Origin of the sequence: Staphylococcus sp. SM3655 (assembly GCF_016917315.1) — a bacterium.
Classification (GTDB): domain Bacteria; phylum Bacillota; class Bacilli; order Staphylococcales; family Staphylococcaceae; genus Staphylococcus; species Staphylococcus aureus.
In genome coordinates this window covers 2,249,184-2,479,869 of sequence record NZ_CP070305.1, presented here as the reverse complement: position 1 = coordinate 2,479,869, position 230,686 = coordinate 2,249,184, and the positions used below count along the sequence as shown (strand labels likewise).

The following is a 230,686-nucleotide window of genomic DNA, read 5'->3' as shown; positions in this document are numbered from 1 at the left end:
ACGAAAATGTAACGAAGGTAGTTATTACAGCACAAACAATTAATGAAGAAACTGAACCAGAACTATACGACGCAGAAGGCAATTTAATTAATAATAGTAAAACATCAGCTTAATCATTGATGTGTTATAAAAGTGAAAAGCTCCAATCAAAGTTGACGCTCAAATAGTTTAACTTTGATCGGAGCTTTTTTATAATGTATACCGAAAGGTTCAAATATTATATAATGGTAGAGTTGAAAGAGAATATAAAAAAGTGAGGATATAAAATGAAAGTTAATCCTAATAATATAGAATTAATCATTAGTGCAGTAAAAGAAGAACAATATCCAGAAACAGAATTGTCTGAAGTTGCACTGAGCGGTCGATCTAATGTAGGTAAGTCTACATTTATCAATAGTATGATTGGCAGAAAAAATATGGCACGTACATCACAGCAACCCGGCAAAACGCAAACGTTAAATTTTTATAATATAGATGAACAACTTATTTTTGTGGATGTTCCAGGGTATGGATATGCTAAAGTAAGTAAAACACAACGTGAAAAATTTGGGAAAATGATTGAGGAATATATAACTAAGAGAGAGAATTTGCAATTAGTTATTCAATTAGTTGATTTAAGACATGATCCAACACAAGATGATATCTTAATGTACAATTATTTGAAACATTTTGATATTCCTACTTTAGTTATATGCACTAAAGAAGACAAAATTCCAAAAGGTAAAGTTCAAAAGCATATTAAAAATATTAAGACACAATTAGATATGGACCCAGACGATACAATTGTAAGTTATTCATCAATTCAAAATAATAAACAACAACAAATATGGAATTTAATTGAACCGTATATTTCATAGTTTTTGTACGACAAAACTTATACAAAAATTTTAAAAATAATGTAAGCACGAAACTTTTAATTAGTACACAATTGATAACATTTTTCAACGTTCATCATTTTGTCAAAAACTCAAAAGTAAATTAGAAAGATTATAATTTATTTAAGCATCGTACTTAATTGGATTTTAAATTATGTTATAATATTTGTATTGTTAGTATATATGGGGGCGTTTCAAATGCATTTTATTGCAATTAGTATAAATCATCGCACAGCTGATGTTGCACTAAGAGAGCAAGTTGCTTTTAGAGATGATGCCTTACGAATTGCCCATGAAGATTTATATGAAACTAAATCTATTTTAGAAAATGTCATATTATCAACATGTAATCGAACTGAAGTATATGCTGTTGTTGATCAAATTCACACAGGTCGTTACTATATTCAACGATTTCTAGCTCGTGCATTTGGATTTGAAGTAGATGATATTAAAGCAATGTCAGAAGTAAAAGTGGGGGACGAAGCAGTAGAACATTTATTGCGTGTCACTTCTGGTTTAGATTCAATCGTACTTGGAGAAACTCAAATTTTAGGTCAAATAAGAGATGCATTTTTCTTAGCGCAAAGCACAGGTACGACAGGAACAATTTTTAATCATCTATTTAAACAGGCAATTACTTTTGCAAAAAGAGCACATAATGAAACAGATATAGCTGATAATGCTGTAAGTGTGTCTTATGCTGCGGTCGAGTTGGCGAAAAAAGTATTTGGCAAATTGAAAAGTAAGCAAGCTATCATTATTGGTGCAGGGGAAATGAGTGAATTATCACTATTAAATCTTCTTGGTTCTGGAATTACTGATATTACAGTAGTAAATAGAACAATTGAAAATGCTATGAAATTAGCAGCAAAGCATCAAGTGAAATATGATGAACTATCATCATTACCAAATTTACTTGAAAGTGCAGATATTGTGATTAGTTCAACGAGTGCACAATCTTATATCATTACAAATGAAATGATAGAAAGAATTGCAGAAAATAGAAAGCAAGATTCACTAGTATTGATTGATATTGCAGTTCCTCGAGATATTGAACCTGGTATTAGTGCCATCACAAACATCTTTAATTATGATGTTGATGACTTAAAAGGTTTAGTTGATGCAAACTTACGTGAGCGACAATTAGCGGCTGCAACAATTTCGGAACAAATTCCTGCAGAAATACATGCACACAATGAGTGGATTAGTATGTTGGGTGTTGTTCCAGTGATTAGAGCTTTACGTGAAAAAGCTATGGCAATTCAAGCAGAAACGATGGACAGTATTGATCGTAAATTGCCAGGGTTAAGCGAAAGAGAACGTAAAATTATATCTAAACATACAAAAAGTATCATCAATCAAATGTTGAAAGATCCTATTAAACAGGCCAAAGAATTAAGTAGTGATAAGAAAAGTAATGAAAAATTAGAGCTATTTCAAAATATATTTGATATCGAAGCTGAATGTCCTTATGAGCAAGCGAAGCAACAAAAAGAAAGCAAGGTCAAGGAAATTTCAGCGCGACGTATCTTTAGTTTTGAATAAGCATATTAATATGGTGATAATATGCAAGAAAACCTGTTTATTCGATTCAATGAAATTATATTATTAATATACTTAATCAGTATCATTTGCTATTTTTATGATTTTGTCCAAAAAAGTCATAAGATTAGAAGTTTAGGCATATATTTATTGGGGATTGTTTGGGTTTTACAAACAATCTCTTTATCTATTTTTATTATACAAACTAGACATATTCCATTAGGGTCTATTTCAGATGTATTCTATACTTTAAGTTGGCTGATTATTTCAATCTCTTTAATTCTTAACCTTATCAAAGTATTGAATTTCTCTGTGTTTTTCTTGAATTTAATAGGGCTAACACTTTTAGGGATGAATACATTTCAACCGACACATTATACTAATAAGGTTCAGAAAATTGCTGTTGTAGACGAGTTACTGTTAGTCCATATCGGTCTAGCTGTGTTAAGTTATGTCTTCTTTGCCTTAGCTTTTGTCAATGCATTACTGTATATCATGCAATACCGTAATTTGAAGGAAAAACGTTTTGATCAAAAATACTTTAGAATAGGTAGCGTTGCTACACTTGAATCAATTGTGTTTTACTCAACGTTAAGTGGGTGGATAATTCTCATATTTAGTATTATTTTAGGTACACAGTGGGGTGTAATTTCAGTTGGTGAACGTATATTCATTGACCCGAAGGTAATACTCTCTTCAATTATTACAGTATTATATGGAAGTTATATTTTGCTTAGAATCAACAAATGGTTGAATTCAAGGTATTTAATATACTATAACATTATTTTATTTTGCTTAAATATGATTAATTTATTTTTTGCAACACATTTTGTGAATTGAGAAAATAATCTAGAGCAATCCGTTCCTAGGAGGAATTGAACATGCGTAAATTAGTCGTTGGCTCCAGAAGAAGTAAATTAGCTTTAACACAAAGCCAGCAATTTATTGATAAATTAAAAGCTGTCGAGCCAAATCTAGAAATTGAAATTAAAGAAATTGTCACGAAAGGCGATCGTATAGTAGATAAGCAATTGTCTAAAGTCGGAGGCAAAGGCTTATTTGTTAAAGAAATACAACATGAACTTTTTGAAAAAAATATCGATATGGCAATACACTCGCTTAAAGACGTACCAAGTGTAATTCCGGAAGGTTTAACATTAGGTTGTATCCCTGATAGAGAATTACCTTTTGATGCGTATATTTCTAAAACACATACACCACTATCCCAATTGCCAGAAGGCAGTATTATTGGTACTAGTTCATTACGTCGTGGTGCACAAATATTATCTAAGTATCCTAATTTAGAGATTAAATGGATTAGAGGTAATATAGATACACGATTAGAAAAGTTACAAACTGAAGATTATGATGCGATTATTTTAGCTGCAGCTGGTTTAAGAAGAATGGGCTGGTCAGATGATATTGTAACATCTTATCTTGATAGAGATACATTGTTACCTGCAATCGGACAAGGTGCTTTAGGGATAGAATGTCGTAGTGACGATGAAGAACTATTAACATTATTAAGCAAAGTACATAATGATGAGGTTGCGAAATGTGTGACTGCTGAACGAACGTTTTTAGCAGAAATGGATGGTAGTTGTCAGGTGCCAATCGCAGGATATGCTACAATCTCAGATCAAAAAGAAATCGAATTTACAGGTTTAATTATGACCCCAGATGGTAAAGAACGATTTGAATATACAATGAACGGAACAGATCCGGTTGAGTTAGGCAAAACAGTGAGTAACAAATTAAAAGAGCAAGGTGCTTATGAAATTATAAAACGCTTAAATGAACAACATTAAATAATGGAGTGACGTTTAAATATGAAGCCAGTTGTAGTTATGACACAAACAAATGACATGCAAAGTGATTTAGTATCAATTATTCACAAACCCTTTATTGATATAAAGCCACTAAATTTTGATATTCATTTGTTAAATCAACGCTATGACTGGCTTATTTTTTCATCTAAAAATGCTGTGAAATTCTTTTATAAATATCTAAAAGGAATTAATGTTGATAACATTGCTGTGATAGGAAGTAAGACAGCGCAATATTGTGAATCACTTGGCATTCGAGTTGATTTTATGCCAAACGACTTTTCTCAAGAAGGATTTTTAAAATCATTTAATCAAACTAACCAAAAAATACTTTTGCCTTCGAGTGAATTGGCGAGACCATTGTTATTAGCAGCGTTATCTAAAGATAATGAAGTTGTTAAAATAGATTTATATACTTCAGTGCCTAACAAACAAAATATACAAGATGTTAAAGAAATGATAGAACATCAACAAATCGATGCATTAACATTTTCAAGTTCGTCGGCAGTACGTTATTATTTTAATGAAGGATTTGTACCAAAATTCAAGTCGTATTTTGCTATTGGAGAACAAACAGCACGGACCATTAAATCATATCAACAACCAGTAACAATTGCAGAAATTCAAACACTCGAATCACTAATTGAAAAGATTTTAGAAAGTAGGGGCTAAAAATGAAATTTGATAGACATAGAAGATTGAGATCATCAGCGACAATGAGAGATATGGTTAGAGAGAATCATGTAAGAAAAGAAGATTTAATATATCCAATTTTTGTAGTTGAAAAAGACGATGTGAAAAAAGAAATTAAGTCATTGCCAGGTGTATACCAAATCAGTTTGAATTTACTTGAAAGTGAATTAAAAGAAGCTTATGACTTAGGCATACGTGCCATTATGTTTTTCGGTGTTCCAAACTCAAAAGATGATATAGGTACTGGTGCATACATTCACGATGGTGTTATTCAACAGGCAACACGTATTGCTAAAAAAATGTATGATGACTTATTAATTGTTGCAGACACTTGTTTATGTGAATATACTGATCATGGTCATTGTGGTGTGATTGATGACCATACACATGACGTTGACAATGATAAATCATTGCCACTACTTGTTAAAACAGCAATTTCTCAAGTGGAAGCTGGTGCTGATATTATTGCGCCAAGTAATATGATGGATGGTTTTGTTGCTGAAATTCGTCGTGGATTAGATGAAGCCGGCTATTACAATATTCCTATAATGAGTTATGGTGTCAAGTATGCATCAAGTTTCTTTGGACCTTTTAGAGATGCAGCAGATTCAGCGCCATCATTTGGGGATAGAAAAACGTATCAGATGGACCCTGCTAACCGTTTGGAAGCACTTCGTGAATTAGAAAGTGATCTTAAAGAAGGGTGCGACATGATGATTGTTAAACCTGCTCTAAGTTATTTAGACATAGTTCGAGATGTTAAAAATCATACGAATGTTCCAGTTGTTGCATATAATGTGAGTGGAGAATATAGTATGACTAAAGCAGCGGCACAAAATGGTTGGATAGATGAAGAACGTGTCGTTATGGAACAAATGGTTTCAATGAAACGTGCAGGTGCTGATATGATTATTACGTATTTTGCAAAGGACATTTGTCGCTATTTAGATAAATAAGGTTTTATATTTATGATTTTCCATAAACTATAGGAGGAATTTACTTTATGAGATATACGAAATCAGAAGAAGCAATGAAGGTTGCTGAAACTTTAATGCCTGGTGGTGTAAATAGTCCAGTACGCGCATTTAAATCAGTAGATACACCAGCAATTTTTATGGATCACGGTAAAGGTTCAAAAATTTATGATATCGATGGTAACGAGTATATCGACTATGTACTAAGTTGGGGACCACTTATTTTAGGACATAGAGACCCTCAAGTTATTAGTCATTTACATGAAGCAATTGATAAAGGTACAAGTTTTGGTGCATCAACATTACTTGAAAATAAATTGGCGCAGCTCGTTATTGACCGAGTATCTTCAATAGAAAAAGTGCGTATGGTGTCATCTGGTACAGAAGCTACATTGGATACTTTAAGATTAGCACGTGGTTATACTGGCAGAAATAAAATTGTGAAATTTGAAGGTTGCTATCATGGTCATAGTGATTCGTTATTAATCAAAGCTGGTTCTGGGGTGGCAACATTAGGATTGCCGGATTCTCCTGGTGTGCCTGAAGGTATTGCTAAAAATACAATTACAGTTCCATACAATGATTTAGATGCACTTAAAATCGCTTTCGAAAAATTTGGAGACGATATTGCTGGTGTAATCGTAGAACCTGTTGCTGGTAATATGGGTGTCGTACCGCCGATTGAAGGTTTTTTACAGGGATTAAGAGATATTACGACTGAATACGGCGCATTGCTAATTTTCGATGAAGTAATGACTGGTTTCAGAGTCGGTTATCATTGTGCACAAGGTTACTTTGGTGTGACACCAGATTTAACTTGCTTAGGAAAAGTTATCGGTGGAGGACTACCTGTAGGTGCTTTTGGTGGTAAAAAAGAAATCATGGATCATATAGCACCATTAGGAAATATTTATCAAGCGGGTACGTTATCAGGAAATCCTCTTGCAATGACAAGTGGTTATGAAACGTTAAGCCAATTAACGCCAGAGACATATGAGTATTTTAATATGTTAGGCGATATACTTGAAGACGGTTTAAAGCGTGTATTTGCTAAACACAATGTACCAATAACTGTAAATAGAGCAGGTTCAATGATTGGTTATTTCTTAAATGAAGGACCTGTAACCAATTTTGAACAAGCGAATAAAAGTGATTTGAAATTATTTGCAGAAATGTATCGTGAAATGGCAAAAGAAGGTGTGTTTTTACCACCATCTCAATTTGAAGGTACATTCTTATCTACGGCACACACGAAAGAAGATATTGAAAAAACGATTCAAGCATTTGATACGGCTTTAAGTCGTATTGTAAAATAAATATACGGACAAATTGAGAGCCTGAACTTTGTTCAGGCTCTTTTTAAATGTATATCAGGCATGGGCGGCGACTTGATAGTGAAAGTCCATATATGCTTTGTAGTCAAAACTGCTAGCGGATATTGTTATCTTAACAAACGTGAAGCTCAAGCAGCAATTTAGTCATTTTATTTTTTATTGAAAGAAGTGGAAAACATGACAATGATATATAGAAATAATTTCATTGTGTTCGTTTTATCATTTTTTATTAGTATTCTACTGTATTCATCACACGTATTACTCCCATTTATGTTTGGTCCTATTATCGCATCAATCATTTGTGTGAAAGTTTTCAAACTTGATATTAAATGGCCATTCTTACTGAGTGAATTAGGTATTGTACTATTAGGTGTGCAAATCGGATCAACGTTTACGAAAAATGTCGTTATGGATATTAAAGACAATTGGCTTTCGATTATTGTTGTATCTATTTCGATATTATTAATTGCAATAGTAATGGCATTTATTTTTAAAAAAATTGCACGTATTAATACGGAAACAGCTATTTTAAGTGTTATACCAGGAGCACTAACACAAATGCTGGTCATGGCTGAACAAGACAAACGTGCTAATTTGTTAGTTGTTAGCTTAACGCAAACATCACGAATTATATTTGTTGTTGTTTTAGTACCGTTCATTTCATATTTTTTTCATGATGGTAACATGCATGCGAATGGAAAGTTAACAAAAGTCTTGCCTTTATCACAAGTATTAAACATAGGGCAAATAGTTATTTTAGCGATAGCTATCTTTATAGTTTATCTAATTATGTCTAAAATAAAGTTTCCAACATTTCAATTATTAGCACCACTCATTGTATTAATTGTTTGGAATTTTTCTACAGGTTTAACATTTACACTAGATCATTGGTTGTTGAACATGGCACAACTAATATATATGATTAGAATTGGAGTTCAAATTGCGCATTTATTGTCAGATTTAAAAGGTAGACTAGCAATCGCAATTACAATTCAAAATATTATGTTGATAATTGGTGCGCTAATCATGGTTTATGTCATACATTTCTTTGATAATAATCCTATTAATGAATTGTTTCTTGGTGCAGCACCAGGAGGGGTTAATCAGATAGTTTTAGTTGCATTAGCTACTGGTGCCGATGTTGCTATGATTACGAGTTATCATATTTTCCGAATCTTTTTCATCCTATTTATTATTGCACCAGGAATTAATTACTTTTTAAAATATCGTTCGAATAAGCGTGAAGATTAGAAACTATCATCCATTTAAGTTGATTTATGCTTAGGATAGAATTCATTATTAAGGTTTAAGCAAAGGTTGTACATCTATTTTTAGATTAAGATATCTAATATTAGCAGTGCATTAACTTGGAACTTTAACTTATGATTTGAATAAATTTTCACATCAAAAAACGAGACAGTCTATTAGTTAAAAATAGATGATGTCTCGTTTACTTTATGATGCTATAGCAAATTAATTGTGTTTAGGCTTTGATGGACAATCTTTTAAATGTGCATCATATAAACCGGCTGCTTCTAAAAACGAAAATACTGTTACTGGACCTAAAAATTTAAACCCGTATTGTTTTAAATCTTTAGATAGTTGTGTTGCAGTATCATCAACTGTGATACGATCAGAAGCATGTTCATACTGCAAATCTTTAGGCTTACCATTTACATAAGACCATAAAAATTTACTAAAACTACCATATGCTTGTTCAATTTTTAAATACCCTTGAGCTTGATTAACAATTGCTTCTAATTTTTTACGATGATGAACGATATTTGGAAAAGTCATTAAGCGGTCGATATCTTGAGCGGTCATTTGTGCTACTTTTTCTGGTTCGAAATCATAAAATGCTTCTTCATAGGCTTCTTTCTTTTTTAAAATAGTTAACCAAGATAGCCCAGCATGTTGTGATTCTAATGCTAAAAGTTTAAACAATGCCTTGCTATCATAGAGCGGTTGTCCCCATACATGATCATGATAGTCTAAGTAGACTGGATCTTTAGTTCCAAATGCGCATTCATTCATTTTATTCCCACCTATACATTGACTTATTTTGTCAATCATTATACTATAAGTTAAGAGTTTAATATAGGATTTGGGAAGAGTAAGTTCAAATTATTTTAAAGAGAGCATATGATTTGGTGTGAGTATGTAAATGATTTTTACTGAAGGTAGCCCACAGAGTATCTTAGCTGAACGTGATTAATAGTAGGCTAAGACGTGTTTGAGCGTTAATCATAATCTAGAGTGCTTGAAGAGATGAAGCATTTCAAATTTCACGATGATAGTATTGGTATGATTATTCCAATTATGTTAAAAGAGTGAATTTGATATTAATCATCCTTCTTGAATATAGGTGGTACCACGGAATATCCGTCCTATTTGTATATAGGATGGATATTTTTATTTTTTTAGGAGGTATAGCAAATGGAAATGAAACCAAAATATGATCCTCGTGAAGTTGAAGCGGGACGTTATGAAGAATGGGTAAAGAATGGTTATTTTAAATCGTCAGAAGATAAATCAAAAGAAACATATACTATTGTTATCCCGCCACCAAATGTGACTGGCAAATTACATTTAGGACATGCATGGGATACAACTTTACAAGATATCATTACACGTATGAAACGTATGCAAGGATACGATACGTTATACTTACCAGGTATGGATCATGCTGGTATTGCGACACAGGCAAAGGTAGAAGCTAAATTAAATGAACAAGGAATAACTAGATATGATCTTGGTCGTGAAAAGTTTTTAGAACAGGCATGGGATTGGAAAGAAGAGTATGCGTCATTTATTCGTGCGCAATGGGCTAAATTAGGTCTAGGTTTAGATTATAGTAGAGAACGTTTTACTTTAGATGAAGGTTTAAGTAAAGCAGTTAAAAAAGTTTTTGTTGATTTATACAATAAAGGAATTATTTATCGTGGCGAACGTATTATAAATTGGGATCCTAAAGCACGTACAGCTTTATCTGATATTGAAGTAATACATGAAGATGTTCAAGGTGCGTTTTATCATTTTAAATATCCTTACGCTGATGGTGAAGGTTTTATTGAAATTGCAACAACAAGACCAGAAACGATGTTAGGTGATACAGCGATTGTTGTTAACCCTAATGACGAACGATACAAAGATGTAATCGGTAAAACTGTTATATTACCAATCGTAGGACGCGAACTGCCTATTTTAGCAGATGAGTATGTTGATATAGACTTCGGTTCTGGTGCTATGAAAGTGACACCAGCACATGACCCTAATGATTTTGAAATTGGTCAAAGACATCAATTAGAAAATATTATCGTTATGGATGAAAATGGTAAAATGAACGACAAAGCGGGTAAATACGAAGGTATGGACCGTTTTGATTGTCGTAAACAGCTAGTTAAAGATTTAAAAGAACAAGATTTAGTTATCAAGATTGAAGATCATGTTCATTCTGTAGGTCATTCAGAACGATCTGGCGCTGTTGTTGAACCATATTTATCAACACAATGGTTTGTGCGCATGGAAGACTTAGCGAAACGTTCATTAGATAACCAAAAAACAGATGATCGTATTGATTTTTATCCGCAACGTTTCGAACATACATTTAACCAATGGATGGAAAATATTAGAGATTGGACGATTTCAAGACAATTATGGTGGGGTCATCAAATTCCGGCTTGGTATCATAAAGAAACAGGCGAAATATATGTTGGAGAAGAAGCGCCAACTGATATTGAAAATTGGCAACAAGATGAAGATGTATTAGATACGTGGTTCTCAAGTGCTTTATGGCCTTTCTCTACGTTAGGTTGGCCTGATTTAGAAAGTGAAGACTTTAAACGATACTACCCAACAAATGCCTTAGTTACAGGTTACGATATTATCTTTTTCTGGGTAGCACGCATGATATTCCAAGGCTTAGAATTTACAGATCGTCGTCCATTTAATGATGTATTATTACACGGTTTAGTTCGTGCTGAAGACGGGCGTAAGATGAGTAAATCATTAGGTAATGGTGTGGATCCAATGGATGTTATTGACGAATACGGTGCTGATAGCTTGCGTTACTTCTTAGCAACAGGTTCATCTCCAGGACATGATTTAAGATACTCAACTGAAAAAGTTGAGTCAGTGTGGAACTTTATCAATAAAATCTGGAATGGGGCACGTTTCAGTTTAATGAATATCGGTGAAGACTTTAAAGTTGAAGATATCGATTTAAGTGGTAACTTATCATTAGCAGATAAATGGATTCTAACACGTTTAAATGAAACGATTGCAACAGTTACTGATCTAAGTGACAAATATGAATTTGGCGAAGTTGGACGTGCATTATATAATTTCATTTGGGATGATTTCTGTGATTGGTACATTGAAATGAGTAAAATTCCAATGAATGGTAATGATGAAGAACAAAAACAAGTTACACGTTCAGTATTGAGTTATACTTTAGACAATATTATGAGAATGCTACATCCATTCATGCCATTTGTAACAGAGAAAATATGGCAAAGTTTACCACATGAAGGTGACACAATTGTTAAAGCTTCATGGCCAGAAGTGCGTGAATCATTGATTTTTGAAGAAAGTAAACAAACAATGCAACAACTTGTTGAAATCATTAAATCTGTAAGACAATCACGTGTAGAAGTAAATACGCCATTGTCTAAAGAAATACCTATTTTAATTCAAGCTAAAGATAAAGAAATTGAAACAACTTTATCACAAAACAAAGATTATTTAATCAAATTCTGTAATCCTAGTACCTTAAATATTAGCACTGACGTGGAAATTCCTGAGAAAGCAATGACATCAGTTGTAATTGCAGGTAAAGTGGTATTACCATTAGAAGGGCTAATTGATATGGATAAGGAAATCAGCCGTTTGGAAAAAGAATTAGCTAAACTTCAAAGCGAATTAGATAGAGTAGATAAAAAGCTCTCTAATGAAAACTTTGTAAGTAAAGCACCTGAAAAGGTTATAAATGAAGAAAAACGTAAAAAACAAGATTATCAAGAAAAATATGATGGTGTGAAGGCAAGAATTGAACAATTAAAAGCATAGGAGTTAGTAACAATGAATTACCTAGAGAGCTTGTATTGGATACACGAAAGAACTAAATTTGGCATCAAACCAGGTGTTAAACGTATGGAATGGATGCTAGCACAATTTAATAATCCTCAAAATAACATTAAGGGTATTCATGTAGGTGGCACAAATGGTAAAGGCTCTACAGTTGCTTACCTTAGAACAGCTTTAGTTGAAAATGGTTATGAAGTAGGTACATTTACGTCGCCGTTTATTGAAACATTTAATGAACGAATTAGTCTAAATGGTGTGCCAATATCAAATGACGCTATTGTAGAATTAGTATCACGTATTAAACCAGTAAGTGAAATGATGGAACGTGAAACAGATTTAGGTGTTGCAACTGAATTCGAAATAATCACAGCGATGATGTTTTTATATTTTGGTGAAATACATCCTGTTGATTTTGTCATTGTTGAGGCTGGATTGGGTATAAAGAACGATTCGACAAATGTCTTTACACCGGTTTTATCAATCTTAACTAGTATCGGTCTAGACCATACAGATATTTTAGGTGGTACTTATCTAGATATTGCTAGGGATAAAGGCGCGATTATAAAGCCTAACGTTCCAGTGATATATGCTGTTAAAAATGAAGATGCATTAAAATATGTTCGTGAACGCGCAATTGAACAACATGCGAAGCCAATTGAATTAGATAGAGAAATTGTTGTTGTATCGCAAAATGATGAATTTACTTACCGTTATAAAGATTATGAATTAGAAACAATCATTTTAAGTATGCTAGGTGAACATCAGAAACAAAATGCTGCATTAGCCATAACAGCTCTTATTGAATTAAATGAACAAGGATTAATTGAATTAGATTTCAATAAGATGATAGACGGTATTGAATCAGTTCGTTGGACTGGACGTATTGAGCAGGTGCATGACAAACCTTTAATCATTTTGGATGGCGCACATAATTCAGAGAGTATAGATGCTCTAATTGATACAATTAAACAGTACCATGATAAAGAAAAAGTAGATATTTTGTTCTCAGCAATAAACGGAAAACCGATTAACGAGATGGTCAAACATTTAAGTTTAATTGCGCATACGTTTTATGCAACTGAATTTGATTTTCCGAAAGCGTTACGCAAAGAAGAAATTGTAGGTAGTATTGAAAATGATGAAATACAATTAGTAGATGACTACGTTGAATTTATAAAAAATTATCAAGGTGATACATTAGTAATTACCGGTAGTCTGTATTTCATAAGTGAAGTTAAATCAAAATTAGACTTTGAAGCATTATAAAACTAAAACTAAAATAGCCATGAAGAATCTATTTAATCAATAGGTAGAGCTTCATGGTTATTTTTTATGCTCTAAATCGTATGTGTTTATAAGGTTCAATTTCTTGCCATTATTAATTTTGCCGAGCAGTAATGGGCTGTTAAAGTATCCATCAATTACGCTTAGCAATATTGAAAAATTTAAATGAAAAAGCGGTTCAATTCTTGAAAAATAGTGTATATTTACATTTTGATAATAAGTGACTATACTTTACGTAAGGAGGTTGTCATTTGGTAGTATTGTTATCTTATAGTTGCAGTTGTATTTTTAGTTTTCTATATCAATTTATATCTATAGAAGAAACGTCATTTGATTATTTACATAGAAGATCGAAATGTGATTATTGTAATTCGTCACTTAAATGGTATGAATTAATGCCGATTATTAGTTTTTTATTATTAAAAGGGCGATGTCGAAACTGTCGAAAGCGTATTTCCCTAACACATTTCTTAGGGGAAACCTTTGCTTTAATACCTATCGTCTTTATTAAGTATGATTTCACATACGTAAATGCTACGCTATTTATAACTACATATGTTTTTCTGCTTATTTTTACTATGACCGATATCACTTCTTTAATGTTAGATTGTCGTTTAATTATAATTTATTGTATCGTTTCTCTCTCGTTAAGTATGATTTATCCAGTAGCTTTTCTCATTATTAGTATGACCACGCATATATTCTACTTTTTATTTCGGGCATATATTGGTTATGGTGACGTTTTACTAATATCTGCACTTTCTTTGTTTTTCCCTCTCCAATTCACTATTTATGTCATTTTATTTACATTTGTCATTGCTGGTTTAGTTGCTTTAATTACCATGATATTTAAGCCGATTAAACTATTACCCCTTGTTCCATTTATATTTATTTCCTTTTTTATCAATTCACTTTTTTATAATGATATCCATCAATTTTTAGGAGGCGTATATTTTTGAAAATTAAAGAAATGGTAACTTCAGAAATGCCAAGAGAACGTTTGTTAAGCCATGGTGCAAAAAGTCTTTCGAATACAGAATTATTAGCTATATTAATTAACACCGGAAGAAAAGGATTCTCGAGCATAGACATTAGTAATGAACTGCTTAAATCTGCTTCGAATCTGAATGAATTGAAAAAATCTTCAATTAACGATTTGATACAAGTTAAAGGGATTGGATTACAAAAAGCAATTACTTTAAAAGCAGCATTTGAGCTAGGGGAAAGGATGGGGAGAAGAGCTGAAAATAATCGTATAAAAATAACGCAACCAAGTGATGTTGCTGATTATATGATTCCAACAATGAAAGATTTAACACAAGAACATTTTGTCATTTTATTGTTAAATTCAAAAAATGTAGTGATTAAAGAAACCTGTGTTTTTAAAGGTACATTAAATAGTTCGATTGTACATCCACGTGAAATTTTTAGTATTGCGGTGAGAGAAAATGCCAATGCAATTATCGCAGTTCATAATCATCCATCCGGTGATGTAACGCCCTCACAAGAAGATATCATAACAACAATGAGGTTGAAGGAGTGTGGTTTGATTTTAGGGATAGATTTGTTGGATCATATTATAATCGGTGATAATAGATTTACCAGTCTTGTAGAAGCGGGTTACTTTGATGAAAATGATTGAAGTTGATAGAATTAATGACGTATCTTGTGTATAATACCTACGAAGTACTTTCATTGGAGGAAAAATAGTGACTCTATTTATTATTATCGGGGTTCTCGTGCCAATGGTTTATACCATGCAGTTAAATATTAAAAATGAACCTGTAACAAAGCGCAATCTATTAATAACATTAGCTTTATCTACGTTAGGTATTTTAGTAACAGCGTTAGCAGGTGTGATCGTTACGAAACAAGCTTTTCCTTTATTAAGTGTAGCAATTGGCTCAATTTTTACTGGAATCGTTTGGGGCCTTTTACTAAGTGGTAGCTACGCGCTGATACGATTTTTATCTAACGCATTTGGGCGTAAGTAATAGTGATCTGTTCATCAAGTAGTATCCGTGCTTGAAAACAAATTAAAACTCCTAATGTGGAGCTAGTTAAAAAATTCTAAACTAGTACATTAGGAGTTTTGTTATGCAGAATAAATTTAATTGTTAAATTGAAAGTGCGGTAAAAACCCACTATTTATTTGAAAAAAATCGAGCAACCATATTAAACCTTGATATCCTAAGTAAATACATAATAAAACAAGTCCGACATAAATTAAAAATCGCAAAATAGAAAGTCCAACTCTAAAAAGGAGGATGACTAATAGTGCTATTAAAATAATTGTTAGTATACTCAATGCTACAAACCTCCTCATACGCTTTTAAATCATAACAAAATTATAAGCTATTTTAAATGAACGTGCATCAGTCCTAAGATATATCATGATTAAGGCTGAAGACTGAGGAAAATATACATAATAAAATATATAATTAGATGAAGACATTGGAGGCGAACTATGAGATTGATATTTAGTATGATTAAAAACATTATAGCAGTAATAGCAATTGTGATAATTGTTTATATCGCCTTGAAATACGCACCTTTTTTAAAAGAACAAGATTGGAATCCTGTAAATCACGATAATGATCAAATGAATCAAGTTACGCAACCCACTAATGATGCCCAACATGTTTATGTAAGTGGTGAGAAATATTCATTAAAAGAAAATGATTTAATAAAGAATGTACCATTAAGCCAAATTAAAAATGTATTTAAAATGATAGATAAACAAGAGTTTATGGCTGTGTCTGGAATGAATCGCATGGCTTATAATGATCAATATATTATAGGTCAAAGAGGAGACGAATTTATTCTTTATAAATTTGGAGATGAGTCAATGCGTGTTTACAATACTGAATTTGAAATGCAACAAGACTTAAATGAATTAGGGCAAAATTTACAACTAAAACCTGAAAATGCTTATCAATAGGAAATTATTGCATAAGAAATATATTTTAGTTATCCTGTCACTAGAATAAATTTAAAAGGTTGGTGTAGTTCAAATGGCAGAACAATCAAAACAGAAACAAGCTAATGAACAACAAAAGGCCCAGAACTTATTCGCACGTTGGAGACAACTTCAGAATTCGAACAGTGAATCCTCGAACGATATAAACAAATAATTTTAAAATTTAAATCGATTATTTAAACTACTAGTGACTGGAATGTTTGCTAGTAGTTTTTTTGTTTTTAAAATGCCACAAATTTTTTACGGAGTTGTTCATTTTCAAAGTAATTCGTAGTTAGTGCTTTATTTCATAATGGGAGTAATATAAAATAGAAAAGGATATACAATATTTTGACATAATAGAGGTGTTCTGGGTGCTTAAGTTTTTTAAAAATAACAAATTAATTGTTGTTTTATGTGCAATTATCGTTTTTATTGCATTAATTGGGCTGTCCATACGTTCACAATCTCAATCACCTCCTGAACAATATATAGGTGATTCTGTGTCTTTTGGACAACGAGTTGTGAGTTATCCAGTTAATTTTGTTGCTGGTACGATTGGGGACTTTTTTAAAAAAGGAGATTCTAAAGAATCTAAAAATAAGATTAGCCAGTTAGAATCTAAGAACCAACAATTAGAAGCGGAAAATGAAAAATTAAAAAAAGAGCTTGATTTAAAAGATATTTCAAAATTTGATCCTATTTCTACTACAGTTTTAGCAAGAAATCCGGATCAGTGGATGAATACAATTGTAATTGATAAGGGATCTAAATCAGGTATAACTTCAAATATGGCTGTGATGACATCACAAGGTTTTGTTGGAAGAGTTACTAAAGTTAATAAATTTTCTTCACAAGTTGATTTAATCTCAACTAATACACGTGCGGGTAAATTATCTGTAAATATACAACACGGTTCTAAAAATATATTTGGTTTAATTGATCGTTATGATGAAAAGAACTCAGAACTTGTAATTAGTGACATTAATAATAGAGATAATATCTCAAAAGGTGATAAAGTCGTTACAAGTGGATTAGCTGATCAACTACCAAGTAATTTATATATAGGAGAAGTGACTAAGGTTCAAAATGATCAATACGGCTTAGCTAAAGAAGTTAGGGTTAAGACTGGTGCAGACTTAACAGATTTGAGTCATGTTTATGTTGCAAAAAGAGATCCTAAAACAATTCCTGATGATGAAAGCAGGGATAAATAATGCGTACACTGTATTATTTTTTGATAGGTATTTTACTATTTTATATAGATACTGCAATTGGGCTTCTTATTCCAATGCACATAGGTAAGTTTGAACTTGTATTTGTACCACACCTTACATTTATGTATATTTTAATGATGGTAGTGTATCGTGGCTTTGGCGTATCATTATTGCTCAGCATATTTTTAGGCGTAATGACTGATGTATACTTTGGTAGTATTTATGGAGTGTACTTATTTGGCTATATATTGTTTTTAGCACTTATAGATCGATTCTTTAAAATTTTTTACAAAGATCATTCGATGTTATTCATTATTATATTAGCCAGCACCTTATTATTAGAAGTCTATGTGGCATTAATATACGGTATGTTAGGATTCATTCAATTTGATATTATTCATTTTGTAGTCTTTAGATTATTGCCAACATTAATTATGAATTTTGTACTGTTGATTATGCTTTATCCGTTGATTATAAAGTTCCTTAAAAAAACAAACAATGACATTGACATGAAACGTCGTCAATGGTAAGATGCAATAGTTGAGTAGTTATAAGTAGCTACATACAACCGCTCAAATATAGGTTCAAGAACATTTTTAATGAAGAAAGCGATTGTCAATCAAGGCGTTGAAGGAAGAAACGAGAAGAGTTTATGTTTATAAATGACTCGAGTTGCGACCGAAACAACGTAGAGTGCAAACGCTTGACTCAATAACGAAATGTCACCTATGTATGGCGTGACTTATTATACAGGAGGTGCAAAGTATGTTTGCTATTATTGAAACAGGTGGAAAACAAATCAAAGTAGAAGAAGGTCAAGAAATCTTCGTTGAAAAATTAGACGTAAACGAAGGAGATACTTTTACATTTGATAAAGTATTATTTGTAGGTGGAGATTCAGTTAAAGTTGGAGCGCCAACAGTTGAAGGTGCAACAGTTACTGCTACTGTTAATAAACAAGGTCGCGGTAAAAAAATCACTGTATTCACATACAAACGTCGTAAAAATTCAAAACGTAAAAAAGGCCATCGTCAACCATACACTAAATTAACAATCGATAAAATCAACGCGTAATTATTATGATTACTGTTGATATTACAGTTAATGATGAAGGCAAAGTAACAGACGTTATTATGGATGGCCATGCTGACCATGGTGAATATGGTCATGATATCGTTTGTGCTGGAGCTTCAGCTGTATTGTTTGGTAGTGTTAATGCGATTATAGGATTGACATCTGAGAGACCAGATATCAATTATGACGACAATGGTGGTCATTTTCATATAAGAAGCGTTGATACAAATAACGATGAAGCGCAACTAATTCTTCAAACAATGCTTGTGTCTTTACAAACTATTGAAGAAGAATATAATGAGAATATTAGATTAAATTATAAGTGAGGTGCATTCCGATGTTAAAATTAAACTTACAATTCTTCGCATCTAAAAAAGGGGTAAGTTCTACAAAAAACGGACGTGACTCTGAATCAAAACGCTTAGGTGCTAAACGTGCTGACGGTCAATTCGTAACAGGTGGTTCAATTTTATATCGCCAACGTGGTACTAAAATTTACCCTGGTGAAAATGTAGGTCGTGGTGGCGATGATACATTATTCGCTAAAATCGACGGCGTTGTTAAATTCGAACGTAAAGGTCGCGACAAAAAACAAGTTTCTGTATATGCAGTAGCTGAATAATTTTGTCTAGTTAACACCAGAAGTGAATCTTCTGGTGTTTTTTACTTTTTATAAAAGGTTTTTCATTATTATTTTAATTATGTTATTAAAAAATGGGAATTTTAGACGTTATACTAAATGTACAACTGCATAAGAGCCCCTAATTATTTACAATATATAAGGGGCTAAAAGGATTACAGTTGCAGTATAAAAAGCAAAAAAGTATCATGTTTGGTACTTGGAAATATCAGCAATTTGAGTAAAGTAAACTTAAAAGCAACTGCATAAGAGCCCCTAATCGCTAAACTATAAGGGGACAAAAGAATACAGTTGCAGTATAAAAAGCAAAAAAAGTATCATATTTGGTACTCGGAAATATCAGCAATTTGAGTAAAGTAAATTTAAAAGCAACTGCATAAGAGCCCCTAATTATTTACAATATATAAGGGGCTCTAATATGCTATAATTATTGGGAAAATGAAAATTATATGTAAAAGAGGTGAGATATATGTTTGTCGATCAAGTCAAAATATCTCTTAAAGCCGGTGATGGTGGTAATGGTATTACCGCATATAGAAGAGAAAAATATGTACCATTTGGTGGACCAGCTGGCGGTGACGGTGGTAAAGGTGCTTCAGTCGTATTTGAAGTGGATGAAGGTTTAAGAACGTTATTAGATTTTAGATATCAACGTCATTTTAAAGCAAGCAAAGGTGAAAATGGCCAAAGTAGTAATATGCATGGTAAAAATGCGGAAGATTTAGTATTAAAAGTTCCACCTGGTACAATTATTAAAAATGTTGAAACAGACGAAGTGTTAGCAGATCTTGTTGAAGATGGTCAAAGAGCTGTAGTAGCGAAGGGCGGTCGAGGTGGCCGAGGTAATTCACGTTTTGCAACACCTAGAAACCCTGCACCTGACTTCAGTGAAAAAGGTGAACCAGGTGAGGAATTAGATGTATCTTTAGAATTGAAATTATTAGCTGATGTAGGATTAGTAGGTTTCCCTAGTGTGGGTAAATCGACTTTATTATCTATCGTTTCAAAAGCTAAGCCTAAAATTGGGGCATATCATTTTACAACGATTAAACCAAATCTAGGTGTTGTTTCAACGCCTGATCAACGTAGTTTTGTTATGGCAGATTTACCAGGTTTAATTGAAGGTGCATCTGATGGCGTTGGATTAGGACATCAATTTTTAAGACATGTAGAGAGAACAAAAGTTATTGTTCACATGATTGATATGAGCGGTTCTGAAGGTAGAGAACCTATTGAAGATTATAAAGTCATTAATCAAGAATTAGCTGCGTACGAGCAACGTTTAGAAGATAGACCTCAAATCGTAGTAGCTAACAAGATGGATTTACCTGAATCACAAGATAATTTAAACTTGTTTAAAGAAGAAATTGGCGAAGATGTGCCAGTTATTCCAGTTTCAACAATAACGCGTGATAATATTGATCAATTATTATATGCAATAGCAGATAAATTAGAAGAATATAAAGATGTTGACTTCACAGTTGAAGAAGAGGAGTCAGTTGGCATTAACCGAGTATTATATAAACATACACCGTCACAAGATAAATTTACAATTTCAAGAGATGATGATGGTGCTTATGTGGTAAGTGGTAATGCTATTGAAAGAATGTTTAAAATGACTGACTTTAACAGTGATCCAGCAGTACGTCGATTTGCTCGTCAAATGCGTTCGATGGGTATTGATGATGCGCTTAGAGAACGTGGTTGTAAAAATGGTGATATCGTTAGAATTCTTGGCGGAGAATTTGAATTCGTTGAATAGGAGCGTAACATGATGGACAATAAAGATTATAAAAAGTTTTATTTAATTAGAGAAGATGTCTTGCCTGAATCCGTGGTTAAAACATTGAAGATTAAAGATGCCTTAAAAAGTGATCCGACATTGTCCATTTATGATGCCGTTAAACAGTTTGATCTATCTAGAAGTGCTTTTTATAAATATAGAGAAACGATATTTCCAGTAGACGATAAAATGCTTGACCATCGAGAATTTACATTAATTTTATATGTAACTGATATTGTGGGTATGTTGGCACGTGTACTAGATGTTATATCAAAGTTAGAACTATCTGTATTAACGATTCATCAAAGTATTCCAATGGAAGAAAAAGCAACAATAACATTATCACTGAATGCTAAATCTAAAGAAACTTCAGTAGAAGATGTTATTGGTGCTTTGAGAAATTTAGATTATGTATCAAAAGTAGAATTAATTAGTATGAGTATGTAAGGATGTGCCTATAATGTACGCGTATGTCAAAGGTAAGTTAACACATTTATATCCTACACACGTAGTTGTTGAAACTGCTGGTGTTGGTTATGAAATTCAAACACCAAATTCTTATCGTTTTCAAAAGCATCTAGATCATGAAGTTTTAATTCATACATCTTTAATTGTTCGTGAAGATGCACAATTATTGTATGGATTTAGTAGTGAAGAAGAGAAAGATATGTTCTTGAGTTTAATTAAAGTTACTGGTATTGGTCCGAAATCAGCTTTAGCTATTTTAGCGACAAGTACGCCTAATGAAGTAAAACGTGCCATTGAAAATGAAAATGATACGTATTTAACTAAATTCCCAGGAATTGGTAAGAAAACGGCAAGACAGATTGTCTTAGATTTAAAAGGTAAAGTGAAAATCACTGAAGAAGATAGCGATTCATTATTACAAGTAGACGCTACTTCGACGGTGCAAGATCAATTCGTGCAAGAAGCAATGTTAGCGTTAGAAGCATTAGGTTATTCTAAACGAGAGCTTGCAAAAGTTGAGAAAACGTTAAATAAAAATAAATATGACTCAGTTGATGAAGCTGTTAAGGCAGGTCTTCAATTAGTTGTATCTTAATTTTAAATAGATTAATAGGGGAAGTGTTGTCATGAATGAGCGTATGGTTGATCAATCAATGCATAGTGAAGAAACTGATTTCGAATTGTCGCTTAGACCTACGAGATTACGACAATATATTGGTCAAAATTCAATAAAAAGTAATTTAGAAGTATTTATTAAAGCGGCTAAACTTCGTCATGAACCATTAGATCATGTATTGCTTTTTGGCCCCCCTGGATTAGGTAAGACAACATTATCTAATATCATTGCCAATGAAATGGAAGTTAATATACGTACAGTATCAGGGCCTTCATTAGAAAGACCTGGTGATTTGGCTGCAATTTTATCAGGACTTCAACCTGGAGATGTTTTGTTTATTGATGAAATACACAGACTGAGTAGTGTTGTTGAAGAAGTGTTATACCCTGCAATGGAAGATTTCTTTTTAGATATTATCATTGGTAAAGGCGATGAGGCTAGAAGTATCCGTATCGACTTACCTCCATTCACTTTGGTAGGTGCAACAACGCGAGCTGGCAGCTTAACAGGTCCACTAAGGGATCGATTTGGTGTGCACTTAAGATTAGAATATTATAATGAATCAGATTTAAAAGAAATCATTATTAGAACAGCTGAGGTTTTAGGCACAGGTATTGATGAAGAAAGTGCCATTGAACTTGCTAAACGTTCTAGAGGGACTCCAAGAGTAGCAAATCGACTATTGAAGCGGGTAAGAGACTTCCAGCAAGTGAATGAAGATGAACAAATATACATTGAAACAACGAAGCACGCATTAGGTTTACTTCAAGTTGATCAACACGGACTAGATTACATTGATCATAAAATGATGAACTGTATTATTAAGCAGTATAATGGTGGACCTGTTGGTTTAGATACGATTGCCGTAACAATTGGTGAAGAACGTATTACAATTGAGGACGTTTATGAGCCATTTCTTATTCAGAAAGGCTTTTTAGAACGTACGCCACGTGGCAGAAAAGCAACACCATTAGCTTATGAACATTTTGCAAAGTCGAATGAGGAGAGAGGATAACGTGAATATTGAAGAATTTGACTATGACTTACCAGAATCATTAATTGCTCAAACGCCTTTAAAAGATCGTGATCATAGTCGTTTATTAGTCATGGATAGAGAAACTGGTGAAATGAAACATTTACATTTCAAAGATATCATTGAGTATTTTAGACCTGGTGATACATTAGTGCTTAACGATACGCGAGTAATGCCAGCTAGACTTTTTGGTTTAAAAGAAGAAACTGGTGCAAAAGTTGAAATGTTAATGTTAACTCAAATTGAAGGTAATGATTGGGAAGTCTTACTGAAACCAGCTAAGCGTATTAAAGTTGGTAATAAATTGAATTTTGGTAATGGCAAAATTATAGCTGAGTGCATAAAAGAAATGGATCAAGGTGGACGCATCATGCGTTTACATTATGAAGGTATTTTACAAGAAAGATTAGATGAATTAGGGGAAATGCCACTGCCACCATACATCAAAGAACGTTTAGATGATCCAGATCGTTATCAAACAGTTTACGCTAAAGAAAGTGGTTCAGCGGCAGCACCAACAGCAGGATTACATTTTACTGATGAGTTATTAACTGAAATTAAAAATAAAGGCGTTAATATCGCATTTGTTACATTACATGTTGGGTTAGGTACGTTTAGACCGGTGAGCGTCGATGATGTGAATGACCACGAAATGCATAGTGAATATTATCAAATGACACAAGAAACAGCTGATTTATTAAATGATACTAAGTCCAAAGGACATCGCATTATATCAGTTGGTACAACTTCAACACGTACACTTGAAACAATTCGACGCGATCATGATAAATTTGTTGAAACGAGTGGCTGGACTAATATATTTATTTATCCAGGATTTGATTTTAAAGCAATTGATGGACAGATTACTAATTTTCATTTACCAAAATCAACATTAGTTATGCTAGTATCAGCGTTTAGTACTCGTGAAAATGTTCTGAATGCTTATAAAACAGCAGTAAATTTAGAATATAGATTCTTTAGTTTTGGCGATGCAATGTTAATTATATAAAAAGAATGTGAGGATTTTGAATATGCCTGCAGTAACATACGAACACATTAAAACTTGTAAACAATCAGGTGCGCGTTTAGGTATCGTGCACACACCACACGGTTCATTTGAAACACCTATGTTTATGCCAGTTGGTACTAAAGCAACCGTTAAAACAATGAGTCCAGAAGAGTTAAGACAAATTGAAGCAAAAATCATTTTGGGCAACACATATCATTTGTGGTTACAACCCGGAAATGATATTATCAAACACGCTGGGGGATTACATAAATTCATGAATTGGGATGGTCCGATTCTTACAGATTCAGGCGGTTTCCAAGTGTTTAGTTTAAGTAATTTACGTAAAATTACAGAAGAAGGCGTGGAATTTAGACATCATACTAATGGGTCTAAATTATTTTTGAGTCCTGAGAAATCAATGCAAATTCAAAATGATTTAGGATCTGATATTATGATGGCATTTGATGAATGTCCACCGATGCCTGCTGAATATGATTATGTAAAAAAATCTATTGAACGTACAACACGTTGGGCGAAAAGATGTCTAGATGCACACCAAAGACCTGAAGATCAAGCATTGTTCGGCATTATACAAGGTGGCGAATATGAAGATTTAAGAGAACAAAGTGCAAAGGATTTAGTAGAATTAGATTTTCCTGGTTATGCAATCGGCGGTTTGTCAGTTGGTGAACCTAAACCGGTTATGTATAAAATGGTTGAACATACAGAGCAGTTTATGCCTAAAGATAAACCAAGATATTTAATGGGTGTAGGATCTCCAGATGCGTTAATCGAATGTAGTATTCGCGGCATGGATATGTTTGATTGTGTCTTACCGACACGTATTGCCAGAAATGGTACTTGTATGACATCGCAAGGTCGTTTAGTTATTAAAAATGCAAAATTTGCAGATGATTTAAGACCGTTAGATGAGAATTGTGACTGTTATACATGTCAAAACTATTCAAGAGCGTATATACGTCATTTAATCAAGGCAGAGGAAACTTTTGGTATTCGTCTTACTACTATTCATAATTTACATTTTCTGCTAAAATTAATGGAAGATATAAGACAAGCCATTCGAGAAGATCGTCTTTTAGATTTCAAAGAAGAATTCTTCGAGCAATATGGATTAAATGTTGAGAACCCAAAAAACTTTTAAGCAAGAGGAGCGTATAAAATGCAATTTTCATTACTAATATATATAGTCGTAATTTTTGCGGTTATGTATTTCTTGATGATCAGACCACAACAAAAACGTGCGAAACAGCATCGTGAGTTGATTAATAACATTCAATCTGGTCAAAGAATTACAACTATTGGTGGTATTAAAGGTACTGTTAAAGCAGTAGATGAAACAACTGTTGTTATTACAGTTAATGGTCATGGTACTGAATTAACTTTCGAAAAACCTGCTATTAAACAAGTTGACCCTTCATAATGAGAAGTGGTATTAAAAAGGATGAAACGAATAGCGTTTCATCCTTTTTAAGTTATAAGTAGTATGTAGAATAGCTTATTTTTATTCCAAAAAAAGAAATTGTGATACATAATAATTGTTAAATTTAAATTAAATATATCTATGACTATTTTTACTCCCTGCTCTAGTATGTTAATATGTATAAGGCTAATAAATTTTGTAAGAAAGATTTAACTTGCGTTATAAAATAGTATTCAAGTATTCTAAATACATACGTAAATAATGAGGTGTTCATGTGAAGAAAAGTAGTAGAATAATTGCGTTCTTGCTTTTAGTCGTATTGTTGTTTGCCGGAATGGCTGCAACTTATAAAAGTGTTATAAAGAATGTCAATTTAGGACTTGATTTGCAAGGTGGATTTGAGGTGCTTTATCAAGTCGATCCTTTAAATAAAGGCGACAAAATAGATAAAAAAGCCTTACAATCAACAGCGCAAACATTAGAAAATCGTGTTAACGTTTTAGGTGTTTCGGAACCTAAAATTCAAGTTGAAGAACCTAATAGAATTAGAGTTCAACTTGCTGGTGTAACAGACCAGAATGAAGCACGTAAAATTTTATCTTCTCAAGCTAATTTAACAATTCGCGATGCAGAAGATAAAGTAAAATTAAGCGGTTCTGATATTAAACAGGGATCTGCCAAACAAGAATTTAAACAGGAAACAAACCAGCCTACAGTTACTTTTAAAGTAAAAGACAAAAACAAATTTAAAAAAGTAACGGAAGAAATCTCTAAGAAACGTGATAATGTCATGGTTGTTTGGTTAGATTTCAAAAAAGGTGACAGCTATAAAAAAGAAGCACAAAAGAAAAACCCTAAATTTATTTCTGCAGCAAGTGTTGATCAACCAATCAATTCTGATAGCGTAGAAATCTCGGGTGGATTTAAAGGACAAGAAGGCGTTAAAAAAGCAAAACAAATCGCCGAATTGTTAAATGCAGGTTCTTTACCAGTTGACTTGAAAGAAATTTATTCAAACTCAGTAGGTGCCCAATTTGGTCAAGATGCATTAGATAAAACTGTGTTTGCATCGTTTATTGGTGTAGCATTAATTTATTTATTCATGCTTGGATTCTACCGATTACCTGGTTTAGTAGCGATTATTGCATTGACAACTTATATCTATCTAACGTTAGTAGCATTTAATTTCATTTCCGGGGTTCTAACTTTACCAGGATTAGCGGCGTTGGTATTAGGTGTAGGTATGGCTGTAGATGCCAATATTATCATGTATGAGCGTATTAAGGATGAACTTCGAATAGGTAGAACGATAAAGCAAGCCTTTTCTAAAGCAAACAAAAGTTCATTCCTAACAATTTTTGATTCTAACTTAACAACAGTTATCGCCGCAGCAGTATTATTCTTCTTCGGTGAAAGTTCAGTTAAAGGTTTCGCGACAATGTTATTATTAGGTATTCTAATGATCTTTGTTACAGCCGTGTTCTTATCAAGATTCTTATTATCATTACTTGTTTCATCAAATATATTCAAAAATCAATTTTGGTTATTTGGTGTTAAAAAGAATAAACGACATGATATTAATGAAGGTGTAGATGTTCATGACCTTAAAACTTCATTCGAGAAATGGAATTTTGTTAAATTAGCTAAGCCATTAATTGGAGTAAGTATTTTAATTGTAGTTGTCGGTTTAGTTATTCTTTATATCTTCAAGTTAAACTTAGGAATTGATTTCTCAAGTGGTACACGCGTAGATTTCCAATCTAAACAAGCAATTACTCAACAAAAGGTAGAGCAAGTTGTAAAAGATAGTGGACTTAAAGCGGATCAAATTCAGATCAATGGTAAAGACAATAAAGTAGCAACTGTTCAATTTAAAGACGATTTAACGCGTGCTCAAGATAATAAATTGAGTGATAATATTAAATCGAAATTCGGTGACACACCTCAAATTAACACTGTATCACCAATTATTGGACAGGAATTAGCAAAAAATGCAATGCTTGCATTAATCTATGCATCGATAGGTATCATCATCTATGTATCATTACGATTTGAATGGCGCATGGGTCTTTCATCTGTATTGGCATTATTACATGATGTATTCATTATAGTAGCGATTTTCAGTTTATTTAGAATTGAAGTAGATTTAACATTTATCGCCGCTGTATTAACAATTGTCGGTTATTCAATTAATGATACAATCGTAACGTTTGACCGTGTACGTGAAAACTTACAAAAGGTTAAAGTGATTACGACAACAGAACAAATTGATGATATCGTTAATAGATCAATTAGACAGACAATGACACGTTCAATTAATACAGTATTAACAGTTATTGTAGTAGTAGTTGCTATACTATTCTTCGGTGCTCCTACGATATTCAACTTTACTTTAGCATTATTTATCGGATTGATTTCTGGTGTATTCTCTTCAATCTTCATTGCCGTTCCGCTATGGGGAATAATGAAAAAACGTCAGTTGAAAAAATCGCCGAAACACAAATTAGTTGTATATAAAGAAAAGAAATCGAACGATGAAAAGATTTTAGTTTAAAATGAATTAAGCGGTATGTGAAACAATAAAGAGTTCACATACCGCTTTTTACTTTATTTAAATTTAACAAAATATATATAAATAAGTTCCCGCATTCATTTTTAAAAAATGGTATAATTAAAGTCTTGATTATTTAGATAAGTGCTTTTTATTTAAAGTAATTTTAGATATAATGTCTTTTGGAAATGAGGCGTAAATATATATGATTAAACCGAAGTATAAGTGGAAATTAACTAAACCAGCTGAATACATAAGTGATGAATTAACATCAAAATTAAAGTTAACGCCAATCGTAAAAAAAATATTAGAAAGTAAATCGATTATTGATGAACAAGCAATAGAATCCATCATTTCAGATACAGATATCAATCATGATGCACTGCAATTGAGCGATATGACTAAGACTATTGAAAGAATTAAAAGAGCGATAGCGAATGATGAGAAAATCCTAGTTTATGGTGATTACGATGCCGACGGTGTTACCGCAACTACAATTTTAGTGATAACATTACAACTTTTAGGTGCACAAGTAGGATGGCATATTCCTAACCGCTTTACCGAAGGATATGGACCAAACGAACTAGCATTTAGAAATGCTCATGATGAAGGCATAACATTAATCATAACTGTTGATAATGGCATACAAGGTCATAATGAAATTAAAATGGTTCAAGATTTAGGAGTTGATGTCATTGTAACTGATCATCATGAAATTGGTAGTACATTACCAGAAGCATATGCAATCGTACATCCAATGCATCCATCGTTTAATTATCCGTTCCAACAATTGTGTGGTGCAGGTGTTGCATACAAATTAGCACAAGCATTGATTGAAAATGTACCTGATTATTTTAAAGCATTAGTTGCGATAGGTACCATTGCGGATTTAGTATCCTTAACTGATGAAAATCGATCATTAGTGAAACAAGGATTAAAAGTCTTAAATGATCAATGTCCGACCTCTGTTAAAGCATTGCTAAAAGAAGCGGGATACAATGACAATATTGATGAAGAAACAATTGGTTTTATTATTGGACCTAGACTTAATGCTGTAGGTCGTTTAGATGACGCATCATTAGCTTGCGAATTGTTGATGACTGACGACGAAGAAGAAGCTGCATTTTTAGCAGAACAAGTTGAACATTTTAACCGTGAAAGAAAAGATATTGTAGCAACTATCACAGAAGAAGCAATGGCTATGGCAGAAACGAAAGTTAAAAAGGGAGATTTATTTTTACTTTTAGCAAAAGAAAATTGGCATGAAGGTGTCTTAGGTATTGTTGCTTCGAAAATTGTCGAAACATTTGCTTTGCCAACATTAATTTTAAATATTGATAGGGAGCAAAATCATGCAAAAGGCTCCGCCAGATCAATTGATCAAGTGTCGATGTTTGAAATACTATCAGCACATCAAGAGTTAATCGCTAAATTTGGCGGCCATCATATGGCTGCAGGTATGACGATGGATATTGAAAATATAGAATCGTTAGCTGAAGGTTTAAATAAATGGATGAAAGAATTATCTAAAACAACTTCGTTAGATCCCGTAAAGCAAGTAGATGTATTATTAACAGAAAATGATATAACGATTAAAAATATTCGTGATATGAATCGTTTAAGACCCTTCGGAACAGATTTTTCTAGACCTATTTTTGAAATGGATGATTTATCAGTTTCTTCAGTTAAGGCGATAGGTCAACAAAAAAATCATCTAAAATTGACACTTGGTGAAAGTAATATCGCCGCGCTATTTTGGCAAAATGGACACTTAGAACCTGAGTTACAAGATGAACAGCCAATTAATATATTAGGATCTGTTCAAATCAACGAATGGAATGGTAATCAATCACCGCAAATAATTATTCAAGATATTGCGATGAATGAACAGCAAATATTAGATTATAGAAGTAAGCGAAAAAGTTTACCTTTTACAGAAAATGATGAAAATATTGTCGTGCTTATTCATCCTAAAAGTGATAAAGTAAATGCGAATGAATATTATTATGGTGAAGAAATTAAACAACAAACTGATAAAGTAGTATTAAGAGATTTACCAACGTCAATGGAAGACTTGTCTAATTCCTTGCAACAACTGCAATTTTCTCAACTTTATATAGTTTTGCAACATAATCATTCGATTTACTTCGATGGTATACCTAATATGGATATTTTTAAAAAGTGTTATAAAGCATTAATAACTAAACAAGAAACAAATATCCAGAAAGAGGGTATGTTATTGTGTCAACATTTAAGTGTGAAACCAGATACACTTAAATTCATGTTGAAAGTTTTCTTAGACTTAAAATTTGTAACACAAGAAGATGGTTTAATTCGAATCAATCAACAACCTGATAAAAGATCGATTGATTCCAGCAAAGTATATCAATTAAGACAACAACGTATGGATGTTGAAAAGCAATTATTATATCAAGATTTTTCAGAAATAAAAAATTGGATAAAGTCACAATTGTCGTGAGCAATTTAGGAGGAAATATTAATGGATTTAAAGCAATACGTATCAGAAGTTCAAGATTGGCCGAAACCAGGTGTTAGTTTCAAGGATATTACTACAATTATGGATAATGGTGAAGCATATGGCTATGCAACAGATAAAATTGTAGAATACGCAAAAGACAGAGATGTTGATATCGTTGTAGGACCTGAAGCGCGTGGCTTTATCATTGGCTGTCCTGTAGCTTATTCAATGGGGATTGGCTTTGCACCTGTTAGAAAAGAAGGGAAATTACCTCGTGAAGTCATTCGTTATGAGTATGACCTAGAATATGGTACAAATGTTTTAACAATGCACAAAGATGCAATTAAACCAGGTCAACGTGTGTTAATTACAGATGATTTATTAGCTACTGGTGGTACGATTGAAGCAGCAATAAAATTAGTTGAAAAATTAGGCGGTATTGTAGTAGGTATTGCATTTATAATTGAATTGAAATATTTAAATGGTATTGAAAAAATTAAAGATTACGATGTTATGAGTTTAATCTCATACGACGAATAATAAATAATATAATTTTATCAAATGAAATCCTTCATCAAATGTATAAGAACCCATGACTTAATTAAAAAAGTTGTTTAAGTTTTCTTAACATGAGATGTTAGGATTTTTTATTTACTGAAAATGTTAGATGATTGAGCATTATACCTTAATAACATCGTTTATTTATTTCATAAATTGTAGTATCATAGAACTAATATTTAAAAAATGAAACAGTAGATTTAGGTCGAATTTTTGTAAAAGTTTTAAAAGTAGGAATAGTATACAAATTAAACTCGCTCAAGTAAAATTAATATTACGATTAATGACGACAGGATAAATATTTATCGTCGACGGACGTATGATTGGTGTGGGACAAATACTATTCAACAAGAGTACCTAAATCATTGTTTAAGGCGAAGTAATAAATATGAATGGGGTGTATCATATAATGAACAACGAATATCCATATAGTGCAGACGAAGTTCTTCACAAAGCAAAATCATATTTGTCAGCAGATGAATATGAGTATGTTTTAAAAAGCTATCATATTGCTTATGAAGCACATAAAGGTCAGTTCCGAAAAAACGGATTACCATACATTATGCATCCTATACAAGTTGCAGGTATTTTAACAGAAATGCGATTAGACGGACCGACGATTGTCGCAGGTTTTTTGCATGATGTAATTGAAGATACACCGTATACATTTGAAGATGTAAAAGAAATGTTCAATGAAGAAGTTGCTCGAATTGTTGATGGTGTGACGAAGCTTAAAAAAGTAAAATACCGCTCAAAAGAAGAACAACAAGCTGAAAATCATCGCAAGTTATTTATTGCGATTGCCAAAGATGTACGCGTAATTTTGGTGAAATTAGCAGACAGATTACATAATATGCGTACCTTGAAAGCCATGCCGCGTGAAAAACAAATTAGAATTTCTCGAGAAACATTAGAAATTTATGCACCTTTAGCACATCGTCTTGGTATTAATACAATTAAATGGGAACTAGAAGATACGGCTCTTCGTTATATTGATAATGTGCAATATTTTAGAATAGTCAATTTAATGAAGAAGAAACGTAGTGAACGTGAAGCGTATATCGAAACGGCTATTGATAGAATACGTACTGAAATGGACCGAATGAATATCGAAGGCGATATAAATGGTAGACCTAAACATATTTACAGTATTTATCGGAAAATGATGAAGCAGAAAAAACAATTTGATCAAATTTTTGATTTGTTGGCGATACGTGTTATTGTCAATTCTATTAATGATTGTTATGCGATACTTGGGTTGGTGCATACGTTATGGAAACCGATGCCAGGACGTTTTAAAGATTATATTGCAATGCCTAAACAAAATTTGTATCAGTCATTGCATACTACAGTAGTAGGTCCAAATGGAGACCCGCTCGAAATCCAAATACGAACGTTTGATATGCACGAAATTGCTGAGCATGGTGTTGCAGCACACTGGGCTTACAAAGAAGGTAAAAAAGTAAGTGAAAAAGATCAAACTTATCAAAATAAGTTAAATTGGTTAAAAGAATTAGCTGAAGCGGATCATACATCGTCTGACGCTCAAGAATTTATGGAAACCTTAAAATATGACTTACAGAGTGACAAAGTATACGCATTTACCCCAGCGAGTGATGTTATTGAGTTGCCATATGGTGCTGTGCCGATTGATTTTGCTTATGCGATTCACAGTGAAGTAGGTAATAAGATGATTGGTGCCAAGGTGAATGGCAAAATTGTACCAATTGACTATATTTTACAAACAGGCGATATTGTTGAAATACGTACTAGTAAACATTCATATGGACCAAGTCGTGATTGGTTGAAAATTGTTAAATCGTCTAGTGCCAAAGGTAAAATTAAAAGTTTCTTCAAAAAACAAGATCGTTCATCTAATATTGAAAAAGGCCGAATGATGGTTGAAGCTGAAATAAAAGAGCAAGGATTTAGAGTCGAAGATATTTTGACAGAGAAAAATATTCAGGTTGTTAATGAAAAATATAACTTTGCAAATGAAGATGATTTATTCGCAGCTGTAGGATTTGGCGGCGTGACATCCTTACAGATTGTTAATAAATTAACTGAAAGACAACGTATTTTAGATAAACAACGTGCTTTAAATGAAGCACAAGAAGTTACGAAATCATTGCCTATTAAAGACAACATCATTACTGATAGTGGTGTCTATGTAGAAGGTTTAGAAAATGTACTTATCAAGTTGTCAAAATGTTGTAATCCTATACCAGGTGATGATATTGTAGGTTATATCACCAAAGGTCACGGTATTAAAGTACATCGCACTGATTGCCCAAATATTAAGAACGAAACTGAACGACTAATTAATGTTGAATGGGTAAAATCAAAAGACGCAACTCAAAAATATCAGGTTGATTTAGAGGTAACTGCGTATGACCGAAATGGCTTGTTGAATGAAGTACTACAAGCTGTTAGCTCGACAGCCGGCAATTTAATTAAAGTTTCAGGACGTTCAGATATTGATAAAAATGCAATAATAAATATTAGTGTCATGGTGAAAAACGTGAATGATGTTTATCGTGTGGTAGAAAAGATCAAACAACTTGGTGATGTTTATACAGTAACAAGAGTTTGGAACTAGAGGTGCAAAATATGAAAGTAGTTGTACAAAGAGTTAAAGAAGCATCGGTGACGAATGATACATTAAATAATCAAATCAAAAAAGGATATTGTTTATTAGTCGGTATCGGTCAGAACTCTACAGAGCAAGATGCAGATGTAATTGCAAAGAAAATTGCTAATGCAAGATTATTTGAAGATGACAATAATAAATTAAACTTTAATATCCAACAAATGAATGGTGAAATACTATCAGTTTCACAATTTACTCTCTATGCAGATGTAAAAAAAGGTAACCGTCCAGGTTTCTCAAATTCTAAAAATCCTGATCAAGCGGTAAAAATTTATGAGTATTTTAATGATGCGCTACGAGCGTATGGTCTTACTGTGAAAACAGGTGAATTTGGAACACACATGAATGTTAGCATAAATAATGATGGTCCAGTCACTATTATTTATGAAAGTCAGGACGGCAAAATTCAATGAAAAAAATAGAGGCATGGTTATCTAAAAAGGGTCTTAAAAATAAACGTACTCTAATAGTAGTGATTGCCTTTGTCTTATTTATCATCTTTTTATTTTTATTGCTGAATAGCAATAGTGAAGATAGTGGGAACATCACGATAACTGAAAATGCTGAATTACGTACAGGTCCAAACGCTGCGTATCCAGTCATATATAAAGTTGAGAAAGGTGACCATTTTAAAAAGATTGGTAAAGTAGGTAAATGGATTGAAGTTGAAGATACATCCAGTAATGAAAAAGGTTGGATAGCTGGATGGCACACAAATTTAGATATTGTCGCGGATAATACGAAGGAGAAAAATCCTTTGCAAGGTAAAACAATAGTGCTTGATCCTGGTCATGGAGGTAGTGACCAGGGTGCTTCAAGCAATACTAAATATAAAAGTTTAGAAAAAGACTATACGTTGAAAACAGCAAAAGAATTGCAACGTACTTTAGAAAAAGAAGGCGCAACTGTTAAGATGACAAGAACAGACGATACATATGTTTCACTAGAAAATCGTGATATCAAAGGCGATGCCTATTTGAGTATACATAATGATGCATTAGAATCATCTAATGCAAATGGAATGACAGTTTATTGGTATCATGATAATCAAAGAGCTTTAGCAGATACGTTAGACGCTACGATTCAGAAGAAAGGTCTACTTTCTAATCGCGGTTCAAGACAAGAAAATTATCAAGTGTTAAGACAAACAAAAGTTCCTGCTGTTTTATTAGAATTAGGTTATATTAGTAACCCAACTGATGAAACGATGATTAAAGATCAATTACATAGACAAATTTTAGAACAAGCAATTGTTGATGGCCTTAAAATTTATTTTTCTGCGTAGGGCTTGCAAAAATATGTGAAAGTAGTTATCATTGATATTGAATTTTATAACTAAAACCGTTAGTATTCTTGAAATGGTAAATGAAATAGGTAGCAATCTAACTAAGATTGTGTAGGAATATAATCCATAGACTGAAAGATTATGCTGAGTAGTTTATATACATTGAACACAAGAAGAGGTGCTTTATGAAAAGTAAAGCCGTTAAACGTACGTTAAACGTTTTGAGTGGGTTTATTTAATGCACGCTTATAAAAAGTAATGATGATTACAATTAGGCATGTTTTTTAAACCAATGAGGGTGGCAACACGGATATTCGTCCCTTGTGCAGTTTCAGGCTGTGCAAGGGCTTTTTCTTTTGCTTTTAAAATTATGATTTATCATGCAAAGTTAAGTGATCGTATATAGTTTTAGTTTTAAAAAGGTAATTAAATAAAATAGTTTGCCGAGGGAGATGTCAAAATGATTAAAATACCTAGAGGGACGCAGGATATTTTACCTGAAGATTCAAAGAAATGGCGTTACATTGAAAATCAATTAGATGAATTAATGACATTTTATAATTATAAAGAAATAAGAACACCAATTTTTGAAAGTACAGATCTTTTTGCAAGAGGTGTTGGTGATTCAACCGATGTCGTACAAAAAGAAATGTATACATTTAAAGATAAAGGCGATAGAAGTATTACATTAAGACCTGAGGGAACAGCTGCAGTTGTGCGTTCATATATTGAACATAAAATGCAAGGTAATCCAAACCAACCAATTAAACTTTATTACAATGGACCGATGTTTAGATATGAACGTAAGCAAAAAGGGCGCTATCGTCAATTTAATCAATTTGGTGTAGAAGCTATTGGTGCTGAAAATCCTAGCGTAGATGCAGAAGTATTAGCTATGGTTATGCATATGTATCAATCATTTGGATTAAAACACTTAAAGCTTGTTATTAATAGTGTAGGGGATATGGCGTCTCGAAAAGAATATAACGAAGCGTTAGTGAAACACTTTGAACCAGTAATTCATGAATTTTGTTCAGATTGTCAATCACGTTTGCATACAAATCCGATGCGAATTTTGGATTGTAAAGTAGACCGTGATAAAGAAGCGATTAAGACTGCACCTAGAATCACTGATTTCTTAAATGAGGAATCTAAGGCATATTATGAACAAGTAAAAGCTTATTTAGATGATTTAGATATTCCATATATTGAAGATCCTAACTTAGTTCGTGGATTGGATTATTATACACATACAGCATTTGAATTAATGATGGATAACCCTAACTATGATGGTGCCATTACAACGCTTTGTGGTGGTGGCCGTTATAATGGTTTATTAGAATTGCTAGATGGTCCAAGTGAAACAGGTATTGGTTTTGCGCTAAGTATAGAACGATTATTGCTTGCACTTGAAGAAGAAGGTATCGAATTAGATATTGAAGAAAACTTAGATTTATTCATTGTTACAATGGGTGATCAAGCAGATCGATATGCTGTGAAGTTATTAAATCATTTGAGACATAATGGTATTAAAGCAGATAAAGACTACTTACAGCGTAAAATTAAAGGACAAATGAAACAAGCAGACCGTTTAGGTGCCAAGTTTACAATCGTTATTGGTGATCAAGAATTAGAAAATAATAAAATCGATGTTAAAAATATGACAACTGGTGAATCTGAAACAATTGAATTAGACGCATTAGTCGAATATTTTAAGAAGTAGAGAGGGCGTTAAAATATGAGTAAGAGAACAACTTATTGTGGATTAGTTACTGAAGCATTTTTAGGACAAGAAATTACATTAAAAGGATGGGTTAACAATCGTCGTGACCTAGGTGGATTGATTTTCGTTGATTTAAGAGATAGAGAAGGAATTGTACAAGTCGTGTTTAATCCTGCATTTTCAGAAGAGGCATTGAAAATTGCTGAAACAGTACGTTCTGAATATGTTGTAGAAGTTCAAGGTACAGTTACGAAGCGTGACCCTGAAACAGTTAATCCTAAAATTAAAACTGGCCAAGTTGAAGTACAAGTTACAAATATTAAAGTGATTAATAAATCTGAGACACCACCATTTTCTATAAATGAAGAAAATGTTAACGTTGATGAAAATATTCGATTAAAATACCGTTATTTAGATTTACGTCGTCAAGAGTTAGCGCAAACATTTAAAATGAGACATCAAATTACACGTTCTATTCGTCAATATTTGGATGATGAAGGGTTCTTTGACATCGAAACACCAGTACTAACGAAGTCAACACCTGAGGGTGCACGTGACTATTTAGTACCATCTCGTGTTCATGATGGTGAATTTTATGCATTACCACAATCACCACAATTATTTAAGCAATTATTGATGATTAGTGGATTTGACAAATACTACCAAATCGTAAAATGCTTCCGTGACGAAGATTTACGTGCAGATCGTCAACCTGAATTTACACAAGTCGATATTGAAATGAGTTTTGTAGATCAAGAAGATGTGATGCAAATGGGTGAAGAAATGCTTAAAAAAGTTGTTAAAGAAGTTAAAGGCGTTGAAATTAATGGCGCTTTCCCACGCATGACATATAAAGAAGCGATGCGTCGCTATGGTTCTGATAAACCAGATACACGTTTTGAAATGGAATTAATTGACGTTTCTCAATTAGGACGTGATATGGACTTTAAAGTATTTAAAGATACTGTTGAAAATGATGGTGAAATTAAAGCAATTGTCGCTAAAGGTGCAGCTGAACAATATACTCGTAAAGATATGGATGCTTTAACAGAATTTGTAAACATCTATGGTGCTAAAGGATTAGCGTGGGTTAAAGTTGTGGAAGATGGTTTGACAGGTCCAATTGGACGTTTCTTTGAAACAGAAAATGTTGAAACATTACTTACATTAACTGGTGCTGAAGCTGGTGACTTAGTAATGTTTGTTGCAGACAAACCAAATGTCGTTGCACAAAGTTTAGGTGCATTACGTGTCAAATTAGCTAAAGAATTAGGTTTAATCGATGAAACAAAATTAAACTTCTTATGGGTGACAGATTGGCCATTATTGGAATATGATGAAGATGCGAAACGTTACGTTGCAGCACATCATCCATTTACATCTCCAAAAGAAGCTGATATTGCTAAGCTTGGCACTGCGCCAGAAGAAGCTGAGGCAAATGCTTATGACATAGTATTAAATGGTTATGAATTAGGTGGCGGTTCAATCAGAATTCATGATGGTGAGTTACAAGAAAAAATGTTCGAAGTTCTTGGATTTACTAAAGAACAAGCACAAGAACAGTTCGGCTTCTTACTAGATGCATTTAAATATGGTGCACCACCACATGGCGGTATTGCATTAGGATTAGACCGATTAGTCATGTTATTGACTAATAGAACAAACTTGAGAGATACAATCGCATTCCCTAAAACAGCATCTGCTACATGTTTATTAACGAATGCGCCTGGTGAAGTTTCTGATAAACAATTAGAAGAACTTTCTTTGCGAATTCGTCACTAAATTTTAAAAAATCAATAAACTTTGGTTTGTTATAATTTCATTAATTTTAATTATGTGGTAATATAACATCATAAGATAGTCATCTGAGTTGTTCGTAAGTTTGCTTTTTAATTTGGGCCTAACACTCTTTGATCAAGGGAGCCCAATGGGTTTTCTTGCAGCGTACACGCCTTATATGAAGGACGTACAAAACAAGAAACAGGGCACCCACCTGTATATAACAGGCCGAATGATCAAGCTATTATAACTACGGCAATACGGACTCTATCGATACGCAAGACTTTGTCTTGCGTATTTTTATGCGTTTCTTTAAGTTTTTAATAAAGAATTAGTTGGGTTTTATAGCGTTTAATAAATGTTTCCTCGTTGAATTTTGGGAAAATAATCAAAGCGATAATGCTAAATATAAAATTTTAAGTTACTATGTACTTATGTATAAATCAGTGAAAGAGGTAAAATAATGAAACATCAATTTTCAAGAAATGAACTAGCGATTGGACAACAAGGTTTAGATTTATTGAAGCAACAAACTGTTGTCATACTTGGCGTTGGAGGTGTTGGTTCATTTGCTGCTGAAGCATTAGCAAGAACGAATATTGGTCATATTATATTAATAGATAAAGATGATGTTGATATTACAAATGTAAACAGACAATTACACGCTTTAACTACAACGGTAGGACAAAGTAAAGTTTCTTTGATGGAAGAACGTATTAAATTAATTAATCCAGATTGTAAAGTCACGCCCTTACATATGTTTTATACAGAAGAGACATATGAAGAAATTTTCGATAACTACGATATAGATTATTTTGTAGATGCAAGTGATACAATAATGTACAAAGTACACTTAATGAAAGAGTGTCTTGACCGAGGGATTAAAGTGATTTCCAGTATGGGTGCTGCAAATAAAACAGATCCAACACGTTTTACAATTTCAGATATCTCTAAAACACATACCGATCCAATGGCCAAAATTATTCGTCAAAAATTGAAAAAACTAGGAATTCGTAAAGGGATTCCAGTTGTATTTTCAGATGAAAGTCCAATTGTCATAAGAGAAGATGTAAAAGATATAGTTGGAGATAAAAATGCTATCAATCGAAAAGGACAAATGCCACCTTCTTCAAATGCCTTTGTGCCAAGTGTTGTTGGATTAATTTGTGCTAGTTATGTGGTGAATGACGTATTAAAAGATATTCCAGTTCGTCGCATTAAAGACAAAGGGCAATAATTCATTTTGAAAGTCATAATTTTCAACGTAAGGCAAGTGTAACCACACCATAAAACTAAAACTGACTAGTTCGCAAGCATAGTAGAATATGCCTCGTATACTAGTCAGTTTTGATTTGATTATAGCTAAAATATCAAAGGTAATCGATTTAATCTTATTTTTACGGCCTTTGTTTAAGTAAGTTGTTATATATTTCTTTGAGTTGTTGTTCACTTTTAGATGTCGTTTTTGGTTCATAATAAATTTTGTTTTTAAGTTTATCAGGTAAATATTGCTGTGAAACATAGCCATTAACATATTGGTGTGGATATTTGTAACCAATAGATCGGCCTAGATCTTTAGCACCTTGATAATGTCCATCTTTTAAATGGTTTGGAATTTGGCCCACATGACCGTTTCTAATATCGGACAATGCACTATCAATGGCACTCATTGCTGAATTTGACTTAGGTGATAAGCATAGTTCGATTACTGCTTGGCTTAGTGGAATTCTAGCTTCTGGTAAACCTAGACGTTCTGCTGATTCAATAGCAGCAAGTGTTCTCTGACCAGCATTAGGTGAGGCTAAGCCTATATCCTCATAGCTAATTACAAGTAATCGTCGAACTATTGTAGGTAAATCTCCAGCTTCAATTAATCGTGCTAAATAATGTAAAGCGGCATTGACGTCGCTACCACGGATAGATTTTTGGAAAGCGCTCATAACATCGTAATGCATGTCACCATCCTTATCACTTACAAATGCACCTTTTTGTAAACAGTCTTTAGCATCTTGCAATGTAACATGTCGATAACCGTCTTTGTCATTATCTGCGCTTAATACAGCTAATTCCAATGCATTTAACGCACTACGAACATCACCTTGACTTTGTGTAGAAAAGTAGGTCATGGCATCTTCATCAATTTTGGGTTGATATGTTTTCAAACCATTCTCTTCATCTTCTATTGCACGAGTTAACGCTTGGCGCACATCTTCATCATTTAAAGGATATAACTCAAAAATTTGCGCTCTTGAACGAATCGCTGGATTGATAGCATGATAAGGATTTGAAGTTGTAGCACCGATCAAGACGATTTTGCCATTTTCTAAATGAGGTAATAAAAAGTCTTGTTTAGCTTTATCTAGTCGATGTATTTCATCTAATAACAAGATAACTTGACCAGACATTTTAGCTTCTTCAACAACAAGTTGCATATCTTTTTTAGTGTTAGTTACAGCATTCAATTGTCTGAATTTATATTGCGTACTGCCCGAAATTGCTTTGGCAATACTTGTTTTGCCTATACCAGGTGGACCATAAAAAATCATTGAAGTTAATTTTTTTGTATCAACCATTCTTCTGATAATGCCTCTTGGTCCAACTAAATGTTGTTGGGAAATGATTTCATCTATATTTTTTGGGCGCATTCTCGATGCTAATGGTTCTGTACTCACATTTGTCACACCTTTCTTATACTATCTTAACTCAAAAAATGCTAAAATGGGAATATCAATATTCGAATTAAGTGAGGTTATACAATGAAAATTTCTACTAAAGGGAGATATGGACTTACATTGATGATTTCTCTTGCTAAAAAAGAGGGGCAAGGATGTATATCATTAAAGTCAATTGCTGAAGAAAATAATTTGAGTGATTTATATTTAGAACAGCTTGTAGGTCCTTTAAGAAATGCGGGGTTAATTCGAAGTGTACGCGGTGCTAAAGGTGGATACCAATTAAGAGTGCCAGCGGAAGAAATCTCAGCAGGGGATATTATAAGACTGTTGGAAGGTCCAATTACATTTGTTGAAAGTATTGAATCAGAACCACCTGCGCAAAAACAACTATGGATTCGCATGAGAGATGCAGTGAGAGATGTTTTAGATAATACAACATTGAAATATTTAGCGGAATATGTAGATACAAGCGAAGATTTAGACGGATACATGTTTTATATTTAATCGTATAAATACTATACTATAACATAAAAACTTCATATTATAATGTTTAGCGAACCTCCTTAGTGGTATATAAATATATACATCCAAGGAGGTTTCACTATGGCAGACGAAAGTAAGTTCGATCAATTTAAAGGAAATGTTAAAGAAACAGTAGGTAACGTTACTGATAACAAAGAATTAGAAAAAGAAGGTCAGCAAGATAAAGCGACTGGTAAAGCAAAAGAAGTTGTTGAAAATGCTAAAAACAAAATAACTGATGCAATTGATAAACTTAAAAAATAAGTTCAATTAAACTAATTAAATATAAGAGGAGCGATTAATATGAGTTTTATGGATAAAGCTAAAGACGCAGTAGAAAAATTTAAAAATAGCGATAATGAACAAGTTAAAAATGTAAAAGATAAGATAAATGAATATACAGGATCGAATAACGAAGAGAAAAAAGAAAATGAAGATAAAGAGAAATAAATTTCTTTAAATTTTGGATATGCTTTTCAATATTTTGAAAGCGCCCCATCAAATAAACACTAACACAGTGTAAAGTTGAAGGGGCGCTTTCATATTTGCTTTAGAATTTTAAGTGAATTTGAATCATTACTAAAATAAATGATTGAACAATAAAGACATCTTTTATTCAAAATGCTGTTACTGTTTATTTTTATTAATATTATGGATACATACTTTCACTTAGTTTATTTATCACATTATAAAGTGTTTTTTTCATTTATCTGATTTATAACATTCTTGAACCGACGATAAGAGTCTAATTGCATATCTTTATCATAAATATAACTTATTGCCATAATTTCGTTGACTTCACCATAAGTTTCCATAAAATCTTGAATTTTTTGTTGAACAGTATTTTCTGAACCTATTAATGATATTTTCTGTCTTTCCATAGCCATCGCATATTCTCTCGGCGTTAATATATTTTGTAGTTCATGTGTTGGCGGTTGAACGGGCTGCATTCTGCCACGAGTGATACTAACCATTACTTGTGCCATAGATGAAGCTAAATATTGTGCTTCGTCATCATTTTCAGCAACGATTGTATTTAAACATACAATAACATAAGGTTCGTCTAATACATCAGAAGGTTCAAATAACGTTTTGTAAATTTCGATAGCTTCTTTCATTTGTTGAGGTGCAAAATGTCCAGCGAACACATATGGAAGCCCTTTACGAGCAGCTAAATGTGCAGAATCTGTTGAAGAACCAAGAATATATAAAGGCACATTTTTACCTACTGCTGGATAAGCACGAACATATGCTTGTTGGTGAGCGGGACCGAAATATTGTTGTAATAATGAAACTTCTTCCGGAAATTTATAAACACCATCATGTTGATCTCGTCTTAATGCACTTGCGGTCATCATATCTGTTCCAGGTGCACGTCCTAATCCTAAATCGACACGATTTGGAAATAATGTTGCCATCGTGCCAAATTGTTCCGCAACGATTAATGGAGCATGGTTAGGTAACATGATTCCTCCAGAACCTACACGTATGTGTTTCGTATGTTCTAACGTATGTTGAATCAATAAAGCAGTCGCTGAACTTACTAGGTTGGGAGCGTTATGGTGTTCAGCAATCCAATATCTTTCATATGATAATTCGTCTAAATGTTGTGCGAGCTTAACCATATCATTAATTGCTGTTCGTTCATCTTCACCTTCTCGAATAGGGACAAGGTTTAATGCTGAATATTTAATCGCCATTTTTGTATCGTCCTTCCTTTTGTATGATATAAGAAGTATACCAATCGAATAACCAGATAAATATTAAATTGCTCATAACCAAAATAATAGTACGTTACATTTTACGAATGAAAAAATATCTGCAAATACTAAAATTTATAAAAAAGACAAGAATAAAGCGATAAACTTAAAAAAGCCTATCGAAAAGCATGTGTAGAAAATGGTAAAATATAATTAAAAACATTATAAATAAAGTTAAACAGAAAAGTAGAAAAATAGTATGTAAGGTGCTATTATTGGAACATTGATAAAATTGTGAGGAGTGTCCAAACATGGAAATTTATGCAGATTATGCTGCGACCACACCAGTAAAACCTGAAGTAGTAGATGCGATGATGATGATTTACAATTCGCATTATGGTAATCCATCATCAATACATGCTAAGGGAAGAGATGCGCGTAAATATTTAGATGAGTCAAGACGTCAAATTGCACAATTACTTGGTGCAGATACACATGAAATTATATTTACGAGTGGTGCAACAGAATCGAATAATACGGCAATTAAAGGCATAGTAAAAGCAAATGAACAATTGGGTAATCACATTATCACATCGAAGATTGAACATCATTCTGTGTTACATGTTTTTGAACAATTAGAGCGAGAAGGTTTTGATGTAACATATCTAGATGTTGATGATACAGGTGCTATTGATTTAGACCAACTTGAAGAAACAATTACAGATAAGACGATTTTAGTATCTATTATGTTTGTAAATAATGAAGTTGGCACAGTGCAACAAATTTATGATATTCAAGATATTATTGCTGAGACAAATGCATATTTCCATGTTGATGCGGTTCAAGCAATTGGACATCTTGATGTTAAGTTTGACGAATTTGAGATCGACGCAATGAGTATTACTGCTCATAAGTTTGGAGGACCAAAAGGTGTCGGTGCATTATTAGTTAAAGACCATGTCACATTAGATTATCCTCAACTTGGCGGTGAACAAGAATTGAAACGCCGTGCAGGTACTGAAAATCTTGCACAAATTGTCGGGATGGCTAAAGCATTACAATTAGCAGAAAAGAATCGAGACGATAACAATATTCATTTAATGAATTTAAAAGAACAATTTTTAGTTAAATTACAAGAAAGAGCGATTCCATTTGAATTAAATGGTTCAATGACGGATGCTACAGGCCATATTGTAAATCTATATTTTCCGTTTGTTGAAGTTGAAACGATGTTAACATTGTTGGATATGGCACAAATCTATGTGTCGTCTGGATCTGCATGTACAGCAGGCTCTACACAACCGTCGCATGTTTTAGATGCAATGTTCGAAGATGAAGAGCGATCAAATCATTCGATTCGATTTAGTTTTAACGAATTGACTACTGAAAATGAAATTAATGCAATTGTAGCTGAAATTCATAAAATATATTTTAAATTTAAGGAGGAGTCATAATTGTCAAATAAAGATATACGTGTTGTCGTTGGTATGTCAGGCGGTGTAGATAGTTCTGTAACAGCCCACGTCTTAAAAGAACAAGGTTATGATGTCATTGGCATATTTATGAAAAACTGGGATGACACTGACGAAAATGGCGTATGTACTGCAACTGAAGATTACAACGATGTTATTGAAGTGTGTAATCAAATTGGCATTCCATATTACGCTGTTAATTTTGAAAAAGAATATTGGGATAAAGTCTTTACGTATTTCTTAGATGAATATAAAAAAGGTCGTACTCCAAACCCAGACGTTATGTGTAATAAAGAAATTAAGTTTAAAGCCTTTTTAGATCATGCGATGAATTTAGGTGCAGATTATGTAGCAACAGGGCATTACGCACGCATACATCGTCATGAAGATGGTCATGTTGAAATGTTACGTGGTGTAGATAATAATAAAGATCAAACATACTTCTTGAATCAATTATCCCAACAACAACTTTCAAAAGTGATGTTCCCAATTGGCGACATCGAAAAGATTGAAGTGCGTCGAATTGCTGAAGAACAAGGACTAGTTACTGCTAAGAAAAAAGATTCTACAGGTATTTGTTTTATCGGCGAAAAAAACTTTAAAACATTTTTATCTCAATATCTACCTGCGCAACCGGGTGATATGATAACACTTGATGGTAAGAAAATGGGTAAACATAGTGGGTTGATGTATTACACAATAGGACAAAGACATGGTTTAGGTATAGGTGGAGATGGCGATCCTTGGTTTGTTGTCGGTAAAAATCTAAAAGATAATGTTTTATATGTAGAACAAGGATTCCATCACGATGCATTATACAGTGATTACTTAATTGCTTCAGACTATTCATTTGTAAATCCAGAAGATAATGACTTAGATCAAGGTTTTGAATGTACAGCTAAATTTAGATATCGCCAAAAAGATACGAAAGTTTTTGTGAAACGTGAAAACGACCATGCACTACGTGTTACTTTTGCTGAGCCAGTAAGAGCAATCACACCTGGACAAGCAGTTGTTTTTTATCAAGGTGATGTGTGTCTTGGTGGAGCAACAATTGACGATGTGTTCAAAAATGAAGGTCAATTAAATTATGTTGTATAAACAATGGCAACAATAAATTACTTATTTGAAGTTTCAACGTCGAAAATGACGAAAGACAGTTTTTGATGAGAATAATTCATGATGATAGAGTCTGGGACATCACAATGTCCTAGGCTCTACAATGTTATATTGGCGGGGCCCCAACACAGAGAAATTGGAACCCCAATTTCAACAGGCAATGGAAGTTGGGGACGGGGCCCAACACAGAAGCTGACGGAAAGTCAGATTTCAATAATGTGCGAGTTGGGGTAAACGAATTTAATTTTGTTAAAATATCATTTCTGTCCCACTCCCTATGCATGAGTCTAATTATGTATTCCTATTTTTAAGTACATAATAGTAGTGGCTAATGTGGAAGAACCATTACATAATAAACCGTTAATGGTTCTTAATCATTTCTATTCCATTCCCGCTTTTTCATGAATGAAGATGATATTAGATTATATTTTATTCGTTGTTAAGTGATTCGAGACATACAATTTATCAAGATGTTATAATTGATGAGAAATGAGGTTCGTAAATGATAGATCAACAAACAATTTATCAATACATACAAAATGGAAAAATAGAAGAAGCGTTACAAGCATTGTTCGGAAATATCGAAGAAGATCCTACAATTATTGAAAATTATATTAATGCTGGTATCGTACTTGCTGATGCGAATGAGATTGAAAAGGCAGAGCGCTTTTTCCAAAAAGCTTTAACAATAGATCCGAAGAATGGCGTCGTATTTTATAATCTAGCAAATGTATATTATAATCAGCAACGTTATCAAGAAGCTATTAAATTATATCAACAAGCATTACAAACAGAGATTGAACAAGTTGATTGTAATTATATGATCGGTATGGCGTTTAATCAGTTAGAATCATTTAAGCTGGCATTGCCGTATTTAATGACTGCTGCGGAACTAGATAAAGACAAAGATGCAGAAGTTCAATTTCAATATGGTCTTGTATTATGTCAATTAGAAATGTTTAATGAAGCCATAACTCAACTTAAACATGTATTAACGATTGATAAAAATCATGTTGATGCAAGATACAATTTGGGCTTAGCGTTATTTATGAAAAATGAAGATATTGATGAAGCCATAACTCATTTTAAAGAAGCTGTGACTATCGACCCTAAACACTTATTAAGTCAGCATGCGCTGAAAACATTCACTAAAATGAAAGAGGAGGAGTAACATGTCAGACCCTACACTATTTGATTATTCAATGATCAAAGGTACTGTTGAAGCGATATTGTTTCAAAACAGTGATAATTTTTATACAGTGCTTAAAGTAGATACTATTGAAACAAATGAAGACTTTGATACAATGCCAACTGTTGTAGGGTTTCTTCCGAATATTGTTGAAGGCGATGTCTACACATTTAAAGGGCAAGTTGTTGATCATCCACGTTATGGTAAACAATTAAAAGCAGAGACTTTTGAAAAAGAAATGCCACAAACGAAAGAAGCAATTATAAGTTATTTATCTAGTGATTTGTTTAAAGGTGTAGGTAAAAAGACAGCTCAAAATATTGTTAATACATTAGGTGACAATGCGATAAATGATATATTAGATGACCATTCAGTGCTTGAAAAAGTTTCGGGATTATCTAAAAAGAAACAGAAACAAATTGCAGAACAAATTTCAGCAAATCAAGAATCTGAAAAAATAATGATTCGTTTACATGATTTAGGGTTTGGTCCTAAACTTTCAATGGCAATTTATCAGTTTTATCTCGGCGATACACTGACTATTTTAGATCGAAATCCATATCAATTGATTTATGATATTAAAGGTATTGGTTTTAATAAAGCAGATCAACTTGCTAGAAATATTGGTATCGCTTATAACGATAATGAACGATTAAAAGCTGCGTTGCTCTATACGTTAGAAGAAGAATGTATTAAACAGGGACATACATATTTGCCTATCAATGTTGTTATAGATTTAACGGTTGATGTATTAAATTATCAAGATGAAGAGGTCATCGAACCTGAAAAATTAGACGAAATGTTGCAATACTTAAATGAGGAAAAACGACTAATTATTGACAATGAACAAGTTGCAATTCCAAGTTTGTATTATTCTGAAATCAAAAGTGTTCAAAACTTATTCAGAATAAAGACGCATACAAATAAACTTACAGAAATTGAACAGTCAGATTTACAAATGCATATTGGTGAAATAGAAGATGCGAATCAAGTGAACTATGCAGCTTCACAAAAAGAAGCTTTGCAAACGGCTATCAATTCTAAGGTGATGCTATTAACCGGTGGACCGGGAACAGGAAAGACGACAGTAATTAAAGGCATTGTAGAATTATATGCTGAGATTCATGGCTTATCATTAGATTATGATGATTATGTCAATGATGATTATCCAGTTGTATTAGCAGCGCCAACAGGAAGAGCGTCTAAGAGACTACAAGAGTCAACTGGATTAGAAGCAATGACGATTCATCGTTTAATAGGTTGGAATCAAGACACAAAGCCAGAGGATATATTAGAAAATGAAATAAACGCACGACTCATAATCATTGATGAGATGTCTATGGTAGATACTTGGTTGTTCCACCAATTTTTAAGTGCAGTTCCTTTAGATGCACAATTGATATTTGTAGGTGATGAGGACCAATTGCCTTCTGTAGGTCCTGGTCAAGTATTTAAAGATTTAATTGAATCGAAAGCTATACCACGAGTTAATCTGACTGAAGTATATCGTCAACAAGATGGTTCAAGCATTATAGAATTAGCACATCGAATGAAATTGGGTCAGAAAATTGATATTACACAGCGTTTTCATGATAGAAGTTTTATTAACTGTCAGGCAAACCAAATACCAACAGTTGTTGAGAAGGTAGTTACTAGTGCTGTTAATAAAGGGTATACTATGGCTGATATTCAAGTGCTTGCACCAATGTATAAAGGAAATGCCGGTATTAAACGTTTAAATCAAGTTTTACAAGATATTTTAAACCCTAAAAAGAAAGACACACGAGAAATTGAGTTTGGAGATGTAGTCTTTAGAAAAGGTGACAAAGTATTACAACTTGTTAATAGGCCAAATGATAACATATTCAATGGTGACATAGGAGTTATTGTTGGTATTTTTTGGGCGAAAGAAAATGCCCTTAATAAAGATGTGCTTGTTGTGGATTTTGAAGGTAATGAAATTACATTTACGAAACAAGATATGATGGAATTAACACATGCTTATTGTACATCAATCCATAAATCACAAGGTTCAGAATTTCCTATTGTTATCATGCCTATTGTTAAACAGTATTTTAGAATGTTACAAAGACCGATATTATATACTGGTTTAACTAGAGCGAAAACGAGTTTAGTTTTACTTGGTGATCCGGAAGCATTTGATATTGGATTAAAAACAAATGGTCAAGCGCGTTTAACACAATTATGTACATTGTTGAAAAATTATTTTAATTCAGAAGATGAAGAAATGCTGGAAAACACAGCAACTAATGATACAGGAGCTTCACAAACGACAATAGATGATCAAGTAGAAGCGCCAATGTCATCGAATGATAGTGGAGAAGTTACGTCTGATTCAACAAAAACAGATATAAATGTATTAACGGAAGCTACAATGTTTAAAATTGACCCAATGATTAATATGGGAGAAATCACGCCGTATGACTTTATAGAACGTTGACAACAAGCGTAAATGTAACTAAAATAGAATTAAATTCGTATAAAGATGAGTAGTTAATGATTTGTTTATCAGAGATGTACTGGTTGGTGAAAAGTACAACAAACATTAGTGAACGCTACTTTATGCACAACTGTATAGTCGATTTAAAGTGATAAATGTGTTGAATTGCATTTATAACTAGGGTGGTACCGCGATAACGTTCGTCCCTTTTGAGGATGGGCGTTTTTTATTTTTTAATAATAAAAAATGATATTGATTTATACTAGTTTTTCAAATCGACTATCTGTGTCATCAATTTTTATGGAATGGTAATTTAAAAACAGTAAATAGGATGTGTAAATGATGAAAAAGTTAAAAGCGAGTGAAATTAGACAAAAATATCTAGATTTCTTTGTTGAAAAAGGACATATGGTTGAACCTTCTGCACCATTAGTGCCAATTGATGATGATACATTATTATGGATTAATTCAGGTGTAGCAACATTAAAGAAATATTTTGATGGACGTGAAACACCTAAAAAGCCAAGAATTGTAAACTCTCAAAAAGCTATTCGTACAAATGATATTGAAAATGTTGGTTTCACAGCGCGTCACCATACATTCTTTGAAATGTTAGGTAACTTCTCAATTGGTGATTATTTTAAACAAGAAGCGATTGAATTTGCTTGGGAATTTTTAACGAGTGATAAATGGATGGGTATGGAGCCAGATAAATTGTACGTTACGATTCATCCGGAAGATATGGAAGCATACAACATTTGGCATAAAGATATTGGGCTTGAAGAAAGTCGTATTATTCGCATTGAAGGTAACTTCTGGGATATTGGTGAAGGGCCTTCAGGACCAAACACTGAGATTTTCTATGATCGCGGAGAAGCATATGGACAAGACGATCCGGCAGAAGAAATGTATCCAGGTGGAGAAAATGAACGCTATCTTGAAGTATGGAACTTAGTATTTAGTGAATTCAATCATAATAAAGATCATAGTTACACACCATTACCTAATAAAAACATTGATACCGGCATGGGGCTTGAGCGTATGGCCTCAGTTTCTCAAAATGTACGTACTAACTATGAAACAGATTTATTTATGCCTATAATGAATGAAATCGAAAAAGTATCAGGTAAACAATATTTAGTAAACAACGAACAAGATGTGGCATTTAAAGTAATTGCTGACCACATTCGTACGATTGCATTTGCAATTTCTGATGGTGCATTACCTGCCAATGAAGGTAGAGGATATGTATTACGTCGATTGTTACGTCGTGCCGTTCGTTTTAGTCAAACGTTAGGAATCAATGAGCCATTTATGTACAAACTTGTTGATATTGTTGCAGACATTATGGAACCATATTATCCAAATGTTAAGGAAAAAGCAGATTTCATTAAGCGTGTTATAAAGTCTGAAGAAGAACGATTCCATGAAACATTAGAAGATGGCTTAGCGATTTTAAATGAATTAATTAAAAAAGCTAAAGCGACAACAAATGAAATTAATGGGAAAGATGCATTTAAATTGTATGATACGTACGGGTTCCCAATTGAATTAACTGAAGAAATAGCAGTGCAAGCAGGATTGAAAGTTGATATGACAACATTCGAGTCAGAAATGCAACAACAACGTGATCGTGCACGTCAAGCACGTCAAAATTCTCAATCAATGCAAGTTCAAACTGAGGTATTGAAAAATATTACATCTGCAAGTACTTTTGTTGGTTATGATACTGCGACAGCTCAAACAACACTAACACACTTGATATACAATGGTGAAGAAGTTTCACAAGTTGAAGCGGGTGAAACAGTATACTTCATGTTAACGGAAACACCATTTTATGCAGTCAGTGGTGGACAAGTTGCGGATACAGGTATTGTTTATAATGACAATTTTGAAATTGCTGTTAGTGAAGTAACCAAAGCACCAAATGGTCAAAACTTGCATAAAGGAGTAGTACAATTTGGCCAAGTAAATGTTGGCGCTACAGTGTCTGCTGAAGTGAACCAAAATGATCGACGTGACATTCAAAAGAACCATAGTGCAACACATTTATTACATGCAGCGTTGAAATCAGTACTGGGTGATCATGTTAACCAAGCTGGTTCACTAGTAGAAGCAGATCGTTTACGTTTTGATTTCTCTCATTTTGGTCCAATGACTAATGATGAAATTGATCAAGTTGAACGCTTAGTAAATGAAGAAATTTGGAAAGGTATTGACGTTAACATTCAAGAAATGGATATTGCTTCAGCTAAAGAAATGGGCGCAATGGCATTATTCGGTGAAAAATATGGTGATGTTGTGCGTGTAGTAAATATGGCACCATTTTCAATTGAATTATGTGGTGGTATTCATGTCCGCAATACTTCTGAAATTGGCTTATTCAAAATAGTAAGTGAGTCAGGTACAGGAGCTGGTGTGCGTCGTATTGAAGCATTAACAGGTAAAGCAGCTTTCTTATATTTAGAAGATATTCAAGAGAAATTTAATACGATGAAATCACAGCTGAAAGTGAAATCTGATGATCAAGTAGTCGATAAGTTAACACAAATACAAGATGAAGAAAAAGCATTATTAAAACAATTAGAGCAACGTGACAAAGAAATCACATCACTTAAAATGGGTAATATTGAAGATCAAGTTGAAGAAATCAATGGCTATAAAGTATTGGTTACTGAAGTGGATGTACCAAATGCGAAAGCAATTCGCTCGACAATGGACGATTTTAAATCTAAACTACAAGATACAATTATCATTCTTGCAAGTAATGTTGATGATAAAGTATCGATGGTTGCAACTGTCCCTAAATCTTTAACAAATAACGTTAAAGCCGGTGATCTTATCAAACAAATGGCACCAATCGTTGGTGGTAAAGGTGGCGGTCGTCCAGATATGGCTCAAGGTGGCGGTACACAACCTGAAAATATCTCAAAATCATTAAGCTTTATTAAAGATTACATTAAAAATCTATAATTTAAAGCCATAATATTGTATGATGATAGTGAGTTATATTTGTAATTAAAGGAGTGTCGCAAATGGAAAACTTTGATAAAACAATGAAATTCGACTATGAAGAACTTCCAACGCAAGATGTAAGAGATGTTTTAAATAATGTTTATCGAACATTAGATGAACGAGGATATAATGCCGTAAACCAAATTGTAGGTTATTTATTATCAGGTGACCCTGCGTATATTCCACGCCAGAATGAAGCAAGAAATCAAATTCGTCATATTGATAGAGATGTTATTATGGAAGAACTTGTTTCTTACTATTTAAAAGAGCAAAATAAATAATTTATGTTACAATATAAAATTTTAGGACTCGATGTCGGTAGTAGAACGGTAGGAATTGCAATTAGTGATATAATGGGTTGGACGGCACAAGGATTAGACACACTCCGAATCAATGAAGAAAATAATGAATTAGGTATTGACCAATTAGTAGACATTATTAAAAAACATAATGTGGGTACAGTCGTAATAGGACTACCTAAAAACATGAATAATTCAATAGGATTTCGAGGCGAAGCTTCGTTAACATATAAAGAAAAATTATTAGAAGCTTATCCTTCTATTGAGATTGTGATGTGGGATGAAAGATTAAGCACAATGGCTGCTGAACGATCATTATTAGAAGCAGATGTTTCAAGACAAAAAAGAAAACAAGTGATTGATAAAATGGCAGCGGTATTTATTTTACAAGGCTATTTAGATTCACTACATTAAAAGGAGATTTTACTATGACTGAACATAATCATGATTCACAACTAGAAATTAATAACGAAGAAGAATTATTAACTTTATTCGATGAAGAGGGAAATGAAGTTTTATACCGAAAAGTTTTAGAATTTTATCATCCTGAATTCAAAAAAGAGTATGTTATCTTAGCTGAAGAAGGTGCTCAATCAGATGAAGACGATATGATTGAGCTTGTACCAATGATCAATGAACCAGATGAGTCAGGTGACGGTGGTAAGTTAGTACCAATCGAAACTGATGAAGAATGGGACATGATTGAAGAAGTTGTAAATACTGAAATGGAAGAATAATTAAAAAGATTTTACTCTTGCTAACCTTAAGATGGGTAGGCAAGAGTATTTTTTTAAGTCAAGCAATGTATAAATAATTAACGCTTATAATTTTATTGAAAATATGGTAAAATATCTAAAGTTAAATTTTATATGAATGATTCGCTTCTATAAATAAAATAGCTTTGCGTCTAACAAGAAATCAGTCATTTAATTGGTTGGCAAAATTATAATCAATTGTGAAGGCTGATTTATTTTATTGTCATAATCATATTGACTTATTTTACATAAAGGAAGTTTAAAACATGGATGACCTAAATAAAAAATATTTAATAGATTTACATCAACATCAAAATAGTTCAATCGAAGTTTTGCGTGAATTTGCCGAAGTAAATGAAGTGCCAATCGTAGATCGTTTAACATTAGATTTAATTAAGCAATTAATTCGTATGAATAATGTTAAAAATATTTTAGAAATTGGTACAGCAATCGGCTATAGTTCTATGCAATTCGCTTCTATATCTGATGACATTCATGTCACAACGATAGAGCGTAATGAAACGATGATTCAATATGCTAAACAAAATTTAGCTACTTATCATTTTGAAAACCAGGTTCGAATTATTGAAGGTAATGCTTTAGAGCAATTTGAAAATGTAAATGACAAAGTTTATGATATGATATTTATTGATGCAGCAAAAGCGCAATCAAAGAAATTTTTTGAAATATATACACCACTTTTAAAGCACCAAGGTCTCGTAATTACAGATAATGTTTTATATCACGGTTTTGTATCGGATATTGGGATTGTTAGATCGAGAAATGTAAGACAAATGGTTAAAAAGGTTCAAGATTATAATGAGTGGTTAATAAAGCAACCAGGATATACAACGAATTTTTTAAATATAGACGATGGATTAGCGATTTCAATTAAAGGAGAATGACTATGACAGAATTACTTGTCACACCCAAGTCATTAAGCCATATGGAAACACTTATTGATTTAGGTGCAGATGCTTTTGTAATTGGCGAGCAAAAGTTTGGTTTAAGACTTCCAGGGGAATTCAATAGACAACAAATGACAGAGGCTGTCGCATTAGCTCACAAAAACGATAAAAAAGTATATGCGGCGGTGAATGGATTATTTCATAATTATCATTTAGATGCTGTAGAAGATTATATTAATTTTTTACATGAAATACGAGTTGACAGAATTATTTTCGGGGATCCAGCAGTAGTAATGTATGTGAAGGCGCAAGAAAATCCAATACCACTTCATTGGAATGCAGAGACGTTAGTAACTAATCATTTTCAATGTAATTACTGGGGGAAAAGAGGCGCATCAAGAGCTGTCTTAGCACGTGAGCTGAATTTGGATGAAATTATTAATATAAAAGAAAATTCAAATGTGGAAATTGAGGTGCAAGTTCAAGGAATGACTTGTATGTTCCAATCAAAGCGTATGCTACTAGGCAATTATTATACGTTCCAAGATCGTCAAATGAAAATTGAACGTCGCAATGATGAACAATCTTTATTACTTTATGATGAAGAAAGACAAAATAATTACCCAGTTTACGAAGATTACAATGGTACGCACATTATGTCACCAAACGACATTTGTTTAATTGAAGAATTAGCACCATTTTTTGAGGCGGGTATAGATTCATTTAAAATCGATGGTATTCTACAAACGGAAGAATATATTAATGTGGTAACGGAACAGTATCGTCAAGCGATAGATTTGTACAATGAAGATCCTGAAATCTATGAAGATGAGAAATTTATGTTGATGGATCCAATTGAAGAAATTCAACCTGATCATCGACCATTTGACGAAGGTTTCTTATATAAACAAACAGTATATTAAGGAGGTTAATCATGAAGACAATAGAAGAGATTAAATCAACTCCTAAAACAGTTATGAAGAAACCAGAATTATTAGCACCTGCTGGAAACTTAGAAAAGTTAAAAATAGCAGTACATTATGGCGCTGATGCCGTATTTTTAGGTGGTCAAGAATATGGATTACGTTCAAATGCTGATAATTTCACGATGGAAGAAATAGCTGAAGGTGTTGAATTTGCGAACCGTTACGGTGCCAAAATTTATGTTACGACAAATATTATTGCACATGATGAGAATATTGAAGGTCTAGAATCATATTTGCGTAATTTGGAAAAGACTGGTGCGACAGGTATCATTGTTGCAGATCCTTTAATTATCGAAACATGTAAAGAAGTTGCGCCAAAACTTGAAATTCATTTATCTACTCAACAATCACTTTCTAATTACAAAGCTGTAGAATATTGGAAAGAAGAAGGATTGGATCGTGTTGTATTAGCACGTGAGACCGGCGCGATGGAAATGCGTGAAATGAAGGAAAAAGTAGATATTGAAATCGAAGCATTTATTCATGGTGCTATGTGTATCGCCTATTCAGGTAGATGTACATTAAGTAATCATATGACTGCAAGGGATTCCAACAGAGGCGGTTGCTGTCAAAGTTGCCGTTGGGATTATGAATTATTAGAAGTTGATGATAATGGTGAACTTGATGTTTTTTATAATCAAGGTGAAGTTACACCGTTTGCGATGAGTCCTAAAGATTTAAAATTAATCGAATCAATTCCTCAAATGATGGATATTGGTGTGGACTCATTAAAAATTGAAGGACGTATGAAGTCAATTCATTATATTGCAACAGTTGTCTCAGTATATCGTAAAGTCATTGATGCGTATGCGGCAGATCCTGACAACTTTAAGATTAATCCGGAATGGTTAATAGAGTTAGATAAATGTGCAAATAGAGACACTGCACCAGCATTCTTTGAGGGAACACCTGGTTATGAAGAACAGATGTTTGGTCAACAACAATCTAAAAAATCACCATTTGATTTTTGTGGTTTGGTATTAGACTATAATGAAGATACAAAAATTGCGACTATTCAACAACGAAATAACTTTAAACCAGGTCAAGAAATAGAATTCTTTGGTCCAGAAATTGAAACATTTACACAAGTAGTAGAAGCAATTTATGATGAAGAAGGTAACAGCTTAGACGCGGCGCGCCATCCATTACAAATCGTTCAAATTAAAGTGGATCGCCCGATATATCCAAACAACATGATGAGAAAGGAAATTGGCTAATGAAAGCTACTACAATCATTGGCATAGCTGGTGGATCTGGCTCAGGAAAAACAACTGTAACTAACGAAATTATGAAAAACTTAGAAGGTCATAGTGTCGCTTTACTTGCTCAAGATTACTATTATAAAGATCAAAAGCACTTGACTTTCGACGAGCGCCTAGAAACCAATTATGACCATCCATTTGCATTCGATAATGATTTATTAATTGAAAATCTTAAAGACTTGAAAAATGGTAAAGCAGTAGAAGTACCGACATATGATTATGCTAGTCATACAAGAAGTGACATTACCATTGATTTTAAACCTAAAGATGTTATTATCGTAGAAGGCATTTTCGCTTTAGAAAATAAGGTATTACGTGATATGATGGATGTTAAAATATATGTTGATACAGATGCAGACTTGAGAATATTACGCCGTTTAACACGAGATACTAAAGAGCGTGGGCGTTCAATGGACTCTGTTATCAATCAATATTTAAGTGTTGTTAGACCTATGCATGACCAATTTATTGAACCGACTAAGAAATATGCTGATATAATTATTCCTGAAGGTGGGAGCAATAAAGTTGCAATAGATATTATGACAACAAAAATTCAGTCTTTAGTTAGCAAGCAATAGTATAATTCAGTAAAGGAAGATGACAATATGGAAAATCAAAAGCAATATCCAATGACTCAAGAAGGTTTTGAAAAATTAGAGCGTGAACTTGAAGAATTAAAAACAGTTAAGCGTCCTGAAGTTGTAGAGAAAATTAAAGTTGCACGTTCATTTGGTGACTTATCAGAGAACTCTGAGTATGATGCAGCAAAAGATGAACAAGGATTCATCGAACAAGATATTCAAAGAATTGAGCATATGTTAAGAAATGCATTAATCATTGAAGATACTGGAGATAACAACGTTGTTAAAATTGGTAAAACAGTAACGTTTGTAGAATTACCAGGTGATGAAGAGGAAAGTTATCAAATCGTTGGTTCAGCTGAATCAGATGCATTTAATGGTAAGATTTCAAATGAATCACCAATGGCTAAAGCGTTAATTGGTAAAGGTTTAGATGATGAAGTTCGTGTTCCACTACCTAATGGTGGCGAAATGAACGTAAAAATTGTTAATATCCAATAAATGATCAAATAGATTGTTTAATTGCGCGATTGAAGTGTGTTAATGATACTTCGGTCGTGCTTTTTTATATTCAAAATCAAAAAATCGGACAGATGAAAAGTAAAAATTTTCCATCAGACCGAATGATAGCAGAACCTAAATTAGTGTAAGAGTTACAATATTAACTACTCCATTTTAAAAAAGCAAAATATTTCCGAGAAAACAAATTGATTATCATTTGTTATTGTATGCGATTTGAATTACTTATTAAACAACTTGTGCTTCTCAATGATACAATGAAAAGGTATTCAATACTGGTTTATTGCAATACAAAGGGGGATTTAAAGTGGATGTAAGATTTATTAACGAGCAGACAATTATGATTTATTTTGAAAATAAAATATCCGAAGAGACATATCGTAATGTCACAGCAATGGTACGGTGGATACGAGAAAAAGAAATATTAGAAATTCAAGATATTGTCCCTTCGTATCGAGCAGTTCTAATATATTTTGATGAACAAGCTATAACATCTTCTAAATTAATTGAAAATTTAGAACTTAACAAATTTAATGAAAAAAATGTTCATGCTGTGAATCAAACCAATCGTATTATTAAAATACCTGTTCAATATGGTGGTACATATGGACCAGATATTGAAGAAGTAGCAAAGCATAATCGAATAACTGTTGAGCAAGTTATTGAAAAACATACAAGTAAACCTTATTTAATATATATGCTAGGATTTATGCCAGGATTTCCATACTTAGGCGGACTTGATGAACAACTACATACACCTAGACGTAATCAGCCAAGGTTAAAAATTCATGCAGGTTCTGTAGGTATTGCGAATAATCAAACAGGACTATATCCATCAGATTCTCCTGGCGGATGGCAAATTATTGGACGCACACCGTTAAAAGTATTTAGCAGCGAGCGTGAACCAATGTCAATGTACGAAGCAGGAGAATGGATACAATTTTATGCAATAGATGAACAGAAATTTATACAAATCGAAAGGGATATATCAGATGGCAACTTTAATGTTGATGACTGGGTGGTGATTGAAAATGTCAATTAAGATTTTACAACCAGGTCTCTTTTCAACGGTACAAGATCTAGGAAGAATAGGTTATGAACATATTGGATTTTCAGGCGCAGGTGCCATGGATCAATTTAGTTTTAAGGTTGCGCAGTCATTAATTAACAATGATGGTCCAGCGATTGAATATACTTTGATTGGTCCTACCATTCAATTTAATACGCAAAATACATTTGTTATAACCGGTGGTAGTATTAATGCTTCGCTAAATAATAAAACTATATCAATGAATTCTGTCATATTAGCTGAGAAAGGTGACATTTTAAAAATAGGTGCTATAACCAAAGGTGCACGCGGTTATCTTACTTTTGGTCATTCTATCAACGTACCTTCTATTGCTGAAAGTTATGCAACACATACCCGAAGCAGTATAGGAGGATTCAAAGGTAGAAAGTTATTAGCTAATGATGTAATAACAGTGAAAATAAATAATGACTTTAAAGAAAACATTGGAAAGACTATTCATTTACAGGACGATTTATTGCCAGAAAATAATATTATACACATTCTTCAAGGACCTCAATTCGAGGCATTTTCTGAAGAGGCTAGAGCGAAAATTGTAAATCATCCATATTTAATTACTGAACAATCAGACCGTATGGGCTATCGTTTGGAAGGTGACAGCGTTGCACCAATTAATCAAGCAGATATCATTTCTGAACCGGTTGCTCTTGGTAGTGTTCAAGTACCAAATGATGGTCAACCTATTATTCTGCTTAATGATAAACAAACGATAGGTGGTTATACCAAAATTGCAACTGTATGCAAATTTGATCTGCCAAAGTTAGCACAGATGAAACCAAAAGATACAATTCAATTTAAATGGATATCATTCCAAGAAGCTGTAGATAAGAATCGGGAACAAATGTCTCTGTTTAATGAAATTCTTAAGAGTCATCAAAAGACTCCAATTTTTGATACATCTAGCTTGCGACATACTTCGAAAAAATTAGCAACAATTTTAAAAGGGGATTTGTAAAATGAATATTGAAAAAATCGAACAAATAATCAAATTAGTGAAGGAAAATGATGTTAAGAAATTTAAATATAAAAATTTTGAAGATGAAATAGAAATTGACTTCACTGACTCGAATCATTTGGCTGCACACAGTAATCAATCAAATCAAAGTATGAACAATAATGATTTGACAGCTTCAAAAGCGAATGATAACTCCGATGTTTCGACAAATGATTATCATGACATTAAATCACCAATGGTAGGTACATTCTTTTTACAAGATAGTAAAGAATTAACTGAACCAATTGTGAATGTCGGTGACAAAGTTAACAAGGGAGATATTATAGGATATGTTGAAGCGATGAAAGTATTAAACGAGGTAACAACAGATGTTGCTGGAGAAATTACTGAAATAGTAGCTGATCATGGCACAAATGTTGAATACGACCAAGTTTTGGTACGTATTAAGTAAAGGGGGTAAGTAAATGCTTCGTTGTTTAATTGCGAACAGAGGTGAAATTGCTGTAAGGATTATAAGAGCTTGCAGAGAATATGGGATTGAAACTGTAGCAGTTTATGCAAAAGGGGACGAGCAAAGCTTGCATGTACATTTAGCAGATCAAGCTATATGTATTGGGGAAGCTAATGCTTTAGATAGTTATTTAAATATTGACCGCATCATATCTGCTGCACAAATCACTGGTGCTAATGCAATTCACCCAGGATATGGCTTTTTATCAGAATCAACAAAATTTGCTCAAACCGTTGAGGAACAAGGCATAGCGTTTATAGGGCCTACTAAAAAAACGATGGAAATGATGGGGGATAAAATAACAGCAAGACAAACAGTTCATCATGCAGGTGTTCCTGTGATTCCAGGATCAAATGGTGCTGTGAATCATGTGTCTGAAATTGAGAATCTTGCCAAAGACATCGGTTATCCAGTTGTTATCAAAGCTGCCAGTGGCGGTGGTGGTAAAGGTATACGTATTGTAAAGAAAGCTGAAGATTTAGAAAAGGCATTTAAAGAAGCTAAAAGTGAAGGAAAAAAATACTTTGATGATGATCGTGTTTATGTTGAGGCTTTTATACCTGTTGCAAAACATGTTGAAGTTCAAGTTATGGGAGATGGGCAGGATAATTATGTACATTTAGGGGAACGTGATTGTTCTGTACAACGTAAAAATCAAAAATTAATCGAAGAATCTCCTTGTGCAGCATTAACTGAAGAACGACGACAACAAATATGTAACGATGCTGTTAAAGTTGCACGTGCAGCAAATTATAGAAGTGCAGGTACGATTGAATTTTTAGTAACTGATACCGCACATTACTTTATTGAAATGAATGCTCGAATACAAGTTGAACATACTGTTACAGAGATGCGAGCAGAACGTGATTTGGTTGCAGCACAACTGTATTTATTGGAACATAATCATTTACCTTTTTCACAAAGCGATATTCAATTTAATGGTCATGTGATAGAAGCGAGAATAAATGCCGAAAATCCTGAAAAGAAATTTCAACCAACACCAGGTAAAGTGACAGCGTTACATTTACCTCAAGGCTTTAATGTGCGAGTCGATTCTTTACTATATCACGGTTATCAAGTTTCACCATATTATGATTCTTTAGTAGCTAAAGTAATTGTAAAATCTCATGATAGAGCTTCAGCAATTGATAAGTTGAAAGTCACCTTAGATGAAATGGTGATAGATGGATTTTCTACAACTGCCGATTTTTTATATGCAGTTTTAAATTATCCACTATATCGTGATGGAGATGCAAAAGATGTTGATATTAAATTTTTAGAAAAACATCAAATTGTTAAAGGGGTGGAATTATAATGCGAGTTGATTTGAATTGTGATTTAGGCGAAGCATTTGGAAATTATTCCTTTGGTGGTGATCATCAAATTATTCCGTTAATTACAAGTGCGAATGTTGCTTGTGGTTTTCACGCTGGTGATGAAAATGTAATGAATGAAACGGTAAAACTTGCCAAAGCACATAATGTTGCAGTAGGTGCACATCCTGGTTTACCTGATTTGAAAGGCTTTGGCAGACGAAATATAGATATCTCTAACGACGAGATTTATAATTTGATGATTTATCAATTAGGTGCATTACAAGGGTTTTGTCGCATTCATCAAGTTAAAATTAATCATGTTAAACCGCATGGTGCATTGTATCAGATGGGTGCAAAAGACAGAGAAATAGCAAACGTTATAGCACAAGCTGTTTATGACTTTGATCCATCACTAGTGTTAGTAGGATTAGCAAATTCATATCTAATTTCAGAAGCAAAGAATGTCGGATTAATTACAGCTTCTGAAGTGTTTGCTGATAGACGATACGAAGATGATGGGCAGCTCGTTAGTAGAAAAGAAAGTGATGCTGTGATTACTGATACTGACGAAGCACTTAAGCAGGTTTTAAAGATGGTGAAGGAAAATAAAGTTATTTCAAAAAACAATAAGGAAGTAACGTTACAAGCAGATACAATTTGTGTGCATGGTGATGGAGAACATGCATTATTATTTGTTTCGAAAATTAGAGAAATTTTAATGAAAGAAGGCATTGATATTCAATCCTTATAGGGGGCTAAAAAAATGGGGAGAAATTTAAAGTTTAAAAAAGAAAGTGACTTTGAATTCACAAAAAATCATAAAAGGTTATTATTAGGTTCTGTATTTTTGATGGCAACTTCTGCAATTGGGCCAGCATTTTTAACGCAAACAGCAGTATTTACATCACAATTTTTTGCAAGTTTCGCATTTGCCATATTACTGTCTATCATCATTGACATTGGTGCACAAATTAATATATGGCGCATATTAGTTGTAACTGGTTTAAGAGGTCAAGAAATATCAAATAAAGTTGTTCCTGGGCTTGGTACTGTTATCTCAATATTGATTGCATTTGGTGGTCTAGCTTTTAATATTGGTAATATTGCTGGTGCCGGTTTAGGTTTAAATGCAATTTTTGGATTAGATGTAAAATGGGGCGCAGCTATTACTGCAATCTTTGCAATATTAATCTTTGTAAGTAAAAGTGGCCAAAAAATTATGGACGTTGTTTCAATGATTCTTGGTATTGTGATGATTTTAGTTGTGGCATATGTGATGTTTGTTTCTAATCCACCTTATGGTGATGCTTTTGTGCATACATTTGCGCCAGAACATCCAATGAAATTAGTCTTGCCAATCATTACGTTAGTTGGTGGAACAGTAGGTGGTTATATTACCTTTGCAGGTGCACATCGTATATTAGACTCTGGCATTAAAGGTAAGCAATATTTACCATTTGTAAATCAATCAGCAATTGCTGGTATTTTAACTACAGGTATTATGAGAACGTTACTATTCCTAGCGGTATTAGGAGTTGTTGTAACAGGTGTGACACTAAGTTCTGAAAATCCACCAGCGTCAGTTTTTGAACACGCAATTGGACCAATTGGAAAGAATATTTTTGGTATTGTGTTATTTGCTGCAGCTATGTCATCAGTAATTGGCTCAGCATACACAAGCGCAACATTTTTAAAAACACTTCATAAATCACTTAACGAAAGAAGTAATTTAATTGTGATTGTGTTTATCGTTATTTCAACAATGATTTTCTTATTTATTGGAAAACCAATCAGCCTTTTAATTATAGCAGGCGCGATAAATGGATGGATTTTACCTATTACGTTAGGTGCAATTTTGATTGCAAGTAAAAAGAAATCAATTGTTGGTGATTATAAACACCCAAATTGGATGTTCATCTTTGGTATCGTTGCAGTACTTGTTACAATATTGACAGGTATATTCTCATTCAAAGAAGTACTTCAGTTATTTTAAAAGACATTTTGACTAATAGCATCACTGTAAATGTTGTTAGTATTAGGCAAGATGTATTTTGATTTCCGGTGATTCATTTATAAAGCATAATTAGATATATTTGTTGAGAGTGGTGCATGACAAATGTACTGCTCTTTTTGTTGTGTATCAGTATTGTGATGTTTTAATGCGAATATTATATGAATCATTATGAAATTTAATAAAAATAAAAGAAATGATTATCATTTTTTCTGATATACTGTTAAACGGTTTGGAATTTTTAAGTATACACTGTATTGGTTGATATAACTCAACTAATAATTGCGAACATGGTATTTCAAATTGGAAAGTATTATGAGTGTGATACATAAATCAAAATTGTAGGCTCAAGAACCACTACATAATAAACCATAAGCGGTTCTTTATCATTTATGTCTCGCTCTCAAATGTAAATTAATAATTGTTTTGGGGGAGTTTGAAGTTAAATATTTAACAGGATTTATTTTAATATTATTGTTAGAAGGAATTTTTACAAATTCAGCAAGTGCAATCGAATATTCAGACTTACATCATAAAAGTAAACTAAATTCAAAGCGTCTATATAATGCTAAGGTGTCATTTGCTAATCCAACTGATCTTGAAAATAAAAACACAAACGATAGACTGTTGAAGCATGATTTGTTATTTCATGACATGTTCGTAAATGTTGCTTCGAAAAAGGATTTTAAAGTTGAATTCGAAAATGAGGCACTTTCAAAGAAATTTATAAATAAGAATATCGATATATATGCTGGAAGCTATAGCTATGAATGTCATGGGGGAGCAACCAATAAAACGCAATGTAGTTATGGTGGTGTTACTTTAAGTGACAATAATAAATAAGATGATTATAAGAATATACCTTGTAATTTATGGATTGACGGACATCAAACAGAAATAGAACTAACTGCAGTAAAAACGAAAAAGAAAATTGTTACCATTCAAGAATTAGATGTTCAATTAAGAAATTATTTGAATGAGAAGTATAAGTTGTACGAACAAGGTGGCGACATTGTTAAAGGGTATGTTAAATATCATAATGATGATGAACAAAATGTAGAATATGATTTTTATAATTTAAATGGTGAGTATGGTTATGAGGTATTAAAAATGTATGCTGATAATAAAACTATCAATAGAGACAAATTGCATTTAGATATCTATTTATTCAAATCATAATTTAATTAAGTTAATCATTAATAATCTTTGACAGTGAAATATAAAGTACCTGACATTATATTGTTACAAATGAAAACAGCAGTAAGGATGCTAACACTTAGAAAAGTCTTACTGCTATTTTCTATTAGAATTATCTTTAATGCACACAGGAATTCGATACGAAACAAATATGATTAACTGTGTAATTACAAAATAAAACTACTATAGTAAAAAGAAGATAAAGACGATGATAATAAATGCATCGAATATAATTTTCTTGATGTTTTTATCAACAACATCAGGTAAGGACATAAGTATAAATCCTAGAATTAGAGTGTAGCGACATATGTTCATAATTGTTGCTGTAAACTCGATATTAAATGAAAACTTTAAAAATATACTTATAAATAAAATGACAAACGACGCAATTGCAATAAAACTGCCGTATGTAGCTATCTTTGTTACGAGACTATTTTGATTATTTTCAGCCATTGTAAAATCCTCTTATTTCATCATTATTATTTTAAACATATCATTTTCCTGTTATTTAATAAAGTTTCTTGACACGATTGGTTGATGTAATTGATATGATTAGTTTTTGAAAAATAGACAAATTAGAAGCATCGAATTCACTGTTATGAGTTCAAAAATAATTATTTATGATACCAAGTTATTGAAAGAGCTTTTTATAAAAATAAAGCAAAAGTTTTATACAGTAATGAAAATCATGATACTTGTCGTTGTAGTGATTAAAATGTGATAAAATAACAAATGCTAGGATTTTTTAAAAGAGGTGAATCAAAAGATGATTGGTATAATTGGTGCCATGGAAGAAGAAGTAACAATATTAAAAAATAAATTAACACAATTAAGCGAAATTTCAGTTGCACATGTTAAATTTTATACTGGCATTTTAAAAGATAGAGAAGTAGTGATTACCCAAAGTGGCATTGGAAAAGTTAATGCTGCAATTTCTACGACATTATTAATTAATAAGTTTAAACCGGACGTCATTATTAATACAGGTTCTGCTGGAGCTTTAGATGAAAGTTTAAATGTAGGTGACGTTCTTATAAGTGATGATGTAAAATATCATGATGCAGACGCAACAGCATTTGGTTATGAATATGGACAAATACCACAGATGCCGGTAGCATTTCAATCAAGTAAACCTTTAATAGAAAAAGTATCTCAAGTTGTACAACAACAACAATTAACAGCTAAAGTAGGCTTAATTGTAAGTGGTGATAGCTTTATCGGTAGTGTTGAACAACGCCAAAAAATTAAAAAAGCATTTCCAAATGCGATGGCGGTTGAAATGGAAGCAACTGCAATTGCACAAACATGTTATCAATTTAATGTACCATTTGTTGTAGTTCGTGCAGTTTCAGACTTAGCAAATGGAGAAGCGGAAATGAGCTTCGAAGCATTTTTAGAAAAAGCAGCTGTATCATCAAGTCAAACTGTTGAAGCATTAGTGTCTCAATTATAAAAAGGTAAAGGTGAGTTAAATGGGTTTAGTTCGCAAGTTTTTTATGCCGAATTCATATGTTCAATCAATATTTCAAATTGATTTAGACAAGTTAGTGGACAAAGGCGTTAAAGGTATTATTACAGATTTAGATAATACGCTAGTAGGTTGGGATGTTAAAGAACCTACAGAACGTGTTAAAGCATGGTTTAAGGAAGCTAATGAAAAAGGAATCACTATTACAATCGTGTCTAATAATAATGAGTCTCGTGTTGCTAGTTTTAGTCAGCATTTAGACATCGATTTTATTTTTAAAGCGAGAAAGCCAATGGGGAAAGCGTTTGATAAAGCAATAACTAAGATGAATATCAGACCAGATCAAACTGTTGTTATAGGTGACCAAATGCTTACTGATGTATTTGGTGGTAATCGTCGAGGTCTATATACAATTATGGTTGTTCCAGTTAAACGAACTGATGGCTTTATTACTAAGTTTAATAGATTAATTGAAAGACGATTATTACGTCATTTCAGTAAAAAAGGTTATATCACATGGGAGGAAAATTGATTGTCTGACATTTTAAAATGTATCGGTTGTGGTGCACCACTTCAATCTGAAGATAAAAATAAACCTGGTTTTGTACCAGAGCATAATATGTTTCGTGATGACGTGATTTGCAGACGTTGTTTCCGCTTGAAAAATTATAACGAAGTTCAAGATGTAGGATTAGAAAGTGAAGACTTTTTAAAATTATTATCAGGACTTGCGGATAAAAAGGGTATTGTCGTCAATGTCGTGGATGTATTTGACTTTGAAGGATCATTTATTAATGCAGTTAAACGTATTGTCGGAAACAAAAAAATCATTTTAGCAGCAAATAAATTGGATTTATTGCCGAAACAAATTAATAAACGTCGAGTTAAAGAATGGTTAAAACGAACAGCAAGAAAATATGGTTTGGAAGCTGACGATGTCGTATTAATTTCAGCTGAAAAAGGCTGGGGCATAGACGACTTATTATCATCAATTGCGAATATTCGAGATAATGAAGATGTGTATATTGTAGGGACAACGAATGTTGGGAAATCTACATTGATTAATAAACTGATTGAAGCTAGTGTTGGTGAAAAAGATGTAGTAACAACTTCAAGATTCCCTGGAACAACTTTAGATATGATAGATATTCCTTTAGATGAATCATCATTTATGTATGATACACCAGGTATTATTCAAGATCATCAAATGACGCATTTAGTTAGTGAAAAAGAATTGAAAATTATTATGCCTAAGAAAGAAATAAAACAACGCGTATATCAATTAAATGAGGCGCAAACATTATTCTTCGGCGGTCTAGCGCGCATAGATTATGTATCAGGTGGTAAACGTCCGTTAGTTTGTTTCTTTTCTAATGACTTGAATATACATCGTACTAAAACGGAGAAGGCTAATGATTTATGGCGTAATCAACTTGGCGATTTATTAACGCCACCTGGAAATCCACAAAATTTTGATCTTAATGAGATAAAGGCTGTTAGACTTGAAACAGGCAAAGAGAAACGCGATGTTATGATCTCTGGTCTAGGCTTTATAACTATAGGGCCAGGAGCTAAAGTAATCGTTCGTGTTCCTAAAAATGTTGATGTTGTATTAAGAAATTCTATTTTATAAGGTGATTAAAAAAATGAAATTTGCAGTTATCGGAAATCCTATTTCACATTCCTTGTCGCCCGTTATGCATAGAGCAAATTTTAATTCTTTAGGATTAGATGATACTTATGAAGCTTTAAATATTCCAATTGAAGATTTTCATTTAATTAAAGAAATTATTTCGAAAAAAGAATTAGATGGCTTTAATATCACAATTCCTCATAAAGAACGTATCATACCGTATTTAGATCATGTTGATGAACAAGCGATTAATGCAGGTGCAGTTAACACTGTTTTGATAAAAGATGACAAGTGGATAGGGTATAATACAGATGGTATTGGTTATGTTAAAGGATTGCACAGCGTTTATCCAGATTTAGAAAATGCATACATTTTAATTTTGGGCGCAGGTGGTGCAAGTAAAGGTATTGCTTATGAATTAGCAAAATTTGTAAAGCCCAAATTAACTGTTGCGAATAGAACGATGGCTCGTTTTGAATCTTGGAATTTAAATATAAACCAAATTTCATTAGCAGATGCTGAAAAGTATTTAGCTGAATTCGATATCGTTATTAATACAACACCAGCGGGTATGGCTGGAAATAACGAAAGTATTATTAATTTAAAGCATCTTTCTCCCAATACTTTAATGAGTGATATTGTTTATATACCGTATAAAACACCTATTTTAGAGGAAGCAGAGCGCAAGGGAAACCATATTTATAATGGCTTAGATATGTTTGTTTACCAAGGTGCGGAAAGCTTTAAAATTTGGACTAATAAAGATGCTGATATTAATTCTATGAAAACAGCAGTTTTACAACAATTAAAAGGAGAATAACATATGCTTACTGGCAAACAAAAAAGATACTTAAGAAGTTTAGCACACAATATTGATCCTATTTTTCAAATTGGAAAAGGCGGTATCAACGAAAATATGATTAAACAAATAGATGATACGTTAGAAAACAGAGAATTGATTAAAGTACATGTACTACAAAATAACTTTGATGATAAAAAAGAATTAGCTGAAACATTAAGCGAAGCTACGCATAGTGAATTAGTGCAAGTGATTGGATCTATGATAGTGATTTATAGAGAATCTAAAGATAATAAAGAAATTGAATTGCCATAATAATGAAAAAGATAGTACTTTACGGCGGTCAGTTTAACCCTATCCATACTGCACATATGATAGTAGCTAGCGAAGTATTTCATGAATTACAGCCAGATGAATTTTATTTTTTACCTAGTTTTATGTCTCCATTGAAAAAGCACCATGATTTTATAGACGTTCAGCACAGATTAACAATGATACAGATGATTATCGACGAGCTTGGTTTTGGAGATATTTGTGACGATGAAATTAAACGTGGTGGTCAAAGTTATACCTATGACACGATCAAGGCATTCAAGGAGCAACACAAAGACAGTGAGTTGTACTTTGTTATTGGGACGGATCAGTATAACCAACTAGAGAAATGGTATCAAATTGAATACTTAAAAGAAATGGTTACTTTTGTAGTTGTAAATCGAGACAAAAATAGTCAAAATGTTGAAAATGCTATGATTGCAATTCAGATACCTAGGGTAGATATAAGTTCGACAATGATTCGACAAAGAGTTAGTGAAGGGAAATCTATCCAAGTTCTTGTTCCTAAATCCGTTGAAAACTATATTAAGGGGGAAGGATTATATGAACATTGAAAAAGCAAAACAGCTTGCAAAAGAGAAACTGCCAGAGAAACGTTATAATCATTCTTTAAGAGTTGCAGAAACAGCGATTAAATTGGCAGAAATTTATGATGGAGACACTAGTAAAGTAGAATTAGCAGGTGTATTACATGATTTCTGTAAATATGATGATTTAGGTAAAATGTATCAAATTGTTCGACAATACGAATTAGGTAATGATCTACTGAGTTATGGTAGTGAAATATTGCATGGCCCTGTGTGTGCAGCAATCATGGAACATGAATATGGTATCAATGATGAGGAAGTATTAATGGCTATCAAATACCATACTACTGGACGTCAACAAATGACAAAAACTGAAAAACTGATTTTTATTGCTGATTACATCGAACCTGGAAGAACAATCCCAGGAGTTGATGATATTCGAGATATGGCATACAATCAAGGTAGTTTAGATAAGACAATTTATGAAATTTCTAAACGCACAGTATTATTTTTAATACAGAAAGATATTACGGTATATAATAAGACGATTGACTGTTTAAATTATTATAACTATAGTGACGAAAGAATAAAGGATGATTAAATGAATTCACAAGAATTATTAGCAATTGCTGTGGATGCAATTGACAATAAAAAAGGCGAAGATACGATTTCTTTAGAAATGAAAGGTATCAGCGATATGACAGATTATTTTGTTGTAACGCACGGAAATAATGAACGACAAGTTCAAGCGATTGCTAGAGCGGTGAAAGAAGTAGCCAATGAACAAAATATAGAAGTAAAACGTATGGAAGGATACAATGAAGCGCGTTGGATATTAATTGACTTAGCTGATGTTGTGGTACATGTTTTCCATAAAGACGAAAGAAATTATTATAATATTGAAAAGTTATATCAAGATGCACCATTAGAATCATATGGTCAGGTTGCGTATTAATTATGTCGCAATATGCAGAAATGAGCCTAGTGTACGATCAATTGACTCAAGATCAACCATATGAAAAATGGTTTGAAATTGTAAAAAATCACTGCAAAGATGAATCAAATATTTTAGATATTGGATGCGGTACTGGTAGTTTAACAGTTCAATTAGAAGCTTTAGGTAATGTTACTGGTATGGATTTAAGTGTTGATATGTTGACTGTTGCAGCTCAAAAATCAGCAAATGTAAATTGGCTTGAAGGAGATATGACATCTTTTGATTTGCAACAACAATTTGATATCATCACTATTTTTTGTGACTCTCTAAATTATTTGCAAGATGAAACTGCAGTGATTGAAACATTCATCAATGTTTATCATCATCTGACTGATTCAGGTGTATTTATTTTTGATGTACATACTGTTTATAAAATGATGACTTTGTTTAATAATCAAAGTTATATTGATGATAAAGGGGACATTTTTTTAGCATGGGATGCTGTGCAAGGAGATTTACCTTTAAGTGTTTATCATGATATGACATTTTTCATTCGACATGAAGATGAAACATATTCAAGATTTGATGAGTCTCATTTTCAGAGAACATTTGATGAAAAGACATATTTGTCTTGGTTAGCTCAAGTTGGTTTTAAACATGTTGAAACATTTACTGATTTTAATATAGATGAACATAATGAAGATGCAGAAAGATTGTTTTTCATTGCGAAAAAATAAAAGTAAAACCACTCGCTCAGACGTGTATAAAGTTGAGGAGTGGTTTTATTGTATCAATTTTTATTACGCTATAAAGATTTTTTAACTCAATGGAAGTTATATATTATAAGTGCTGTTGTTTTAATTATGGTATTAATTGGTTTTATATTCTGGAGACAAGATGATTATACTTCAAGAAATTTTGAAAATAAAGATACTGCTCTGAAACAAAGCACTAGTGAAAATAGTAGTTTGTCCAAAGTAGAAGATGTCCAGGTCAAAGATGGAGATAATTCCAAAAATAAGGGTCCTGTATATGTCGATGTAAAAGGTGCTGTTAAACATCCTAATGTTTATAAAATGACATCTAAGGATAGAGTAGTTGATTTACTTGATAAAGCACAATTATTGGAGGATGCAGATGTAAGTCAAATTAATTTGTCTGAAAAATTAACAGATCAAAAAATGATTTTCATACCTCATAAAGGACAAAAGAATGTTGAACCACAAATTGGAGTAAACAGTGTGCATGTAAAAAATGGGAACACAAATAATACTAAAGTAAATTTAAATACCGCATCTGTATCAGAATTGATGTCTGTTCCTGGAGTAGGGCAAGCTAAAGCTAATGCAATTGTTGAATATCGCAACCAACAAGGTGCATTTCAAGAAATTGACGATTTGAAAAAAGTAAAAGGTTTTGGAAGTAAAACTTTTGATAAACTGAAATCTTATTTCACGATATAATGGATTATTTTAATTGCAAATTTTATTTTTTGTGATTAATCTTATATTATTAGAAAATGTTACTAAATTTTAAGTATGGAAGGTGAATATCTTGGAAAGAATCAAATGGGAAGAATATTTTATGGCACAAAGTCATTTGCTAGCATTACGTTCAACTTGTCAAAGATTATCTGTAGGTGCAACGATTGTTAAGGATAATCGTATTATTGCTGGTGGTTATAATGGCTCTGTAGCTGGCGAGGTGCATTGTATAGATGAAGGATGTTTAATTGAAGATGGACATTGTATCAGAACGATACATGCAGAAATGAATGCTTTATTACAATGTGCAAAACAAGGTGTATCTACTGAAGGTGCAACAATCTATGTTACTCATTTTCCATGCCTAAATTGTACAAAGTCAATTATTCAAGCAGGTATAAAGCGTATCTACTATGCAGAAGATTATCATAACCATGAATATGCAACTAAATTACTCAAACAATCTGGTATTGAATTTAAAAAAATTCCATTTTCACCAGAATATGTTGCTAAATATCTGACTAAAGGTTAATGTTTTGCTGTATGTCGCGTTATCAATGATTGTAGGAGTGCTTTGGAATTCTAGCAAAGTGCTCTCTACATTTCTTTTCATTTTACTTTTGTATATTACTTATCGTAAAAATAAAATCGTTTATGCCCCTATTTCTCTCTTTTTAATCATTTTCTCCTCATGGTATTTACATTATTCACAACAAGCAATATTTAATTATATCAATTATATTGAACGTAATTCTCAGTTTAATGAGCGTGCTCAAGTAATCCAAATTCAACGTCAAGGTAGTGACACATATAAAGGTAGGTTGAGTTTAAAAAATGAAATATATCCTTTCTTTTTAACAGATAAAAAGAATTTTGATTTAAAGAAAATTGAAAGTCGTAATTGTATTGTTAAAGGACAATTCAAAGTTAATGACAATAAGTTTGTAACTCTTAAATTACAAAGTATAGTTGTACAAAGCTGCCTAGAATCGAACCGGTCTAATTTAATTGAGAAACATAAACAGTTTATAATGAATCGAATTTATGATTCGGGTATTAAGTTTCCGGATCGTATTATGGCATTGATTACTGGTGACGTAAAAGAAATTAATGAGCAATTTAAGGAACGTGTTAAAGAGATAGGTATATATCATTTGCTGGCAGTTAGTGGCTCGCATATAGCTGCAATTGTATTTTTAATTTACCAACCTTTAAAACGATTAAATTTACCTTTATTTGTCATTAAAGGAATTACAATTATTGTATTAGCTTTATTTGCTCAATACACAAATTATGCACCTAGTGCTGTAAGAGCTATAATAATGACAACTCTTGTACTGCTTATTACTAAGCAAATTAAAATAAAGGGTATTCAGCTATTAGCATTTGCATTTATAATTATGTTTATTTTAAATCCACTAGTTGTTTATGATATTGGATTTCAATTTTCATTCATCATTTCATTTTTTATTATGCTACTTTTTCCTTTTTTACAGCAATTGTCAAAGTTACAATCATTATTCATAATTACGTTTATTGCACAATTAGCTTCATTTATCGTTGCCATTCCAAACTTTCATCAACTTCAATGGGTGGGATTTTTATCTAATTTGATTTTTGTACCGTACTATTCGATTATATTGTTTCCGCTATCTATTTTATTCTTTATTACAAGTCATTTTATTGTGGGATTAACGCCGCTAAATTACTTGGTTGACCTAAGTTTTAATTTTCATGACTGGTTACTAGACCTATTCACAAGAATCAAGCAATCACATTTTTCTGTTCCCAAGTTTAATGATTGGATATTTATAATATTTATAATTTCTGTTTATTACATATTTTGGTTATTGGCTAAACGTAAATATATATTGGTTACGTTTTGGACTATAATTATTCTGACATTATTAATAACGTTTCCAACAAATTCACATCACAAAATTACAATGTTAAATGTGGGGCAGGGAGACAGTATTTTATATGAAGGTGGTAAGAACCAAAATGTCTTGATTGATACAGGTGGGAAAGTGATTGATGATACTAAACAACCTAGTTATTCAATTTCTAAATATCATATTTTACCAACGCTAAATGAAAGAGGGATAAATGAATTAGAGTATCTAATTTTAACTCATCCACACAATGACCATATTGGTGAAGTGGAATATATTATTAGTCATATTAAAATTAAACATATAGTGATATACAATAAGGGATATAGTAGTAATACATTGATGTTATTATCGAAATTAAGCCATAAGTATAACATTAAACTTATGGATGTAAGACAAGTTAGTAGTTTTAAACTTGGAGATAGTAGTTTTCTATTTTTTGATAGTTTTATTCCAAATAGCCGAGATAAAAATGAATATTCTATTATTACTATGATTACATATCAAAATAAAAAAGTTTTATTAATGGGCGATGCTAGTAAAAATAATGAATCTTTACTACTAAAAAAATATAACTTGCCGGAGATTGATATTTTAAAAGTAGGACATCATGGGAGCAAGACAAGTAGTTCTAAAGAATTTATAGAGATGATTAAGCCTAAAATAAGTTTGATTTCTTCTGGGAAGAACAATATGTATCATCTTCCTAATATAGAAGTTGTTAAACGATTGCAAAGGATTCGCAGTCGCATTTACAATAGTCAACAAAACGGTCAAGTTACAATTGACTTAGATGATAATTTAAAAGTTGATTCAAACTCTTATGGAAATGCAAGTGGTTTATAGATACAGAAACATGATATAATCTATTGATGTGTCAAACGAATGAAAGGGTGTAATGAATGAGCGACAATATTGTAGCTATTTATGGAGATGTGCCTGAATTGGTTGAAAAACAAAGTGCAGAAATCATATCACAATTTTTGAAAAGTGATAGAGATGACTTTAACTTTGTGAAATATAATTTATACGAAACAGAGATTGCACCAATTGTTGAAGAAACATTAACATTGCCTTTCTTTTCAGATAAAAAAGCAATTTTGGTTAAAAATGCATATATATTTACAGGTGAAAAAGCGCCAAAAGATATGGCTCATAATGTAGATCAATTAATAGAATTTATTGAAAAATATGATGGCGAAAATTTGATTGTCTTTGAGATATATCAAAATAAACTTGATGAAAGAAAAAAGTTAACTAAAACTTTAAAAAAGCATGCAAGGCTTAAAAAAATAGAGCAAATGTCTGAAGAAGAAATAAAAAAATGGATTCAAAGTAAATTAAATGAGAATTTCAAAGATATCAAAAGAGATGCATTAGATTTATTTATTGAGTTGACAGGTATTAACTTTAATATTGTCTCACAAGAGATAGAAAAGTTGATTTTATTTTTAGGCGATAGACCAACAATTAGTAAGCAGGATGTTAACCAAATTATTAATAGAAGTTTAGAGCAAAATGTATTTTTACTGACTGAATACATTCAGAAAAGAAAGAAAGAACAAGCAATTCATTTAGTAAAAGATTTAATAACTATGAAAGAAGAACCAATTAAATTACTTGCACTAATTACAAGTAATTACCGATTATTTTATCAATGTAAGATTCTGAGTCAAAAAGGATATAGTGGACAGCAAATTGCTAAAACAATAGGAGTACATCCATACAGAGTAAAATTAGCGTTAGGACAAGTAAGACATTATCAACTTGATGAATTATTGAATATTATAGATGCTTGTGCGGAAACTGATTATAAACTTAAATCATCATATATGGATAAACAGTTAATACTGGAATTATTCATTCTATCTTTATAAAAAATAAAAGTTCAAGCATGCGCTTGAACTTTTATTTAAAAAGATTATTTATTTGCAGTCATTAATTGTGATTTAATACGGTCAGCTTTGTTTGAATGTATTAAATTACTTTGAGCAGCTTTGTCTACTAACTTAACTGCTAAGCTTACTAATTCATTTTTATTATCAGCGTTATTTGAAACAGCTGTTTTAGCGTTTTTAACTGCTGTACGCATTGCACTCTTTTGTGAAATGTTGCGTGCTTCAGCTTTTTCAGTTGTTTTTACACGTTTAATTGCAGATTTGATATTTGCCATTTCTGTCACCTCCTAAAAGTGAGTTCATCTTATCAAAATTTTATTTGATTACAACAAGAAATATTTTAACAAAAGTCTAACCGTTGTGCAATCATTTATTTGATGGGGTGAGCTTAAAATTTTGCAGATTTAATAAATTGTGTTGGAAACACAATCAATACGTTTTATAATTATAAGTACGTAATTAACATATTAACATATCGCAAGTATGTATTTAAATAAAGATTGTTATAATTTCAAAGTTCATCCAAGATTATGGCGTTTGCATTTACCTATTAAAAACGTTATTATATCAAAGATGCGAAAGATAATACGGGTTTATTTTATGAAAGTGAGAAGGATAAAATGGATAATGAGCAACGCTTAAAAAGAAGAGAGAATATAAGGAATTTCTCGATTATAGCACATATTGACCACGGAAAATCTACATTGGCTGATAGAATTTTAGAAAATACCAAATCAGTTGAAACAAGAGATATGCAAGATCAGTTACTAGATTCAATGGATTTAGAAAGAGAACGTGGTATTACAATCAAATTAAACGCAGTACGTTTAAAGTACGAAGCTAAAGATGGAAATACTTATACATTCCATTTAATCGATACGCCTGGACACGTCGATTTTACATATGAAGTGTCACGTTCTTTGGCAGCTTGTGAGGGCGCGATTTTAGTAGTAGATGCGGCTCAAGGTATCGAAGCACAAACATTAGCAAATGTTTATTTAGCATTAGATAATGAGTTAGAGTTATTGCCTGTTATTAACAAAATTGATTTACCTGCTGCAGAACCTGAACGCGTGAAACAAGAAATTGAAGATATGATAGGTTTAGACCAAGACGATGTTGTTTTAGCAAGTGCTAAATCTAACATTGGAATTGAAGAGATACTAGAGAAAATAGTTGAAGTTGTGCCAGCTCCAGATGGTGACCCAGAAGCACCACTAAAAGCGTTAATATTTGATTCTGAGTATGATCCATATAGAGGGGTAATTTCATCGATAAGAATTGTGGACGGTGTTGTTAAAGCCGGAGATAAAATTCGAATGATGGCCACTGGTAAAGAGTTCGAAGTAACAGAAGTTGGAATTAATACACCTAAGCAGCTTCCAGTTGATGAATTAACAGTTGGTGATGTTGGTTATATTATTGCAAGTATTAAAAATGTTGATGATTCTAGGGTTGGTGACACCATCACATTAGCTAGTAGACCTGCATCAGAACCATTGCAAGGTTATAAGAAAATGAATCCAATGGTATATTGCGGACTGTTCCCAATAGATAACAAAAATTATAATGATTTAAGAGAAGCATTAGAAAAATTACAATTGAATGATGCATCATTAGAATTTGAGCCTGAATCGTCACAAGCATTAGGTTTTGGTTATAGAACTGGTTTCTTAGGTATGTTACACATGGAAATAATTCAAGAAAGAATTGAAAGAGAATTTGGTATTGAATTAATTGCAACTGCACCATCTGTAATTTATCAATGTGTTTTAAGGGACGGTTCAGAAGTGACGGTTGATAACCCAGCACAAATGCCAGATCGTGATAAAATTGATAAAATATTTGAGCCATATGTTCGAGCAACTATGATGGTTCCAAATGACTATGTCGGTGCAGTAATGGAATTATGTCAACGTAAACGTGGACAATTTATAAATATGGACTATTTAGATGATATTCGTGTAAATATTGTTTATGAATTACCTTTAGCTGAAGTTGTATTTGATTTCTTCGATCAACTTAAATCTAATACTAAAGGATATGCATCATTTGATTATGAATTCATCGAAAATAAAGAAAGTAATTTAGTCAAGATGGATATTTTATTAAACGGTGATAAAGTGGATGCGCTAAGCTTCATAGTTCATAGAGATTTTGCATATGAACGTGGTAAAGCATTAGTTGAAAAACTTAAAACGTTAATTCCAAGACAGCAATTTGAAGTACCTGTACAGGCTGCAATAGGACAAAAAATTGTAGCGCGTACAAATATTAAATCAATGGGTAAAAACGTTTTAGCTAAATGTTATGGCGGTGACATAAGCCGTAAACGTAAATTACTTGAAAAACAAAAAGCAGGTAAAGCTAAGATGAAAGCAGTTGGTAATGTTGAAATTCCACAGGATGCTTTCTTGGCTGTATTGAAAATGGATGACGAATAATTTTTTGAAAATCAATCTACAATTTACAATGAATAAAGTTTAATAACTAAAAAGAGGGAGCCTAGGATAAATTAACGTCCTGGGCTTTACAATGTTATATTGGCAGCCATCGACAGAGTTAAAAATGAGCTTATAACAATGGGGCCCCAACATAGAAGCTGACGAAAAGTCAGCTTACAATAATGTGCAAGTTGGGGTGGGACGACGAAATAAATTTTGCGAAAATATCATTTCTGTCCCACTCCCTTATGCATGAGTTTTACTCATGTAATTCTATTTTTAAGTACATATTACCTCTGGCTAATGTGTAAGAGCCACTACATAATAAATCATTAGAGGTACTTTATTATTTCTATCTCACTCTCTCTTAACATTTATAAATATCAAAATGAATCGATATATTAGACAATCATTGATTAAACGTTAAAGTTAAAAGTAAGAATAATTGCAGATAGTCCAACAGGATATAGCCGATTGGATAAACAGTCTGAGAAGCGGGGCATTAAAATGACGGTACAAAGTGCATATATACATATTCCATTTTGTGTAAGAATATGTACATATTGTGATTTCAATAAATATTTTATACAGAATCAACCTGTAGATGAGTACTTAGATGCACTAATAACAGAAATGTCTACAGCAAAATATAGGAACTTAAAGACCATGTATGTAGGTGGCGGCACACCAACGGCCCTTTCTATTAATCAGTTGGAAAGATTACTTAAAGCAATACGTGATACGTTTACAATCACAGGCGAGTATACATTTGAAGCAAATCCTGATGAGTTAACTAAAGAGAAAGTCCAACTATTGGAGAAATATGGAGTAAACAGAATTTCAATGGGCGTTCAAACATTCAAGCCGGAGTTATTGTCTGTTTTAGGTAGAACGCACAATACTGAAGATATTTACACTTCGGTGTTAAATGCTAAAAACGCAGGTATTAAATCAATCAGTTTAGATTTAATGTATCATTTACCGAAACAGACGATTGAAGATTTTGAACAAAGTTTAGATTTAGCTTTAGATATGGATATTCAACATATTTCGAGTTACGGCTTAATACTTGAACCTAAAACCCAATTTTATAATATGTATAGAAAAGGGTTGCTCAAACTTCCTAATGAGGATTTAGGTGCTGACATGTATCAGTTGCTGATGTCTAAGATAGAACAATCTCCTTTCCATCAATACGAAATATCTAATTTTGCATTAGATGGCCATGAATCAGAACATAATAAGGTTTACTGGTTTAATGAGGAATATTATGGATTTGGAGCAGGTGCAAGTGGTTATGTAGATGGTGTGCGTTATACGAATATCAATCCAGTGAATCATTATATCAAAGCTATAAATAAAGAAAGTAAAGCAATTTTAGTATCAAATAAACCTTCTTTGACTGAGAGAATGGAAGAAGAAATGTTTCTTGGGTTGCGTTTAAATGAAGGTGTGAGTAGTAGTAGGTTCAAAAAGAAGTTTGACCAATCTATTGAAAGTGTCTTTGGTCAAACAATAAATAATTTAAAAGAGAAGGAATTAATTGTAGAAAAGAACGATGTGATTGCACTTACAAATAGAGGGAAAGTCATAGGTAATGAGGTTTTTGAAGCTTTCCTAATAAATGATTAAAAAAAATTGAAATTTCGAGTCTTTAACATTGACTTACTTTGACCAATTTGATAAATTATAATTAGCACTTGAGATAAGTGAGTGCTAATGAGGTGAAAACATGATTACAGATAGGCAATTGAGTATATTAAACGCAATTGTTGAGGATTATGTTGATTTTGGACAACCCGTTGGTTCTAAAACACTAATTGAGCGACATAACTTGAATGTTAGTCCTGCTACAATTAGAAATGAGATGAAACAGCTTGAAGATTTAAACTATATCGAGAAGACACATAGTTCTTCAGGGCGTTCGCCATCACAATTAGGTTTTAGGTATTATGTCAATCGTTTACTTGAACAAACATCTCATCAAAAAACAAATAAATTAAGACGATTAAATCAATTGTTAGTTGAGAATCAATATGATGTATCATCAGCATTGACATATTTTGCAGATGAATTATCAAATATATCTCAATATACAACTTTAGTTGTTCATCCTAATCATAAACAAGATATTATCAATAATGTACACTTGATTCGTGCTAATCCTAATTTAGTTATAATGGTTATCGTATTTTCATCAGGTCATGTTGAGCATGTACATCTTGCTTCAGACATACCGTTTAATAATGACAAACTAAATACAATATCAAATTTTGTTACAAACAAACTAACTGAGTTTAATCAGAATTTACAAGATGATATTGTCTCTTTTGTTCAATCAGAGCAGGAAGAAATATTTATCAATAAATTGTTAAATACGATGAATAATCATATTTCTAATCAAAGTAATAGCATTTATATGGGTGGAAAGGTTAAACTTATTGATGCATTGAATGAAAGTAATGTATCTTCAATTCAGCCCATTCTACAATATATAGAATCAAATAGAATTGCAGAATTATTACAAGATATATCTTCACCAAATATTAATGTAAAAATTGGTAATGAAATTGATGACAGCTTAAGTGATATTTCAATTGTAACAAGTCAATATCATTTTGATGAAACGTTAAAAGGTCAAATCGCTGTTATTGGACCTACAGCTATGCATTATCAAAATGTCATTCAATTATTAAATAGAATTTGGTAATGATGGATTAGAAAGTATTGGAGGACAGAAAATGACAAATAAAGACGAATCAGTTGAAAAAAACACTGAATCAACAGTTGAAGAAACAAACGTCAAACAAAATATTGATGATTCAGTTGAACAAGCTGAAGAAAGTAAAGGTCATTTACAAGATGAAGCAATAGAAGAAACGTCTGACGAGAATGTTATTGAAGAAATAGATCCAAAAGATCAAAAAATTAATGAACTTCAACAATTAGCAGATGAAAACGAAGAGAAATATTTAAGGCTCTACGCTGAGTTTGAAAATTATAAGCGTAGAATTCAAAAAGAAAATGAAATAAATAAAACATATCAAGCACAACGTGTGTTAACAGATATTTTACCAGCAATAGACAATATAGAACGTGCACTTCAAATTGAAGGTGATGATGAGACTTTTAAATCTCTTCAAAAAGGTGTACAAATGGTGCATGAAAGTTTGATTAACGCACTAAAAGATAATGGTCTTGAAGTTATTAAAACTGAAGGTGAAGCATTTGATCCAAATATTCACCAAGCTGTAGTTCAAGATGATAACCCTGATTTTGAATCTGGCGAAATCACTCAAGAACTACAAAAAGGATACAAGCTTAAAGATAGAGTATTAAGACCATCAATGGTCAAAGTAAACCAATAACTTAAATTTGGCGAAAAGACATTGTTTAAAATTAAATTAATTTAATGATTAAATGGAGGAATTTTATTATGAGTAAAATTATTGGTATAGACTTAGGTACAACAAATTCATGTGTAACAGTATTAGAAGGCGATGAGCCAAAAGTAATTCAAAACCCTGAAGGTTCACGTACAACACCATCTGTTGTAGCTTTCAAAAATGGAGAAACTCAAGTTGGTGAAGTAGCTAAACGTCAAGCTATTACAAACCCAAACACTGTTCAATCTATTAAACGTCATATGGGTACTGATTATAAAGTAGATATTGAAGGTAAATCATACACACCACAAGAAATCTCAGCTATGATTTTACAAAACTTAAAAAATACAGCTGAAAGCTATTTAGGTGAGAAAGTTGACAAAGCTGTAATTACAGTACCTGCATACTTTAACGATGCTGAACGTCAAGCAACTAAAGATGCTGGTAAAATTGCTGGTTTAGAAGTTGAGCGTATCATTAATGAACCAACAGCTGCAGCATTAGCATATGGTTTAGATAAAACTGATAAAGATGAAAAAGTTCTTGTTTTTGACTTAGGTGGCGGTACATTTGACGTATCTATCCTAGAATTAGGTGACGGTGTATTCGAAGTACTATCAACAGCCGGTGACAACAAACTTGGCGGTGATGATTTTGACCAAGTAATTATTGACTACCTAGTTGCAGAATTCAAAAAAGAAAATGGCGTAGACTTATCTCAAGATAAAATGGCATTACAACGTTTGAAAGATGCTGCTGAAAAAGCTAAAAAAGACTTATCAGGTGTATCACAAACTCAAATCTCATTACCATTTATCTCAGCTGGTGAAAACGGTCCATTACACTTAGAAGTAAACTTAACTCGTTCTAAATTTGAGGAATTATCAGATTCATTAATTAGAAGAACAATGGAACCTACACGCCAAGCAATGAAAGACGCTGGCTTAACAAACTCAGATATCGATGAAGTTATCTTAGTTGGTGGATCAACTCGTATTCCAGCAGTACAAGAAGCTGTCAAAAAAGAAATCGGTAAAGAACCTAACAAAGGAGTAAACCCGGACGAAGTAGTGGCAATGGGAGCTGCAATCCAAGGTGGCGTTATCACAGGTGACGTTAAAGACGTAGTATTATTAGACGTAACACCACTATCTTTAGGTATTGAAATTTTAGGTGGACGTATGAATACGTTAATTGAACGTAACACTACGATTCCTACATCTAAATCTCAAATCTATTCAACAGCAGTAGATAATCAACCATCAGTAGATGTACACGTATTACAAGGTGAACGTCCAATGGCTGCGGATAATAAAACACTTGGTAGATTCCAATTGACTGATATTCCACCAGCTGAACGTGGTAAACCTCAAATTGAAGTAACGTTTGATATCGATAAAAACGGTATTGTAAATGTAACTGCAAAAGACTTAGGTACAAATAAAGAACAAAGAATTACAATTCAATCAAGTTCTTCATTATCAGACGAAGAAATCGACCGTATGGTAAAAGATGCTGAAGTTAACGCTGAAGCAGATAAAAAACGTCGTGAAGAAGTAGACTTAAGAAACGAAGCTGACAGTCTAGTATTCCAAGTTGAAAAAACTTTAACTGATTTAGGCGAAAATATCGGTGAGGAAGATAAAAAATCTGCTGAAGAGAAAAAAGACGCTCTTAAAACTGCTTTAGAAGGTCAAGATATAGAAGAAATTAAATCTAAAAAAGAAGAACTTGAAAAAGTGATTCAAGAATTATCAGCAAAAGTATATGAGCAAGCGGCTCAACAGCAACAACAAGCACAAGGTGCTAATGCTGGTCAAAACAATGATAGTACTGTAGAAGATGCTGAATTTAAAGAAGTAAAAGACGACGACAAAAAATAATTAAACAATACAATTAGAATGTTGTCATGATCTGAAAAGTCAAAGTCAATAGAACATTGGCTTTGGCTTTTTATTTGGATAGTATGACATATTACGTTAAACTATATGAGTTAATTAAGAAAAGGAGAGATAGCTGTGGCCAAAAGAGACTATTATGAAGTTTTAGGCATTAGTAAGGATGCTTCAAAAGATGAAATCAAAAAAGCGTATCGAAAGCTTTCGAAAAAATATCATCCAGATATTAACAAAGAAGAAGGTGCAGATGAAAAGTTTAAAGAAATTTCTGAAGCCTATGAAGTTTTAAGTGATGATAATAAACGCGCAAGCTATGATCAATTTGGACATGACGGGCCACAAGGTTTTGGTGGACAAGGATTCAATGGCTCTGACTTTGGTGGTTTTAGCGGCTTCGGTGGCGGCGGTTTTGAAGATATCTTTAGCTCTTTCTTCGGTGGCGGCAGACAAAGAGATCCAAATGCACCGCAAAAAGGTGATGATCTTCAGTATACAATGACATTGACATTTGAAGAAGCGGTATTTGGTACAACAAAAGAAATTTCAATCCGTAAAGATGTAACATGCGAAACATGTCATGGTGATGGTGCAAAGCCTGGAACAAGTAAAAAGACTTGTAGTTACTGTAATGGCGCTGGTCATGTAGCTGTAGAACAAAACACAATTTTAGGTAGAGTTCGTACTGAACAAGTTTGTCCTAAATGTAATGGAAGTGGTCAAGAATTTGAAGAAGCTTGTCCAACATGTCACGGAAAAGGTACTGAAAATAAAACAGTTAAATTAGAAGTGAAAGTACCTGAAGGTGTCGACAATGAACAACAAATTAGATTAGCTGGTGAAGGCTCTCCAGGCGTGAATGGAGGACCTGCTGGTGATTTATACGTAGTATTTAGAGTTAAACCATCTGAAACATTTAAACGTGATGGTGATGATATTTATTACAAATTAAATGTTAGCTTCCCACAAGCAGCTTTAGGCGATGAAATAAAAATACCAACATTAAATAATGAAGTTATGTTAACAATCCCTGCTGGTACACAAACAGGTAAGCAATTCCGCTTAAAAGAAAAGGGTATAAAAAATGTTCATGGCTATGGATACGGAGATTTATATGTTGATATTAAAGTAGTAACGCCTACTAAATTAACAGATAGACAAAAAGAACTAATGAAAGAATTTGCCCAATTAAATGGTGAAGAAATTAATGAACAACCTTCGAATTTTAAAGATAGAGCAAAAAGATTCTTTAAGGGAGAATAAAGTATGAACTGGACAGAGCTTTCAATTATTATTAATCATGAAGCAGTAGAATTGGCTACCAATATACTTGAAAATCATGGATCAAATGGTGTCGTGATAGAAGATTCAGATGATTTAATTAACCAACCAGAAGATAAATACGGTGAAATTTACGCTTTGAAAAAAGAGGATTATCCAGATAAGGGAGTAAGATTGAAAGCCTATTTTAATGAAATGACTTATGATGATAAGTTGCGACAGCAAATTAAAGATGAGTTATTAAATTTAGATGAACTTGATCAACATAACGTTCAATTCAGTGAGCAAATTATTGCAGAGACGGATTGGGAAAATGAATGGAAAAACTATTTCCATCCATTCCGAGCGTCGAAGAAGTTCACAATAGTTCCTAGTTGGGAAACATATGCTAAAGAAGCGGATGAAGAGCTTTGCATTGAGCTCGACCCAGGTATGGCTTTTGGAACAGGCGATCATCCGACTACAAGTATGTGTTTGAAGGCAATAGAAACATATGTATTGCCACAGCATTCAGTAATTGATGTTGGTACTGGCTCAGGTATATTAAGTATTGCAAGTCATCTAATCGGTGTAAAACGTATTAAAGCGTTGGATATTGATGAAATGGCAGTGAGTGTAGCTAAAGAAAACTTCAGAAGAAATCATTGTGAAACGTTAATTGAAGCTGTTCCAGGTAACTTATTGAAAGACGAAACAGAAAAATTTGATATTGTAATAGCAAATATTTTAGCGCATATTATTGATGAAATGATTGAAGATGCTTATAATACTCTAAATGAAGGCGGTTATTTTATTACTTCTGGTATTATAAAAGAGAAGTATGAAGGTATACAGTCACATATGGAGCGTGTAGGTTTTAAAATTATTTCAGAACAACATGACAACGGTTGGGTTTGTCTTGTTGGCCAGAAAGTGAGTGAATAATGTGCAACGTTATTTCATAGACCAAAACGCTGATGTAAGTCAGCGTTTTTTTATTACAAAAAAAGAAGATATTCATCATATAACAAATGTAATGAGATATGATGTTGGTAGTAAAATTATTTTAACTTTTAATGATCAAACAGTTTATTTATGTGAAATTGCTGACATAACAAGTGATAAAATTGCAGTTGATTTAAAAGAAAAACAAAATATTAATACAGAATTGCCAGTTGATGTTACGATTTGCAGTGGACTAATCAAAGCTGACAAATATGAGTGGTTGCTACAAAAAGCTACTGAATTGGGTGCTTCATCATTTATAGCTGTGAGCATGGAACGTTCAATTGTTAAATTAAACGAGGCAAAAGTTGCCAAAAAGATAGAGCGTTGGCAAAAAATAATTAAAGAAGCTGCTGAACAAAGCTATCGTTTAGTGATTCCATCTATTCAATTCGAGTCGAATTTAAAATTAATTTGTGATACTATTGATAATTATGACTATATTCTTATTGCATATGAAGAGGAAGCAAAAGATGGTGAGTTAAGCAATTTCAAGCAAACTTTACAACAATTCAAGGCTCAGGATAAAGTGTTGATGATTTTTGGTCCTGAGGGTGGTTTGTCAGAAAATGAAATTTCATTATTTAGTAATACTAGTACAGTTGTTGGTCTTGGACCGAGAATTTTACGGGCAGAAACTGCGCCATTGTATGCGTTAAGTGCAATAAGTTATGAAAAAGAATTAATGGGGTGAATATTTATGTCAACAGTTGCGTTTCACACATTAGGTTGTAAAGTAAACCATTATGAAACTGAAGCAATCTGGCAATTATTTAAAGAAGCAAACTATGAGCGCGTTGACTTTGAAGCGAATGCTGATGTATTTGTTATTAATACTTGTACAGTAACGAATACAGGTGATAAAAAAAGTCGTCAAATAATTAGACGTGCAATAAGACAAAATCCTGATGCTGTAATCTGTGTAACAGGTTGTTATGCGCAAACTTCATCAGCTGAAATTATGGAAATTCCTGGTGTCGATGTAGTAGTTGGTACACAAGATAGACATAAACTATTAGGTTACATTGATGAATTCCGTAAAGAACGCCAACCAATTAATGGTGTTGGAAATATCATGAAAAATCGTAAATATGAAGAATTAGATGTCCCATATTTTACAGATAGAACACGTGCGTCATTAAAAATTCAAGAAGGTTGTAACAACTTCTGCACATTCTGTATTATTCCATGGGCTCGTGGCTTAATGCGTTCAAGAGATCCGGAAAAAGTAGTTGAACAAGCGACGCAACTAGTGAATTCAGGATATAAGGAAATTGTATTGACGGGAATTCATACAGGTGGATATGGTCAAGATTTAAAAGATTATAACTTGGCCCAATTATTACGTGATCTTGAAACGATTAATGGATTAGAACGAATTCGAATTTCTTCAATTGAAGCAAGTCAACTTACAGATGAAGTAATTGACGTTTTAGAACGTTCAACAAAAGTTGTGCGTCATTTGCATATTCCATTACAATCTGGTTCAGATACAGTATTAAAACGTATGAGACGTAAGTATACAATGGATAGATTTTCAGAACGATTAACAAAATTGCATAAAGCTTTACCAGACTTGGCAGTTACGAGTGATGTAATTGTTGGTTTCCCAGGTGAAACTGAAGCTGAGTTCCAAGAAACATATGATTTTATCGTAAAGCATAAGTTCTCTGAACTGCATGTTTTCCCTTATTCTCCTAGAATTGGCACGCCAGCTGCAAGAATGGATGATCAAATTGATGAAGAAATTAAAAATGAACGCGTGCATAAGTTAATTACGCTAAGCAATCAACTCGGAAAGTTATATGCGTCTAAATTTGATCAAGATGTGCTTGAAGTAATTCCTGAGGAACAGGGTGACACAGAAAGTACATTAGTTGGATATGCAGATAATTATATGAAAGTACAATTTGAAGGTGACGAATCACTCATAGGTCAAATTGTAAAAGTTAAAATTACGCAAGCAAATTATCCATTAAATGAAGGGCAAGCAATTAAAGTTGTTGATTTTGCAACAAATAAATCTGATAGAGAAGTTTTAGTTTAAGTATTCCTTGATTCATACCATAAGGTTCCGTATTAAAGATATAGGTTTTGTAACGTTGTTTTAACGGCTTCACAATTTACTATATAAGCAACTCTTCTCATTAAATAAATTATTAAGAGATTTTTAGAACAAAATCTAAAAGTCTTTGTGATTTTGATGTGAAATATGTTTCAAATAAAAAACAATTTACTAATTGACCATAAATTACAGATATATTATACTTATAAATGCATAGTTTTACTGTGCAATTGACTATAAAGTTCCGTTGATATTTGGAGGGAGGGAAATACAGATGTCTAAAACAGTAGTACGTAAAAATGAATCACTTGAAGATGCGTTACGTAGATTTAAACGTTCAGTTTCTAAAAGTGGAACAATCCAAGAAGTACGTAAACGTGAATTTTACGAAAAACCAAGCGTAAAACGTAAAAAGAAATCAGAAGCTGCACGTAAACGTAAATTCAAATAATTAATACCTCTGTTGACTCCCTCAACACGAATATTAATTATATAAAACAAACATCACAAGTTAGTGTCTTACACTAATATGTGATGTTTTTTTGTTGTCAATTTTTAATTAAAAAAGTTATATAGTTTATAAATAATCAAATTGATATTCTATAGGTTCTTATAACTATAAAGTATATTCAATTTCATGTATAATTAATGTGAGGGCGAGGTGAAATTGTGAGTTATAATAATTTTTTACAAATGACAACTATCTTGGAATCAACGGCTGGAGATACTTGGGTTGAACAAGTTAGTAATATAATTGTTCAACCTATTTTTACGTTAATATTAACCTGTTTGACATTCTTAGGATTTGTATATCAACTTTACTCTAAAAAAATCAATGCAGCTGGTATTATCGCCACATTATCATTACTTATTTTATTTTTGGGATTTCTAATCCAAGGAAATGTCAATATGCATTCTATCTTAATATTCTCAATTGGCGTTATATTAGTTGTAATTGAATTATTTGTAGTTGGTGCAGTAATTGGTATTATTGGCATGATACTGATAACTATAAGCATAACAACGCTCGGTGATAATTTGCTATTTATGCTTGCGAATGTTATCGTTGCCTTGATTTTAACGATTGTAGAATGGGTGATATTAGTGAAGATTTTCAACAGAAAGATTCCGTTTTTGGATAAAGTTATCTTAAAAGATTCAACTAATTCTGAGTCAGGTTACAATTCTCATGATAACCGCTCGCACCTCGTAGGAAAGACTGCTCAAACAGTTACAGATCTTCGACCTGCAGGGATTATTTTTTGTGAAAATGAACGTATTGATGCTGTTTCAGATGGCAACTTTATTTTACGCAATAAAACGGTAAAAATCCTTGAAGTTGAAGGAACAAGAGTAGTTGTGAGGGAAGTAGATTAATTAAAAGGAGCGATACCATGTTTAGTTTAAGTTTTATCGTAATAGCAGTTATTATAGTAGTTGCATTACTTATTTTATTCTCATTTGTACCCATTGGTTTATGGATTTCAGCGTTAGCAGCTGGCGTTCATGTTGGTATAGGTACATTGGTTGGTATGCGTTTACGTCGTGTATCTCCAAGAAAAGTTATAGCGCCATTAATTAAAGCGCATAAAGCAGGACTAGCATTAACAACAAACCAATTAGAATCGCATTATCTAGCAGGAGGAAATGTTGACAGAGTTGTTGACGCTAATATTGCTGCACAACGTGCTGACATTGATCTTCCTTTCGAACGTGCTGCTGCAATTGACCTTGCAGGACGTGACGTATTAGAAGCGGTTCAAATGTCTGTTAATCCTAAAGTCATTGAAACACCATTTATCGCAGGTGTAGCAATGAACGGTATTGAAGTGAAAGCCAAAGCTCGTATCACAGTTAGAGCTAATATTGCTCGACTTGTTGGTGGTGCAGGTGAAGAAACAATCATCGCACGTGTTGGTGAAGGTATCGTTTCAACAATTGGTTCTAGTAAGCATCATACAGAAGTACTTGAAAACCCAGATAATATTTCTAAAACAGTTTTAAGCAAAGGTTTAGATTCAGGTACTGCATTTGAAATTTTATCAATTGATATTGCTGACGTTGATATTAGTAAAAATATTGGTGCAGACTTACAAACTGAACAAGCATTAGCAGACAAAAATATTGCACAAGCAAAAGCTGAAGAACGTAGAGCTATGGCTGTAGCAACTGAGCAAGAAATGAAAGCGCGTGTACAAGAAATGCATGCTAAAGTAGTTGAAGCCGAATCTGAAGTACCATTAGCTATGGCTGAAGCATTACGTTCAGGTAATATCAGTGTTAAAGATTATTATAATTTGAAAAATATCGAAGCTGATACAGGCATGAGAAATGCAATTAATAAACGAACTGATCAAAGTGATGATGAGTCACCTGAACATTAAGTCGAGAGGTGATTAAATGAGTGTCGGTATTCTAATTTTTGTCATATCAGTGATCATTTCTATCATTACTACTATGCGCGAAAATAGTCATAAAGATAGACAAAATCAAAAGCCACCTCAAAAAACATCTACCGATAATGAACCAAAAAAAGGTGGCTTTTTTGAAGAAATTGAGCGAACGTTTAAAGAAATAAGTGAAGAATTAAATGAAGAAGAAAAGAAATCATCGAAACGAAAATATGATGATACGTTACCACCTTTATTCGATGAACTTCCAAAGGAAGAGCCTAAATCGAAACCTGTTGTAGAACCTATGGCACCTAAAAAACAACAAGAAACAAAACCGATGACAGAGAAACCAATTACAGTGCCTAAAGCAGAACCGGTGGAGCAGAAACATAGACCTTCTAGACAAGATAATTCTGACGAAATTAGACGTCAATTAGAAAAATCACTTAGAGATGATATTAAAACGATTCGTACTGACATTGATAGAGAAAAAGAAAAGCAAATTGCTAAAATGGAAAAACGTGCTAGAGATATTATTGAGGATAAATACTTATCTGAACGTACAAAACGTTTGAAATTAAAGCAGCTGCTTAATTCTCAAAATGTCGAAAAAGATTTGACTAAATCAGCGTTCCAATTTGATAAAGATGAAGTAATCAATGGTATGATATGGTCAGAAATTTTAGCTAAACCAAAACAATTATAAAATTTTTTGAAAACAAGCACTATCGTAATGGTAGTTGCTTGTTTTTTTACGTTAAGAAAAATTGAAAAACAAAGAGAATCTTTCGAGAAATATTAGTTATTTAAATACAACAAAAAATTGATTAGTCTAAAATTGAATCTGCTTTTATGACAAGGTGAAAAGTATAAATGATTATTTTAAATTAAAGAAAAATGAGTAAGTCAATGCAAAGATGTTTAAATCAATCAATTGCATGATATAATTAAGTAGATATTAAAGCATCATAGAATGAATATAAATGATATATGAAAAGGAGCGCGTGTATGCCTGGAATTATACAAATAGACGATATGAACCAATCTCAAGCTTTAATTGGAAATAATGATGAACATTTAAAAGCAATTGAAGAGAGTTTCGATGTTGTCATCCATGCAAGAGGACAAGAAGTTGCCGTTAAAGGTACAAAAATAGAAAACGTAGAAAAAGCGGAATCAGTATTAATCAATTTGCTGAAGGTTATTGATTTAGGTAATAATATTACAATTAAAGATGTTGAAGCAGCTATTAAAATGGCGCATAATAACACAATTCAACATCTGTTAGATTTATATGATGAAGAGATAACTAAAGATGCATTTGGTAAGACGATTCGTGCGAAAACGATGGGGCAACGTATATATGTTAATGCCATGAAAAATAATGATTTAGTATTTGGTATAGGTCCTGCTGGTACAGGTAAGACATTCTTAGCTGTAGTTTATGCAGCAAAGCAACTCCGTAAAGGTGCTGTTAAACGTATTGTATTAACAAGACCTGCTGTTGAAGCAGGAGAGTCACTTGGATTTTTACCAGGAGATTTGAAAGAAAAGGTAGATCCATATTTAAGACCTTTATATGATGGTCTATATACTGTTCTTGGGCGTGAACAAACAGAGCGATTTATTGAAAGAGGCATTATCGAAATAGCGCCACTTGCATATATGCGCGGACGAACATTAGAAGATGCATTTGTAATTCTTGATGAGGCGCAGAATACGACACATGCGCAAATGAAAATGTTTTTAACAAGACTAGGTTTTGGCTCAAAAATGGTAGTTACTGGTGACCAAACTCAAATCGATTTACCTAAAGGTGTTAAAAGTGGACTTAAGGAAGCGGTCAGTAGGTTACACAACGTTAAAGGTATAAGTATATTGAAATTAGATCAGAGCGATGTAGTAAGACATCCATTGGTAAGTAAGATCATTGAACATTATGAAGGAGAGAATTAAATGTTTACGATAGATTTTAGCGATCACACAGGCTTAGTTAAAGATGCTTGGTATAAACAAATTGAAGATTTATTAGAATTTGCTAAAAAAGAAGAGCATATAGAAGACGATGCTGAGCTTTCTGTTACATTTGTAGATAAACAAGAAATACAAGAAATTAATCGAACATATAGAGATAAAGATAAAGTTACAGATGTAATCTCATTTGCTTTAGAAGAAGATGAGCCAGAGATTGATTTTAGTGGTCTTGATATACCACGTGTTTTAGGGGATATAATTATCTGTACGGATGTAGCGCAAGAACAAGCAAACAATTACGGACATTCTTTTGAACGAGAATTAGGATTTTTAGCATTACATGGATTTTTGCATCTATTAGGTTATGATCATATGACTGAAGCGGATGAAAAGGAAATGTTTGGTCGACAAGATACAATATTAAACGCATATGGATTAACACGAGACTAATTATGAAAAGGTTTAAATATGCACTTGATGGGCTGAAAATCTTAATTCAAAAAGACTATAAATTTCTTTTACATGTGTTTGCAATGATTGTTGCTATTGTCTTTGGTCTCGTACTAAATATTAATCGGATTGAGTGGATATTTATACTCATTGCTATTGCATTAGTTCTCACTGTTGAAGCTTTAAACACTGCTATTGAATATGTTGTCGATTTAGTGACCGTTGAATATCATGATTTAGCTAAATACGCTAAAGATATTGCGGCTTTTAGTGTACTTATAGTTTCAATATTAGCATTTATTATAGGTTTAATAGTATTTTTACCACATTTTATAGCGTTATTTTAGGGAGGCATATATGAGTTATCAACCTCATTATTTTCAAGAAGTTAGAAAAGCACAACAAGAATCATATTCGCCATACAGTCAATTTAAAGTAGGGGCTTATTTAAAAACGAAAGACGGTAGAACTTTTTATGGTACCAATGTAGAAAATGCTTCTTATCCATTATCGATATGTGCTGAACGAGCTAGTTTGGTATCGGCAATTTCTCAAGGATACAGACCAGGTGATTTTGAATCAATAACTGTAACCGTAGATGCAGATAAACCGTCATCACCTTGTGGTGCATGTCGTCAAGTTTTGAAGGAATTATGTGATGATGATATGCCTGTGTATATGACAAATCATAAAGGAGATATGGTTATGATGACAGTCGCAGAGTTACTACCATTTGGATTTTCAGGAAAGGATTTAGAATAAATGACAGAACATAAATCAGGATTTGTTTCAATTATAGGTAGACCAAATGTAGGGAAGTCAACATTTGTTAATAGAGTGATCGGCCATAAAATAGCAATCATGTCCGATAAAGCTCAAACAACTAGAAATAAAATTCAAGGTGTTATGACAAGAGATGACGCGCAAATTATATTCATTGATACGCCAGGTATTCATAAACCTAAACACAAATTAGGTGACTATATGATGAAAGTCGCTAAAAATACATTATCTGAGATAGATGCAATCATGTTTATGGTTAATGCCAATGAGGAAATTGGACGAGGCGATGAATATATTATAGAAATGTTGAAAAATGTTAAGACACCAGTATTTTTAGTATTAAATAAAATAGATTTAGTGCATCCAGATGAATTAATGCCAAAGATTGAAGAATATCAAACTTATATGGACTTTACAGAGATTGTACCTATTTCAGCATTAGAAGGGCTAAATGTAGATCATTTTATTGATGTTTTAAAGACGTATTTACCCGAAGGACCTAAATATTATCCAGATGATCAAATTTCAGACCATCCTGAACAATTTGTAGTGGGTGAAATCATTCGTGAAAAAATCCTTCATCTTACAAGTGAAGAAATCCCTCATGCGATTGGTGTTAATGTGGACCGTATGGTTAAAGAAAGCGAAGATCGTGTTCATATCGAAGCAACTATATATGTTGAAAGAGATTCGCAAAAAGGAATTGTCATTGGAAAAGGCGGTAAAAAGTTAAAAGAAGTAGGAAAACGTGCGAGACGTGATATAGAAATGCTTCTAGGCTCTAAAGTTTACTTAGAATTATGGGTCAAAGTTCAAAGAGACTGGCGAAACAAAGTTAACTTTATTCGCCAAATCGGTTATGTTGAAGACCAAGATTAATCTTAAAAGTGGTGAAGATAATTGTTAATGCGCCAAAAAGGGATTATCATCAAAGCAGTTGATTATGGTGAATCTGATAAAATTATCACGATTTTAAATGAGCATGGTGCAAAAGTACCACTTATGGCAAGGCGTGCTAAAAAAGTTAAGACGGGTTTACAAGCGCAAACGCAATTGTTTGTTTATGGTTTGTTTATTTACAATCAGTGGCGAGGTATGGGAACGTTAAATTCTGTAGATGTTATTAGTCAACATTATAAATTACAAATGGACCTTTACGTAAGCAGTTATGCCTCTCTGGCAGCTGAAACTATTGAGCGCTCAATGGATGAAGGTGACATTGCACCATATAACTATCAATTATTACAATTTGTTCTTGAAAAAATAGAATCAGGTACATCTGCACAGTTAATGTCAGTCGTAGTTATGTTAAAGTGTATGAAACGATTTGGTTTTACTGCATCATTTAATCGCTGTGCTGTGAGTGGTAATGACACACAAGCAGATTTAATAGGTTATAGTTTTAAGTTTGACGGTGCGATTTCAAGGCAAGAGGCTTCTAAAGATGTACATGCAGTTATATTATCGAATAAAACACTATATTTATTAGATGTATTACAAAAATTACCGATAGATAAAATGAATTCATTGAATATCCATCAAGAAATTATTGATGAAATGTCAGATATCATTTTAATGTTATATCGTGAATATGCAGGTATGTTTTTTAAAAGTCAGAAACTAATCAACCAATTAAAAAGATTGGAACAATAACATAAAATAATAAAAGGTATTCAAGTAGCCACATAGATGTGTTTATTTGAATACCTTTTTCGAATAGAAAAGAGATACTGGCAATTTTACTAACCAGTATCTCTTTTTATAAATTATATAGCCACCACATATGGTGGAGAGTCTTTTTAATTAGAATTTTGTTTTTTCAGTTAAGAAAGCTTCTAACTCTGAGATTGGCATACGAACTTGTTCCATTGAATCTCTGTCACGTACTGTAACTTGATTATCTTCTAATGAATCAAAGTCGAATGTTACACAATAAGGTGTACCGATTTCATCTTGACGACGGTATCTTTTACCGATAGATTGTGATTCATCGAAATCGATTGAGAATTTAGAACTTAATTGCTCAAAAATCTTAATCGCTTCGCCAGATAATTTCTTACTTAAAGGTAAAATCGCTGCTTTATATGGTGCTAATGCAGGATGGAAGTGTAAAACTGTACGTGCATCTTTACTACCTTCAACGCCTTCTTCATCATATGCATCACATAAGAAAGCTAATGTTACACGATCTGCACCAAGTGATGGCTCGATACAATATGGAATATATTTTTCGTTCGTTTCTGGATCATGGTATCTGAAATCTTCACCAGAGTGTTCAGCATGTTTACGTAAGTCGAAGTCTGTACGACTTGCGATACCCCATAACTCACCCCAACCAAATGGGAATTTATATTCAATATCAGTTGTTGCATTTGAGTAATGAGATAATTCATCTTCATCATGATCACGTAAACGCATATTTTCACTGCTCATATTTAAGCTTGTTAACCAGTCACTTGCAAAAGTTTTCCAATAATTTTGCCATTCGATTTCTTCGCCAGGTTTACAGAAGAATTCAAGTTCCATTTGTTCAAATTCTCTTGTTCTGAAAATGAAGTTACCTGGAGTGATTTCATTACGGAATGATTTACCAATTTGACCGATACCAAATGGTAATTTTTTACGCATTGAACGTTGCACGTTTTTATAGTTTACAAAAATACCTTGTGCTGTTTCAGGACGTAAGAAAATTTCATTTGTAGAATCTTCAGTTACACCTTGGAATGTTTTAAACATTAAATTGAATTGGCGAATTTCAGTCCAGTTAGCAGTTTTACTTACAGGACAAACAATACCTTCATCGTCAATAATTTTTTTCATTTGTTCAAAACTTAAACCATCGGCAATGAAGTTTTCATCACCTTTAACATCTTGCATATAATCTTCAATTAATTTATCAGCGCGATATCGAATTTTACTATCTTTATTATCAATCATTGGGTCGTTGAAGTTGTTTAAGTGTCCTGAAGCTTCCCATACTTTTGGATTCATTAAGATTGCAGCATCGATACCAACGTTAAACGGTGATTGTGTAATGAATTTTTGCCACCAAGCTTTTTTAACATTATTCTTTAATTCAACACCTAAAGGACCATAATCCCATGTGTTTGATAAACCACCGTAAATATCACTACCAGGGAACACAAAACCTCTGTGTTTTGCTAATGAAACAATTGTATCCATATCTTTTGCCATAATTACCTCTCCTCATACATGAAAACGCCCCATGGAAAATAACAGCATAGTAAATATGCTTTACTTCCATGGGACGAGTTAATATTTTAAATTGTATATAATACAAAATAAGTTACGTATTTAACCCGCGGTTCCACCCAAATTAGTGTAGTCACTCGCTTTTATTTTAAAATGATTCGTTGCGCCAATCTTATTGTTAAGCTTACACTATCCTTAACTCGCTGTACGTTTATTCTAATTGATAGATTATTTAAAGGCAAGTAAAATTAATGTGTTTGTGACATGAAAGAAATATCGGTATAATAATAAGTGAATAAAAAAGGGGTGAAGACCTATAGAACTCAGTCAAAGACAAGAACGAATCATCGAAATTGTTAAAACTAAAGGACCCATTACTGGTGAACAAATAGCAGATAAGTTGAATTTAACAAGAGCAACGCTTAGACCAGATTTAGCGATATTAACAATGTCAGGTTTTTTAGAAGCGCGTCCCCGAGTTGGATATTATTATTCAGGTAAATCAAAAGGTAAATTTTTTAATGAAAAACTTCGACAATTTGAGGTTAAGGACTATATGTCTCAACCTGTTGTGCTAAGAGAGAATACAACAGTTTATGACGCTATTTGTACAATTTTTTTAGAAGATGTAAGTACATTATTTATTATTAATGAAGATAACGATTTTGTTGGTGTGTGTTCAAGAAAAGATTTATTAAGAGCTTCAATGATTGGAGCAGATATTCATACAGTACCTATCAGTGTAAATATGACACGTATGCCTAATGTCACTTATTTAGAGGAAAGCGAATTAGTCATATACGCAGCAGATAGAATGATTGAAAAAGAAATTGATTCGATTCCAATTGTAAGAAAAAAAGATAATCAAAAGTATGAAGTAATTGGAAGAATTTCCAAAACAACAATAGCTAAGTTATTAGTAGCATTATATAAAGAATAGGTGAGAAGTAATGGAAAAAATTAAAATTATCGTAGCTTCAGATTCTATAGGTGAAACGGCAGAGTTAGTTGCTAGGGCAGGTATTTCACAATTCAATCCTAAGCAATGTAAAAATGAATTATTAAGATATCCATATATTGAATCTTTTGAAGATGTTGATGAAGTGATTCAAGTTGCAAAAGATACAAATGCTATCATTGTTTATACACTTATTAAACCTGAAATGAAGCAATATATGAGTGAGAAAGTAGCAGAATTCCAATTGAAGTCTGTCGATATCATGGGGCCATTAATGGATTTATTATCAGCATCGGTTGAAGAAAAACCTTATAATGAGCCAGGTATCGTTCATAGATTAGATGATGCATATTTCAAGAAAATTGATGCGATAGAGTTTGCGGTTAAATATGATGATGGTAAAGATCCTAAAGGATTACCTAAAGCTGATATTGTTTTACTTGGTATTTCGAGAACTTCAAAGACACCATTATCTCAGTATTTAGCGCATAAGAGTTACAAAGTTATGAATGTACCGATTGTACCAGAAGTGACACCGCCAGATGGCTTATATGATATTGATCCAAAGAAATGTATCGCACTTAAAATAAGTGAAGAAAAATTAAATCGCATTAGAAAAGAGCGATTAAAACAATTGGGACTAGGTGACACAGCTCGATATGCAACAGAAGCACGAATTCAAGAAGAATTGAATTACTTTGAAGAAATCGTAAGTGAAATTGGATGTCCTGTCATTGATGTTTCTCAAAAAGCAATCGAAGAAACAGCAAACGATATAATCCATTATATTGAACAAAATAAATCGAAATGATTTCATTTTTGTCGAAAATTAGGTATAATAGTATAACTAATGCTTAATAGGTGATTTAATTTGCGAATAGATCAATCGATCATTAATGAAATAAAAGATAAAACCGACATTTTAGACTTGGTAAGTGAATATGTAAAACTAGAAAAGAGAGGACGCAATTATATAGGTTTGTGTCCTTTTCATGATGAAAAGACACCTTCATTTACAGTTTCTGAAGATAAACAAATCTGTCATTGTTTTGGTTGTAAAAAAGGTGGCAATGTTTTTCAATTTACTCAAGAAATTAAAGACATATCATTTGTTGAAGCGGTTAAAGAATTAGGTGATAGAGTTAATGTTGCTGTAGATATTGAGGCAACACAATCTAACTCAAATGTTCAAATTGCTTCTGATGATTTACAAATGATTGAAATGCATGAGTTAATACAAGAATTTTATTATTACGCTTTAACAAAGACAGTCGAAGGCGAACAAGCATTAACATACTTACAAGAACGTGGTTTTACAGATGCGCTTATTAAAGAGCGAGGCATTGGCTTTGCACCCGATAGCTCACATTTTTGTCATGATTTTCTTCAAAAAAAGGGTTACGATATTGAATTAGCATATGAAGCCGGATTATTATCACGTAACGAAGAAAATTTCAGTTATTACGATAGATTTCGAAATCGTATTATGTTTCCTTTGAAAAATGCGCAAGGAAGAATTGTTGGATATTCAGGTCGAACATATACCGGTCAAGAACCAAAATACCTAAATAGTCCTGAAACGCCTATCTTTCAAAAAAGAAAGTTGTTATATAACTTAGATAAAGCACGTAAATCAATTAGAAAATTAGATGAAATTGTATTACTAGAAGGTTTTATGGATGTTATAAAATCTGATACTGCTGGCTTGAAAAACGTTGTTGCAACAATGGGTACACAGTTGTCAGATGAACATATTACCTTTATACGAAAGTTAACATCAAATATAACATTAATGTTTGATGGGGATTTTGCGGGTAGTGAAGCAACACTTAAAACAGGTCAACATTTGTTACAGCAAGGGCTAAATGTATTTGTTATACAATTGCCATCTGGCATGGATCCGGATGAATACATTGGTAAGTATGGCAACGACGCATTTACTACTTTTGTAAAAAATGACAAAAAGTCATTTGCACATTATAAAGTAAGTATATTAAAAGATGAAATTGCACATAATGACCTTTCATATGAACGTTATTTGAAAGAACTGAGTCATGACATTTCACTTATGAAGTCATCAATTCTGCAACAAAAGGCTATAAATGATGTTGCGCCATTTTTCAATGTTAGTCCTGAGCAGTTAGCTAACGAAATACAATTCAATCAAGCACCAGCCAATTATTATCCAGAAGATGAGTATGGCGGTTATGATGAGTATGGCGGTTATATTGAACCTGAGCCAATTGGTATGGCACAATTTGACAATTTGAGCCGTCAAGAAAAAGCGGAGCGAGCATTTTTAAAACATTTAATGAGAGATAAAGATACATTTTTAAATTATTATGAAAGTGTTGATAAGGATAACTTCACAAATCAGCATTTTAAATATGTATTCGAAGTCTTACATGATTTTTATGCGGAAAATGATCAATATAATATCAGTGATGCTGTGCAGTATGTTAATTCAAATGAGTTGAGAGAAACACTAATTAGCTTAGAACAATATAATTTGAATGACGAACCATATGAAAATGAAATTGATGATTATGTCAATGTTATTAATGAAAAAGGACAAGAAACAATTGAGTCATTGAATCATAAATTAAGGGAAGCTACAAGGATTGGCGATGTAGAATTACAAAAATACTATTTACAGCAAATTGTTGCTAAGAATAAAGAACGCATGTAGCATGTGATTTTAAAGAATAATACGAATAATGATTATGTCAAAATGTATAAGGGTAAATGATAGTTACCGCATTTAAACAACACTATTGAAAAATAAATATTGGGATTAGTTCCAATTTGTAAAATAAAATTAAAAATATGGATGAATTAATTAAGAATTTAGTTTAAAATAGCAATATTGAATAAATTTCGAATGTTCATATTTAAAATCGGGAGGCCGTTTCATGTCTGATAACACAGTTAAAATTAAAAAACAAACAATTGATCCGACATTAACATTAGAAGATGTTAAGAAGCAATTAATTGAAAAAGGTAAAAAAGAGGGTCATTTAAGTCATGAAGAAATTGCTGAAAAACTTCAGAATTTTGATATCGACTCTGATCAAATGGATGATTTCTTTGATCAATTAAATGATAATGATATTTCACTAGTTAATGAAAAAGATAGTTCAGATACTGACGAGAAACTGAATCCAAGTGATCTTAGTGCCCCTCCAGGTGTTAAAATAAATGACCCAGTTCGTATGTACCTTAAAGAAATTGGGCGTGTTAACTTATTAAGTGCACAAGAAGAAATCGAATTAGCCAAACGTATTGAACAAGGTGATGAAGTAGCAAAATCAAGACTTGCAGAAGCGAACTTACGTTTAGTTGTAAGTATTGCTAAAAGATACGTAGGTCGTGGTATGTTATTCCTTGATTTAATCCAAGAAGGTAATATGGGTCTTATTAAAGCTGTTGAAAAATTTGACTTTAACAAAGGATTTAAGTTTTCAACATATGCAACATGGTGGATTAGACAAGCAATCACTCGTGCAATTGCTGACCAAGCACGTACGATTCGTATCCCTGTGCATATGGTAGAAACAATTAATAAATTAATTCGTGTTCAACGTCAATTATTACAGGACTTAGGTCGAGATCCAGCACCAGAAGAAATTGGTGAAGAAATGGATTTACCAGCAGAAAAAGTTCGTGAAATTTTAAAAATTGCGCAAGAACCTGTTTCATTAGAAACGCCAATTGGTGAAGAAGATGATAGTCATTTAGGAGACTTTATTGAGGATCAGGAAGCACAAAGTCCTTCAGATCATGCTGCTTATGAATTATTAAAAGAGCAATTAGAAGATGTGCTTGATACATTAACTGATAGAGAAGAAAATGTATTACGATTAAGATTTGGTCTTGATGACGGCAGAACAAGAACACTTGAAGAAGTTGGTAAAGTTTTCGGTGTTACACGTGAACGTATTCGACAAATTGAAGCAAAAGCACTTAGAAAATTAAGACATCCAAGTCGTAGTAAACGTTTGAAAGACTTTATGGATTAATTTATATCAATTTTAATGATTGATACCAAGACATGAATAAGCGCTTATTTATTTTTAGATTAAGATTTAACTTGAGTGAGGTTGGTACATTGAATAATGTTCAACCTCTTTTTTCATAAAGGAGAATAAAATGATTTCGTTAAATAACCGATTAACGACGGTAAGTCGATTTTTAAAACAAGGTACAATCGCGGATATTGGCTCAGATCATGCTTATTTGCCAATCTATGCAATTCAAAACCATTTATGCGAATGCGGTATTGCTGGAGAAGTTATTCAAGGCCCTTTTCAAGCTGCTGTAAAAAATGTAGCTGCAAACCAATTAGTAGATAGAATTGATGTACGTTTAGGGGATGGCTTAAGTGTTATTCAACCTGAGGACGTAATCGATAATATCACAATTTGTGGTATGGGCGGACCACTTATTGCTAAAATTTTAAAAGATGGGCAAGATAAGTTAAGTCAACATCCAAGGTTGATTTTACAAAGTAATATCCAAACTGAAAATTTAAGACAAACATTACAACAATTGAATTATGAAATAATTGATGAAATAATAATGGAAGAAAAAGGCCATATTTATGAAATTGTTGTAGCAGAACATTCTACACAATTAATAGAGCTATCATCTGATGAATTGAAATTCGGACCAAAATTGCTGAACAACAAAAATGAATATTTTATAAAAAAATGGCAAAGAGAGTTAGAAGCACTTTATCATATTAAATCGAAACTCAATACTGAACAACATCATCAACGTTTAGCTCAAATTAATGACGAAATTGCTGTAATTGAAAGGGTGTTATAGTAATGAAAATAGCTGATTTAATGACATTGTTAGATCATCATGTGCCATTTAGTACTGCTGAATCTTGGGATAATGTAGGATTGTTAATAGGTGATGAAGATGTTGAAGTTACTGGTGTTTTAACAGCATTAGACTGTACGTTGGAAGTAGTAAATGAAGCAATCGAAAAAGGTTATAATACTATTATTAGTCATCATCCTCTAATCTTTAAAGGCGTAACATCATTAAAAGCTAATGGTTATGGTTTGATCATTAGAAAACTAATTCAACATGACATTAATTTAATAGCGATGCATACAAATTTAGATGTAAATCCGCATGGTGTCAATATGATGTTGGCGAAGACGATGGGTTTGAAGAACATTTCAATAATAAATAATCAACAAGATGTATACTATAAAGTTCAAACATATATACCTAAGGATAATGTTGGACCATTTAAAGATAAGCTTAGTGAAAATGGATTAGCACAAGAAGGTAATTATGAATATTGTTTCTTTGAAAGTGAAGGAAGAGGGCAATTCAAACCAGTTGGTGAAGCTAATCCAACAATAGGACAAATTGATAAAATTGAATATGTAGATGAAGTTAAAATTGAATTTATGATAGATGCATATCAAAAGTCAAGGGCTGAGCAATTAATTAAACAATACCATCCATATGAAACACCGGTATTTGATTTTATTGAGATAAAACAAACATCCCTTTATGGACTTGGCGTTATGGCAGAAGTGGATAATCAAATGACATTGGAAGATTTCGCAGCTGATATTAAATCTAAATTAAATATCCCAAGTGTCCGTTTTGTTGGTGAGTCTAATCAGAAAATTAAACGTATTGCAATTATTGGTGGTTCAGGTATTGGATATGAATATCAAGCTGTCCAACAAGGCGCAGATGTCTTTGTTACAGGTGATATTAAACATCATGATGCCTTAGATGCTAAAATTCATGGTGTGAACTTAATTGATATTAATCATTACAGCGAATATGTGATGAAAGAAGGTTTAAAAACGTTACTAATGAATTGGTTCAATACAGAAAAAATAAATATAGATGTTGAAGCATCTACAATTAATACAGATCCATTTCAATATATTTAAACTAAAATCTCGGGATTTCTAAATTTTGAAATTTCGAGGTTTTAATATTTTTATTTAAAATAGCACATTTATACTTTATAATAGTAAAGATGAACATATAAGGAGGCCAAATCATGGCAAAACATCCATTCGAACAATTTAATCTAGAATCTAGTTTAATTGACGCTGTGAAAGACCTTAATTTTGAAAAACCAACTGAAATTCAGAATCGAATTATTCCAAGAATACTAAAGAGAACAAATTTAATTGGTCAATCTCAAACGGGTACAGGGAAATCTCATGCATTTTTATTAACATTAATGCAGTTAATTGATAGTGAAATAAAAGAACCACAAGCAATCGTAGTTGCACCAACAAGAGAACTTGCACAACAACTATACGATGCAGCGAACCATTTAAGCCAATTTAAAGCTGGTGTTTCAGTTAAAGTTTTTATTGGTGGTACAGATATAGAGAAAGATAGACAACGTTGTAATGCACAACCACAATTGATTATAGGCACCCCTACTAGAATTAATGACTTAGCTAAAACGGGACATTTACATGTGCACTTAGCATCATATTTAGTTATTGATGAAGCGGATCTTATGATTGACTTAGGATTAATTGAAGATGTAGATTACATTGCTGCAAGATTGGAAGATAATGCAAATATTGCGGTGTTTAGTGCTACAATTCCACAACAGTTACAACCATTTTTAAATAAATATTTAAGTCATCCAGAATATGTAGCTGTCGACAGTAAAAAACAAAATAAAAAGAACATCGAATTCTTTTTAATACCTACTAAAGGTGCAGCTAAAGTTGAAAAAACTTTAAATTTAATTGATATACTAAATCCATACTTATGTATTATTTTCTGTAATAGTAGAGATAATGCAAATGATTTAGCACGTTCACTAAATGAAGCTGGTATTAAAGTTGGTATGATTCATGGTGGTTTAACGCCACGTGAACGTAAACAACAAATGAAACGTATACGTAATTTAGAATTCCAATACGTTATTGCCAGCGATTTAGCATCTCGTGGTATTGATATTGAAGGTGTTAGTCATGTCATCAATTTTGATGTGCCAAATGATATTGACTTCTTTACGCATAGAGTTGGACGAACTGGTCGTGGGAATTATAAAGGTGTAGCAATTACGCTTTATAGTCCTGATGAAGAACACAATATTTCATTAATAGAAGATCGCGGTTTTGTATTCAATACTGTTGATATTAAAGATGGTGAGTTAAAAGAAGTTAAAGCGCACAATCAGCGTCAAGCAAGAATGCGCAAAGATGACCATTTAACTAATCAAGTGAAGAACAAAGTTCGAAGTAAAATTAAAAACAAAGTTAAACCAGGTTATAAGAAGAAATTTAAACAAGAAGTTGAAAAAATGAAACGTCAAGAGCGTAAACAATTTAGTAAGCAGCAAAATAGACAAAAACGTAAGCAAAACAAAAAAGGTTAGGTGTGTTTTATGTTATTAGGATCACATGTTTCAATGAGTGGTAAAAAGATGTTAGAAGGTTCTGCTATAGAAGCGTATGAATATGGTGAAACAACATTTATGATTTATACTGGTGCACCTCAAAACACGCGCCGTAAAAGTATTGAAGATTTAAATATAACTAAAGGTCATGAAGTGATGGAAAAATATGGCTTATCTAATATTGTTGTTCATGCACCATACATCATTAATATTGCAAATACAACCAAACCAGAAACGTTTAATCTTGGTGTAGATTTCTTGCAACAAGAAATTGAAAGAACGCAAGCTATAGGCGCTAAAGATATTGTATTACATCCAGGTGCGCATGTTGGAGCTGGTGTTGATGCCGGAATTAATAAGATTATTGAAGGATTAAATGAAGTTTTAACGAATGACAATAATGTACGTATTGCGCTTGAAACGATGGCAGGTAAAGGTACAGAGATTGGTCGCTCGTTTGAAGAGTTAGCACGTATTATTGATGGAGTTCATAATAACGAACGTTTATCAGTATGTTTTGATACATGTCATACGCATGATGCTGGATATAATGTGAAAGAGGACTTTGATGGCGTATTAAATGAATTTGATAAAATTATTGGAGTCGACAGAATCAAAGTTGTTCATGTCAATGATTCTAAAAATGACCGTGGCGCTCAAAAAGACCGACATGAAAATATTGGCTTCGGTTACATTGGTTTTGATGCATTAAATTACATTGTGCATCATGATAGTTTTAAAGATATTCCGAAAATCTTAGAAACACCTTATGTTGGTGAAGATAAGAAAAATAAAAAACCGCCATATAAACTTGAAATTGAAATGTTAAAACAACAGCAATTTGACCCAGAATTAAAAAATAAGGTTATGCAACAATAAAATGATAATGCTCTCTTCAAGAAATGCGATAAATAAAACTTGAAGGGGGCATATCTCTTTATTTTGTCTAATTTTGAGTCGTAAACATTACTGTTTACATATGTTACTAGGAGTTGTATAGTTGAATGCGAGGTGAGAATACGATGACACCAGTCTTTGAATTGAAAAATGTCAATTACTACTATGATCATAAAAAAGTGTTAGAAAATATAAACATTAAAATAAATAAAGGTGAATTTTTAGCGATTGTTGGACCAAATGGTGCTGGTAAATCAACATTATTGAAGTTGATTCTAGGGTTATTACCTTTACAAAGTGGTGAGATTTTTGTTGAAGGTATTGATTTTAAAAATAAGAAAACATCAATTAAATTAAGCTATGTATCACAAAAAGCAAATGCCTTTAATTCAGGTTTCCCAGCAAGTGTTAAAGAAGTTGTTTTAAGCGGATTAACAAAGACAAAACGTCTTTTCCAAACATTTAATAGCAAAGATAATGAAAAAGTGATTAAAGTACTAGAAAGACTGAATATAAGTGATTTAATTCATAAAAATATAGCAGAATTATCAGGTGGTCAACAACAACGTGTAATGATTGCCCGAGCATTGATTTCAGAACCTGCAGTATTAGTACTTGATGAACCAACGAATGGTATTGATGCAAAACATGTAAGTGAATTTTATAATACTTTAGATCAATTAAAACAAGAAGGTATCACCATTATCTTAGTTACTCATGATATCGGTGTTGTAGCAGATACTGCTACTGAAGTAGCATGTTTAAATAAGCATTTGCATTTCCATGGTACAACTGATGAGTTTAAATCACTTGATGAAGTTGAAATTTCAAAAATTTATGGACATCCTGTACGTTTTGTCGATCATCAGCATAATCGAGAATGTTGTAATTAATAAAGATTTGAGTTTATTTAAAATGGAAAGGCGTGTCACAATTGATAGATGCATTATTGAATTTTGATTTTATGAGGTACTCTTTAATTAGTGGTATCTTGATAGGTTTTATTGCGCCTCTAATCGGTGCTTTTATCGTTGTTAGACGACTATCACTTATAGCTGATGCTCTAAGTCATGTAACTTTAGGTGGTATATCCTTCGGTATGTTTTTACTTACTATTATGCCAACACTAGTATTTATTAATCCAATGTGGTTTGGAATCTTATTCGCAATAGTAGGTGCGCTTCTAATTGAAAAATTAAGAACGTCATACACTGCTTACCAAGAAATTGCTATTCCAATTATAATGAGTGCTGGTATCGCCTTGAGTGCAATCTTCATTTCATTAGCTGATGGGTTCAATCAAGAAATTGTTGGATTGCTATTTGGCTCAATAAGCGCAGTGAATATAAGTGATTTAACAACGATTATTGTCATTGCCATCATAGTTGTTCTGTTTATTACATTGTTTTATAAAGAATTATTTATATTGTCATTTGATGAGGAATATAGTAAAGTCATTGGCATTCCTAAATGGATTCAATTTTTATTTATTGTTATTGTAGCGATGGTTATTTCTGCCTCAATGCGTGTTGTAGGGATACTGTTAGTAAGTGCGTTAATCACGTTACCAATTGCAATAAGTATGCGAATAACAAAAAGTTTTAAGCAATTGATATTACTAAGTGTATTTTTAGGTGAATTATCAGTAATATTAGGCTTAGTCCTAGCTTTCTATATGGACATTTCTCCGGGTGGTGTAATTGTAGTTCTACTTGTTATTTTACTTATGATTACAATGGCTTATCAGAAAATGCGAATGAAGTTTAAAAAGGGAGCTAATATCAATGAATACAAATGATGCTATTAAAATTTTAAAAGAGAACGGTTTAAAATATACAGATAAACGTAAAGATATGTTAGATATTTTTGTCGAAGAAGATAAGTATATAAACGCAAAGTATATACAGCAAGTTATGGATGAAAATTATCCTGGAATTTCATTCGACACAATATATAGAAACCTGCACTTATTTAAAGATTTAGGGATTATTGAAAATACAGAACTTGATGGTGAAATGAAGTTTAGAATCGCTTGTACAAACCATCATCATCATCATTTTATCTGTGAAAAGTGTGGAGATACAAAGGTAATAGATTATTGTCCAATAGATCAGATAAAGTTATCACTACCTGGTGTTAATATTCACAAACACAAACTTGAAGTTTATGGTGTATGTGAGTCTTGCCAAGATTAATATAAAGAAATGAGATTTATGCACATTTGGTCAGATGTATGCATAAATCTCATTTTTTAAATTATAGAAGATAATGGTTCATTTCATACTCCGTTCGTATGATTTTATGGCAAATCTGTTAACTTTTTATATACAAAATGTTTAATTATTTTTGATTTGAGTTATATTAAATGAGTAGAGAAAATAATAAGTAGTAGAATTTAAGCAAATTCTTTGTTGAACCAGTCACTGCTTGTTATTATTTACTTACAGACATTTTAGGAGGATGATTATTTATGGCTTTTGAATTACCAAAATTACCATACGCATTTGATGCATTAGAACCACATTTTGACAAAGAAACTATGGAAATTCACCATGACAGACATCATAACACGTATGTTACGAAATTAAATGCTGCAGTAGAAGGTACAGATTTAGAATCTAAATCTATTGAAGAAATTGTTGCTAATTTAGACAGTGTACCAGCTAACATCCAAACTGCTGTACGTAATAATGGCGGTGGACATTTAAACCATTCATTATTCTGGGAGTTACTTTCACCAAACTCAGAAGAAAAAGGTACTGTAGTAGAAAAAATTAAAGAACAATGGGGTTCTTTAGAAGAATTTAAAAAAGAATTTGCTGACAAAGCAGCTGCACGCTTTGGTTCAGGTTGGGCTTGGTTAGTAGTAAACAATGGCCAGTTAGAAATTGTGACTACACCAAACCAAGATAATCCATTAACTGAGGGTAAAACACCTATTTTAGGTTTAGACGTATGGGAACACGCTTATTACCTAAAATATCAAAACAAACGCCCTGACTACATTGGCGCATTTTGGAATGTAGTTAACTGGGAAAAAGTTGACGAATTATATAATGCAACAAAATAAAGTATGATTACTTGTTCGGTCTCTTAAATGAGACCGTTATTTTTTTGTCAAAAAGATAGAAATAATTTCTAAATTCATATATGATTTAAAGTGAAAGACTTTGAATAGAGGTAGGTAGTTTTGTTAAAAAGACTAAAAGAAAAATCAAATGATGAAATCGTTCAAAATACAATTAACAAGAGAATTAACTTTATATTTGGTGTGATTGTATTTATTTTTGCAGTACTAGTACTACGTTTAGGTTATTTACAAATCGCACAAGGCTCACATTATAAACAAATTATAAAAAATGATGAAAACATTACAGTGAATGAGTCTGTGCCAAGAGGTCGTATTTTAGACAGAAATGGGAAAGTTTTAGTTGATAATGCTTCTAAAATGGCTATTACATATACTAGGGGTCGAAAAACAACACAATCGGAAATGTTGGATACGGCTGAAAAGTTATCAAAGCTAATCAAGATGGATACTAAGAAAATTACAGAACGTGATAAGAAAGATTTCTGGATTCAGTTGCATCCTAAAAAAGCAAAAGCAATGATGACAAAAGAACAAGCTATGTTAGCAGATGGAAGTATTAAACAAGATCAATATGATAAACAACTGTTATCGAAAATCGGAAAATCACAATTAGATGAATTGTCTTCTAAAGATTTACAAGTTTTAGCTATTTTTCGAGAGATGAATGCAGGAACAGTTTTAGATCCACAAATGATAAAAAATGAAGATGTCAGTGAAAAAGAGTATGCAGCAGTTTCTCAGCAACTTTCCAAATTACCAGGTGTTAACACGTCTATGGATTGGGATAGAAAATATCCATATGGCGATACTTTAAGAGGTATATTCGGAGATGTATCGACACCTGCTGAAGGTATTCCAAAAGAATTGACAGAACATTACTTATCCAAAGGATATTCACGCAATGATCGTGTTGGAAAATCTTACCTAGAATATCAATATGAAGATGTATTGCGTGGTAAGAAGAAAGAAATGAAATACACAACGGACAAATCTGGTAAAGTTACATCTTCAGAAGTGTTAAATCCTGGCGCTCGCGGTCAAGATTTGAAATTAACGATCGATATAGATCTTCAAAAAGAAGTAGAAGCATTATTAGATAAACAAATTAAGAAGCTTCGCAGTCAAGGTGCCAAAGATATGGATAATGCAATGATGGTTGTACAAAATCCTAAAAATGGAGACATTCTTGCGCTTGCCGGAAAGCAGATTAATAAGAGTGGTAAAATGACTGATTATGACATTGGTACGTTTACTTCTCAATTTGCGGTTGGATCTTCTGTAAAAGGTGGAACATTATTAGCTGGTTATCAGAATAAAGCTATCAAAGTTGGAGAAACAATGGTCGATGAACCATTACATTTCCAAGGTGGTTTGACAAAACGATCATACTTCAATAAAAACGGGCATGTAACTATTAATGATAAGCAAGCTTTGATGCATTCATCAAACGTATATATGTTTAAAACAGCATTAAAATTAGCGGGAGACCCTTATTATTCTGGTATGGCTTTACCTTCAGACATAAGTTCACCTGCCCAAAAGCTAAGAAGAGGATTAAATCAAGTAGGCTTAGGTGTGAAAACAGGGATAGATTTACCAAATGAAACAAGAGGTCAAATCGAACCATTAACAAATAATCCAGGTAATTATCTAGATTTATCAATTGGTCAATATGATACCTATACACCATTACAATTATCACAATATGTTTCAACTATAGCGAATGATGGTTATAGAATACAGCCACACATTGGATTAACGATTCATGAATCAACTAATAAAGATGAGGTTGGTCCACTCAAGAAGAAAATTAATGGCACTGTCTTGAACAAGGTTAATAATACTGAAAAGGAAATCAAACAAATTCAAGAAGGATTCAAAATGGCATTTAATGATAAAGATGGTACTGGATATGTTAGTTTTAAAGATACAGTAGTACCTACTGCTGGTAAAACGGGTACCGCTGAAGTGTTCCAAAACGGAGAGCCAAGAGTTAACTCTACTTATATAGGATACGCGCCAATTGATGATCCAAAATTAGCGTTTTCAATTGTATATACAAATCAGCCTGTACCACCACCATGGTTAACAGGTGGAGACTTAGGTAGAGATGTAATTAACTACTACTTTAAGCAGTTAGGTAAAGATGATAAAAATAAAGACAAAGACAAATAAAATTTAACCTGACGATTGTGTAGCGCATGGTTGTAAAATTTTAACTTTGCAAATATTATAGATGTTGGTATAATAATAAAGTCGTATTTAGAAATGATAAGGAGGAATAACCATGCGCGTAAACGTAACTTTAGCTTGTACGGAATGTGGTGACAGAAACTACATTACAACTAAGAACAAAAGAAATAATCCAGAACGTGTTGAAATGAAGAAATTCTGTTCACGTGAAAACAAACAAACTTTACACCGTGAAACAAAATAATCATTAAAATTAAATTTAAATTAACAATAAAAAAGGTGAAATCTCAAAATAAGAGGTTTCACCTTTTTAATTATGCACACGTATGAAATGATAAAAGATTTTCAATTGAAATAATAAATTTTAGAATTGTCGCATAATTCATCATGACAACATAATGACATGTATTGTTATTAACGATATAATAGAATTGAATAAAGTGGGTGATAATGTGACTAAAAATGAGATTAGAAAATACATTTTACATAAAATGAAGAATTTTAATAAAGCTGAAAAGCGAAAAGCAGACACATGGTTAAGAAATCAATTTTTTGCAACTGAAGAATACAAAGAAGCAAACGCAATTGCGCTAGTTCTTTCTTTTAATCATGAAGTAGATACTTTTTCTATTATTGAACAAGCCTTAATGGATCATAAACGTATTTTTGTACCGAAAATGGATTATTTAAATCATCAAATGACTTTTAAAGAAATATTTAATCTCAAAGATATTGATGTCGATAATAAGGGGATTTACTATCCAACTTCAAAAGGTGAAACAACGAATAACCTAGATTTAATTGTTGTTCCTGGTGTTGGATTTCAAGACGATGGATATAGAATTGGGTATGGTGGTGGCTATTACGACAGGTTTTTAGCTAATTATCAGACAAAGACAATAAGCTTATTATACGATTTTCAAATAACATCATTTGAACCGGAATCATTCGATCAACCAGTCGATAAATTGATTATATATCAATCAGCATAGTGGAGGACTAAATGAACATAGACAAACAATTTTGGAAAACAATATATTATTGGATTAGGTACTTGAATTTTGATATTGTCAGTAGGGAAAAAGATGACCAAGAAATTTGGTTAGCCCATAAAAGAAAAAAACAAGTAGTCATTTTTAAACAACATATCAAGTCTACCCAAGAAATACGTTTTGACAAAGCGAAAGTGCTTGAACACAAAGATGAAATAGCAAATTTTATTTCTTTCGAACCACAAAGTTTTGAATTTTATTATTTTACAGAATCGGAATTTTCAGAAGAACAATTAAATGAAGTTTCGCCAATTAGAATTAAATTCAATGTTATAAGACACACAAAAGATTTGATAAAGCATATGCCGAATATATTTTTGGCTAGACTTATTTCAGAAGATAATGATAAAAAGACATATATGTTCTATAAACGCAAAGTATTAACCGATAACTTTTTAGATAAATATATGCAGAAATTTTCACCGGCAACATACACAATAATATTTGTAAATGTCTTAATATGGTTATGTATGATTTTATATTTAAATAATTTTTCGGATGTAAAATTATTAGATGTTGGCGGGTTAGTGCATTTTAATGTCGTACATGGTGAATGGTATCGAATTGTTACATCGATGTTTTTACATTTTAGTTTTGAACATATACTTATGAATATGCTTTCATTATTTATTTTTGGTAAAATAGTCGAAGCAATTATTGGTTCATGGCGGATGTTAACTGTATACTTTATTGCAGGGTTGTTTGGAAACTTTGTATCACTATCATTTAATACGACTACAATTTCAGTTGGGGCTAGTGGTGCTATATTTGGTCTGATTGGATCAATTTTTGCGATGATGTATGTTTCAAAAACATTTAACAAAAAAATGTTAGGACAGTTATTAATTGCATTAGTGATATTAGTTGGTGTTTCTCTGTTTATGTCAAATATAAATATTGTGGCGCATATTGGAGGATTCATTGGTGGTTTATTAATAACTTTAATTGGCTATTACTATAAAGTGAATCGTAATATTTTTTGGATTTTACTAATTGGTATGCTTGTTATATTTATTGCACTTCAAATTAGAATTTTTACAATTAAAGAAGATAATATTTATAATAAATTGATCAAAGATGATATGACTAGTGGTAATTATGATAATGCTCAAAATATTGTGAAGCAGACAATAAATAAAAATTATGCCGATGATCAAACATATTATTTAAGTGGTATGATTATGGCTACTATCAATTCTAAGTCTGAAGGTATGACAGAATGGGAGCGAGGACTTAGAATGTTTCCTAAATCAGGTTTATTAAATTTTGAGTTAGCGATAGCAAATCGTTCATTAAATGATGATGAAAAAGCATTAAAATATGTGCGTAAAGCATTAAATGCAGACCCTAAAAATACAGATTATATTAACTTAGAAAAAGAGTTGACTAAATCAAATGAGTCGAAAAATAAATAACTTTTATGATGTACAACAGTTATTGAAAAGTTACGGATTTCTAATATATTTTAAAAATCCAGAAGATATGTACGAAATGATTCAACAGGAGATTTCATCATTGTATCAATATGAACTGTTATCTAAGGAAGAATATTTGAAATGTACGTTGATAATTAATCAGAGAAGGAATGAACAGAAATGACAAAAATTATTTTAGCAGCTGATGTAGGCGGGACGACTTGTAAATTAGGTATTTTCACACCTGAATTAGAACAATTACATAAATGGTCTATTCACACTGATACATCTGATAGTACAGGATATACACTTTTGAAAGGAATTTATGATTCGTTTGTTGAAAAAGTAAATGAAAATAATTATAATTTTTCAAATGTACTTGGCGTAGGTATTGGTGTACCAGGTCCTGTTGACTTTGAAAAAGGTACAGTAAATGGAGCAGTAAACTTATATTGGCCAGAAAAAGTTAATGTACGTGAGATTTTTGAACAATTCGTTGATTGTCCAGTGTATGTAGATAATGATGCTAACATAGCTGCTTTAGGGGAGAAACACAAAGGTGCTGGTGAAGGTGCCGATGATGTTGTTGCCATCACACTTGGTACAGGTCTAGGTGGAGGAATTATTTCAAATGGTGAAATCGTACATGGTCATAATGGCTCTGGCGCAGAAATAGGTCATTTTAGAGCAGACTTCGATCAACGATTTAAATGTAATTGTGGTCGTTCTGGATGTATTGAAACAGTTGCTTCAGCGACAGGCGTTGTTAACTTAGTTAACTTCTACTATCCGAAGTTGACGTTTAGATCTTCTATATTAGAATTGATTAAAGAAAATAAGGTTACAGCAAAAGCTGTTTTTGATGCGGCAAAAGCTGGTGACCAATTCTGTATTTTCATTACTGAAAAGGTTGCAAACTATATTGGATATTTATGTAGTATTATTAGTGTTACAAGTAATCCGAAATATATCGTTCTAGGTGGAGGAATGTCTACTGCAGGACCTATTTTAATTGAAAATATTAAAACAGAATATCATAATTTAACATTTGCACCTGCTCAATTTGAAACTGAAATTGTACAAGCGAAATTAGGTAATGATGCAGGTATTACAGGAGCAGCAGGATTAATCAAGACCTATGTATTAGATAAAGAGGGGGTAAAATAATGGCTATTGTTGATGTGGTTGTTATTCCAGTTGGAACGGAAGGTCCGAGTGTTAGTAAATATATTGCAGATATTCAGAAAAAACTTCAAGAATATAAAGCAATGGGTAAAATTGATTTTCAATTAACACCAATGAATACTCTAATTGAAGGTGAATTAAGCGATGTATTAGAAGTTGTGCAAGTGATACATGAATTACCTTTTGATAAAGGTTTAAGTAGAGTTTGTACAAATATCCGTATTGATGACCGACGAGACAAATCTAGAAAAATGAATGATAAACTAACATCAGTACAAAAACATTTAGAAAATAGTGGTGAAAACCTATGAGGATTTCAAGCTTAACTTTAGGCTTAGTTGATACTAATACGTATTTCATCGAAAATGACAAAGCTGTTATTCTGATTGACCCTTCAGGTGAAAGTGAAAAAATTATTAAAAAATTAAACCAAATAAATAAACCGTTAAAAGCTATTTTATTAACACATGCACACTTTGATCATATCGGAGCAGTCGATGATATAGTTGATCGATTCGATGTCCCGGTTTATATGCATGAAGCAGAGTTTGATTTTCTAAAAGATCCCGTTAAAAATGGGGCAGATAAATTTAAGCAATATGGATTACCAATTATTACAAGTAAGGTAACTCCTGAAAAGTTAAACGAAGGTAGCACAGAAATAGAAGGATTTAAGTTTAATGTGTTACACACACCTGGACATTCACCAGGAAGTTTAACATATGTGTTCGATGAATTCGCAGTTGTTGGAGATACATTATTTAATAATGGAATCGGACGTACAGATTTATATAAAGGTGATTATGAAACGCTAGTTGATTCTATTCAAGATAAAATATTTGAATTAGAAGGCGATTTACCTTTATTCCCTGGACATGGTCCATATACGACGGTTGATGATGAACAATTAAATCCATTTTTACACGGTTAAATTGAAGTAATAAAAACACCTCCTACGTGATTATATGTAGGAGGTGTTTTTTTGAAGATTCTATTTCAAGAAATAATTAATAAAGCGATAGAAATGAAAGCGAGTGATGTACATTTTATTCCAGTTAAAAATGAAGTAAGTATTAAATTTAGAATTAATGATAACTTGGAGCAGTATGAACAAATTGGGAATAGCATTTATCAAAAGTTATTAGTTTATATGAAGTTTCAAGCTGGGCTTGATGTTTCTACACAGCAAGTCGCACAGAGCGGTCGATATAGTTACCATTTCAATAAAATATATTTTTTGAGAATATCAACTTTACCATTGTCACTTGGCCAAGAAAGTTGTGTTATCAGAATTGTACCTCAATTTTTTCAACAACAGAAATCAACTTATAAATTCAATGATTTTAAACACCTCATGAATAAGAAACAAGGATTACTATTGTTTAGTGGGCCAACTGGTTCAGGAAAGAGTACATTAATGTATCAAATGGTCTCATACGCGAATAAAGCCTTGAATTTAAATGTAATTTCTATAGAGGATCCTGTAGAGATGCAAATTCCTGGTATCGTCCAAATTAATGTGAATGATAAAGCTGGTATTAACTATGTAAATTCGTTTAAAGCTATTTTAAGATGTGATCCTGATGTTATTTTAATAGGTGAAATCAGAGATAAAGATGTTGCCAAGTGTGTTATACAGGCTAGTTTAAGTGGTCACCTTGTTCTGACTACATTGCATGCAACTGATTGTAAAGGTGCTATTTTAAGGCTATTAGAAATGGGCATTTCTGTACAAGAATTGATACAGGCAACTAACTTAATTATAAACCAACGACTTGTAACTACTATTAAGCAACAGCGACAATTAGTATGTGAAATTCTATCTCAGCAACAACTCCGATATTTCTTTTCCCATAATCATTCATTACCATCATCATTTAAGAACTTAGAAGATAAACTTGATGATATGACAAAAGCAGGTGTCATTTGTGAAACTACAATGGATAAATACATTTAAACTACATTCTAAGAAGCGACAATTAAGTAAGGCCCAACAAATCGATTTACTTTCAAATTTATGTAATTTGTTGAAATATGGTTTCACTCTGTATCAAAGTTTTCAATTTTTAAATCTTCAAATGACATATAAAAATAAGCAATTAGGTACCACCATTCTAAGTGAAATTTCAAATGGTGCACCATGCAATCAAATATTATCACTGATAGGTTATAGCGATACTATCGTCATGCAAGTATATTTGGCAGAAAGATTTGGCAATATTATAGACGTTCTAGAAGAAACCGTAAATTATATGAAAGTGAATAGAAAGTCAGAACAACGATTGTTAAAGACACTGCAATACCCCTTAATACTAGTTTCTATCTTTATTGCTATGATTATTATATTAAACCTCACAGTAATTCCACAGTTTCAACAATTATATACTTCTATGAATATTCAACTATCTTCTTTTCAAAAAACATTGTCTTTTTTCATTACCAGCTTACCTACTATAATTGTAGTAATGCTCATAATAGTATCTATGTTGGCTATTATTATGAAATTAATTTATAACAATTTAAATATGCTCAATAAGATAAACTTTGTGATGAAACTACCGCTAATATCAGGCTATTTCCAATTATTTAAAACTTATTTTGTAACTAATGAATTAGTGTTGTTTTATAAAAATGGTATTACACTTCAATCAATAGTAGACGTTTATATTAACCATAGTAGTGATCCATTTAGACAGTTTCTAGGTAAATACTTATTAACTTATTCAGAAATGGGATATGGTTTGCCTCAAATTTTAGAAAAACTAAAATGCTTTAAGCCTCAATTAATTAAGTTTGTGCTACAAGGTGAAAAGAGAGGGAAGCTAGAAGTAGAACTAAAGTTATATTCGCAAATATTAGTAAAACAAATAGAAGATAAAGCGATAAAACAGACTCAGTTTTTACAGCCTATTTTATTTTTGATTTTAGGTTTATTTATTGTCGCAATTTATTTAGTAATTATGTTACCAATGTTTCAATTGATGCAAAGTATAAAATAATGGAGGTTAATATATGTTTAAATTTCTTAAGAAAACTCAAGCGTTTACATTGATAGAGATGCTATTAGTGTTATTAATCATCAGTTTATTATTAATTTTAATCATTCCAAATATTGCTAAACAAACTGCTCACATACAATCAACAGGTTGTAATGCACAGGTAAAAATGGTTAATAGTCAAATTGAAGCGTATGCATTGAAACATAATAGAAATCCATCGTCTATTGAAGACTTAATTGCAGATGGTTTTATAAAAGAAGCACAAAAGACATGTAAATCAGGAGAGACAATAACAATTAGTAATGGAGAAGCAGTTGCAAATTAGAAAGCTGTCAGCATTTACTATGATTGAGATGCTTGTGGTAATGATGTTAATCAGTATATTTCTACTTTTGACAATGACATCTAAAGGATTAAGCAATCTTAGAGTAATAGATGATGAGGCAAATATCATTTCTTTTATTACTGAATTGAATTATATTAAGTCGCAAGCTATAGCAAATCAAGGATATATCAATGTTAGATTTTATGAAAACAGTGACACTATTAAAGTAATAGAGAATAATAAAATACGATTTCTAAAATTAAAAGTAGGCAAAATAATTAATGTTGCAAAAGTTGATATTATTGCCTTTGATAAAAAAGGGAATATCAATAAATTTGGTAGTATAACAATTGACAATAACAATTCAATTTATAGAATAATATTCCATATTGAAAAAGGCAGAATTCGTTATGAAAAGCTATAAGTGTAAAGGATCATTCTTAATAGATAGTATGGCTGGATTTTTGCTAATTGGATTGATTACATTACTATTGATACCAATGATGAATCAAATGCAAGCGAGTATAAACCATAAACTACAAACAATTGATGCTTCTAAAGTAATTTTGACGACTGTATCTAAAATTAATAAAGAAGAACTTAAGAAGGGGGTAACTATAGGGAAGTATGATATTAAGCAAAGTGACCAACAAATTTGTGCTATTTCAAAAAATACCACTTCTTATCAAAAGACATGTATACAGTATTAATGTCAAAGCTTTTTCGCTCATTGAAATGTTAGTAGCGATGATGGTTATAAGTATAACTTTACTAATTGTTCCAGACTTAATTAGACTTAGCAAAACTTTTCTAATTGAAAGTAGGGAATTAACAACTGTAGATTTCGAATTTTTCTCAAGAGATATTCTAGAGGATTTTAAAGGAGTAGATAGAAACGATATTGAACTTAGGCAACAGCGTATCATTTTACATAAAGGTGAAGAAATGATCGAATACAAATTAATAAATAATAAAATTATTAAAGTTGTAAATGACAGAGGAAATATAACAATGATTAATAATGTTACTTCATTTACTGCAAATATCTACTATAAATCCATTATTAAAATAACGATAACAGTTAAAGTCGGTACAAATGTGCAGACTAAAACTATTTATGTATAACTTACTAGTATTTAAATGAGTACTATTAAAAAGGATGTGAAATAATTTATTAATTTTGATTTATATAAAGAAAAAGGATATGTTACGCCGTTCTTATTGATGCTAACAGCAATTTATTTTTCCATTTTCACTTTTTATATCAGTCAATATAGTTTAAAATTAAAGACATTATATAATATTGAAACTGACTATAACTATAAGATTGTTTTGTTATTGAAAGAAGGGAAAACGCATGAATCATGACAAATCACCAATAATTTTAATTGGTTTCATGGGTACCGGTAAATCTACGATTGGTAAATACGTTGCAGATGAGCAAAATTTATCATTTATTGATATAGATTCATATATCGAAGAGAAGTATAAGTTAACAATACCAGAAATATTTAGTAAACATGGTGAACAATATTTCAGGAATTTAGAGTTCACATGTTTGCAAGAATGTATTAACACTGCAGATATAATTGCTACTGGTGGTGGTATTATTGAGAGTGAAGAGGCATTTAATTTTTTGAAAAATCAAAAAAACATTATTTGGTTAGATTGTAATATTGATATTATATATAGTCGAATCAATGATGACCCACATCGACCTAATGCAAATAATAAGACAATCAAGCAGTTAAATGACTTGTATTGCTCGCGGAATTTAAGATATAATGAAATCGCATTCAAGAAATTTGATAGTCATTTGCTATCAATTTCAGAAATATATTATGAATTGCTAAATTTAATAAAAGCGAGTGATCAGTATTAGAGAGAATAGAGCGTTAAGACTCTATCGCCGAAGGTGCAAGTAATTTATTACGAAACTCTCAGGCAAAAGGATAATACTGTAACGCGTTCCTGAATTGGTGATTTATAAACAGGGTAGCGATTGCTATCCTGTTTTTATAATTTTAAGGGGGTATTTCAATGTCAAGTGATTTAAAACAAACACCTTTATATCAAAATTATGTTGATAGAGGTGCAAAAATTGTGGAATTCGGAGGATGGGCGATGCCTGTTCAATTTTCAAGTATTAAAGAGGAGCATAATGCTGTTCGATACGAAATTGGCCTGTTTGATGTTAGTCATATGGGTGAAATTGAAGTAACAGGTAAAGATGCTAGTCAGTTTGTGCAATATTTATTATCAAATGATACTGATAATTTAACTACTTCAAAAGCATTATATACTGCTTTATGTAATGAAGAAGGCGGTATTATTGATGATTTAGTAATATATAAATTAGCTGACGACAATTATTTATTAGTTGTTAATGCTGCTAACACTGAAAAAGATTTTAATTGGATTTTAAAACACAAAGAGAAATTTGATGTTGAAGTACAAAATGTATCAAACCAATATGGTCAATTAGCAATACAAGGACCAAAAGCTAGAGATTTAATTAATCAATTAGTTGATGAAGATGTAACTGAAATGAAAATGTTTGAATTTAAACAGGGTGTCAAATTATTTGGAGCAAACGTCATTTTATCTCAGTCAGGTTACACAGGTGAAGATGGGTTTGAAATTTATTGTAATATCGATGATACTGAAAAAATTTGGGATGGTTTATTAGAGTATAATGTTATGCCATGTGGGTTAGGCGCTCGTGATACATTAAGATTAGAGGCTGGATTGCCATTACATGGACAAGATTTAACTGAATCAATTACACCATATGAAGGTGGTATCGCTTTTGCAAGTAAACCATTAATTGATGCTGATTTTATTGGTAAATCTGTATTAAAAGATCAAAAAGAAAATGGTGCACCAAGAAGAACAGTGGGATTAGAATTACTTGAAAAAGGAATTGCAAGAACTGGTTATGAAGTTATGGATTTAGATGGAAATATTATTGGAGAAGTAACTTCAGGAACACAGTCTCCATCATCAGGAAAATCAATTGCACTTGCAATGATAAAAAGAGATGAGTTTGAAATGGGTAGAGAGTTGCTTGTTCAAGTTCGTAAGCGTCAATTAAAAGCGAAAATTGTTAAGAAAAATCAAATTGATAAATAATTAAAAAGGGGTGTGCATTGTGAGTCATCGTTATATACCTTTAACTGAAAAAGACAAGCAAGAAATGTTACAAACAATTGGTGCAAAATCTATAGGAGAATTATTCGGTGATGTACCAAGTGACATTTTATTAAATAGAGATTTAAATATTGCTGAAGGCGAAGCGGAAACAACGTTACTTAGAAGATTAAATCGCATTGCAAGCAAGAATATCACTAAAGAAACGCATACATCATTTTTGGGTGCTGGTGTTTATGATCATTACGCGCCATCAGTTGTGGATGCTATGATTTCAAGATCAGAATTTTACACAGCATATACGCCATATCAACCGGAAATTTCTCAAGGTGAATTACAAGCCATTTTTGAGTTCCAAACTTTAATTTGTGAATTAACAGATATGGATGTAGCAAATTCTTCTATGTATGATGGGATGACTAGCTTTGCTGAAGCATGTATCTTAGCATTTAGTCAAACAAAGAAAAATAAAATTGTAGTCTCAAAAGGTTTACATTATCAAGCATTACAAGTACTTCATACTTATGCTAAGACGCGTAAGGAATTCGAAGTAGTGGAAATCGATTTAGATGGCACTGTTACAGATTTGAAAAAATTAGAAGCAGCAGTGGATGATGAAACAGCAGCTGTTGCAGTACAATATCCAAACTTTTACGGTTCAATTGAAGATCTTGAAAAGATTCAAAGCTTTATTGAAGATAAAAAAGCATTATTTATCGTATATGCAAATCCATTAGCATTGGGATTACTTACACCTCCAGGTTCATTTGGTGCAGATATTGTTGTAGGTGATACTCAGCCATTCGGAATTCCTGCTCAATTCGGTGGGCCACATTGTGGATATTTTGCAACGACGAAAAAGTTAATGCGTAAAGTGCCAGGTAGATTAGTCGGTCAAACACAAGATGATGAAGGTAATCGTGGCTTTGTATTAACATTACAAGCACGTGAACAACATATTCGACGCGATAAAGCGACATCTAATATTTGTTCTAACCAAGCATTAAATGCTTTAGCGTCATCAATTGCAATGTCAGCACTTGGTAAACAAGGTATCTATGATATTGCAGTTCAAAATATAGAACATGCTAACTATGCTAAACAACAATTTATTAAAAAAGGTTTTGAAGTATTAGATGGTACATCTTTCAATGAGTTTGTAGTCAAATTTGACAAACCAATTCAACAAGTTAACGAGGAATTAGTGAAGTACAATATTATCGGTGGTTTTGATTTAGGTGTTGTTTCAGACGACTTTAAAAATCACATGTTAATAGCTGTAACTGAATTAAGAACAAAAGATGAAATCGATACATTTGTAGAAAAGGCTGGTGAGTTAAATGACTAGTAAATCAAGTCCATTAATTTTTGAAAGATCTCGTGAAGGCAGATATGCATATTCATTACCAAAAAGTGATATTAAAACAAATTCTGTTGAGTCATTGTTAGATGATAAATTTATTCGTAAAAACAAAGCGGAGTTTCCTGAAGTTGCTGAACTAGACTTAGTACGTCATTATACTGAACTTTCAAATAAAAATTTCGGTGTAGACAACGGATTTTATCCATTAGGTTCATGTACGATGAAGTATAACCCTAAAATTAATGAAAAGGTTGCTAGAATACCAGGATTTAGTGAATCACATCCATTACAAGATGAAGACCAAGTTCAAGGTTCATTAGAAATTATTTATAGTTTGCAAGAAGAATTAAAAGAAATTACTGGTATGGATGAGGTGACATTACAACCAGCTGCTGGCGCACATGGTGAATGGACTGCATTGATGATATTTAAAGCTTATCATGAGAATAATGGTGAAGGTCATCGTGATGAAGTCATTGTGCCAGATTCTGCGCATGGTACGAATCCAGCCTCAGCTTCATTTGCAGGATTTAAATCAGTTACTGTAAAATCAAACGAACGTGGCGAAGTTGATATTGATGACTTGAAACGTGTTGTAAATGAAAATACAGCAGCTATTATGTTAACTAATCCAAACACTTTAGGTATTTTCGAAAAAAATATTATGGAAATCCGTGAAATCGTCCATAATGCTGGGGGTCTATTATATTATGATGGTGCGAATTTAAACGCTATTATGGACAAAGTTCGCCCAGGAGATATGGGATTTGATGCTGTTCATTTAAACTTGCATAAAACATTTACTGGTCCACATGGTGGTGGCGGTCCTGGTTCAGGTCCAGTCGGTGTAGTAAAAGAACTAGCAAGTTACTTACCAAAGCCAATGGTTATTAAAGATGGCGACAAATTTAAATATGATAATGACATTAAAAATTCTATCGGACGTGTAAAACCATTTTATGGTAACTTTGGTATTTACTTAAGAGCTTATACGTATATTCGAACTATGGGAGCAACTGGACTTAAAGAGGTTTCTGAAGCAGCGGTTCTTAATGCAAATTATATTAAAGCACGTTTATCTGAACACTTTGAAATACCTTATAAACAATATTGTAAACACGAGTTTGTATTAAGTGGTGTGCGTCAAAAAGAATTTGGTGTACGTACTTTAGACATGGCTAAGCGATTATTAGATTTCGGTGTACATCCACCAACAATATACTTCCCATTAAATGTTGAAGAAGGTATGATGATTGAACCGACTGAGACAGAGTCTAAAGAAACACTTGATTATTTTATCGATACATTAATTAGTATTGCTGAAGAAGCTAAAAATGATCCTGATAAGGTGCTAGAAGCACCACATACAACTGTGATTGATCGATTAGACGAAGCTACAGCTGCTCGTAAACCAATATTAAAGTTTGAAAATCTTAAACAGGAAAAATAAAGTATTAAACACATATTCCGAGAATTATTATTCTAACTTTGTATGAAGATTTAAGGATAATGGTTTCAAAATCAATTGAAAAAGACAATTTCTATTTGAACAAGAAAACTAAACCGAAGTAATAACTCTTAGGGTTTGGTATTATTCTTTCATAGAAATTGTCTTTTCATTTTTTAGATTGCGGTAATTGAATCGTATTGAAAATGAGCTGAACTTTCTTTATTATGCTGAAACTAAGTTTAATGATCAGTGAAGCTAGAGAAATATAGTAACAGACTTTGTTAAAAAATTAAAATCTGAGTATTGTTATTGATGATCAATTAACACTCAGATTTTATTAAATCGTATATTAAATTTACAAAACTATTTTTTAGACTTTATTTTTCCAGTCCATTTTTTATAGCCGCCTTTTAACATATAGATATCTGTATATCCATTCTTTTTCAAAATACGAGCAGCTCTATAGCTAGCAATCCCATTGGCATCACATAAGTATACCGGTTGGTCTTTTCTTAATCCTTGGAATCGTTGCCTGAACATTGTCATAGGAATATTGCGAGACCCATTAATGTGACCGTAGTCATAGTCAACTTTCTCTCTAACATCGATGACTTGAGCTTTTCTAATCCCATTATGGAATTCATTTTGATCTAATTCTTTAACAGCTCGCTTGTTAAGAATTTGTTGAACAATCATATAAGCAATAATTGCTATAACTAAAATTATTGCGATGTACAAACTAGCACTCATCTTGCATCCTCCCTAATTAAACGATAATATAATTATAAGACTGTTAGGTCAAATTATCAAAATATTTCACTAAAGAATTGCAATTATTATTCATTTAGTTAAATTGATTAATTAGCGAATCAAATATTATACATTTTGCTGATAGGAGTTCTTGAATATGACTGAAACTTGGAATTTTATTAATACAGGAAGTAAAGACCCATATTATAATATGGCAATGGATGAAGCGTTATTAAATTTTGTCTCTAGAGGTGAAATTGATCCAGTTATACGTTTTTACACATGGAATCCTGCAACATTATCAATAGGGTATTTCCAAAGGCTACAAAAAGAAATTGATATTGATAAGGTTAAAGAGAAAGGTTTTGGTCTCGTAAGGCGTCAAACTGGTGGCCGTGGGGTGCTACATGATAAAGAGTTAACTTACAGTGTGATTGTGCCTGAATCGCATCCGAATATGCCTTCTACAGTTACAGAAGCGTACAGAGTGATTTCACAAGGATTATTAGAAGGATTTAAAAACTTAGGATTTGATACTTATTTTGCGGTACCTAAAACGCCTGAAGAGCGTCAAAAATTAAAACAACCTCGAAGTTCAGTGTGTTTTGATGCACCAAGTTGGTATGAGCTAGTTGTTGAAGGCCGTAAGATTGCTGGGAGTGCTCAAACGAGACAAAAGGGCGTAATCCTCCAACACGGTTCGATTTTACAAGATATTGATATTGATGAACTGTTTGATATGTTTATTTATAAAAATGAAAGATTAAAATTAAAAATGAAAGAGGCATTCGTTGAAAAAGCAGTTGCCATCAATGATATTTCAGATGAACACATTACTATTAGTCAAATGGAAGAAGCTTTCGAGAAAGGTTTTAAGAAAGGTTTAAATATAGAATTAAAGCCACTTGAATTAACAGAAGCTCAATTGGCAGAAGTGGAAGAATTAACTGAAAAATATCGTTCAGATGAATGGATGTTTAGAAAGTAGTTTTTAGAATAAAAAATGGAAGCACGTAGACTATTTTACCTACAAGTGCTTCCGTTTTTTTATCTATTTTCTTCTTTGATTTCTTTTATACTTACGCATTGCTTTGCGATATTTGCGTTGGTCTTCAGTTAAGATGAAGAAATAATAAATCAGATAAATAATACCAGCTATTACAGCAAAGCTGACTAACATTCTGACGATTGAAAAAATAAAGGCATCTAGATTCATTACTAATCCAATCGCAGCAATAATAAGTACAAGATAAAATATTATATTACGCATTAAAAGACTCCTATCATGATTTTGCATTTAAGTTTAATTTTGACAACGCTTGTTGTCCTTTTGTAAGTTGTTTTTTATCTTTATTTTGATAGCCATTTTTAATATCATCAAATGCATGATTCAAATCAGAGTTTAATTTATCGATATTTTTAGACGTTTTTTTATCATCATCACTAAGTGATAAACCATCGATAGCATCTTTGTAAGAAGTGTGAGCACTTTGAATATCATTAGAAATTTGATTTAATTTCGATTGAACATTCTTATCGCCTTTGTTTTTACTTACATCTTTCTCAATATCGTTATAGGATTTCAAAGCTTTAGCAACTTTGTCGTAGTATGTTGATGTAACATTCATCAATTTAATTTTCGTATTATTAGATGCAGTTTTTTTACTGTTTTCTTTATCCTTTTCAAGCCCTTTAATTTTAGATTTAGAATCACTAATTTGTTGATTAAGTTCTTGAATATCTAGTTTGAGTTGATGATTATCTTCTCTTAAATCTGTTGTTTTTTCTTCTAATGGTGCTAAATTTTGTGATCCACATCCAGCTAACAATAATGTTACGCCAACAATTGAAACCAATTTTTTCATTACTATCTCCCTAAAATCAATATCTATTATTTTTTATCCTTATTATGATATTATTTTAATGTATAAAGTTGAAATGCACAAACGTTTCACTAGGAGGTAATAAGATGAGCAGAATAACACAAGTGCATCGTATTTTAGAACAAAAACATTTAGATGCGATTATCATTCTTTCGGATTACAATAGAAGATATTTATCAGGTTTTACTGGTACCAGTGGAGCACTTATCATATCTAAAGATAAACAATATTTGATAACAGACTTTAGATATATTGATCAAGCAACTAAGCAGGCGCCAAATTATGAAATTATTAATCGTAAATCTACTATTATTGGTGAGATTAAAGAATTGCTACACCAAGAAAATTTTGAAAATGTAGGTTTTGAGGGGCATCATGTAAGTTATGATACATACCTTGAATTAAATAAAAGCCGTATATCATTAATAAGCATTTCTAATACTGTAGATAAAATTAGAGACGTCAAAGATGCTGACGAAATTGCTTTAATTCAAAAAGCAGCTAATATTGTTGATGAAACATATGAATATATTTTAACTGTTGTAAAAGCAGGTATGACTGAAAAAGAATTAAAGGCAATATTAGAAAGTAAAATGCTAGAATTAGGAGCAGATGGACCATCATTCGATACGATTGTAGCATCTGGTCATAGAGGTGCATTACCACATGGTGTTGCAAGTGACAAAATTATTGAAAAAGGCGACATGATTACATTAGATTTTGGCGCATATTATAACGGCTATTGTTCAGATATTACTAGAACATTTGCTATTGGAGAACCAGATCCTAAACTGAAAGAAATATATCAAATAGTACTTGAATCTCAAATGAAAGCAATTAATGAGATTAGACCTGGCATGACTGGTGCAGAAGCTGATGCCATTTCAAGAAACTATTTAGAGTCAAAAGGGTATGGAAAAGAATTTGGACATTCACTAGGACATGGTATTGGTTTAGAAATCCATGAAGGGCCAATGCTGGCTCGTACGATACAAGATAAACTTCAAGTTAACAACTGTGTTACAGTAGAACCTGGTGTTTATATAGAAGGTTTGGGCGGTATAAGAATAGAAGATGATATTTTAATTACAGAAAATGGTTGTCAAGTCTTTACTAAATGCACAAAAGACCTTATAGTTTTAACATAAGCGTGTAAAATGAGGAGGAAACTGAATGATTTCGGTTAATGATTTTAAAACAGGTTTAACAATTTCTGTTGATAACGCTATTTGGAAAGTTATAGACTTCCAACATGTAAAGCCTGGTAAAGGTTCAGCATTCGTTCGTTCAAAATTACGTAATTTAAGAACTGGTGCAATTCAAGAGAAAACGTTTAGAGCTGGTGAAAAAGTTGAACCAGCAATGATTGAAAATCGTCGCATGCAATATTTATATGCTGACGGAGATAATCATGTATTTATGGATAATGAAAGCTTTGAACAAACAGAACTTTCAAGTGATTACTTAAAAGAAGAATTGAATTACTTAAAAGAAGGTATGGAAGTACAAATTCAAACATACGAAGGTGAAACTATCGGTGTTGAATTACCTAAAACTGTTGAATTAACAGTAACTGAAACAGAACCTGGTATTAAAGGTGATACTGCAACTGGTGCTACTAAATCGGCAACTGTTGAAACTGGTTATACATTAAATGTACCTTTATTTGTAAACGAAGGTGACGTTTTAATTATCAACACTGGTGATGGAAGCTACATTTCAAGAGGATAATCTCTAATTTGTTAACAAATAGCTTGTATTCACTATACTGATTTAACGTAAGATATTCTAAATAAGTCTCATAAAGCTATTGCCTAAAATGATTATAGGTTATATGCTGATATGAGGCTTTTTATTTTTAAAATAATTTTTAAAATATAAAACGAATCGTCTAATTGGTAGTGAAAAAACATAAACATAAGTAAAGGTATATATCTACATATCATATTGTTGAGGATAAAACATAATAGCTAATAAAAATAACATTGATATGTTTAACTGAATGCATAAAATTTTTAATCAAGAGTTAAGATGAGTCAATGTTAAGTAATAAATACACAAGTGTTTTTAATTTAAAATGTGTTTTTATTATAACTTTGGGATAGACTTATAATGTCGCCAGCAATATGAACATGCTTGAATTGAAGAGTTGTCTCAAGTAAAATAGACGGGTAGATGAAAACAAACTGAAGGAGTCAGTAATAATGAACTTTAAAGAAATCAAAGAATTAATTGAAATTCTGGATAAATCAACTTTAACGGAAATCAATATTGAAGATACTAAAGGCAAAGTGACGCTTAAGAAAGAAAAAGAAACTGAGATTATCACGCCACAAATCTCACAAATGCCAGTTGAAGCGGCGGCAATGCCTATGCCTCAAGTACAATCAACTGATAGCAATAAAACTGAAGCTCCAAAGCCAACTTCAGATAATCACAAAACAATTAATGCACCTATGGTAGGTACATTTTACAAATCGCCATCTCCAGACGAAGAAGCATATGTGCAAGTTGGGGACACTGTTTCAAATGAAACAACAGTGTGTATTTTAGAGGCAATGAAACTATTTAATGAAATTCAAGCAGAAATTTCAGGTGAAATTGTTGAAATCTTAGTAGAAGACGGACAAATGGTAGAGTATGGCCAACCGTTATTTAAGGTGAAATAATGAAAAAGGTTTTAATTGCAAACCGCGGTGAAATTGCAGTTAGGATTATTCGCGCTTGTCGTGATTTAGGCATCCAAACTGTTGCAATCTATTCTGAAGGGGATAAAGATGCGCTACATACTCAAATTGCTGATGAAGCATATTGCGTAGGTCCCACTTTGTCTAAAGATTCATATTTAAATATTCCGAACATCTTATCTATTGCAACTTCTACAGGTTGTGATGGCGTTCATCCGGGTTATGGCTTTTTAGCTGAAAATGCTGACTTTGCAGAATTATGCGAAGCATGCCAATTGAAGTTCATTGGACCAAGTTATCAATCTATCCAAAAAATGGGTATCAAAGATGTTGCTAAGGCAGAAATGATTAAAGCCAATGTTCCAGTTGTTCCTGGTAGTGACGGTTTAATGAAAGACGTCTCAGAAGCTAAGAAAATCGCCAAAAAAATTGGCTATCCGGTCATCATTAAAGCTACTGCTGGCGGTGGCGGAAAAGGTATCCGTGTTGCTCGTGATGAAAAAGAACTTGAAACTGGCTTCCGAATGACAGAACAAGAAGCTCAAACTGCATTTGGTAATGGTGGACTTTATATGGAGAAATTCATCGAAAACTTCCGCCATATTGAAATCCAAATTGTTGGGGACAGCTATGGTAATGTAATTCATTTAGGAGAACGTGATTGTACAATTCAAAGACGTATGCAGAAATTAGTGGAAGAAGCACCTTCCCCAATTTTAGATGATGAAACACGTCGTGAAATGGGAAATGCCGCAGTTCGTGCAGCGAAAGCTGTAAATTATGAAAATGCGGGAACAATTGAGTTTATATATGATTTAAATGATAATAAATTTTATTTTATGGAAATGAATACACGTATTCAAGTAGAACATCCTGTAACTGAAATGGTAACAGGAATTGATTTAGTTAAATTACAATTACAAGTTGCTATGGGTGACGTGTTACCGTATAAACAAGAAGATATTAAATTAACAGGACACGCAATTGAATTTAGAATTAATGCTGAAAATCCTTACAAGAACTTTATGCCATCACCAGGTAAAATTGAGCAATATCTTGCACCAGGTGGATATGGTGTTCGAATAGAGTCAGCATGTTATACTAATTATACGATACCGCCATATTATGATTCGATGGTAGCGAAATTAATCATACATGAACCGACACGAGATGAAGCGATTATGGCTGGCATTCGTGCACTAAGTGAATTTGTGGTTCTTGGTATTGATACAACTATTCCATTCCATATTAAATTATTGAATAACGATATATTTAGAAGCGGTAAATTTAATACAAACTTTTTAGAGCAAAATAGCATTATGAATGATGAAGGTTAATAGGAGGTCAATCCATGGTCAAAGTAACTGATTATTCAAATTCAAAATTAGGTAAAGTAGAAATAGCGCCAGAAGTGCTATCTGTTATTGCAAGTATAGCTACTTCGGAAGTCGAAGGCATCACTGGCCATTTTGCTGAATTAAAAGAAACAAATTTAGAAAAAGTTAGTCGTAAAAATTTAAGCCGTGATTTAAAAATCGAGAGTAAAGAAGATGGCATATATATAGATGTATATTGTGCATTAAAACATGGTGTTAATATTTCAAAAACTGCAAACAAAATTCAAACGTCAATTTTTAATTCAATTTCTAATATGACAGCGATAGAACCTAAGCAAATTAATATTCACATTACACAAATCGTTATTGAAAAGTAATGTCATACCTAATTCAGTAATTAAATAAAGAAAAATACAAACGTTTGAAGGAGTTAAAAATGAGTCGTAAAGAATCCCGAGTGCAAGCTTTTCAAACTTTATTTCAATTAGAAATGAAGGACAGTGATTTAACGATAAATGAAGCGATAAGCTTTATTAAAGACGATAATCCAGATTTAGACTTCGAATTTATTCATTGGCTAGTTTCTGGCGTTAAAGATCACGAACCTGTATTAGACGAGACAATTAGTCCTTATTTAAAAGATTGGACTATTGCACGTTTATTAAAAACGGACCGTATTATTTTAAGAATGGCAACATATGAAATATTACACAGTGATACACCTGCTAAAGTCGTAATGAATGAAGCAGTTGAATTAACAAAACAATTCAGTGATGATGATCATTATAAATTTATAAATGGTGTATTGAGTAATATAAAAAAATAAAATTGAGTGATGTTATATGTCAGATTATTTAAGTGTTTCAGCTTTAACGAAATATATTAAATATAAATTTGATCAAGATCCACATCTCCAATCTGTATTGATTAAAGGTGAGCTTTCAAATTTCAAAAAGCATTCAAGTGGTCATTTATACTTTAATGTGAAAGATAAAGAAAGCGTTATAAGTGCCATGATGTTCAAAGGTAGTGCTTCTAAATTAAACTTCGAACCTAAAGAAGGAGATGAAGTCTTATTAGAAGCACGTGTTTCTGTTTTTGAACGTCGTGGAAACTATCAAATTTATGTAAATAAAATGCAATTAGATGGTATAGGGAACTTATATCAAAAATTAGAAGCATTAAAGAAAAAATTAACTGAAGAAGGTTGTTTTGATAAAGCGAATAAGAAATCAATACCTAAGTTTCCTAAAAAAATTGCAGTTTTAACAGCGAGTACAGGTGCCGCAATTCGAGATATCCATTCAACGATAAATAGTCGTTTTCCATTAGCTGAACAAATACAAATTAGTACTTTGGTTCAAGGTGAAAAAGCAAAAGACGACATTATTGAAAAAATTGAATATGCAGATAGTTTAGGTGTAGATACCATTATTGTAGGTCGAGGCGGTGGATCCATAGAAGATTTATGGAATTTCAACGAAGAAGCTGTCGTCCGTGCAATATATAATTGTAAGACACCGATTATATCAGCAGTTGGTCATGAAACAGACTTTACATTAAGTGATTTTGCTGCAGACATCAGAGCTGCGACTCCAACTCAAGCTGCTGTTATTGCAACACCAGACCAATATGAATTGCTGCAACAAATACAGCAATATCAGTTTACATTGACTCGTTTCATCAAGAAACATTTAGAACAACAACGTAAACATGTTGAACATTTGTCATCGTATTACAAGTTTAAACAACCAACTTTATTGTATGATCAACAGATACAACGTCGAGATGATTTAGAAAAGAGACTGAAACAACAAATTCAGGCAACTTTTGAACAACAGAGACATCGATTAATGCTGTTGCAACAACGTTATAATTTAAAAGCATTACTAAGTAGTGTTAATCAAGAACAACAAAATAATCTTCAATTGACAAACCAACTTGTTAAATTATTGAATTCTAAGATATTAAGTTATAAAAATGATTTGAAAAATAAAGTAGAAAACTTAAACAATTTAAGTCCAACTAATACAATGTTGCGTGGATATGCAATTGTTAATAAAAAAGACGAAGTCATTACGAGTACTAAAGATTTAACAGAAAATGATCAATTGACGTTAACAATGAAAGATGGCTTAGTAGATGCAAAAGTTACGAAAGTAAGGTGTAATAATGACTAAAGAAACGCAAAGTTTTGAAGAAATGATGCAAGAATTAGAGCAAATTGTTCAAAAATTAGATAATGAAACAGTATCTTTAGAGGAATCATTAGATTTATATCAACGTGGTATGAAACTATCAGCAGCTTGTGACACAACTTTAAAAAATGCCGAAAAAAAGGTGAATGACTTAATAAAAGAAGAAGCTGAGGATGTAAAAAATGACGAATCTACCGATGAATAAATTAATAGATGAAGTCAATAATGAATTATCGGTTGCGATAAATAAATCAGTAATGGATACTCAGCTAGAAGAAAGCATGTTGTATTCATTAAATGCTGGAGGTAAACGCATCCGACCAGTTCTGTTATTACTCACTTTAGATTCACTAAATACCGAGTATGAGTTAGGTGTGAAGAGCGCAATTGCACTAGAAATGATTCATACATATTCACTTATTCATGATGACCTACCAGCGATGGATAATGATGATTATCGACGAGGGAAATTAACAAATCATAAAGTATATGGTGAGTGGAGTGCGATATTAGCAGGTGATGCTTTATTAACTAAAGCATTTGAACTTATTTCAAGTGATGATAGATTAACTGATGAAGTAAAAATAAAAGTTCTACAACGGCTGTCAATAGCAAGTGGTCATGTTGGAATGGTCGGCGGTCAAATGTTAGATATGCAAAGCGAAGGCCAACCAATTGATCTTGAAACTTTGGAAATGATACACAAAACAAAAACAGGAGCATTATTAACTTTTGCGGTTATGAGTGCAGCAGATATCGCTAATGTCGATGATGCAACTAAAGAACATTTAGAAAGTTATAGTTATCATTTAGGTATGATGTTCCAGATTAAAGATGATTTATTAGACTGCTATGGTGATGAAGCAAAGTTAGGTAAAAAAGTGGGCAGCGATCTTGAAAATAATAAAAGTACGTACGTGAGTTTATTAGGGAAAGATGGCGCAGAAGATAAATTGACTTATCATAGAGACGCAGCAGTGGATGAACTAACGCAAATTGATGAACAATTCAATACAAAACACTTATTAGAAATCGTTGATTTATTTTATAGCAGGGATCACTAAAAGCAAATATATCGATTAGCAACAATTGTAAAGTTTGAAATGTCTCAAAAGGCATATTCAACTGACGTTGTTTGTTAATCGATTTTTCTCATGTTGAAACTTAAAATTATGTTGAAGACTTTCATTTAAAAAATAGAATTTTCAATTTCTATACGACAATATTCGTATCTGTGATATCAATGTGATTTTAATTAAATATGTTCAAACAATTGACGCTTATTAAATCTAATAATTAGCAAGTTTATTACACATATATTCATTTTTATACATATTTTAAGCAATTGTTATGCGTAATATGAAAAATATTTATAAATAGATAACCAAGATAGATAAACCATGTTTACCCTTTTTACGTAAAGGTGTTTAGTAGTCGTAAATCAGTGCATGTGTTAAAATAAATGTATAAATATTCGTAATCAGAGGTGTTTACTGTGCCCAAAAAATCGGTTAGGCATATTAAAATTAGAGAAATTATTTCAAATGAACAGATAGAGACACAAGATGAATTAGTTAAACGATTAAACGATTATGATTTAAATGTCACTCAAGCAACTGTTTCTCGTGATATTAAAGAACTACAACTTATTAAAGTACCTATACCTTCAGGTCAATATGTTTATAGTTTACCAAATGATAGAAAATTCCATCCTTTAGAAAAATTGGGACGTTATTTAATGGATTCCTTTGTTAATATAGATGGTACTGATAATTTACTTGTTCTAAAAACATTACCTGGCAATGCACAATCTATTGGAGCTATATTAGACCAAATCAATTGGGAAGAAGTACTAGGCACAATTTGTGGTGATGATACTTGTTTAATTATTTGTCGAAGCAAAGAGGCAAGTGATGAAATCAAGTCAAGAATTTTCAATTTGTTATAAGGATGCGATGAGTTTATGTTACAAACCTTATCAATCAAGCAATTTGCTATTATTGAAGAGTTAGAAATTCAATTTTCTGATGGTTTAACTGTTTTAAGTGGTGAAACGGGTTCAGGTAAGTCAATTATTATAGATGCAATTGGACAATTAATTGGAATGAGAGCTTCATCTGATTTTGTAAGACATGGTGAAAAAAAGGCTGTCATCGAAGGTATATTTGATATTGACGAGAGTAAAGATGCTATACATATATTGAAAAATATGGATATTGATGTAGATGAAGATTTTTTATTAGTTAAACGGGAAATTTTTAGCTCTGGTAAAAGTCTTTGTAAAATTAATAATCAAACAGTTACTTTACAAGATTTACGAAAAGTTATGCAAGAATTATTAGATATTCATGGCCAACATGAAACGCAGTCTTTGTTGAAACAAAAATACCATTTAACATTATTGGATAATTACGCAGAATCACGTTATCAAGATTTGTTGGATAAATATCACCAAACTTTTCAAAATTATAAAGCCAAAAAGAAAGAGTTAGAAGATTTAGAATCAGCAGACCAAGCATTGCTGCAGCGTTTAGATTTAATGAAATTTCAATTAGAAGAATTGTCTGAAGCACATCTAAAAGAAGGCGAAATAGAGCAACTTGAAATAGATATTAAACGCATTCAAAACTCTGAAAAATTAAGCTTAGCGCTTAATAACGCACATATGACATTAACGGATGAAAATGCTATCACTGATCGTTTGTATGAACTAAGCAACCATTTGTTAACAATAAACGATATAGTTCCAAACAAATATGACAAATTAAAAGAAGATATTGATCAATTTTATTACATTTTAGAAGATGCAAAACATGAGTTATATGATGAAATGGCTAATACAGAATTCGACGAACAAGTGTTAAACGAGTATGAATCTCGTATGAATTTGCTGAATAATTTAAAACGTAAATATGGAAAAGATATTTCAGAATTAATCGCATATCAAGAAAAGCTTAATAATGAAATCAATAAAATTGAAAACTATGAACAAAGTACATCGCAGTTACGAGAAGAAATAAATGCATTGTATAATCAAGTTATAGAGGTTGGACAAGCGTTATCAAAGCAGCGTCGTATAGTCGCTAGGGAGTTAAGAGACCACATTGTATCGGAAATTCAAAACTTACAAATGAAAGACGCAAATCTTGAGATTTCATTTAAAAAATTAGAAGAACCGAATATTGATGGAATCGAATTTGTAGAATTTTTAATCAGTCCTAATAAAGGGGAACCATTAAAAAGTTTAAATAAAATTGCGTCAGGTGGAGAACTTTCTAGAATTATGTTAGCGTTAAAAAGTATTTTTGTTAAATCGAGAGGTCAAACTGCAATTTTATTCGATGAGGTTGACTCAGGTGTATCTGGACAAGCTGCACAAAAAATGGCAGAGAAAATGCGAGATATAGCAGAATATATACAAGTTATTTGTATTTCTCACTTGCCACAAGTTGCATCGATGAGCGACCATCATTTATTAATTTCGAAATCATCAAAAGATGATCGTACAACAACACAAGTTCAAGAGTTAATTGGCGATGATAAAGTAGATGAAATTGCACGAATGATTTCAGGTGCAAGTGTTACTGATTTAACTCGTGAAAATGCAAGAGAAATGATACAACACAATCAAAGACATAGATAATTTCCAAAGTGTGTTGACTACTCATTTGTGGATTTATTTATGTGCATTCAAACTAAATAGACAATCATGTAAAATAGGTAATTAATGGACATGAAAACTATGTATTAATAAATTTTCAATGGATATATATCATTAGTTAGGAGTAAGAACATGTCAGAGAAACAATATGATTTAGTCGTTCTCGGAGGAGGTACTGCAGGATATGTTGCTGCGATACGTGCGTCTCAATTAGGTAAGAAAGTGGCAATAGTAGAACGACAACTATTAGGAGGTACTTGTCTCCATAAAGGTTGTATTCCTACTAAATCGCTGCTTAAATCTGCTGAAGTATTTCAAACAGTAAAACAGGCAGCAATGTTTGGCGTTGATGTCAAAGATGCTAATGTTAATTTTGAAAATATGTTGGCACGAAAAGAAGACATTATTAATCAAATGTATCAAGGTGTAAAGCATTTAATGCAACACAATCACATTGACATTTATAACGGCACGGGACGTATTCTAGGTACATCTATATTTTCACCTCAAAGTGGCACAATTTCTGTCGAATATGAAGATGGTGAATCAGACTTATTACCCAACCAATTTGTATTAATTGCAACTGGTTCTTCGCCTGCAGAGTTGCCATTCTTATCATTTGATCATGATAAAATTTTATCTAGCGATGATATATTATCATTAAAGACGTTACCATCAAGTATTGGTATTATTGGTGGTGGTGTTATCGGAATGGAATTTGCATCATTGATGATAGATTTAGGTGTTGACGTAACAGTTATAGAAGCTGGTGAAAGAATTTTACCAACTGAAAGTAAACGAGCTTCACAACTATTAAAAAAATCATTGTCAGCACGTGGTGTTAAATTCTATGAGGGAATAAAACTTTCTGAAAATGATATAAATGTTAACGAAGATGGTGTTACATTTGAAATTTCCTCAGACATAATTAAAGTAGATAAAGTGTTGCTATCGATTGGTAGAAAACCTAACACATCAGATATTGGTTTAAACAACACTAAAATAAAACTTTCAACATCAGGACATATTTTAACGAACGAATTTCAACAAACTGAAGATAAACATATTTATGCAGCTGGTGATTGTATTGGAAAATTACAATTGGCACATGTTGGATCAAAAGAAGGTGTTGTGGCCGTCGATCATATGTTTGAAGGGAACCCAATCCCAGTAAACTATAACATGATGCCTAAGTGTATTTATTCACAACCTGAAATTGCTTCTATCGGTTTAAACATTGAGCAAGCAAAGGCAGAGGGAATGAAAGTTAAAAGTTTTAAAGTACCATTTAAAGCAATTGGTAAAGCAGTGATTGATAGCCATGATGCAAACGAAGGGTATAGCGAAATGGTGATTGATCAATCAACTGAAGAAATTGTGGGTATTAATATGATTGGTCCACATGTAACAGAATTGATTAATGAGGCATCACTGTTACAGTTCATGAATGGCTCGGCATTAGAATTAGGACTAACAACACACGCACATCCTTCCATCTCTGAAGTGTTGATGGAATTAGGATTGAAAGCAGAAAGTAGAGCTATTCACGTATAAATAGGAGGATTTAACATGATTGATTATAAATCATTAGGCCTTAGCGAAGAAGACCTAAAAGTAATATATAAATGGATGGATTTAGGTAGAAAAATAGATGAAAGACTGTGGTTATTGAACCGTGCAGGTAAAATTCCATTTGTTGTAAGTGGTCAAGGACAAGAAGCAACTCAGATTGGGATGGCATACGCATTAGAAGAAGGTGATATTACTGCGCCTTATTATAGAGATCTAGCTTTCGTTACTTATATGGGTATATCAGCGTATGATACGTTTTTATCAGCGTTTGGAAAGAAAGACGATGTTAACTCTGGTGGAAAACAAATGCCATCACACTTTAGTAGTAGAGCTAAGAATATTTTGTCACAAAGTTCACCGGTAGCAACTCAAATACCCCATGCTGTTGGTGCTGCTTTAGCTCTAAAAATGGATGGTAAGAAGAAAATTGCAACAGCAACTGTTGGTGAAGGTAGCTCAAACCAAGGTGACTTCCATGAAGGTTTAAACTTCGCGGGTGTACACAAACTTCCTTTTGTATGTGTCATTATAAATAATAAATATGCAATTTCAGTACCTGATTCATTACAATACGCAGCTGAAAAATTATCGGATAGAGCACTTGGTTACGGTATACATGGTGAACAAGTAGATGGTAATGATCCATTAGCAATGTATAAAGCGATGAAAGAAGCAAGAGATCGAGCTATTTCTGGTCAAGGTTCAACTTTGATTGAAGCAGTAACAAGTCGTATGACAGCTCATTCATCAGATGATGACGACCAATATCGTACGAAAGAAGAGCGTGAAGCGCTTAAAAAAGCAGACTGCAATGAAAAGTTCAAAAAAGAGTTGCTTTCAGCTGGCATTATCGATGATGCTTGGTTGGCAGAAATAGAAGCGGAGCATAAAGACATCATCAATAAAGCGACAAAGGCTGCTGAAGACGCGCCATATCCAAGTGTCGAAGAAGCCTATGCATTTGTGTACGAAGAAGGGAGTCTTAACTAATGGCTAAATTATCTTATTTAGAGGCGATACGCCAGGCACAAGACTTAGCATTACAACAAAATAAAGATGTGTTTATTCTTGGTGAAGATGTTGGTAGAAAAGGTGGCGTATTTGGTACTACTCAAGGACTGCAACAAAAATATGGTGAAGACAGAGTTATCGATACGCCATTAGCTGAGTCAAATATTGTTGGAACTGCCATTGGTGCAGCTATGGTAGGTAAAAGACCAATTGCAGAAATTCAATTTGCAGATTTTATTTTACCTGCGACAAATCAAATTATTAGTGAAGCTGCGAAAATGCGTTATCGTTCAAATAATGATTGGCAATGCCCATTAACGATTCGTGCACCATTTGGTGGCGGTGTTCACGGAGGACTATATCATTCACAAAGTATTGAAAGTATATTTGCTTCATCACCAGGTTTAACAATTGTTATTCCTTCCACACCGTATGATGCTAAAGGGCTTTTATTATCATCTATCGAATCAAATGATCCAGTATTGTACTTTGAGCATAAAAAAGCTTATCGTTTCTTAAAGGAAGAAGTGCCAGAAGAATATTACACTGTACCTTTAGGAAAAGCAGATGTTAAACGTGAAGGTGAAGATTTAACAGTATTTTGTTATGGATTAATGGTCAATTATTGTTTACAAGCAGCGGATATTTTAGCTGCAGACGGTATCAACGTTGAAGTCGTAGATTTACGAACTGTTTATCCATTAGATAAAGAAACAATTATTGATCGTGCTAAACATACAGGTAAAGTTTTACTTGTAACTGAAGATAATTTAGAAGGTAGTATTATGTCAGAAGTGTCAGCGATTATTGCAGAGCATTGCTTGTTCGATTTAGATGCACCAATCATGCGTTTAGCTGCTCCAGATGTACCATCTATGCCATTTTCTCCTGTATTAGAAAATGAAATTATGATGAATCCAGAAAAAATCTTAAATAAAATGCGTGAATTAGCAGAATTCTAGGGAGGGAAAGTCATGGAAATAACAATGCCTAAGTTAGGTGAGAGTGTTCATGAAGGTACCATTGAACAATGGTTAGTTTCTGTTGGTGATCATATTGATGAATATGAACCATTATGTGAAGTTATTACAGATAAAGTGACAGCTGAAGTCCCTTCCACGATATCAGGAACAATTACAGAAATTTTAGTTGAAGCGGGGCAGACAGTAGCTATTGATACAATTATCTGTAAAATTGAAACTGCTGATGAAAAGACAAATGAAACAACTGAAGAGATACAAGCAAAAGTGGATGAGCATACTCAGAAATCTACTAAAAAAGCTAGTGCAACAGTGGAACAGACATCTACTGCTAAACAAAATCAACCACGTAATAATGGTCGCTTTTCACCTGTTGTATTTAAACTCGCTTCAGAGCATGACATTGATTTATCACAAGTTGTAGGTAGTGGATTTGAAGGTCGTGTAACTAAGAAGGATATAATGTCAGTTATTGAAAATGGTGGTACCACAGCTCAATCTGACAAACAAGTTCAAACACAATCAACATCAGTAGATACATCAAGTAACCAATCATCTGAAGACAATAGTGAAAACAGCACAATACCAGTAAATGGTGTGCGTAAAGCAATTGCGCAAAATATGGTTAATAGTGTAACAGAGATTCCACATGCATGGATGATGATTGAAGTAGATGCTACAAATCTTGTGAATACGAGAAATCATTATAAAAACAGCTTTAAAAATAAAGAAGGATATAATCTAACGTTCTTTGCTTTCTTTGTAAAAGCTGTAGCAGATGCTTTAAAAGCATATCCTTTATTAAATAGTAGCTGGCAAGGAAATGAAATTGTCTTACATAAAGACATTAATATTTCAATTGCTGTTGCTGATGAAAATAAATTATACGTACCTGTGATTAAGCATGCAGACGAAAAGTCAATCAAAGGTATAGCTAGAGAAATTAATACTTTAGCAACGAAAGCGCGTAATAAGCAATTGACAGCTGAAGATATGCAGGGCGGTACATTTACGGTAAATAATACTGGTACATTTGGTTCAGTATCATCAATGGGTATTATAAATCATCCTCAAGCAGCGATTTTACAAGTAGAATCAATCGTTAAAAAGCCAGTAGTAATTAATGATATGATTGCAATTCGTAACATGGTTAATTTATGTATTTCAATTGATCATCGTATTTTAGATGGTTTACAAACAGGTAAATTTATGAATCATATTAAACAGCGTATCGAACAGTATACTTTAGAAAATACAAATATATATTAGTGATAACATAGATGCATCTATCGACAACTTGTTTTATCTTGTTCTTGTCGATGGATGTATTTTTTGGGGCAATAAAATATTTGCAATATATTCAAAAAAGATAAAGAACAATAATCAACATGGTTGAATGCATTTTTGCAGTAAAGTCAAAATAAGACATCATACTTGAAACATATTAATGAAAACAGGTGAACAAATTAGTTTCCATGATTTTAAGCACAATAATGTTTGGTATATTGTTAAAATTGTGTCTAAATATAGGTGTGATTCAGATTAGTTTATTGAACAATATGTTATTAATTAGTAGAATGAGGATAGTTTAAATATAAAGGGATAGGTGATTGAACTTATGGACATGAATTTCGATTTATATATGAACGGTGTTGTAGAACAAGCAAGGAATGAAATTGAATCTGCGGGATATGAGCAATTAACTACTGCAGAAGATGTTGACAAAGTTCTTAAACAAGATGGTACAACACTAGTTATGATCAATTCTGTATGTGGATGTGCAGGTGGTATCGCAAGACCAGCAGCATCACATGCTTTACATTATGACGTATTACCTGATCGTCTAGTGACAGTATTTGCTGGACAAGATAAAGAAGCGACACAAAGAGCGCGTGAATACTTCGAAGGTTATGCGCCTTCAAGTCCGTCATTTGCATTAGTAAAAGATGGAAAGATTACAGAAATGATTGAAAGACATCAAATCGAAGGTCATGATGTGATGAACGTAATTAATCAATTACAAACATTATTCAATAAATATTGTGAAGAAAGATAAGAGGCGCTAACCCATGTTAAAGTTAAATCCTTACAAGATTGGATTTAGAACAATAAAAACAGCAGTGGGTATGACTTTAGGTGTAATTATTAGTAAGCTGTTAGGTTTAGATAATTATGCTTCAAGCGCCATATTAGTCGTATTATGTATTAAACATACAAAAGTACATTCGCTACAAGCGATTATTTCAAGATTAGTATCATGTTTTTTAGTATTGTTTTTAGGTTCAGCAATATTTAGTTTATTAGGCCAGAGTCCAATTGTACTCGGTATTATCGTATTGTTATTTATACCATTAACTGTCGTATTAAAAGTACAAGAAGGTGTCATTACGAGTTGCGTTATATTACTTCATGTTTTTAATGCAAAATCAATTGATGCACATTTAATTGTTAATGAAACATTATTACTGTTAATTGGACTAAGCATTGCATTTACAATGAATTTAATGATGCCAAGTTTAGACAAACAACTAGACGAATACAAATGTAAAATTGAGCAACAAATTGCTGATATTTTTAGTAAATATAGTTATATTTGTGAAAAATATGAAGATACCATTGCGATTGAATTTGAAGCGTTACTTTTAAATATTAAAAAGGCGAAGTCTATCGCGTTCCGAGATGTTAAAAATCATTTTGTTAGAAACGAAAATTCATACTATCATTATTTTGATATGCGAGAAGAGCAAGTGGAATTGTTAATGAGAATGAAACCGCTCATCGAAAGTATCTGTCATAAAGATCCACTTTTAAATGATGTTGCGTCACTGCTGAAAGAAATTGGTCTAAATGTGAATAGTAATGACTATACAGCAATGCGTTTACACAATTTGTATGAGACGCGTTTGAAATTGGATGAACTGCCATTGCCAACAACACACAAAGCGCTTAACTCGAGAGCAAGTATTATTCAAATATTAAATGAATTAGAAGAATATTTACAAATCAAATCGCAATTTGGTTCATTGAAAATGCATAGTGAAGTAGCTTAAAAAATAATCCATCCGTATGACCCATGTTTGAAAGTAATCGTTGCAATACGATAACTTATTAATACATGCGTTTATAACGGATGGATTTTTAATTGTATGATTTTGTATAGGTAGTTGAGATATAGTTTATAAAATTGGAATGATACTCGTTAATAACAATGCTAATACAACTGATACAAGCATAACGATAATGATAATTCTTAAAACTTTATTTTGCATTTTGTGTGCCTCCAAATGAATAACCTTTGTATTAATAATTACGACATAAGATATAAAACTTTTAACTTGAGACGATATAACTAGCAATCATCATAAAGGAATATAATAAAAAACATGAGTAAGTTTGCTTATGTCATTTTCCTCATTATACGATATCTTTGAAAAATCAATCAATATATTTTTGACAAAGCTTAGTTTGAGTTACAATAAATATATATAATAAATTGAAAATAATATGACACAATTTACAAGCCTGATAAATCTGTGTAACGTCAATTACTGTAACATTTTATTTCATCAATTTTTACCGTTTGGCGTACTTGAAAATTTTGATAAAAGGGGTTCCATTATGATTAATGAGCAAAGATTACTTAATACGTTTTTAGAACTTGTACAAATCGATTCTGAGACAGGGAATGAATCAACAATCCAACCTATTTTAAAAGAAAAATTCATATCATTAGGGTTAGATGTTAAAGAAGATCAAGCGGCTAAACATCCTAAATTAGGTGCCAATAATCTAGTGTGTACAATGAATAGTACTATCGAAGAAGGCGAAGTACCTAAATTATATTTGACGAGCCATATGGATACTGTTGTACCCGCAATTAATGTAAAGCCAATTGTAAAAGATGATGGCTACATATACTCTGATGGTACGACTATTCTAGGTGCAGATGATAAAGCAGGATTAGCAGCGATGCTTGAAGTTTTGCAAGTGATAAAGGAACAACAAATCCCACATGGACAAATTCAATTTGTGATTACTGTTGGAGAAGAATCAGGTTTAATTGGTGCTAAAGAATTAAATTCAGAGTTGTTGGACGCGGACTTTGGTTATGCTATTGATGCAAGTGCTGATGTCGGCACTACGGTTGTAGGTGCACCGACGCAAATGTTAATTTCAGCTAAAATTATTGGCAAAACGGCTCATGCAAGTACGCCAAAAGAGGGTGTTAGTGCTATTAATATTGCGGCTAAAGCAATTAGTCGAATGAAATTAGGACAAGTTGATGAAATAACTACTGCCAATATTGGTAAGTTTCATGGCGGTTCAGCTACGAATATTGTTGCAGATGAAGTCATTTTAGAAGCAGAGGCACGTTCTCACGATCCAGAAAGAATAAAAACACAAGTCAAACATATGACTGATGTGTTTGAAACTACTGCATCAGAATTAGGTGGGAAAGCAGAAGTTACAGTGGAGCAAAGTTATCCAGGATTTAAAATTAATGATAATGAAGCGGTTGTTAAAATTGCACAAGAAAGTGCTCGTAATTTAGGATTATCTGCAAATACAATTATTTCTGGTGGCGGTTCAGACGGCAGTATTATTAATACATTTGGTATTCCTTCAGTCATTTTAGGAGTGGGTTATGAAAAAATCCATACAACAAATGAGAGAATGCCGATTAAATCATTGAACTTGCTTGCAAGTCAAGTGTTAGAAATAATCAAAATAGTTGCGCGACAATCGAAATGATTTAGTGTAGTGTATGTCTATTTTGTGATACAATACTAATGAAAAATCAACAAGTGAGGTAAGTAATATGACACAACAAATTGGAGTTATTGGTTTAGCCGTTATGGGTAAAAACCTAGCTTGGAATATTGAATCACGCGGATATAGTGTATCTGTATTTAACCGCTCAAGTGAAAAAACTGATTTAATGGTTGAAGAATCAAAAGGGAAAAATATTCATCCAACGTACTCATTGGAAGAATTTGTTAATTCTTTAGAAAAACCACGTAAAATTTTATTAATGGTTCAAGCAGGTAAAGCTACGGATGCAACGATTGATAGTTTGTTACCTTTATTAGATGATGGAGATATTTTAATTGATGGTGGTAATACAAACTATCAAGATACTATCAGACGTAATAAAGCATTAGCACAAAGTGCAATCAACTTTATTGGTATGGGCGTTTCTGGTGGTGAAATTGGAGCGTTAACTGGTCCGTCATTAATGCCGGGTGGACAAGAAGAAGCTTATAACAAAGTTGCAGATATTCTTGATGCAATTGCTGCTAAGGCAAAAGACGGTGCTTCATGTGTTACTTATATTGGACCAAATGGTGCTGGACACTATGTGAAAATGGTACATAATGGTATTGAATATGCTGACATGCAATTAATTGCAGAAAGTTATGCTATGATGAAAGAATTATTAGGTATGTCTCATGAAGACATTGCTCAAACGTTCAAAGACTGGAATGCTGGTGAATTAGAAAGTTATTTAATTGAAATCACTGGTGATATTTTCATGAAGTTAGATGAAAATAAAGAAGCATTAGTTGAAAAAATTCTTGATACTGCAGGTCAAAAAGGTACAGGAAAATGGACTTCAATTAACGCATTAGAATTAGGTATTCCATTAACAATCATTACTGAATCTGTATTTGCACGTTTTATCTCTTCAATCAAAGAAGAGCGCGTAAATGCTTCTAAAGAATTAAATGGTCCAAAAGCATCATTTGATGGTGACAAGAAAGACTTTTTAGAAAAAATTCGTAAAGCATTATATATGAGTAAAATTTGTTCTTATGCACAAGGTTTCGCGCAAATGCGTAAAGCAAGTGAAGATAATGAATGGAATTTAAAACTTGGTGATTTAGCTATGATTTGGAGAGAAGGTTGCATTATCCGTGCACAATTCTTACAAAAGATCAAAGATGCTTACGATAATAATCCAGGATTACAAAACTTATTGCTAGATCCTTACTTTAAAAACATCGTTACTGAATATCAAGATGCGTTACGTGATGTTGTCGCAACTGGTGTTCAAAATGGTGTACCAACACCTGGTTTCTCTTCAAGTATTAATTACTATGATAGTTACCGTGCAGCTGATTTACCTGCAAACTTAATTCAAGCACAACGTGACTACTTCGGTGCTCACACGTACGAAAGAAAAGATAAAGAAGGCGTATTCCATACACAATGGATTGAAGAATAATATTGACCATTGAGCCTGAGACCTTATGAATTTAGGTAATGTTAAAGAGACAATTTCTATTATTTATTTGATAGAAATTGTCTCTTTCCTTATGTATTTATCGAAATTTACTACGCATGATATATTCAATGATTTTCTTTCTCTTGTCAAATTAAAATTTTTAACTTTTATAAATTAACGATATCTATCCTCATAGAATTTGTCCGTTTAAGTGTAGACGTTTTACTTACATACTATTAAGATAGCATTAGTTAATAATTTTAATATTTAGATAAATAGATTACGTTTTATTATTTGATGAAGAAGAGGGATAGAATGTCATATACTTCTGTATTGTTTAATAAGAACTTTACTTTTTATTTAATAGGGATAGCTTTTTCTAACATAGGCAGTGCTTTTACTACGTTTGTTTTTCCGTTAATGATTTTAAAGCTTACTGGCTCTGCATTTCAAGTTGGCATAGTTTCTGCACTAAGTTTTATACCTTATGCAATTTTAGGACTGCCAGCAGGTGCTTTAATTGACAGATTGAATAAGAAGACCATAATGAAATGTGCTGATATAATTAGGTTCATTTCATATTTAAGTATACCAGTATTAAGTTTTTATAATATGTTAAGCATCTTTCAAATTTATGTAGTTGCAATCATTTCAGGTATTGGATTAGTATTTCACAGTATTTCTGAGGTTTCGATAATCCCAAGTATTGTAAAAGAAGAAGATTTGGCGAGCGCAAACAGTTATATATACGCTACTCAAAATGTTTCGGAATTTTTGGGCCCTATAATTGGAGGTTTACTTTATACATATATGGGATATTCAATATTGATTTTTATAGATTCTATGACTTTTTTACTCTCATTTTTCAGTTTGATATTAATTAAAATTGAAACAAAGAGTATATTCAATCAAGAAAAGTTGAGTGGAAAAAATTTTTTGAGCGATGTTAAAGTTGGATTTGATTATCTATTATCTAATTCAACTATTAGAGTAATGGCTGTTGTTGTAAGTTTATCCAATCTAATTATCTCACCTTATTATATTTATATAGTAATGTTTGTAAAGGAAGTCATGAATCAATCATCTCAAGCATTGGGGTTAGTTTTAGGTATCTCATCATTAGGTGCGCTAATCGGTTCATTATCTGCAAGTTTTCTCTTGAAATTATTTAATTTCGGAAAACTAATTGTAATTATATTATTTTTAGATACAATTTTTAGATTAATGTTACCATTTAGTACTTATATTTTTATACTCATCCCACTTTTAGGGTTGACATATATGACACAATCCATTTTAAATATAGCGATAATCACACTGAGGCAAAAGAAATGTTCAGAACATATGTTAGGACGTGTTAATAGTGTTTTTAAAACAATGGTTTTTGCATTCAGACCTATAGGCCTTTTTTTAGGCGGCATATTACTTGAAAATAAAGGTGGATTTTATGCACTTACGATCAGTGCTGTGTTATTTATACCATTAGTGTTATATATACTGAAAAATAGATTTTATCAAGATGTACGTTTAATTAATTTAATTATGTTAGTTATACATTCTAATGGACAATGTGAGCTACACCCAGTTAAGTTGACATAGAAAATACGAAAACTTTGAACGAAGTATTTCATTGATATATGTCCCAGACGACATGTTTGATTAATGAAGTTCTATGTGGCTACAAAATTTTAAAAATTACACAAGCAATATCTATTACCTTAAAAGCATCCCGCCATATTTTTAAGCATTTTGTGAAGTAATAAAATATTTACTGTGCTATGATAGCATGTACTATAGAGAAATAGAGGTACTATTTTATGGAAAAGTTAAATCAAGTTATGTTATATGTTGATGATGTTGAAAAAGCGAAAGCATTTTGGACAGAAACTTTAGAATTTGTTGTTGTAAGTGAAACACCGTTAGCTGAGGACTATGTTGCAGTTGAAGTATCACCTACGAAAGATGCTGAAACGTCATTGACGATTATGGCAAAAGAATTTATTGAAAAGTATAGCCCGGAAGTGAACCTAGGAACACCATCTTTAATGTTTAAAGAGAAAAACTTTGATGCATTATACTCAAAATTAAATGATTTAGGTTTAACTGGGCATGATATAGTAGAAATGAATGGTCAACGTGTATTTAATTTTCAAGATGGCCAAGGTAACTATTTTGCAGTTAGTGACTAAACAATCGATTTTAATATTTATATAAACCTTTATATTGATTTTCGGATTGAATTTCAGTATGAAGGTTTATTTTTATCGTTTTATGCAATCGTTTGCACAAATCTTTTGACTTTTTTAGAAAGTGTGACTAAACTGGTATTATACAGTAGTTGGAAGCGTTTTCTGATGCAGAAATTAACAGGAGGTGATTAAATGGTTACGATTAAAGATGTTGCACTAAAAGCCGGTGTTTCTCCTTCGACAGTTTCAAGAGTTATAAAAGGAAATCAACGTATTAGCGAAGCGACAATTTCAAAAGTGAAGAAAGTTATGGAAGAATTGAATTATTTTCCTAATACCGCTGCTAGAACTTTAATTACAAACCAAACATATAAAATTGGTTTAGTGTTAAAAGGGTCTGAGGAGCCTATTCGACTGAATCCATTCTACATCAATGTATTGCTAGGAATTTCTGAAACGTGTAACCAGCATGGCTATGGTACACAAACGACAGTCTCAAATAATATGAATGATTTAATGGATGAAGTTTATAAAATGATTAAACAACGAATGGTTGATGCGTTTATACTGCTTTATTCAAAAGAAAATGATCCAATTAAACAAATGTTAATTGATGAAAGCATGCCATTTATTGTGATTGGTAAGCCTACATCGGATATAGATCATCAATTTACACACATAGATAATGATAATATATTAGCTTCTGAAAATTTGACACGACATGTTATTGAACAAGGTGTAGATGAATTAATATTTATTACAGAAAAAGGAAATTTTGAAGTTTCAAAAGATAGAATTCAAGGATTTGAAACGGTTGCATCACAATTTAATCTGGATTATCAAATTATTGAGACTAGTAATGAAAGAAAAGTTATTTTTAATTACATGCAAAATCTACATACGCGCTTGAAGGACCCAAATATTAAACAGGCAATCATTTCGTTAGATGCTATGTTACATTTAGCGATTTTAAGTGTGCTATATGAACTTAATATTGAAATTCCAAAAGATGTAATGACAGCAACATTCAATGATTCTTATTTAACCGAAATTGCGTCACCACCTCAAACCAGTATTGACATCAAGCCTCGAATGTTAGGTCAACAGGCTGGTTCAGCAATTTTAAATATATTGAAAAACAAAGCACAGGATGTTATTGAACTCGTCATTATAGATACAGAATTAAAAATAAGAAAATCAACACAGCGATAGCAAAGGAGTTTTAAAATGAATAAGCAATGGTGGAAAGAAGCAGTAGCATATCAAGTATATCCAAGAAGTTTTAATGATAGTAATCACGATGGTATTGGGGATTTACCTGGAATGATTGATAAATTGGACTACTTAAAAGATTTAGGTATCGATGTCATTTGGCTCAGTCCAATGTTTAAATCACCTAATGATGACAATGGTTATGATATTAGTGACTATCAAGAAATTATGGATGAATTTGGAACGATGGAAGACTTTGATTGTTTATTAAAAGGTGTTCATGATAGAGGCATGAAGCTTATTTTAGATTTAGTTGTAAATCATACATCTGATGAACATCCTTGGTTTATAGAATCTAAATCTAGTAAAGACAATCCCAAACGTGATTGGTATATTTGGCAAGATCCAAAGCCAGATGGCTCTGAACCTAACAACTGGGAAAGTATCTTTAATGGATCTACATGGGAATATGATGCTAATACTGAGCAATATTATTTCCATTTATTCAGTAAAAAACAACCTGATTTGAATTGGGGTAATCCAGAAGTTAGAGATGCTGTATTTGAAATGATGAACTGGTGGTTTGATAAAGGCATTGATGGATTTAGAGTAGATGCAATTACGCATATTAAGAAGACGTTTGAAGCGGGTGACTTACCTGTACCTGAGGGTAAAACATATGCCCCAGCATTTGATGTAGATATGAATCAGCCAGGTATACAAACTTGGTTACAAGAGATGAAAGATCGCTCATTAAGTAAGTATGACATTATGACTGTCGGTGAAGCGAATGGTGTAAGCCCTGATGATGCTGATGACTGGGTCGGGGAAGAAAATGGTAAATTTAATATGATATTCCAATTTGAACATTTGGGACTGTGGAATAGTGGTGATTCTCACTTTGATGTAAATTCGTATAAATCTGTATTAAATAGATGGCAAAAACAACTTGAAAATAAAGGTTGGAATGCGTTGTTTATTGAAAATCACGACCAACCACGACGTGTATCGACGTGGGGTGACGATGACAAGTATTGGTATGAATCAGCAACAAGTCATGCAGCTGTTTATTTCTTGCAACAAGGTACGCCATTCATTTATCAAGGTCAAGAAATTGGTATGACGAATTATCCATTTGAAAGTATTGAAACGTTTAACGATGTTGCTGTTAAAAATGACTATCAAATAGTGAAAGCTCAAGGTGGAGATGTAGACGCTTTACTTGCGAAATATAAAGATGAGAACCGAGATAATTCTCGCACACCAATGCAATGGGATGATACGTTAAATGGAGGATTTACAAATGGTGAACCGTGGTTCCCAGTGAATCCGAATTATAAAACTATCAATGTTGCACAACAATTAGAAGATGAGCATTCAGTATTACAATTTTATAAAGATTTAATTCAATTAAGAAAGTCTAATGATGTATACGTATATGGTCAATTTGATTTAGTAGATGCTGAAAATTCACAAGTTTTTGCGTACACGAGAACATTAAATGAAAAGCAAGTTCTTATTGTAGGTAATCTTACTAACCACGAAGCAGAATTAACTGTACCATTTGATTTAAGCCATGGAGAAGTAAAGCTATTTAATTATGATGCCAAAGTTAATTTAAAACAGTTACGTCCATATGAAGCATGTGTTATCGAACTAAATTAACATATTAATATGCCCCCTAATAGAATCTAAGGCCATTTGTAGACCTATAGATATATTAGGGGGCTTCTTTGTTTTTAATTTTTAATCTTCGTCATAAGGACTCTGTTTAACAGGAATCCAAAGCTGAATTTTAGTGAATGGGTCATTAAATGAAATATCGAGAGGGTACACTTCAACATATAAATCATTTCGTTCATATGGCAATGTTAACTGCAAACTTGATTCAATATAGTACCAAGCTTCATTAGTTGCATAATCAATTTCACCTTGTAAATTGAATTTCGCACAATGTTTGCCAGGTAAAAATCGGCTTTCTAAGTGTGCAGGATAACGTTCACTTGGTACACCTACAAATATTTCTAAACCATTTTCAAGAGGACAACTAATAACAAATAGTTCAAATGGACTAACGTCATTATATCGTCGTAACTCTTTAATTTTACCATCAATGAGCAAGTCTTCTAAAAAATCCGGAACATTAAAAGGATGTGACAAATACTTAGTGTCTATAAATCGTGCATATCCAACCAATGAAATATCATCTGTCTCTTCTAATCTGTATGGATAGGGTGCTCTCTCAGTAGTTGATAATTTGATATATAATCGCTCTTGAATTTGTAATTCATCTTTTTTAGTAGAAGCTTGAATAGGTGATACGCCGTGAAAATCACTAAAATCATTTGCAAAATCATTTGAATTTGCATAGTGATATTTTTTAGCGATATCTACAAGTCGTGTAGCACCATTAATCACATCATTTGCAGCGAGTGTCATTTTACGCGCGCGTGCATAAGCTTCTGGAGATAAGCCGACAATCATTTTAAATGATTGATCAAGATGGTATGGCGAAAGACCAACGTAATCACTTAATTCTTGCAAATGGAAAGGCTCTAATAAACGATCTTCAATATAAACAATTGCCTGTTGTATTTGCTTGATAACGTCCAAAACTTTCACTCCAATTAATTCAATCATTTATTTTTATTCTACATTATTTCTATAAATTATACACCCATTTGTTCAATGATTATTAAAATAGTTTTGGGCATTGTAAAATATAATTTCATAATATAGTCTAGAAAAAAAGCGAATGATAGAACAATTGATTTACTTGATTCGTAATCAATCCTTGTCATTCGCTCATTTATTTTTGTTTAACATGTGCGTTTTAATTCAATTATTGAATATCGTCCCACCAATGGTTACCATCACGAGCAAGTAGTAAATCACTTTCTAATGGACCATTAGTACCTGATTCATAGTTAGGGAATTCTGGATCAACCATATTCCATTCATCTTGAATTGCATCAACAAATTTCCATGTTGATTTTAATTCTTCCCAGTGCGTGAAGTTAGTGGCATCACCTTTAAGACAATCGAATAATAGATTTTCATATGCATCTACAGTATTCATTTTATCTTGAGCGCTCATTGAATAAGACAATTGAACAGGTTCAGTTTCGATACCTTGTGTATTTTTCTTAGCATTTAGATGTAAAGATACACCTTCATTAGGTTGGATATTGATTACTAATAGGTTTGAATCTAATAGTTTATCAGTTTCATAGTATAAGTTCATTGGTACTTCTTTAAATTCAACGACAACTTGAATTGTTTTAGATTTCATACGTTTACCAGTACGAATATAGAATGGTACACCAGCCCATCTAAAGTTATCAATTGTTAATTTACCTGAAACAAAGGTAGGTGTGTTAGAGTCATCTGCAACGCGATCTTCATCACGGTATGCTTTAACTTGTTTACCATCGATATAGCCTTCGCCATATTGACCACGAACAAAGTTCTTTTTAACATCTTCAGATTGGAAATGACGCAGTGATTTAAGTACTTTTACTTTCTCAGCACGGATATCTTCACTATTTAAACTAATAGGTGCTTCCATAGCTAATAATGCAACCATTTGTAACATGTGGTTTTGCACCATATCTTTTAGCGCGCCACTTGATTCATAATAACCACCACGATCTTCAACACCTAGTATTTCAGAAGATGTAACTTGGATGTTTGAAATATATTTGTTATTCCATAATGGTTCAAACATCGCATTCGCAAAACGTAATACCTCGATATTTTGAACCATGTCTTTTCCTAAATAGTGGTCAATACGATAAATTTCTTCTTCTTTAAATGATTTACGAATTTGATTGTTTAATGCTTCGGCTGATTTTAAATCACTACCGAATGGTTTTTCGATAACAAGGCGTTTAAATCCTCTTGTATCAGTAAGACCAGAAGATTTTAGATAATCAGAAATAACGCCAAAGAATTGTGGTGCCATTGCTAAATAGAATAGTCGATTACCTTTTAATTCAAATTGGCTATCTAATTCATTACTAAAATCTAGTAATTCTTGATAGCTTTCTTCATTACTAACATCATGTCTATGATAGAAGACATGTTCCATAAACGCGTCAATTTTGTTTGTATCTTTTACGTGCTTTTGAATTGATGATTTTACTTGATTACGGAAATCATCATTAGTAATGTCACGACGTCCAATACCGATGATGGCAATATGTTCATCTAAATTGTCTTGTTGGTAGAGATGGAATATTGATGGAAACAACTTACGATGGCTTAAGTCACCAGTTGCACCAAAGATTGTGATTAAACAAGGGATGTGTTTGTTTTTAGTACTCAAGATTAAAACCTCAATTCTTAATTAGATATATGATTTATTATTATAAGATAATCCATTCAGCAGGTCATTCAATATGCTCGACAGTATGCAGTGTCTTAAATGAAATATCGATTCATGTATCATGTTTAATGTGATACTTATTAATGATAAGTATAACGTAATTATCAAAATTTATATAGTTATGTCTACGTTAAAGTTAGAAAAATTAACTAGCAAAGACGAATTTTTAACAGATTTTGATTCAAGTATAAATTAAAACTAAATTGATACAAATTTTATGATAAAATGAATTGAAGAAAAGGAGGGGCATATATGGAAGTTACATTTTTTGGAACGAGTGCAGGTTTGCCTACAAAAGAGAGAAATACACAAGCAATCGCCTTAAATTTAGAACCATATTCCAATTCCATATGGCTTTTCGACGTTGGTGAAGGTACACAGCACCAAATTTTACATCATGCAATCAAATTAGGAAAAGTGACACATATATTTATTACTCATATGCATGGCGATCATATTTTTGGTTTGCCAGGATTACTTTCTAGTCGTTCTTTTCAGGGCGGTGAACAAAAGCCGCTTACATTAGTTGGACCAAAAGGAATTAAAGCATATGTGGAAATGTCTATGAATTTATCAGAGTCACATTTAAACTATCCAATTACATATATTGAAATTGATGATCATCTGACATATCATCATGATGGTTTTACTGTAGAGGCGCATTTACTTAATCATGGTATTCCATCATATGGATATAGAGTAATGGCACCTGAAACTACAGGTACAATCAATGTTGAAGCGTTAAAAAACATTGGTCTTGAACCAGGTCCTAAATATCAAGAAGTAAAATCTCATGATACATTTGAACATAATGGTCAAGTTTATCAATCAAAAGATTTTAGAGGTGAGTCCAAACAGGGTCCAGTTGTAGCAATTTTTGGTGATACAAAACCATGTTCTAATGAACGTGTGATTTCTAGAGATGCTGATGTGATGGTACATGAAGCGACCTATATAGATGGTGAAAAGCATTTAGCCAACAATTATCATCATAGCCATATTGAAGACGTATTTGCATTGATAAAAGAAGCCAATGTTAAACGTACGTTGATTACACATTTGAGCAATCGCTATAATACAGAAGATATAAATGAAATTTATCAAACATTGATACAAAATGAAGATACACCTAATTTTAATTTTGTAAAAGATTTTGATAGTTTTAAAGTCTAATGACAAAGTAATAAACAATGCTTGCCAAATAGTAATAATTTATAAAAATAACCCGTCAAACACAATGCTTGCGATGATGCATACATGTGTTGGCGGGTTTGTTTTTATATTAATCTTCAATATTTGATAATTCAATGCTTCGTTCTACGGCAGCATTTAGACAATCTTCGAAAATAGATACTAAATCATATTGTGACAATGTATCAAGGCCAGCTTGTGTCGTACCACCTTTAGAGGTAATATTTTTTCTTAATTGAGCCATGCTCAAATCTGAACGTTCAATCATCTTACTTGTACCTATAATAAGGTTGCGTATAGATTCTTCAACTTGTTCTTTTTCTAGACCAAGTTTCGTACCAGCTTTAACGTATTGCTCGAATACATGATATAAAAATGCTGGGCCACTTCCGGTGATAGCTGTTACTTGATGTAAATGATCTTCTGATACTTCAATTACTGAACCAAATGCTTTAACTAAATCGTTAATTTCATCTTTAGATTTAGGGTCAAAGTTGTTTGAAAAACTAATGCCAGTAACAGAGTGTCCGACTTGCGCATTTGTGTTTGGCATAATTCTAGCAACTGGATTTTGGCATTCTAATTGTTGTTTAATATAATCAATCGGAATACCTGCCATAATTGAAATGAAGCAATTGTCTTTTGTGATATGTGGTTTGATGCGTGTTGCTAGAGCATCAAAGTCATGTGGTTTGGTACCTAAAAAAACATAATCTGCATCTTTTAATAATGTCGCATCATCATAACTATAGTTAACACCTAGTTTTTCAGCGAATGCTTTTAAAGCTTGTTCATTAGATTTATTTGTTAAATATATATCATTGGCATCTAAGTTGCTTGAGTTAATAATTCCTGTAAATATAGCTTGTGCCATATTACCAGCTCCATAAAATACGAGTTTCATTAACGTCACATCCTTTTAGTTTTTGATTTGTATGTTATATTTTCTTATTATTGTATATATATTAGGAAAGATAATCAACTTGTCTCAATTATACAGAGACGATAAATTGCATTCTATATAATTGAAAAGGAAGGTTAATTGATGAAAGGACAACATTTTATAGTGACTGGTGGTACGAGTGGTTTAGGTTTATCGATTGTCCGAAAGTTACTAGAAAATAAAGTGCATGTAACGTTGTTGGTGCGTGATGTTGATAAAGCAACTAGAATCTTTGAACAAGAATTGGGGAAAACTATAAATGTTATTCCTTGTGACTTAAATGATTTGAAGTCGATACAGGCACTGCAATTTGAAGACAATACATCATTCGATGGATTCATTTATAGTGCAGGTTTAGGTTATTTCAAATCTATTTCAGACCATAGTTTTTCAGAAATGATTGAAACGTATCAGCTTAATTTAATTAGTTTTAATGTTTTATATACTGTGTTGAGACCATATTTAACATCTAACGCACATATTGTAGGTATTTCAAGTCAAGCTGCATTTTCCACTCAAGCAAATGCTGCACATTATGGGGCATCGAAAGCAGGGTTTTATGCATTAATGAATGCTTTAAGACTAGAGTCACCAAACATACATATCATGACAGTTAATGTTGGCCCGATTGATACACCTTTTCATCAAAAAGCCGATCCATCAATGAAGTATGCTAAAAAGATGGGAAAAATTATGCTTGATGCTAATCAGCTTGCAGAAGATATCATTTATGGCATTAAAACAAAACAATTGGAAATTAATCGCCCTAAATGGATGCACCATGCGTTGAAAATGTATCAAATTGCGCCTAGATTTTTTGAACGATGTTTTCCTAAATTATTTAAAAATAAAGCATAGATAGGTGGGATGGCAATGAACTGTCAATCGGAGAGTGTGGTAAGACTTTGTGTACGATATGCGGAACAACTATCAGTGTTTGAAGAATTTACAGTGCTGGATATTTTAGGCGATATTTCTGTAGACCAAATTTCAGACAGTACATTATATTATACTTGTGAAAAATTCAAACTACTTGTGTTGCAAGGAAATGTGCTGGGTGTACAAATAATAACTAATAATGATGAATCAACATGCGAAGTGAAATATAGAAAGATGTTTTAATAAAATTATTAAAAGATGAAGTGGCAGAAGTTTGCTTAAGGCACTGCCGTAGGGCGAAATTACTAAATACTGATGCGTGAGGACAACGCTTTAATTTCTATCATAAGTGAGTAATCTTAATCATAAATTATAGCGAATTGTACATAAACAACAGCAGTAAGGCATTTTTATAATGAAACGCCTCATGCCGCTGTTTTTATTACTGAAAATGACTTCTACACTAAATGATTGGTATATTCCAAATCCTTTACACGAGCTCTTGCTGTTTTAATCTGATCTAAACTAACTTTAGTATGATAGTTTTCAATATTTTCTTTTAATTGGTCGACGCTACTTGCACCTACAATGATGGAACCAAGCACGTCATATGATGTTAAATAACTAAATGTCAATGCAGATAAATTACTTTCAATTTCTTTAATAGAGGCTATTGTTTCACCCAATTCATCATGAGAATAATCAAAAATACCATCTTTAAATTTATTGTCGAGCACATTAACACTGTTTGAAGTTAATAATCCTTTAGACACAGGTCCTCTTGCCAATACTTTAACATCATTGTTGTGGATTGCATCTAATAATGATTCTGGACGATTATCAATCAAATTGAATTGAGACATTATCGTTTCGATTTGACTATGTTTTAAATAATAATCAATTACATTTGGGCGAATAGAAGAAATACCGTAAGCACGTATAATTCCTTCTTGTTTCAATTCATCAAATGCGCTTATTGTTTCGTCTAATGGGTCATCAATAGTTCCACCATGAAGTTGATATAAATCGATATGATCGATACCTAAACGCTTTAGTGAACCTTTAACTGCCTCTTTAATATAGGATTTACTCGGATCCCATGTTGTACTGCCATCTTTTGTTAAACGATTGCCTACTTTTGTACCAATGACAATATCATCCCGTTGTTGATATTTAAGAAGTGCCTTACCAACAACTGATTCATTTATACCTTTATCGTACATGTCTGCTGTATCAAAATAAGTGATACCATTTTCAACAGCACAATCTATAATTTGTTCGGCTTTTTTTAAATCTGTACCTAAACTCATGCAACCTAGACCTAATTCAGATAATGCAATACCACTTTTTAATATATTTTTTTGCATGTCTGTTCTCCTTTCGATACACTTTAGCTAACAAGCATAGTGTATCAATATATAATATGAATTTAAAGGAACGTGATTATAATGGATTTAAATGAAAAAACAATTGATCGAACAGTTATTTATAATGGCAAAATTGTAGATGTAGAAATTCATACAGTGACATTACCAAACGGTGAAACGTCAACAAGAGAATTAGTTTATCATAATGGTGCAGTTGCTGTTTGTGCAGTGACACCTAAAAAAGAAGTCGTATTAGTGAAACAGTATCGTAAATCAGTAGAAAAACCATTGCTAGAAATTCCAGCTGGTAAATTAGAAGATGATGAAGATAGAGTCGAAGCGGCAAAGCGTGAATTAGAAGAAGAAACAGGATATATTGCCAAAGAGTTAACACATGTTGTAGATATGTATGGTTCACCAGGTTTTTGCGATGAACAATTATCAATTTATTTTACTGATAATTTAGAAGAAGGTACAGTTCACTTAGATGAAGATGAATTTGTCGAAGTCATTAAAGTTCCGATTGAGAATGTTAAATCGATGCTAATGAATAAAGAAATAGAAGATGCGAAGACTATCATTGCATTGCAACACCTATTATTAAATTATAATCATTCTAAATAACAAATGAGAAAAGCTTGCATTTTATTGAGAAAACTGTTAGTTTTAATTGTGAAGTTTGAAATAATTTGTAATGATTTTAATTATTAGTAGGGGAGTGGACATCGTTGGAAGAACGATTAAATCGCGTTAAGCAACAATTACAACAATCATCATATAAGCTAACGCCACAACGCGAAGCTACTGTTAGAGTTCTAATTGAAAATGAAAAAGATCATCTAAGTGCTGAAGACGTATATCTGAAAGTAAAAGACAAAGCGCCTGAAATTGGCTTGGCGACAGTATACAGAACGTTAGAGTTGTTAGCTGAACTAAAAGTTGTCGACAAAATTAACTTTGGTGATGGCGTCGCTCGTTTTGATTTAAGAAAAGAAGGCGCAAAACATTTCCACCATCATTTAGTATGTATGGAATGTGGTCGTGTAGATGAAATCGATGAAGACTTGTTACCAGAAGTTGAAAATCGAGTTGAAAATGAGTTCAATTTTAAAATTTTAGATCATCGTTTAACTTTCCATGGTGTGTGTGAAACATGCCAAGCTAAAGGTAAAGGATAGTAAATTGCGTAGGTTAAATTAACCTTCGCTTTTTTTAGAGGTGTGGTTATGGAAACAATTATTGAAGAATATTTGCGTTTTATACAAATTGAAAAAGGACTAAGTTCTAACACAATTGGTGCTTATAGACGTGATTTGAAAAAGTATCAAGATTATATGACTGAACATCATATCTCGCATATTGATTTTATAGATCGACAATTAATTCAAGAGTGTTTGGGGCATTTAATAGACCAAGGGCAATCTGCTAAATCTATTGCGCGATTTATTTCAACAATCCGTAGTTTTCATCAATTTGCTATAAGAGAAAAATATGCGGCGAAAGATCCAACGGTATTATTAGATTCACCAAAATATGACAAAAAATTGCCTGACGTTTTAAATGTTGACGAAGTGTTGGCTTTATTAGAAACGCCGGATCTAAATAAAATTAATGGTTATCGTGATCGTACGATGTTAGAACTTCTGTACGCAACGGGAATGCGTGTATCTGAATTGATACATTTAGAGTTAGAGAACGTGAACTTAATAATGGGATTTGTACGCGTATTTGGTAAAGGCGATAAAGAAAGAATTGTACCATTAGGCGACGCAGTCATTGAGTACTTAACTACTTATATTGAAACGATTAGACCGCAACTTTTAAAAAAGACTATTACCGAAGTCTTATTTTTAAATATGCATGGTAAACCTTTATCGCGACAAGCAATATGGAAAATGATTAAACAAAATGGTGTAAAGGCAAACATTAAAAAGACGTTAACGCCACATACGTTACGCCACTCTTTTGCGACACATTTATTGGAAAATGGCGCAGATTTAAGAGCAGTGCAAGAGATGTTAGGTCACTCTGACATATCTACTACCCAACTCTATACACATGTTTCGAAATCTCAAATTAGAAAAATGTATAACCAATTTCATCCTAGAGCATAAAGTGAACCATAACTCAAAAGTCACAATACACATGACTAAAAATGTCTGTGCTATTGTGGCTTTTTTAAATTGGTTGATTAATTACGTCTATGTTTTCTTAATTGAATCGCTTCTTCTTTTGCTGCAATCACTTCTGAACGATCACGGCGCATGTGATGGTCTACAATAAAAGGATCTGTTGCTGTTTCCTGATTATAATCATAGTCTGGATAGTTGGCCTTGATGATGCGTTCAAAGACTGGAGTTATTGGTAATATAACAGATGAAAAAGGCTTTGCTGCATTCAATTTTGCAATCTGTTGCTCAATTAACAACTGATAATCATTTAAATTAAGGTATAACACATCTCTATCTTTAGCATTTTGTATTATTTCTTTAGATTTATTAAAAGACTTATAGGCGCCTTTTAAATTATTGCGGCGATAATGGTAACAAGCAGTTGCAAACAAGATTAAACTAACGACTGCATCTTGCTTACTGTAGTTATTTTCAGCTTTCCATGCATCTTCTAAAATGTCATGACATAGGAAATAATGTTGCTTAGTATGAAATTGATAATAGAAATTTATCAGTGCCTGTTGCATTTTGTTATCACCCCAATTTAAAAGTAAGTTATTTTCATGCTATAATATTTTAGAGAATTATGCACATATGACGCAATACGAGGTAGATATTATGTATGAAGTTAAATTAGATGCTTTCAATGGACCATTAGATTTATTACTGCATCTTATCCAAAAATTTGAAATAGATATTTATGATATTCCTATGCAAGCATTAACAGAGCAGTATATGCAGTACGTTCATGCAATGAAACAGCTTGAAATTAATATTGCAAGTGAATACCTAGTATTAGCGTCAGAACTCTTAATGATTAAAAGTAAGATGCTATTACCACAATCAACATCAGATATGGATGTTGATGATGACCCACGGGAAGATTTAGTTGGGCGTTTAATAGAATATCAAAATTATAAAGAATATACTGCTATTTTAAATGACATGAAAGAAGAAAGAGATTTTTATTTTACAAAAAGACCGACAGATTTATCTCATTTGGAAACAGATGAATCTTGGGATCCAAATCATACGATTGATTTAACTGAATTAATTGTAGCTTATCAAAGAGTTAAAAATAGAGTTGAGTTAAATACACCTAAATCTGTTGAAATCCGGAAAGAGACTTTTACCATTCAACAAGCTACAGAACAAGTGACATCGAGATTGAAAGATAAAGATCATTTTAACTTCTTTAGTCTGTTTACGTTTTCTGAGCCAATTGAACAAGTAGTCACTCACTTTTTAGCTATTTTAGAGATGTCAAAAGCAGGAATAATTAATATTGAGCAACAACGTAATTTTGAAGATATTAACATTATTAGAGGAGTGAACTACCATTTTGGATAATCATGGTATATTAGAGTCGCTTTTATTTACAGCTGGCGATGAAGGTTTAGATGAAAAACAACTATTAGAAATATTAGATATGTCGAAAGACCAACTCGTTGAATTAATTGAAAATTATTCATCACATGGATTAATGATACAACGATTTGGAACGACGTATGTTTTAACGACTAAAAAAGAAGCGGCAACGTATATTGAACAATTAATTGAACAAAAGTCACAAATGAAATTATCACAAGCAGCAATGGAAGTACTATCAATTATTGCTTATAACCAGCCATTATCAAGAAGTGATATTGAATTAATTCGTAGTATCAATTCAGATGGTGCAGTTAAGACATTGATTGCCAAAGGACTAGTTGAGGCTAAAGTGGTTAATGAACAGCGTAGCCAACAGTTAATTACTACTGATTTATTTTTAAATGTATTTGGTATTTCCAATATAGAAGATTTGCCGACAACTGAAGAAGACGATGAAGAAATGGATGCTTTTTTCAGTAATCTAGTCAATCAAAAAGGAGAAAATAATGACTAAAGAATTAGAACGATTACAAAAACGTATAGCTAATAGCGGTTATACTTCAAGACGTAAAGCAGAAACTTTAATTTCTGAAGGAAAAGTGAAAGTGAATGGTACGACTGTCACTGAATTAGGAACAAAAGTGAAGCCATCAGATACGATTGAAGTTGAAGGTATTAAAATAGAACTAGAAGACAAAATTTATATTTTATTCCATAAACCAACTCAAGTGATAACAAGTGTATCTGATGATAGAGGACGTACAGTGGTTACAGATTACTTTAAAGATATAGAAGCACGTATTTATCCTGTTGGTCGTTTAGACTATGATACTTCTGGATTGTTATTACTCACAAATGATGGTGAATTTACTAATTTAATGACACATCCAAGATATCAAATTAAGAAAAAATATGTTGCGAAATTAAAAGGTTATTTAATGAGAGAAGAAGTGAAAGCGCTAGAAAAAGGTATTGAATTAGAAGATGGTATGACGCAACCGGCTGAAGTGAAAGTTAAGAAACAAGATAAAGATAAAAACACAACATTGGTTGAAATTACAATTACAGAAGGTCGTAATCGCCAAGTCAGAAGAATGTTCGAACATTTTGGTCATCAAGTGACGAAACTGTCTCGTATTGAATATGGGCCTTTAAATGTTGTCGGTTTGAATGCTGGTGAAGGACGTGTATTGACGCCTCATGAAGTAAAAGTGATGCGTCATTTAGCAGAACATGGGAAATAATTAAATAAAATATGTATTTATCACAAAGTTTGAGAATTTTTTCACAAAATTTTAGGTTTTTAATAACTGTATGCGCTTTCCTGTGATATAATACTTTTGTAAAGAAAAGCATGTGTGGGAGGTATGACCTGTATGTCGAACGAAATACTTATCGTAGATGATGAGGATAGAATCAGAAGATTACTTAAAATGTATTTAGAAAGAGAATCTTTTGAAATCCATGAAGCAAGTAATGGCCAAGAGGCTTATGAACTTGCAATGGAGAATAATTATGCTTGCATACTACTAGATTTAATGTTGCCTGAAATGGATGGTATCCAGGTGGCAACTAAATTGCGTGAACATAAACAAACACCGATTATTATGTTGACTGCTAAAGGTGAAGAAACAAACCGTGTTGAAGGTTTTGAATCTGGTGCAGATGATTATATCGTCAAACCATTTTCACCAAGAGAAGTAGTCTTAAGAGTTAAAGCACTTCTAAGAAGAACGCAATCTACAACTGTAGAACAAAGCGAACCTCACGCACGTGATGTGATTGAATTTAAACATTTAGAAATAGATAATGATGCACATCGCGTACTTGCTGATAATCAAGAAGTTAATTTGACTCCTAAAGAGTACGAATTATTAATATATTTAGCTAAAACACCAAATAAAGTATTTGACCGTGAACAATTATTAAAAGAAGTTTGGCATTATGAATTCTATGGTGATTTAAGAACAGTTGATACTCATGTTAAACGACTTAGAGAAAAGTTAAATCGTGTGTCTAGTGAAGCTGCGCATATGATTCAAACAGTCTGGGGCGTTGGGTATAAATTTGAGGTTAAATCTAATGATGAGCCGGCTAAATAGTGTCGTAATTAAACTGTGGTTAACTATTATTTTAATAGTGACGACAGTTTTAATTTTATTAAGTATTGCTTTAATTACCTTTATGCAATACTATTTCACACAAGAAACCGAAAATGCCATAAGAGAAGATGCTAGACGTATAAGTTCACTGGTCGAACAATCACATAATAAAGAAGAAGCAATAAAATATAGTCAAACATTAATTGAAAATCCTGGTGGGTTGATGATTATAAATAATAAACATCGTCAATCAACGGCTTCACTTTCTAATATTAAAAAGCAAATGTTGAATGAAGTAGTCAACAACGACCATTTTGACGATGTGTTTGATAAAGGTAAATCTGTTACTCGAAATGTAACGATTAAAGAAAAGGGCTCATCTCAAACATATATTTTGTTAGGCTATCCAACAAAAGCACAGAAGAATAGTCATAGCAAATATAGTGGAGTCTTTATATATAAAGACTTGAAATCAATCGAAGATACAAATAATGCTATTACGATTATCACCATAATTACGGCTGTTATTTTCTTAACAATTACAACAGTCTTTGCGTTTTTCTTATCGTCAAGAATTACAAAACCTTTAAGACGTTTAAGAGACCAAGCTACACGTGTATCTGAAGGGGATTACTCTTATAAACCTTCTGTCACAACGAAAGATGAAATTGGTCAATTATCGCAGGCATTTAATCAGATGAGTACAGAAATCGAAGAGCATGTCGACGCATTATCCACATCTAAAAATATTAGAGACAGCTTAATTAACTCTATGGTAGAAGGTGTCCTAGGTATTAATGAGAGTCGACAAATTATCTTATCTAATAAGATGGCGAATGATATTATGGACAATATTGATGAAGATGCTAAAGCTTTCTTATTAAGACAAATTGAAGATACTTTTAAATCAAAACAAACTGAAATGCGCGATTTAGAAATGAATGCACGATTCTTTGTTGTGACCACAAGCTATATCGACAAGATTGAACAGGGAGGTAAAAGTGGTGTTGTTGTGACAGTTCGTGATATGACTAATGAGCACAATCTAGATCAAATGAAGAAAGATTTCATTGCTAATGTATCACATGAATTACGTACACCGATATCATTACTTCAAGGTTATACTGAATCAATTGTAGATGGTATTGTTACAGAACCGGATGAAATAAAAGAATCGCTTGCCATTGTCCTTGATGAATCGAAACGTTTAAATCGTTTAGTTAATGAATTGTTAAATGTCGCACGCATGGATGCTGAAGGGTTATCCGTAAATAAAGAAGTTCAGCCTATTGCAGCGTTACTAGATAAGATGAAAATTAAGTATCGCCAACAAGCTGATGATTTAGGTCTAAATATGACTTTTAATTATTGTAAGAAGCGTGTTTGGAGTTATGATATGGATCGCATGGACCAAGTACTAACGAACTTAATTGATAATGCATCACGTTATACGAAACCTGGAGATGAAATTGCAATTACTTGTGATGAAAATGAAAGCGAAGATATTTTATACATTAAAGATACAGGCACAGGCATTGCACCAGAACATTTACAACAAGTATTTGATCGTTTTTATAAAGTTGATGCAGCGAGAACGCGAGGTAAACAAGGTACCGGTTTAGGTTTGTTCATTTGTAAAATGATTATCGAAGAGCATGGTGGTTCCATAGATGTTAAAAGCGAATTAGGAAAAGGCACAACATTTATTATTAAACTACCAAAACCAGAATAAAACTGAATATAGTTATTTAAGAACGCATGTTATTGATTAGAGACTCTAATTTATAGCATGCGTTTTTTGATTGATGTGGGGAATTTTGTATGTGGATTAGGATTTAGGATTTTTGTGAATAACAACTATTAAATATATTACTAATTTATACAAAAATATAAAGTTTGATAAAGTTATTTATTTGATTATAAAAATAGGGTAAAATATAGATATATTGTAATAATTAAATTATTCGAGGTGTCATATGAAAAAATTCATTGGATCAGTTTTAGCTACGACATTAATTTTAGGGGGATGTTCCACGATGGAAAATGAATCAAAAAAAGACACGAATACAGAAACAAAATCAGTGCCAGAAGAAATGGAAGCTTCAAAATATGTAGGACAAGGCTTCCAACCACCTGCAGAAAAAGATGCGATTGAATTTGCGAAGAAGCATAAAGATAAAATTGCCAAACGAGGCGAACAATTTTTTATGGATAACTTCGGTTTAAAAGTTAAAGCTACCAATGTTGTAGGTAGTGGGAAGGGCGTAGAAGTATTCGTGCATTGTGATGACCACGATATCGTATTTAATGCGAGTATTCCATTTGATAAATCAATTATTGACAGTGATAGCTCATTAAGAAGTGAGGATAAGGGCGATGATATGAGTACTTTAGTTGGTACAGTACTCAGTGGATTTGAATATCGAGCGCAAAAAGAAAAGTATGATAAATTATATAAATTTTTTAAAGATAATGAAGAGAAATACCAATATACAGGATTTACAAAAGAGGCAATTAACAAGACACAAAATAGTGGATATGAAAATGAATATTTTTATATTTCGACTATACCATATAATTTAACAGAGTATAGAAACTATTTTGAGCCATTGTTAAACAAAAGTAACAGTGAATTTTCAAAAGAAATGTCAAATGTTAAGAAGCAATTAAAGGATAAGTCGAAAGTATCGGTAACTACTACTCTATTTAGTAAAAATAAGAACTATACTAAAAAAAGTAACAGTGAAAATGTAATAAAAATGGCAGAAGAAATAAAAAAAGAAAAAGATTTACCAACTGATATAGATTTTAGTATACAATTTTCAGACAATAAAATAAATACGATTAAACCAAATTATAGCAGTAAAGATAATTCGGAATATGGGGTATTTGATAATGAATAAAATAAATGATAGAGATTTAACAGAGCTTAGTGGATATTGGGTATATCAAGATTTAAAAGATAATTCTACTATTAAAGTGAATGGAAATAAGTATAAGGTTTTAAGCACAATTTCAAATAATAAAAATAAAAATATAAATGGAAGTGCAGATATAAAAATTTTTGAACTATTAGATTCTAATAATTCACCAAGTGGACAGCAAATTATTTCTTTTGAAGGAACAAATAATAATGAATCTATAAATCCGAAAAATCCACTTAAAGGAAAAGTTGGAGATGATTGGTTAGAAAACATCAAATTAATGGATAACGAAAAGACAACTACACCTTTATTAGAACAAAACAATAAATTTTTAGAATTATATAAGAAAAAATTAGATGATGCTAATAAATTAAGCAATAGTAACTTTTATAGAAAATATGGTGAAAAAGTTGCCAAATACAAAAATAAAGAAGTAGTTTCTGAAGATGGAAATTCACAAGGTGGGGCAAGTGCAATTCATCAAGGTGTTGAACATCCTGAAAAACATATAGTTTCAACAAATCCTGCTATGTTGCCTGAAGCGATATGGAGAAATTTAAAACAGTCAAATTTTGAAAATATTATAAATTTTCATAGTACAAATGACGTACTATCATGGTTACAAGATCCATTTGCGAAAGAAATGCCAGGTAAACGAATTAATATAAGAGATGGTGTTCCAACTTTAAATGGATTAATTGATAGTCATCTTGGTTTTAAAAGGGAATTCAATTCGAAAACTAATGAATATAAGGATATACCTGTTCATAAAATAGAATCGGTCAAGGATACAGAGATTAAAAACGGAAAAGAAGTGAAAAAGGTTATAAATATAAATCTAGACATGGATGGTAGAATTCCAATAAATGTTTGGACAGGGGATTCAATAGCGAGGTCAGGTAAAGGGAAAAATATTAAGTTAGATATTGAGAAATTAGGTGATTTATACCAACTTGTTACAGGGGAAACAAGCACTATGTTACAAGAATGTGTGACATTTTTAAATGAAAGTTTTAATATATCTCAGTCGGAAAATTCTTATTTTGGAGATAGAAAGCATAAATTAAAACAAAAATTTAAGAATGTAATTGAAATTGATGTTTTAGAAAATATGAGTAGAAACATTACATCTAAAAAGAATGAGTTATTTGAAAGTATAGATTCTTTTATGGATAAAATTGGACCTATTGCAATTTTAGTTCCAGCTTTGAACTTGAAACCTTTAAAGTGGGGTATCAATAAGGTCGATAGTCAATTCCAGAGAGGAATAGAAAGAATTCACGACTCAATCGATAAAATATTAGTAAAAATGTTTAAAAATTTAGACCATGATTTACAAGATGGTGTGACTGAAGAAATGATGAAACATTTAAAAATCGTTAGAGAAAATATCATTCTAATTAAAAATCAAAATGACATTTATGGTAATCAAATTGCTGATATAAAAAGTATTATGTCCTATCAAGATGCTACTATTATGGATGGAAACCTAAATATCAATTATAATGGTCAACATATGGTTTCGGGTAAAGTTAACCTTTCAAAATATTTATCAAGAAAAATGACTATTTTAAAAAATCATATTGATAATGCTGTTGAAGAATTATCTGATTATATTCAAAAAGTTTATAATGAAAATTTCAAAGAGTTAGTAAGAAATATAAATAACACAACAGAAATTATAAAAGGAATTATAGATGGTCTTAATTTATTAATTACAATGTTATACGAAAAAAGAATCATTGATGGTTTAAAAGAATCCTCTATTGATCGAAAACAATTTGAAAATTCAATAGAAGAATTAAAAATAAACCTAACAAAATGGACAGATTTTTTACATGATTTAAAGGCAGCATCGCCGATTTTAGAAAATCACTTAGATGATATTGTTAAGAACATGAAGCCTTTGATAGTACAAATGATATTTGAACCATCGCATTATGACGATATGTTTATTTTGAACACACAAGCTCATGCGCGTCTTGATCAAATGGCAAAACAGTTTGAAGTTGTTTGTAATGGTTTGAACGAAAATGAAGGACAAGCTATTCAAACAATGGATCAATCTGCCTCGTTAATTCGTTCAAACTTAATTCAAGTTAAAGAACAATTAGAAAAACTAGCAGTATACTAATTAATTTATTAAAAGCTACTTGTTTTCATTGAGAATAAGTAGTTTTTTCAAACATAAAAGTTTTACAAACACATAAATGGGTGATGAGATATGCTTAAAAAAGCAAAATTAATCTTAATAGCAACACTATTGCTATCAGGATGTTCCGCGATTGAAAATGAATCAAAAAAAGACAGAAATACAGAAACGAAATCTGTACCAGAAGAAATGGAAGCTTCAAAATATGTAGGACAAGGCTTCCAACCACCTGCAGAAAAAGATGCGATTGAATTTGCGAAGAAGCATAAAGATAAAATTGCTAAACGTGGCGAACAATTTTTTATGGATAACTTCGGTCTAAAAGTTAAAGCTACGAATGTTGTAGGTAGTGGCGACGGCGTAGAAGTATACGTGCATTGTGATGACCACGATATCGTATTTAATGCGAGTATTCCATTTGACAAATCAATTATTGACAGTGATAGCTCATTAAGAAGTGAGGATAAAGGCGATGATATGAGTACTTTAGTTGGTACAGTGTTGAGTGGCTTTGAATATCGAGCACATAAGGAAAAGTATGATAATTTATATAAATTTTTCAAAGAAAATGAAAAGAAATACCAATATACAGGATTTACTAAAGAGGCAATTAACAAAACACAAAATAGTGGATATGAAAATGAATATTTTTATATAGTTGCTAATATACCGACGCTCCAAGAATATAGAAAATATTACGAACCCCTAATAAAGAAAAATAATCTGAATTTTAAAAAAGGTATGAAACAAGCAAGGAAAGGAGTAGGCTATAAAGCTGCAATAGAAGTACATACAACATTGTTTTCGAGAAGTAGTAACTTTTCAAAGGACAAAAAATTAGATGATGTTTTAGATTTGTCTGAAAGTACGAAAAAGTTACACCTTAATTTTGAAAATACGAAAATATTTTTACAACTAGCAAAATCTACTATTAGTACTAATCGAGTTAATTACAGTGATAATGAGTCTATAAGGATTGAGGTCGAATGACTTGAAATCAGCTAATTTCTCTATATTCTAAACAAACACATAAATGGGTGATGAGCTATGTTTAAAAGAACTAAACTAATCTTAATAGCAACATTACTGCTATCAGGATGTTCAACTACCAATAACGAATCCAACAATGAAACAAAATCAGTACCAGAAGAAATGGAAGCTTCAAAATATGTTGGACAAGGCTTCCAACCACCTGCAGAAAAAGATGCGATTGAATTTGCGAAGAAGCATCGTAAAGAATTTGAAAAAGTAGGTGAACAATTCTTTAAAGACAACTTTGGACTGAAGGTAAAGGCTACCAATGTTGTAGGTAAAGATGATGGTGTAGAAGTTTATGTGCATTGCGATGATCATGGCATTGTATTTAATGCAAGTCTACCTTTGTACAAAGATGCCATCCATCAAAAAGGATCAATGCGTAGTAATGACAATGGTGATGATATGAGTACGATGGTGTGTACAGTGCTGAGTGGCTTTGAATATCGAGCGCAAAAAGAAAAGTATGATAACTTATATAAATTTTTCAAAGAAAATGAAAAGAAATATCAATATACAGGTTTTACTAAAGAAGCAATAAACAAGACGCAAAACGTCGGGTATCAAAATGAATACTTTTATATTACATATTTATCAAGAAACTTAAAAGAATATCGTAAATATTACGAACCATTGATTCATAAAAATGATAAAGAATTTAAAGAAGGTATGCAAAAAGCTAGAAAAAAGCTAAACTATACTGCTAATACAAATACTGTAGCAACGTTATTTAGTACGAATGATGAAAGGAATAGAAAAGAAAAGATAAATAATGTAATAGATTTATCCGAGAAAATTGAAAGAACAAAAGATATGCCAATCAAGAATACTATAACTACTCAATTAGGAAATAAACTTATTGGCACAAAAAAAGCTCGTTTTGATGATAAGAAAGTAGTGTCGTTTGGAGCATTTGAAGATGAATATAATAAATGATAGAGATTTAACAGAATTGAGTAGCTATAGGGTTTATCAAGACATCAATAAAGATAATAACTTTACAGTTAACGAAAAACGATTTAAGCAGGCAGATGTATTTGAAGATTTATATAGAGAGAAACTATAAGACGCAAATAAATTAAGAGAGTATAATTATTTACAAAATGAAACTTTTAAAAGCGCATAAATGGGTGATGAGATATGCTTAAAAAGGCGAAATTAATCTTAATAGCAACGCTACTGTTATCAGGATGTTCAGCGATGGAAAGTGAATCAAAAAAAGACACAAAAGCAGAAACAAAATCTGTGCCAGAAGAAATGGAAGCTTCAAAATATGTAGGTCAAGGTTTCCAACCACCTGCAGAAAAAGATGCGATTGAATTTGCGAAGAAGCATCGTAAAGAATTTGAAAAAGTAGGTGAACAATTTTTTATGGACAACTTCGGTCTAAAAGTTAAAGCTACCAATGTTGTAGGTAAAGATGATGGTGTAGAAGTTTATGTGCATTGCGATGATCATGGCATTGTATTTAATGCAAGTTTGCCCTTGTACAAAGATGCCATCCATCAAAAAGGATCAATGCGTAGTAATGACAATGGTAATGATATGAGTATGGTGGTGGGTACAGTGCTTAGTGGCTTTGAATATCGAGCGCAAAAAGAAAAGTATGACAATTTATATAAATTTTTCAAAGAGAATGAAAAGAAATATCAATATACAGGATTTACAAACGAGGCAATTAACAAGACACAAAACGTCGGGTATCAAAATGAATACTTTTATATTACATATTTATCAAGAAACTTAAAAGAATATCGTAAATATTATGAACCATTGATTCGTAAAAATGATAAAGAATTTAAAGAAGGTATGCAACGAGCCAGAAAAGAGCTAAATTATACCGCAAATACTGATGCAGTTTCTACGCTTTTTTCTACTAAGAAAAACTTTACTAAAGATAATACAGTAGATGATGTGATTGAATTGAGTAATAAATTAAAAGATAAACCCAATATGCCTCAAAAATCTCAAGTTACTATTCAATTAGGAAAATCTAGTATAAATACTAAAAAACCATTTTATGACGATATAAATCCAATTGAAGGGTAAGTGAATATAAAGTGAATAAAATAAATGCTAGGGACATAGCAGAATTGAACGGTTATTGGGTTTGTCAAGATATAAATGAATGATAGATTTTAAAGTAAATGGAAAAAGGTTCAAACAAATAGAAAATTATAATATGAAAGGTACACCTTAATATAGTAATATACGAGTTTCTTGATGATCAGTGGAATCTAACTGGTCAACAGATAATAATCTATTAAGGAACTTCAAATGAGGCAGTAAATACTAATAACCCATTGAAATCTTTAGGTAATGGAGATGATTGGCTTCAAAACACTAAATCAATGGATAATTAAATAAAATTCAGAGATTGTTTAACGCAAGAAGATGTATTTGAAGATTTATATAGAGATAAACTAAATGAAGCAAATAAATTAGGTTAGTATAATTATTTGTAAAATAAAACTTTTACAAACACATAAATAGGTGATGAGATATGCTTAAAAAAGCAAAACTAATCTTAATAGCAACACTTCTACTATCAGGATGTTCAACTACCAATAACGAATCCAACAATGAAACAAAATCAGTACCAGAAGAAATGGAAGCTTCAAAATATGTAGGCCAAGGATTCCAACCGCCTGCAGAAAAAGATGCGATTGAATTTGCGAAGAAGCATAAAGATAAAATTGCTAAACGAGGCGAACAATTTTTTATGGATAACTTCGGTCTAAAAGTTAAAGCTACGAATGTTGTAGGTAGTGGCGACGGCGTAGAAGTATACGTGCATTGTGATGACCACGATATCGTATTTAATGCGAGTATTCCATTTGACAAATCAATTATTGACAGTGATAGCTCATTAAGAAGTGAGGATAAAGGCGATGATATGAGTACTTTAGTTGGTACAGTGTTGAGTGGGTTTGAATATCGAGCACATAAGGAAGAGTTGGATAATTTAACAGAAGTTTTAAAAGAATATAAAAGTAAATATAAATATACTGGTTATACTGAAAATGCAATTATGAAAACGCAGAATAGTGGTTTTAGAAATGAGTATTATTATTTGACTGCAATTCCATATACTTTAGATGAATATAAAAAGTATTTTCAACCCTTAATCAAAGAGGATGATAAGTCTTTTAGGGACGGTATGAGAAACTCAAAAAAACAACTTAAAGATAAATCACGTCCATATGTTGTTACAACTTTATTTAGTACTAAAGATAATTTTACTAAAGATAATACAATAGACGAGATGATTGATTTTTCTGAAGTACTAAAAAAGAAAAAGAATATTCCTCATGATTTGAATGTTTCTCTTCAAATTTCTAATAAATATATAAATACAACAAGACCTAATTATAGTAAGAAGGATGTAATAGAAGTAGGTGTATTTAATCATGAAAAAGCTAACACGAATGATTAAACTAATAACAACAAAAAGCCGTCCCAAAAGCCATCTGAAAAATTAATCAAACAAACAACATTCCAACCAATGCTCGCAAATCGCAAATTCATTATACATCACCAACTTAATTAATTTTCATTTTAAGCATAGTTATTGAGGTTTTGTGATATATAGTATAAAATTAATGAGAATTAAATTTAATAATGTAAAATTCATCTTCGGGGTCGGGTGTAATTCCCAACCGGCAGTAAATAAAGCCTGCGACCTGCTAGTATGTATCATATTAGTGGCTGATCTAGTGAGATTCTAGAGCCGACAGTATAGTCTGGATGGGAGAAGATGGAGGTTTTTTGTTGTGCAATAATCCTCCTATTCTTACGAGATGAATGGAAGGAGAAAATTGAATATGCAACAAAATAAACGTCTTATCACAATAAGTATGTTGAGCGCGATTGCGTTTGTGTTAACTTTTATCAAGTTTCCTATACCATTTTTGCCACCATACTTAACTTTAGATTTTAGTGATGTACCGTCACTACTAGCTACATTTACGTTTGGACCAGTTGCCGGTATCGTAGTTGCACTGGTTAAAAATTTATTGAACTACTTATTTAGTATGGGCGATCCAGTTGGACCATTTGCTAACTTTTTAGCAGGCGCAAGTTTCTTATTAACTGCTTACGCCATCTATAAAAATAAACGTTCAACAAAATCTTTGATTACTGGATTAATCATTGCAACAATCGTTATGACTATCGTGTTGAGTATTTTGAACTATTTCGTTCTATTACCTTTGTACGGTATGATATTTAACTTAGCTGATATCGCAAATAATCTTAAAGTAATCATTGTTTCAGGAATTATACCATTCAATATTATTAAAGGTATCGTTATTTCTATTGTATTTATTTTACTATATAGAAGGCTTGCGAATTTCTTGAAAAGAATTTAATCAAATTAAAGCAAAATAATATACACATAATAATAAAAAGCAGGTGACTATCAATAAACGATAGCTTGCCTGCTTTTTCTATAGAACATTTGTCTAAAAAATCAATTATTCAAATTTTAAAGCGTCCCCATCAAATGATTCGTCTGCAATTTTAATAGAATCTGTAGGGCATCCATCAATTGCATCTTCCATATCTTCATATAATTCCTCAGGTACTTCTGCAGTACCTTGGTTATCGTCAAGGATTACGAAAGCAATACCTTCGTCGTCGTAATCATATATATCTGGCGCTGCTGCACCGCATGCACCACATGCAATACAAGTATCCATATCAACGATTGTATATTTTGCCAATGTCTTCGCCTCCTTTGATAAAAATGCTAAAATAGTAATGTGACTAAAATTTTAGACAGCATCATTTTTATTTTCAAATTATCCGTTTTACAGAGTGAGGGTTAAATTTGCAACACATTATAAAAACAGCATTACAACAAACATTTAACTATAAAACAAATAAAAGTATTTACAATATCTTAGTTGGTAAGAAATCTCACCAAACCTTTTTTGACGCTTGTAGTCAACAACAGTTGTCATTATATCACAGTTTACCACTATTAAAATATCCGTCTTTTGAGCTATTTTTAGAAAAAATCAATGAATTTAATGCTGAAATGGAAATCATGTTGCATCCTAGATATACATTTGAAAGCATGGGGCAAACATTTCAAGCAATTCAACTATTAGTGCAAACCATGTCTAATACCAAACAACATGTTTTTCATTTTGTACCAATCTCTCAAAATAATAAGATACAAGAAACTGTAAAGATTGTCTATAACTACATTAAAGAAAACCAATTACAAATTGATTTTGAAAATGAACTACATAACTTGTTTAAAGCAATAACTTTAAAAGGGCCATGTTACTTACATTATTATTTGCAAGGCTATGATGAACCAATGTATACGAGACAGCAAGTTAGTTTAATAGAAAAGCTATCTCAACAGCAATTGTTTGAATACGAAATGAATAATTTAGTGACAATGATGTTTGAATTAGAAAGTGGAGAATATACTATTTTATCAAAAATAATAATGAAACCTACATTATTAAATCAAACTTATATTACTTATACAAAATTGCTTGAACAATTCACGATGGAAGATATAGCGGCTCAACAACAAGTTAAAATCAATACTATCGAAGATCATGTACTTGAAATCTTAATCAAAGGTTACATGTCTAATTACGATGATTATGTTGAACTAGAAGATCAACTCCAGTTTTTGAATTTTTATCAACAGCATCGTGGCGAACGATTAAAATTTTACAAAGAACAATTTGACACGTTATCATATTTTCAATTAAAAGTATTAATCGTTGGATTTGAAAGAGGTGATCTGAATGTTGCATGATATTTTACGAAACAAATTTGGATTCGAGAGTTTTAAACCGGGACAACAGGAAATTATAGAAAGTATAATGTCTCAACAACACACTCTAGGTATACTTCCAACTGGAAGTGGAAAGAGTTTGTGTTATCAAATACCTACGTATTTATCAGGTAAGCCGACATTAATTATCTCACCGTTAATATCTTTAATGGATGACCAAGTTATGCAGTTGAAAATAAATGGAGAAAAACGTGTAACATGTATTCACTCTGGTATGGATGAAATTGAGAAAAAGCATAATATTAAATGTTTACGACATAGCCGCTTCATCTTTCTAAGTCCAGAATTTCTCCTGCAACCGTCAAATTTTAAATTAATATCTATGATAGACTTTGGCATGATTGTTCTAGATGAAGCACATTGCCTATCTGAATGGGGATATGATTTCAGACCACATTATGCTCTAATAGGAAAAGTAACAAAGCATTTTAAAGAAGCGGTTGTCTTAGCATTGACAGCAACTGCACCACCGCATTTACAAGATGATTTGACGGAAATGTTAGCGATTCAATTCAATGTTATTAAAACTACAATGAATCGCCCAAATATAAGCTTTAAGCATCTTAATTTTCATGATGATGAAGATAAAATTGAATGGTTGCTGCCGTTTCTACAACAGTCGGGACCAACGATTATTTATGTCTCATCGAAAAAGATGTGTCTGAATTTAGCGCAACTTATTTATGATTCAGGTTTTCTTACAGGTATTTATCATGGTGATATGAATTATCAAGAGCGACACACAGTTCAACAACAATTTTTAAATAATGATATTCCGATTATAGTCGCAACGAGTGCTTTTGGTATGGGAATTAATAAAAAAGATATTCGCACAATCATTCACTTTCATCTTTCAACAAGTCCTTCTAACTACATTCAAGAAATTGGCCGTGCGGGTCGCGATGGTGAACTAAGTCAGGCAATTAGTTTATTCCAACCGGACGATAAATATATTTTAGAAACGTTATTATTTGCAGATATGATAACAGAAGAAGATGTACAAAATTTCGAAATAGGAGAATTTTTAGCTCCCGATAAACAAGCCGTTTTGACAACGTTGCAATCATTCTATAGTATCGGCGCCTTGAAACAGATATTTAAGCAATCATTTAAACGAAAGCAATTAGGATTCTTTCGCATGATTGGCTATTGCAAATTGGATCAATGTAGACGGAAGTATTTATTAGAATTTTTCGGTGAATATCCACCGGCACAAGATCGATGTTGTGACAATGATTCTAATATAACTGATATCGCAATTTTAAATAAGAAGAAGGTAATTAGAAGTATTGGATTTGATGAAAAGTTGCAAAATTTATTTCTCAGATAGTATTACTTTACTAAAAGAAAATTGACAAGCTATAATTAGTGTATACACAATTGAAAAATGATTGAAATAATTTTGAAAAATATACATAAACATATGTCATGTGGGTATATTTTATGTAAAATCATTGTAATAGAATAGAAAGGAAGATGGCTATGTCTAATAATTTTAAAGATGACTTTGAAAAAAATCGTCAATCGATAGACACAAATTCACATCAAGACCATACGGAAGATGTTGAAAAAGACCAATCAGAATTAGAACATCAGGATACAATAGAGAATACGGAGCAACAGTTTCCGCCAAGAAATGCCCAAAGAAGAAAAAGACGCCGTGATTTAGCAACGAATCATAATAAACAAGTTCACAATGAATCACAAACATCTGAAGACAATGTTCAAAATGAGGCTGGCACAATAGATGATCGTCAAGTCGAATCATCACACAGTACTGAAAGTCAAGAACCTAGCCATCAAGACAGTACACCTCAACATGAAGAGGAATATTATAATAAGAATGCTTTTGCAATGGATAAATCACATCCAGAACCAATCGAAGACAATGATAAACACGAGACTATTAAAGAAGCAGAAAATAACACTGAGCATTCAACAGTTTCTGATAAGAGTGAAGCTGAACAATCTCAGCAACCTAAACCATATTTTGCAACAGGTGCTAACCAAGCAAATACATCAAAAGATAAACATGATGATGTAACTGTTAAGCAAGACAAAGATGAATCTAAAGATCATCATAGTGGTAAAAAAGGCGCAGCAATTGGTGCTGGAACAGCGGGTGTTGCAGGTGCAGCTGGTGCAATGGGTGTTTCTAAAGCTAAGAAACATTCAAATGACGCTCAAAACAAAAGTAATTCTGACAAGTCGAATAACTCGACTGAGGATAAAGCGTCTCAAGATAAGTCTAAAGATCATCATAATGGCAAAAAAGGTGCAGCGATCGGTGCTGGAACAGCAGGTTTGGCTGGAGGCGCAGCAAGTAAAAGTGCTTCTGCCGCTTCAAAACCACATGCCTCTAATAATGCAAGCCAAAACCATGATGAACATGACAATCATGACAGAGATAAAGAACGTAAAAAAGGTGGCATGGCCAAAGTATTGTTACCATTAATTGCAGCTGTACTAATTATCGGTGCATTAGCGATATTTGGAGGCATGGCATTAAACAATCATAATAATGGTACAAAAGAAAATAAAATCGCGAATACAAATAAAAATAATGCTGATGAAAGTAAAGACAAAGACACATCTAAAGACGCTTCTAAAGATAAATCAAAATCTACAGACAGTGATAAATCAAAAGAGGATCAAGACAAAGCGACTAAAGATGAATCTGATAATGATCAAAACAACGCTAATCAAGCGAACAATCAAGCACAAAATAATCAAAATCAACAACAAGCTAATCAAAATCAACAACAGCAACAACAACGTCAAGGTGGTGGCCAAAGACATACAGTGAATGGTCAAGAAAACTTATACCGTATCGCAATTCAATACTACGGTTCAGGTTCACCGGAAAATGTTGAAAAAATTAGACGTGCCAATGGTTTAAGTGGTAACAATATTAGAAACGGTCAACAAATCGTTATTCCATAATATAACTATATAAATTGTAACTGAACTGCTATATACAAACGTGCATATTATAAGTATCTCTAAATATTTTGGAGAACTTAAATTGCGCTTATAAGTATGTAGCGGTTTTTTCATTTTTCAAAGTTTGTTATTTAACAAGGTCTTGTCTCGAATATTGGCATATCAATTAAACTTTTTAAATAGTCATCAAAAAGATAAAACACCACAATCAACAAATTTAACGAGGGAGAATAAAAAATAAATCAACATATTAAATTGTAGTGTTATTCAACTCCGTAGCTAACAATTCTCTATGCACATTAAACAAATTGTCAAAAATATATCATAAATCTTCAAGCACAGACTTAGCGCATCAATCACTGAACTGTTATAATAGTTTGGGATTAAAGGAGGCCGAAACAATGCAAAAAGTTGAAAGTATCATAATTGGTGGAGGGCCATGCGGATTAAGTGCGGCTATTGAACAAAAAAGAAAAGGTATTGATACCTTAATTATTGAAAAGGGGAATGTCGTTGAATCAATCTATAATTATCCTACTCACCAAACATTTTTCTCATCAAGTGATAAATTAAGTATTGGGGACGTACCATTTATCGTTGAAGAAAGTAAACCAAGACGTAATCAAGCGCTAGTTTATTACCGAGAAGTTGTAAAACATCATCAATTAAAAGTAAATGCATTTGAAGAAGTATTAACTGTTAAAAAAATGAATAATAAATTTACTATTACTACGACGAAAGATGTTTATGAATGTCGATTTTTAACAATCGCGACAGGCTATTATGGTCAGCATAATACATTAGAAGTTGAAGGAGCGGATTTACCTAAAGTGTTCCATTATTTTAAAGAGGCACATCCGTATTTTGATCAAGATGTTGTTATTATTGGTGGTAAGAATTCGGCTATCGATGCTGCTTTGGAGTTGGAAAAAGCTGGTGCTAACGTGACGGTTCTATATCGTGGTGGAGATTATTCGCCTTCAATTAAACCGTGGATACTTCCAAATTTCACAGCATTAGTAAATCATGAAAAAATTGACATGGAATTTAATGCTAATGTTACCCAAATAACTGAAGATACTGTGACTTATGAAGTAAATGGTGAAAGTAAAACAATACACAATGATTATGTATTTGCGATGATTGGTTATCATCCCGATTATGAATTTTTAAAATCTGTAGGCATTCAAATTAATACAAATGAATTTGGAACAGCGCCTATGTATAATAAAGAAACATACGAAACAAATATCGAAAATTGCTATATTGCAGGTGTAATTGCTGCAGGGAACGATGCGAATACCATTTTTATTGAAAATGGTAAATTCCACGGTGGCATTATTGCTCAAAACATGCTAGCTAAGAAACAAACGCCGTTAGAATCATAAAAATAAAGGTCTATGTACTAAATAACTTAGTTTTACAACGACTGACATTCATGATATGTCAAATGAGGTTGATGACTAATTATTGTACATAGACCTTTTTATGTTACGTATTCATTATAATTCAAAATATGATTTGATTTCAGCTTTATCTAAATTGTTGCTTAACGCAACTAATAATTTTAATCTTGCTTTTGGACCATTCAAACCGTTAGAAAAAATAAAACCTTGTTGTGCGAGTTGGTAACCACCACCATCGTATGCGTAAGTTGGACTCACAATACCATTAAAGGAACGTGAAACTAGCACAATAGGTATATTTAAAGATACTAATTGTTGAATGCCTTCTAATGCGCTTGGAGGTATGTTGCCTTGTCCTAACGCTTCAATAACCATACCATCGATACCTTCACGACTATAAAAACTAAAAATGTCACCTGGCATACCCATATATGCTTTTACTAATGGTACATTTAGTTTGTCATTGACATTTTCCAATGCTTGTTGGCGATATGGCATATGATGGAATTGCACACGATCCTTTGTCAATACACCTAGCGGACCATGATTTGGACTTTGAAATGTGTTTGTATTAGACGTATGTGTTTTGGTAACATTACGCGCCGTATGAATTTCATCATTAAATACAACCATCACGCCTTTATGACGGGCCTTTTCATCAGAGGCAACGCGAATAGCGGAAATATAATTATATAATCCGTCAGAACCAATTTCATTAGACGAGCGCATTGCGCCAGTAATAACAACAGGTTGCTCGATACCTAATATTAAATCAAGTAAAAAGGCAGTTTCTTCTAACGTATCGGTACCATGCGTGATAACGAAACCATCATAATATTTATTTGTTACTGCTTCTAAAATAATATCCTTTAATTGTTTAACATGTTGGATTGTCATATGAGGTGATGGTACATTAAAAGGATTTAATTCATCTATTTGTGCATATTGATTTATGACATCTTGATGCATTGAAATAGGGTTGATATCATTTGTTACTACTTTATTAGATTGGTCTTGTGACATACTAATGGTGCCACCAGTATGAATAACAAGTAGATGTTTCATATATTTCCTCCTATATTTAATTTACCTAATTATGATAAAATATTATTCATAAAACGACAAGGAAGGGAAATGACGCATGAAAGCCATTAATATTGCATTAGATGGTCCAGCTGCTGCCGGAAAAAGTACAATTGCGAAACGTGTAGCCAGCGAACTATCAATGATTTATGTCGATACAGGAGCAATGTATCGTGCATTAACATACAAATATTTAAAATTAAACAAAACTGAGGACTTTGCAAAACTAGTTGACCAAACAACATTAGATTTAACTTATAAAGCAGATAAAGGTCAATGTGTCATTTTAGATAACGAAGATGTAACAGACTTTTTAAGAAATAATGATGTGACGCAACATGTTTCATACGTTGCATCTAAAGAGCCAGTACGTTCATTCGCCGTTAAAAAACAAAAAGAGTTAGCTGCAGAAAAAGGTATCGTAATGGATGGTCGCGATATCGGAACTGTAGTGCTACCAGATGCAGATTTAAAAGTATATATGATTGCATCAGTTGAAGAGCGAGCAGAAAGAAGATATAAAGATAATCAATTAAGAGGTATCGAATCAAATTTTGAAGATTTAAAACGTGATATTGAAGCTCGTGATCAATATGACATGAACCGTGAAATATCACCATTAAGAAAAGCAGATGATGCAGTGACATTAGATACGACAGGCAAGTCGATTGAAGAAGTTACTGACGAAATTTTAGCGATGGTGAGTCAAATTAAATAATTAAGAAGCTAACATTAATAAAATTTATAATTACTTGATGAACGGAAAAGGCTGTTTTTATTCTAATCGAATAGAAATGGTCTTTTGTTAATTTATAAACGAATAACGATAATACTAGAAATAAAAGTGCGTAATTAAACCAAGCATATTAGTAATTCAACTGATTTATAAACAACCTATGAATTGTATTAACAAAAAAGCTAAAATAGCATGTTATTTAAATTTACTTTTTTAAAATTAAAGAGATGCTTTAAAATACATCAATATTAAAGTGCTATTTAGCAATGACTTATTATTACGATTAACAAATATAATGATTAAAGAATGATGCCTAATATACACACTTCTTACTAACAAAATGTAAAAGTTTCTCAATTACGTGGCTTTTTGTTTTATAAAAGTATAAAATTTTACTATAATATATCTTGTAGAGAACAATGAAATGACAGACTTATAAAACAAAATAGTAAGCTATGCTAATTTTTATACAAAAAATATGTATAAACATAGCAAACTGTATTACTTTGATACAAAAATGGTTGTAATAAATATTTATCGATATGACGACTTGAATATGATAAAGTGACATATTTATGTATATGACTATTTCGCAAAATGTAATCGAGGTAGAATTTCTTGACAATTCTGTCAGTTTATAAGATGTTATAAATATGTAGTGTATAAGGAGGCAAACAAGATGACTGAAGAATTCAATGAATCAATGATTAACGATATTAAAGAAGGTGACAAAGTCACTGGCGAGGTACAACAAGTTGAAGACAAGCAAGTTGTTGTTCATATCAACGGTGGTAAATTTAATGGGATTATTCCTATTAGTCAACTATCTACGCATCATATTGATAGCCCAAGTGAAGTTGTAAAAGAGGGCGACGAAGTTGAAGCATATGTCACTAAAGTTGAGTTTGATGAAGAAAATGAAACTGGAGCTTACATCTTATCTAGAAGACAACTTGAAACTGAGAAGTCTTATAGTTATTTACAAGAAAAATTAGATAATAATGAAATCATCGAAGCGAAAGTAACAGAAGTTGTTAAAGGTGGTTTGGTTGTTGATGTAGGACAAAGAGGTTTTGTTCCGGCTTCACTAATTTCAACAGACTTCATTGAGGATTTCTCTGTGTTTGATGGACAAACAATTCGTATTAAAGTTGAAGAATTGGATCCTGAAAATAATAGAGTCATTTTAAGCCGTAAAGCAGTTGAACAAGAAGAAAACGATGCTAAAAAAGATCAATTATTACAATCTTTAAATGAAGGCGATGTTATTGATGGTAAAGTAGCGCGTTTAACTCAATTTGGTGCATTTATAGACATTGGCGGTGTTGATGGTTTAGTGCATGTATCTGAACTTTCTCACGAACATGTTCAAACACCAGAAGAAGTAGTTTCAATTGGTCAAGATGTTAAAGTTAAAATTAAATCTATTGATAGAGATACAGAACGTATTTCATTATCAATCAAAGATACGTTACCAACACCTTTCGAAAATATTAAAGGTCAATTCCACGAAAATGATGTCATTGAAGGTGTCGTAGTAAGATTGGCAAACTTTGGTGCATTTGTTGAAATTGCACCAGGTGTACAAGGACTTGTACATATTTCTGAAATTGCACACAAACACATTGGTACGCCAGGTGAAGTGTTAGAACCTGGTCAACAAGTAAATGTTAAAATATTAGGTATTGATGAAGAGAATGAAAGAGTATCACTATCTATTAAAGCAACATTACCAAACGAAGATGTTGTTGAAAGTGATCCTTCTACGACTAAGGCGTACTTAGAAAGCGAAGAAGAAGATAATCCAACAATTGGCGATATGATTGGTGATAAACTTAAAAATCTTAAACTATAATTTAATATTTAATAGTCAACTCCACATGTTTATGATTGCATGTGGAGTATTTTTATGTAACAAAATATACTCGGAATGATAACGTGGACAAATTTAACTAAGTGTTTAAAAAGATAAAGTTTTAAGTGCTGATTTTTATCATTACAGTAATAAACTCATTTTGAATACACAGTCTCATGTGATATTATTAAAAAGATATAAGAAAGAGAGGAAGTTAGCTTATGACTAAACCTATAGTAGCTATTGTAGGTAGGCCTAATGTAGGTAAATCTACAATTTTTAATAGAATAGTTGGAGAACGTGTTTCGATTGTGGAAGACACGCCAGGTGTAACACGAGATCGTATTTATTCTTCAGGTGAATGGTTAACACATGATTTCAATATTATTGATACAGGTGGTATTGAAATTGGTGATGCACCATTCCAAACACAAATTAGAGCGCAGGCAGAAATCGCCATAGATGAAGCGGATGTTATTATTTTTATGGTTAACGTGCGTGAAGGATTGACACAAAGCGATGAAATGGTCGCTCAAATTTTATACAAATCTAAAAAACCGGTCGTATTAGCGGTTAACAAAGTAGATAATATGGAAATGCGTACAGACGTGTATGATTTCTATTCATTAGGATTTGGTGAACCGTATCCGATATCAGGGTCACATGGTTTAGGTCTTGGTGACTTGTTAGATGCAGTTGTTTCTCATTTTGGTGAAGAGGAAGAAGATCCTTATGATGAAGATACAATTCGACTATCCATTATTGGACGACCAAACGTAGGTAAATCAAGTTTAGTAAATGCTATTTTAGGTGAAGATCGCGTTATCGTTTCTAATGTTGCAGGGACAACGAGAGACGCTATTGATACAGAGTATAGTTATGATGGACAAGATTATGTTTTAATCGATACTGCTGGTATGCGTAAAAAAGGAAAAGTATATGAATCAACTGAGAAATATTCAGTATTAAGAGCTTTAAAAGCGATTGAACGTTCAAATGTTGTTTTAGTGGTCATAGATGCAGAACAAGGCATCATTGAACAAGATAAACGTGTTGCAGGATATGCACATGAACAAGGTAAAGCAGTCGTGATTGTCGTAAATAAATGGGATACTGTGGAAAAAGATAGTAAAACGATGAAGAAATTTGAAGATGAAGTACGTAAAGAATTCCAATTTTTAGATTATGCACAAATTGCTTTTGTGTCTGCTAAAGAACGCACAAGATTACGTACATTATTCCCTTACATCAATGAAGCAAGTGAAAACCATAAAAAACGTGTTCAAAGTTCAACTTTAAATGAAGTTGTTACTGATGCAATTTCCATGAACCCTACACCAACAGACAAAGGTAGACGTTTGAATGTCTTTTATGCAACACAAGTTGCTATAGAACCACCGACATTTGTTGTATTTGTTAATGATGTAGAATTAATGCATTTTTCTTATAAACGCTATTTAGAGAATCAAATCCGTGCCGCTTTTGGTTTTGAAGGTACACCAATTCATATTATAGCTCGAAAGAGAAATTAACGATTGGGGGATAACAATGACTAAAATTACCGTTTTTGGTATGGGAAGTTTTGGGACAGCCCTTGCCAATGTTCTTGCAGAAAATGGACATGATGTTTTGATGTGGGGTAAAAATCAAGATGCTGTTGATGAATTAAATACATGTCATACAAATAAAAAGTATTTAAAATACGCGAAATTAAATGTTAACATCATCGCTACTTCAGATATGACCAAAGCAATTCAATTTGCAGATATTTACTTAATGGCTTTACCTACTAAAGCAATGCGAGAAGTTGTTACTCAAATTAATGATAAGCTGACATCTAAAAAGACTTTTATACATGTTGCTAAAGGTATTGAAAATGGGACGTTTAAACGTGTGTCAGAAATGATTGAAGATTCTATTTCACCCGAATATAATGCAGGTATTGGCGTGTTGTCAGGGCCAAGTCATGCGGAAGAAGTTGTAGTCAAGCAACCAACTACAGTTGCTGCATCATCAAAAGATAAAAGTGTAAGTAAATTAACGCAAGATTTATTTATGAATGATTATTTGCGTGTGTACACGAATGATGACTTGATTGGTGTTGAACTTGGTGGTGCATTGAAAAATATCATCGCAGTAGCAAGTGGTATCGTAGCTGGAATTGGCTACGGTGATAATGCAAAAGCTGCGTTAATGACTCGTGGTTTAGCGGAAATTAGTAGATTAGGTGAAAAGTTAGGTGCCGATCCTATGACATTTCTAGGTTTAGGTGGTATCGGTGACTTAATCGTTACTTGCACATCAACACATTCTCGAAATTTCACATTAGGATATAAACTTGGACAAGGTGAATCAATGGATCAAGCATTATCTGAAATGAATATGGTTGTTGAAGGTATTTATACAACTAAATCAGTTTATCATTTAGCTAAAGAAAAAAATGTGGATATGCCAATTACAAATGCATTATATAGAGTATTATTTGAAAATATCTCAGTAAAAGAATGCGTAAAAGATTTAATGGAGCGCGATAAAAAATCTGAATAAAATGTGTATTATTACACATATACGGCTAATAATTACGTAAAATGAATAGAAATGGCTTAAATTCAACGTTTTTGCCACATAAATGATTGCGATTTATGTAATGCTTGTGTTAAAGTTTTACCATAATGATATAAACATATCATTATCAAACCTCAGGAGGTGAATGTCTAATGAACAAAACAGATTTAATCAATGCAGTTGCAGAGCAAGCTGATTTAACTAAAAAAGAAGCTGGTTCAGCAGTAGATGCTGTATTCGAATCAATCCAAAACTCACTTGCTAAAGGTGAAAAAGTACAATTAATTGGTTTCGGTAACTTTGAGGTACGTGAACGTGCTGCACGTAAAGGTCGTAACCCTCAAACTGGTAAAGAAATTGATATCCCAGCAAGTAAAGTTCCAGCATTCAAAGCTGGTAAAGCATTAAAAGATGCTGTAAAATAATTTTACTTAAAAAGCCCTGAATAAGGGCTTTTTATTTTGCTTTTAATACTTACAACCTGTACATAATTTGTAATGTTCTTCTAAGTTTTTAATCTTTGGAACATTCATTGTTTAAGCGTTCAAAATATTACATGACATAATAGTTTTGATAAAAATAGCAACTACAAAATATACATATGAATAATGAGATTAATTGTTAGCGTTGAATTTACTTAAAAGGTAACCATGTCTACTATAGTATTTTACGTTATTTAAAAAGATGAATAATGTAAATGAAGTAAAGGTTATTATGAGAATTACAAAAGCTACATAAATTACTGTTAGTTTAAATTGAAATTTAAAAATGATAAGTAATCTTAATGCTTCAAAAGATTTTAATTTCTTACATATAATGTTAATATGAATAGTGATAATATCGTGAGGTGTAGACATGGAAACAACTGTTAGCAAATTGGAAAGACAAATAGAAGAAAGATTAAAGGGTGTATCAGAATATGAATCCATTAATATTAATCATCGGTTAGGTAAGTTACTTGATTCATATGATATTCCAGATGTTGCCAAAGTAGCATGCCTCACAATTGACACATCAATGAGACACCTTGATGACATTACATATAATCATTTGTCTAAACATTCCATTTTGATTGGAGATTTAATTAGTGCACATTTTTATACGCTACTAGCAGAAATCAATGATTTATCATTTCAAAATGAAATTAGTAAAGCAATTGTTGAAATTAATGAATTGAAATCTTCATTACATCATCAAGCTTTAAATGATTATGAAATTTCTCAAGCAATAGTAAAAATTGAAACACTTTTCCCATATATTACGTTATCTCATTTCGGTATCAATATTGATGAGTCGGAAATATATAATTATTTATTTGAAGATATGTCTGATTACTATCCATCATACTTCAAGAAATATAATCAAAGTGAAGTAAAGCATTACTTACACGATATCCAAAAAAGTTATTTAAAAAGTAGAGGTAATTAAGCATGGCTGACAATAAAGCAAATAAAGAGCAAGTACATCGCGTTTTTCAAAATATTTCAAAAAAATATGATAGATTAAATAATATTATTAGTTTTGAGCAGCATAAAGTATGGAGAAAACACGTCATGAAAGACATGGGCGTTAGAAAAGGGACGAAAGCATTAGATGTTTGTTGTGGTACTGGTGATTGGACAATCGCATTAAGCAAAGCTGTAGGACCAACAGGTGAAGTTACTGGTATTGACTTTAGTGAGAATATGTTAGAAGTAGGAAAAGAAAAAACTGCTTCAATGGAAAATGTTAAACTTGTTCATGGTGATGCAATGGAATTGCCGTTTGAAGACAATTCTTTTGATTATGTAACAATTGGGTTTGGATTAAGGAATGTGCCAGACTATTTAGTCGCGTTAAAAGAAATGAATAGAGTACTTAAACCAGGTGGTATGGTGGTATGTCTTGAAACGAGCCAACCAACTTTGCCAGTCTTTAAACAAATGTATGCATTATACTTTAAATTTGTTATGCCTATTTTTGGGAAATTATTTGCAAAATCAAAAGAAGAATATGAATGGTTACAGCAATCTACGTTTAATTTTCCTGGAAAAGAAGAGTTGAAGCGCATGTTTGAAGAAGCGGGTTTCATAAATGTAAGAGTACGTAGTTATACAGGGGGCGTTGCTGCAATGCACCTTGGCTATAAAGAAAAAGATAATACCAAAGGTGATTAACGTGGCAAAGTTAAACATGAACAATGAAATTAAGAAAGTGGAACAACGACTTGAAAAGGCAATAAAAAGTAAAGATTCTGTATTAGAACAGGCATCATTACACTTATTGTCTTCTGGTGGTAAAAGAGTACGCCCAGCATTTGTAATTCTGAGTAGCCAATTTGGCAAAGATGAACAAACGTCTGAACAAACGTATCAAGTTGCAGTCGCATTAGAGTTAATTCATATGGCAACACTTGTTCATGATGACGTTATTGATAAAAGCGACAAGCGTCGAGGCAAGTTAACCATATCAAAGAAATGGGATCAGACAACTGCTATTTTAACTGGGAATTTTTTATTGGCATTAGGACTTGAACACTTAATGGCCGTTAAAGATAATCGTGTACATCAATTAATATCTGAATCTATCGTTGATGTTTGTAGAGGGGAACTTTTCCAATTTCAAGACCAATTTAACAGTCAACAGACAATTATCAATTACTTACGACGTATCAATCGCAAAACAGCACTGTTAATTCAATTATCAACTGAAGTTGGTGCAATTACATCTCAATCTGATAAAGAGACTGTACGAAAATTGAAAATGATTGGTCATTATATAGGTATGAGCTTCCAAATCATTGATGATGTATTAGACTTCACAAGTACCGAAAAGAAATTAGGTAAGCCGGTCGGAAGTGATTTGCTTAATGGTCATATTACGTTACCGATTTTATTAGAAATGCGTAAAAACCCAGACTTCAAATTGAAAATCGAACAATTACGTCGTGATAGTGAACGTAAAGAATTTGAAGAATGTATCCAAATCATTAGAAAATCTGACAGCATCGATGAGGCTAAGGCAGTAAGTTCGAAGTATTTAAGTAAAGCTTTGGATTTGATTTCTGAGTTACCAGATGGACATCCGAAATCACTACTTTTAAGTTTGACGAAAAAAATGGGTTCAAGAAACACGTAGTATTTATGAAAAGTATTGAAAGCGCTTTACCAACCTGTTAATATATAATAGTAATATACATAAACCTATTAAACACAGGGGGATACATAAAGTGGAACGTACATTTTTAATGATTAAACCAGATGCAGTACAAAGAAATCTAATTGGTGAAGTAATTTCAAGAATTGAAAGAAAAGGACTAAAACTTGTCGGTGGTAAATTAATGCAAGTACCAATGGAACTTGCTGAAACACATTATGGTGAACACCAAGGTAAACCATTTTATAATGATTTAATTTCATTTATTACATCAGCACCAGTGTTCGCAATGGTAGTTGAAGGTGAAGATGCAGTTAATGTATCTAGACATATTATTGGCAGCACCAATCCTTCAGAAGCTTCACCAGGATCAATTAGAGGTGATTTAGGTTTAACTGTTGGTAGAAATATCATTCACGGTTCAGATTCATTAGAGTCTGCTGAACGTGAAATTAATCTATGGTTTAATGAAAATGAAATTACTAGCTATGCTTCACCACGTGATGCATGGTTATATGAATAAAATATAAACTGTAAACCTTTACGATTTATTTATAAAGGTAGAAAGGGTTTTGTTATGTGGTTAGTCATTATGATTATACATAACAAGGCCCGTTTTTTATGTTGTAGTAAATTACTTGAAAAATTTTATAGTTTTTTGGTAACACGTATTAAAAAGAGAGGAATATTCTTTATCAAATGAAACTAAACAGAGAGAAGGGGTTGTTAAAATGAAGAATATTATTTCGATTATTTTGGGGATTTTAATGTTCTTAAAATTAATGGAATTACTATATGGTGCTATATTTTTAGATAAACCACTTAATCCTATAACAAAAATTATTTTTATACTGACTCTCATTTATATTTTTTATGTATTAGTAAAAGAATTGATTATATTTTTGAAGTCAAAGTATAACAAAAGCGCTTAACATATGTATATTTTAATATCATAATTTTTTTAAACGGACTGATTAACTTTATTAATAATTAACAGTTCGTTCTTTTGTATTAAGAAATGTAGTCAGTATATTATTTGCTAAAGTTGCGATACGATTATATTAAAACGGCTAATCATTTTTAATTAATGATTATATGATGCAACTGTTTAGAAATTCATGATACTTTTCTACAGACGAATATATTATAATTAATTTTAGTTCGTTTAATATTAAGATAATTCTGACATTTAAAATGAGATGTCATCCATTTTCTTAATTGAGCTTGAAAACAAACATTTATGAATGCACAATGAATATGATAAGATTAACAACATATTATAATGTTATTGTGGAAGTATGAAAGGAGCGAGTGTGTATGAGATACCTAACATCAGGAGAATCACATGGACCTCAATTAACAGTTATTGTTGAAGGTGTACCTGCAAATATAGAAATTAAGGTTGAGGATATTAATAAAGAAATGTTTAAGCGTCAAGGCGGTTACGGACGTGGACGTCGTATGCAAATTGAGAAAGATACAGTAGAAATAGTATCAGGCGTTAGAAATGGTTATACATTAGGTAGTCCAATTACTATGGTTGTAACCAATGATGACTTTACGCATTGGAGAAAAATTATGGGAGCAGCTCCAATAAGTGAAGAAGAACGTGAAAATATGAAACGTACTATTACAAAACCAAGACCTGGTCATGCAGATTTGGTTGGAGGTATGAAATATAATCATCGTGATTTACGAAATGTGCTAGAGCGATCATCTGCTAGAGAAACAGCAGCTCGAGTTGCAGTCGGTGCCTTATGTAAAGTGTTATTACAACAGTTAGATATCGATATATACAGTCGTGTTGTTGAAATAGGTGGAATTAAAGATAAAGATTTTTATGATTCAGAAACATTTAAAGCAAATCTTGATCGTAATGATGTTCGTGTAATTGATGACAGTATCGCACAAGCAATGCGAGATAAAATTGACGAAGCTAAAAATGAAGGAGATTCAATTGGCGGTGTCGTTCAAGTTGTAGTTGAAAATATGCCTGTTGGTGTTGGTAGTTATGTGCATTATGATCGTAAGTTAGATGGTAAGATTGCACAAGGTGTTGTCAGCATAAATGCTTTTAAAGGTGTAAGCTTTGGTGAAGGATTTAAAGCAGCTGAAAAGCCAGGTAGTGAGATTCAAGATGAAATTCTATATAATAGTGAAATTGGTTATTATCGTGGATCTAATCATTTAGGTGGTTTAGAGGGTGGTATGTCAAATGGTATGCCAATTATTGTAAATGGTGTAATGAAACCTATTCCTACGTTATATAAACCATTAAATTCAGTTGATATAAATACTAAAGAAGACTTTAAGGCAACAATTGAACGTTCTGATAGTTGTGCTGTACCTGCAGCAAGTATAGTGTGTGAACACGTTGTTGCATTTGAAATAGCGAAAGCATTACTTGAAGAGTTTCAATCAAACCATATTGAACAACTTCAACAACAAATTGCTGACCGCAGACAATTAAATGTTGAGTTTTAACAACGAGAACAATTGAGGTGTGATCATGAAATTACAAACAACCTATCCTTCAAACAATTATCCAATATTTGTTGAACATGGTGCAATTGACCATATTAGCACGTATATTGATCAGTTTGATCAAAGTTTTATATTAATTGACGAGCATGTAAATCAATATTTTGCTGATAAATTTGATGATATTTTATCATATGAAAATGTGCATAAAGTCATTATTCCAGCTGGTGAAAAGACGAAAACATTTGAGCAATATCAAGAAACATTAGAATATATTTTGTCACATCATGTAACGCGTAATACAGCGATTATAGCTGTTGGTGGTGGTGCGACAGGAGATTTTGCAGGATTTGTAGCAGCAACACTATTAAGAGGTGTCCATTTTATACAAGTTCCTACAACGATTTTGGCGCATGATTCTAGTGTTGGCGGTAAAGTGGGTATTAACTCAAAACAAGGTAAAAACCTTATCGGTGCATTTTATCGTCCAACTGCTGTGATTTATGATTTAGATTTTTTAAAGACGTTACCATTTGAGCAAATATTAAGTGGCTATGCAGAAGTTTATAAGCATGCGTTATTGAATGGTGAATCAACGACGCAAGATATCGAACAGCACTTTAAAGATAGAGAGATATTACAGTCATTAAATGGTATGGATAAATATATTGCTAAAGGTATTGAAACGAAGCTGGATATTGTTGTTGCAGATGAAAAAGAACAAGGTGTACGTAAATTTTTAAATTTAGGTCATACATTTGGGCATGCTGTTGAATACTATCATAAAATACCTCATGGTCATGCCGTAATGATAGGCATAATATATCAATTTATTGTTGCGAATATATTGTTCAATTCTAATCACGATATCCAACATTATATTAATTATTTAACGAAATTAGGTTATCCTTTAGAAACAATAACCGACATAGATTTCGAAACGATATATCAATACATGCTAAGTGATAAAAAGAACGACAAACAAGGAGTTCAAATGGTATTGATTAAACATTTTGGCGATATTGTAGTGCAACACATTGATCAAACAACACTGCAACATGCGTGTGAACAACTAAAAACATATTTTAAGTAGGTGAATGAAATGGTAAATGAACAAATCATTGATATTTCAGGTCCGTTAAAGGGCGAAATAGAAGTGCCGGGCGATAAGTCAATGACACACCGTGCAATCATGTTGGCGTCGCTAGCTGAAGGTGTATCTACTATATATAAGCCACTACTTGGCGAAGATTGTCGTCGTACGATGGACATTTTCCGACTGTTAGGTGTAGAAATCAAAGAAGATGATGAAAAATTAGTTGTGACTTCCCCAGGATATCAATCTTTTAACACGCCACATCAAGTATTGTATACAGGTAATTCTGGTACGACAACACGATTATTAGCTGGTTTGTTAAGTGGTTTAGGTATTGAAAGTGTTTTGTCTGGCGATGTTTCAATTGGTAAAAGGCCAATGGATCGTGTCTTGAGACCATTGAAACTTATGGATGCGAATATTGAAGGTATTGAAGATAATTATACACCATTAATTATTAAGCCATCTGTCATAAAAGGTATAAATTATCAAATGGAAGTTGCAAGTGCACAAGTGAAAAGTGCCATTTTATTTGCAAGTTTGTTTTCTAAGGAACCGACCATCATTAAAGAATTAGATGTAAGTCGAAATCATACTGAGACGATGTTCAAACATTTTAATATTCCAATTGAAGCAGAAGGGTTATCAATAACTACAACCCCTGATGCCATTCAACATATTAAACCTGCAGATTTTCATGTTCCTGGCGATATTTCATCTGCAGCGTTCTTTATTGTTGCAGCACTTATCACACCAGGAAGTGATGTAACAATTCATAATGTTGGAATCAATCCAACACGTTCAGGTATTATTGATATTGTTGAAAAAATGGGCGGTAATATCCAACTTTTCAATCAAACAACTGGTGCTGAACCTACTGCTTCTATTCGTATTCAATACACACCAATGCTTCAACCAATAACAATCGAAGGAGAATTAGTGCCAAAAGCAATTGATGAACTGCCTGTAATAGCATTACTTTGTACACAAGCAGTTGGCACGAGTACAATTAAAGATGCCGAGGAATTAAAAGTAAAAGAAACAAATAGAATTGATACAACGGCTGATATGTTAAACTTGTTAGGGTTTGAATTACAACCAACTAATGATGGATTGATTATTCATCCGTCAGAATTTAAAACAAATGCAACAGTTGATAGTTTAACTGATCATCGAATAGGAATGATGCTTGCAGTTGCTTCTCTACTTTCAAGCGAGCCTGTCAAAATCAAACAATTTGATGCTGTAAATGTATCATTTCCAGGATTTTTACCAAAACTAAAGCTTTTAGAAAATGAGGGATAATATAAAATGGAAGATATCTATAAATTAATAGACGATATCAATCTACAAAAACTAGAAAATTTAGACTCTCGTGTTAATGAAGCAATAACTACTGACAACGATGACGCATTATTTATTCTAGGAGAGACACTTTACAATTTTGGATTAATGCCACAAGGTTTGGAAGTATTCCGCGTGTTATATCACAAATATCCAGACGAAAGTGAATTGCTGATTTATTTTATTGAAGGTTTAATGTCTGAAAATCAAACTGACGAAGCGTTAGAATATTTAAGTTATGTTGAACCATCACCTGAAAAGTTGATGTTAGAAGCAGATTTATATCAACAAATTAATATGATGGAAGTTGCTATTGATAAATTACAAGAAGCACTTGAACTAGAGTCAAATGATCCAATAATCCATTTTGCATTGGCTGAAATGTTATATTATGATGGTCAATATTTACGTGCTACCTCTGAATACGAAACCGTTTTAGAAACTGGTGAATATCAAGTTAATGGTGTAAACTTATTCTCTCGTATGGCAGATTGTAGTTTACAAAGTGGTAACTATAGTGATGCGATTCGCTTATACGATGAAATTAATGAAGATGAAATGACTTCAGAAGATTATCTCAAAAAAGCCATTTCTTACGATAAAAATGACATCACTCAAGAAGCAATTAAAATAATGACTACATTACTTTCTAAAGATCCTGATTATATTCAAGGCTACTTGTATTTACAATCATTATATGAAAATGAAAAAAATTATCCAGATGCCATTGAGACGGGTAAAGAAGGATTACGACTAAGTCAATTTTATAAAGAGTTAATGTATACAACTGGATGTTTGGAAATAGAACACGGCGATGCTAATGAAGGTGTATTATTGTTAAAACAAGCATTAGAGGTTGATAATGCTTACCAAGAACCTTTATTGATTTTAAGCGATTTATATCGTAATGAAGAAGATTATGAAGCAATCATTGAATTATTAACATATGTAGATGAAGAAGATTTGGACCCTACATTCATGTGGCATTTAGCGTTCGCCTATGGTCAAGAAGAGCGAGATAAAGAAGCTCAACATTTCTTTGAATTAGCATATCCAACGATGAAAACAAATATTGATTTTATGAGTGATTATTATTTCTATTTAATTGAAATTGGTCAAAAGGAACAAGCAATTACTATTTTAAATCAATTGTTGGAACTAGAGCCAAGTAACGAAAATTGGCATGACGAATTATCAAGATTGCAATCTTAAAATGGGGTATTTGATGTCAGAGACACTCAATCAAATTAAAGAAAGTTTTATTGAATATTTACTTTTTCAATATCGATTTAAGTCGCGTATTGCAGTTTGGGTGCTTAACTATATAAAAGTGAATGAGGCGAAATTGGCAAACATTCATTTTGTAGATACAAAAATTAATCATCATGAAACATTAGAAATTGCAGAAGTGGGAAGTCACGCTTCTGCAATTCAATTTACTAAGCGTAATATAAAGTTAATGAATACAAATGAAATATTTGATTATATCGCTAATCATAACTGTGCTTTTGATATTCAAATTCACTTCGCAAACGTGTCAAAGCGTGAGCAAAGGCTAGATGATTTAATAGTTGCTCAACTAACGGAATCGCCCAGTTATCAAACTTATCTTCATGACTTAAATAGTATGGCTATAGATCGGCATAAACATGCGTTATTAATAGATTACTTGTTACACAATATTGATTTAAGTTTACAGATGAATGAAAAGCAACGTTTTTATCAACTAACGCAAATTTTAAATACACTCAAGCTAGTAAATAAACATAATCAATTTGAGGACTTAGCAGATGACGATTAATACATTTTGGCAATATACACTTTATCAACGTTCTTGGTTAATGATGCTACTCATTTGTAATATATTAGGGATGATTTATGGTTATATATGGTATGGTGAACAATTAAGTCATACGCCGTGGCATTTTAAGATTTTTGTTCCAGATAGCCCAACTGCAATATTATACTTAGTTATTTCTATCTCATTGATATTAATTCAAAAACAAAATAGTATTATCGATGCACTGGCATTTGTAACATTATTCAAATATGGGATTTGGGCAGTTATAATGAATATATTATTTATTATTGAACAAGGTGATATTACAGTAAATGGTTTGGTATTAATGTTTTCCCACAGTATAATGGCTGTTCAGGCAATTTACTTCTATCCTAGGTTTAAACGTTCTATGATTGGAATCAGTGTAGCGATGATTTGGGTGTTTTTGAATGATTATATTGACTATTTTCACCTTCAATTTCCATATTATGATTTTATAACTACACATGTGTGGCAAATTGGTGTATTATCATGTTGTCTAAGTGTTTTTGGACTTTTGCTTTATATTGAATTAAACAAATTATTAAAGTGTAAATGATTTGATAAAAACGGCAAATGACAGTAAAATATTTATAAAGGAGAGTGAGTTTATTGTCTTCAATTTTTACTATGATAATTTATTTCGTAATATTAATGGTGCTTCCTTTATGGGCACAACACAAAGTTAAATCTAACTATGAGAAATATTCACAAGTTAGATCAACTAGTGGTAAAACGGGTCGTGAAGTTGCATTAGAAATTTTACATGCAAACGGTATTTATGATGTCGAAGTTGTTAAAGGTGAAGGATTCTTAACAGATCATTACGATCCTAAAAAGAAAGTTGTTTCACTATCTCCTGCAAACTATGACAGACCATCAGTTGCTGGAACTGCAATTGCAGCCCACGAAGTTGGTCATGCCATTCAAGATCACCAAGGATATTGGTTCTTAAGATTCAGAGCAGCATTAGTACCTGTTGCAAACCTAGGGAGTTCATTAAGTTATATGATCATCATGTTAGGTATTATCTTAACAGCGATAGGTAGTGCATTTGGTTCAACTGCTTTATGGATTGGTGCTGGTTTAATGTCATTAGCGGTATTATTCTCAATTGTTACGTTACCAGTTGAGTTTGATGCGAGTTCAAGAGCGATGAAACAAATTACGGCATTGAACATTGTAAATGAAAAGGAATACAAACATGCGCGTAAAGTATTATCTGCAGCAGCAATGACTTATGTTGCAGCAACTGCTGTCGCTGTAGCAGAGCTTGTACGTATTATTTTGATTGCGCGTTCAAGTGATTAATCTTATAGATTAACAATTAACTTAAATTAGACACTTATTAACTAGCTAATCACATTTTGTGTGGTTGCTAGTTTTTTTGTGCTTATTTTTCTAATGGTAGATTATTCACTATATTATTTTATTGTAGTAGTACGTATCATAAAGTTATAATCCCATTTTCAATTGATTTAATTTAGTTAGGAATGCATTACATTTATATAAACTGAATTATTAAACTACTAAAATAAACAACTTGTCATCTAGTTTAGCTAGAGTCAGTAGATTGCACTAAACATGCATGAGACTTCAAATTGATATATACTATATTAGAAATGCAATATAAGGAGAACGTAGAAATGAAATCAATGGTAGAAATGCAACGTGAAGTTGATGAATATATTGGACAATTTAAAACAGGATATTTTTCACCATTAGCTAACTTAGCTAGATTGACTGAAGAAGTGGGCGAACTTGCACGTGAAATAAATCATTCCTATGGTGAAAAAAAGAAGAAAGATTCAGAGGAAGCAAATACGATTAAAGCAGAATTAGGTGATAATTTATTTGTGTTGTTATGTTTAGCGAATTCAATGGGAATAGATATGACAGAGAGCTTTAATGAAACAATGGAAAAGTTTAATACAAGAGATAAAAATCGATTCGAAAGAAAGTGAATTTAAAAATATATGCTTTATTTGGATTTGATTAAGATTAAAAACATAGACCAATGAATTGCATCGCATGAAATTATATTATTTTTAAAGTAAGTAGAACTAGATAAATGATTATATATACAACACCTGTTTTTTAGATATTTGAAATTATAAACTCAACATTACTATAAACTTAAATTTAAACAATTATCTACGCATCGAGAATAATAGAAAGAGAAATAGAAAGAAAGGATGGGCAAGCGAATGAAGATAGGTATAACATGTTACCCGTCCATGGGTGGTTCTGGAATTATTGCCACAGAATTAGGAATTAAATTAGCAGAGCGAGGTCACGAAGTACATTTTATCACTTCAAATATCCCGTTTAGAATAAGAAAACCATTACCGAATATGATTTTTCATCAAGTTGAAGTGAATCAATATGCAGTATTTCAGTATCCACCGTATGATATTACATTAAGTACTAAAATCGCTGAAGTTATTAAAGAATATGATCTTGATTTGTTGCATATGCACTATGCTGTACCTCATGCAATTTGTGGGATTTTAGCTCGTGAGATGTCAGGTAAAGATATAAAAATTATGACAACGCTACACGGTACTGATATTACTGTTTTGGGCTATGATCATTCACTCCAAGGTGCAATTAAATTTGGCATTGAAAAAAGTGATATTGTGACAAGTGTGAGTAAATCTTTAGCACAAGAAACACATGAAATTATTGAAACTAACAAAGAAATTATACCGATTTATAATTTTGTACGTGAAAATGAGTTTCCAACTAAACATAACACAGCACTAAAATCACAATTTGGTATAGCACCAGATGAAAAAGTGTTAATACATGTATCGAATTTTAGACAAGTAAAACGCATAGATACTATCATAGAAACATTTGCAAAAGTACGTGAAAAGATACCTAGTAAATTAATTTTACTTGGAGATGGTCCTGAATTAGTGCCAATGCGTCAATTGACGAAAGAGTTAAACGTAGAAGAGGATGTTTTATTTTTAGGGAAACAAGATTGCGTAAGTGAATTTTACCAATTATCTGACTTAGTATTATTATTAAGTGAAAAAGAAAGCTTTGGACTAACTTTACTTGAGGCTATGAAAACAGGCGTCGTTCCAATTGGTTCAAATGCCGGTGGAATTAAAGAGGTTATTAAACATGGTGAAACTGGATTTGTCGTAGATGTGGGTGATTGTGATTCAGCGAGTGACTATGCTATCCGATTACTTGAAGATAAGGTGTTATACAACAAACTTCAGAAAAACATGCTAGCAGATATTGCTGAACGTTTTGGATCAGAACTCATTACAGATCAATATGAGTATTATTATCAAAAAATGCTAAATGAGCATAACAAAAGTAAAGGCGAGTAATAATATGGATAAATCATTATTTGAACAGGCAAGGCCTATATTAGAACAAATTCAAGACAATGGTTTTGAAGCATATTATGTAGGTGGCTCTGTAAGAGATTATGTCATGGGAAGAAATATTCATGATATAGATATCACAACAAGTGCAACGCCGGATGAAATAGAATCTATCTTTAGTCATACGATACCTGTAGGTAAAGAACATGGCACGATAAATGTAGTTTTTAATGATGAAAATTATGAAGTGACAACATTCCGGGCTGAAGAAGATTATGTCGATCACCGTAGACCAAGTGGTGTTACATTTGTTCGGGATTTATACGAAGATTTGCAACGAAGAGATTTCACGATGAATGCGATAGCAATGGATACAGCATACAAATTGTATGATTATTTTGATGGTCAACAAGATATTAATAATCGAATAATAAGAACTGTAGGTATAGCTGAGGAACGATTCCAAGAAGATGCTTTACGTATGATTCGATGTTTAAGATTCCAGTCACAATTATCATTTGATATTGCAACGGAAACATTTGAAGCGATGCGTACACAAATGGCAGATATTAAATTTTTATCAATTGAGCGTATAGTGATTGAACTAACTAAATTAATGCGAGGTATTAATGTTGAAGAGAGTTTTAATCATTTAAAATCGCTGAAAGCATTTAATTATATGCCATATTTCGAACAACTTGATATGAATCAAATTAATGTAACAGAACCAATTGATTTAGAATTGTTGATTGCTATAGTGTCAGTTAAATTTGATATTAATTACTCATTGAAGCCTTTAAAGCTAAGTAACCGACAAGTAAAAGATATCAATCAATATATTCAAATTATGAATGCATTACCAAGTATTATTACAAAAGAACAATTAAAAATGTTTGTTTATGATTATGATACGAATCTCATTAAAAATGTAATGGTTGCAGCAGACGTGTTAAAGGCAAATGATATTCAAGGACATGAACCATTAATCGTTAACCTTCAAACGATTGATGAAACATTGCATCGTTTACCTATGCATAATAGAAAAGACATGATGGTTAATGGCGGTGTACTTATGGCACATTTAAATGCCAAAAGTGGTCCGTGGTTAAAAGATGTGCTAAGACAAATTGAGATAGCGATTGTAACAGGTAAAGTAAGCAACGAAGAAACTGAAATTTTGAAATGGGTGGATAATCATGTCAAAATATAGTCAAGATGTACTTCAATTACTCTATAAAAATAAACCGAATTATATATCTGGACAAAGCATTGCGGAATCACTTAATATATCGCGCACTGCAGTAAAAAAAGTGATTGACCAATTAAAGTTAGAGGGATGTAAAATTGATTCAGTAAATCATAAAGGGCATTTATTACAACAACTCCCAGATATTTGGTATCAAGGTATAATAGACCAATATACAAAAAGTTCTGCTTTGTTTGATTTTAGTGAAGTATACGATTCAATAGATTCTACACAACTTGCTGCGAAAAAGTCACTTGTTGGAAATCAATCTTCATTTTTTATCTTGAGTGATGAACAAACGAAAGGTCGTGGGCGATTTAATAGACATTGGAGTTCTTCAAAAGGGCAAGGACTTTGGATGTCTGTCGTGTTAAGACCTAACGTTGCATTCTCAATGATATCTAAATTTAATTTATTTATTGCATTAGGGATAAGAGATGCGATTCAACATTTTAGTCAAGATGAAGTCAAAGTGAAATGGCCGAATGATATATATATTGATAATGGTAAAGTGTGTGGTTTCTTAACTGAAATGGTTGCTAATAACGATGGTATAGAAGCAATAATATGTGGTATAGGTATTAATTTGACGCAACAACTAGAAAACTTTGATGAAAGTATTAGACATAGAGCAACAAGTGTACAATTACATGATAAAAATAAATTAGATAGATATCAATTTTTAGAGAGATTACTTCAAGAAATTGAAAAAAGATATAATCAATTTTTAACGTTACCTTTTTCTGAAATTCGTGAAGAATATATTGCAGCTTCTAATATTTGGAATAGAACGTTGCTATTTACAGAAAATGATAAACAGTTTAAAGGACAAGCAATTGATTTAGATTACGATGGCTATCTAATTGTTAGAGATGAAGCGGGTGAATCACACCGTTTAATTAGTGCAGATATAGATTTTTAACACTAAAGCAAGGAGAGATAGCTATGGGTATGGCAACCTATGCCGTTGTGGATTTGGAAACAACAGGCAACCAATTAGATTTTGACGATATCATTCAAATTGGTATAACGTTTGTGCGCAATAACCAAATTATTGATACATATCATTCTATGATTAGAACAAATTTAGAGATTCCGCCGTTCATTCAAGCGTTAACATCCATTGAAGAAAATATGCTACAACAAGCGCCATATTTTAATCAAGTTGCACAAGAAATCTACGATAAGATAAAAGATTGCATTTTTGTCGCTCATAATGTAGATTTTGATTTGAATTTTATTAAAAAGGCATTTAAAGATTGTAATATTCAATATCGTCCCAAAAAAGTTATAGATACACTAGAAATCTTTAAAATAGCTTTTCCTACAGATAAAAGCTATCAATTAAGTGAATTAGCAGAGGCACATGGTATTACCTTAGCAAATGCCCATCGAGCTGACGAAGATGCCGCTACTACTGCTAAATTGATGATATTAGCTTTTGAAAAATTTGAAAAGTTACCGTTAGATACTTTAAAGCAATTATATTATTTAAGTAAACAGTTAAAATACGATTTATATGATATTTTCTTTGAGATGGTTAGGCAATATGATGCAAAGCCATTGGATAAATCGTACGAAAAGTTCGAACAGATTATCTATCGTAAGCAAGTTGATTTTAAAAAGCCGACAACAAATTATAATGGCAGCTTGAAGTCTTTATATAGCAAAGCTGTAGATCAACTTGGCTTAACATATCGACCGCAACAATTATATTTAGCGGAAACTATATTAGATCAGCTCATGCATAGTGAAAAAGCAATGATTGAAGCATCACTAGGCAGTGGTAAATCATTAGCATATTTACTTGCGGCCTTGATGTATAATATTGAAACTGGGAAGCATGTCATGATTTCTACCAATACTAAATTACTGCAAAGTCAATTGTTAGAAAAAGATATTCCAGCAATGAATGAAGCGTTAAATTTTAAAATTAATGCACTATTGATTAAAAGTAAAAGTGATTACATTTCATTGGGACTTATTAGTCAAATTTTAAAAGATGACACAAGTAATTACGAAGTGAATATCTTGAAAATGCAATTGTTAATTTGGATTACAGAGACGCCGTCCGGAGATATACAGGAATTAAATTTAAAAGGTGGTCAAAAGATGTATTTTGACCAGAAAATTGAAACATATGTACCGGCACGTCACGATGTTCATTATTATAATTTTATTAAGCGAAATGCACAGAACATTCAAATTGGTATTACAAATCATGCACATTTAATTCATTCTGATGTTGAAAATTCAATATATCAATTGTTTGATGATTGTATAGTGGATGAAGCACATCGCTTACCAGACTATGCCTTAAATCAAGTGACAAATGAGTTGAGTTATGCTGATATTAAATATCAGCTTGGTTTGATTGGTAAAAACGAAAATGAAAAATTGTTAAAGGCAATCGATCAACTGGAAAAGCAGCGAATTTTGGAAAAATTAGATATTGCACCAATTGATATTTTTGGCTTGAAGGCTAGTATGAATGAGATTCATGAGTTAAATGAGCAATTGTTCTCAACGATATTTACGATTATCAATGATTCTGATGTTTATGATGATGATATTCATCGCTTCCATAATGTATTTACTTTTGAAACAAAAGACATTTTGAAGGATTTACATGCGATTATCGATAAGTTAAATAAAACGCTAGAAATATTCAATGGCATTAGTCATAAAACAGTTAAATCATTACGGAAACAGTTGTTGTATTTAAAAGATAAATTTAAAAATATCGAACAAAGTTTAAAAGCTGGACATACTAGTTTCATTTCAATTAAAAATTTATCTCAAAAATCAACAATACGTTTATATGTGAAAGATTACGCTGTAAAAGATGTATTAACGAAACAAGTATTGGAAAAATTTAAATCACTCATTTTTATATCTGGTACTTTAAAATTTAATCATTCGTTTGAAGCTTTTAAACAGTTATTCAACAAAGATGTTCACTTTAATACATTTGAAGTTAACACGTCGTTACAAAGTGCAAAAAATACAAGTGTATTTATACCGAGTGATGTAGCATCTTATCAATATAAAAATATAGATGAGTATGTAGCATCGATTGTAAGCTATATTATTGAATATACGACTATAACGTCATCAAAATGTTTAGTCTTATTTACGAGTTATAAAATGATGCATATGGTACAAGATATGCTAAATGAATTGCCAGAATTTGAAGATTATGTTGTATTAACACAACAGCAGAACCAAAATTATAAAATAGTACAACAGTTTAATAATTTTGATAAGGCCATACTGCTTGGTACGTCAACATTTTTTGAAGGTTTTGATTTTCAAGCAAATGGTATTAAATGTGTGATGATAGCGAAGTTACCGTTTATGAACAAGCATAATGCAAAATATTGGCTTATGGATTCTGAATTCACTTCAACTTTCAAGGAATATGTATTACCTGATGCAGTTACACGTTTTAGACAAGGACTTGGAAGATTAATTAGAAATGAAAATGATCGCGGCATAATAGTTTCATTTGATGATCGACTCATAAACAGTAATTATAAAAACTTTTTTGAACAAACACTTGAAAATTATCGTCAGAAAAAAGGCGACATTCAACAGTTTGGAAAATTATTAAGACAAATTCAAAAAAAGAAAAAGTGAAATACAAAGTAAAATTCTTGTGACATGACATGTGCTATGTTCTGTTACAAGAATTTTTGTTTGGTCGTCAAAATTTGAGTTTTATAATTAAACTTGAATGTTAGCACAAAAAACGACCTTCATACTAATAATATTGAGGCTTTATTATATATTTTGTCTGAAACTGATGATTGTATTGTCTTAATATAAATTAATGTTCAAATCTGTGCGTAAATCATTACCATTTACACGTTATCTTTTAGTCTAGTTCTAGAACTTGAAAGCGGATTTTGTTAAAATGAATGAGTATTGTATAACGAAAAAATAAATAGGAGAATGGTTATGAAAACAACGATTAAACAAGCGAAAGATCATTTAAACCAAGACGTTACAATTGGTGCTTGGTTAACAAATAAACGTTCAAGTGGTAAAATCGCCTTTTTACAATTACGTGATGGAACAGGCTTTATGCAAGGCGTAGTAGTTAAATCAGAAGTTGATGAAGAGGTATTCAAACTTGCGAAAGAAATTACTCAAGAATCATCTCTATACGTTACAGGCACAATTACAGAAGATAATCGTTCTGACTTAGGATACGAAATGCAAGTGAAATCAATTGAAGTTATTTCAGAAGCGCATGACTATCCGATTACACCTAAAAATCATGGTACAGAATTCTTAATGGATCACCGTCATTTATGGTTACGTTCTAAAAAACAACATGCTGTAATGAAAATTAGAAATGAAGTTATTCGTGCAACGTATGAATTTTTCAACAAAGATGGATTTGCAAAGGTTGATCCACCAATTTTGACAGCAAGTGCACCAGAAGGTACAAGTGAATTATTCCATACTAAATACTTTGATCAAGATGCGTTTTTATCTCAAAGTGGTCAGTTATACTTAGAAGCTGCAGCAATGGCACACGGAAAAGTATTTTCATTTGGTCCAACTTTCAGAGCTGAAAAATCAAAAACACGTAGACACTTGATCGAGTTCTGGATGATTGAAGGGGAAATGGCTTTCACAAATCATGCTGAAAGTTTAGAAATTCAAGAACAATATGTAACACATGTAGTAAAATCAGTTTTAGAAAATTGTAAACTAGAGTTGAAAATTTTAGAGCGTGATACATCAAAACTTGAAAAAGTTGCGACACCATTCCCTAGAATTTCATATGATGATGCAATTGAATTCTTAAAAGCAGAAGGCTTTGATGATATTGAATGGGGTGAAGATTTTGGTGCGCCACATGAAACTGCCATTGCTAATCATTATGATTTACCGGTGTTTATTACTAATTATCCAACTAAAATTAAGCCTTTCTATATGCAACCAAATCCTGAGAATGAAGAAACTGTCTTATGTGCAGACTTAATTGCACCTGAAGGATACGGTGAAATTATCGGTGGATCTGAACGTGTGGATGACTTAGAATTGTTAGAACAACGCGTTAAAGAACATGGATTAGACGAAGAAGCATATAGTTACTACTTAGACTTACGTCGTTATGGTAGTGTGCCACACTGTGGATTTGGTTTAGGTTTAGAGCGCACAGTAGCATGGATTTCTGGTGTTGAACACGTTCGTGAAACTGCGCCATTCCCAAGATTATTAAACCGTTTATATCCATAAGTTTTAGGATCGTTACTTAAAATTTATATTATGATAATAAAAAGAATCGTCCAGCCTATATTAATAGCTGGGCGATTTATGCTTGGAAAATGAAGATTGATAACGGCTTATATTAATCATGAACAAACTTTTGTTTAGTAACTATATTTGGAAAATAAATAGTTCATCTGATTATACATAAAGTTCATTGTTAAAATCTAGTGTTAAAAAATACTGTTATTTAAAATTTGTTTGCTACTAGTTAAATATATTAAGCATTTTAGTCGAAAATTAAAGAAAATGATTTATACTATTAAGTAATGGTTAAATTTAAAAGGGGGCACGAACATGGATAAATATCAATTAAAAGCAAGACCTGTAGTGATACGAAGAGAATTATTAGACCATTACAGTGACTTAGGTTTAGATGAGCAAGATTTAGTCATTTTGCTTAAATTGATTTATGCTTCCGAAACATCAAATAAACAGCCTTCAATTGAATTACTTCAGAAGGGCTCAACTATGCAACCACGCGATATTACAATGGTTATTCAAAATTTGATACAACGTGAATTGCTAGAATTACAAGTTCAAAAAGATGAAGAAGGTAGATTTACCGAATATATGAATCTAGATCCTTTTTTCGAAAAATTAAGTCATATATTGAAGCAACAAAGTATGGAAACGAAAGAGCAAAATAGTAAAGAAAAATTTAAACAATTATTTAGAGTTTTAGAGGATACATTTGCAAGGCCGTTATCTCCATATGAAATAGAAACGTTAAATCAATGGATTGATGTTGATAAACACGATAGTGCAATTATACAAGCGGCATTAGACGAGGCGAATAGTTTGAATAAACTTAGCTTTAAATATATGGATCGTATTTTACTTAATTGGAAGAAAAACAATGTCAAAACAATTGACGATTCTAGAAAAATAAGAGAAAAATTTAATAAACCGAAAATGACGCACACAGTTAAAACGGTACCTAAATTTGATTGGTTAAACGGGGAGAACCTTGATGGTAAGTAAGAAAAAAGCATTAGAAATGATTGATGTTATAGCAAATATGTTTCCGGATGCAGAATGTGAATTAAAACATGATAATCCGTTCGAATTAACTATTGCTGTATTATTGTCAGCGCAATGTACAGACGTTCTAGTAAATAGAGTAACAACTGAGCTGTTTAAAAAATACAAAACGCCTGAAGATTATTTGGCAGTCAGTGATGAAGAACTTATGAATGATATTCGTTCTATCGGTCTGTATCGTAACAAAGCTAAGAATATTAAGAAACTTTGTCAATCTTTGATTGATCAATTTAATGGAGAAATACCACAAACACATAAGGAATTAGAAAGTTTAGCAGGTGTAGGACGTAAAACTGCTAATGTAGTCATGAGTGTAGCATTTGATGAACCTTCATTAGCTGTTGATACGCATGTAGAACGTGTTTCTAAACGCTTAGGTATTAATCGTTGGAAAGATAATGTGAGACAGGTAGAAGACCGTTTATGTTCTGTCATACCTAGAGATAGATGGAATAGGAGCCATCATCAACTCATTTTCTTTGGAAGATACCACTGTTTAGCCCGAAAACCTAAATGCGATATTTGTCCACTATTAGAAGATTGTAGAGAAGGACAAAAACGTTATAAAGCTAGTTTGAAAGAAGCGTGATAACATGACAAATATTACAAAAGAGGTATTTGATAATTTAGAACAAGAGATTGATGTATTTGCCAAAAATAAGACATTAGGTTCTAGTGAAGCAAAGCCCTACTTGGATGAATACCATAGTAAAATTATTGATTATTTTAAGCAGGTTAATGACATAACTGGCAATATTGATTTTGATAAATTAAATCAATATCCTGTTGTGCCAATGAATTTTAAAGAAAGATATGATTATATGATTGAACGTAAATATCATTTTATGGGCTATCGACAAATGAAGACCTTTAAAACTGAATTGATTAAAATGAATGCTAGTTATCAAACAAGGTTAAAGAATAAGCAGGTATAGACAAGATTGATCATTTCCTAATGTTGAAAATATATAAAACTAATTCATGCACACATATTTGTATTTATGTTAGGTGTCGTGTCATTACAACGTCTTAATATAAAAACTGTCCATCTACATCATAATGGATATCTTGAGATATGCTTTAAGATACCTATTTCGAATCGTAGGTGGATTTCTTATATCTATGATTGTGAAAATATGTTGCAAACATCTTGATATTTCACTGATTAACGTACACAGGGAATTGATAAACATTTCAATTTAAAACAGCGTCTAAGATGACTATGAGAAAAATAATCATAATTTTAAAAATGGGAACAACCACTTTTGCAATGTCAATAATTTTAAATAGCTAAAGATGTGAATATGAAAAACTATTTAGATGTTTCAAAATGTATGTGAATGACTGATTTTAAGGTTTCTACTAATATAGCAATAGCGTATGAATACTTATAAAAAAAGCAGGAAGTTTTACCTTCCCACCATAAAAGATGAAGAACCTAAAAAATCCTCAGCTACGCCATAAATATGGTATAACTGAGGATTTTATGTTGTGTGGATTAGTTGAATATACCTGTTAATCCACCGCTGTTTCTAGATTGTTGAGATCTAGTATTGTTATTTGATTGTGCAGTACCACTGCTGTTTGCTGATGTGTCACTACCACCGTGTGTACTACGATTTGTAGTGTTGTTATCTTGACTACCAGAAACATTGATTGATGGGATACTACCACTTACTGAGCTAGGACGTTTAAAGTCTTCGCCATCTCTAGATGAAATTTTTGACATCACATTTTCATATAAGAACTGTGGATATTCTTGTTGGCTATGTCCCACAAATGAGTTTTCACCATATTGTTTAACTTTACTGAAGCCCATCCACACTGACATAGTGTATTGAGGTGTAAAGCCGTTAATCCACACGTCTTTCGCTGCATTATCAGGTAAATTATATTGTGAATAAGTTTCAGCACCGTAAGTACCAGTACCTGTCTTAGCACCCATATTTACTCCAGCTACACCATGGCCATATGCAGAACCATATGGTTTAAATGTACCTTTTAGCATCTCAGCTAACATGTATGCAGTGTAATCACTCATCGCTTTATGGCTAGTATGATCGTATTCGATTGTTTCACCGTCACGAGTAACTACTTTTTGAATTGAATGCGCGTTGTTATAAGTACCACCGTTAGCGATTGCAGCAAATGCTGATGCTAATTGTGTTGGTGAGAATTCTGAAGCAGAACCACCAAGTACTTCAGATGGACCAATATCGCCTTCGTAGTTTAAGCCAAGTTTGGCAGCGAATTTCTTAGGTGCATCGTTACCAGCATTTTGCTTAACTGATTGCCATGCTTTTAAAGCTGGGATATTGAAACTTTGTCGTAAAGCATCATAAATAGATACAGTACCGTGACTCTTCGTATCATAGTTTCTAAATGTAGAACCATCAACTTGATATGAAGATTCATCTTGAATCGCATGGTTTGTTGCCCATTTCATATTTTCAATGGCAGGTCCATACGCTAAGAAAGGTTTTAAAGATGAACCAGTAGGGTGAGGATCTGTTGCTTGGTTTCTGTTAACGACGTCTTTGAAATCACGTCCACCAGATATAGCAACTAAACCACCAGTTTTACTATCAAGAATCGTTGCACCAACTTGTTGGTCTTTATTCTTGTAGAAGCTACCATTATCAACATCATTTTGTAATGTTTTTTGAACATCTTTATCCATGTTTGTATAAATTTTAATACCACTTTGTAATACATTACCTAAATTTTCATCTTTGAATTCTTTATTATTCATTAATTCAGATTTTACAAAGTTAACGTATGAATTATACTCAGAATCTTGATTTGTATCAATGTTTTGACGTTCTTCAGCAGTACGATTTACTAAGTTCGCTTTTAAATCGATTTTCTTAGCATCTTCCCACTGTTTATCTGTAATGCGTTTATGATAATGCATTAAGTATAAAACAGTGTTTTTACGATCTTCAGCAGCTTTTGGATGATCATAAATATTATAGTTGTTTGGAACCTGAGGTAAACCGGCTAAATAAGCTTCTTCCGCTAAGTTTAAATCTTTTAAATCTTTATTAAAGTAATACTTAGCAGCAGCTTTAATACCTGTTACGCCATCAGAATAGTAAATTTTGTTTAGATATACTTGGAAGATATCATCTTTACTATACTCTTGTTCTAAACGATATGATAAGTATGCTTCTTGAGCTTTACGTCCAATAGATTTATGTTGTGATAAAAATGCATCTTTAACAACTTGTTGTGTTAATGTTGAGGCACCTTCAGAACCAAATCCACCAGTCAAGTTCTTACCAATTGCACCGAATAAACGTTTATAATCAAGTGCGCCATGTTCGTAGAAACGATTGTCTTCAGTTGCAAGTACTGCGTCTTTCATTGATTTCGGCACGTCTTTTAAATTTACATGCTCATGTCTTTGGCCATTATCTAATGTTTTAACAAGTTCTCCGTTCTTGTCATATATCTTTGCAGGAATCGGATCTTGTAATTTAGCTTCGGTAAAAGCAGGTGCTTTCCAAGCATAATAAGCAAACAATAAGATACCTAGTAAAAGAACAACAAAAAATGCAATAATCATGAAGCCAATAATCTTAATAATCGTTCTCTTCACATTTCTATTCTTTTTTGAGTTGGATTTCCCACCATTATTACCGTTTTTCTTAGGCTGAGAAGATCCTTTGTTTTCCGTCATACGCGGTCCTCACTTTCATCTAATATCAACTTATCAACTGCTTTTAGATAGTCTAATCTTGGTTGATACTGATAAGGAATATGGTAACCATTTTTTCGTATTTCATCAACTGTTATAGACTTTTTAATATTATCTTTATATCTCTTCCAAAATACTTCGAATTTTGAATAGGGTAAAAGATAAACTTCATCTAGCGTTTTAAAACGAATCATTAAAAACACAATACCTTTTTGTTGATATGCATTTTTCATATGTTCGACTTGATGGTCATGAATATTATTTAAAGGAAAGGACGTCTTGTTTTTAGTTTCCTTTGCTTCAAAATCAATATAATAACCTTGATAAACGCCGTTGTAATCAGTTGTTGAAGGTGTACGAAAATAAGCTTCGTTAATCACAGCTTTACTCCGCTTAGGATAGTTGACATTAACTATTTGTACTGGCGTAGGCTTTTTGTGAATAACTGCAATGTCGCTTTTAAGATAAAACGTATTTGAATGTTCGATATCTTTTTCAAGTGACATACCACGTCCACCATACTCAATATTACTAAAGGCAGCGGTCTTTTTCCCTCCGTCTATAGCACTATTTTTACGATATGGTTTACCATTTGGATAATTCATAAATTTCACCACACAAGTTTGGTAGTAAACGTTGTTTATTATACACAACATTATAGTGAAACACCAAACTTAAATTAGTATAAATGCGAAAGACACAATACACCAAAGCTTATTTTAACGTGATTTCAGCATTAACACAATAATATTATAATACATTTACTGTTAATGTTGGAATTTTACACACAATTTTAATTAATTGAAAAGTTTTGCTTATAAAAATGAATACTCATTACAATATTTTTGAATTTTGTTATAAAAGTCAAATCATGATCAGTAATTTTTATTTTTGAGGCAAGTACAAGTATGTGTTGTTAATCAGCAGAGGTGTATTTGATTTAAATGATTTTATTAGATTAAAAATATTTTCATCGTATAACAACATACACGATAAAATTTTGTATTTATATAGGAAGTTTTTAGATTTACTTGATTTAACAGATAACACATTTGAAAAAATAGTTAAATCAAATTATATAGAGTGTTAAAACATGACGAATACAGTATATTGTGATAAATTAAAAAATGTAGGAGGCGTCCTCATGAATGATGTAGTCGAATCACTAATTTATGAAGTTAACAACATGCAACAAAATTTTGAAAATGTGAAATCACAACAACAAGATCATGATTTTTACCAAACTGTAAAGCCATATACTGAACATATTGATAGCATGCTCAATGAGATCAAATTACATCGTGAATTTATTATAGAAGTACCTTATATGAATTCAAGGAAATTTGAGCTACTGATTGCTAACATTGAACAACTTTCTGTCGAATGTCATTTTAAGCGAACAAGTCGAAAGTTATTTATAGAAAAGCTTAAAAGCGTTCAATATGATTTACAAAATATATTAGATGGCGTAACAAAAGAGGGTACTTATGGTTAAAACAGTTTATGTAACAGGTTACAAATCATTCGAATTAAACATTTTTAAAGATGACGCACCTGAAGTACATTATTTAAAACAATTTATAAAACATAAAATTGAACAACTGTTGGATGAAGGATTAGAATGGGTGTTAATACAAGGGCAAATGGGTATAGAATTATGGACTGCAGAAGTTGTTATTGAATTACAACGAACATATGATTCGTTAAAGTTTGCTGTAATTACACCGTTCCAAGGACATACAGAAAAGTGGAATGAACATAATCAAAGTAAGTATGCCAACATAATTAAGCATGCAGATTATGTTGATAGTATTTTTCATACGTCGTATCAAGGTCCTTTTCAATTTAAACAAGCAGATCAATTTATGCTTGAACATTCGGATCAAACATTGCTCATTTATGATGAGGAACAAGAGGCGAGTCCTAAGTTCTTCAAGCAGATGTTAGTTGATTTTATGGATAAAACAAACTATACTTGTGATATTGTGACGTTCGATGAATTAACAGCATTCATCAATGACTTACAGTGGTCTGAAGATCAAAGTTTCTAATGAGGTGGAAAAAATGTCAGATGTTTCATTGAAATTATCAGCAAAAGATATTTATGAAAAAGATTTTGAAAAAACGATGGCTCGTGGCTATAGAAGAGAAGAAGTAGATGCATTTTTAGATGACATTATTGCTGATTATCAAAAAATGGCCGATATGAATAATGAAGTTGTGAAATTATCAGAAGAGAATCATAAACTTAAAAAAGAATTAGAAGAATTAAGACTACGTGTAGCAACATCAAGACCTCAGGACAATAAAAGTTTTTCTTCGAATAATACAACAACAAATACATCTTCAAATAATGTAGATATTTTAAAACGTATTTCAAACTTAGAAAAAGCTGTATTTGGTAAATAATTACTAAATACAAAAGTTTAACTGTCTTACTAATAATGACTATGTTATAATTTTAAAAGTGATATTTTGGGTAATCGCTATATTATATAGAGGAAAGTCCATGCTCACACAGTCTGAGATGATTGTAGTGTTCGTGCTTGATGAAACAATAAATCAAGGCATTAATTTGACGGCAATGAAATATCCTAAGTCTTTCGATATGGATAGAGTAATTTGAAAGTGCCACAGTGACGTAGCTTTTATAGAAATATAAAAGGTGGAACGCGGTAAACCCCTCGAGTGAGCAATCCAAATTTGGTAGGAGCACTTGTTTAACGGAATTCAACGTATAAACGAGACACACTTCGCGAAATGAAGTGGTGTAGACAGATGGTTATCACCTGAGTACCAGTGTGACTAGTGCACGTGATGAGTACGATGGAACAGAACATGGCTTATAGAAATATCACTACTAGTTTAGCTCTCCTAGATGATGGAGAGCTTTTTTCATGAAAAGAACACTTAAAATTAACGCCTTGTCTTGATATAATGACACTGCCTTGTTTTAAAATAGTAAGCGGATGCGTTAATGTATCAGCGATTAAATTTGTTGGAAATGTATAAAAAACACAAGCTAAGAATAAAATACCTGTATAAAAGGAGAATCATATATGTTTCAATTACTTGCAGTTTGTCCGATGGGATTAGAAGCTGTTGTTGCTAGGGAAATTCAAGAATTAGGCTATGAAACAAATGTTGAAAATGGTCGTATATTTTTTGAAGGAGACGCAAGTGCAATTGTAAAGGCAAATTTATGGTTGCGCACAGCAGACCGAATCAAAATTGTTGTTGGACGTTTTAACGCAACAACGTTTGACGAATTATTCGAACAAACCAAAGCGCTCCCTTGGGAATCTATAATTGATAAAGAAGGTAACTTCCCAGTTCAAGGTAGAAGCGTTAAATCAACACTACATAGTGTGCCAGATTGTCAGGCGATAACTAAGAAAGCTATTGTTGAACGATTACGTCGCGCATATAACGAAAAAGGTTGGTTAAATGAATCAGGTGCCAAATACCCTGTTGAAGTTGCCATTTTAAAAGATAATGTATTATTGACTATCGACACATCAGGTTCTGGTTTGAACAGACGTGGTTATAGATTAGCACAAGGTGAAGCACCAATTAAAGAAACGTTGGCAGCAAGTTTAATCCGTCTTGCAAACTGGAAAGGTGATACACCTTTAATTGATCCATTTTGCGGTTCGGGTACAATAGCTATAGAAGCTTGTTTAATTGCTCAAAATATCGCACCTGGTTTTAATCGCGAGTTCGTATCAGAGCAATGGAACATCATGCCAGCAAATATTTATGATGATTACCGTGATGAAGCGGATAAGATGGCTGATTATGATAAAGAAATCGAAGTATATGCTTCTGATATCGATCCTGAAATGATAGAGATTGCTAAGCGTAACGCTGAAGAAGTTGGGTTGTCTGATATTATTAAATTTAGTGTAAAAGATGTCAATACATTAACAATTGATACAGAAGAACCGGTGGCGTTAATTGGAAATCCTCCATATGGTGAACGTATTGGTGATCGTGAAGAAGTTGAAGAAATGTACCGTTATATTGGTAAACTAATGAAACAACATCCATTTTTATCTACATACATTTTAACAAGTAATAAAGAATTTGAATATTTAGTAGATCGTAAAGCAACGAAGCGACGTAAGTTATTTAATGGATATATAGAATGTACTTATTATCAATACTGGGGTAAAAAGACAGAACGTAAAACTATCGAAAACTAAAGTGTTTCTAATGCGTGACTAAAATTAGTATTAATTATGTTCTCATGATAATAGGTGTTTTTGAAAAATGGAGGAGTCTATAAATGGGTAAAAAAATGGGTCTAGGTTTATCTATTGCATTGATTGTTATTGGTATTGCCGTTGTATGTTTAATGATTTTTTCTAGTCAAAAAACGACTTATTTTGGTTATATGAATAGTAATACAAATGCAGAAAAAGTTGTAAGTGAAAAAGATGGATTAGTCAAACATAATATCAAAGTAGAACCATCTAATGATTTCAAGCCGGAAAAAGGAGACTTTGTAAAATTAGTTTCTAAAGATGATGGGAAGACATTTTATAAACAAGAGATTGTTAAACATGATGACGTCCCACACGGTTTAATGATGAAAATTCACGACATGCATATGAATTAATAAAAAAGCATCTATAACGTAATTTTGAAGAAGTAGAGTTATCTTCTTATGCGTTTTAGATGCTTTTTTATCTTCAAATTCAAAAAATCGGACAGATGGGAGTGGGACAGAAATGATAAAGAGCCACTAATGATTTATTATGTAGTGGTTCTTACACATTAGCCACAGCTAATGTGTACTTAAAAATAGGAATACATGAGTAAAACTCATGCATAAGAAATACTAATTTCTATAGAAAAAGTATTTCTTTATCGTTGTCCCACCCCAACTTGCATTGTCTGTAGAAATTGGGAATCCAATTTCTCTGTGTTGGGGCCCCGCCAACTTGCATTGTCTGTAGAAATTGGGAATCCAATTTCTCTATGTTGGGGCCCACACCCCAACTCGCATTGCCTGTAGAATTTCTTTTCGAAATTCTCTGTGTTGGGGCCCCTGACTAGAGTTGAAAAAAGCTTGTTGCAAGCGCATTTTCATTCAGTCAACTACTGCCAATCTAATATTATAGACCCTAGGACATTGATTTATCTCCCAAGCTCCATCAGTACGATTTATTATAGAACCCGTTTTAAGTAATTAGAGAGTCGAGAATCATTTTGTAAATTTCGTCAGTTCAAAACTTTAAGTGTATGATTATTTAGCACGACGGTCTTTAACATATAATATTAATTCAATTATGAATACTAGTATAAGTGATAATCCAAATAATGGCATTAATAGTCCTAATACAATTAAACATATGATGAGTGATATAGATGCTGGTTTTTTTACGCGATGTGGTACTTTTACTGCAGTATTTTTTGTACGCTTTATCCAAGAGACAAATCCCATACCAATGGCTACTAATAAAGCGATACATACAAATAAATTAATGATTTTGTTTAAAATACCGAATAAATGACCTTCGTGAAGCGGTATGCCCCATGTAAACCATTTAGCAATAATACCGTAGTCATCATATTTAATCGTACCTAGCTTTTTACCGCTATATTGGTCGAAATAAAGTGTTTGTTCCTTGTAAGGTGATACATCTAGCCCAGTAACACCTGAATTACTAGTATTAGATACAATAAAGGTACCATTTTTATCACTTGGATATACGATTGAAAACGGCTTTTTAATACCAGCTTTTTGCGCTTGTACAACGACCTTATCAATAGATATTTGATAATCTAATTTGGTTTGAGGCATTGCTGCATTACCATGATGACTACTTGAACCTTTTTCGGATGAAGCTGGCTGTTTATTTTTACGTGTAGCCCAAGGTAATTCGTTCAAATCTGATTTAGGTGGATTAATCGCTAATTCACCTTGACCAAGGTCACCGTTTGTGTCCATCATACCGGCAATTTTACTGCCCATAAAACCAGACCATGGCAATCCAGTTAAAACTAATACAAATACTGGAATTGCAATGATAACTCCAATCATTGCGTGCCACTTTTGCCAACGAAGTGCCTTACTTTTGTTAGAAATTAAATGCTTCTTAATGAGTAAATAAGTACCAGATAAAATCATGAATATCGTCCAACATGCGGTTAACTCTACTAAATAATTAATAATAGTATTTTCAGTAAACAAAGAACTATGTATACTTCGCATCACATTAGAATACGTATGTTTCGCATTTTGATCTGCAACAAATTGATTGTTATGATCTAGAAAGACGTAACGTTGATTTCCTGCCATATCACTCAGTGTAATTCGTTTGTTATATGGTTCATCAAGTATGCTAACTTTACTTACAAAGAATCCTTCATATTGTTGTTCAACTTGATGTACTGCATCATTTAATGTTTGATGCGTTTTTACATCACTGTCACCAAAAAACTCATTCTTATAAATATTATTTTCAACTTCTGGAAAGAACAAGTAACCAATGCCCGAAATGGTTAAAGTGATTAACAGTGGAGCAATAAAAATTGCTGCATAGAAATGTAATCTTTGTAATGGATTAAATGTATTTTTCATATTTCCCTCCCAATTGGCTATTATACGGTGTCAATTCTGTGACGTGTGTGAACAAACTGTGACAATATTTATTTTCTAGAAAAATTTAACGATGATTTGTGATTTTTAGAAAAATGAACTTTTAAGTTGGAATGTTTGAAGAAAATTGATTATTCGTATGTTTTATCAAGCAGCTATGATAAAATTTAAACATAATACAATGCGAGCCATTTAACGATCTATGTTTAAATGGACATCGATATTGTATGAATTCGTTGTAACAAGCAAGCATTTCTATGTGAACGAACCAAAGGGGAAAGTAACATGATTAATAAAGAACAATTAGATCTTTTATATAAATTAAAAAAAGAAGTTGAAAAGTCGCGAAATGAAGCACTTTTACATACAATTAACCAAGTAATTAAGAAAGTATATTTGCAGCAATATACATGTTCGTTCGTTGGACATTTTTCTGCAGGTAAATCGACACTGATAAATTTATTAATTGAACAAGATATCTTACCAAGTTCACCTGTACCAACGACAAGTAATACTGCTATTGTGTCAGTTTCAGACAATCACGATATTATTGCTAATTTGCCGAATCAAACGTATGCCAAATTATCTAATTATGATGAAGTAAGGGAAATGAATCGCCAAAATGTCGACGTTGAATCTGTAGAAATTAATTTTCAATCAGCTAAATTTGAAAATGGGTTTACGTTGCAAGATACACCAGGTGTTGATTCAAATGTTGCATCACATCAGTCAATAACAGAACAATATATGTATACAAGTAATATGATATTTTATACGGTTGACTATAACCACGTTCAATCTGAACTTAACTTTAAGTTTATGAAGCATATAAATGATGTTGGAATACCTGTTGTGTTTATCATTAATCAAATTGACAAGCATCAAGACGATGAATTGTCATTCTCTACGTTTAAATCTCGAGTTGAAAAATCAATTGCAGATTGGGGTATTAAATTAGAACGCACCTTTTATGTATCTAAATTTGATCACCCTGAAAATGAACTTGAAGTATTATCAAGTTATCTAATTTCATTAGATCAACATAGAGAGGCAATAGAGGATTATACATCAAGAACGGTTGAATACATTACCGAAGCTCAGCTAGATTACATTCAGTCTGAAATTCAGGAAGTACTAGAAGATTTAGGTATCGAAGAAGCGGAGTTTGAACAAGCATTTTTAAATAGTCAACAACATCAAGCAATTAGTGAAGAGGCACAACTTTTAAATAATCCAGATGAATTAATGGCATTTTTAAAGAATAAGCGTAAAAATATTTTAGAAAATGCATACATTATGCCGCATAATATGAGAGAAATGTTACGAAGTTATTTGGAAAGTATGTCTCAAGACTTTAATGTTGGCGGATTTTTTAATAAAAAGAAGAAAAAACTACAAATTCAACAACAGCGATTATTAACAGCGACAGATGCGTTACAAGAACATGTTAATCAACAAATTCGTCAACCAATGCGAGAAGATATGTCATTTGTTACGCGTTTTATCAATAAAAAAGAAGCTTCAGATAAAGTATTAAATCAGCATTATGACGTTAAGCCAGAAATGATTGAAGGTTTATATCAACCACAAACATCAATCAGCAATACTTATGTACTTACATTTTCAGACGAAGTGGTTAAAGCCATTAAGAAATATGTTGAACAACAATCAACACCAATTTTTAAAGAAATAATAGAAAATGTGCAGGCAGATGAATTACCAACAGAAGAAAGTGATGATTTAAAAGAATATCAACGTTATACAGAATTAAATGAGCTGCGTCAGTCATTGACGACTAAGAATTATCGTCACTACTATATTCATTTAGATGAATCTCTAGATAAATTAATAGGTCGACAAGAGACAACATATCAAGTGGCTACTGATAATGCTCAGGATAATCGTGATAATCAGCAGCTAAATCAAAATACAGCTACAACAAATATGTCTATAGATATTCAAAAAGCGCTTGATATAATTTCGGATGTGCCTTTGTTCAAGCGTACAAAGCAAGATATCCACGAAACATTAACACGTATAGATAATAAATTAATAAAAATAGGTGTATTTGGAACATTTAGTGCTGGTAAAAGTAGTTTGATAAATGCATTATTAGGCGAGCATATTTTAGTCAGTTCTCCAAATCCTACTACAGCAGCTACTACAGAAATATCTTATGGAGACGAGAGTTATATAACGCTAAAATCACAATCGCAATTATTAGATGAAATTAATGCAGTAGTTGAATACCAAGATATGTCTTATTCGACTATAGAAGACTTTATTAATTCAGATTTAGAAAAGTTAAAATCACATTTAAATAAAAATCAACTCGCTTTTATTCAGGCAGTTGAAAAACATTATAAATTGTATGTCAATATGTTGGAAAATGGAGAAAAACATGCCATTAATCAACAGGAATTGAAAAAGTGGAGTGCAGAAGATGAATATGCAACATTTGTTAAGACAGTACACATTGCATTAATGCATGATTGGTTAAAAGGTAAAATAATTGTTGATTCATTAGGGCTACACTCAAATAACCAAAGGCATACAAATGAAACCGAACAAATTTTAACTTCTTCAGACTTAATATTGTATGTAAGTTATTTTAATCATTCATTTACTGATAATGACAAAGCGTTTATAGAACACATGAAAGATATGAACCAGTTGAATGAAAACCAAGCATTTAAAATGGTAATTAATGCTGCTGATTTAGCAGAAAGTCAAGATGATCTTGAAGCAGTTGAAACATATGTATCAGATGCATTAAGACAAGTACACTTACAATCAGACATTTTTGCTGTATCAAGTCGAAATGCATTGCAAGCTGAAGATAAGGGCATTGATCAATTAAAACAAAGCATACAACAATTTGTTGATGTTGAATCTAAATCAATTTTAGAACAACAAATGATTCATCAGCTTCAACAAATGGATCGTTCTTATGTAGAGATGATTACAGAATTTGAAACAAATAAAGCTGATATTTCACGTCGCCAACAAAGGTTAACAGATTATAAAGATAAACAGCGTTTACAACATCAATTAATTGATGCGTCGTTACAACATACAGACAACGAAGTTGAAGAACAAGTTTATCATTTAAATGCCCGTTTAAAACTACAACTACTTGACGATGTTAAATCAGTGTTTAATTCTCAAATGACGCAAAATAGTGATTTTAATGAAGAAAAGAAAGTGTCTACGAGAGTATACTTAGATCAAATTCATCAACGATTGTTTTTAGAGCAATCTTTAATTACAGAACGTATAAAAAAATACTTTAATAAGCAACTCACTGAGCAAATTGCACCAATCGTTCAACAATTAGCAGATTTACATGTCATTATTAATCCTCAGTTTAACTTTGAATCAGCTAATATAGAGCAACCATTATTGCACATCGATTTCAACGATATGCTAAATGCATTGCCTAAACAATTAACAAAACGTAAAATTTTGAATCCAAATGGGCAAAGAGATATACATGAATCAATTTGTCAAAGTACGTTAGGATTATTACAACCACAAATGGGATTATTGAGGCAACAACTTGAATTATATGTTAAGCAAATGGCTGTAGAAGCTGAATCGCAATTTGAAAGTTTTGAAGCTAATATTCAAACGCAAATAAACGATTTATTAGCATTTGATTTAGATACAACACTTATCAATCAATTGAAAGATAAACATCAACAACTGAAAACTATTTTATATTAAGAAAGAAGGAACGTTTTAAATGCCTAATAAAATATTACTTGTAGATGGTATGGCACTATTATTTAGACATTTCTACGCTACAAGTCTTCATAAACAATTTATGTACAATTCACAAGGTGTACCTACAAATGGAATACAAGGGTTTGTGCGTCATATCTTTTCGGCAATACATGAAATACGCCCTACACATGTAGCTGTATGTTGGGATATGGGACAATCAACTTTTAGAAATGATATGTTTGATGGTTATAAGCAAAATCGTTCTGCACCACCAGAAGAATTGATACCACAATTTGATTATGTTAAAGAAATTTCAGAGCAATTTGGCTTTGTAAATATTGGCGTTAAAAACTATGAAGCGGATGATGTTATAGGTACATTAGCACAACAATATTCAACTGATAACGATGTCTATATTATTACGGGCGACAAAGATTTACTGCAATGTATTAATGACAATGTTGAAGTTTGGCTAATTAAAAAAGGTTTTAACATTTATAATAGATATACATTACATCGTTTTAACGAAGAATATGCCCTTGAACCACAACAACTAATCGATATTAAAGCGTTTATGGGTGATACAGCAGATGGATATGCGGGTGTTAAAGGTATTGGCGAGAAAACGGCTATTAAGTTAATTCAGCAATATCAAAGCGTTGAAAATGTGGTTGAAAACATTGATGCATTATCAGCTGGTCAACGTAATAAGATAAATGACAATTTAGATGAACTATATTTATCGAAGCGACTTGCTGAAATTCACACACAAGTACCAATTGATAGTGAATCGCTTTTTGAGAAAATGTCATTTGCAACAACACTTAATCATATTTTATCAATTTGTAACGAACATGAATTACATGTTTCAGGAAAATATATTTCATCCCATTTTTAAAAAGTATAAGATTTTATGAAAAATTAAACCAATTAAGTATAAAAAGACTATTTCTATCGATACAAGGTAGAAATAGTCTTTTTGCGTATTTGGATATGTCAGAGTGAATAAATAAGCCGAATTTTGATAGATACATATTTGATTAATCAATAGAGTATAAAGAATTATATTTCATCCAAATAAATTACCATACACTACAAAATAGTACAGTTACAACTTTATTAATCTAAAAAACATATTTAATTAATTAGTTTTTGAGTCAATGTATTAATACAACTATAAATCAAATGGAGTATAAGAAATAAATATAGTGGTATAATTGCACATAATATTTAAGGATAAGAATAATATATTAAATATTTATTAACAAATTATAGATAAAATATGAATAATTAATTAATGGTATTTACATATTCATAACCAAAGGATAAAATAATTGTGAAATTATTCACAAATGAAAGAGGAGTGTTGCAAATGTTAGTTGCAGTAGTCAAAGAATTAAAACAAGGTGAAGGACGTGTAGCTTGCACACCCGAAAATGTGCGTAAGTTAACGGATGCAGGACATAAAGTAATTGTTGAAAAAAATGCTGGCATTGGTTCAGGATTTTCTAACGATATGTATGAAAAAGAAGGCGCTAAGATCGTAACTCACGAACAAGCATGGGAAGCTGATCTTGTTATCAAAGTAAAAGAACCTCATGAAAGCGAATATCAATATTTCAAAAAGAATCAAATTATCTGGGGATTTTTACATCTAGCATCTTCAAAAGAAATAGTAGAAAAAATGCAAGAAGTTGGTGTAACTGCGATTAGTGGTGAAACCATTATAAAAAATGGAAAAGCAGAATTATTAGCGCCAATGAGTGCTATAGCAGGTCAACGCTCAGCAATTATGGGAGCTTACTACTCTGAAGCACAACATGGTGGTCAAGGTACTTTAGTGACTGGTGTACATGAAAATGTGGATATACCTGGTAGTACATATGTGATTTTCGGTGGTGGCGTAGCAGCAACAAATGCAGCAAATGTTGCCTTGGGACTAAATGCTAAAGTAATCATTATCGAGTTAAACGATGACCGCATTAAATATCTTGAAGATATGTATGCAGAAAAAGATGTCACAGTAGTCAAATCAACACCAGAAAATTTAGCAGAACAAATTAAGAAAGCAGATGTATTTATTTCTACAATTTTAATTCCAGGTGCGAAACCGCCAAAATTGGTTAATCGTGAGATGGTTAAATCAATGAAAAAAGGTTCAGTATTAATCGATATAGCTATTGACCAAGGTGGAACTATTGAAACAATTAGACCAACTACAATTTCTGATCCAGTGTATGAAGAAGAAGGTGTGATTCATTATGGTGTACCAAATCAACCAGGAGCAGTCCCAAGAACTTCAACAATGGCATTAGCACAAGGAAATATTGATTATATATTAGAAATTTGTGACAAAGGCTTAGAACAAGCAATTAAAGATAATGAAGCCTTAAGTACTGGTGTAAACATTTACCAAGGACAAGTGACAAATCAAGGATTAGCTTCATCACATGACCTAGATTATAAAGAAATATTAAATGTTATCGAATAGATAATAATTTAAATGAAATTGAGTGAAATGAATATTTTAAATATAGCATTATAGTTTGGACTAAAAATTTACAAAACGGAAGGATGTAATTATTATGACAACCAACACAGTTACATTACAAACAGCACATATTGTAAGTTTAGGAGATATCGAAGAAGCTAAAGCAAGCATTAAACCATTTATTCGTCGAACACCACTAATTAAATCTATGTATTTAAGTCAAAATATCACTAAAGGTAACGTATATTTAAAACTTGAAAATATGCAGTTTACAGGTTCATTTAAATTTAGAGGTGCTAGCAATAAAATTAATCATTTGTCAGATGAACAAAAAGCTAAAGGTATTATTGGCGCATCAGCCGGAAATCATGCACAAGGTGTAGCTTTGACAGCAAAACTATTAGGTATTGATGCAACGATTGTGATGCCAGAAACAGCACCAATTGCTAAACAGAATGCTACCAAAGGATATGGTGCAAAAGTTATTTTAAAAGGTAAAAACTTTAACGAAACTAGACTTTATATGGAAGAATTAGCGAAAGAAAATGGCATGACAATCGTTCATCCATATGACGATAAGTTTGTAATGGCAGGCCAAGGAACAATTGGTTTAGAAATTTTAGATGATATTTGGAATGTGAATACAGTCATCGTACCAGTTGGCGGTGGAGGATTAATTGCAGGTATTGCCACCGCATTAAAATCATTTAACCCTTCAATTCATATTATCGGTGTTCAATCTGAGAATGTTCATGGTATGGCTGAGTCTTTCTATAAGAGAGATTTAACTGAACATCGAGTGGATAGCACGATAGCAGATGGTTGTGATGTAAAAGTTCCTGGTGAACAAACATATGAAGTAGTTAAACATTTAGTAGATGAATTTATTCTTGTTACTGAAGAAGAAATTGAACATGCTATGAAAGATTTAATGCAGCGTGCCAAAATTATTACTGAAGGTGCAGGCGCATTACCAACAGCTGCAATTTTAAGTGGAAAAATAAACAATAAATGGCTTGAAGATAAAAATGTTGTTGCTTTAGTTTCAGGCGGGAATGTTGACTTAACTAGAGTTTCAGGTGTCATTGAACATGGACTGAATATTGCAGATACAAGCAAGGGTGTGGTAGGTTAAAACATTTAATCTTAAAAATGAGGTGTAATTATGTCAAATGGTAAAGAATTACAAAAAAATATAGGTTTCTTCTCAGCGTTTGCTATTGTTATGGGGACAGTTATTGGTTCAGGAGTATTCTTTAAAATATCAAACGTAACAGAAGTAACAGGAACAGCAGGAATGGCCTTGTTTGTATGGTTCCTAGGCGGCATCATTACCATTTGTGCGGGGTTAACAGCAGCAGAACTTGCTGCTGCAATCCCTGAAACAGGTGGCTTAACGAAGTATATAGAATATACATACGGTGATTTCTGGGGCTTCCTATCAGGTTGGGCGCAATCATTTATTTATTTTCCAGCTAACGTAGCAGCATTGTCTATCGTATTTGCGACACAGCTAATTAATTTATTCCATTTATCTATAGGTTCGTTAATACCAATAGCAATCGCATCTGCGTTATCTATTGTGTTGATAAATTTCCTAGGTTCAAAAGCAGGCGGAATTTTACAATCAGTTACTTTAGTAATTAAACTGATTCCAATCATCGTTATTGTAATTTTTGGTATTTTTCAATCTGGAGATATCACTTTTTCATTAATTCCAACTACAGGTAATTCAGGAAATGGTTTCTTTACAGCAATTGGTAGTGGTTTATTAGCAACTATGTTTGCATATGATGGTTGGATTCATGTAGGAAATGTTGCGGGGGAACTTAAAAATCCTAAACGCGATTTACCTTTAGCGATTTCAGTTGGTATCGGTTGTATTATGGCTGTGTATTTATTAATTAACGCTACATTCTTATTAACGTTGCCAATAGAACTACTTGCTGGTAATTTAAATGCAGCTTCAGATACATCAAAAATATTATTTGGTGAAAATGGCGGTAAGATTATTACAATCGGTATATTAATTTCTGTTTATGGTACGATCAATGGCTATACTATGACTGGTATGCGCGTACCATATGCAATGGCTGAAAGAAAATTATTGCCATTTAGCCACTTATTCGCAAAATTAACAAAATCTGGCGCACCATGGTTTGGCGCAATTATACAACTTATAATCGCTATCATCATGATGTCAATGGGAGCATTTGATACAATTACAAACATGTTAATCTTTGTTATTTGGTTGTTCTATTGTATGTCATTTGTTGCGGTAATAATTTTAAGAAAACGTGAACCAAATATGGAGCGACCATATAAAGTACCGTTATATCCAATCATACCTTTAATTGCTATTTTGGCAGGATCATTTGTATTAATTAATACACTGTTTACACAATTTATATTAGCAATCATTGGAATTCTAATAACAGCACTTGGTATACCAGTTTATTACTATAAGAAGAAACAAAAAGCAGCATAAGGTAAGATAACTAGCATTGAGAATAAATGGATGGACTACTAATAAATTTAAAGTTTTACACATTAAAATTAAAACCATTCAATTATTCTAACGAACAGACAAATTTCTGTTATGGAATTTGTCTGTTTTTCAAAAGTATAGGGAGGCAAATAGAGATGGAAAAGCCGTCAAGAGAGGCATTTGAAGGCAATAATAAGTTGTTAATAGGAATTGTTTTAAGTGTAATAACGTTTTGGCTATTTGCACAATCATTGGTTAATGTTGTACCAATACTTGAAGATAGTTTCAATACAGATATTGGAACGGTTAATATCGCCGTTAGTATAACTGCTTTATTTTCAGGAATGTTTGTAGTAGGAGCAGGTGGTCTTGCTGATAAATATGGCAGAATTAAACTCACGAACATTGGTATTATCTTAAATATATTAGGTTCATTATTAATCATTATTTCAAATATTCCTTTATTACTTATTATAGGAAGATTAATTCAAGGACTTTCAGCAGCATGTATTATGCCTGCAACTTTGTCTATTATTAAGTCATATTACATTGGGAAAGATAGACAACGCGCTTTAAGTTATTGGTCAATTGGCTCATGGGGCGGCTCTGGTGTTTGTTCATTTTTTGGAGGTGCAGTTGCAACGCTTTTAGGTTGGCGTTTTATTTTCATCCTATCAATTATAATTTCATTAATTGCACTGTTTCTTATTAAAGGCACACCTGAAACTAAATCTAAATCGATTTCTCTAAATAAATTTGACATTAAAGGTCTGGTTCTTTTAGTCATTATGCTCCTCAGTTTAAATATTTTAATTACTAAAGGATCAGAATTAGGTGTAACCTCACTTCTTTTTATTACTTTATTAGCTATTGCAATTGGATCTTTTAGTTTATTTATAGTTCTTGAAAAGCGTGCTACAAATCCTTTAATCGATTTTAAATTATTTAAAAATAAAGCTTACACAGGTGCAACAGCTTCAAACTTTTTGTTAAATGGTGTTGCAGGAACATTAATAGTAGCCAACACATTTGTTCAAAGAGGTTTAGGATATTCTTCATTGCAAGCAGGAAGTTTATCAATCACTTATTTAGTAATGGTACTAATTATGATTCGTGTTGGTGAAAAGTTACTTCAAACACTCGGATGCAAGAAACCAATGTTAATTGGAACAGGAGTTCTTATTGTCGGAGAATGTCTCATTTCATTAACTTTCTTGCCAGAAATATTGTATGTCATTTGTTGTATTATAGGTTATTTATTCTTTGGTTTAGGACTAGGGATATATGCTACACCATCAACAGATACAGCAATTGCAAATGCACCGTTAGAAAAAGTAGGCGTTGCTGCAGGTATCTATAAAATGGCTTCTGCATTAGGTGGAGCATTTGGCGTCGCATTGAGTGGTGCAGTATATGCAATCGTATCAAATATGACAAACATTTATACAGGTGCAATGATTGCATTATGGTTAAATGCAGGTATGGGAATATTATCATTCGTTATCATTTTGTTACTTGTGCCTAAACAAAACGACACTCAATTATGATAATTGAGAATTAAATTGAAATCATACAAGTCGCTACAATATTAAACAAAAATATAAACCGATTCTTATGTGTCATTATTTTAAATGAACATAGGGATTGGTTTTTTATTACTCTTTTACGCTACTTTATTTATAATTATTATAAATTGTCACAAGTTCAATTTACCTTACAATATATTTTGTGTTATTATATTCTGGAGCATAATAAATTGTTCAACACATAGTTGTAATGTGTTTCAATACTATTTGGATAGATTGCGAAATTGTATTGAATCGTCATCGTTTTAAATTTTTAAATGAGAATGGAATGAGCATTACAATATACAAGCAATCAAAAGTAAATACATTCACAACACAACAGAGACATAACAACAAGATAAGGAGTGAACAATAGCTGTGAATTATCGTGATAAAATTCAAAAGTTTAGTATTCGTAAATATACAGTTGGTACATTTTCAACTGTCATTGCGACATTGGTATTTTTAGGATTCAATACATCACAAGCACATGCTGCTGAAACAAATCAACCAGCAAGCGTGGTTAAACAGAAACAACAAAGTAATAATGAACAGACTGAGAATCGAGAATCTCAAGTACAAAATTCTCAAAATTCACAAAATGTTCAATCATTATCTGCTACTCATGAAAATGAGCAACCAAATATTAGTCAAGCTAATTTAGTAGATCAAAAAGTAGCGCAATCATCTACTACTAATGATGAACAACCAGCATCTCAAAATGTAAATACAAAGAAAGATTCGGCAACGGCTGCGACAAAACAACCAGATAAAGAACAAAGTAAGCATAAACAAAACGAAAGTCAATCTGCTAATAAAAATGGAAACGACAATAGAGCGGCTCATTTAGAAAATCATGAAGCAAATGTAGTAACAGCTTCAGATTCATCTGATAATGGTAACGTACAACATGACCGAAATGAATTACAAGCATTTTTTGATGCAAATTATCATGATTATCGCTTTATTGACCGTGAAAATGCAGATTCTGGCACATTTAACTATGTAAAAGGCATTTTTGATAAGATTAATACGTTATTAGGCAGTAATGATCCAATAAACAATAAAGACTTGCAACTTGCATACAAAGAATTGGAACAAGCTGTTGCTTTAATTCGTACATTGCCTCAACGTCAACAAACTAGCCGTCGATCAAACAGAATTCAAACGCGTTCTGTTGAGTCTAGAGCTGCAGAGCCTAGATCAGTATCAGACTATCAAAATGCAAATTCATCATATTATGTTGAAAATGCTAATGATGGTTCAGGATATCCTGTAGGTACATATATCAATGCTTCTAGTAAAGGGGCGCCATATAATTTACCAACTACACCATGGAATACATTGAAGGCCTCTGACTCAAAGGAAATTGCTCTTATGCCAGCGAAACAAACTGGAGATGGCTACCAATGGGTTATTAAGTTTAATAAAGGACATGCTCCACATCAAAATATGATTTTCTGGTTTGCATTACCAGCAGACCAAGTGCCAGTAGGAAGAACTGACTTTGTAACAGTTAATTCAGATGGAACAAATGTACAATGGAGTCATGGAGCAGGTGCAAATAAACCACTTCAACAAATGTGGGAATATGGAGTAAATGATCCTGATCGTTCACATGACTTTAAAATAAGAAATAGAAGTGGCCAAGTAATATATAGCTGGCCAACTGTCCATGTTTATTCTTTAGAAGATTTATCTAGAGCGAGTGATTATTTTAGTGAAGCTGGAGCAACAGCTGCTACTAAAGCATTTGGTAGACAAAATTTTGAATATATTAATGGTCAAAAACCTGCTGAATCACCGGGTGTTCCTAAAGTTTATACTTTCATCGGTCAAGGTGATGCAAGTTATACAATTTCATTTAAAACACAAGGTCCAACTGTTAATAAATTGTACTATGCAGCAGGTGGGCGTGCTTTAGAGTA

Annotated in this window: 231 protein-coding genes, 2 other RNA genes, 4 pseudogenes, 2 riboswitches and 3 other annotated features (2 of these 242 only partly in view); of the genes and pseudogenes, 216 read left to right on the top strand and 21 right to left on the bottom strand. The window is 32.2% G+C overall.

The annotated features are described in order from the left end of the window. The 10 genes from clpX to JQN76_RS12065 form a co-directional block, all read left to right on the top strand. Positions 1–113, top strand: the final stretch of a protein-coding gene (gene clpX, locus JQN76_RS12110; protein ID WP_000472293.1) for an ATP-dependent Clp protease ATP-binding subunit ClpX. The gene continues 1,150 nt to the left of window position 1, outside the view; the window shows 113 of its 1,263 coding nt (coding positions 1,151–1,263); its start codon lies off the left edge, out of view; its stop codon occupies positions 111–113. A 153-nt stretch (positions 114–266) separates the two neighbouring features. Continuing rightward, positions 267–857, top strand: a complete 591-nt coding sequence (yihA, locus tag JQN76_RS12105; RefSeq protein WP_000867697.1) for a ribosome biogenesis GTP-binding protein YihA/YsxC — start codon at positions 267–269, stop codon at positions 855–857. A 216-nt stretch (positions 858–1,073) separates the two neighbouring features. After that, positions 1,074–2,420 carry a glutamyl-tRNA reductase gene (gene hemA, locus JQN76_RS12100; protein WP_000545452.1) on the top strand — a complete coding sequence of 449 codons (1,347 nt, stop codon included), beginning with the start codon at positions 1,074–1,076 and terminating at the stop codon, positions 2,418–2,420. Positions 2,421–2,441: 21 nt separating this feature from the next. Further along, a complete protein-coding gene (gene ccsA, locus JQN76_RS12095; protein WP_001157329.1) occupies positions 2,442–3,257 on the top strand; it encodes a cytochrome c biogenesis protein in 816 nt (271 codons plus the stop codon). Positions 3,258–3,298: 41 nt separating this feature from the next. Next, positions 3,299–4,225, top strand: coding sequence for a hydroxymethylbilane synthase (gene hemC / locus JQN76_RS12090; protein WP_001230226.1), 927 nt, complete (start codon positions 3,299–3,301; stop codon positions 4,223–4,225). A 21-nt stretch (positions 4,226–4,246) separates the two neighbouring features. After that, positions 4,247–4,915: a uroporphyrinogen-III synthase gene (locus JQN76_RS12085; protein ID WP_000805950.1), complete on the top strand. Its 669-nt coding sequence runs from the start codon at positions 4,247–4,249 to the stop codon at positions 4,913–4,915. A 2-nt stretch (positions 4,916–4,917) separates the two neighbouring features. Next, positions 4,918–5,892, top strand: coding sequence for a porphobilinogen synthase (gene hemB / locus JQN76_RS12080; protein ID WP_000667126.1), 975 nt, complete (start codon positions 4,918–4,920; stop codon positions 5,890–5,892). 47 nt (positions 5,893–5,939) lie between these two features. Then, positions 5,940–7,226 (top strand): glutamate-1-semialdehyde 2,1-aminomutase, encoded by a 1,287-nt coding sequence (gene hemL, locus JQN76_RS12075; protein ID WP_001836916.1) that lies wholly within the window; start codon positions 5,940–5,942, stop codon positions 7,224–7,226. Positions 7,227–7,286: 60 nt separating this feature from the next. Continuing rightward, positions 7,287–7,388: a hypothetical protein gene (locus JQN76_RS12070; protein ID WP_001788970.1), complete on the top strand. Its 102-nt coding sequence runs from the start codon at positions 7,287–7,289 to the stop codon at positions 7,386–7,388. Positions 7,389–7,421: 33 nt separating this feature from the next. After that, positions 7,422–8,495, top strand: coding sequence for an AbrB family transcriptional regulator (locus JQN76_RS12065; RefSeq protein WP_000178003.1), 1,074 nt, complete (start codon positions 7,422–7,424; stop codon positions 8,493–8,495). A 222-nt stretch (positions 8,496–8,717) separates the two neighbouring features. Here JQN76_RS12065 and JQN76_RS12060 read toward each other — a convergent pair whose 3' ends face one another. Further along, complete coding sequence (locus tag JQN76_RS12060) at positions 8,718–9,278, bottom strand: DNA-3-methyladenine glycosylase I (RefSeq protein WP_001001227.1); 561 nt, start codon at positions 9,276–9,278, stop codon at positions 8,718–8,720. Positions 9,279–9,335: 57 nt separating this feature from the next. Beyond that, positions 9,336–9,637, top strand: a binding site (T-box leader). Positions 9,638–9,680: 43 nt separating this feature from the next. Between JQN76_RS12060 and JQN76_RS12055 the strand changes: the two genes are divergently transcribed. The 5 genes from JQN76_RS12055 to JQN76_RS12035 all read left to right on the top strand — a co-directional run bounded on the left by JQN76_RS12055 (position 9,681) and on the right by JQN76_RS12035 (position 15,607). Beyond that, a complete protein-coding gene (locus tag JQN76_RS12055) occupies positions 9,681–12,311 on the top strand; it encodes a valine--tRNA ligase (protein ID WP_000425363.1) in 2,631 nt (876 codons plus the stop codon). Between the two features lie 12 nt (positions 12,312–12,323). Continuing rightward, positions 12,324–13,595, top strand: coding sequence for a bifunctional folylpolyglutamate synthase/dihydrofolate synthase (locus JQN76_RS12050; RefSeq protein WP_001108346.1), 1,272 nt, complete (start codon positions 12,324–12,326; stop codon positions 13,593–13,595). A 269-nt stretch (positions 13,596–13,864) separates the two neighbouring features. Beyond that, complete coding sequence (locus tag JQN76_RS12045; protein ID WP_000261121.1) at positions 13,865–14,572, top strand: prepilin peptidase; 708 nt, start codon at positions 13,865–13,867, stop codon at positions 14,570–14,572. Further along, positions 14,569–15,255 (top strand): RadC family protein, encoded by a 687-nt coding sequence (gene radC, locus JQN76_RS12040; protein WP_000692886.1) that lies wholly within the window; start codon positions 14,569–14,571, stop codon positions 15,253–15,255. The genes JQN76_RS12045 and radC overlap by 4 nt, the downstream gene beginning before the upstream one ends. 67 nt (positions 15,256–15,322) lie before the next feature. Then, complete coding sequence (locus JQN76_RS12035) at positions 15,323–15,607, top strand: hypothetical protein (RefSeq protein ID WP_000171859.1); 285 nt, start codon at positions 15,323–15,325, stop codon at positions 15,605–15,607. Positions 15,608–15,723: 116 nt separating this feature from the next. On the opposite strand, the gene JQN76_RS12030 is transcribed toward JQN76_RS12035, so the two are convergent. Next, positions 15,724–15,921, bottom strand: coding sequence for a hypothetical protein (locus JQN76_RS12030; protein ID WP_000025835.1), 198 nt, complete (start codon positions 15,919–15,921; stop codon positions 15,724–15,726). Between the two features lie 159 nt (positions 15,922–16,080). Between JQN76_RS12030 and JQN76_RS12025 the strand changes: the two genes are divergently transcribed. From JQN76_RS12025 to JQN76_RS11905, 25 genes are all read left to right on the top strand, one after another. Then, positions 16,081–16,554: a DUF4930 family protein gene (locus JQN76_RS12025; protein WP_001236734.1), complete on the top strand. Its 474-nt coding sequence runs from the start codon at positions 16,081–16,083 to the stop codon at positions 16,552–16,554. A 73-nt stretch (positions 16,555–16,627) separates the two neighbouring features. After that, positions 16,628–16,747, top strand: coding sequence for a hypothetical protein (locus JQN76_RS12020; RefSeq protein WP_000840601.1), 120 nt, complete (start codon positions 16,628–16,630; stop codon positions 16,745–16,747). A 199-nt stretch (positions 16,748–16,946) separates the two neighbouring features. After that, a complete protein-coding gene (mreC, locus tag JQN76_RS12015; protein WP_000911041.1) occupies positions 16,947–17,789 on the top strand; it encodes a rod shape-determining protein MreC in 843 nt (280 codons plus the stop codon). After that, positions 17,789–18,319 (top strand): rod shape-determining protein MreD, encoded by a 531-nt coding sequence (mreD, locus tag JQN76_RS12010; protein WP_001259925.1) that lies wholly within the window; start codon positions 17,789–17,791, stop codon positions 18,317–18,319. Before mreC ends, mreD begins: the two co-directional genes overlap by 1 nt. A 26-nt stretch (positions 18,320–18,345) precedes the next feature. Continuing rightward, positions 18,346–18,542 (top strand) — a sequence feature (ribosomal protein L21 leader region). Positions 18,543–18,554: 12 nt separating this feature from the next. After that, complete coding sequence (gene rplU / locus JQN76_RS12005) at positions 18,555–18,863, top strand: 50S ribosomal protein L21 (protein WP_000457386.1); 309 nt, start codon at positions 18,555–18,557, stop codon at positions 18,861–18,863. 5 nt (positions 18,864–18,868) lie between these two features. After that, positions 18,869–19,189, top strand: a complete 321-nt coding sequence (locus JQN76_RS12000; protein ID WP_000633692.1) for a ribosomal-processing cysteine protease Prp — start codon at positions 18,869–18,871, stop codon at positions 19,187–19,189. A gap of 11 nt (positions 19,190–19,200) precedes the next feature. Next, positions 19,201–19,485 carry a 50S ribosomal protein L27 gene (rpmA, locus tag JQN76_RS11995; RefSeq protein ID WP_000916187.1) on the top strand — a complete coding sequence of 95 codons (285 nt, stop codon included), beginning with the start codon at positions 19,201–19,203 and terminating at the stop codon, positions 19,483–19,485. A gap of 487 nt (positions 19,486–19,972) precedes the next feature. Further along, positions 19,973–21,265 carry a GTPase ObgE gene (gene obgE, locus JQN76_RS11990; RefSeq protein ID WP_000496100.1) on the top strand — a complete coding sequence of 431 codons (1,293 nt, stop codon included), beginning with the start codon at positions 19,973–19,975 and terminating at the stop codon, positions 21,263–21,265. A 12-nt stretch (positions 21,266–21,277) separates the two neighbouring features. After that, entirely contained in the window at positions 21,278–21,733 is a 456-nt protein-coding gene (locus tag JQN76_RS11985; RefSeq protein WP_000368902.1) for an ACT domain-containing protein, read from the top strand. 13 nt (positions 21,734–21,746) lie between these two features. Beyond that, entirely contained in the window at positions 21,747–22,349 is a 603-nt protein-coding gene (gene ruvA, locus JQN76_RS11980; RefSeq protein ID WP_000271547.1) for a Holliday junction branch migration protein RuvA, read from the top strand. Positions 22,350–22,380: 31 nt separating this feature from the next. Then, positions 22,381–23,385 carry a Holliday junction branch migration DNA helicase RuvB gene (gene ruvB, locus JQN76_RS11975; RefSeq protein ID WP_001005768.1) on the top strand — a complete coding sequence of 335 codons (1,005 nt, stop codon included), beginning with the start codon at positions 22,381–22,383 and terminating at the stop codon, positions 23,383–23,385. Position 23,386: 1 nt separating this feature from the next. Next, complete coding sequence (gene queA, locus JQN76_RS11970) at positions 23,387–24,412, top strand: tRNA preQ1(34) S-adenosylmethionine ribosyltransferase-isomerase QueA (RefSeq protein ID WP_001019178.1); 1,026 nt, start codon at positions 23,387–23,389, stop codon at positions 24,410–24,412. Between the two features lie 22 nt (positions 24,413–24,434). Next, positions 24,435–25,574: a tRNA guanosine(34) transglycosylase Tgt gene (gene tgt / locus JQN76_RS11965; protein ID WP_001112045.1), complete on the top strand. Its 1,140-nt coding sequence runs from the start codon at positions 24,435–24,437 to the stop codon at positions 25,572–25,574. Between the two features lie 18 nt (positions 25,575–25,592). Further along, on the top strand, positions 25,593–25,853 hold the full coding sequence (gene yajC, locus JQN76_RS11960) for a preprotein translocase subunit YajC (protein WP_001160682.1): 261 nt from the start codon (positions 25,593–25,595) through the stop codon (positions 25,851–25,853). A 274-nt stretch (positions 25,854–26,127) separates the two neighbouring features. Continuing rightward, positions 26,128–28,407: a protein translocase subunit SecDF gene (gene secDF / locus JQN76_RS11955; protein ID WP_000749795.1), complete on the top strand. Its 2,280-nt coding sequence runs from the start codon at positions 26,128–26,130 to the stop codon at positions 28,405–28,407. A 202-nt stretch (positions 28,408–28,609) separates the two neighbouring features. Further along, positions 28,610–30,883: a single-stranded-DNA-specific exonuclease RecJ gene (gene recJ, locus JQN76_RS11950; RefSeq protein ID WP_000594991.1), complete on the top strand. Its 2,274-nt coding sequence runs from the start codon at positions 28,610–28,612 to the stop codon at positions 30,881–30,883. Positions 30,884–30,904: 21 nt separating this feature from the next. Further along, the gene (locus JQN76_RS11945) at positions 30,905–31,423 is read left to right on the top strand and encodes an adenine phosphoribosyltransferase (protein WP_000364542.1); all 519 of its coding nucleotides are present in this window, start codon (positions 30,905–30,907) and stop codon (positions 31,421–31,423) included. A gap of 427 nt (positions 31,424–31,850) precedes the next feature. Continuing rightward, entirely contained in the window at positions 31,851–34,040 is a 2,190-nt protein-coding gene (locus JQN76_RS11940) for a RelA/SpoT family protein (RefSeq protein ID WP_001058583.1), read from the top strand. An 11-nt stretch (positions 34,041–34,051) separates the two neighbouring features. After that, positions 34,052–34,504 (top strand): D-aminoacyl-tRNA deacylase, encoded by a 453-nt coding sequence (gene dtd / locus JQN76_RS11935; protein WP_000869983.1) that lies wholly within the window; start codon positions 34,052–34,054, stop codon positions 34,502–34,504. Continuing rightward, positions 34,501–35,376, top strand: coding sequence for an N-acetylmuramoyl-L-alanine amidase family protein (locus tag JQN76_RS11930; protein WP_000717800.1), 876 nt, complete (start codon positions 34,501–34,503; stop codon positions 35,374–35,376). The genes dtd and JQN76_RS11930 overlap by 4 nt, the downstream gene beginning before the upstream one ends. A gap of 460 nt (positions 35,377–35,836) precedes the next feature. Next, the gene (gene hisS, locus JQN76_RS11925) at positions 35,837–37,099 is read left to right on the top strand and encodes a histidine--tRNA ligase (RefSeq protein ID WP_001836909.1); all 1,263 of its coding nucleotides are present in this window, start codon (positions 35,837–35,839) and stop codon (positions 37,097–37,099) included. Between the two features lie 15 nt (positions 37,100–37,114). Further along, entirely contained in the window at positions 37,115–38,881 is a 1,767-nt protein-coding gene (gene aspS, locus JQN76_RS11920) for an aspartate--tRNA ligase (RefSeq protein ID WP_000044799.1), read from the top strand. A gap of 77 nt (positions 38,882–38,958) precedes the next feature. Then, positions 38,959–39,149, top strand: a non-coding RNA gene (gene ssrS / locus JQN76_RS11915) — 6S RNA. A gap of 64 nt (positions 39,150–39,213) precedes the next feature. Further along, a complete protein-coding gene (locus JQN76_RS11910; RefSeq protein ID WP_001790559.1) occupies positions 39,214–39,342 on the top strand; it encodes a hypothetical protein in 129 nt (42 codons plus the stop codon). Further along, positions 39,342–40,115, top strand: a complete 774-nt coding sequence (locus tag JQN76_RS11905) for a tRNA threonylcarbamoyladenosine dehydratase (RefSeq protein WP_000682646.1) — start codon at positions 39,342–39,344, stop codon at positions 40,113–40,115. Before JQN76_RS11910 ends, JQN76_RS11905 begins: the two co-directional genes overlap by 1 nt. Positions 40,116–40,275: 160 nt before the next feature. On the opposite strand, the gene JQN76_RS11900 is transcribed toward JQN76_RS11905, so the two are convergent. After that, positions 40,276–41,550, bottom strand: a complete 1,275-nt coding sequence (locus JQN76_RS11900; protein ID WP_000102740.1) for a replication-associated recombination protein A — start codon at positions 41,548–41,550, stop codon at positions 40,276–40,278. A gap of 84 nt (positions 41,551–41,634) precedes the next feature. Between JQN76_RS11900 and cymR the strand changes: the two genes are divergently transcribed. The 3 genes from cymR to JQN76_RS11885 all read left to right on the top strand — a co-directional run bounded on the left by cymR (position 41,635) and on the right by JQN76_RS11885 (position 42,525). After that, the gene (gene cymR / locus JQN76_RS11895) at positions 41,635–42,057 is read left to right on the top strand and encodes a cysteine metabolism transcriptional regulator CymR (protein ID WP_000704122.1); all 423 of its coding nucleotides are present in this window, start codon (positions 41,635–41,637) and stop codon (positions 42,055–42,057) included. 99 nt (positions 42,058–42,156) lie between these two features. After that, positions 42,157–42,339 carry a CsbD family protein gene (locus JQN76_RS11890; protein ID WP_000752909.1) on the top strand — a complete coding sequence of 61 codons (183 nt, stop codon included), beginning with the start codon at positions 42,157–42,159 and terminating at the stop codon, positions 42,337–42,339. Positions 42,340–42,378: 39 nt separating this feature from the next. Continuing rightward, positions 42,379–42,525: an SAS049 family protein gene (locus JQN76_RS11885; protein WP_000009238.1), complete on the top strand. Its 147-nt coding sequence runs from the start codon at positions 42,379–42,381 to the stop codon at positions 42,523–42,525. A 236-nt stretch (positions 42,526–42,761) separates the two neighbouring features. On the opposite strand, the gene JQN76_RS11880 is transcribed toward JQN76_RS11885, so the two are convergent. Further along, positions 42,762–43,775, bottom strand: a complete 1,014-nt coding sequence (locus JQN76_RS11880; protein WP_000985895.1) for an LLM class flavin-dependent oxidoreductase — start codon at positions 43,773–43,775, stop codon at positions 42,762–42,764. Between the two features lie 311 nt (positions 43,776–44,086). Between JQN76_RS11880 and JQN76_RS11875 the strand changes: the two genes are divergently transcribed. The 20 genes and pseudogenes from JQN76_RS11875 to sel26 all read left to right on the top strand — a co-directional run bounded on the left by JQN76_RS11875 (position 44,087) and on the right by sel26 (position 65,400). Further along, a complete protein-coding gene (locus JQN76_RS11875; RefSeq protein ID WP_000409158.1) occupies positions 44,087–45,229 on the top strand; it encodes a cysteine desulfurase family protein in 1,143 nt (380 codons plus the stop codon). Further along, positions 45,230–46,348 carry a tRNA 2-thiouridine(34) synthase MnmA gene (gene mnmA, locus JQN76_RS11870; RefSeq protein ID WP_000066094.1) on the top strand — a complete coding sequence of 373 codons (1,119 nt, stop codon included), beginning with the start codon at positions 45,230–45,232 and terminating at the stop codon, positions 46,346–46,348. Positions 46,349–46,868: 520 nt separating this feature from the next. Beyond that, positions 46,869–47,537 carry a tetratricopeptide repeat protein gene (locus JQN76_RS11865; RefSeq protein ID WP_000567017.1) on the top strand — a complete coding sequence of 223 codons (669 nt, stop codon included), beginning with the start codon at positions 46,869–46,871 and terminating at the stop codon, positions 47,535–47,537. Position 47,538: 1 nt separating this feature from the next. Continuing rightward, on the top strand, positions 47,539–50,016 hold the full coding sequence (gene recD2 / locus JQN76_RS11860) for an SF1B family DNA helicase RecD2 (protein WP_001283312.1): 2,478 nt from the start codon (positions 47,539–47,541) through the stop codon (positions 50,014–50,016). Between the two features lie 33 nt (positions 50,017–50,049). Then, positions 50,050–50,227, top strand: a binding site (T-box leader). Positions 50,228–50,358: 131 nt separating this feature from the next. Then, the gene (gene alaS / locus JQN76_RS11855) at positions 50,359–52,989 is read left to right on the top strand and encodes an alanine--tRNA ligase (RefSeq protein WP_000734081.1); all 2,631 of its coding nucleotides are present in this window, start codon (positions 50,359–50,361) and stop codon (positions 52,987–52,989) included. Between the two features lie 62 nt (positions 52,990–53,051). After that, entirely contained in the window at positions 53,052–53,312 is a 261-nt protein-coding gene (locus tag JQN76_RS11850) for an IreB family regulatory phosphoprotein (RefSeq protein ID WP_000426912.1), read from the top strand. 3 nt (positions 53,313–53,315) lie between these two features. Continuing rightward, positions 53,316–53,744, top strand: coding sequence for a Holliday junction resolvase RuvX (gene ruvX / locus JQN76_RS11845; protein WP_001836901.1), 429 nt, complete (start codon positions 53,316–53,318; stop codon positions 53,742–53,744). A gap of 14 nt (positions 53,745–53,758) precedes the next feature. Next, entirely contained in the window at positions 53,759–54,067 is a 309-nt protein-coding gene (locus tag JQN76_RS11840; RefSeq protein ID WP_000134779.1) for a DUF1292 domain-containing protein, read from the top strand. A gap of 284 nt (positions 54,068–54,351) precedes the next feature. After that, positions 54,352–54,990 (top strand): O-methyltransferase, encoded by a 639-nt coding sequence (locus JQN76_RS11835; protein WP_000342266.1) that lies wholly within the window; start codon positions 54,352–54,354, stop codon positions 54,988–54,990. Between the two features lie 2 nt (positions 54,991–54,992). Then, on the top strand, positions 54,993–55,916 hold the full coding sequence (locus JQN76_RS11830; protein WP_000137775.1) for a peptidase U32 family protein: 924 nt from the start codon (positions 54,993–54,995) through the stop codon (positions 55,914–55,916). A gap of 11 nt (positions 55,917–55,927) precedes the next feature. Beyond that, positions 55,928–57,196 carry a peptidase U32 family protein gene (locus JQN76_RS11825; protein WP_000848304.1) on the top strand — a complete coding sequence of 423 codons (1,269 nt, stop codon included), beginning with the start codon at positions 55,928–55,930 and terminating at the stop codon, positions 57,194–57,196. After that, positions 57,196–57,819, top strand: a complete 624-nt coding sequence (gene udk, locus JQN76_RS11820) for a uridine kinase (protein ID WP_000648617.1) — start codon at positions 57,196–57,198, stop codon at positions 57,817–57,819. Before JQN76_RS11825 ends, udk begins: the two co-directional genes overlap by 1 nt. 27 nt (positions 57,820–57,846) lie before the next feature. Then, a complete protein-coding gene (gene greA, locus JQN76_RS11815) occupies positions 57,847–58,323 on the top strand; it encodes a transcription elongation factor GreA (protein WP_000431312.1) in 477 nt (158 codons plus the stop codon). 325 nt (positions 58,324–58,648) lie between these two features. Further along, positions 58,649–59,383 (top strand): 5-oxoprolinase subunit PxpB, encoded by a 735-nt coding sequence (gene pxpB / locus JQN76_RS11810; protein ID WP_000383180.1) that lies wholly within the window; start codon positions 58,649–58,651, stop codon positions 59,381–59,383. After that, positions 59,373–60,383, top strand: coding sequence for a 5-oxoprolinase subunit C family protein (locus tag JQN76_RS11805; RefSeq protein ID WP_000023317.1), 1,011 nt, complete (start codon positions 59,373–59,375; stop codon positions 60,381–60,383). The genes pxpB and JQN76_RS11805 overlap by 11 nt, the downstream gene beginning before the upstream one ends. 1 nt (position 60,384) lies before the next feature. Then, positions 60,385–60,834 (top strand): acetyl-CoA carboxylase biotin carboxyl carrier protein, encoded by a 450-nt coding sequence (locus JQN76_RS11800; protein ID WP_001019340.1) that lies wholly within the window; start codon positions 60,385–60,387, stop codon positions 60,832–60,834. 13 nt (positions 60,835–60,847) lie between these two features. Then, positions 60,848–62,209 carry an acetyl-CoA carboxylase biotin carboxylase subunit gene (locus JQN76_RS11795; protein ID WP_000942744.1) on the top strand — a complete coding sequence of 454 codons (1,362 nt, stop codon included), beginning with the start codon at positions 60,848–60,850 and terminating at the stop codon, positions 62,207–62,209. After that, positions 62,209–62,961, top strand: a complete 753-nt coding sequence (gene pxpA, locus JQN76_RS11790; RefSeq protein ID WP_001261795.1) for a 5-oxoprolinase subunit PxpA — start codon at positions 62,209–62,211, stop codon at positions 62,959–62,961. Before JQN76_RS11795 ends, pxpA begins: the two co-directional genes overlap by 1 nt. A gap of 12 nt (positions 62,962–62,973) precedes the next feature. After that, positions 62,974–64,203 (top strand): NRAMP family divalent metal transporter, encoded by a 1,230-nt coding sequence (locus JQN76_RS11785; protein ID WP_001836907.1) that lies wholly within the window; start codon positions 62,974–62,976, stop codon positions 64,201–64,203. A gap of 444 nt (positions 64,204–64,647) precedes the next feature. Further along, positions 64,648–65,400: pseudogene (sel26, locus tag JQN76_RS11780) on the top strand (staphylococcal enterotoxin type 26). Between the two features lie 201 nt (positions 65,401–65,601). Here sel26 and JQN76_RS11775 read toward each other — a convergent pair. Continuing rightward, positions 65,602–65,871, bottom strand: a complete 270-nt coding sequence (locus JQN76_RS11775; protein ID WP_000829750.1) for a hypothetical protein — start codon at positions 65,869–65,871, stop codon at positions 65,602–65,604. A gap of 313 nt (positions 65,872–66,184) precedes the next feature. On the opposite strand from JQN76_RS11775, the gene mtnN reads away from it, so the two are divergent. From mtnN to holA, 13 genes are all read left to right on the top strand, one after another. Continuing rightward, entirely contained in the window at positions 66,185–66,871 is a 687-nt protein-coding gene (gene mtnN / locus JQN76_RS11770; RefSeq protein ID WP_000579275.1) for a 5'-methylthioadenosine/S-adenosylhomocysteine nucleosidase, read from the top strand. A gap of 19 nt (positions 66,872–66,890) precedes the next feature. Further along, a complete protein-coding gene (locus tag JQN76_RS11765; RefSeq protein WP_000524902.1) occupies positions 66,891–67,418 on the top strand; it encodes a YqeG family HAD IIIA-type phosphatase in 528 nt (175 codons plus the stop codon). Next, the gene (gene yqeH, locus JQN76_RS11760) at positions 67,419–68,519 is read left to right on the top strand and encodes a ribosome biogenesis GTPase YqeH (protein WP_001280136.1); all 1,101 of its coding nucleotides are present in this window, start codon (positions 67,419–67,421) and stop codon (positions 68,517–68,519) included. 13 nt (positions 68,520–68,532) lie between these two features. Then, a complete protein-coding gene (gene aroE / locus JQN76_RS11755; protein ID WP_000666748.1) occupies positions 68,533–69,339 on the top strand; it encodes a shikimate dehydrogenase in 807 nt (268 codons plus the stop codon). Between the two features lie 3 nt (positions 69,340–69,342). Beyond that, the gene (gene yhbY, locus JQN76_RS11750) at positions 69,343–69,633 is read left to right on the top strand and encodes a ribosome assembly RNA-binding protein YhbY (protein WP_000955231.1); all 291 of its coding nucleotides are present in this window, start codon (positions 69,343–69,345) and stop codon (positions 69,631–69,633) included. Positions 69,634–69,635: 2 nt separating this feature from the next. Next, positions 69,636–70,205, top strand: coding sequence for a nicotinate (nicotinamide) nucleotide adenylyltransferase (gene nadD, locus JQN76_RS11745; protein ID WP_000725162.1), 570 nt, complete (start codon positions 69,636–69,638; stop codon positions 70,203–70,205). Further along, entirely contained in the window at positions 70,195–70,779 is a 585-nt protein-coding gene (gene yqeK, locus JQN76_RS11740) for a bis(5'-nucleosyl)-tetraphosphatase (symmetrical) YqeK (protein WP_001019320.1), read from the top strand. Before nadD ends, yqeK begins: the two co-directional genes overlap by 11 nt. Continuing rightward, positions 70,780–71,133 carry a ribosome silencing factor gene (gene rsfS / locus JQN76_RS11735; protein ID WP_001088020.1) on the top strand — a complete coding sequence of 118 codons (354 nt, stop codon included), beginning with the start codon at positions 70,780–70,782 and terminating at the stop codon, positions 71,131–71,133. It abuts the gene before it with no gap. A 2-nt stretch (positions 71,134–71,135) separates the two neighbouring features. Beyond that, positions 71,136–71,852 carry a class I SAM-dependent DNA methyltransferase gene (locus JQN76_RS11730; protein WP_000084829.1) on the top strand — a complete coding sequence of 239 codons (717 nt, stop codon included), beginning with the start codon at positions 71,136–71,138 and terminating at the stop codon, positions 71,850–71,852. Between the two features lie 39 nt (positions 71,853–71,891). After that, positions 71,892–72,578 (top strand): ComEA family DNA-binding protein, encoded by a 687-nt coding sequence (locus JQN76_RS11725; protein ID WP_072353822.1) that lies wholly within the window; start codon positions 71,892–71,894, stop codon positions 72,576–72,578. 91 nt (positions 72,579–72,669) lie between these two features. Further along, a complete protein-coding gene (locus JQN76_RS11720) occupies positions 72,670–73,131 on the top strand; it encodes a ComE operon protein 2 (protein ID WP_000439693.1) in 462 nt (153 codons plus the stop codon). A 4-nt stretch (positions 73,132–73,135) separates the two neighbouring features. Next, a complete protein-coding gene (locus JQN76_RS11715; RefSeq protein WP_001815444.1) occupies positions 73,136–75,337 on the top strand; it encodes a DNA internalization-related competence protein ComEC/Rec2 in 2,202 nt (733 codons plus the stop codon). Positions 75,338–75,393: 56 nt separating this feature from the next. Next, positions 75,394–76,368, top strand: coding sequence for a DNA polymerase III subunit delta (gene holA, locus JQN76_RS11710; protein ID WP_001836898.1), 975 nt, complete (start codon positions 75,394–75,396; stop codon positions 76,366–76,368). Between the two features lie 44 nt (positions 76,369–76,412). Here the strand turns inward: holA and rpsT are convergent, their stop codons facing one another. After that, positions 76,413–76,664 (bottom strand): 30S ribosomal protein S20, encoded by a 252-nt coding sequence (gene rpsT, locus JQN76_RS11705; RefSeq protein ID WP_001274017.1) that lies wholly within the window; start codon positions 76,662–76,664, stop codon positions 76,413–76,415. A gap of 345 nt (positions 76,665–77,009) precedes the next feature. Here rpsT and lepA point away from each other — a divergent pair, with 345 nt between their 5' ends. The 19 genes from lepA (at position 77,010) to recO (ending at position 95,697) form a co-directional block, all read left to right on the top strand. After that, the gene (lepA, locus tag JQN76_RS11700) at positions 77,010–78,833 is read left to right on the top strand and encodes a translation elongation factor 4 (protein ID WP_000368341.1); all 1,824 of its coding nucleotides are present in this window, start codon (positions 77,010–77,012) and stop codon (positions 78,831–78,833) included. A 507-nt stretch (positions 78,834–79,340) separates the two neighbouring features. Next, positions 79,341–80,465 (top strand): radical SAM family heme chaperone HemW, encoded by a 1,125-nt coding sequence (gene hemW / locus JQN76_RS11695; protein WP_000218105.1) that lies wholly within the window; start codon positions 79,341–79,343, stop codon positions 80,463–80,465. Positions 80,466–80,565: 100 nt separating this feature from the next. After that, positions 80,566–81,543: a heat-inducible transcriptional repressor HrcA gene (gene hrcA, locus JQN76_RS11690; protein WP_000627140.1), complete on the top strand. Its 978-nt coding sequence runs from the start codon at positions 80,566–80,568 to the stop codon at positions 81,541–81,543. 31 nt (positions 81,544–81,574) lie between these two features. Continuing rightward, complete coding sequence (gene grpE / locus JQN76_RS11685; RefSeq protein WP_000182215.1) at positions 81,575–82,201, top strand: nucleotide exchange factor GrpE; 627 nt, start codon at positions 81,575–81,577, stop codon at positions 82,199–82,201. Positions 82,202–82,269: 68 nt separating this feature from the next. After that, on the top strand, positions 82,270–84,102 hold the full coding sequence (dnaK, locus tag JQN76_RS11680; RefSeq protein WP_000034719.1) for a molecular chaperone DnaK: 1,833 nt from the start codon (positions 82,270–82,272) through the stop codon (positions 84,100–84,102). Positions 84,103–84,237: 135 nt separating this feature from the next. Further along, complete coding sequence (dnaJ, locus tag JQN76_RS11675) at positions 84,238–85,377, top strand: molecular chaperone DnaJ (protein WP_001119021.1); 1,140 nt, start codon at positions 84,238–84,240, stop codon at positions 85,375–85,377. Between the two features lie 3 nt (positions 85,378–85,380). Next, complete coding sequence (gene prmA / locus JQN76_RS11670; RefSeq protein ID WP_001104611.1) at positions 85,381–86,319, top strand: 50S ribosomal protein L11 methyltransferase; 939 nt, start codon at positions 85,381–85,383, stop codon at positions 86,317–86,319. 1 nt (position 86,320) lies between these two features. Continuing rightward, positions 86,321–87,073, top strand: a complete 753-nt coding sequence (locus JQN76_RS11665) for a 16S rRNA (uracil(1498)-N(3))-methyltransferase (protein ID WP_001190118.1) — start codon at positions 86,321–86,323, stop codon at positions 87,071–87,073. A 6-nt stretch (positions 87,074–87,079) separates the two neighbouring features. After that, complete coding sequence (gene mtaB / locus JQN76_RS11660) at positions 87,080–88,426, top strand: tRNA (N(6)-L-threonylcarbamoyladenosine(37)-C(2))-methylthiotransferase MtaB (RefSeq protein ID WP_001836910.1); 1,347 nt, start codon at positions 87,080–87,082, stop codon at positions 88,424–88,426. 292 nt (positions 88,427–88,718) lie between these two features. Beyond that, on the top strand, positions 88,719–88,895 hold the full coding sequence (gene rpsU / locus JQN76_RS11655; protein WP_000048060.1) for a 30S ribosomal protein S21: 177 nt from the start codon (positions 88,719–88,721) through the stop codon (positions 88,893–88,895). Between the two features lie 242 nt (positions 88,896–89,137). After that, complete coding sequence (locus JQN76_RS11650; RefSeq protein ID WP_001802667.1) at positions 89,138–89,821, top strand: NfeD family protein; 684 nt, start codon at positions 89,138–89,140, stop codon at positions 89,819–89,821. 17 nt (positions 89,822–89,838) lie between these two features. Further along, positions 89,839–90,828, top strand: coding sequence for a flotillin-like protein FloA (gene floA, locus JQN76_RS11645; protein WP_000492114.1), 990 nt, complete (start codon positions 89,839–89,841; stop codon positions 90,826–90,828). Between the two features lie 16 nt (positions 90,829–90,844). Continuing rightward, a complete protein-coding gene (locus JQN76_RS11640; protein ID WP_000110603.1) occupies positions 90,845–91,543 on the top strand; it encodes an SPOR domain-containing protein in 699 nt (232 codons plus the stop codon). Positions 91,544–91,845: 302 nt separating this feature from the next. Next, a complete protein-coding gene (locus JQN76_RS11635) occupies positions 91,846–92,793 on the top strand; it encodes a PhoH family protein (protein WP_001117767.1) in 948 nt (315 codons plus the stop codon). Continuing rightward, the gene (ybeY, locus tag JQN76_RS11630) at positions 92,794–93,261 is read left to right on the top strand and encodes an rRNA maturation RNase YbeY (RefSeq protein ID WP_000494134.1); all 468 of its coding nucleotides are present in this window, start codon (positions 92,794–92,796) and stop codon (positions 93,259–93,261) included. Between the two features lie 2 nt (positions 93,262–93,263). Then, complete coding sequence (locus tag JQN76_RS11625) at positions 93,264–93,608, top strand: diacylglycerol kinase family protein (RefSeq protein ID WP_000819532.1); 345 nt, start codon at positions 93,264–93,266, stop codon at positions 93,606–93,608. A 10-nt stretch (positions 93,609–93,618) separates the two neighbouring features. Continuing rightward, positions 93,619–94,023 (top strand): cytidine deaminase, encoded by a 405-nt coding sequence (gene cdd / locus JQN76_RS11620; RefSeq protein WP_000121875.1) that lies wholly within the window; start codon positions 93,619–93,621, stop codon positions 94,021–94,023. Beyond that, entirely contained in the window at positions 94,024–94,923 is a 900-nt protein-coding gene (era, locus tag JQN76_RS11615) for a GTPase Era (RefSeq protein ID WP_000134767.1), read from the top strand. Between the two features lie 27 nt (positions 94,924–94,950). Next, positions 94,951–95,697, top strand: coding sequence for a DNA repair protein RecO (gene recO, locus JQN76_RS11610; RefSeq protein ID WP_001557361.1), 747 nt, complete (start codon positions 94,951–94,953; stop codon positions 95,695–95,697). Between the two features lie 150 nt (positions 95,698–95,847). Here the strand turns inward: recO and JQN76_RS11605 are convergent, their stop codons facing one another. Beyond that, positions 95,848–97,239 (bottom strand): glycine--tRNA ligase, encoded by a 1,392-nt coding sequence (locus tag JQN76_RS11605; RefSeq protein ID WP_001030080.1) that lies wholly within the window; start codon positions 97,237–97,239, stop codon positions 95,848–95,850. A 334-nt stretch (positions 97,240–97,573) separates the two neighbouring features. Here JQN76_RS11605 and ccpN point away from each other — a divergent pair, with 334 nt between their 5' ends. The 31 genes from ccpN to gcvPB all read left to right on the top strand — a co-directional run bounded on the left by ccpN (position 97,574) and on the right by gcvPB (position 124,746). Next, positions 97,574–98,197, top strand: a complete 624-nt coding sequence (ccpN, locus tag JQN76_RS11600) for a transcriptional regulator CcpN (protein WP_001797828.1) — start codon at positions 97,574–97,576, stop codon at positions 98,195–98,197. A gap of 10 nt (positions 98,198–98,207) precedes the next feature. Beyond that, a complete protein-coding gene (locus JQN76_RS11595; RefSeq protein ID WP_000411298.1) occupies positions 98,208–99,026 on the top strand; it encodes a pyruvate, water dikinase regulatory protein in 819 nt (272 codons plus the stop codon). Between the two features lie 60 nt (positions 99,027–99,086). Continuing rightward, entirely contained in the window at positions 99,087–100,904 is a 1,818-nt protein-coding gene (gene dnaG / locus JQN76_RS11590; protein WP_001217257.1) for a DNA primase, read from the top strand. Between the two features lie 223 nt (positions 100,905–101,127). Beyond that, on the top strand, positions 101,128–102,234 hold the full coding sequence (rpoD, locus tag JQN76_RS11585; RefSeq protein ID WP_001283055.1) for an RNA polymerase sigma factor RpoD: 1,107 nt from the start codon (positions 101,128–101,130) through the stop codon (positions 102,232–102,234). A gap of 130 nt (positions 102,235–102,364) precedes the next feature. Next, positions 102,365–103,042: a TrmK family tRNA methyltransferase gene (locus tag JQN76_RS11580; RefSeq protein WP_000624583.1), complete on the top strand. Its 678-nt coding sequence runs from the start codon at positions 102,365–102,367 to the stop codon at positions 103,040–103,042. A gap of 2 nt (positions 103,043–103,044) precedes the next feature. Beyond that, on the top strand, positions 103,045–104,145 hold the full coding sequence (locus tag JQN76_RS11575) for a Nif3-like dinuclear metal center hexameric protein (RefSeq protein ID WP_000683929.1): 1,101 nt from the start codon (positions 103,045–103,047) through the stop codon (positions 104,143–104,145). Positions 104,146–104,258: 113 nt separating this feature from the next. Beyond that, a complete protein-coding gene (locus tag JQN76_RS11570) occupies positions 104,259–105,605 on the top strand; it encodes a DEAD/DEAH box helicase (protein WP_001062187.1) in 1,347 nt (448 codons plus the stop codon). Between the two features lie 9 nt (positions 105,606–105,614). Beyond that, positions 105,615–106,505: a deoxyribonuclease IV gene (locus tag JQN76_RS11565; protein WP_000924220.1), complete on the top strand. Its 891-nt coding sequence runs from the start codon at positions 105,615–105,617 to the stop codon at positions 106,503–106,505. A 125-nt stretch (positions 106,506–106,630) separates the two neighbouring features. After that, positions 106,631–107,416, top strand: a complete 786-nt coding sequence (locus tag JQN76_RS11560; protein WP_001213908.1) for a metal ABC transporter ATP-binding protein — start codon at positions 106,631–106,633, stop codon at positions 107,414–107,416. Between the two features lie 41 nt (positions 107,417–107,457). Then, on the top strand, positions 107,458–108,321 hold the full coding sequence (locus JQN76_RS11555; protein ID WP_000564316.1) for a metal ABC transporter permease: 864 nt from the start codon (positions 107,458–107,460) through the stop codon (positions 108,319–108,321). After that, positions 108,308–108,718 (top strand): Fur family transcriptional regulator, encoded by a 411-nt coding sequence (locus tag JQN76_RS11550; protein ID WP_001095260.1) that lies wholly within the window; start codon positions 108,308–108,310, stop codon positions 108,716–108,718. The genes JQN76_RS11555 and JQN76_RS11550 overlap by 14 nt, the downstream gene beginning before the upstream one ends. Positions 108,719–108,993: 275 nt before the next feature. Continuing rightward, positions 108,994–109,593, top strand: a complete 600-nt coding sequence (locus JQN76_RS11545) for a superoxide dismutase (protein WP_000863556.1) — start codon at positions 108,994–108,996, stop codon at positions 109,591–109,593. A 120-nt stretch (positions 109,594–109,713) separates the two neighbouring features. Next, positions 109,714–111,789 carry a peptidoglycan D,D-transpeptidase FtsI family protein gene (locus JQN76_RS11540; RefSeq protein WP_000919772.1) on the top strand — a complete coding sequence of 692 codons (2,076 nt, stop codon included), beginning with the start codon at positions 109,714–109,716 and terminating at the stop codon, positions 111,787–111,789. Between the two features lie 112 nt (positions 111,790–111,901). Further along, the gene (gene rpmG, locus JQN76_RS11535; protein ID WP_001265709.1) at positions 111,902–112,051 is read left to right on the top strand and encodes a 50S ribosomal protein L33; all 150 of its coding nucleotides are present in this window, start codon (positions 111,902–111,904) and stop codon (positions 112,049–112,051) included. A 208-nt stretch (positions 112,052–112,259) separates the two neighbouring features. After that, positions 112,260–112,799 carry a 5-formyltetrahydrofolate cyclo-ligase gene (locus tag JQN76_RS11530; RefSeq protein WP_000164546.1) on the top strand — a complete coding sequence of 180 codons (540 nt, stop codon included), beginning with the start codon at positions 112,260–112,262 and terminating at the stop codon, positions 112,797–112,799. Positions 112,800–112,810: 11 nt separating this feature from the next. Further along, positions 112,811–114,274: a rhomboid family protein gene (locus JQN76_RS11525; protein ID WP_001017867.1), complete on the top strand. Its 1,464-nt coding sequence runs from the start codon at positions 112,811–112,813 to the stop codon at positions 114,272–114,274. After that, positions 114,255–114,458 carry a YqgQ family protein gene (locus JQN76_RS11520; RefSeq protein WP_000087561.1) on the top strand — a complete coding sequence of 68 codons (204 nt, stop codon included), beginning with the start codon at positions 114,255–114,257 and terminating at the stop codon, positions 114,456–114,458. The genes JQN76_RS11525 and JQN76_RS11520 overlap by 20 nt, the downstream gene beginning before the upstream one ends. Then, the gene (locus tag JQN76_RS11515) at positions 114,455–115,441 is read left to right on the top strand and encodes an ROK family glucokinase (protein ID WP_000161314.1); all 987 of its coding nucleotides are present in this window, start codon (positions 114,455–114,457) and stop codon (positions 115,439–115,441) included. Before JQN76_RS11520 ends, JQN76_RS11515 begins: the two co-directional genes overlap by 4 nt. Then, positions 115,441–115,770, top strand: coding sequence for an MTH1187 family thiamine-binding protein (locus JQN76_RS11510; protein WP_001018871.1), 330 nt, complete (start codon positions 115,441–115,443; stop codon positions 115,768–115,770). Before JQN76_RS11515 ends, JQN76_RS11510 begins: the two co-directional genes overlap by 1 nt. Next, complete coding sequence (locus tag JQN76_RS11505; protein WP_001223008.1) at positions 115,767–116,390, top strand: MBL fold metallo-hydrolase; 624 nt, start codon at positions 115,767–115,769, stop codon at positions 116,388–116,390. The genes JQN76_RS11510 and JQN76_RS11505 overlap by 4 nt, the downstream gene beginning before the upstream one ends. A gap of 51 nt (positions 116,391–116,441) precedes the next feature. Beyond that, positions 116,442–117,416 carry a competence type IV pilus ATPase ComGA gene (gene comGA / locus JQN76_RS11500; protein ID WP_000697220.1) on the top strand — a complete coding sequence of 325 codons (975 nt, stop codon included), beginning with the start codon at positions 116,442–116,444 and terminating at the stop codon, positions 117,414–117,416. Further along, positions 117,388–118,458 carry a competence type IV pilus assembly protein ComGB gene (gene comGB, locus JQN76_RS11495; RefSeq protein WP_000776421.1) on the top strand — a complete coding sequence of 357 codons (1,071 nt, stop codon included), beginning with the start codon at positions 117,388–117,390 and terminating at the stop codon, positions 118,456–118,458. Before comGA ends, comGB begins: the two co-directional genes overlap by 29 nt. 13 nt (positions 118,459–118,471) lie before the next feature. Next, positions 118,472–118,783, top strand: a complete 312-nt coding sequence (comGC, locus tag JQN76_RS11490; RefSeq protein WP_000472256.1) for a competence type IV pilus major pilin ComGC — start codon at positions 118,472–118,474, stop codon at positions 118,781–118,783. After that, on the top strand, positions 118,761–119,207 hold the full coding sequence (gene comGD, locus JQN76_RS11485; protein WP_072433556.1) for a competence type IV pilus minor pilin ComGD: 447 nt from the start codon (positions 118,761–118,763) through the stop codon (positions 119,205–119,207). The genes comGC and comGD overlap by 23 nt, the downstream gene beginning before the upstream one ends. Then, entirely contained in the window at positions 119,194–119,493 is a 300-nt protein-coding gene (locus JQN76_RS11480; RefSeq protein ID WP_000844413.1) for a hypothetical protein, read from the top strand. The genes comGD and JQN76_RS11480 overlap by 14 nt, the downstream gene beginning before the upstream one ends. Beyond that, a complete protein-coding gene (locus JQN76_RS11475; protein WP_029694050.1) occupies positions 119,411–119,908 on the top strand; it encodes a competence type IV pilus minor pilin ComGF in 498 nt (165 codons plus the stop codon). Before JQN76_RS11480 ends, JQN76_RS11475 begins: the two co-directional genes overlap by 83 nt. A gap of 96 nt (positions 119,909–120,004) precedes the next feature. Then, positions 120,005–120,151 carry a hypothetical protein gene (locus JQN76_RS11470; RefSeq protein WP_001789879.1) on the top strand — a complete coding sequence of 49 codons (147 nt, stop codon included), beginning with the start codon at positions 120,005–120,007 and terminating at the stop codon, positions 120,149–120,151. Beyond that, complete coding sequence (locus JQN76_RS11465; RefSeq protein ID WP_001015121.1) at positions 120,141–120,665, top strand: shikimate kinase; 525 nt, start codon at positions 120,141–120,143, stop codon at positions 120,663–120,665. The genes JQN76_RS11470 and JQN76_RS11465 overlap by 11 nt, the downstream gene beginning before the upstream one ends. Then, positions 120,652–120,749: riboswitch (glycine riboswitch) on the top strand. Its footprint overlaps the gene before it by 14 nt. 74 nt (positions 120,750–120,823) lie before the next feature. Continuing rightward, complete coding sequence (gcvT, locus tag JQN76_RS11460; RefSeq protein WP_000093349.1) at positions 120,824–121,915, top strand: glycine cleavage system aminomethyltransferase GcvT; 1,092 nt, start codon at positions 120,824–120,826, stop codon at positions 121,913–121,915. Between the two features lie 19 nt (positions 121,916–121,934). Then, positions 121,935–123,281, top strand: coding sequence for an aminomethyl-transferring glycine dehydrogenase subunit GcvPA (gene gcvPA / locus JQN76_RS11455; protein ID WP_000019691.1), 1,347 nt, complete (start codon positions 121,935–121,937; stop codon positions 123,279–123,281). Next, complete coding sequence (gene gcvPB, locus JQN76_RS11450) at positions 123,274–124,746, top strand: aminomethyl-transferring glycine dehydrogenase subunit GcvPB (RefSeq protein ID WP_000202188.1); 1,473 nt, start codon at positions 123,274–123,276, stop codon at positions 124,744–124,746. The genes gcvPA and gcvPB overlap by 8 nt, the downstream gene beginning before the upstream one ends. 363 nt (positions 124,747–125,109) lie before the next feature. Here gcvPB and JQN76_RS11445 read toward each other — a convergent pair whose 3' ends face one another. Next, a complete protein-coding gene (locus tag JQN76_RS11445) occupies positions 125,110–125,496 on the bottom strand; it encodes a rhodanese-like domain-containing protein (RefSeq protein ID WP_001276571.1) in 387 nt (128 codons plus the stop codon). Between the two features lie 157 nt (positions 125,497–125,653). Here JQN76_RS11445 and JQN76_RS11440 point away from each other — a divergent pair, with 157 nt between their 5' ends. Beyond that, positions 125,654–126,484 carry a lipoate--protein ligase family protein gene (locus JQN76_RS11440; RefSeq protein WP_000141109.1) on the top strand — a complete coding sequence of 277 codons (831 nt, stop codon included), beginning with the start codon at positions 125,654–125,656 and terminating at the stop codon, positions 126,482–126,484. Between the two features lie 63 nt (positions 126,485–126,547). Here JQN76_RS11440 and JQN76_RS11435 read toward each other — a convergent pair whose 3' ends face one another. Then, positions 126,548–126,766, bottom strand: coding sequence for an SA1362 family protein (locus JQN76_RS11435; RefSeq protein WP_001244301.1), 219 nt, complete (start codon positions 126,764–126,766; stop codon positions 126,548–126,550). A 13-nt stretch (positions 126,767–126,779) separates the two neighbouring features. Further along, the gene (locus JQN76_RS11430; RefSeq protein WP_000737695.1) at positions 126,780–127,361 is read right to left on the bottom strand and encodes a hypothetical protein; all 582 of its coding nucleotides are present in this window, start codon (positions 127,359–127,361) and stop codon (positions 126,780–126,782) included. Positions 127,362–127,465: 104 nt separating this feature from the next. On the opposite strand from JQN76_RS11430, the gene JQN76_RS11425 reads away from it, so the two are divergent. The 17 genes from JQN76_RS11425 (at position 127,466) to JQN76_RS11345 (ending at position 143,875) form a co-directional block, all read left to right on the top strand. Beyond that, a complete protein-coding gene (locus JQN76_RS11425; protein WP_000087107.1) occupies positions 127,466–128,527 on the top strand; it encodes a M24 family metallopeptidase in 1,062 nt (353 codons plus the stop codon). 25 nt (positions 128,528–128,552) lie between these two features. Then, positions 128,553–129,110, top strand: coding sequence for an elongation factor P (gene efp / locus JQN76_RS11420; protein WP_000626504.1), 558 nt, complete (start codon positions 128,553–128,555; stop codon positions 129,108–129,110). A 473-nt stretch (positions 129,111–129,583) separates the two neighbouring features. Then, on the top strand, positions 129,584–130,048 hold the full coding sequence (accB, locus tag JQN76_RS11415) for an acetyl-CoA carboxylase biotin carboxyl carrier protein (RefSeq protein ID WP_001009520.1): 465 nt from the start codon (positions 129,584–129,586) through the stop codon (positions 130,046–130,048). Continuing rightward, entirely contained in the window at positions 130,048–131,403 is a 1,356-nt protein-coding gene (gene accC / locus JQN76_RS11410) for an acetyl-CoA carboxylase biotin carboxylase subunit (RefSeq protein ID WP_000756612.1), read from the top strand. The genes accB and accC overlap by 1 nt, the downstream gene beginning before the upstream one ends. A gap of 14 nt (positions 131,404–131,417) precedes the next feature. Next, complete coding sequence (locus JQN76_RS11405) at positions 131,418–131,780, top strand: Asp23/Gls24 family envelope stress response protein (RefSeq protein ID WP_000241588.1); 363 nt, start codon at positions 131,418–131,420, stop codon at positions 131,778–131,780. 59 nt (positions 131,781–131,839) lie between these two features. Continuing rightward, positions 131,840–132,229, top strand: coding sequence for a transcription antitermination factor NusB (nusB, locus tag JQN76_RS11400; RefSeq protein WP_000087385.1), 390 nt, complete (start codon positions 131,840–131,842; stop codon positions 132,227–132,229). 16 nt (positions 132,230–132,245) lie between these two features. Next, a complete protein-coding gene (gene xseA / locus JQN76_RS11395) occupies positions 132,246–133,583 on the top strand; it encodes an exodeoxyribonuclease VII large subunit (protein ID WP_001286928.1) in 1,338 nt (445 codons plus the stop codon). Beyond that, entirely contained in the window at positions 133,576–133,806 is a 231-nt protein-coding gene (locus JQN76_RS11390) for an exodeoxyribonuclease VII small subunit (protein WP_000159865.1), read from the top strand. The genes xseA and JQN76_RS11390 overlap by 8 nt, the downstream gene beginning before the upstream one ends. Continuing rightward, positions 133,784–134,665, top strand: coding sequence for a polyprenyl synthetase family protein (locus JQN76_RS11385; protein WP_000183381.1), 882 nt, complete (start codon positions 133,784–133,786; stop codon positions 134,663–134,665). The genes JQN76_RS11390 and JQN76_RS11385 overlap by 23 nt, the downstream gene beginning before the upstream one ends. 431 nt (positions 134,666–135,096) lie before the next feature. Continuing rightward, the gene (gene ahrC, locus JQN76_RS11380) at positions 135,097–135,549 is read left to right on the top strand and encodes a transcriptional regulator AhrC/ArgR (protein ID WP_001124985.1); all 453 of its coding nucleotides are present in this window, start codon (positions 135,097–135,099) and stop codon (positions 135,547–135,549) included. A gap of 15 nt (positions 135,550–135,564) precedes the next feature. Further along, positions 135,565–137,244: a DNA repair protein RecN gene (gene recN / locus JQN76_RS11375; protein ID WP_000942202.1), complete on the top strand. Its 1,680-nt coding sequence runs from the start codon at positions 135,565–135,567 to the stop codon at positions 137,242–137,244. Positions 137,245–137,394: 150 nt separating this feature from the next. After that, positions 137,395–138,816 carry a dihydrolipoyl dehydrogenase gene (lpdA, locus tag JQN76_RS11370; RefSeq protein WP_001291538.1) on the top strand — a complete coding sequence of 474 codons (1,422 nt, stop codon included), beginning with the start codon at positions 137,395–137,397 and terminating at the stop codon, positions 138,814–138,816. 15 nt (positions 138,817–138,831) lie between these two features. After that, entirely contained in the window at positions 138,832–139,824 is a 993-nt protein-coding gene (locus JQN76_RS11365; RefSeq protein WP_000568351.1) for a thiamine pyrophosphate-dependent dehydrogenase E1 component subunit alpha, read from the top strand. Next, positions 139,824–140,807 (top strand): alpha-ketoacid dehydrogenase subunit beta, encoded by a 984-nt coding sequence (locus tag JQN76_RS11360; RefSeq protein WP_001096642.1) that lies wholly within the window; start codon positions 139,824–139,826, stop codon positions 140,805–140,807. The genes JQN76_RS11365 and JQN76_RS11360 overlap by 1 nt, the downstream gene beginning before the upstream one ends. Positions 140,808–140,819: 12 nt before the next feature. Then, positions 140,820–142,094: a dihydrolipoamide acetyltransferase family protein gene (locus tag JQN76_RS11355; protein WP_000406846.1), complete on the top strand. Its 1,275-nt coding sequence runs from the start codon at positions 140,820–140,822 to the stop codon at positions 142,092–142,094. Between the two features lie 349 nt (positions 142,095–142,443). After that, complete coding sequence (gene brxB / locus JQN76_RS11350) at positions 142,444–142,881, top strand: bacilliredoxin BrxB (RefSeq protein ID WP_000367419.1); 438 nt, start codon at positions 142,444–142,446, stop codon at positions 142,879–142,881. Positions 142,882–142,894: 13 nt separating this feature from the next. Continuing rightward, on the top strand, positions 142,895–143,875 hold the full coding sequence (locus JQN76_RS11345) for an aromatic acid exporter family protein (RefSeq protein WP_000916193.1): 981 nt from the start codon (positions 142,895–142,897) through the stop codon (positions 143,873–143,875). A gap of 126 nt (positions 143,876–144,001) precedes the next feature. Here the strand turns inward: JQN76_RS11345 and prli42 are convergent, their stop codons facing one another. Beyond that, positions 144,002–144,181 carry a stressosome-associated protein Prli42 gene (prli42, locus tag JQN76_RS11340; protein WP_001789875.1) on the bottom strand — a complete coding sequence of 60 codons (180 nt, stop codon included), beginning with the start codon at positions 144,179–144,181 and terminating at the stop codon, positions 144,002–144,004. Between the two features lie 262 nt (positions 144,182–144,443). On the opposite strand from prli42, the gene JQN76_RS11335 reads away from it, so the two are divergent. The 7 genes and pseudogenes from JQN76_RS11335 (at position 144,444) to JQN76_RS11305 (ending at position 152,117) form a co-directional block, all read left to right on the top strand. Then, positions 144,444–145,577 (top strand): tripeptidase T, encoded by a 1,134-nt coding sequence (locus tag JQN76_RS11335; RefSeq protein ID WP_000606704.1) that lies wholly within the window; start codon positions 144,444–144,446, stop codon positions 145,575–145,577. 67 nt (positions 145,578–145,644) lie between these two features. Continuing rightward, positions 145,645–147,051 (top strand): NADP-dependent phosphogluconate dehydrogenase, encoded by a 1,407-nt coding sequence (gndA, locus tag JQN76_RS11330; protein WP_000193707.1) that lies wholly within the window; start codon positions 145,645–145,647, stop codon positions 147,049–147,051. Positions 147,052–147,366: 315 nt separating this feature from the next. Further along, positions 147,367–148,650 (top strand): MFS transporter, encoded by a 1,284-nt coding sequence (locus JQN76_RS11325; RefSeq protein ID WP_000122705.1) that lies wholly within the window; start codon positions 147,367–147,369, stop codon positions 148,648–148,650. A gap of 218 nt (positions 148,651–148,868) precedes the next feature. Continuing rightward, positions 148,869–149,240 (top strand): VOC family protein, encoded by a 372-nt coding sequence (locus tag JQN76_RS11320; RefSeq protein ID WP_000413439.1) that lies wholly within the window; start codon positions 148,869–148,871, stop codon positions 149,238–149,240. Further along, a pseudogene (locus JQN76_RS11315) lies at positions 149,179–149,432 on the top strand (hypothetical protein). The gene JQN76_RS11320 and the pseudogene JQN76_RS11315 overlap by 62 nt, the downstream one beginning before the upstream one ends. Beyond that, a complete protein-coding gene (locus JQN76_RS11310; protein ID WP_000256340.1) occupies positions 149,433–150,452 on the top strand; it encodes a LacI family DNA-binding transcriptional regulator in 1,020 nt (339 codons plus the stop codon). Positions 150,453–150,467: 15 nt separating this feature from the next. Further along, the gene (locus JQN76_RS11305) at positions 150,468–152,117 is read left to right on the top strand and encodes a glycoside hydrolase family 13 protein (RefSeq protein ID WP_001041916.1); all 1,650 of its coding nucleotides are present in this window, start codon (positions 150,468–150,470) and stop codon (positions 152,115–152,117) included. A gap of 81 nt (positions 152,118–152,198) precedes the next feature. Here JQN76_RS11305 and JQN76_RS11300 read toward each other — a convergent pair whose 3' ends face one another. Both JQN76_RS11300 and zwf read right to left on the bottom strand, forming a co-directional pair. Continuing rightward, positions 152,199–153,065: an AraC family transcriptional regulator gene (locus JQN76_RS11300; protein WP_001815459.1), complete on the bottom strand. Its 867-nt coding sequence runs from the start codon at positions 153,063–153,065 to the stop codon at positions 152,199–152,201. Between the two features lie 229 nt (positions 153,066–153,294). Continuing rightward, the gene (gene zwf / locus JQN76_RS11295; protein ID WP_000105076.1) at positions 153,295–154,779 is read right to left on the bottom strand and encodes a glucose-6-phosphate dehydrogenase; all 1,485 of its coding nucleotides are present in this window, start codon (positions 154,777–154,779) and stop codon (positions 153,295–153,297) included. 312 nt (positions 154,780–155,091) lie between these two features. Here zwf and rnz point away from each other — a divergent pair, with 312 nt between their 5' ends. Continuing rightward, complete coding sequence (gene rnz / locus JQN76_RS11290) at positions 155,092–156,012, top strand: ribonuclease Z (protein ID WP_000454065.1); 921 nt, start codon at positions 155,092–155,094, stop codon at positions 156,010–156,012. 109 nt (positions 156,013–156,121) lie between these two features. Here rnz and proC read toward each other — a convergent pair whose 3' ends face one another. Beyond that, complete coding sequence (gene proC / locus JQN76_RS11285; protein WP_000779750.1) at positions 156,122–156,934, bottom strand: pyrroline-5-carboxylate reductase; 813 nt, start codon at positions 156,932–156,934, stop codon at positions 156,122–156,124. Positions 156,935–157,075: 141 nt separating this feature from the next. Between proC and JQN76_RS11280 the strand changes: the two genes are divergently transcribed. After that, positions 157,076–157,831: an SDR family NAD(P)-dependent oxidoreductase gene (locus JQN76_RS11280; protein ID WP_000678231.1), complete on the top strand. Its 756-nt coding sequence runs from the start codon at positions 157,076–157,078 to the stop codon at positions 157,829–157,831. 15 nt (positions 157,832–157,846) lie between these two features. Further along, positions 157,847–158,095 carry a hypothetical protein gene (locus tag JQN76_RS11275; RefSeq protein WP_000995802.1) on the top strand — a complete coding sequence of 83 codons (249 nt, stop codon included), beginning with the start codon at positions 157,847–157,849 and terminating at the stop codon, positions 158,093–158,095. A 215-nt stretch (positions 158,096–158,310) separates the two neighbouring features. Here the strand turns inward: JQN76_RS11275 and JQN76_RS11270 are convergent, their stop codons facing one another. Beyond that, positions 158,311–159,219: an aldo/keto reductase gene (locus JQN76_RS11270; protein ID WP_001171338.1), complete on the bottom strand. Its 909-nt coding sequence runs from the start codon at positions 159,217–159,219 to the stop codon at positions 158,311–158,313. A gap of 81 nt (positions 159,220–159,300) precedes the next feature. On the opposite strand from JQN76_RS11270, the gene JQN76_RS11265 reads away from it, so the two are divergent. From JQN76_RS11265 to xerD, 3 genes are all read left to right on the top strand, one after another. Continuing rightward, on the top strand, positions 159,301–159,843 hold the full coding sequence (locus tag JQN76_RS11265) for an NUDIX hydrolase (RefSeq protein WP_000365249.1): 543 nt from the start codon (positions 159,301–159,303) through the stop codon (positions 159,841–159,843). A 104-nt stretch (positions 159,844–159,947) separates the two neighbouring features. Next, positions 159,948–160,397, top strand: coding sequence for a ferric iron uptake transcriptional regulator (gene fur, locus JQN76_RS11260; protein WP_000392691.1), 450 nt, complete (start codon positions 159,948–159,950; stop codon positions 160,395–160,397). Positions 160,398–160,445: 48 nt separating this feature from the next. Then, on the top strand, positions 160,446–161,333 hold the full coding sequence (gene xerD / locus JQN76_RS11255; protein ID WP_000447732.1) for a site-specific tyrosine recombinase XerD: 888 nt from the start codon (positions 160,446–160,448) through the stop codon (positions 161,331–161,333). A 77-nt stretch (positions 161,334–161,410) separates the two neighbouring features. Here the strand turns inward: xerD and JQN76_RS11250 are convergent, their stop codons facing one another. Continuing rightward, positions 161,411–161,917 (bottom strand): DUF309 domain-containing protein, encoded by a 507-nt coding sequence (locus JQN76_RS11250; RefSeq protein ID WP_001183439.1) that lies wholly within the window; start codon positions 161,915–161,917, stop codon positions 161,411–161,413. A 91-nt stretch (positions 161,918–162,008) separates the two neighbouring features. Here JQN76_RS11250 and JQN76_RS11245 point away from each other — a divergent pair, with 91 nt between their 5' ends. The 13 genes and pseudogenes from JQN76_RS11245 (at position 162,009) to JQN76_RS11185 (ending at position 175,344) form a co-directional block, all read left to right on the top strand. After that, complete coding sequence (locus JQN76_RS11245) at positions 162,009–162,740, top strand: segregation and condensation protein A (protein ID WP_000273371.1); 732 nt, start codon at positions 162,009–162,011, stop codon at positions 162,738–162,740. Then, on the top strand, positions 162,733–163,275 hold the full coding sequence (gene scpB, locus JQN76_RS11240; protein WP_000368656.1) for an SMC-Scp complex subunit ScpB: 543 nt from the start codon (positions 162,733–162,735) through the stop codon (positions 163,273–163,275). The genes JQN76_RS11245 and scpB overlap by 8 nt, the downstream gene beginning before the upstream one ends. Continuing rightward, positions 163,268–164,005, top strand: a complete 738-nt coding sequence (locus JQN76_RS11235; RefSeq protein WP_000159577.1) for a pseudouridine synthase — start codon at positions 163,268–163,270, stop codon at positions 164,003–164,005. The genes scpB and JQN76_RS11235 overlap by 8 nt, the downstream gene beginning before the upstream one ends. A gap of 132 nt (positions 164,006–164,137) precedes the next feature. Beyond that, entirely contained in the window at positions 164,138–164,863 is a 726-nt protein-coding gene (gene srrA, locus JQN76_RS11230; RefSeq protein ID WP_000064078.1) for a two-component system response regulator SrrA, read from the top strand. Beyond that, a complete protein-coding gene (gene srrB, locus JQN76_RS11225) occupies positions 164,844–166,595 on the top strand; it encodes a two-component system sensor histidine kinase SrrB (protein ID WP_000987769.1) in 1,752 nt (583 codons plus the stop codon). The genes srrA and srrB overlap by 20 nt, the downstream gene beginning before the upstream one ends. 244 nt (positions 166,596–166,839) lie before the next feature. Then, entirely contained in the window at positions 166,840–167,766 is a 927-nt protein-coding gene (locus JQN76_RS11220; protein ID WP_001834873.1) for a DUF1672 domain-containing protein, read from the top strand. After that, the gene (locus JQN76_RS11215; RefSeq protein ID WP_001033752.1) at positions 167,759–169,921 is read left to right on the top strand and encodes a hypothetical protein; all 2,163 of its coding nucleotides are present in this window, start codon (positions 167,759–167,761) and stop codon (positions 169,919–169,921) included. The genes JQN76_RS11220 and JQN76_RS11215 overlap by 8 nt, the downstream gene beginning before the upstream one ends. Before the next feature lie 90 nt (positions 169,922–170,011). Beyond that, positions 170,012–170,929 carry a DUF1672 domain-containing protein gene (locus tag JQN76_RS11210; protein ID WP_000913230.1) on the top strand — a complete coding sequence of 306 codons (918 nt, stop codon included), beginning with the start codon at positions 170,012–170,014 and terminating at the stop codon, positions 170,927–170,929. 57 nt (positions 170,930–170,986) lie between these two features. After that, positions 170,987–171,910: a DUF1672 domain-containing protein gene (locus tag JQN76_RS11205; RefSeq protein ID WP_000476883.1), complete on the top strand. Its 924-nt coding sequence runs from the start codon at positions 170,987–170,989 to the stop codon at positions 171,908–171,910. Continuing rightward, positions 171,894–172,019, top strand: a pseudogene (locus tag JQN76_RS11200) (hypothetical protein); the annotation flags it as partial. The gene JQN76_RS11205 and the pseudogene JQN76_RS11200, both read left to right, overlap by 17 nt. A gap of 95 nt (positions 172,020–172,114) precedes the next feature. Further along, a complete protein-coding gene (locus JQN76_RS11195) occupies positions 172,115–173,023 on the top strand; it encodes a DUF1672 domain-containing protein (protein WP_000913231.1) in 909 nt (302 codons plus the stop codon). Positions 173,024–173,477: 454 nt separating this feature from the next. Continuing rightward, positions 173,478–174,410, top strand: coding sequence for a DUF1672 domain-containing protein (locus JQN76_RS11190; protein ID WP_000913241.1), 933 nt, complete (start codon positions 173,478–173,480; stop codon positions 174,408–174,410). A gap of 192 nt (positions 174,411–174,602) precedes the next feature. After that, positions 174,603–174,737, top strand: a riboswitch (FMN riboswitch). 61 nt (positions 174,738–174,798) lie between these two features. Beyond that, the gene (locus tag JQN76_RS11185; protein WP_001186912.1) at positions 174,799–175,344 is read left to right on the top strand and encodes an ECF transporter S component; all 546 of its coding nucleotides are present in this window, start codon (positions 174,799–174,801) and stop codon (positions 175,342–175,344) included. 105 nt (positions 175,345–175,449) lie between these two features. Here JQN76_RS11185 and JQN76_RS11180 read toward each other — a convergent pair whose 3' ends face one another. Further along, on the bottom strand, positions 175,450–175,698 hold the full coding sequence (locus tag JQN76_RS11180) for a ferredoxin (RefSeq protein WP_001151997.1): 249 nt from the start codon (positions 175,696–175,698) through the stop codon (positions 175,450–175,452). A 107-nt stretch (positions 175,699–175,805) separates the two neighbouring features. Here JQN76_RS11180 and JQN76_RS11175 point away from each other — a divergent pair, with 107 nt between their 5' ends. The 5 genes from JQN76_RS11175 (at position 175,806) to ypdA (ending at position 181,129) form a co-directional block, all read left to right on the top strand. Then, the gene (locus JQN76_RS11175) at positions 175,806–176,759 is read left to right on the top strand and encodes a YpbB family protein (RefSeq protein WP_001163801.1); all 954 of its coding nucleotides are present in this window, start codon (positions 175,806–175,808) and stop codon (positions 176,757–176,759) included. Next, positions 176,749–178,128 (top strand): RecQ family ATP-dependent DNA helicase, encoded by a 1,380-nt coding sequence (locus tag JQN76_RS11170; RefSeq protein ID WP_000902119.1) that lies wholly within the window; start codon positions 176,749–176,751, stop codon positions 178,126–178,128. Before JQN76_RS11175 ends, JQN76_RS11170 begins: the two co-directional genes overlap by 11 nt. 152 nt (positions 178,129–178,280) lie before the next feature. Then, on the top strand, positions 178,281–179,741 hold the full coding sequence (ebpS, locus tag JQN76_RS11165; RefSeq protein WP_000069294.1) for an elastin-binding protein EbpS: 1,461 nt from the start codon (positions 178,281–178,283) through the stop codon (positions 179,739–179,741). A gap of 124 nt (positions 179,742–179,865) precedes the next feature. Then, positions 179,866–179,982, top strand: a complete 117-nt coding sequence (locus tag JQN76_RS11160; protein ID WP_001792205.1) for a hypothetical protein — start codon at positions 179,866–179,868, stop codon at positions 179,980–179,982. Positions 179,983–180,142: 160 nt separating this feature from the next. Beyond that, complete coding sequence (gene ypdA / locus JQN76_RS11155; protein WP_001174258.1) at positions 180,143–181,129, top strand: bacillithiol disulfide reductase YpdA; 987 nt, start codon at positions 180,143–180,145, stop codon at positions 181,127–181,129. 114 nt (positions 181,130–181,243) lie between these two features. Here the strand turns inward: ypdA and JQN76_RS11150 are convergent, their stop codons facing one another. Next, entirely contained in the window at positions 181,244–182,212 is a 969-nt protein-coding gene (locus JQN76_RS11150; RefSeq protein ID WP_000681756.1) for an asparaginase, read from the bottom strand. 76 nt (positions 182,213–182,288) lie between these two features. Here JQN76_RS11150 and cmk point away from each other — a divergent pair, with 76 nt between their 5' ends. The 27 genes and pseudogenes from cmk to JQN76_RS11020 all read left to right on the top strand — a co-directional run bounded on the left by cmk (position 182,289) and on the right by JQN76_RS11020 (position 209,116). Continuing rightward, a complete protein-coding gene (cmk, locus tag JQN76_RS11145; protein ID WP_000644391.1) occupies positions 182,289–182,948 on the top strand; it encodes a (d)CMP kinase in 660 nt (219 codons plus the stop codon). Between the two features lie 357 nt (positions 182,949–183,305). Beyond that, positions 183,306–183,389: pseudogene (locus JQN76_RS14330) on the top strand (hypothetical protein); the annotation flags it as partial. Between the two features lie 256 nt (positions 183,390–183,645). Then, complete coding sequence (gene rpsA / locus JQN76_RS11140) at positions 183,646–184,821, top strand: 30S ribosomal protein S1 (RefSeq protein ID WP_000133955.1); 1,176 nt, start codon at positions 183,646–183,648, stop codon at positions 184,819–184,821. A 221-nt stretch (positions 184,822–185,042) separates the two neighbouring features. Continuing rightward, positions 185,043–186,353 carry a ribosome biogenesis GTPase Der gene (gene der / locus JQN76_RS11135; protein WP_000165530.1) on the top strand — a complete coding sequence of 437 codons (1,311 nt, stop codon included), beginning with the start codon at positions 185,043–185,045 and terminating at the stop codon, positions 186,351–186,353. Between the two features lie 16 nt (positions 186,354–186,369). Next, entirely contained in the window at positions 186,370–187,368 is a 999-nt protein-coding gene (locus tag JQN76_RS11130; protein WP_001836719.1) for an NAD(P)H-dependent glycerol-3-phosphate dehydrogenase, read from the top strand. A 170-nt stretch (positions 187,369–187,538) separates the two neighbouring features. Then, complete coding sequence (locus tag JQN76_RS11125) at positions 187,539–187,811, top strand: HU family DNA-binding protein (RefSeq protein ID WP_001043863.1); 273 nt, start codon at positions 187,539–187,541, stop codon at positions 187,809–187,811. A gap of 430 nt (positions 187,812–188,241) precedes the next feature. Then, positions 188,242–188,814, top strand: a complete 573-nt coding sequence (locus tag JQN76_RS11120) for a heptaprenyl diphosphate synthase component 1 (RefSeq protein ID WP_000450555.1) — start codon at positions 188,242–188,244, stop codon at positions 188,812–188,814. Between the two features lie 2 nt (positions 188,815–188,816). Further along, complete coding sequence (locus JQN76_RS11115; protein WP_000774678.1) at positions 188,817–189,542, top strand: demethylmenaquinone methyltransferase; 726 nt, start codon at positions 188,817–188,819, stop codon at positions 189,540–189,542. 1 nt (position 189,543) lies between these two features. Beyond that, positions 189,544–190,503 (top strand): polyprenyl synthetase family protein, encoded by a 960-nt coding sequence (locus JQN76_RS11110; RefSeq protein WP_001096479.1) that lies wholly within the window; start codon positions 189,544–189,546, stop codon positions 190,501–190,503. A gap of 91 nt (positions 190,504–190,594) precedes the next feature. After that, the gene (gene ndk, locus JQN76_RS11105) at positions 190,595–191,044 is read left to right on the top strand and encodes a nucleoside-diphosphate kinase (protein WP_000442480.1); all 450 of its coding nucleotides are present in this window, start codon (positions 190,595–190,597) and stop codon (positions 191,042–191,044) included. A gap of 208 nt (positions 191,045–191,252) precedes the next feature. Then, a complete protein-coding gene (locus JQN76_RS11100) occupies positions 191,253–191,453 on the top strand; it encodes a hypothetical protein (protein WP_000789522.1) in 201 nt (66 codons plus the stop codon). A 385-nt stretch (positions 191,454–191,838) separates the two neighbouring features. Continuing rightward, complete coding sequence (aroC, locus tag JQN76_RS11095) at positions 191,839–193,005, top strand: chorismate synthase (RefSeq protein WP_001269930.1); 1,167 nt, start codon at positions 191,839–191,841, stop codon at positions 193,003–193,005. 25 nt (positions 193,006–193,030) lie between these two features. Further along, the gene (aroB, locus tag JQN76_RS11090) at positions 193,031–194,095 is read left to right on the top strand and encodes a 3-dehydroquinate synthase (protein ID WP_000776308.1); all 1,065 of its coding nucleotides are present in this window, start codon (positions 193,031–193,033) and stop codon (positions 194,093–194,095) included. 9 nt (positions 194,096–194,104) lie between these two features. After that, positions 194,105–195,403, top strand: a complete 1,299-nt coding sequence (aroA, locus tag JQN76_RS11085) for a 3-phosphoshikimate 1-carboxyvinyltransferase (RefSeq protein ID WP_000245900.1) — start codon at positions 194,105–194,107, stop codon at positions 195,401–195,403. Between the two features lie 6 nt (positions 195,404–195,409). Next, positions 195,410–196,654 (top strand): tetratricopeptide repeat protein, encoded by a 1,245-nt coding sequence (locus JQN76_RS11080; RefSeq protein ID WP_001836718.1) that lies wholly within the window; start codon positions 195,410–195,412, stop codon positions 196,652–196,654. Positions 196,655–196,667: 13 nt separating this feature from the next. Further along, positions 196,668–197,243, top strand: coding sequence for a YpiB family protein (locus JQN76_RS11075; RefSeq protein ID WP_000005212.1), 576 nt, complete (start codon positions 196,668–196,670; stop codon positions 197,241–197,243). Continuing rightward, positions 197,233–197,820: a DUF1405 domain-containing protein gene (locus tag JQN76_RS11070; protein WP_000154682.1), complete on the top strand. Its 588-nt coding sequence runs from the start codon at positions 197,233–197,235 to the stop codon at positions 197,818–197,820. The genes JQN76_RS11075 and JQN76_RS11070 overlap by 11 nt, the downstream gene beginning before the upstream one ends. 71 nt (positions 197,821–197,891) lie before the next feature. Next, the gene (locus JQN76_RS11065; protein ID WP_001827022.1) at positions 197,892–198,572 is read left to right on the top strand and encodes a zinc metallopeptidase; all 681 of its coding nucleotides are present in this window, start codon (positions 197,892–197,894) and stop codon (positions 198,570–198,572) included. A 335-nt stretch (positions 198,573–198,907) separates the two neighbouring features. Further along, entirely contained in the window at positions 198,908–199,225 is a 318-nt protein-coding gene (locus JQN76_RS11060) for a nucleotide pyrophosphohydrolase (protein WP_001836717.1), read from the top strand. Positions 199,226–199,468: 243 nt separating this feature from the next. Then, a complete protein-coding gene (gene bshA, locus JQN76_RS11055; protein ID WP_000690027.1) occupies positions 199,469–200,611 on the top strand; it encodes an N-acetyl-alpha-D-glucosaminyl L-malate synthase BshA in 1,143 nt (380 codons plus the stop codon). 4 nt (positions 200,612–200,615) lie between these two features. Beyond that, the gene (locus JQN76_RS11050; protein ID WP_000361549.1) at positions 200,616–201,818 is read left to right on the top strand and encodes a CCA tRNA nucleotidyltransferase; all 1,203 of its coding nucleotides are present in this window, start codon (positions 200,616–200,618) and stop codon (positions 201,816–201,818) included. Next, on the top strand, positions 201,805–202,776 hold the full coding sequence (locus tag JQN76_RS11045) for a biotin--[acetyl-CoA-carboxylase] ligase (RefSeq protein WP_000049923.1): 972 nt from the start codon (positions 201,805–201,807) through the stop codon (positions 202,774–202,776). The genes JQN76_RS11050 and JQN76_RS11045 overlap by 14 nt, the downstream gene beginning before the upstream one ends. A 23-nt stretch (positions 202,777–202,799) precedes the next feature. Next, positions 202,800–205,493, top strand: coding sequence for an ATP-dependent DNA helicase DinG (locus JQN76_RS11040; RefSeq protein ID WP_000525078.1), 2,694 nt, complete (start codon positions 202,800–202,802; stop codon positions 205,491–205,493). A gap of 321 nt (positions 205,494–205,814) precedes the next feature. Next, on the top strand, positions 205,815–207,107 hold the full coding sequence (gene asnS, locus JQN76_RS11035; protein WP_000858782.1) for an asparagine--tRNA ligase: 1,293 nt from the start codon (positions 205,815–205,817) through the stop codon (positions 207,105–207,107). Between the two features lie 327 nt (positions 207,108–207,434). Next, complete coding sequence (locus JQN76_RS11030) at positions 207,435–208,121, top strand: DnaD domain-containing protein (protein WP_000362218.1); 687 nt, start codon at positions 207,435–207,437, stop codon at positions 208,119–208,121. Beyond that, positions 208,111–208,770: an endonuclease III gene (gene nth / locus JQN76_RS11025; RefSeq protein WP_000253765.1), complete on the top strand. Its 660-nt coding sequence runs from the start codon at positions 208,111–208,113 to the stop codon at positions 208,768–208,770. The genes JQN76_RS11030 and nth overlap by 11 nt, the downstream gene beginning before the upstream one ends. A 4-nt stretch (positions 208,771–208,774) precedes the next feature. Further along, on the top strand, positions 208,775–209,116 hold the full coding sequence (locus JQN76_RS11020; protein ID WP_000182026.1) for a YpoC family protein: 342 nt from the start codon (positions 208,775–208,777) through the stop codon (positions 209,114–209,116). Between the two features lie 563 nt (positions 209,117–209,679). Here the strand turns inward: JQN76_RS11020 and JQN76_RS11015 are convergent. Then, entirely contained in the window at positions 209,680–211,863 is a 2,184-nt protein-coding gene (locus tag JQN76_RS11015) for a transglycosylase domain-containing protein (RefSeq protein WP_000138348.1), read from the bottom strand. Further along, entirely contained in the window at positions 211,860–212,486 is a 627-nt protein-coding gene (recU, locus tag JQN76_RS11010; protein WP_001108889.1) for a Holliday junction resolvase RecU, read from the bottom strand. The genes JQN76_RS11015 and recU overlap by 4 nt, the downstream gene beginning before the upstream one ends. Positions 212,487–212,791: 305 nt before the next feature. Here recU and JQN76_RS11005 point away from each other — a divergent pair, with 305 nt between their 5' ends. From JQN76_RS11005 to JQN76_RS10975, 7 genes are all read left to right on the top strand, one after another. Next, entirely contained in the window at positions 212,792–212,971 is a 180-nt protein-coding gene (locus tag JQN76_RS11005) for a hypothetical protein (protein ID WP_001815491.1), read from the top strand. Between the two features lie 54 nt (positions 212,972–213,025). After that, positions 213,026–213,376 carry a YppE family protein gene (locus JQN76_RS11000; RefSeq protein ID WP_001000806.1) on the top strand — a complete coding sequence of 117 codons (351 nt, stop codon included), beginning with the start codon at positions 213,026–213,028 and terminating at the stop codon, positions 213,374–213,376. Continuing rightward, positions 213,369–213,932: an SLOG family protein gene (locus JQN76_RS10995; protein WP_000241308.1), complete on the top strand. Its 564-nt coding sequence runs from the start codon at positions 213,369–213,371 to the stop codon at positions 213,930–213,932. Before JQN76_RS11000 ends, JQN76_RS10995 begins: the two co-directional genes overlap by 8 nt. 13 nt (positions 213,933–213,945) lie before the next feature. Beyond that, on the top strand, positions 213,946–214,290 hold the full coding sequence (gene gpsB, locus JQN76_RS10990) for a cell division regulator GpsB (protein ID WP_001286320.1): 345 nt from the start codon (positions 213,946–213,948) through the stop codon (positions 214,288–214,290). 62 nt (positions 214,291–214,352) lie between these two features. Continuing rightward, an RNA gene (gene rnpB, locus JQN76_RS10985) (RNase P RNA component class B) lies at positions 214,353–214,732 on the top strand. Between the two features lie 208 nt (positions 214,733–214,940). Further along, positions 214,941–216,086 carry a THUMP domain-containing class I SAM-dependent RNA methyltransferase gene (locus JQN76_RS10980; RefSeq protein WP_000487144.1) on the top strand — a complete coding sequence of 382 codons (1,146 nt, stop codon included), beginning with the start codon at positions 214,941–214,943 and terminating at the stop codon, positions 216,084–216,086. 83 nt (positions 216,087–216,169) lie between these two features. Then, positions 216,170–216,502 carry a DUF4889 domain-containing protein gene (locus JQN76_RS10975; RefSeq protein ID WP_000516794.1) on the top strand — a complete coding sequence of 111 codons (333 nt, stop codon included), beginning with the start codon at positions 216,170–216,172 and terminating at the stop codon, positions 216,500–216,502. A gap of 630 nt (positions 216,503–217,132) precedes the next feature. On the opposite strand, the gene JQN76_RS10970 is transcribed toward JQN76_RS10975, so the two are convergent. Beyond that, positions 217,133–218,470, bottom strand: coding sequence for a PepSY-associated TM helix domain-containing protein (locus JQN76_RS10970; RefSeq protein WP_000798990.1), 1,338 nt, complete (start codon positions 218,468–218,470; stop codon positions 217,133–217,135). A gap of 303 nt (positions 218,471–218,773) precedes the next feature. On the opposite strand from JQN76_RS10970, the gene JQN76_RS10965 reads away from it, so the two are divergent. From JQN76_RS10965 to ebh, 7 genes are all read left to right on the top strand, one after another. Further along, positions 218,774–222,214, top strand: a complete 3,441-nt coding sequence (locus JQN76_RS10965) for a dynamin family protein (protein WP_001836662.1) — start codon at positions 218,774–218,776, stop codon at positions 222,212–222,214. A 19-nt stretch (positions 222,215–222,233) separates the two neighbouring features. Next, a complete protein-coding gene (locus JQN76_RS10960) occupies positions 222,234–223,112 on the top strand; it encodes a 5'-3' exonuclease (protein WP_001133022.1) in 879 nt (292 codons plus the stop codon). 474 nt (positions 223,113–223,586) lie between these two features. After that, positions 223,587–224,705, top strand: coding sequence for an alanine dehydrogenase (ald, locus tag JQN76_RS10955; protein WP_000959421.1), 1,119 nt, complete (start codon positions 223,587–223,589; stop codon positions 224,703–224,705). 94 nt (positions 224,706–224,799) lie between these two features. Then, a complete protein-coding gene (gene tdcB, locus JQN76_RS10950; protein ID WP_000210820.1) occupies positions 224,800–225,840 on the top strand; it encodes a bifunctional threonine ammonia-lyase/L-serine ammonia-lyase TdcB in 1,041 nt (346 codons plus the stop codon). Positions 225,841–225,870: 30 nt separating this feature from the next. Continuing rightward, positions 225,871–227,193 (top strand): APC family permease, encoded by a 1,323-nt coding sequence (locus JQN76_RS10945; protein ID WP_000064778.1) that lies wholly within the window; start codon positions 225,871–225,873, stop codon positions 227,191–227,193. Positions 227,194–227,348: 155 nt separating this feature from the next. Further along, positions 227,349–228,740, top strand: a complete 1,392-nt coding sequence (gene norB / locus JQN76_RS10940) for a multidrug efflux MFS transporter NorB (protein WP_000414679.1) — start codon at positions 227,349–227,351, stop codon at positions 228,738–228,740. Between the two features lie 396 nt (positions 228,741–229,136). Beyond that, positions 229,137–230,686 carry the 5' portion of a hyperosmolarity resistance protein Ebh gene (gene ebh, locus JQN76_RS10935; RefSeq protein ID WP_205397774.1) on the top strand. 29,857 nt of this gene lie beyond the right edge of the window, so the window shows 1,550 of its 31,407 coding nt (coding positions 1–1,550); the start codon lies at positions 229,137–229,139; its stop codon lies off the right edge, out of view.

Bases quoted from the DNA above. Each gene is read 5' to 3' on its own strand.
- yihA (WP_000867697.1), top strand. From the start codon at position 267: ATGAAAGTTAATCCTAATAATATAGAATTAATCATTAGTGCAGTAAAA.
- hemA (WP_000545452.1), top strand. From the start codon at position 1,074: ATGCATTTTATTGCAATTAGTATAAATCATCGCACAGCTGATGTTGCA.
- ccsA (WP_001157329.1), top strand. From the start codon at position 2,442: ATGCAAGAAAACCTGTTTATTCGATTCAATGAAATTATATTATTAATA.
- hemC (WP_001230226.1), top strand. From the start codon at position 3,299: ATGCGTAAATTAGTCGTTGGCTCCAGAAGAAGTAAATTAGCTTTAACA.
- JQN76_RS12085 (WP_000805950.1), top strand. From the start codon at position 4,247: ATGAAGCCAGTTGTAGTTATGACACAAACAAATGACATGCAAAGTGAT.
- hemB (WP_000667126.1), top strand. From the start codon at position 4,918: ATGAAATTTGATAGACATAGAAGATTGAGATCATCAGCGACAATGAGA.
- hemL (WP_001836916.1), top strand. From the start codon at position 5,940: ATGAGATATACGAAATCAGAAGAAGCAATGAAGGTTGCTGAAACTTTA.
- JQN76_RS12070 (WP_001788970.1), top strand. From the start codon at position 7,287: ATGGGCGGCGACTTGATAGTGAAAGTCCATATATGCTTTGTAGTCAAA.
- JQN76_RS12065 (WP_000178003.1), top strand. From the start codon at position 7,422: ATGACAATGATATATAGAAATAATTTCATTGTGTTCGTTTTATCATTT.
- JQN76_RS12060 (WP_001001227.1), bottom strand. From the start codon at position 9,278: ATGAATGAATGCGCATTTGGAACTAAAGATCCAGTCTACTTAGACTAT.
- JQN76_RS12055 (WP_000425363.1), top strand. From the start codon at position 9,681: ATGGAAATGAAACCAAAATATGATCCTCGTGAAGTTGAAGCGGGACGT.
- JQN76_RS12050 (WP_001108346.1), top strand. From the start codon at position 12,324: ATGAATTACCTAGAGAGCTTGTATTGGATACACGAAAGAACTAAATTT.
- JQN76_RS12025 (WP_001236734.1), top strand. From the start codon at position 16,081: ATGAGATTGATATTTAGTATGATTAAAAACATTATAGCAGTAATAGCA.
- JQN76_RS12020 (WP_000840601.1), top strand. From the start codon at position 16,628: ATGGCAGAACAATCAAAACAGAAACAAGCTAATGAACAACAAAAGGCC.
- mreD (WP_001259925.1), top strand. From the start codon at position 17,789: ATGCGTACACTGTATTATTTTTTGATAGGTATTTTACTATTTTATATA.
- rplU (WP_000457386.1), top strand. From the start codon at position 18,555: ATGTTTGCTATTATTGAAACAGGTGGAAAACAAATCAAAGTAGAAGAA.
- JQN76_RS12000 (WP_000633692.1), top strand. From the start codon at position 18,869: ATGATTACTGTTGATATTACAGTTAATGATGAAGGCAAAGTAACAGAC.
- rpmA (WP_000916187.1), top strand. From the start codon at position 19,201: ATGTTAAAATTAAACTTACAATTCTTCGCATCTAAAAAAGGGGTAAGT.
- obgE (WP_000496100.1), top strand. From the start codon at position 19,973: ATGTTTGTCGATCAAGTCAAAATATCTCTTAAAGCCGGTGATGGTGGT.
- JQN76_RS11985 (WP_000368902.1), top strand. From the start codon at position 21,278: ATGGACAATAAAGATTATAAAAAGTTTTATTTAATTAGAGAAGATGTC.
- ruvA (WP_000271547.1), top strand. From the start codon at position 21,747: ATGTACGCGTATGTCAAAGGTAAGTTAACACATTTATATCCTACACAC.
- ruvB (WP_001005768.1), top strand. From the start codon at position 22,381: ATGAATGAGCGTATGGTTGATCAATCAATGCATAGTGAAGAAACTGAT.
- tgt (WP_001112045.1), top strand. From the start codon at position 24,435: ATGCCTGCAGTAACATACGAACACATTAAAACTTGTAAACAATCAGGT.
- yajC (WP_001160682.1), top strand. From the start codon at position 25,593: ATGCAATTTTCATTACTAATATATATAGTCGTAATTTTTGCGGTTATG.
- recJ (WP_000594991.1), top strand. From the start codon at position 28,610: ATGATTAAACCGAAGTATAAGTGGAAATTAACTAAACCAGCTGAATAC.
- JQN76_RS11945 (WP_000364542.1), top strand. From the start codon at position 30,905: ATGGATTTAAAGCAATACGTATCAGAAGTTCAAGATTGGCCGAAACCA.
- JQN76_RS11940 (WP_001058583.1), top strand. From the start codon at position 31,851: ATGAACAACGAATATCCATATAGTGCAGACGAAGTTCTTCACAAAGCA.
- dtd (WP_000869983.1), top strand. From the start codon at position 34,052: ATGAAAGTAGTTGTACAAAGAGTTAAAGAAGCATCGGTGACGAATGAT.
- JQN76_RS11930 (WP_000717800.1), top strand. From the start codon at position 34,501: ATGAAAAAAATAGAGGCATGGTTATCTAAAAAGGGTCTTAAAAATAAA.
- hisS (WP_001836909.1), top strand. From the start codon at position 35,837: ATGATTAAAATACCTAGAGGGACGCAGGATATTTTACCTGAAGATTCA.
- aspS (WP_000044799.1), top strand. From the start codon at position 37,115: ATGAGTAAGAGAACAACTTATTGTGGATTAGTTACTGAAGCATTTTTA.
- JQN76_RS11905 (WP_000682646.1), top strand. From the start codon at position 39,342: ATGAAACATCAATTTTCAAGAAATGAACTAGCGATTGGACAACAAGGT.
- cymR (WP_000704122.1), top strand. From the start codon at position 41,635: ATGAAAATTTCTACTAAAGGGAGATATGGACTTACATTGATGATTTCT.
- JQN76_RS11890 (WP_000752909.1), top strand. From the start codon at position 42,157: ATGGCAGACGAAAGTAAGTTCGATCAATTTAAAGGAAATGTTAAAGAA.
- JQN76_RS11885 (WP_000009238.1), top strand. From the start codon at position 42,379: ATGAGTTTTATGGATAAAGCTAAAGACGCAGTAGAAAAATTTAAAAAT.
- JQN76_RS11880 (WP_000985895.1), bottom strand. From the start codon at position 43,775: ATGGCGATTAAATATTCAGCATTAAACCTTGTCCCTATTCGAGAAGGT.
- JQN76_RS11875 (WP_000409158.1), top strand. From the start codon at position 44,087: ATGGAAATTTATGCAGATTATGCTGCGACCACACCAGTAAAACCTGAA.
- JQN76_RS11865 (WP_000567017.1), top strand. From the start codon at position 46,869: ATGATAGATCAACAAACAATTTATCAATACATACAAAATGGAAAAATA.
- recD2 (WP_001283312.1), top strand. From the start codon at position 47,539: ATGTCAGACCCTACACTATTTGATTATTCAATGATCAAAGGTACTGTT.
- alaS (WP_000734081.1), top strand. From the start codon at position 50,359: ATGAAAAAGTTAAAAGCGAGTGAAATTAGACAAAAATATCTAGATTTC.
- JQN76_RS11850 (WP_000426912.1), top strand. From the start codon at position 53,052: ATGGAAAACTTTGATAAAACAATGAAATTCGACTATGAAGAACTTCCA.
- ruvX (WP_001836901.1), top strand. From the start codon at position 53,316: ATGTTACAATATAAAATTTTAGGACTCGATGTCGGTAGTAGAACGGTA.
- JQN76_RS11840 (WP_000134779.1), top strand. From the start codon at position 53,759: ATGACTGAACATAATCATGATTCACAACTAGAAATTAATAACGAAGAA.
- JQN76_RS11835 (WP_000342266.1), top strand. From the start codon at position 54,352: ATGGATGACCTAAATAAAAAATATTTAATAGATTTACATCAACATCAA.
- JQN76_RS11830 (WP_000137775.1), top strand. From the start codon at position 54,993: ATGACAGAATTACTTGTCACACCCAAGTCATTAAGCCATATGGAAACA.
- JQN76_RS11825 (WP_000848304.1), top strand. From the start codon at position 55,928: ATGAAGACAATAGAAGAGATTAAATCAACTCCTAAAACAGTTATGAAG.
- udk (WP_000648617.1), top strand. From the start codon at position 57,196: ATGAAAGCTACTACAATCATTGGCATAGCTGGTGGATCTGGCTCAGGA.
- greA (WP_000431312.1), top strand. From the start codon at position 57,847: ATGGAAAATCAAAAGCAATATCCAATGACTCAAGAAGGTTTTGAAAAA.
- JQN76_RS11805 (WP_000023317.1), top strand. From the start codon at position 59,373: ATGTCAATTAAGATTTTACAACCAGGTCTCTTTTCAACGGTACAAGAT.
- JQN76_RS11800 (WP_001019340.1), top strand. From the start codon at position 60,385: ATGAATATTGAAAAAATCGAACAAATAATCAAATTAGTGAAGGAAAAT.
- JQN76_RS11795 (WP_000942744.1), top strand. From the start codon at position 60,848: ATGCTTCGTTGTTTAATTGCGAACAGAGGTGAAATTGCTGTAAGGATT.
- pxpA (WP_001261795.1), top strand. From the start codon at position 62,209: ATGCGAGTTGATTTGAATTGTGATTTAGGCGAAGCATTTGGAAATTAT.
- JQN76_RS11785 (WP_001836907.1), top strand. From the start codon at position 62,974: ATGGGGAGAAATTTAAAGTTTAAAAAAGAAAGTGACTTTGAATTCACA.
- JQN76_RS11775 (WP_000829750.1), bottom strand. From the start codon at position 65,871: ATGGCTGAAAATAATCAAAATAGTCTCGTAACAAAGATAGCTACATAC.
- mtnN (WP_000579275.1), top strand. From the start codon at position 66,185: ATGATTGGTATAATTGGTGCCATGGAAGAAGAAGTAACAATATTAAAA.
- JQN76_RS11765 (WP_000524902.1), top strand. From the start codon at position 66,891: ATGGGTTTAGTTCGCAAGTTTTTTATGCCGAATTCATATGTTCAATCA.
- aroE (WP_000666748.1), top strand. From the start codon at position 68,533: ATGAAATTTGCAGTTATCGGAAATCCTATTTCACATTCCTTGTCGCCC.
- yhbY (WP_000955231.1), top strand. From the start codon at position 69,343: ATGCTTACTGGCAAACAAAAAAGATACTTAAGAAGTTTAGCACACAAT.
- nadD (WP_000725162.1), top strand. From the start codon at position 69,636: ATGAAAAAGATAGTACTTTACGGCGGTCAGTTTAACCCTATCCATACT.
- yqeK (WP_001019320.1), top strand. From the start codon at position 70,195: ATGAACATTGAAAAAGCAAAACAGCTTGCAAAAGAGAAACTGCCAGAG.
- rsfS (WP_001088020.1), top strand. From the start codon at position 70,780: ATGAATTCACAAGAATTATTAGCAATTGCTGTGGATGCAATTGACAAT.
- JQN76_RS11730 (WP_000084829.1), top strand. From the start codon at position 71,136: ATGTCGCAATATGCAGAAATGAGCCTAGTGTACGATCAATTGACTCAA.
- holA (WP_001836898.1), top strand. From the start codon at position 75,394: ATGAGCGACAATATTGTAGCTATTTATGGAGATGTGCCTGAATTGGTT.
- rpsT (WP_001274017.1), bottom strand. From the start codon at position 76,664: ATGGCAAATATCAAATCTGCAATTAAACGTGTAAAAACAACTGAAAAA.
- lepA (WP_000368341.1), top strand. From the start codon at position 77,010: ATGGATAATGAGCAACGCTTAAAAAGAAGAGAGAATATAAGGAATTTC.
- hemW (WP_000218105.1), top strand. From the start codon at position 79,341: ATGACGGTACAAAGTGCATATATACATATTCCATTTTGTGTAAGAATA.
- hrcA (WP_000627140.1), top strand. From the start codon at position 80,566: ATGATTACAGATAGGCAATTGAGTATATTAAACGCAATTGTTGAGGAT.
- grpE (WP_000182215.1), top strand. From the start codon at position 81,575: ATGACAAATAAAGACGAATCAGTTGAAAAAAACACTGAATCAACAGTT.
- dnaK (WP_000034719.1), top strand. From the start codon at position 82,270: ATGAGTAAAATTATTGGTATAGACTTAGGTACAACAAATTCATGTGTA.
- prmA (WP_001104611.1), top strand. From the start codon at position 85,381: ATGAACTGGACAGAGCTTTCAATTATTATTAATCATGAAGCAGTAGAA.
- mtaB (WP_001836910.1), top strand. From the start codon at position 87,080: ATGTCAACAGTTGCGTTTCACACATTAGGTTGTAAAGTAAACCATTAT.
- rpsU (WP_000048060.1), top strand. From the start codon at position 88,719: ATGTCTAAAACAGTAGTACGTAAAAATGAATCACTTGAAGATGCGTTA.
- JQN76_RS11650 (WP_001802667.1), top strand. From the start codon at position 89,138: ATGACAACTATCTTGGAATCAACGGCTGGAGATACTTGGGTTGAACAA.
- floA (WP_000492114.1), top strand. From the start codon at position 89,839: ATGTTTAGTTTAAGTTTTATCGTAATAGCAGTTATTATAGTAGTTGCA.
- JQN76_RS11640 (WP_000110603.1), top strand. From the start codon at position 90,845: ATGAGTGTCGGTATTCTAATTTTTGTCATATCAGTGATCATTTCTATC.
- JQN76_RS11635 (WP_001117767.1), top strand. From the start codon at position 91,846: ATGCCTGGAATTATACAAATAGACGATATGAACCAATCTCAAGCTTTA.
- ybeY (WP_000494134.1), top strand. From the start codon at position 92,794: ATGTTTACGATAGATTTTAGCGATCACACAGGCTTAGTTAAAGATGCT.
- JQN76_RS11625 (WP_000819532.1), top strand. From the start codon at position 93,264: ATGAAAAGGTTTAAATATGCACTTGATGGGCTGAAAATCTTAATTCAA.
- cdd (WP_000121875.1), top strand. From the start codon at position 93,619: ATGAGTTATCAACCTCATTATTTTCAAGAAGTTAGAAAAGCACAACAA.
- era (WP_000134767.1), top strand. From the start codon at position 94,024: ATGACAGAACATAAATCAGGATTTGTTTCAATTATAGGTAGACCAAAT.
- recO (WP_001557361.1), top strand. From the start codon at position 94,951: ATGCGCCAAAAAGGGATTATCATCAAAGCAGTTGATTATGGTGAATCT.
- JQN76_RS11605 (WP_001030080.1), bottom strand. From the start codon at position 97,239: ATGGCAAAAGATATGGATACAATTGTTTCATTAGCAAAACACAGAGGT.
- JQN76_RS11595 (WP_000411298.1), top strand. From the start codon at position 98,208: ATGGAAAAAATTAAAATTATCGTAGCTTCAGATTCTATAGGTGAAACG.
- rpoD (WP_001283055.1), top strand. From the start codon at position 101,128: ATGTCTGATAACACAGTTAAAATTAAAAAACAAACAATTGATCCGACA.
- JQN76_RS11580 (WP_000624583.1), top strand. From the start codon at position 102,365: ATGATTTCGTTAAATAACCGATTAACGACGGTAAGTCGATTTTTAAAA.
- JQN76_RS11575 (WP_000683929.1), top strand. From the start codon at position 103,045: ATGAAAATAGCTGATTTAATGACATTGTTAGATCATCATGTGCCATTT.
- JQN76_RS11570 (WP_001062187.1), top strand. From the start codon at position 104,259: ATGGCAAAACATCCATTCGAACAATTTAATCTAGAATCTAGTTTAATT.
- JQN76_RS11565 (WP_000924220.1), top strand. From the start codon at position 105,615: ATGTTATTAGGATCACATGTTTCAATGAGTGGTAAAAAGATGTTAGAA.
- JQN76_RS11560 (WP_001213908.1), top strand. From the start codon at position 106,631: ATGCGAGGTGAGAATACGATGACACCAGTCTTTGAATTGAAAAATGTC.
- JQN76_RS11550 (WP_001095260.1), top strand. From the start codon at position 108,308: ATGAATACAAATGATGCTATTAAAATTTTAAAAGAGAACGGTTTAAAA.
- JQN76_RS11545 (WP_000863556.1), top strand. From the start codon at position 108,994: ATGGCTTTTGAATTACCAAAATTACCATACGCATTTGATGCATTAGAA.
- rpmG (WP_001265709.1), top strand. From the start codon at position 111,902: ATGCGCGTAAACGTAACTTTAGCTTGTACGGAATGTGGTGACAGAAAC.
- JQN76_RS11525 (WP_001017867.1), top strand. From the start codon at position 112,811: ATGAACATAGACAAACAATTTTGGAAAACAATATATTATTGGATTAGG.
- JQN76_RS11520 (WP_000087561.1), top strand. From the start codon at position 114,255: ATGAGTCGAAAAATAAATAACTTTTATGATGTACAACAGTTATTGAAA.
- JQN76_RS11515 (WP_000161314.1), top strand. From the start codon at position 114,455: ATGACAAAAATTATTTTAGCAGCTGATGTAGGCGGGACGACTTGTAAA.
- JQN76_RS11510 (WP_001018871.1), top strand. From the start codon at position 115,441: ATGGCTATTGTTGATGTGGTTGTTATTCCAGTTGGAACGGAAGGTCCG.
- JQN76_RS11505 (WP_001223008.1), top strand. From the start codon at position 115,767: ATGAGGATTTCAAGCTTAACTTTAGGCTTAGTTGATACTAATACGTAT.
- comGC (WP_000472256.1), top strand. From the start codon at position 118,472: ATGTTTAAATTTCTTAAGAAAACTCAAGCGTTTACATTGATAGAGATG.
- comGD (WP_072433556.1), top strand. From the start codon at position 118,761: ATGGAGAAGCAGTTGCAAATTAGAAAGCTGTCAGCATTTACTATGATT.
- JQN76_RS11480 (WP_000844413.1), top strand. From the start codon at position 119,194: ATGAAAAGCTATAAGTGTAAAGGATCATTCTTAATAGATAGTATGGCT.
- JQN76_RS11475 (WP_029694050.1), top strand. From the start codon at position 119,411: ATGATATTAAGCAAAGTGACCAACAAATTTGTGCTATTTCAAAAAATA.
- JQN76_RS11465 (WP_001015121.1), top strand. From the start codon at position 120,141: ATGAATCATGACAAATCACCAATAATTTTAATTGGTTTCATGGGTACC.
- gcvT (WP_000093349.1), top strand. From the start codon at position 120,824: ATGTCAAGTGATTTAAAACAAACACCTTTATATCAAAATTATGTTGAT.
- gcvPB (WP_000202188.1), top strand. From the start codon at position 123,274: ATGACTAGTAAATCAAGTCCATTAATTTTTGAAAGATCTCGTGAAGGC.
- JQN76_RS11445 (WP_001276571.1), bottom strand. From the start codon at position 125,496: ATGAGTGCTAGTTTGTACATCGCAATAATTTTAGTTATAGCAATTATT.
- JQN76_RS11440 (WP_000141109.1), top strand. From the start codon at position 125,654: ATGACTGAAACTTGGAATTTTATTAATACAGGAAGTAAAGACCCATAT.
- JQN76_RS11435 (WP_001244301.1), bottom strand. From the start codon at position 126,766: ATGCGTAATATAATATTTTATCTTGTACTTATTATTGCTGCGATTGGA.
- JQN76_RS11430 (WP_000737695.1), bottom strand. From the start codon at position 127,361: ATGAAAAAATTGGTTTCAATTGTTGGCGTAACATTATTGTTAGCTGGA.
- JQN76_RS11425 (WP_000087107.1), top strand. From the start codon at position 127,466: ATGAGCAGAATAACACAAGTGCATCGTATTTTAGAACAAAAACATTTA.
- efp (WP_000626504.1), top strand. From the start codon at position 128,553: ATGATTTCGGTTAATGATTTTAAAACAGGTTTAACAATTTCTGTTGAT.
- accB (WP_001009520.1), top strand. From the start codon at position 129,584: ATGAACTTTAAAGAAATCAAAGAATTAATTGAAATTCTGGATAAATCA.
- accC (WP_000756612.1), top strand. From the start codon at position 130,048: ATGAAAAAGGTTTTAATTGCAAACCGCGGTGAAATTGCAGTTAGGATT.
- JQN76_RS11405 (WP_000241588.1), top strand. From the start codon at position 131,418: ATGGTCAAAGTAACTGATTATTCAAATTCAAAATTAGGTAAAGTAGAA.
- nusB (WP_000087385.1), top strand. From the start codon at position 131,840: ATGAGTCGTAAAGAATCCCGAGTGCAAGCTTTTCAAACTTTATTTCAA.
- xseA (WP_001286928.1), top strand. From the start codon at position 132,246: ATGTCAGATTATTTAAGTGTTTCAGCTTTAACGAAATATATTAAATAT.
- JQN76_RS11390 (WP_000159865.1), top strand. From the start codon at position 133,576: ATGACTAAAGAAACGCAAAGTTTTGAAGAAATGATGCAAGAATTAGAG.
- JQN76_RS11385 (WP_000183381.1), top strand. From the start codon at position 133,784: ATGACGAATCTACCGATGAATAAATTAATAGATGAAGTCAATAATGAA.
- recN (WP_000942202.1), top strand. From the start codon at position 135,565: ATGTTACAAACCTTATCAATCAAGCAATTTGCTATTATTGAAGAGTTA.
- lpdA (WP_001291538.1), top strand. From the start codon at position 137,395: ATGTCAGAGAAACAATATGATTTAGTCGTTCTCGGAGGAGGTACTGCA.
- JQN76_RS11365 (WP_000568351.1), top strand. From the start codon at position 138,832: ATGATTGATTATAAATCATTAGGCCTTAGCGAAGAAGACCTAAAAGTA.
- JQN76_RS11360 (WP_001096642.1), top strand. From the start codon at position 139,824: ATGGCTAAATTATCTTATTTAGAGGCGATACGCCAGGCACAAGACTTA.
- JQN76_RS11355 (WP_000406846.1), top strand. From the start codon at position 140,820: ATGGAAATAACAATGCCTAAGTTAGGTGAGAGTGTTCATGAAGGTACC.
- brxB (WP_000367419.1), top strand. From the start codon at position 142,444: ATGGACATGAATTTCGATTTATATATGAACGGTGTTGTAGAACAAGCA.
- JQN76_RS11345 (WP_000916193.1), top strand. From the start codon at position 142,895: ATGTTAAAGTTAAATCCTTACAAGATTGGATTTAGAACAATAAAAACA.
- JQN76_RS11335 (WP_000606704.1), top strand. From the start codon at position 144,444: ATGATTAATGAGCAAAGATTACTTAATACGTTTTTAGAACTTGTACAA.
- gndA (WP_000193707.1), top strand. From the start codon at position 145,645: ATGACACAACAAATTGGAGTTATTGGTTTAGCCGTTATGGGTAAAAAC.
- JQN76_RS11325 (WP_000122705.1), top strand. From the start codon at position 147,367: ATGTCATATACTTCTGTATTGTTTAATAAGAACTTTACTTTTTATTTA.
- JQN76_RS11320 (WP_000413439.1), top strand. From the start codon at position 148,869: ATGGAAAAGTTAAATCAAGTTATGTTATATGTTGATGATGTTGAAAAA.
- JQN76_RS11310 (WP_000256340.1), top strand. From the start codon at position 149,433: ATGGTTACGATTAAAGATGTTGCACTAAAAGCCGGTGTTTCTCCTTCG.
- JQN76_RS11305 (WP_001041916.1), top strand. From the start codon at position 150,468: ATGAATAAGCAATGGTGGAAAGAAGCAGTAGCATATCAAGTATATCCA.
- rnz (WP_000454065.1), top strand. From the start codon at position 155,092: ATGGAAGTTACATTTTTTGGAACGAGTGCAGGTTTGCCTACAAAAGAG.
- proC (WP_000779750.1), bottom strand. From the start codon at position 156,934: ATGAAACTCGTATTTTATGGAGCTGGTAATATGGCACAAGCTATATTT.
- JQN76_RS11280 (WP_000678231.1), top strand. From the start codon at position 157,076: ATGAAAGGACAACATTTTATAGTGACTGGTGGTACGAGTGGTTTAGGT.
- JQN76_RS11275 (WP_000995802.1), top strand. From the start codon at position 157,847: ATGAACTGTCAATCGGAGAGTGTGGTAAGACTTTGTGTACGATATGCG.
- JQN76_RS11270 (WP_001171338.1), bottom strand. From the start codon at position 159,219: ATGCAAAAAAATATATTAAAAAGTGGTATTGCATTATCTGAATTAGGT.
- JQN76_RS11265 (WP_000365249.1), top strand. From the start codon at position 159,301: ATGGATTTAAATGAAAAAACAATTGATCGAACAGTTATTTATAATGGC.
- xerD (WP_000447732.1), top strand. From the start codon at position 160,446: ATGGAAACAATTATTGAAGAATATTTGCGTTTTATACAAATTGAAAAA.
- JQN76_RS11250 (WP_001183439.1), bottom strand. From the start codon at position 161,917: ATGCAACAGGCACTGATAAATTTCTATTATCAATTTCATACTAAGCAA.
- JQN76_RS11245 (WP_000273371.1), top strand. From the start codon at position 162,009: ATGTATGAAGTTAAATTAGATGCTTTCAATGGACCATTAGATTTATTA.
- JQN76_RS11235 (WP_000159577.1), top strand. From the start codon at position 163,268: ATGACTAAAGAATTAGAACGATTACAAAAACGTATAGCTAATAGCGGT.
- srrA (WP_000064078.1), top strand. From the start codon at position 164,138: ATGTCGAACGAAATACTTATCGTAGATGATGAGGATAGAATCAGAAGA.
- srrB (WP_000987769.1), top strand. From the start codon at position 164,844: ATGATGAGCCGGCTAAATAGTGTCGTAATTAAACTGTGGTTAACTATT.
- JQN76_RS11220 (WP_001834873.1), top strand. From the start codon at position 166,840: ATGAAAAAATTCATTGGATCAGTTTTAGCTACGACATTAATTTTAGGG.
- JQN76_RS11215 (WP_001033752.1), top strand. From the start codon at position 167,759: ATGAATAAAATAAATGATAGAGATTTAACAGAGCTTAGTGGATATTGG.
- JQN76_RS11210 (WP_000913230.1), top strand. From the start codon at position 170,012: ATGCTTAAAAAAGCAAAATTAATCTTAATAGCAACACTATTGCTATCA.
- JQN76_RS11205 (WP_000476883.1), top strand. From the start codon at position 170,987: ATGTTTAAAAGAACTAAACTAATCTTAATAGCAACATTACTGCTATCA.
- JQN76_RS11195 (WP_000913231.1), top strand. From the start codon at position 172,115: ATGCTTAAAAAGGCGAAATTAATCTTAATAGCAACGCTACTGTTATCA.
- JQN76_RS11190 (WP_000913241.1), top strand. From the start codon at position 173,478: ATGCTTAAAAAAGCAAAACTAATCTTAATAGCAACACTTCTACTATCA.
- JQN76_RS11185 (WP_001186912.1), top strand. From the start codon at position 174,799: ATGCAACAAAATAAACGTCTTATCACAATAAGTATGTTGAGCGCGATT.
- JQN76_RS11170 (WP_000902119.1), top strand. From the start codon at position 176,749: ATGTTGCATGATATTTTACGAAACAAATTTGGATTCGAGAGTTTTAAA.
- ebpS (WP_000069294.1), top strand. From the start codon at position 178,281: ATGTCTAATAATTTTAAAGATGACTTTGAAAAAAATCGTCAATCGATA.
- ypdA (WP_001174258.1), top strand. From the start codon at position 180,143: ATGCAAAAAGTTGAAAGTATCATAATTGGTGGAGGGCCATGCGGATTA.
- JQN76_RS11150 (WP_000681756.1), bottom strand. From the start codon at position 182,212: ATGAAACATCTACTTGTTATTCATACTGGTGGCACCATTAGTATGTCA.
- cmk (WP_000644391.1), top strand. From the start codon at position 182,289: ATGAAAGCCATTAATATTGCATTAGATGGTCCAGCTGCTGCCGGAAAA.
- rpsA (WP_000133955.1), top strand. From the start codon at position 183,646: ATGACTGAAGAATTCAATGAATCAATGATTAACGATATTAAAGAAGGT.
- der (WP_000165530.1), top strand. From the start codon at position 185,043: ATGACTAAACCTATAGTAGCTATTGTAGGTAGGCCTAATGTAGGTAAA.
- JQN76_RS11130 (WP_001836719.1), top strand. From the start codon at position 186,370: ATGACTAAAATTACCGTTTTTGGTATGGGAAGTTTTGGGACAGCCCTT.
- JQN76_RS11125 (WP_001043863.1), top strand. From the start codon at position 187,539: ATGAACAAAACAGATTTAATCAATGCAGTTGCAGAGCAAGCTGATTTA.
- JQN76_RS11120 (WP_000450555.1), top strand. From the start codon at position 188,242: ATGGAAACAACTGTTAGCAAATTGGAAAGACAAATAGAAGAAAGATTA.
- JQN76_RS11115 (WP_000774678.1), top strand. From the start codon at position 188,817: ATGGCTGACAATAAAGCAAATAAAGAGCAAGTACATCGCGTTTTTCAA.
- JQN76_RS11100 (WP_000789522.1), top strand. From the start codon at position 191,253: ATGAAGAATATTATTTCGATTATTTTGGGGATTTTAATGTTCTTAAAA.
- aroC (WP_001269930.1), top strand. From the start codon at position 191,839: ATGAGATACCTAACATCAGGAGAATCACATGGACCTCAATTAACAGTT.
- aroB (WP_000776308.1), top strand. From the start codon at position 193,031: ATGAAATTACAAACAACCTATCCTTCAAACAATTATCCAATATTTGTT.
- aroA (WP_000245900.1), top strand. From the start codon at position 194,105: ATGGTAAATGAACAAATCATTGATATTTCAGGTCCGTTAAAGGGCGAA.
- JQN76_RS11080 (WP_001836718.1), top strand. From the start codon at position 195,410: ATGGAAGATATCTATAAATTAATAGACGATATCAATCTACAAAAACTA.
- JQN76_RS11075 (WP_000005212.1), top strand. From the start codon at position 196,668: ATGTCAGAGACACTCAATCAAATTAAAGAAAGTTTTATTGAATATTTA.
- JQN76_RS11070 (WP_000154682.1), top strand. From the start codon at position 197,233: ATGACGATTAATACATTTTGGCAATATACACTTTATCAACGTTCTTGG.
- JQN76_RS11065 (WP_001827022.1), top strand. From the start codon at position 197,892: ATGATAATTTATTTCGTAATATTAATGGTGCTTCCTTTATGGGCACAA.
- JQN76_RS11060 (WP_001836717.1), top strand. From the start codon at position 198,908: ATGAAATCAATGGTAGAAATGCAACGTGAAGTTGATGAATATATTGGA.
- bshA (WP_000690027.1), top strand. From the start codon at position 199,469: ATGAAGATAGGTATAACATGTTACCCGTCCATGGGTGGTTCTGGAATT.
- JQN76_RS11050 (WP_000361549.1), top strand. From the start codon at position 200,616: ATGGATAAATCATTATTTGAACAGGCAAGGCCTATATTAGAACAAATT.
- JQN76_RS11045 (WP_000049923.1), top strand. From the start codon at position 201,805: ATGTCAAAATATAGTCAAGATGTACTTCAATTACTCTATAAAAATAAA.
- JQN76_RS11040 (WP_000525078.1), top strand. From the start codon at position 202,800: ATGGGTATGGCAACCTATGCCGTTGTGGATTTGGAAACAACAGGCAAC.
- asnS (WP_000858782.1), top strand. From the start codon at position 205,815: ATGAAAACAACGATTAAACAAGCGAAAGATCATTTAAACCAAGACGTT.
- JQN76_RS11030 (WP_000362218.1), top strand. From the start codon at position 207,435: ATGGATAAATATCAATTAAAAGCAAGACCTGTAGTGATACGAAGAGAA.
- nth (WP_000253765.1), top strand. From the start codon at position 208,111: ATGGTAAGTAAGAAAAAAGCATTAGAAATGATTGATGTTATAGCAAAT.
- JQN76_RS11020 (WP_000182026.1), top strand. From the start codon at position 208,775: ATGACAAATATTACAAAAGAGGTATTTGATAATTTAGAACAAGAGATT.
- JQN76_RS11015 (WP_000138348.1), bottom strand. From the start codon at position 211,863: ATGACGGAAAACAAAGGATCTTCTCAGCCTAAGAAAAACGGTAATAAT.
- recU (WP_001108889.1), bottom strand. From the start codon at position 212,486: ATGAATTATCCAAATGGTAAACCATATCGTAAAAATAGTGCTATAGAC.
- JQN76_RS11000 (WP_001000806.1), top strand. From the start codon at position 213,026: ATGAATGATGTAGTCGAATCACTAATTTATGAAGTTAACAACATGCAA.
- JQN76_RS10995 (WP_000241308.1), top strand. From the start codon at position 213,369: ATGGTTAAAACAGTTTATGTAACAGGTTACAAATCATTCGAATTAAAC.
- gpsB (WP_001286320.1), top strand. From the start codon at position 213,946: ATGTCAGATGTTTCATTGAAATTATCAGCAAAAGATATTTATGAAAAA.
- JQN76_RS10980 (WP_000487144.1), top strand. From the start codon at position 214,941: ATGTTTCAATTACTTGCAGTTTGTCCGATGGGATTAGAAGCTGTTGTT.
- JQN76_RS10975 (WP_000516794.1), top strand. From the start codon at position 216,170: ATGGGTAAAAAAATGGGTCTAGGTTTATCTATTGCATTGATTGTTATT.
- JQN76_RS10970 (WP_000798990.1), bottom strand. From the start codon at position 218,470: ATGAAAAATACATTTAATCCATTACAAAGATTACATTTCTATGCAGCA.
- JQN76_RS10965 (WP_001836662.1), top strand. From the start codon at position 218,774: ATGATTAATAAAGAACAATTAGATCTTTTATATAAATTAAAAAAAGAA.
- JQN76_RS10960 (WP_001133022.1), top strand. From the start codon at position 222,234: ATGCCTAATAAAATATTACTTGTAGATGGTATGGCACTATTATTTAGA.
- ald (WP_000959421.1), top strand. From the start codon at position 223,587: ATGTTAGTTGCAGTAGTCAAAGAATTAAAACAAGGTGAAGGACGTGTA.
- tdcB (WP_000210820.1), top strand. From the start codon at position 224,800: ATGACAACCAACACAGTTACATTACAAACAGCACATATTGTAAGTTTA.
- JQN76_RS10945 (WP_000064778.1), top strand. From the start codon at position 225,871: ATGTCAAATGGTAAAGAATTACAAAAAAATATAGGTTTCTTCTCAGCG.
- norB (WP_000414679.1), top strand. From the start codon at position 227,349: ATGGAAAAGCCGTCAAGAGAGGCATTTGAAGGCAATAATAAGTTGTTA.